The sequence below is a fragment of the Sporolactobacillus sp. CQH2019 genome (genome assembly GCF_028765345.1).
Taxonomy (GTDB): domain Bacteria; phylum Bacillota; class Bacilli; order Bacillales; family Sporolactobacillaceae; genus Sporolactobacillus.
In genome coordinates this window covers 115343-346028 of sequence record NZ_JARAJZ010000002.1, presented here as the reverse complement: position 1 = coordinate 346028, position 230686 = coordinate 115343, and the positions used below count along the sequence as shown (strand labels likewise).

At 48.6% G+C, this 230686-nt stretch carries 208 protein-coding genes, 1 tRNA gene, 1 other RNA gene, 2 pseudogenes, 1 riboswitch and 1 other annotated feature (2 of these 214 cut by a window edge); of the genes and pseudogenes, 153 read left to right on the top strand and 59 right to left on the bottom strand.

Going from position 1 to position 230686, the window contains the following annotated elements; all coding sequences use genetic code 11:
• From OYT88_RS04570 to OYT88_RS04525, 10 genes are all read left to right on the top strand, one after another.
• Nucleotides 1-136, top strand: the 3' end of a protein-coding gene (locus OYT88_RS04570; protein WP_274398216.1) for a distal tail protein Dit. The gene continues 1445 nt to the left of window position 1, outside the view; only the last 136 of its 1581 coding nucleotides appear in the window; its start codon lies off the left edge, out of view; its stop codon occupies nt 134-136.
• A 15-nt stretch (nt 137-151) separates the two neighbouring features.
• Nucleotides 152-1567 (top strand): phage tail spike protein, encoded by a 1416-nt coding sequence (locus tag OYT88_RS04565; protein ID WP_274398215.1) that lies wholly within the window; start codon nt 152-154, stop codon nt 1565-1567.
• A 13-nt stretch (nt 1568-1580) separates the two neighbouring features.
• On the top strand, nt 1581-4388 hold the full coding sequence (locus OYT88_RS04560; protein WP_274398214.1) for a tail fiber domain-containing protein: 2808 nt from the start codon (nt 1581-1583) through the stop codon (nt 4386-4388).
• Nucleotides 4388-4594 (top strand): hypothetical protein, encoded by a 207-nt coding sequence (locus tag OYT88_RS04555; RefSeq protein ID WP_274398213.1) that lies wholly within the window; start codon nt 4388-4390, stop codon nt 4592-4594. The genes OYT88_RS04560 and OYT88_RS04555 overlap by 1 nt, the downstream gene beginning before the upstream one ends.
• A 38-nt stretch (nt 4595-4632) precedes the next feature.
• Nucleotides 4633-4770 carry a hypothetical protein gene (locus OYT88_RS04550; protein WP_274398212.1) on the top strand — a complete coding sequence of 46 codons (138 nt, stop codon included), beginning with the start codon at nt 4633-4635 and terminating at the stop codon, nt 4768-4770.
• 271 nt (nt 4771-5041) lie between these two features.
• Nucleotides 5042-5257 carry a hypothetical protein gene (locus tag OYT88_RS04545; RefSeq protein ID WP_274398211.1) on the top strand — a complete coding sequence of 72 codons (216 nt, stop codon included), beginning with the start codon at nt 5042-5044 and terminating at the stop codon, nt 5255-5257.
• A gap of 13 nt (nt 5258-5270) precedes the next feature.
• The gene (locus OYT88_RS04540) at nt 5271-5579 is read left to right on the top strand and encodes a hypothetical protein (protein ID WP_274398210.1); all 309 of its coding nucleotides are present in this window, start codon (nt 5271-5273) and stop codon (nt 5577-5579) included.
• Nucleotides 5576-6823 (top strand): GH25 family lysozyme, encoded by a 1248-nt coding sequence (locus OYT88_RS04535; protein WP_274398209.1) that lies wholly within the window; start codon nt 5576-5578, stop codon nt 6821-6823. The genes OYT88_RS04540 and OYT88_RS04535 overlap by 4 nt, the downstream gene beginning before the upstream one ends.
• An 18-nt stretch (nt 6824-6841) precedes the next feature.
• Complete coding sequence (locus OYT88_RS04530) at nt 6842-7126, top strand: peptidoglycan-binding domain-containing protein (protein ID WP_274398208.1); 285 nt, start codon at nt 6842-6844, stop codon at nt 7124-7126.
• A 2-nt stretch (nt 7127-7128) separates the two neighbouring features.
• Nucleotides 7129-7518, top strand: a complete 390-nt coding sequence (locus OYT88_RS04525) for a hypothetical protein (protein ID WP_274398207.1) — start codon at nt 7129-7131, stop codon at nt 7516-7518.
• Nucleotides 7519-7587: 69 nt separating this feature from the next.
• Here the strand turns inward: OYT88_RS04525 and OYT88_RS04520 are convergent, their stop codons facing one another.
• From OYT88_RS04520 to OYT88_RS04485, 8 genes are all read right to left on the bottom strand, one after another.
• Nucleotides 7588-8043 (bottom strand): hypothetical protein, encoded by a 456-nt coding sequence (locus tag OYT88_RS04520; RefSeq protein ID WP_274398206.1) that lies wholly within the window; start codon nt 8041-8043, stop codon nt 7588-7590.
• Between the two features lie 14 nt (nt 8044-8057).
• Entirely contained in the window at nt 8058-8459 is a 402-nt protein-coding gene (locus OYT88_RS04515) for a hypothetical protein (RefSeq protein ID WP_274398205.1), read from the bottom strand.
• Between the two features lie 74 nt (nt 8460-8533).
• Entirely contained in the window at nt 8534-9031 is a 498-nt protein-coding gene (locus OYT88_RS04510) for an AP2 domain-containing protein (protein ID WP_274398204.1), read from the bottom strand.
• Nucleotides 9028-9447, bottom strand: a complete 420-nt coding sequence (locus OYT88_RS20810; RefSeq protein ID WP_338000539.1) for a hypothetical protein — start codon at nt 9445-9447, stop codon at nt 9028-9030. The genes OYT88_RS04510 and OYT88_RS20810 overlap by 4 nt, the downstream gene beginning before the upstream one ends.
• Nucleotides 9448-9460: 13 nt before the next feature.
• Nucleotides 9461-9865 (bottom strand): hypothetical protein, encoded by a 405-nt coding sequence (locus OYT88_RS04500; protein WP_274398203.1) that lies wholly within the window; start codon nt 9863-9865, stop codon nt 9461-9463.
• A 166-nt stretch (nt 9866-10031) separates the two neighbouring features.
• On the bottom strand, nt 10032-10319 hold the full coding sequence (locus tag OYT88_RS04495; protein ID WP_527194295.1) for a YhjD family protein: 288 nt from the start codon (nt 10317-10319) through the stop codon (nt 10032-10034).
• Between the two features lie 964 nt (nt 10320-11283).
• The gene (locus tag OYT88_RS04490; protein WP_443029756.1) at nt 11284-11415 is read right to left on the bottom strand and encodes a YjcZ family sporulation protein; all 132 of its coding nucleotides are present in this window, start codon (nt 11413-11415) and stop codon (nt 11284-11286) included.
• Nucleotides 11416-11861: 446 nt separating this feature from the next.
• Complete coding sequence (locus OYT88_RS04485; RefSeq protein WP_274398200.1) at nt 11862-12149, bottom strand: hypothetical protein; 288 nt, start codon at nt 12147-12149, stop codon at nt 11862-11864.
• 284 nt (nt 12150-12433) lie between these two features.
• Here OYT88_RS04485 and OYT88_RS04480 point away from each other — a divergent pair, with 284 nt between their 5' ends.
• The 6 genes from OYT88_RS04480 (at nt 12434) to OYT88_RS04455 (ending at nt 17492) form a co-directional block, all read left to right on the top strand.
• Entirely contained in the window at nt 12434-13363 is a 930-nt protein-coding gene (locus OYT88_RS04480) for a S66 peptidase family protein (protein WP_274398199.1), read from the top strand.
• 546 nt (nt 13364-13909) lie between these two features.
• Entirely contained in the window at nt 13910-14929 is a 1020-nt protein-coding gene (locus tag OYT88_RS04475; RefSeq protein ID WP_274398198.1) for a GerMN domain-containing protein, read from the top strand.
• A 98-nt stretch (nt 14930-15027) separates the two neighbouring features.
• Nucleotides 15028-15780: a ribonuclease PH gene (rph, locus tag OYT88_RS04470; RefSeq protein ID WP_274398306.1), complete on the top strand. Its 753-nt coding sequence runs from the start codon at nt 15028-15030 to the stop codon at nt 15778-15780.
• A 53-nt stretch (nt 15781-15833) separates the two neighbouring features.
• On the top strand, nt 15834-16379 hold the full coding sequence (locus OYT88_RS04465) for an XTP/dITP diphosphatase (RefSeq protein ID WP_443217491.1): 546 nt from the start codon (nt 15834-15836) through the stop codon (nt 16377-16379).
• On the top strand, nt 16379-16918 hold the full coding sequence (locus tag OYT88_RS04460) for a metallophosphoesterase family protein (RefSeq protein WP_274398196.1): 540 nt from the start codon (nt 16379-16381) through the stop codon (nt 16916-16918). Before OYT88_RS04465 ends, OYT88_RS04460 begins: the two co-directional genes overlap by 1 nt.
• 500 nt (nt 16919-17418) lie before the next feature.
• Nucleotides 17419-17492: transfer RNA gene (locus OYT88_RS04455), tRNA-Arg, on the top strand.
• Between the two features lie 525 nt (nt 17493-18017).
• On the opposite strand, the gene OYT88_RS04450 is transcribed toward OYT88_RS04455, so the two are convergent.
• Together OYT88_RS04450 and OYT88_RS04445 are read right to left on the bottom strand one after the other, a co-directional pair.
• Nucleotides 18018-18155: a putative holin-like toxin gene (locus tag OYT88_RS04450; protein WP_274398195.1), complete on the bottom strand. Its 138-nt coding sequence runs from the start codon at nt 18153-18155 to the stop codon at nt 18018-18020.
• A gap of 450 nt (nt 18156-18605) precedes the next feature.
• Complete coding sequence (locus tag OYT88_RS04445) at nt 18606-19220, bottom strand: TetR/AcrR family transcriptional regulator (protein ID WP_274398194.1); 615 nt, start codon at nt 19218-19220, stop codon at nt 18606-18608.
• 247 nt (nt 19221-19467) lie between these two features.
• On the opposite strand from OYT88_RS04445, the gene OYT88_RS04440 reads away from it, so the two are divergent.
• The 4 genes from OYT88_RS04440 (at nt 19468) to hemH (ending at nt 24642) form a co-directional block, all read left to right on the top strand.
• Nucleotides 19468-19938 carry an ABC transporter permease gene (locus OYT88_RS04440; protein WP_274398193.1) on the top strand — a complete coding sequence of 157 codons (471 nt, stop codon included), beginning with the start codon at nt 19468-19470 and terminating at the stop codon, nt 19936-19938.
• Nucleotides 19939-20268: 330 nt separating this feature from the next.
• The gene (locus OYT88_RS04435) at nt 20269-21714 is read left to right on the top strand and encodes an MDR family MFS transporter (protein ID WP_274398192.1); all 1446 of its coding nucleotides are present in this window, start codon (nt 20269-20271) and stop codon (nt 21712-21714) included.
• A 189-nt stretch (nt 21715-21903) separates the two neighbouring features.
• Nucleotides 21904-23208: a macrolide family glycosyltransferase gene (locus OYT88_RS04430; protein ID WP_274398191.1), complete on the top strand. Its 1305-nt coding sequence runs from the start codon at nt 21904-21906 to the stop codon at nt 23206-23208.
• A gap of 465 nt (nt 23209-23673) precedes the next feature.
• The gene (hemH, locus tag OYT88_RS04425; protein WP_274398190.1) at nt 23674-24642 is read left to right on the top strand and encodes a ferrochelatase; all 969 of its coding nucleotides are present in this window, start codon (nt 23674-23676) and stop codon (nt 24640-24642) included.
• Between the two features lie 434 nt (nt 24643-25076).
• Here the strand turns inward: hemH and OYT88_RS04420 are convergent, their stop codons facing one another.
• Entirely contained in the window at nt 25077-25382 is a 306-nt protein-coding gene (locus OYT88_RS04420) for a hypothetical protein (RefSeq protein ID WP_274398189.1), read from the bottom strand.
• 550 nt (nt 25383-25932) lie between these two features.
• Here OYT88_RS04420 and OYT88_RS04415 point away from each other — a divergent pair.
• Entirely contained in the window at nt 25933-26133 is a 201-nt protein-coding gene (locus OYT88_RS04415) for a hypothetical protein (RefSeq protein ID WP_274398188.1), read from the top strand.
• A gap of 16 nt (nt 26134-26149) precedes the next feature.
• On the opposite strand, the gene OYT88_RS04410 is transcribed toward OYT88_RS04415, so the two are convergent.
• From OYT88_RS04410 to OYT88_RS04400, 3 genes are all read right to left on the bottom strand, one after another.
• Complete coding sequence (locus tag OYT88_RS04410) at nt 26150-26488, bottom strand: hypothetical protein (RefSeq protein WP_274398305.1); 339 nt, start codon at nt 26486-26488, stop codon at nt 26150-26152.
• A gap of 546 nt (nt 26489-27034) precedes the next feature.
• On the bottom strand, nt 27035-27565 hold the full coding sequence (locus tag OYT88_RS04405) for a flavodoxin domain-containing protein (RefSeq protein WP_274398187.1): 531 nt from the start codon (nt 27563-27565) through the stop codon (nt 27035-27037).
• 552 nt (nt 27566-28117) lie between these two features.
• On the bottom strand, nt 28118-29014 hold the full coding sequence (locus OYT88_RS04400; protein WP_274398186.1) for a LysR family transcriptional regulator: 897 nt from the start codon (nt 29012-29014) through the stop codon (nt 28118-28120).
• Between the two features lie 153 nt (nt 29015-29167).
• Here OYT88_RS04400 and OYT88_RS04395 point away from each other — a divergent pair, with 153 nt between their 5' ends.
• Complete coding sequence (locus OYT88_RS04395; protein ID WP_274398185.1) at nt 29168-30358, top strand: MFS transporter; 1191 nt, start codon at nt 29168-29170, stop codon at nt 30356-30358.
• A 452-nt stretch (nt 30359-30810) separates the two neighbouring features.
• On the opposite strand, the gene OYT88_RS04390 is transcribed toward OYT88_RS04395, so the two are convergent.
• Nucleotides 30811-31836, bottom strand: a complete 1026-nt coding sequence (locus tag OYT88_RS04390; RefSeq protein WP_274398184.1) for a zinc-binding alcohol dehydrogenase family protein — start codon at nt 31834-31836, stop codon at nt 30811-30813.
• Between the two features lie 157 nt (nt 31837-31993).
• Between OYT88_RS04390 and OYT88_RS04385 the strand changes: the two genes are divergently transcribed.
• Nucleotides 31994-32341 (top strand): winged helix-turn-helix transcriptional regulator, encoded by a 348-nt coding sequence (locus OYT88_RS04385; RefSeq protein ID WP_274398304.1) that lies wholly within the window; start codon nt 31994-31996, stop codon nt 32339-32341.
• 353 nt (nt 32342-32694) lie between these two features.
• Here OYT88_RS04385 and OYT88_RS04380 read toward each other — a convergent pair whose 3' ends face one another.
• Entirely contained in the window at nt 32695-33039 is a 345-nt protein-coding gene (locus OYT88_RS04380) for a winged helix-turn-helix transcriptional regulator (protein ID WP_274398183.1), read from the bottom strand.
• Nucleotides 33040-33163: 124 nt separating this feature from the next.
• Here OYT88_RS04380 and OYT88_RS04375 point away from each other — a divergent pair, with 124 nt between their 5' ends.
• The 6 genes from OYT88_RS04375 to OYT88_RS04350 all read left to right on the top strand — a co-directional run bounded on the left by OYT88_RS04375 (nt 33164) and on the right by OYT88_RS04350 (nt 40772).
• Complete coding sequence (locus tag OYT88_RS04375) at nt 33164-34363, top strand: iron-containing alcohol dehydrogenase (protein WP_274398182.1); 1200 nt, start codon at nt 33164-33166, stop codon at nt 34361-34363.
• A gap of 138 nt (nt 34364-34501) precedes the next feature.
• Nucleotides 34502-35431: an aldo/keto reductase gene (locus tag OYT88_RS04370; RefSeq protein ID WP_274398181.1), complete on the top strand. Its 930-nt coding sequence runs from the start codon at nt 34502-34504 to the stop codon at nt 35429-35431.
• 360 nt (nt 35432-35791) lie between these two features.
• Nucleotides 35792-36652: a DNA/RNA non-specific endonuclease gene (locus OYT88_RS04365; RefSeq protein ID WP_274398180.1), complete on the top strand. Its 861-nt coding sequence runs from the start codon at nt 35792-35794 to the stop codon at nt 36650-36652.
• A gap of 1170 nt (nt 36653-37822) precedes the next feature.
• The gene (locus tag OYT88_RS04360; protein ID WP_274398179.1) at nt 37823-39088 is read left to right on the top strand and encodes a dicarboxylate/amino acid:cation symporter; all 1266 of its coding nucleotides are present in this window, start codon (nt 37823-37825) and stop codon (nt 39086-39088) included.
• Between the two features lie 23 nt (nt 39089-39111).
• Nucleotides 39112-40323 carry a threonine synthase gene (locus OYT88_RS04355; protein WP_274398178.1) on the top strand — a complete coding sequence of 404 codons (1212 nt, stop codon included), beginning with the start codon at nt 39112-39114 and terminating at the stop codon, nt 40321-40323.
• A gap of 119 nt (nt 40324-40442) precedes the next feature.
• Nucleotides 40443-40772 (top strand): hypothetical protein, encoded by a 330-nt coding sequence (locus OYT88_RS04350; RefSeq protein ID WP_274398177.1) that lies wholly within the window; start codon nt 40443-40445, stop codon nt 40770-40772.
• Between the two features lie 391 nt (nt 40773-41163).
• On the opposite strand, the gene OYT88_RS04345 is transcribed toward OYT88_RS04350, so the two are convergent.
• On the bottom strand, nt 41164-41868 hold the full coding sequence (locus OYT88_RS04345) for a coiled-coil domain-containing protein (RefSeq protein WP_274398176.1): 705 nt from the start codon (nt 41866-41868) through the stop codon (nt 41164-41166).
• A 1300-nt stretch (nt 41869-43168) separates the two neighbouring features.
• Here OYT88_RS04345 and OYT88_RS04340 point away from each other — a divergent pair.
• Complete coding sequence (locus OYT88_RS04340) at nt 43169-45331, top strand: glycosyltransferase-like membrane protein (protein WP_274398175.1); 2163 nt, start codon at nt 43169-43171, stop codon at nt 45329-45331.
• A gap of 135 nt (nt 45332-45466) precedes the next feature.
• Nucleotides 45467-45910 (top strand): outer membrane protein assembly factor BamD, encoded by a 444-nt coding sequence (locus OYT88_RS04335; protein WP_274398174.1) that lies wholly within the window; start codon nt 45467-45469, stop codon nt 45908-45910.
• Between the two features lie 302 nt (nt 45911-46212).
• Here the strand turns inward: OYT88_RS04335 and OYT88_RS04330 are convergent, their stop codons facing one another.
• The 4 genes from OYT88_RS04330 to OYT88_RS04315 form a co-directional block, all read right to left on the bottom strand.
• Nucleotides 46213-47337 carry a glycerate kinase gene (locus OYT88_RS04330; RefSeq protein ID WP_274398173.1) on the bottom strand — a complete coding sequence of 375 codons (1125 nt, stop codon included), beginning with the start codon at nt 47335-47337 and terminating at the stop codon, nt 46213-46215.
• Nucleotides 47338-47407: 70 nt separating this feature from the next.
• Nucleotides 47408-49999 (bottom strand): glycoside hydrolase family 38 N-terminal domain-containing protein, encoded by a 2592-nt coding sequence (locus OYT88_RS04325; protein ID WP_274398172.1) that lies wholly within the window; start codon nt 49997-49999, stop codon nt 47408-47410.
• Between the two features lie 34 nt (nt 50000-50033).
• The gene (gene mngA, locus OYT88_RS04320; RefSeq protein WP_274398171.1) at nt 50034-51956 is read right to left on the bottom strand and encodes a PTS 2-O-a-mannosyl-D-glycerate transporter subunit IIABC; all 1923 of its coding nucleotides are present in this window, start codon (nt 51954-51956) and stop codon (nt 50034-50036) included.
• Nucleotides 51957-52068: 112 nt separating this feature from the next.
• Entirely contained in the window at nt 52069-52815 is a 747-nt protein-coding gene (locus tag OYT88_RS04315) for a MurR/RpiR family transcriptional regulator (RefSeq protein ID WP_274398170.1), read from the bottom strand.
• 831 nt (nt 52816-53646) lie between these two features.
• On the opposite strand from OYT88_RS04315, the gene OYT88_RS04310 reads away from it, so the two are divergent.
• The 3 genes from OYT88_RS04310 to OYT88_RS04300 all read left to right on the top strand — a co-directional run bounded on the left by OYT88_RS04310 (nt 53647) and on the right by OYT88_RS04300 (nt 59212).
• On the top strand, nt 53647-54288 hold the full coding sequence (locus OYT88_RS04310; RefSeq protein WP_274398169.1) for a TetR/AcrR family transcriptional regulator: 642 nt from the start codon (nt 53647-53649) through the stop codon (nt 54286-54288).
• Nucleotides 54289-54304: 16 nt separating this feature from the next.
• Nucleotides 54305-58528, top strand: a complete 4224-nt coding sequence (locus OYT88_RS04305) for an acyl-CoA dehydratase activase-related protein (RefSeq protein ID WP_274398168.1) — start codon at nt 54305-54307, stop codon at nt 58526-58528.
• Between the two features lie 138 nt (nt 58529-58666).
• The gene (locus tag OYT88_RS04300) at nt 58667-59212 is read left to right on the top strand and encodes an HAD family hydrolase (RefSeq protein ID WP_274398167.1); all 546 of its coding nucleotides are present in this window, start codon (nt 58667-58669) and stop codon (nt 59210-59212) included.
• Nucleotides 59213-59979: 767 nt separating this feature from the next.
• Here OYT88_RS04300 and OYT88_RS04290 read toward each other — a convergent pair.
• The 8 genes from OYT88_RS04290 to aldA all read right to left on the bottom strand — a co-directional run bounded on the left by OYT88_RS04290 (nt 59980) and on the right by aldA (nt 67711).
• Nucleotides 59980-60300, bottom strand: coding sequence for a hypothetical protein (locus tag OYT88_RS04290; protein ID WP_274398166.1), 321 nt, complete (start codon nt 60298-60300; stop codon nt 59980-59982).
• Nucleotides 60301-60322: 22 nt separating this feature from the next.
• Nucleotides 60323-61816, bottom strand: coding sequence for a metallophosphoesterase family protein (locus OYT88_RS04285; protein ID WP_274398165.1), 1494 nt, complete (start codon nt 61814-61816; stop codon nt 60323-60325).
• Nucleotides 61813-62277 (bottom strand): MFS transporter, encoded by a 465-nt coding sequence (locus OYT88_RS04280; RefSeq protein WP_274398164.1) that lies wholly within the window; start codon nt 62275-62277, stop codon nt 61813-61815. Before OYT88_RS04280 ends, OYT88_RS04285 begins: the two co-directional genes overlap by 4 nt.
• Nucleotides 62255-63007 carry an MFS transporter gene (locus OYT88_RS04275; RefSeq protein ID WP_274398163.1) on the bottom strand — a complete coding sequence of 251 codons (753 nt, stop codon included), beginning with the start codon at nt 63005-63007 and terminating at the stop codon, nt 62255-62257. The genes OYT88_RS04280 and OYT88_RS04275 overlap by 23 nt, the downstream gene beginning before the upstream one ends.
• 11 nt (nt 63008-63018) lie before the next feature.
• Entirely contained in the window at nt 63019-63555 is a 537-nt protein-coding gene (locus OYT88_RS04270; RefSeq protein WP_274398162.1) for a Chromate resistance protein ChrB, read from the bottom strand.
• Between the two features lie 781 nt (nt 63556-64336).
• Nucleotides 64337-65035 carry an N-acetylmannosamine-6-phosphate 2-epimerase gene (locus OYT88_RS04265; protein WP_274398161.1) on the bottom strand — a complete coding sequence of 233 codons (699 nt, stop codon included), beginning with the start codon at nt 65033-65035 and terminating at the stop codon, nt 64337-64339.
• 526 nt (nt 65036-65561) lie between these two features.
• Nucleotides 65562-65948, bottom strand: a complete 387-nt coding sequence (locus OYT88_RS04260) for a hypothetical protein (protein WP_274398160.1) — start codon at nt 65946-65948, stop codon at nt 65562-65564.
• 323 nt (nt 65949-66271) lie between these two features.
• On the bottom strand, nt 66272-67711 hold the full coding sequence (gene aldA / locus OYT88_RS04255; protein ID WP_274398159.1) for an aldehyde dehydrogenase: 1440 nt from the start codon (nt 67709-67711) through the stop codon (nt 66272-66274).
• Between the two features lie 313 nt (nt 67712-68024).
• Here aldA and fucO point away from each other — a divergent pair, with 313 nt between their 5' ends.
• Nucleotides 68025-69191 (top strand): lactaldehyde reductase, encoded by a 1167-nt coding sequence (gene fucO, locus OYT88_RS04250; protein ID WP_274398158.1) that lies wholly within the window; start codon nt 68025-68027, stop codon nt 69189-69191.
• Nucleotides 69192-69280: 89 nt separating this feature from the next.
• On the opposite strand, the gene OYT88_RS04245 is transcribed toward fucO, so the two are convergent.
• Nucleotides 69281-70291 (bottom strand): AraC family transcriptional regulator, encoded by a 1011-nt coding sequence (locus OYT88_RS04245; RefSeq protein WP_274398157.1) that lies wholly within the window; start codon nt 70289-70291, stop codon nt 69281-69283.
• 131 nt (nt 70292-70422) lie between these two features.
• Here OYT88_RS04245 and OYT88_RS04240 point away from each other — a divergent pair, with 131 nt between their 5' ends.
• From OYT88_RS04240 to OYT88_RS04200, 9 genes are all read left to right on the top strand, one after another.
• A complete protein-coding gene (locus OYT88_RS04240; RefSeq protein ID WP_274398156.1) occupies nt 70423-71712 on the top strand; it encodes an MFS transporter in 1290 nt (429 codons plus the stop codon).
• Between the two features lie 57 nt (nt 71713-71769).
• A complete protein-coding gene (gene rhaB / locus OYT88_RS04235) occupies nt 71770-73224 on the top strand; it encodes a rhamnulokinase (RefSeq protein WP_274398155.1) in 1455 nt (484 codons plus the stop codon).
• A gap of 5 nt (nt 73225-73229) precedes the next feature.
• Entirely contained in the window at nt 73230-73544 is a 315-nt protein-coding gene (gene rhaM, locus OYT88_RS04230) for an L-rhamnose mutarotase (RefSeq protein ID WP_274398154.1), read from the top strand.
• A 36-nt stretch (nt 73545-73580) separates the two neighbouring features.
• Nucleotides 73581-74837, top strand: coding sequence for an L-rhamnose isomerase (locus tag OYT88_RS04225; protein ID WP_274398153.1), 1257 nt, complete (start codon nt 73581-73583; stop codon nt 74835-74837).
• A gap of 23 nt (nt 74838-74860) precedes the next feature.
• The gene (gene rhaD / locus OYT88_RS04220; RefSeq protein ID WP_274398152.1) at nt 74861-75682 is read left to right on the top strand and encodes a rhamnulose-1-phosphate aldolase; all 822 of its coding nucleotides are present in this window, start codon (nt 74861-74863) and stop codon (nt 75680-75682) included.
• Nucleotides 75683-75899: 217 nt separating this feature from the next.
• Nucleotides 75900-76658 carry a DeoR/GlpR family DNA-binding transcription regulator gene (locus OYT88_RS04215; RefSeq protein ID WP_274398151.1) on the top strand — a complete coding sequence of 253 codons (759 nt, stop codon included), beginning with the start codon at nt 75900-75902 and terminating at the stop codon, nt 76656-76658.
• Between the two features lie 523 nt (nt 76659-77181).
• Entirely contained in the window at nt 77182-77943 is a 762-nt protein-coding gene (locus OYT88_RS04210; protein WP_274398150.1) for an IclR family transcriptional regulator, read from the top strand.
• A 263-nt stretch (nt 77944-78206) separates the two neighbouring features.
• Nucleotides 78207-78860 carry a bifunctional 4-hydroxy-2-oxoglutarate aldolase/2-dehydro-3-deoxy-phosphogluconate aldolase gene (locus tag OYT88_RS04205; RefSeq protein WP_274398149.1) on the top strand — a complete coding sequence of 218 codons (654 nt, stop codon included), beginning with the start codon at nt 78207-78209 and terminating at the stop codon, nt 78858-78860.
• Nucleotides 78853-79857 carry a sugar kinase gene (locus OYT88_RS04200; protein ID WP_274398148.1) on the top strand — a complete coding sequence of 335 codons (1005 nt, stop codon included), beginning with the start codon at nt 78853-78855 and terminating at the stop codon, nt 79855-79857. Before OYT88_RS04205 ends, OYT88_RS04200 begins: the two co-directional genes overlap by 8 nt.
• A gap of 556 nt (nt 79858-80413) precedes the next feature.
• Here the strand turns inward: OYT88_RS04200 and pflA are convergent.
• Both pflA and pflB read right to left on the bottom strand, forming a co-directional pair.
• Nucleotides 80414-81181, bottom strand: a complete 768-nt coding sequence (gene pflA, locus OYT88_RS04195) for a pyruvate formate-lyase-activating protein (protein WP_274398147.1) — start codon at nt 81179-81181, stop codon at nt 80414-80416.
• A 65-nt stretch (nt 81182-81246) separates the two neighbouring features.
• A complete protein-coding gene (gene pflB / locus OYT88_RS04190; protein ID WP_443029682.1) occupies nt 81247-83511 on the bottom strand; it encodes a formate C-acetyltransferase in 2265 nt (754 codons plus the stop codon).
• A gap of 1114 nt (nt 83512-84625) precedes the next feature.
• Between pflB and OYT88_RS04185 the strand changes: the two genes are divergently transcribed.
• The 12 genes and pseudogenes from OYT88_RS04185 to OYT88_RS04130 all read left to right on the top strand — a co-directional run bounded on the left by OYT88_RS04185 (nt 84626) and on the right by OYT88_RS04130 (nt 98067).
• Nucleotides 84626-86116, top strand: coding sequence for a UxaA family hydrolase (locus OYT88_RS04185; RefSeq protein ID WP_274398145.1), 1491 nt, complete (start codon nt 84626-84628; stop codon nt 86114-86116).
• A 23-nt stretch (nt 86117-86139) separates the two neighbouring features.
• Nucleotides 86140-87438, top strand: coding sequence for an MFS transporter (locus OYT88_RS04180; protein ID WP_274398144.1), 1299 nt, complete (start codon nt 86140-86142; stop codon nt 87436-87438).
• A 110-nt stretch (nt 87439-87548) separates the two neighbouring features.
• Nucleotides 87549-88622 (top strand): mannonate dehydratase, encoded by a 1074-nt coding sequence (gene uxuA / locus OYT88_RS04175; RefSeq protein WP_274398143.1) that lies wholly within the window; start codon nt 87549-87551, stop codon nt 88620-88622.
• A 381-nt stretch (nt 88623-89003) separates the two neighbouring features.
• A pseudogene (tnpA, locus tag OYT88_RS04170) lies at nt 89004-89435 on the top strand (IS200/IS605 family transposase).
• 480 nt (nt 89436-89915) lie between these two features.
• A complete protein-coding gene (locus tag OYT88_RS04165; RefSeq protein ID WP_274398142.1) occupies nt 89916-90851 on the top strand; it encodes an AEC family transporter in 936 nt (311 codons plus the stop codon).
• A 315-nt stretch (nt 90852-91166) separates the two neighbouring features.
• The gene (locus tag OYT88_RS04160; protein WP_274398141.1) at nt 91167-92135 is read left to right on the top strand and encodes a sugar kinase; all 969 of its coding nucleotides are present in this window, start codon (nt 91167-91169) and stop codon (nt 92133-92135) included.
• A gap of 695 nt (nt 92136-92830) precedes the next feature.
• Nucleotides 92831-94855: a BglG family transcription antiterminator gene (locus tag OYT88_RS04155; protein WP_274398140.1), complete on the top strand. Its 2025-nt coding sequence runs from the start codon at nt 92831-92833 to the stop codon at nt 94853-94855.
• Nucleotides 94856-94955: 100 nt separating this feature from the next.
• Entirely contained in the window at nt 94956-95615 is a 660-nt protein-coding gene (locus OYT88_RS04150) for a class II aldolase/adducin family protein (RefSeq protein WP_274398139.1), read from the top strand.
• 19 nt (nt 95616-95634) lie between these two features.
• Nucleotides 95635-96135 (top strand): PTS sugar transporter subunit IIA, encoded by a 501-nt coding sequence (locus tag OYT88_RS04145; protein ID WP_274398138.1) that lies wholly within the window; start codon nt 95635-95637, stop codon nt 96133-96135.
• A 22-nt stretch (nt 96136-96157) separates the two neighbouring features.
• Nucleotides 96158-96457 carry a PTS sugar transporter subunit IIB gene (locus tag OYT88_RS04140; RefSeq protein WP_274398137.1) on the top strand — a complete coding sequence of 100 codons (300 nt, stop codon included), beginning with the start codon at nt 96158-96160 and terminating at the stop codon, nt 96455-96457.
• A gap of 33 nt (nt 96458-96490) precedes the next feature.
• Nucleotides 96491-97861, top strand: coding sequence for a PTS galactitol transporter subunit IIC (locus OYT88_RS04135; protein ID WP_274398136.1), 1371 nt, complete (start codon nt 96491-96493; stop codon nt 97859-97861).
• Nucleotides 97858-98067 (top strand): hypothetical protein, encoded by a 210-nt coding sequence (locus OYT88_RS04130; RefSeq protein ID WP_274398135.1) that lies wholly within the window; start codon nt 97858-97860, stop codon nt 98065-98067. Before OYT88_RS04135 ends, OYT88_RS04130 begins: the two co-directional genes overlap by 4 nt.
• Before the next feature lie 167 nt (nt 98068-98234).
• Here the strand turns inward: OYT88_RS04130 and OYT88_RS04125 are convergent, their stop codons facing one another.
• Nucleotides 98235-99503, bottom strand: coding sequence for a beta-ketoacyl-[acyl-carrier-protein] synthase family protein (locus OYT88_RS04125; RefSeq protein WP_274398134.1), 1269 nt, complete (start codon nt 99501-99503; stop codon nt 98235-98237).
• 228 nt (nt 99504-99731) lie between these two features.
• On the opposite strand from OYT88_RS04125, the gene fabL reads away from it, so the two are divergent.
• The 8 genes from fabL (at nt 99732) to OYT88_RS04085 (ending at nt 108484) form a co-directional block, all read left to right on the top strand.
• Nucleotides 99732-100487 (top strand): enoyl-[acyl-carrier-protein] reductase FabL, encoded by a 756-nt coding sequence (gene fabL / locus OYT88_RS04120; RefSeq protein WP_274398133.1) that lies wholly within the window; start codon nt 99732-99734, stop codon nt 100485-100487.
• A gap of 75 nt (nt 100488-100562) precedes the next feature.
• Entirely contained in the window at nt 100563-100829 is a 267-nt protein-coding gene (acpP, locus tag OYT88_RS04115) for an acyl carrier protein (protein WP_274398132.1), read from the top strand.
• Nucleotides 100829-102499, top strand: a complete 1671-nt coding sequence (locus OYT88_RS04110) for a class I adenylate-forming enzyme family protein (RefSeq protein WP_274398131.1) — start codon at nt 100829-100831, stop codon at nt 102497-102499. The genes acpP and OYT88_RS04110 overlap by 1 nt, the downstream gene beginning before the upstream one ends.
• Nucleotides 102500-102511: 12 nt before the next feature.
• Nucleotides 102512-103732 carry an acyl-CoA dehydrogenase family protein gene (locus tag OYT88_RS04105; protein WP_274398130.1) on the top strand — a complete coding sequence of 407 codons (1221 nt, stop codon included), beginning with the start codon at nt 102512-102514 and terminating at the stop codon, nt 103730-103732.
• A gap of 225 nt (nt 103733-103957) precedes the next feature.
• Nucleotides 103958-105094 carry a GerAB/ArcD/ProY family transporter gene (locus tag OYT88_RS04100; protein WP_274398129.1) on the top strand — a complete coding sequence of 379 codons (1137 nt, stop codon included), beginning with the start codon at nt 103958-103960 and terminating at the stop codon, nt 105092-105094.
• Nucleotides 105054-106592 carry a spore germination protein gene (locus OYT88_RS04095; RefSeq protein ID WP_274398128.1) on the top strand — a complete coding sequence of 513 codons (1539 nt, stop codon included), beginning with the start codon at nt 105054-105056 and terminating at the stop codon, nt 106590-106592. The genes OYT88_RS04100 and OYT88_RS04095 overlap by 41 nt, the downstream gene beginning before the upstream one ends.
• Nucleotide 106593: 1 nt before the next feature.
• On the top strand, nt 106594-107766 hold the full coding sequence (locus tag OYT88_RS04090; protein WP_274398127.1) for a Ger(x)C family spore germination protein: 1173 nt from the start codon (nt 106594-106596) through the stop codon (nt 107764-107766).
• A gap of 550 nt (nt 107767-108316) precedes the next feature.
• Nucleotides 108317-108484 (top strand): hypothetical protein, encoded by a 168-nt coding sequence (locus OYT88_RS04085; RefSeq protein ID WP_274398126.1) that lies wholly within the window; start codon nt 108317-108319, stop codon nt 108482-108484.
• A 177-nt stretch (nt 108485-108661) separates the two neighbouring features.
• Here the strand turns inward: OYT88_RS04085 and OYT88_RS04080 are convergent, their stop codons facing one another.
• A complete protein-coding gene (locus OYT88_RS04080) occupies nt 108662-109840 on the bottom strand; it encodes a glycosyltransferase family protein (RefSeq protein ID WP_274398125.1) in 1179 nt (392 codons plus the stop codon).
• A 1507-nt stretch (nt 109841-111347) separates the two neighbouring features.
• Here OYT88_RS04080 and OYT88_RS04075 point away from each other — a divergent pair.
• On the top strand, nt 111348-112382 hold the full coding sequence (locus OYT88_RS04075; protein WP_338000538.1) for a nuclease-related domain-containing protein: 1035 nt from the start codon (nt 111348-111350) through the stop codon (nt 112380-112382).
• 1358 nt (nt 112383-113740) lie between these two features.
• On the opposite strand, the gene OYT88_RS04070 is transcribed toward OYT88_RS04075, so the two are convergent.
• The 6 genes from OYT88_RS04070 to OYT88_RS04045 form a co-directional block, all read right to left on the bottom strand.
• Nucleotides 113741-114382, bottom strand: coding sequence for a cupin domain-containing protein (locus tag OYT88_RS04070; RefSeq protein WP_332238590.1), 642 nt, complete (start codon nt 114380-114382; stop codon nt 113741-113743).
• A 420-nt stretch (nt 114383-114802) separates the two neighbouring features.
• Nucleotides 114803-115162, bottom strand: a complete 360-nt coding sequence (locus tag OYT88_RS04065) for a response regulator (protein WP_274398124.1) — start codon at nt 115160-115162, stop codon at nt 114803-114805.
• 71 nt (nt 115163-115233) lie between these two features.
• A riboswitch (cyclic di-GMP riboswitch) is annotated at nt 115234-115320 on the bottom strand.
• A 564-nt stretch (nt 115321-115884) separates the two neighbouring features.
• Nucleotides 115885-116001 carry a YjcZ family sporulation protein gene (locus OYT88_RS04060; protein ID WP_274398123.1) on the bottom strand — a complete coding sequence of 39 codons (117 nt, stop codon included), beginning with the start codon at nt 115999-116001 and terminating at the stop codon, nt 115885-115887.
• 550 nt (nt 116002-116551) lie between these two features.
• The gene (locus OYT88_RS04055; protein ID WP_274398122.1) at nt 116552-116944 is read right to left on the bottom strand and encodes a hypothetical protein; all 393 of its coding nucleotides are present in this window, start codon (nt 116942-116944) and stop codon (nt 116552-116554) included.
• Between the two features lie 418 nt (nt 116945-117362).
• Nucleotides 117363-118115 carry a TIGR01906 family membrane protein gene (locus OYT88_RS04050; RefSeq protein WP_274398121.1) on the bottom strand — a complete coding sequence of 251 codons (753 nt, stop codon included), beginning with the start codon at nt 118113-118115 and terminating at the stop codon, nt 117363-117365.
• Between the two features lie 62 nt (nt 118116-118177).
• On the bottom strand, nt 118178-118606 hold the full coding sequence (locus OYT88_RS04045) for a CBS domain-containing protein (protein WP_274398120.1): 429 nt from the start codon (nt 118604-118606) through the stop codon (nt 118178-118180).
• 376 nt (nt 118607-118982) lie between these two features.
• Here OYT88_RS04045 and OYT88_RS04040 point away from each other — a divergent pair, with 376 nt between their 5' ends.
• Nucleotides 118983-120146 (top strand): iron-containing alcohol dehydrogenase, encoded by a 1164-nt coding sequence (locus OYT88_RS04040; RefSeq protein WP_274398119.1) that lies wholly within the window; start codon nt 118983-118985, stop codon nt 120144-120146.
• 166 nt (nt 120147-120312) lie between these two features.
• Here the strand turns inward: OYT88_RS04040 and OYT88_RS04035 are convergent, their stop codons facing one another.
• Nucleotides 120313-121539, bottom strand: coding sequence for a DNA polymerase IV (locus OYT88_RS04035; RefSeq protein ID WP_274398118.1), 1227 nt, complete (start codon nt 121537-121539; stop codon nt 120313-120315).
• 373 nt (nt 121540-121912) lie between these two features.
• Here OYT88_RS04035 and OYT88_RS04030 point away from each other — a divergent pair, with 373 nt between their 5' ends.
• From OYT88_RS04030 to OYT88_RS03960, 15 genes are all read left to right on the top strand, one after another.
• Nucleotides 121913-123163 carry an aminopeptidase gene (locus OYT88_RS04030; protein ID WP_274398117.1) on the top strand — a complete coding sequence of 417 codons (1251 nt, stop codon included), beginning with the start codon at nt 121913-121915 and terminating at the stop codon, nt 123161-123163.
• A 271-nt stretch (nt 123164-123434) separates the two neighbouring features.
• Nucleotides 123435-124505 carry a tetratricopeptide repeat protein gene (locus OYT88_RS04025; RefSeq protein WP_274398116.1) on the top strand — a complete coding sequence of 357 codons (1071 nt, stop codon included), beginning with the start codon at nt 123435-123437 and terminating at the stop codon, nt 124503-124505.
• Nucleotides 124506-124696: 191 nt separating this feature from the next.
• Nucleotides 124697-126028: a trigger factor gene (tig, locus tag OYT88_RS04020; protein WP_274398115.1), complete on the top strand. Its 1332-nt coding sequence runs from the start codon at nt 124697-124699 to the stop codon at nt 126026-126028.
• Nucleotides 126029-126593: 565 nt separating this feature from the next.
• Nucleotides 126594-127868, top strand: coding sequence for an ATP-dependent protease ATP-binding subunit ClpX (gene clpX / locus OYT88_RS04015; protein WP_274398114.1), 1275 nt, complete (start codon nt 126594-126596; stop codon nt 127866-127868).
• A gap of 185 nt (nt 127869-128053) precedes the next feature.
• Complete coding sequence (lonB, locus tag OYT88_RS04010; RefSeq protein ID WP_274398113.1) at nt 128054-129772, top strand: ATP-dependent protease LonB; 1719 nt, start codon at nt 128054-128056, stop codon at nt 129770-129772.
• A 416-nt stretch (nt 129773-130188) separates the two neighbouring features.
• Entirely contained in the window at nt 130189-130773 is a 585-nt protein-coding gene (yihA, locus tag OYT88_RS04005) for a ribosome biogenesis GTP-binding protein YihA/YsxC (RefSeq protein WP_274398112.1), read from the top strand.
• A gap of 207 nt (nt 130774-130980) precedes the next feature.
• Nucleotides 130981-132327: a glutamyl-tRNA reductase gene (gene hemA, locus OYT88_RS04000; RefSeq protein WP_274398111.1), complete on the top strand. Its 1347-nt coding sequence runs from the start codon at nt 130981-130983 to the stop codon at nt 132325-132327.
• Between the two features lie 156 nt (nt 132328-132483).
• Complete coding sequence (gene hemC / locus OYT88_RS03995; protein ID WP_274398302.1) at nt 132484-133404, top strand: hydroxymethylbilane synthase; 921 nt, start codon at nt 132484-132486, stop codon at nt 133402-133404.
• 28 nt (nt 133405-133432) lie between these two features.
• Complete coding sequence (locus OYT88_RS03990) at nt 133433-134221, top strand: uroporphyrinogen-III synthase (RefSeq protein ID WP_274398110.1); 789 nt, start codon at nt 133433-133435, stop codon at nt 134219-134221.
• Entirely contained in the window at nt 134218-135204 is a 987-nt protein-coding gene (hemB, locus tag OYT88_RS03985) for a porphobilinogen synthase (protein WP_274398109.1), read from the top strand. The genes OYT88_RS03990 and hemB overlap by 4 nt, the downstream gene beginning before the upstream one ends.
• A 3-nt stretch (nt 135205-135207) precedes the next feature.
• Complete coding sequence (gene hemL / locus OYT88_RS03980) at nt 135208-136500, top strand: glutamate-1-semialdehyde 2,1-aminomutase (RefSeq protein WP_274398108.1); 1293 nt, start codon at nt 135208-135210, stop codon at nt 136498-136500.
• A 227-nt stretch (nt 136501-136727) separates the two neighbouring features.
• Complete coding sequence (locus OYT88_RS03975) at nt 136728-137420, top strand: DUF421 domain-containing protein (protein ID WP_274398107.1); 693 nt, start codon at nt 136728-136730, stop codon at nt 137418-137420.
• Nucleotides 137421-138162: 742 nt separating this feature from the next.
• Nucleotides 138163-139533 carry a LysM peptidoglycan-binding domain-containing protein gene (locus OYT88_RS03970; protein ID WP_274398106.1) on the top strand — a complete coding sequence of 457 codons (1371 nt, stop codon included), beginning with the start codon at nt 138163-138165 and terminating at the stop codon, nt 139531-139533.
• Nucleotides 139523-140449, top strand: a complete 927-nt coding sequence (locus tag OYT88_RS03965) for a hypothetical protein (RefSeq protein ID WP_274398105.1) — start codon at nt 139523-139525, stop codon at nt 140447-140449. The genes OYT88_RS03970 and OYT88_RS03965 overlap by 11 nt, the downstream gene beginning before the upstream one ends.
• A 22-nt stretch (nt 140450-140471) precedes the next feature.
• On the top strand, nt 140472-141506 hold the full coding sequence (locus tag OYT88_RS03960; protein ID WP_274398104.1) for a spore coat protein YsxE: 1035 nt from the start codon (nt 140472-140474) through the stop codon (nt 141504-141506).
• 3 nt (nt 141507-141509) lie between these two features.
• Here the strand turns inward: OYT88_RS03960 and OYT88_RS03955 are convergent, their stop codons facing one another.
• On the bottom strand, nt 141510-141692 hold the full coding sequence (locus OYT88_RS03955) for a YszA family small membrane protein (protein WP_443029738.1): 183 nt from the start codon (nt 141690-141692) through the stop codon (nt 141510-141512).
• Nucleotides 141693-142136: 444 nt separating this feature from the next.
• On the opposite strand from OYT88_RS03955, the gene OYT88_RS03950 reads away from it, so the two are divergent.
• The 19 genes from OYT88_RS03950 to obgE all read left to right on the top strand — a co-directional run bounded on the left by OYT88_RS03950 (nt 142137) and on the right by obgE (nt 162146).
• Nucleotides 142137-144773 (top strand): valine--tRNA ligase, encoded by a 2637-nt coding sequence (locus OYT88_RS03950; RefSeq protein WP_274398103.1) that lies wholly within the window; start codon nt 142137-142139, stop codon nt 144771-144773.
• 89 nt (nt 144774-144862) lie between these two features.
• Nucleotides 144863-146182, top strand: a complete 1320-nt coding sequence (locus tag OYT88_RS03945; RefSeq protein ID WP_274398102.1) for a bifunctional folylpolyglutamate synthase/dihydrofolate synthase — start codon at nt 144863-144865, stop codon at nt 146180-146182.
• A gap of 353 nt (nt 146183-146535) precedes the next feature.
• Entirely contained in the window at nt 146536-146793 is a 258-nt protein-coding gene (locus tag OYT88_RS03940; protein WP_274398101.1) for a hypothetical protein, read from the top strand.
• Between the two features lie 376 nt (nt 146794-147169).
• Nucleotides 147170-148864 (top strand): sensor domain-containing diguanylate cyclase, encoded by a 1695-nt coding sequence (locus OYT88_RS03935; protein ID WP_274398100.1) that lies wholly within the window; start codon nt 147170-147172, stop codon nt 148862-148864.
• A 669-nt stretch (nt 148865-149533) separates the two neighbouring features.
• Entirely contained in the window at nt 149534-150586 is a 1053-nt protein-coding gene (locus tag OYT88_RS03930; RefSeq protein WP_274398099.1) for a hypothetical protein, read from the top strand.
• Between the two features lie 217 nt (nt 150587-150803).
• The gene (radC, locus tag OYT88_RS03925; protein WP_274398098.1) at nt 150804-151490 is read left to right on the top strand and encodes a RadC family protein; all 687 of its coding nucleotides are present in this window, start codon (nt 150804-150806) and stop codon (nt 151488-151490) included.
• 72 nt (nt 151491-151562) lie between these two features.
• Nucleotides 151563-152606 carry a rod shape-determining protein gene (locus tag OYT88_RS03920; protein ID WP_274398097.1) on the top strand — a complete coding sequence of 348 codons (1044 nt, stop codon included), beginning with the start codon at nt 151563-151565 and terminating at the stop codon, nt 152604-152606.
• Nucleotides 152607-152643: 37 nt separating this feature from the next.
• The gene (gene mreC, locus OYT88_RS03915; protein WP_274398096.1) at nt 152644-153510 is read left to right on the top strand and encodes a rod shape-determining protein MreC; all 867 of its coding nucleotides are present in this window, start codon (nt 152644-152646) and stop codon (nt 153508-153510) included.
• The gene (mreD, locus tag OYT88_RS03910; protein WP_274398095.1) at nt 153507-154022 is read left to right on the top strand and encodes a rod shape-determining protein MreD; all 516 of its coding nucleotides are present in this window, start codon (nt 153507-153509) and stop codon (nt 154020-154022) included. Before mreC ends, mreD begins: the two co-directional genes overlap by 4 nt.
• 97 nt (nt 154023-154119) lie before the next feature.
• Nucleotides 154120-154812, top strand: coding sequence for a septum site-determining protein MinC (gene minC, locus OYT88_RS03905; RefSeq protein WP_274398094.1), 693 nt, complete (start codon nt 154120-154122; stop codon nt 154810-154812).
• Between the two features lie 28 nt (nt 154813-154840).
• Nucleotides 154841-155638, top strand: a complete 798-nt coding sequence (gene minD, locus OYT88_RS03900; RefSeq protein ID WP_274398093.1) for a septum site-determining protein MinD — start codon at nt 154841-154843, stop codon at nt 155636-155638.
• Between the two features lie 174 nt (nt 155639-155812).
• Entirely contained in the window at nt 155813-156625 is an 813-nt protein-coding gene (locus tag OYT88_RS03895) for a M23 family metallopeptidase (protein WP_274398092.1), read from the top strand.
• Nucleotides 156618-157469, top strand: coding sequence for a M50 family metallopeptidase (locus OYT88_RS03890; protein ID WP_274398091.1), 852 nt, complete (start codon nt 156618-156620; stop codon nt 157467-157469). Before OYT88_RS03895 ends, OYT88_RS03890 begins: the two co-directional genes overlap by 8 nt.
• A gap of 80 nt (nt 157470-157549) precedes the next feature.
• Entirely contained in the window at nt 157550-158707 is a 1158-nt protein-coding gene (locus tag OYT88_RS03885) for a ribonuclease E/G (protein ID WP_274398090.1), read from the top strand.
• Between the two features lie 61 nt (nt 158708-158768).
• Nucleotides 158769-158922: a sequence feature (ribosomal protein L21 leader region), on the top strand.
• A gap of 15 nt (nt 158923-158937) precedes the next feature.
• Nucleotides 158938-159246, top strand: a complete 309-nt coding sequence (gene rplU / locus OYT88_RS03880; RefSeq protein ID WP_274398089.1) for a 50S ribosomal protein L21 — start codon at nt 158938-158940, stop codon at nt 159244-159246.
• 11 nt (nt 159247-159257) lie between these two features.
• Entirely contained in the window at nt 159258-159614 is a 357-nt protein-coding gene (locus OYT88_RS03875) for a ribosomal-processing cysteine protease Prp (RefSeq protein WP_274398088.1), read from the top strand.
• Entirely contained in the window at nt 159601-159897 is a 297-nt protein-coding gene (gene rpmA, locus OYT88_RS03870; protein ID WP_274398087.1) for a 50S ribosomal protein L27, read from the top strand. Before OYT88_RS03875 ends, rpmA begins: the two co-directional genes overlap by 14 nt.
• 429 nt (nt 159898-160326) lie before the next feature.
• Nucleotides 160327-160881, top strand: coding sequence for a Spo0B C-terminal domain-containing protein (locus OYT88_RS03865; protein ID WP_274398086.1), 555 nt, complete (start codon nt 160327-160329; stop codon nt 160879-160881).
• Entirely contained in the window at nt 160863-162146 is a 1284-nt protein-coding gene (gene obgE, locus OYT88_RS03860) for a GTPase ObgE (protein WP_274398300.1), read from the top strand. Before OYT88_RS03865 ends, obgE begins: the two co-directional genes overlap by 19 nt.
• 58 nt (nt 162147-162204) lie before the next feature.
• Here the strand turns inward: obgE and OYT88_RS03855 are convergent, their stop codons facing one another.
• Nucleotides 162205-162741 carry a transcription repressor NadR gene (locus tag OYT88_RS03855; protein WP_274398085.1) on the bottom strand — a complete coding sequence of 179 codons (537 nt, stop codon included), beginning with the start codon at nt 162739-162741 and terminating at the stop codon, nt 162205-162207.
• Nucleotides 162742-162939: 198 nt separating this feature from the next.
• Here OYT88_RS03855 and OYT88_RS03850 point away from each other — a divergent pair, with 198 nt between their 5' ends.
• From OYT88_RS03850 to yajC, 9 genes are all read left to right on the top strand, one after another.
• Nucleotides 162940-164274 (top strand): LysM peptidoglycan-binding domain-containing protein, encoded by a 1335-nt coding sequence (locus OYT88_RS03850; protein WP_274398084.1) that lies wholly within the window; start codon nt 162940-162942, stop codon nt 164272-164274.
• A 103-nt stretch (nt 164275-164377) separates the two neighbouring features.
• Complete coding sequence (locus OYT88_RS03845) at nt 164378-164959, top strand: YhcN/YlaJ family sporulation lipoprotein (RefSeq protein WP_274398083.1); 582 nt, start codon at nt 164378-164380, stop codon at nt 164957-164959.
• A gap of 145 nt (nt 164960-165104) precedes the next feature.
• Nucleotides 165105-165830, top strand: coding sequence for a YebC/PmpR family DNA-binding transcriptional regulator (locus tag OYT88_RS03840; RefSeq protein ID WP_274398082.1), 726 nt, complete (start codon nt 165105-165107; stop codon nt 165828-165830).
• Nucleotides 165831-166019: 189 nt separating this feature from the next.
• Nucleotides 166020-166622 carry a Holliday junction branch migration protein RuvA gene (gene ruvA, locus OYT88_RS03835; protein ID WP_274398081.1) on the top strand — a complete coding sequence of 201 codons (603 nt, stop codon included), beginning with the start codon at nt 166020-166022 and terminating at the stop codon, nt 166620-166622.
• Between the two features lie 18 nt (nt 166623-166640).
• A complete protein-coding gene (gene ruvB, locus OYT88_RS03830) occupies nt 166641-167642 on the top strand; it encodes a Holliday junction branch migration DNA helicase RuvB (RefSeq protein ID WP_274398299.1) in 1002 nt (333 codons plus the stop codon).
• Between the two features lie 29 nt (nt 167643-167671).
• On the top strand, nt 167672-167848 hold the full coding sequence (locus OYT88_RS03825; RefSeq protein WP_443217490.1) for a DUF2905 domain-containing protein: 177 nt from the start codon (nt 167672-167674) through the stop codon (nt 167846-167848).
• Nucleotides 167849-167871: 23 nt separating this feature from the next.
• The gene (queA, locus tag OYT88_RS03820; RefSeq protein WP_274398079.1) at nt 167872-168918 is read left to right on the top strand and encodes a tRNA preQ1(34) S-adenosylmethionine ribosyltransferase-isomerase QueA; all 1047 of its coding nucleotides are present in this window, start codon (nt 167872-167874) and stop codon (nt 168916-168918) included.
• Entirely contained in the window at nt 168915-170057 is a 1143-nt protein-coding gene (gene tgt, locus OYT88_RS03815; RefSeq protein ID WP_274398078.1) for a tRNA guanosine(34) transglycosylase Tgt, read from the top strand. The genes queA and tgt overlap by 4 nt, the downstream gene beginning before the upstream one ends.
• Before the next feature lie 21 nt (nt 170058-170078).
• Nucleotides 170079-170414 (top strand): preprotein translocase subunit YajC, encoded by a 336-nt coding sequence (gene yajC, locus OYT88_RS03810; RefSeq protein ID WP_274398077.1) that lies wholly within the window; start codon nt 170079-170081, stop codon nt 170412-170414.
• Nucleotides 170415-170517: 103 nt separating this feature from the next.
• Here the strand turns inward: yajC and OYT88_RS03805 are convergent, their stop codons facing one another.
• Nucleotides 170518-170898, bottom strand: a complete 381-nt coding sequence (locus OYT88_RS03805; protein ID WP_274398076.1) for a TIGR04086 family membrane protein — start codon at nt 170896-170898, stop codon at nt 170518-170520.
• Nucleotides 170899-171085: 187 nt separating this feature from the next.
• Here OYT88_RS03805 and OYT88_RS03800 point away from each other — a divergent pair, with 187 nt between their 5' ends.
• Entirely contained in the window at nt 171086-171643 is a 558-nt protein-coding gene (locus OYT88_RS03800) for a YetF domain-containing protein (RefSeq protein ID WP_274398075.1), read from the top strand.
• On the opposite strand, the gene spoVB is transcribed toward OYT88_RS03800, so the two are convergent.
• Nucleotides 171640-173196: a stage V sporulation protein B gene (gene spoVB / locus OYT88_RS03795; protein WP_274398074.1), complete on the bottom strand. Its 1557-nt coding sequence runs from the start codon at nt 173194-173196 to the stop codon at nt 171640-171642. The two genes, OYT88_RS03800 and spoVB, sit on opposite strands and share 4 nt — an antisense overlap.
• 233 nt (nt 173197-173429) lie before the next feature.
• Between spoVB and OYT88_RS03790 the strand changes: the two genes are divergently transcribed.
• The 10 genes and pseudogenes from OYT88_RS03790 (at nt 173430) to ssrS (ending at nt 186314) form a co-directional block, all read left to right on the top strand.
• On the top strand, nt 173430-173720 hold the full coding sequence (locus OYT88_RS03790; protein WP_274398073.1) for a post-transcriptional regulator: 291 nt from the start codon (nt 173430-173432) through the stop codon (nt 173718-173720).
• A gap of 82 nt (nt 173721-173802) precedes the next feature.
• Nucleotides 173803-176044: pseudogene (secD, locus tag OYT88_RS20885) on the top strand (protein translocase subunit SecD).
• Between the two features lie 81 nt (nt 176045-176125).
• Nucleotides 176126-176476: a LapA family protein gene (locus tag OYT88_RS03775; RefSeq protein WP_274398070.1), complete on the top strand. Its 351-nt coding sequence runs from the start codon at nt 176126-176128 to the stop codon at nt 176474-176476.
• Nucleotides 176477-176528: 52 nt separating this feature from the next.
• Nucleotides 176529-178880, top strand: coding sequence for a single-stranded-DNA-specific exonuclease RecJ (recJ, locus tag OYT88_RS03770; RefSeq protein WP_274398069.1), 2352 nt, complete (start codon nt 176529-176531; stop codon nt 178878-178880).
• Nucleotides 178870-179382 carry an adenine phosphoribosyltransferase gene (locus OYT88_RS03765; RefSeq protein WP_274398068.1) on the top strand — a complete coding sequence of 171 codons (513 nt, stop codon included), beginning with the start codon at nt 178870-178872 and terminating at the stop codon, nt 179380-179382. The genes recJ and OYT88_RS03765 overlap by 11 nt, the downstream gene beginning before the upstream one ends.
• A gap of 205 nt (nt 179383-179587) precedes the next feature.
• A complete protein-coding gene (locus tag OYT88_RS03760; protein ID WP_274398067.1) occupies nt 179588-181765 on the top strand; it encodes a RelA/SpoT family protein in 2178 nt (725 codons plus the stop codon).
• Nucleotides 181766-181830: 65 nt separating this feature from the next.
• Complete coding sequence (gene dtd / locus OYT88_RS03755) at nt 181831-182277, top strand: D-aminoacyl-tRNA deacylase (protein ID WP_274398066.1); 447 nt, start codon at nt 181831-181833, stop codon at nt 182275-182277.
• A gap of 559 nt (nt 182278-182836) precedes the next feature.
• A complete protein-coding gene (gene hisS / locus OYT88_RS03750) occupies nt 182837-184102 on the top strand; it encodes a histidine--tRNA ligase (protein ID WP_274398065.1) in 1266 nt (421 codons plus the stop codon).
• Between the two features lie 12 nt (nt 184103-184114).
• A complete protein-coding gene (aspS, locus tag OYT88_RS03745; protein ID WP_274398064.1) occupies nt 184115-185887 on the top strand; it encodes an aspartate--tRNA ligase in 1773 nt (590 codons plus the stop codon).
• A 245-nt stretch (nt 185888-186132) separates the two neighbouring features.
• A non-coding RNA gene (gene ssrS, locus OYT88_RS03740) (6S RNA) lies at nt 186133-186314 on the top strand.
• A gap of 1264 nt (nt 186315-187578) precedes the next feature.
• Here ssrS and OYT88_RS03735 read toward each other — a convergent pair.
• The 8 genes from OYT88_RS03735 to OYT88_RS03700 are packed head-to-tail and all read right to left on the bottom strand — an operon-like array spanning nt 187579 to nt 195170.
• A complete protein-coding gene (locus tag OYT88_RS03735; RefSeq protein WP_274398063.1) occupies nt 187579-188448 on the bottom strand; it encodes a hypothetical protein in 870 nt (289 codons plus the stop codon).
• 13 nt (nt 188449-188461) lie between these two features.
• A complete protein-coding gene (locus OYT88_RS03730; protein ID WP_274398062.1) occupies nt 188462-189004 on the bottom strand; it encodes a PilN domain-containing protein in 543 nt (180 codons plus the stop codon).
• Entirely contained in the window at nt 189001-189954 is a 954-nt protein-coding gene (pilM, locus tag OYT88_RS03725; RefSeq protein ID WP_274398061.1) for a type IV pilus biogenesis protein PilM, read from the bottom strand. Before pilM ends, OYT88_RS03730 begins: the two co-directional genes overlap by 4 nt.
• Nucleotides 189955-189969: 15 nt before the next feature.
• A complete protein-coding gene (locus OYT88_RS03720) occupies nt 189970-190725 on the bottom strand; it encodes a prepilin peptidase (protein ID WP_274398060.1) in 756 nt (251 codons plus the stop codon).
• A 24-nt stretch (nt 190726-190749) separates the two neighbouring features.
• Nucleotides 190750-191193: a prepilin-type N-terminal cleavage/methylation domain-containing protein gene (locus OYT88_RS03715; RefSeq protein ID WP_274398059.1), complete on the bottom strand. Its 444-nt coding sequence runs from the start codon at nt 191191-191193 to the stop codon at nt 190750-190752.
• 22 nt (nt 191194-191215) lie between these two features.
• Nucleotides 191216-192424 carry a type II secretion system F family protein gene (locus OYT88_RS03710; protein ID WP_274398058.1) on the bottom strand — a complete coding sequence of 403 codons (1209 nt, stop codon included), beginning with the start codon at nt 192422-192424 and terminating at the stop codon, nt 191216-191218.
• A gap of 6 nt (nt 192425-192430) precedes the next feature.
• Nucleotides 192431-193474, bottom strand: a complete 1044-nt coding sequence (locus tag OYT88_RS03705) for a type IV pilus twitching motility protein PilT (protein WP_443029731.1) — start codon at nt 193472-193474, stop codon at nt 192431-192433.
• A 34-nt stretch (nt 193475-193508) separates the two neighbouring features.
• The gene (locus OYT88_RS03700; protein ID WP_274398056.1) at nt 193509-195170 is read right to left on the bottom strand and encodes a GspE/PulE family protein; all 1662 of its coding nucleotides are present in this window, start codon (nt 195168-195170) and stop codon (nt 193509-193511) included.
• Nucleotides 195171-195283: 113 nt separating this feature from the next.
• Between OYT88_RS03700 and OYT88_RS03695 the strand changes: the two genes are divergently transcribed.
• Genes OYT88_RS03695 through OYT88_RS03685 form a run of 3 tightly spaced genes read left to right on the top strand, consistent with a single transcriptional unit; the run spans nt 195284 to nt 197605 of the window.
• Complete coding sequence (locus OYT88_RS03695; RefSeq protein WP_274398055.1) at nt 195284-195697, top strand: type IV pilus modification PilV family protein; 414 nt, start codon at nt 195284-195286, stop codon at nt 195695-195697.
• A gap of 13 nt (nt 195698-195710) precedes the next feature.
• Nucleotides 195711-196172 carry a type II secretion system protein gene (locus tag OYT88_RS03690; protein WP_274398054.1) on the top strand — a complete coding sequence of 154 codons (462 nt, stop codon included), beginning with the start codon at nt 195711-195713 and terminating at the stop codon, nt 196170-196172.
• The gene (locus OYT88_RS03685) at nt 196169-197605 is read left to right on the top strand and encodes a hypothetical protein (RefSeq protein ID WP_274398053.1); all 1437 of its coding nucleotides are present in this window, start codon (nt 196169-196171) and stop codon (nt 197603-197605) included. Before OYT88_RS03690 ends, OYT88_RS03685 begins: the two co-directional genes overlap by 4 nt.
• Nucleotides 197606-198257: 652 nt before the next feature.
• Here the strand turns inward: OYT88_RS03685 and OYT88_RS03680 are convergent.
• On the bottom strand, nt 198258-198962 hold the full coding sequence (locus OYT88_RS03680; RefSeq protein WP_274398052.1) for an RsfA family transcriptional regulator: 705 nt from the start codon (nt 198960-198962) through the stop codon (nt 198258-198260).
• A gap of 112 nt (nt 198963-199074) precedes the next feature.
• On the bottom strand, nt 199075-200415 hold the full coding sequence (locus OYT88_RS03675; RefSeq protein ID WP_274398051.1) for an AAA family ATPase: 1341 nt from the start codon (nt 200413-200415) through the stop codon (nt 199075-199077).
• A 384-nt stretch (nt 200416-200799) separates the two neighbouring features.
• Here OYT88_RS03675 and cymR point away from each other — a divergent pair, with 384 nt between their 5' ends.
• From cymR to OYT88_RS03560, 23 genes are all read left to right on the top strand, one after another.
• Nucleotides 200800-201222, top strand: coding sequence for a cysteine metabolism transcriptional regulator CymR (gene cymR / locus OYT88_RS03670; RefSeq protein WP_274398050.1), 423 nt, complete (start codon nt 200800-200802; stop codon nt 201220-201222).
• A gap of 24 nt (nt 201223-201246) precedes the next feature.
• The gene (locus tag OYT88_RS03665; RefSeq protein WP_274398049.1) at nt 201247-202401 is read left to right on the top strand and encodes a cysteine desulfurase family protein; all 1155 of its coding nucleotides are present in this window, start codon (nt 201247-201249) and stop codon (nt 202399-202401) included.
• Between the two features lie 25 nt (nt 202402-202426).
• Nucleotides 202427-203560: a tRNA 2-thiouridine(34) synthase MnmA gene (gene mnmA, locus OYT88_RS03660; RefSeq protein WP_274398048.1), complete on the top strand. Its 1134-nt coding sequence runs from the start codon at nt 202427-202429 to the stop codon at nt 203558-203560.
• Nucleotides 203561-203676: 116 nt separating this feature from the next.
• Nucleotides 203677-204366, top strand: coding sequence for a tetratricopeptide repeat protein (locus OYT88_RS03655; protein ID WP_274398047.1), 690 nt, complete (start codon nt 203677-203679; stop codon nt 204364-204366).
• A gap of 59 nt (nt 204367-204425) precedes the next feature.
• Nucleotides 204426-206768 (top strand): SF1B family DNA helicase RecD2, encoded by a 2343-nt coding sequence (gene recD2, locus OYT88_RS03650; protein ID WP_274398046.1) that lies wholly within the window; start codon nt 204426-204428, stop codon nt 206766-206768.
• A 927-nt stretch (nt 206769-207695) separates the two neighbouring features.
• Nucleotides 207696-207893, top strand: coding sequence for a YrzR-like zinc ribbon domain (locus OYT88_RS03645; protein WP_274398045.1), 198 nt, complete (start codon nt 207696-207698; stop codon nt 207891-207893).
• 92 nt (nt 207894-207985) lie between these two features.
• Nucleotides 207986-209047, top strand: coding sequence for an AI-2E family transporter (locus OYT88_RS03640; protein WP_274398044.1), 1062 nt, complete (start codon nt 207986-207988; stop codon nt 209045-209047).
• Between the two features lie 330 nt (nt 209048-209377).
• A complete protein-coding gene (gene alaS, locus OYT88_RS03635) occupies nt 209378-212020 on the top strand; it encodes an alanine--tRNA ligase (RefSeq protein WP_274398043.1) in 2643 nt (880 codons plus the stop codon).
• A 69-nt stretch (nt 212021-212089) separates the two neighbouring features.
• Nucleotides 212090-212356, top strand: a complete 267-nt coding sequence (locus OYT88_RS03630; protein WP_274398042.1) for an IreB family regulatory phosphoprotein — start codon at nt 212090-212092, stop codon at nt 212354-212356.
• On the top strand, nt 212353-212790 hold the full coding sequence (gene ruvX, locus OYT88_RS03625) for a Holliday junction resolvase RuvX (protein WP_274398041.1): 438 nt from the start codon (nt 212353-212355) through the stop codon (nt 212788-212790). Before OYT88_RS03630 ends, ruvX begins: the two co-directional genes overlap by 4 nt.
• On the top strand, nt 212783-213094 hold the full coding sequence (locus OYT88_RS03620; protein WP_274398040.1) for a DUF1292 domain-containing protein: 312 nt from the start codon (nt 212783-212785) through the stop codon (nt 213092-213094). The genes ruvX and OYT88_RS03620 overlap by 8 nt, the downstream gene beginning before the upstream one ends.
• Before the next feature lie 359 nt (nt 213095-213453).
• On the top strand, nt 213454-214545 hold the full coding sequence (gene mltG / locus OYT88_RS03615; RefSeq protein WP_274398039.1) for an endolytic transglycosylase MltG: 1092 nt from the start codon (nt 213454-213456) through the stop codon (nt 214543-214545).
• A 71-nt stretch (nt 214546-214616) separates the two neighbouring features.
• Entirely contained in the window at nt 214617-215264 is a 648-nt protein-coding gene (locus tag OYT88_RS03610) for an O-methyltransferase (RefSeq protein ID WP_274398038.1), read from the top strand.
• Between the two features lie 41 nt (nt 215265-215305).
• Nucleotides 215306-215953, top strand: coding sequence for a uridine kinase (udk, locus tag OYT88_RS03605; protein ID WP_274398037.1), 648 nt, complete (start codon nt 215306-215308; stop codon nt 215951-215953).
• Nucleotides 215954-216049: 96 nt separating this feature from the next.
• Nucleotides 216050-216520 carry a transcription elongation factor GreA gene (greA, locus tag OYT88_RS03600; protein WP_443029710.1) on the top strand — a complete coding sequence of 157 codons (471 nt, stop codon included), beginning with the start codon at nt 216050-216052 and terminating at the stop codon, nt 216518-216520.
• 339 nt (nt 216521-216859) lie between these two features.
• Nucleotides 216860-217450: a YrrS family protein gene (locus OYT88_RS03595; protein ID WP_274398035.1), complete on the top strand. Its 591-nt coding sequence runs from the start codon at nt 216860-216862 to the stop codon at nt 217448-217450.
• Nucleotides 217451-217675: 225 nt separating this feature from the next.
• Nucleotides 217676-218323 carry a class I SAM-dependent methyltransferase gene (locus tag OYT88_RS03590; protein WP_274398034.1) on the top strand — a complete coding sequence of 216 codons (648 nt, stop codon included), beginning with the start codon at nt 217676-217678 and terminating at the stop codon, nt 218321-218323.
• 13 nt (nt 218324-218336) lie between these two features.
• Nucleotides 218337-219065, top strand: a complete 729-nt coding sequence (gene mtnN / locus OYT88_RS03585) for a 5'-methylthioadenosine/S-adenosylhomocysteine nucleosidase (protein WP_274398033.1) — start codon at nt 218337-218339, stop codon at nt 219063-219065.
• The gene (locus OYT88_RS03580) at nt 219037-219522 is read left to right on the top strand and encodes an S-ribosylhomocysteine lyase (protein ID WP_274398032.1); all 486 of its coding nucleotides are present in this window, start codon (nt 219037-219039) and stop codon (nt 219520-219522) included. Before mtnN ends, OYT88_RS03580 begins: the two co-directional genes overlap by 29 nt.
• 5 nt (nt 219523-219527) lie before the next feature.
• Nucleotides 219528-220442, top strand: coding sequence for a PLP-dependent cysteine synthase family protein (locus OYT88_RS03575; protein WP_274398031.1), 915 nt, complete (start codon nt 219528-219530; stop codon nt 220440-220442).
• A 36-nt stretch (nt 220443-220478) separates the two neighbouring features.
• A complete protein-coding gene (locus tag OYT88_RS03570) occupies nt 220479-221618 on the top strand; it encodes a bifunctional cystathionine gamma-lyase/homocysteine desulfhydrase (RefSeq protein ID WP_274398030.1) in 1140 nt (379 codons plus the stop codon).
• A 235-nt stretch (nt 221619-221853) separates the two neighbouring features.
• The gene (locus tag OYT88_RS03565) at nt 221854-222081 is read left to right on the top strand and encodes a YrhC family protein (protein WP_274398029.1); all 228 of its coding nucleotides are present in this window, start codon (nt 221854-221856) and stop codon (nt 222079-222081) included.
• Between the two features lie 95 nt (nt 222082-222176).
• Nucleotides 222177-222968, top strand: coding sequence for an SDR family oxidoreductase (locus tag OYT88_RS03560; RefSeq protein ID WP_274398028.1), 792 nt, complete (start codon nt 222177-222179; stop codon nt 222966-222968).
• A gap of 473 nt (nt 222969-223441) precedes the next feature.
• Here the strand turns inward: OYT88_RS03560 and OYT88_RS03555 are convergent, their stop codons facing one another.
• From OYT88_RS03555 to OYT88_RS03540, 4 genes are all read right to left on the bottom strand, one after another.
• The gene (locus OYT88_RS03555) at nt 223442-224011 is read right to left on the bottom strand and encodes an NAD(P)/FAD-dependent oxidoreductase (protein WP_274398298.1); all 570 of its coding nucleotides are present in this window, start codon (nt 224009-224011) and stop codon (nt 223442-223444) included.
• Between the two features lie 109 nt (nt 224012-224120).
• Entirely contained in the window at nt 224121-224417 is a 297-nt protein-coding gene (locus OYT88_RS03550) for an acylphosphatase (RefSeq protein WP_274398027.1), read from the bottom strand.
• Between the two features lie 137 nt (nt 224418-224554).
• Nucleotides 224555-225256, bottom strand: a complete 702-nt coding sequence (sigK, locus tag OYT88_RS03545) for an RNA polymerase sporulation sigma factor SigK (protein WP_274398026.1) — start codon at nt 225254-225256, stop codon at nt 224555-224557.
• Nucleotides 225257-225630: 374 nt separating this feature from the next.
• Nucleotides 225631-225792 carry a sporulation histidine kinase inhibitor Sda gene (locus OYT88_RS03540; protein WP_274398297.1) on the bottom strand — a complete coding sequence of 54 codons (162 nt, stop codon included), beginning with the start codon at nt 225790-225792 and terminating at the stop codon, nt 225631-225633.
• Nucleotides 225793-226451: 659 nt separating this feature from the next.
• Here OYT88_RS03540 and OYT88_RS03535 point away from each other — a divergent pair.
• The 7 genes from OYT88_RS03535 to rsfS all read left to right on the top strand — a co-directional run.
• The gene (locus tag OYT88_RS03535; protein ID WP_274398025.1) at nt 226452-226967 is read left to right on the top strand and encodes a YqeG family HAD IIIA-type phosphatase; all 516 of its coding nucleotides are present in this window, start codon (nt 226452-226454) and stop codon (nt 226965-226967) included.
• Between the two features lie 5 nt (nt 226968-226972).
• The gene (gene yqeH, locus OYT88_RS03530; RefSeq protein WP_274398024.1) at nt 226973-228073 is read left to right on the top strand and encodes a ribosome biogenesis GTPase YqeH; all 1101 of its coding nucleotides are present in this window, start codon (nt 226973-226975) and stop codon (nt 228071-228073) included.
• Nucleotides 228074-228078: 5 nt separating this feature from the next.
• Nucleotides 228079-228915 (top strand): shikimate dehydrogenase, encoded by an 837-nt coding sequence (gene aroE, locus OYT88_RS03525; protein WP_274398023.1) that lies wholly within the window; start codon nt 228079-228081, stop codon nt 228913-228915.
• A 77-nt stretch (nt 228916-228992) separates the two neighbouring features.
• Nucleotides 228993-229289, top strand: a complete 297-nt coding sequence (gene yhbY, locus OYT88_RS03520; RefSeq protein ID WP_274398021.1) for a ribosome assembly RNA-binding protein YhbY — start codon at nt 228993-228995, stop codon at nt 229287-229289.
• A 14-nt stretch (nt 229290-229303) separates the two neighbouring features.
• Entirely contained in the window at nt 229304-229882 is a 579-nt protein-coding gene (locus OYT88_RS03515) for a nicotinate-nucleotide adenylyltransferase (protein ID WP_274398019.1), read from the top strand.
• Complete coding sequence (gene yqeK / locus OYT88_RS03510) at nt 229872-230426, top strand: bis(5'-nucleosyl)-tetraphosphatase (symmetrical) YqeK (RefSeq protein ID WP_274398018.1); 555 nt, start codon at nt 229872-229874, stop codon at nt 230424-230426. The genes OYT88_RS03515 and yqeK overlap by 11 nt, the downstream gene beginning before the upstream one ends.
• Nucleotides 230427-230459: 33 nt before the next feature.
• On the top strand, nt 230460-230686 hold the 5' portion of the coding sequence (gene rsfS / locus OYT88_RS03505) for a ribosome silencing factor (RefSeq protein ID WP_274398016.1). The gene runs 127 nt beyond the window's last position; 227 of the gene's 354 nt are visible here — the first part of the coding sequence; it begins with the start codon at nt 230460-230462; its stop codon lies off the right edge, out of view.

Below are 230686 nucleotides of genomic sequence, written 5' to 3'. Positions count from 1 at the left end.
AAATGGCGAGTTGTTTATGACCCCGCTATTGATCGGAAGTACCTTTTTTGACATTCAGGCTGGCACCGAAGTCATCGGCTACGCGCCGGCGGATAAAGTCGACATTGCTCTATCCTATCGGCCGAAGTACATGTAAAGGAGGGCGTGATGAATGATTTATATTTTAACACCGGATAAAAAAGTCGTCGCTGTCTTGGACAATGACGGCGGTTTGTCATGCCCTTTCTGGGCTGATCTGCATGTAGAAAAAATGGTCGATTTTGATAGTACGTATACCTTTACAGCGCCTGCGGACCGCGACGAATCGCAGTACCTGGTCGTCGGCAACTATGCGGCATTGGTTGATATGGACAATGATATTCAGCTTTTTCGCATGATTAATGTTGCCGATGGCTTCGACAGCAATGGAAAAACAATTGTCGTGAATGCCCGGAATGAAGCCATCTTCGACCTCAACGGAACGATCATCCGACCGCATACTTTCACAGGCATGATGGCCGCGGATGCATTCTCGTTTATCCTGCAGGATAGCGGCTGGGAAATGGGAACTTGCGATATCATCAGTTCGATTGATTTTTCAATTGACAGCTATTCGACGGCTCAGGCTGCCCTGCATACCGTTGCAGATACGTATAGCGGTGATGTCAAGTTTCGCGTCGAGATCCAAGGAAATCACATCATCCATCAATACGTCGATTTTCTGCAAAAGCGGGGGACAAATCATGGTAAACGTTTTGAGTATGCTAAAGATATCCAAGGCCTCACCCGGACCATAGACATTGACAATAACTTTGCGACGGCATTGATTCCGCAAGGTGCGGCAGATAGCGTGACAAATAATCCGATCGACATTACATCGGTAAATAACGGGTTGGATTATATCGCGAATGACGACGCCAATCGACAGTTTAATCCAGGTTCGGACAAGTACATTTATAAGATTTACACAAATGACAAAAAGACGACACCGGCGGCCTTGTTGGCCGATGCAAAGGTTCAGCTGGCGATCGTCTCTAAGCCCACGATAACGTATGATGCTCAGGTTATTCTTCTCCAGATGATGGCCGGATACGAACATGAGAAGGTCAGCCTTGGCGATACCGTTGGAGTGGTTAATAAAGATATGAACCCGACACTGACCGTACAGGCCCGCATCATAGAGCTGGATATATCTTACTCTGATCACAGTCAGGATAAGGCGACGCTGGGTGACTATGTGCCCTTGCAAGACGTCACTCCTACGATGGTTCAAAAGATCCAGCAGCAGGTCAAAAACACATTATCAGGTATGGACCTGTCCAATATCAAAGTTGAGCTAGCGGCCAGCAATGGCAACACCTTTAAAAACGGTCAGGGGACAACAGATCTGATCGCGCGTGTCTATAACGGCAAAACGCCGATCACGTCCGACCTGCGGCCGGAAAACTTTGTATGGTACAAAATGGACGTGAACGGCACGCATGATGCGGCTTGGGAACAAGCGCATGTCGCCGCAGGAAATACGGTCACGGTGACGGCGGCCGATGTCACAACTCAGGCGACGTTTGAGTGTGATATCAGTATATAGGAGGTGAAACGATATGGCAGTCGTAGGGAGCGGACAGATCACAATTTCGAACGTTGACGACGGAGCACAAGGGCCACAGGGCCCGACTGGTGCTACTGGCCCACAGGGTAACGCGGGGCAAATGTTAAACTACACGCTTACTCAGGTATCTAAAGATAATCAGGGCAGGCTCTGGAAGTCATCCGGTCCAGGCGATTGGACGGGTCAGGCATATACAGCGGAGGGATATACCGGAGGATGTTTTCTTTCCTTTAAACCGTCTGCCAAAACCAATTATATTATGGTGGGCATCAGCACTCGACCGACAATGAGTGTTAACTATGCCGCTATTGACTATGCGTGGTATATGAATACCACAGGCCAAGCGACGATTTACGAAAGCGGGTCTAATAAAGGAAGTTTTGGAACCTATAACGCTGGTGACGTATTTTCAATCACTTATGACAATGCATATGTAAGATACTATATAAACGGCGTCTTAAAAAGAACGGTACCGGTCACTGCGGGATTGACTTTTTATGTTGATTCATCTTTTTATACCGTAGCAAGCACTTATCAGGTATATGATATTTTTTTCGCCCCGCAGGGTTCTCAGGGGCCGCAAGGGGCACAAGGAATCCAGGGGCCTGTGGGAGCGGATGGAACGCCGTCCTACTTGCACATTGCTTATGCGACCGATGCAAGCGGCGGGGGGTTTTCTCAATCTCCAGCAGGGATGACTTATATCGGTGTCTACTCAGACAGTTCGACGACCGACAGCACCGACCCGACAAAGTATACTTGGTCGCTTATAAAAGGTGCCGATGGACTCGACGGTGCTCAGGGTGTACCAGGTCCGGCCGGTACAAACGGTCAGACCAGCTATGTACATTTTGCGTATGCCACGAGCGCTGACGGCTCGGCCGGATTTAGCACAACTGACCCAACCGGCAAAACTTATATCGGCACCTATACAGACTTCGCCAGTGCCGACAGTACCGACTACACAAAGTACAAGTGGGCGAAGTTTCAAGGACCAACAGGCGCGACCGGGGCTACGGGTGCAACAGGAGCAAAGGGTGATACGGGGGCGACTGGACCACAAGGCGCGCAAGGGCCACAGGGACCAAACGGGATTAACCTGATCTTGGGAACGGGATTTACTGACCTGTCTCAATGGGCCAAAACCGCTTCGGGTGTATTTTCTATTGATTCAGCTAATCTATGTAATGGCAACAATTCTCTAAAAATATCAACAACGGGGACAGGATTTGATGGCGTTCATAGCGCTGCTCCACTCGCAATAAGTGCCGCTACACAATATATAATGACATTATTCGCATATATTAACGCGGATACTGATATTCCATTGGACAAGCCGCTGAGAGTTTATTTCCCCGAATACAACAGTAGCAATTCCATCATTCGTTATTTAGAAACGGATATTAGTAATGGTCAATTAACGCCCGGACAGTGGTATAAAAGGACTTTTTCTTTTAGCACGGATTCAAACGCTGATCACTTTGGACCGTTAGGTATGGATTTTAAAAATGTCGCAGGGACAGCTCAGGTTTGGATCTCACAGATTAAGTTAGAGACAGGTGGCACCGCCACCCCCTGGACGCCCAGCCCGCAGGACGCGCAGACTATTGCGGCAAAAAAGGTTCGCAACTTTACCTATCAGCCGACACCGCCATATGATGTCGGCGACCTTTGGACACAGAGCGGAGCGACGCTCTATTGCACAAATGCCAAAGACGCGAGCGGTAGTTATTCCCTATCTGACTGGACCTTGCAAAAAATTGTTCTGGCGTCTCTCGACGGTAGCGTGCAGGGCCTAATCAACAATGCCGTCCAATCAGGATCAAGCTATAAGGGTGTCACGATCGATAGCAACGGCCTGACCGCGACAGCCGGCGGCACGGTCGTAGCTGTCAACTCGGCGGATGGATTTAAGATTACAAAGTCTGGGGCCGTCGTCGTACAGGTGGATACAGGTGGCACCCTTAAGCTGGCCGGAAACATCGATGCATCGAGCGGGACGATCACCGGGGCCGTGATTGTCGGCGGGACGGTCACACAGAGTTACACAGACCCCGTCCTCGGCCTTCGAACGATCTCTATGCAAAACGGCGAGTTGATCACAAGCGGGCTTGTGGATGGGCCGAATACGCCTAACTCGACGATGACTCTTTATTCTGGTGCCCTTAACTTCACCGTTGGTGTGGATGGCGACAGCTACAAATATGTGAGCACCTTTGACGGATCCGTATTGGAGATGTCCTACCTGACCAACTCGGGTACAAGTAGCAATCCGAATTATGTGCAGGCGGCGAATATTGAGCTGCTGGCAAATAGTGGAGACGTCAGGGTATCCCGCAGCGTTTATGTCGGCCGCGCGATTGAGCCGTTGAATGGTACAACGGTAGGGTTTTTCTCAAACACGACAAATTTCCGCAATTCCGCAAATAGCGCTTGGGGCACGATCGTATGCGGACAGCTTTCTCAGACTTCAACGGAGGAACTCAAGCAGGATATCGCGCCGATGACAGAAAATGCTCTGGACGTTTTAAATGCGATGGACATATACAATTTTCGCTATAGGGGACAGGTTGAATTAGGCGTTCCGAAGTTGCACACCGGGGTTATTATCGGCGATGGGTACCGGACGCCGACGGAGATTTTAGACTGGCCGCAAACCGGCGTTGACATATATGATGCAATATTTTTCAACTACAAAGCAACTCAGGATTTTTTCAAGTTGTATCAGTCAGCAATGGCAACATTACAATCCGAGATCGTCGATTTACAAAGCAGGGTACAAAAATTGGAGGCAGCATGATGGAAAAAGTTGAATATGATCTAAACTTGCAGATTGGTATTCTATCGGTTAAAATTGCAAATCTCGAAGTTGAAAATTCAAAACTTCAGGCGATTAACCAGGCGTTAGGGGCAAAGCTCGACAAGCCGGAAGTGGAAAACAAAAAGTTGGCAGACGGGCAAGTAAAAAATGTGAAAGCAGACAAGCCGAAAGAAAGCGTTAAATGATCCGGTTTTTTATTTTGCTATTAAAGGGGGTGACAAGAATGGATAATAAAAAAGTGTCCTCATTTAGAGAGGACAAGGATAAATCGATTTCTTTTGTCGATCAAACAAAAATTGAAAATTCCTCTGATAAAGCAAGAATTTCTGCTAATAAATTTATAGCTGGCTATTTAGTTTAAAATAGTCGTTTTCATCTGCAGAAATCCACAATTAGCGCACCGATACGCTTCAACCGGTATTACCTTTCCTGTTGATTTGTACTGTCCGGGGGCTGTTTGGATAGCGGTAGTCAAGAATACATTTTCGTTTTCGCCGAATGTTACTTTTTGCATATTGCCTGATTTACAGATTGGGCATTCCATCATTGTTCACCTCCTCTCTAATTGGAAGTCACTTCCATTCTAGCAGAGTAGGTGATTTTTATATCAATTTTTTTAGGGAGGCATTGCAATGGTTTACACATGGAGTAATCTCACACCAATTAAGGATGGCAGCGGCAACATTACGGCATTCCGGCTGTATTACGCCGGGAACAACGCAACGACGGGGGATAACGTCAGCGGGTCGGTGCAGATCACGCTCGATCAATTTTCTTCGACGGCTGGTAAGGTGGATGCAATCACGGCGCTCATTGCCCCGGCTGTTCAGGCTGCGGTAACGGCATAAAGGAGACGATAGGATGAATCCCACATATTGGGCCGCCTTGTTTGGAGCGATCTTGAGTTTAATTATGATCTTTAAATATGTTGTCCTCACGCCGCTTATCAAGCTAATTAATGGCATTGTGGATCCGCTCAAGCAGACGATTAAAGATCTGACGGATAGCATCGACAGGCTTGAGCAGACCAGCCGTGACGAACATGCCAGTATCCATAAACGGCTGGATCTGGAAGACAAACGGCTTGACGTCGCGGAGGACAATATCATTCGGCATGAAGAACAGCTGAAAACACTTTTTCATGAAGAAAAAGAAGGCGAGCAAAATTGAAAAAGTTCATACGATTCTTGATCGCGCTGGTCCTTTCACTCGGACTGGCGCTTTCCTTTGCCGTTCCGACGCTGGCCGCCGCTCCTGACCATGATGTGGTCGATGTCAGTAATAACAACTCAAGCGTCGGCCTGCCATTGAGCTTTTATCAGACGATCCGAGCGTATGGGGTCAAAGGCGTCGTCATCAAGGTTAGTGAGGGGACAACCTATCGAGATGCTGCGGCATCCGTTAACATCGCTAACGCCAGAACAGCGGGCCTACGAGTCAATATCTATCATTACGGGCTTTTATCCAGTACAACAGAAGCGGCCAAGGAGGCCGACTGGTTCGCAAAATGTGCTCAATATGCCGGATTTTCAAAAACGGCCGACGGTTACGCAACGCTTGATCTTGAAGATCTAAACCTTTCGCATAATAGTACGATATTGACCGGTTATTCAAACGCTTTCTTCAACGAGCTTCACAAACTTGGTTACGGGAGGACGGATTTCTATTCCAGTTCATCCTATTACAATAGCCGAGTTATCCCGAAACAATTGCCTTACGCCCCGTGGATTGCGGCTTATCCGTACTATCCGGATGCCAGTCATATCACGGCTAATTTTTCTAACGGCCGTGGCATGTGGCAATGGACGAACAATTTTGTATTTCCGGGGCTGAGTCAGTTCGGGGCGTTTGATGTATCGGCAGACTACCTGGGAAAGTACATTGTCGGAGCGTCGGTCAATAACACAGTGGGTACGATTAAGTCTGTCAGCCTGATCGATTACATGAAGGCTCACGGACTTGGTGGCACATGGTCCGCTCAGGTCAAATTAGCGACGGAATATGGCATCACCGGATACATTGGGAGTGCTGCTCAAAACTTGGCTCTGTTGTCCAAGTTGCAGAACGGCGTGAAACCTGCACCCGCACCGAAGCCGACTACCACGCAGGCGGCTATCTACACGGTAAAGTCTGGCGATACGCTTTATGGCATCGGCATCGCTCACCATATGACCTATCAGGCGATCATGTCGCTAAACGGCCTGCATAGCTGGACCATCTATCCGGGCGAGCGTTTGAAGCTCACAAGAGCCGCACAGGCTGCCGTTAGCTCGTCGGCTCATATTTATACCGTTAAATCGGGCGATTGCCTGTGGACGATTTCCAGCCGTCTCAAGACGACTGTAGCACATCTTAAATCCGTTAATGGCTTACGTAGCGATACTATCTATCCACATGAGCAACTTAAATATTAATTATAAGGGGCGATAGAAATGAAACTTGGAGAAAATTCTCCGGAAGTCAAACAGCTTCAAACAAATTTGAATAAAGTTCTTGGCACCTCGACGCCGATTACGAGTATCTTTTCATCTGCCACCGAGGTGTCCATTCGGGCTTTCCAGCAGCTGAACGGCCTGCCGGTCACCGGTAATGCCGATGACGCGACCGTGAAGGCGTTGAATGCCAAAGCCGGAATAACAACCCCGGCCGTCGACAAGAAGGCGCAGGCAATCGTTCTATTGACTCAAGCACTTAATTTACTGAAAGAGGCGAACTAATCATGCAGAATATCGAAGTGCAAATTTTTACAGCGATACTGTCTCTATTTGTCACCGGCCTTGGCGCCCTGATCGCGGCTTACGAGCCGAAGCTGAAAGCCCTGATCGACAAGAACTTATCTGCCAAACAGGCGACGGTAGCCAATACGGTGATCGACGGCATATCGTCTATTGCCGGTACGGTCGTTGCCGATTTTAATCAGCGTATTGTCGCCGACGCAAAGAAAAACGGTATCTTTACACAGCAGCTTGCCGAAAGTGTCAAAGCCGATGCGGTGAAGGCTGTGACCGCTCAGGCGTCGTCACTGATCGCTCTCGGCGAAACGGTAATCGGTGATGTAAAATCATTGATCCCGCAGCTGGTTGAACAGGCCGTAGCCGCTCAGAAATGACATAATGAAAAACCCGCCGTGATGGCGGGATACATAATCCATGTCGGGCATTGACCGGCGATGGGATATTTATTTTTTCTTTCTATTCAGCAAGGGTTTATAATATTTTTCTTCAGCGACTTTACGAACTTTTATCGCGTCATCAATATTTTTAAATTGCCCAAGTTGTATCTGTTTGCCATTAACGCCAATATAGGCAGCATATTTATTTATCTTTTGCCGATAGCATACGCCTTTTATGCCGGTCTTATTATCTTTTCTTTTTTTGGCTGTAATCAGAGAGACATTAACATTATTAATACGCTGGTCGTCATATATTTTGCGTAAATTAGCCTGCTCCGTTTCTCGTCTTAGACATCCGCAAGATCTTGTATCCCCTTTGTGTAGCTCCTCGACTGTGGCTTCAGCAATATTTCCGCAATCACATTGACAATGCCAAATCACACTTTTATGTCTTCGCCTTTCGGTTGGATATAAGGCAACCAGACGCCCAAATCGATGATTAGTTAGATCTAAAGCTGGCACGGCAATTCCTCCGTTTAATCAAGGATTGCAACGACTTTAGCATCAATAATACGTATTTCCTGTTCATCCGGAGCTTCATATGTTTCATCATGTCCGGCAATGACGATTTGTTTTCCAAAATAATACTTCTTATTCCACTCAGCCGCTTTTTTGAGATTAGTGGCTAATTTTTTTATATCTTCATCATCATCTAAAAATAAGCCCTGTGTAATTACCCTGGTGGCGCAAGTTCCCCCGACCGTTTTGCCGTTTTCACCATCTCGGTCATAGAGAGATTGATTACATTCATCATCCCAGTCATAGGACTCTCTGGGGGTATCACCTACGGAGTAGTGCTCGTCATCTGCACAGCTTCTTACGCCTACGCAATCATAACCATTTTTAATTATTTTTTGAACCATTTTTTTAAGATCCATGTTGTGGCCCCCTGACTGTTTCCATACTCTTATTATAATACATGTATTAAAAAATACAAGAGTATTGTCCAGTCTTATTTTTTATTTTCTTTATTTTTTAATGCATCAATATAGGGCTGATAATATTTTTTCTCAGCCTCTTTTCTGGCCCGTATAGCCTGATTAATATCTTTAAAGGTTCCTACGTATTTTCTTTTCCCATTGACGGTTATGCTCGCCTCATAATAAGTGTGGCCCTTACGGATGCGTTGGTGTACGCCCTTAATACCGGTGCCACTGTCCGACCGCACTTTTTTAGTGAGCAGAGGGACGGGCACGCCATCAACCGATTTATCCGTCAAGAGCACCTGACGGGCATTTGTTATCCGATCAGGCGTTAGGCAACCGCACGATATTGTATCACCACGTCGTAATGACGTACCCATCGCAACCGTCGTATTCCCGCAGTCACATTGACAGAGCCAAAGTGCATTACCGTTTTTTGTCTGTCCGGCGCGCTTGAGGACCGTCAATTTTCCAAACTTCTGCCCGGTAAGGTCAATCATATTCGGGGGCATTTTATGATAGCTCATAATCTTGTCGCTCTTTCAGGGTGATCCCAATCGCACATTTCCGATTCATCTGTGATCTCTTTCCATCCGTCGTAAACGTCCCAAATAACCTCATATTTATTTCCATTAACGTCAAGGGCAATCGCTTTATAAATGGGGCGTTGGCTTTCCACACCGTCAATATAGGGGCTTCCGGTTGTCCGTAACTCCTTATCTTCCCAGTCAAAGATCGTCGAGTTATAAACGTTCAGCTTTTCGTAGTCGGTCATTTTGCCCCACCTATCATTAATCAATTTGCTTAGTTGCATGAGATCGCCTGAGTTGGCGTCTTTATTAATAAAAGATCGGGCCGCTGAGCGCTTGGATAAATAGCGCTTATGGTCCTTATTTTTATCAATCCATCGGGCATTATAGACTGTATGATCATATTTATCCATGAGTAAGGCTCCTTCAAAACAATTTTGCAATGACTTTTGCGTTCTTGACAACGACTTCGCCGACATCGCCAGTTTCATTGTTCCGGCCATAATCACCGGCGATAAAATAGCAATGCTCACCGATAAAGGGAAGAGAGGATATTTCTTCGCTCTCATGTCTCTTTAGGTCACTGATGGCCGGGCTTTCAACATCCCAAGCGCTGACGCCATCCAGTTCTTCCATTTCTTCGTATTCGGTTGTTCCATATTCGGGAAACTCTCTTTCATCGTCCCGATCTTCGTTATGCTTACTGTTTTCCGTAATTTCTTCACCGACCGTGCGATCCTTATCTTCAAAGCGTACGCCCATCGCATCATAATCATAGTAGCAATCCTCAGCAAGCTTATTTATGGTTTCAATCATTTCTTTAATGGTCATTTATTATCTCTCCCTTGTTTCTATACTCCTATTATAATACATGTATTAAAAAATACAATAGTTTTAGGTAATCTTTTCATCCTTTTTATAAAAAAATCCCCGTACCGAAGCACGGGGACTATATAAGGGGATAAAGAATGGACGGGGCAAGGAACAGTATGCGCATTTAGCGATTAAAATACTCTTTAATTCGTTCATTTATCCACTCGGCTGCGATTGTTTTGTGATATCGGACCGGGAATACACGGCCACGGACGTTCACTTCATAATTGAGCCAATCATGGCGGGTCAGCCGGATATCATGGTCAAATACGGAATCTTTATTTTTTCGCATGTCAATCGTGAGGTGGCGGTAAGCTTCGTCAATGGTCGCCAGATACTGATCCTTGAACTTGGTGTTTGTAATACCGATAACCTTACGATCACGCTGAAGGGCTAATTTCATCAGCGCCAGAAAGATGTGTTCTCATGCGAATGAATGTTCTACATTCAGCGGAAAAAATATCCTTAATTCATTTAAAAAAGTAGCAAGAAAGGTTCATTTTAATTTTCATCTTATATCATACGATTTATTTAAAATATTTAAAAACGTGTTTCTTCTATAATATATGATTCAACTTTTCATATATTTTCATATCATTTTATAGTATAAAATATGTCCTCAATGATGGACATGATGGGGAAAATGAATTAACCTCTTATCTATCAAGGGGGTTCAGAGGATTAGGCAAGACTATGTACCGACTGTGTGTCGAAATATATAAATCAACGCTTCTCATCTGTTCACCTGAACTTATGAGAGGCTTCTTTTTTTCTCGCTTTTTCACACGCAGATAGACCTTTTTGATCGATTCATCCTCGATGCGGACAGTCTTTCTGCTTCGTTCGATGTGTTTTTAACACATCCAACTGCCAACCAATGGCGCGAACGGATCTTCTTCTGAAGCAAGTACGATGTATTTTATTGCATCTCCGGTAAGATCATCATGTGCTTTAAAATAAAAATTTTTATTTTATTCTCTTTGAACCTCCCTGCTCAAAAGAAGGCATTTTCTCTATGCCTTGGGCAAAAAAGGCCAGATAATCGGTATGTGTTTATTTCAATAGATAGCATAAAATGTATTTAAACACGCAAAGCATCCCCCTCTATTAAAATGGCGGCACATACAATATGTATGGAAAGACAATGAATCTTTATAATAGACAAACAATTAACCGCGGCAAGATTAATCAGCTTACATTTTCATACAGACCGGCGAAGCAGTCCAAGCTAAAGCTTTGCAACATTCCTTGCGTGCCTGATTATATTCCGGCCTCTTACAAGCCGTTTTGAAAGTTCAAAAGGGCACCTCACGGGGGTGCCCTTTTGGAGGGGTGATGCATACATGGGTTATGGATCCGGATACGGCGTCACCTGATCAATAAACGAAAGCAGCGCCGACGATAATCAACAGAATAAACAGAACAACAATCAGAGCAAAGCTGCTGACGGGATTGTACCCGCCGCCGCAATATCCGCCGTCATATCCCAAAGCGAAGCACCTCCTTATCACGTGGTAATATACTATATGAGCGGACAAGCGATCATGAAGGGGACAAATGGATAGATAAAAAAACCTAATTAAGGGATCAAGTGATTGAGAATAAAAAAAGATGTGTCTGCAGATAGAAAAATCCCTAGTGACAATTACAAAAGTTAAATAATGTCACTTTATCGCCGTTCACGAAAATATACCGCGGTTCGTCTGAACAGAGATCATCGCGCAGCAGTAGGAAAACCAGTAAACCGCAAAAGACAGCGGCGTTCAAAAGGTCGGCAGCCAATACCCTTAAATCGGCCATAATCAGAGTACAAATCAGACTTCATTTATGTCCTTTCCCGCAATTCCGCCGATCGAAGCGGTCTTTTTCATTTAATGGCCACGAATCCGGATGGGCGGGAACGGCACTCAGAAAAAAAGGGGAACCTGAGCGGATTCCCTTTTCCGATAAACTATCAATACGGAGTCGGCAAATGTGTTCCTGGCGCGTGCCACCATGATTCAACTGTTTTCCAGGCAGTATGGTAGTCGTGCCCTCTTCCCATTAAATAACCAATTGCAACAGCTTCTCTTAATGCATGTTCATAGCCGAGATGCTGGGCTTCGCGCAAACCGTGGCTAACGGCGGGACCGATCAAATGAAGTACATGCTGCTCCTCGCTTACGGGCCGCTGGTACAAACCCGGATCTGTATTTCTGTAATCATGATAATACGAAGCATCAAATGGTTGAGCAAAGTTCATGCCTCTGCGCCTCCCGAAGTTTTAAATACTTTTTTAATTTATGCGCGTCTGGGGATGAGCGGAATAGGCAATAAGCATGTTTTGTTAAAGGAACTTCGGGATGCCGCTCTGCCTGTCGGTGCGAGGATAGGACGCAGCTGTGGAATGATCTTTTCTTTTTATGAACGATTCTGAGAATCGTGCGCGAAACACGGCATGACCATATAGAAAGTATCCGATCCGCTTACACCTATAGGCTCCGGCTGAATACAGTATGTTAGCAGCTGTAAAAGGGAGGGAGTGTAATGGCTACCAAACCGCCGATGCTCCGGCCGGGAGACACGGTCGGCATTGCAACACTGGGGAGTCCATTAGATCCGAACGTGATCAATCAGGGCATTCAGGGCCTTCAGAATATGGGATTTCAAGTGGTTGTCGGACGGCATGTTTATGCTCAGACCGGATTTCTGGCCGGGACGGATCAGGAACGCGCATCAGATCTGATGGACTTGTTTCATAACGACGATGTCAAAATGATTATTTCTTCAAGAGGCGGTGTCGGCGTTGCCGGCATTCTTCCTTATCTGGACTTTGATTTTATCCGCAGTCATCCGAAGATTGTCAGCGGGTATAGCGATGTCACCATCTTATTGAATTGCCTGTACCAGTTTGCCGATCTGATTGCTTTCAATAGTCTATTGCTTTTCGATTTTTCACCGAATACGCCCAGTTATAATTACAACCAGTTTTTTGCGGCAACCTCTACTACTGCGGCATCGCGGACGATCGAGAATCCGCCCGGCATACCATTAGTAAGCAGAATTCCGGGCAACGTAACCGGCCCCCTTGTCGGCGGGAATTTAACATCTTTTGTCGGAACCTTGGGGACACAATTTGAAATCGATACTACCAATAAAATTTTATTTCTGGAAGAGACGCATGCGCCGGCCAACACAGTTTATCGTTATTTTAACCATTTGAAACTGGCGGGGAAATTTGATGACTGCTCCGGCATTCTTATAGGCGAGTGCACCCGTTGTCCAAACGCCTACCAGACATCTTACGAAGATCTGATCACCAGCGTTCTCGTCCCGCTTAGGAAGCCGCTCATGACTAATATCACATCGGCGCACGGCTATTATAAGGCTGCAATGCCCATCGGCGCCACGGTTAATTTAAATACGGTTAATAACACACTGACCGTACTGGAGCCCACTGTCAGTGCAACTTCTTAAGAAAATTCGGGCATCGTTGTCCGATCCTGTTGACACTAAAAACTATATCTTCGTTTGTTAAGACTTTAAGGAAGCATAAAATTCCGGCGGACGGCTGTATCGCGGCCGGACAAAAGCGCGTCGTTCTGCAGGCGTGTCGCAACGAGGCCTCCGGTTTCTCCTAAATCCTGTCGATCGGCAGGCTTTACTATCTCCGCTTCCTTCTGTTCATGAACTTTCCGGACGGCGGCTTGTGCCGTTATCCTGATGATAGGAATTTGTTAAACTGAAAAATTTTCACTGACGTTGATATTTATTCTGTGCTCATTGTCCGGAAATTCGCGCCGAAATAGTGTGAAAGAGGATTCCGGAGTGCCTGTACAGCGATTCTGGGCGGTGAAGTCAGCAGGATGGAAACAGTCGGTACACAAGCTGTCTGAATTTCCGCTTTTAATCCGTGCCTGTTTTTCTCGGATTCATAATCTATTTTTGCCGATCATTGGTCTACTTGTCCGGGATGTTCGTATACATGGTAGTACAATCTATGGGGATCAGGGAGGGTATGCCATGTTCTATCGACGATCATCTGTTACGGCAGCGGCCGTGCTGCTGGCGCTGGCTTTGCTTGCGGGGTGCGGGGCGGCCGCCGATCGCCAGCCGTCCAGCGTACAGTATGTAAAAAACAAATCGGAACTGGCTAAAACGGCACATAATATAAAATCTGTCCAGAGAGAGCTTTATCTGTCCGATGAGAACGGGCTTCTCGCACCGCAGACCGTCGCGCTGCCGGCCTCACCCGCTCCGGCCCGGCAAGTGCTGGATTATCTCGTCCAGGACGGACCGGTGACGGATCTTCTGCCCAATGGTTTTCGGGCGGTTCTGCCGGCGGGAACCATGGTCAAAAGTGTTTCCCTGGATCGGCAGGGGCTGCTGACGGCCGATTTCTCGTCAGAACTTTTGGACGCCCCGGTCAGTGATCAGGGCCGGATTGTTCAGTCGATTGTCTGGACACTGACTCAGTTTGATAACGTTAAGAAGGTAACTATTCGTGTCAACGGTAAAGCGCTGAACGGATGGCCGAACAGCAAACAGCCGGTCGGCCAGGAGCTGACCCGCTCGGACGGAATCAATGAGACGTTCGGCGGCGTGGCGGATGTGGCGGACAGCGTGCCGGCAACCGTTTACTACTTGTCTTCAAACAAGGGAAAATCCTATGACGTTCCGGTGACGGTCCGGATCGCCCGGAGCGGATCGGACAGTCTGTACAGTCTGGTCAATACGCTAATACGTGAACCGGCGGGAACGGTGTTCATCTCGACATTCAGTCCGGATACGGAACTGGTTGAGAAGCCGGTGGTCAAAAACGGAGTGGTTTATCTTCACTTCAACGATGCGTTATTTACAGATAAGGCGGCAAAAACAATCAGCGACGATGCACTCCGCTGTCTCGTTCTGACGCTTACAGGCGAGAACGGAATCCGGCTTGTATCGATCAAAGTCGGCAGCTCGGACAAGGTGATGCTGGAATCCGGCAAAATGATTAGTGGCCCGGTGTCCCGTTCGATGGTGAGTCCGGCCGGGCTGTAATCCTTTAAGAAAAATATGGTATAGTAAACAAGGGGCGGCGTACGGAGCCCTTCCCAACATTTTGCTTAAATATGAGGTATGCGGAGGCAGTTGATATGATGAGACCAGACGGAAGGGCGAATGACGAACTTCGCCGGATTCAGATAGTGCCGGATTTTATCATCCATCCGGAAGGCTCCGTGCTGATAACGGTCGGCCGGACAAAAGTCATTTGCAACGTCACGATCGAAGATAAGGTCCCGCCGTTCATGCGCGGACAGAAAAAAGGATGGATAACGGCGGAGTACGCCATGCTCCCGAGAGCGACTCCGGAGCGAACCATCCGCGAATCGTCCAGAGGGAAACTGGGCGGCCGAACCATGGAAATACAGCGCCTGATCGGCAGAGCGCTCCGTTCGGTCGTGGCTCTTGATGAGATCGGGGAGCGGACGCTCTGGATTGACTGCGACGTCATCCAGGCGGACGGAGGAACGCGCACGGCCTCCATAACAGGCGCTTTTGTCGCGATGGTACTCGCTCTTAAGAGGGCCGTCGATAAAAAACAAATCAGCAGAATTCCGGTCAAATCCTACCTGGCGGCCACATCTGTGGGCATCCATCCGTCATACGGTCCGATTCTGGACCTCTGCTATAAAGAGGACTCGACAACGGATGTCGATATGAATATAGTTATGAACGGTAAGGACGAATTCATTGAGATACAGGGTACCGGCGAGGAAGCGACATTCAGCAGGCAGCAGCTTTCCGTGCTGATCGATCTGGCGAAAAAAGGGATCCATCAGCTCATCGGTGCCGAAAAGTCGCTCATCGGCGATATACTGACCGAACAAAAGGCAGGGACGGAGAAGTGACCCAAGTATTGGTAGCATCGAATAATCCGGGAAAGATCAAGGAAATCAAAGCGATGCTCTTGAATTTTCAGGTTGAGCTTTATTCACTGAAGGACCTCGGCATCAGTGCCGAAGTAGTGGAGACAGGTTCCACCTTTCGGGAAAATGCGGCTCTGAAAGCAGAGACCCTTTCTAAAAAGACAAAAATGGTCACGATTGCCGATGATTCAGGGCTTGCCGTCGATGCGCTGGACGGAGAGCCCGGGGTCTTTTCCGCACGCTATGCCGGGACGGACAAAAACAGCGAGCGCAATATTGATAAACTGCTGGATAAATTGAAAGACGTGCCGCCGGAGAAGCGGACTGCCCGTTTTATCTGTGTTCTGGCACTCAGTATTCCGGGAAAACCGACCCGTTTTGCCGAGGGGCGGTGCGCCGGGCTGATAACAAACGGCCGAAGAGGAATGGGCGGATTTGGCTACGACCCGGTTTTCCTGATTCCGGAAAGGCAGCTGACTTTTGCGGAAATGGGAGCAGCGGAGAAAAATAAAATCAGTCATCGTGCGCATGCATTGCAGAGGCTGCGCGAAAACTGGGGCAGCTGGTTGGGGGGAGATTAATGAAGTGGCTAATTGTCAGTGATACGCATGGATTGAGGCGGGAAGTGGCTGAACTGAAAGAACGTTATGCCGGACAGGTTGAAGCCTTCATTCACTGCGGCGATTCGGAACTTGAAGCGGACAGCCGTGAATTGGACGGCTACATAACGGTGGAAGGAAACTGCGACCGTACGAGTACTTTTCCCGAAGAAATTGTCCGGACAATCGGACCGCTTAAATTTCTGATTGTTCACGGCCATTTGCTTGGCATCAAAATTTCCAAGAGGAAACTATATAACAAAGGGTTGGAGAATAAAGCGGATATAGTCTGTTTCGGACATAGCCATCTTGCAGGAACGTTCCAGAAGGGCGGCATGGTTTTCATCAATCCCGGCAGCCTTCGTCTTCCCAGAAACTATCAGGAAGGTACATATGTGATTCTCGAGCTCAGCCCGGATCAAAAGACAATGGGGGTTACCTATTACACCATTGCGGGTGCGCCGGTTGATATGTTTTCTAAAGTTTATCGCCGGCAAAACGAAAACAGCCGTTTAAAATGAAAGGGGACACCTTGATCGGACAAGGTGTCCCCAGGAGTGATGCGGAGGAGGGCACTCACGCGGCGTTATCAGGCAACCCGATTGGTTAACCTGATAATTCATTATATGTGAACATGGCTTGAAAGAAAGGTATGAATGAATGAGAGAAACAGCCTGTTTATTCCGGACTATGAAAAATATTCTGTTCAGGACCGGCCGGCTTGAATATTGGCGGAAGTCCGGTGCCAAACTGAAAATCCGAAAAATATTCGAACGGTTTTATTTGAACAAGTACCTTTCGCTTCGTGCCTTTTTGAACATACAGCCGGCAGATAAATATCGTCCATCTTTTCCGGTGATTGCCTGTATATTGTCATTGTCAACTCCCGACCTGGATTATTCTGCACTTCCGGTTGAAACAATTTGACAGGCATTGACAGATACGATTTTACCATCTAAAATAGTAAAGGTCGTCGAATGATCATGTTTCCGTTGGAAAATGGTTGACCGACCGATTTTCTGTCCCAGTAGCTCAGCTGGATAGAGCAACGGCCTTCTAAGCCGTGGGTCATGGGTTCGAATCCCTTCTGGGACATAGCGAAAAGCCTTGATATGAAAGGCTTTTTTATTTTGCCCTTTCCCCTTAAAGACGTTTGAGGAGCAAATCGGGAGCAAAAATGAAAAAATATCTGTTTTCTATCCCACCAGAAAACCGAGTATGCCGGCTGTCTTGATGATCAGCACTTCGTTCAAGCTGACGGCCTCATGAAGAGTTGACTCATCTATTATTGGTTAACAATTAATTTTACAAACAGGAAAAAATACACAAGAAAGCCCTGCTGCACGTTCCCAAAAGTTAGGAACCAAGGCGGGGGGATTCATCTGACGGGTATACCCTTCAGCGGGTGATTCAACTTCAACCGCTCAACTGGAACTAAGGCTTCAGGATGAATGCCTCATCGCTCAGAATTGAGCTGACCAATCCTGCCCATTGTATTTCTTGCAGGCTATCGGGTATAATAAGGACACAGGAAACGTAAAATAAAACCGCCAGTGCACGAACACTGACGGAATGGCAATATCCGCACAGAGCGGAACAGCGCAATAAGAATTAAACACATTAACATGAATGGTCCGCTTCAATTATCGCCACTGCGAATGGGCATATGAAGCGGATCATTTCTTTTTTCTGTCTGACAGCATGAATAACCAGTACACCGAAAGAGACCATCAGTGTTAAGACTTGAAATACTGTCATTGGCGCCACCCCCATTCTATAAGGGCGTCGCTGTCCGCTCATATGCATCTATTGCCTGTTCTGATTAATAGCATGTCATGCCTCAGATTTGACCCATAAACCAGGTCGATCAAACCGGCCTGGCTAACTCTTTTCATTACAGGAAATATAAAAAAAGCAGAAACGAATGTGCTGAACTCTATTCAGCCTTTGGTAACATTGTTTGAACAGACCGTCCTGCTCTATTTTGCTGCTGCTGTATTGCAGCTTAGGAAGGATACAGGGATTAATACGCTGCGATGGCCGGGAAACACGCTAACATTGAATAGCCGGAGGCTATTGGCTAAAAGAATGAGAGTGATGCAGGCTTTTGGACTGAAATTAACGTTTGCCTGCCTATTTTATTTTCAAATACGAGAAATCGATCGTTCACACCGGAATATAGGGGTGGGGGCTATTGATTTTTTTGTTCTATGATTCGACGTTAGAAGATGCCGATCCTGACCACGCATTTGCAAAAGATTCTGCTAGGGCTCCGTCGGATACGGGTTCCAGCCTTGTAATCAGCTCGTACTGCAGCTGATCCAACGGCAATGAGATGATCCGGGGCATCAGCTTTTCAAGGATGATTTCTCCGCGAAGTTCCGCGTTTTTCAAAATCGCTGCCATAGCTGCTATTTGTTTGCTCTCTGATTTCCGCTCGTTTATTTTCGGCATGGATGCGATGATCCTGCGCCGCACCGCTGGTTTCATAATTAGCGCCCTGATCGTCTCCGAGCCGATTGTTTTCAGCGGTGCAACACGCGCACGCAGATAGGCATACACATCATCGAGCAGGTTCCCGGTAATGGGAATCTCATTTGTAATCTTTAGAAAATAATATTTACACCGGACGGCCATTACAGGCTCAGACTTATCGGGCCAGCGGCGATAAAGGACGGATTTATTTGTCCCCGCCCGCGTCGCGACGCTCTCTATCGTCATTTGCGTATAGCCGGTTTTAGAGAGTTCTTCCCATGCGGCCTGCAGGATCGCCTCTTCCAGAACTTGTCCGCGGCGGTGCTTCCCTTTCTTTTGCTCGTCCATCTTTTATTCCCCCTCAACAATTAAATTAAAGGGATCTCTATCGTAAAAATTATAAAAACTGAAAGTTTCTTATTGACAAAAATCTGTATTTATCATATCATGGCCCTATAAGAAACTAAAAGTTTTCTATTGCAAAAGGGATTTTTCATGAGTACAGAAAGTGTAAAATCGGCGGAAGAAAACTTAATCCGGCCGTACTCAGGACCGCCGTTATTCTGTCCGCAGTGCGCTGCCGACGAGGGCCAATGTGGCCATCCATACCATTGTGTCCGATATGAAAGCGGGATTTCTGTCCAAATATAAAAACACAAAGGGAGTGTTATTTAATGGAGAAGCTGAGCAGCGGCAGAGATGCCGTGATCCAACTGGATCACCTCACGAAAACATTTGGCAAACACATGCTGTCAGCAATGTTTCATTAGAGAATGCGAGAACGGCGACCCTCGTCGCGTCGTTTATAACTCTTCCTCAGATGTTTCTCTCCGGCGTGATTATCCCGATCAGCCATTCCAGCGGCGTGCTGCTCGCTTTAAGCCGCATCATGCCGATGACCTGCTGCCTCGACCTCACGCGCGCCGTCGTCTATGCCGGGACGCCGGAATACCATAGCGTCGTATTGTTTCATCCATTGGCAGATCTGGTTGTTATCATCACCTTGACAGCAATCTTCCTGGGCCTGGGGACTTATCTTTTCGCCTGCTCGGAAAGCCATAGGTAGCCTTTGCTTTCCCAGATCATGCATTTGTGAAAGATCCCGCTATGGCTGTGTTGCCATGTATTAGCCCAGAAATGCGGCGACAGTACTCTGACCCCAATCAAGCCTTGATCGTCTGCGCGCCGATTGCTTTCATCGGTTCAACATGCACACGAAGTTAGGCCTGTACATCTTTGCGCCAATCGCCGGTTTCAGCGATAAATGTACCTCTGTCGTAGAAATGAAAATAGAAAACATTGCGTTTCCTATTGACAAAAATTTATATTTATTATATCATCGTTTAATAAGAAACATAAGTTTCTTATGAAAATAAACTATAAAAGGAGTTTTCCCATGAATGCAGAAAATGTAAAACCGGCGAAAGAAAAACTCGATCCGGTCGTGCTCAGGGTTGCCATCATTCTGGTCGTAGGTGCACTTGCGCCACTGTTCGATACAACGATGGTCAATGTAGCGATTCATACCATTGCAACCGATATGAAGGCAGCCATTTCTACCGTGCAGTGGATCACAACCGGATTCGTTCTGGCCATGGGACTGACCGTCCCAATTTCAGGCTGGGCCGCCAAACGATTCGGATGCAAACGATCCTATATCTTTTCCCTGGTGATCCTCTTGGCCGGATCCGTGCTCGCCCTGCTTTCCTGGAATATCCAGAGCTTAATCTGTTTTGCCGTTATCCAGGGAATCGGTGCGGGACTCCTGATGCCGGTACTGCAAACGGAGCTTGTACAGCTTTCCGGCGGCCGCAAACTCGGGCAGATCATGTCGATCGTCAGCATTCCTGCTCTTCTGGGGCCGATTCTTGGCCCGGTGTTAGGAGGAATTATCGTCAATGGCTTAAGCTGGCGCGCGATTTTCTTTGTCAATATTCCGATCTGCGTCGCAGCGATCCCATTAGCCTTGTGGGGAATACCGGCCGACAAGCACGTGGAAAAGAAAGCGTCTCTCGATGTGATCGGCATGCTTCTGCTTTCTCCCGCGTTCGCCCTTCTGATCTATGGCATTGCGCAGGTCGCCACGCACGGGGGCATAAGCAGCAGCGCGGTTTATATTCCGCTTATCCTCGGCATCGTTTTGATGGCGTCATATGTCGTCTATGCGCTGAAGACGAGACGGGAACCGGCTCTGAATGTGCGGCTGTTCCAATCTGCCAATTTTTCCGCTTCCAATATCCTGCTGATCCTGTGCGGGATCATCACGAACGGGGCCATGCTGATGCTGCCGCTCTATTATCAGGAGGTGCGCGGGGCCAGCGCCCTGTATGCCGGATTGTGGCTGCTTCCGCAAGGAATCGGGATGCTGCTCACCAGAAGCTGGGCCGGAAAAGCGGCCGACCGCAGCGGTTCGCGTACCATCGTGCTGCTCAGCCTCGCGGGTATTGCAGTGGGTACGCTGCCGTTTGCTTTTGCGGGAACGGCTACGAATTATATCCTTTTAGCTGTCGCCCTGCTGATCAGAGGGGCGGGGCTCGGCGGCTTGCTGATTGCCATCATGGTGTCCGCTTATATCGGACTCCCGAGAGAGCAGATCCCCCACGCGAGCATCGCCACGAGGATTTTTCAGACCATCGGCGGAGCTTTCGGGTCTGCTATTCTCGCGACCGTCGCCGAACATCAGATGGCAGGCCATGCGGATACCGATCTCCATGCGGTTTCCAATGCGTTCGACGTCTCGTTCTGGTGGGCGATCGGCTTCGCTGCAGTAGCGGCGATCCCCACGCTGTTTTTAGCCATGCACAAAAAATCAGGGACGAAAACGGCGCCGCAGAAAGGATGACGTGGAAATTCTTCATCTGAACCGAAAATGCCGCAGCGGTGAAAGGAAGTGAGGCATATATTTTAAGCGATAAAATCTGTGCTTTAATGAAAAAAATAGTATGACGAAGTCAAATCTTAAAAAGCCCTGAGTCTTTCGCGCGTGTTTTCATACAAAATGTGTATTTCTTAAAAGAGGAGCTGTATCCATATGTCTAACGTTCTTTTTGTCATACAGCCTTATAATGGGCATGTTAATCCGACAATAGGCTTAGTTGATGAATTGGTAGGGCAAGGGGAACAGGTGGCTTATTTTTGCTCTGAAGAATATAGAACAAGGATAGAAGGAGCAGGCGCCACGTTTAGAAGCTATGGTGAAACCGAATTCTATCCAAGAAATTTTCGTAATGCCTCTAAGGGATTGGGTGCGGCACTATTAAATGATTCTCCGCGGAGTCATAACGTACGTTCAATGCAGCCCGCCTTGAATGTGTTTCCGAGTGATCTGTCAGAAAATAAAATCATGAGAAAATCCCTGGTAAATTATATTGATCAAATGCTTAAATTAAATGAAGAAACAATACCAATTATCATGAAACAAATCGAAGATGAAAAGTTTGATTATATGATAGTAAGTCCTCAATTTCCGCTGGGGAAATGGATCTCTTTAATACTGGGAATCCCCACGATCTCTTCTTTTGCAGCAATTGTTTCAATAAGTCAGCGGCTGAAAAAAATCGCACTTGGAGATCAATTGAGGGAATTATTCAGTGATGTATACAGCGGGTTTGCAGATAGACTGTACAGGAATTATCATGTAAAAGCGCCCGCCAATATATTTGATTTGTTTGGCATCAAAAGTGATTTAAACATCGCATATACGTCAAAAGATTTTATTCCTCATCCTGAAAATTACGATAATAGTTTTATATTTATTGGCCCGTCAATTTACGACAGGAAAGAGAAGGTCGATTTTCCGTTTGAAAAATTAGCGGATGAAAAAGTGGTATATATCTCATTAGGTACGGTATATAATGGCACGGACCGTAAACTTTACGATATATTTTTCAAGACATTTGCTGATACCGATGTTGTCGTAGTTATGACCGCATATAATATGGACATTTCAAAGTTTAATATCCCGAAGAATTTCATAGTTAGAAATTATGTTCCTCAATCAAAAATTTTAAAATATACGGCTGTTGCTATAACCCATGCTGGAATGAACAGTATGAGCGACCTGATATATAACGGCATACCGTTTGTTGCAATACCAATCGGAGCAGATCAGCCATATCAGGCAGCAAGGGTGTCAGAACTTGGAGCCGCGATCTCTCTTGATAAGGATAAGGTCACACCGGAAACATTGAGAGATGCTGTTGAGAAAGTTCAGGCAGATCCAAGCTATCTGGAGAATATCAAAAAAATAAGTCATTCGTTTAAGAAGGCTGGCGGATACAAATATGCAGTAAAAGAAATATTCGCATTTAAGGAAAGAAGGGGGATAGATTGTTAGCATTATTCTTCTGGAAGCAGCAGCATGTAGAGTAGAAACAGCCAAACGTGGTGAGCGGCACCGAAAAGTAATAAGACGGCCCCGATTTGACAGCTGGACTTGAGCCCCAACTAAACAGTGAGATACAGCCCCGGGCGCGTGCCGGCCGATCCGCTTGGGCCATCTCCTTTTTGATTGCCTGATTTGATAACTGATCATCGCTTCTCAGTCCCGGACTGTTGACACACTCACACGATCCGCGATGGCACACACGGATCGTGTAGGGCAATACTCGTTCATATAGAGAAAGGGTCTGGAAATAGGAGAATTCTTCTGCTGTTTTCAGGCCCTCTTCGCATTGCCCTGACCCTGTCTCCGGATTTTCTCCATTGCTTTTTCCAGGGATACAATTTAAAGTCACTATTGACGATTCCTGTAATTTTGCTAAGCTTAGACTGTATCCTGAATCTAATGGAGAAGAGACTCATGTTGAAAACCGCTGTACTGCTTGTTAATCTGGGAACCCCCGGCGCGCCGACGCCTGCTGCCGTTCGCAGATATTTGTCTGAATTCTTGAGCGACCGCCGCGTCATTGATCTGCCCCGCTGGAAATGGCTGCCGATTCTGCACGGGATTATTCTGCGCGTCCGGCCCCGAAAAACGGCGGCTCTTTATCGTCAGATTTGGACAAGCGAAGGTTCGCCGCTTCTGATGAACTGCCTGATACAGCGAAGCGGTTTGCAAAAAAGACTGGCAGCGGACAAAATAAAAGTCGCTCTGGGAATGAGTTACGGATCGCCCGCTCTCCGGGGCGAACTCGAACAACTGCACCGATGGGGCGTCCGCCATCTTATTATTCTGCCGCTTTATCCGCAATATTCTTCGACAACTGTTGCATCCGTATGGGATGGCTGCGCAAACGTCCTTGCCGGATGGCCGGATCTGCCGGAATTAAGTTTTATTACCAATTACGCGACGCATCCGCTGTATATCGAAGCATTGACAGAACGCATTCAGACGGAAATCAGGCAAAACGGCAAGCCGGACTGCCTGCTTCTCTCCTATCACGGGATCCCGCAGCAATATGCCGATTCAGGCGATCCCTATGCACAGCACTGCCTGGCGACGACCGGCGCGCTTCAGAAAAGATTATCTGACCTGAAAATCATACAAAGCTACCAGTCGCGATTCGGTCATGAAAAATGGCTGGAACCGGATACACTGGAGACCGTCACTTCGCTTGCTCATCAGGGCATCCGGCATCTTGCGGTTATGGCTCCCGGGTTCACTTCGGATTGCGTGGAAACGCTGTATGAACTGGCGATTGAGAATGCGGCTGCATTCAAAAAAGCCGGCGGTGAATCTTTCCACTATATCCCGGCGCTCAACGACAGCAGCACGTTTACCGCCTGCCTGGAGAAATTAGTTCGAAGCAGAATTCATTCGGACGTCTGACAAACCACTGCATGTGGGACGGGATTTATTTTTTCTGCATTTATAGCGTAAAAATTCATTGAAATGTTCGACCGTTCACGGGAAAATTTATCTATTATATGCATCATTCTCAAGAACAATAAATAAGTCAGAACGCATTAACGGCTAAAAAGAAAATTCCTGATCCATGAGTATTATTTTTGAGCTTAGCTGTTCCGGTTGAATAAAACAAGGAGCATCCATCATTGTATAAATTATAAGGAAATACAACATCTGATGCCCCGGTTACAGGCAACAATCCATACGTTATTGTCATATCAGTAGCGGAAACCGACCAGCTTAACACCCATTAAGCTGACCATAAATTCCGGTGTATGATTTTTACTCGCTGCAATAGTTTTCTCCAGAGAGCGTATCTTTGTCATACGGATGGCCGATGACAAAGATACAAGTTTTCATTTTGCTTTTTTTAGACTGATAATGTCAGCTTCCTGTTCAAGCGATCGTGTTGCCAACATCTGTAATATTTTGTCCTGCTTGGCCTGACCAACAACAAGCGCATGCTGATCGGTTTTTATCTGTGCAATGTCTACCGAGTTTTTGGCGACCTGTTCGTAAACCGCATTGAGCTTTTGCTCGTGCCGATCCAGTTTTTTGTCATACTGATCTAAGTGTTCTTTTGTCTCTGAGCGAAAGTCGGATAATTCTTTTCTCAGGCCATGCAATTCTTCCACAATCTGTTTTAATAATTCATCAGCCATAGATTTCATCCCCATAAATGAATTTTACTTCTTTTTCCTCCTTCGTTCGTCTTGTTCTGTCGGCTTAAGAAATCTAAGCATCCTTCTTGCCTCTTCAAGGTTTCCGCGATATTACTTATAGGCGATCATGAAGTCCGGATCTTTCGCCGGTTCCTCAATATCCTTGCTATTACTAGCCTTGCTTGGAATACCTGTCCTGCCGAAAATATAATCGAAAGAAGCATTGAAAAATCAGCCATATTTCTCAAGACTTGATAGTCAGATTCTGTTTAACTTAATTTGTATCATGCATTAGCTGAACGATTGATTTTTAGTCTGTCAGCCCGATCCTGCTGCGACAAATTTCTTGATTCTCTTAAACTTCCCGGCTGTTTGCCATAATCTAAATTTATTATAAGTGAAGAGTTTGCACATATAAGTAATTGTGTAAAAAATAAACGAAACCTATTAGCTGTGCAGAAGATGCACCGTATAATAATCAGCGTAGAAATTGTGCCGGGAGGAGATTCAATGAGCGATATTCTGAAAGAGAGACGGAGTTGCGGTAATCATGATAACTTATGAATTTAGAGATACTGTTGCTTTGTATTTTGGGGATGTTCTTCCCCAACAAATGTATTTTGCAGTGACCGGTTCTAAAATGGTCACAGATTTGGAATACAATCTTACGATGGAAAAGGCCGCAGAAGCACGATCTGGACACACGAAACAGAAAGCGATAAAAAGAGTGCTCAGAAAAAGGGCACTCTAAGGACGAGAAATACTTTTTAATAGGTTTCGCGCGAAGGCATTTTAGCTGAGCTCCACGATTCGACAGTCCTTTTGGCGTGATTATAGGTGTATCCCATACCCATGAGGTAAGCGATGGCCATCGTTTTATGCATAGAAGGCATCAGCGGTCTGAGTGCGGACATCACTTTTTCCTTCAGGTTTTTTGTACTCATTGATGGATTGGTGTTAATACCCGGATTAGGATTTACAGGATTTACAGGATTTACATTGAGATTAGGGTACATATTCATGGGCATGGGCATGGGCGCACCCGTCGGATTTGTAAAATTGGGATTTTGATTCGGCCGGTAAGGATCGTAAAAATTATCGTTCATCAAGATTACCACTCCTCATTTATTTTGCCAACACAGACACTGTATGTAGTCATTTGCCTTTGATTAACGGCTAACGCCTAAAGGACGAGATATTCACACAAGAAGCCGTGACGGTTGGGAAAAAAAGAGATTTTGAGTGATGAAAAAGACATTCTGAACGGGGTGCCTTTGGCATGAAGGCAATGAATTAGGGCCTACGGCGGAATGGGAGATAAATGCTGGAGTGGGGCAATAATAATCAGCGGAATGAACCGGACGACGAGTTATGCAAAACCATTTCCGCATCTATAACTGCCAACCGGAATGCTCAGGGCGACATTCCTTCTGTCATCCAAGACGGTAAAAGCCGTATCCGCTGATCGGGTAAATGTTGTAATAATGATTGAACAGGCAGCCGGACGAAGGAGAAAAATGATGGATCCTTTTGAGACCTTTGATACGGGCGGACTGAAACGAAGGCTACTGATGATTGATTGAAGCGGAAGTCAGATCACCTGAAGTTGTGAACAGTTTTGTCCGATGATTCGTGGTACGGCAAAACATCGCTTAAATAAGGCTCTCAGCCTGACGAACAAGCAGATTTATCGATTCTTTATCAGTGAAATCAATCTTTTTCCCGTAGGTCTCCAAAAACAGAGAGGTTTCAGGAGATGTATGGGCAGATTTTTTTACTTTGTTTTTTAAGGCAAACATCATGATTCGGTGGAGAAAATTCAGCTTCTTATAATCGATAGCACCGCGCAGGTGGAAAAAGGATATTGATTTTTGAAGCGCGCCGTTAAAATTTTTATTAATGATGCTTTGATAATTAGTTGTTTTCGGATTGGATAAACCTACTGTAAACACAATTAACTTTGTATCCGGTAAGTCAGAGAAATAGGTCGAAATTTGTTTTGAACCCATGATTCCGCTCGCATATATGGCACCTCCGAAGATTATCGTCGAGTATTTTCTTAAAACCTGAGCATTTACATCTGACAGCTTATAAAGGTCGGAATGAAGCGCTTCAGAGATCCATTGTGCATATCTCTGGGTTGCACCGTATTGCGTTTGATAAACAACGGCGACATGGCTCATGATGTTCATTCTCCTTTCATTTGTTAAAAAAGCTCAGATTCCTCCCGAGCTATAGTTATGATAATATTTTACCATACGGAGAGATCGCGATGCGATAAAAAATATAACGGTTAATCCGTTCGCCGTGAGTAAACAGCAATATGAAAGTGATTGGTAATGGGAAAGTGAAAAGTGGGAGGAGAAGCGTTTGGATAATCAGGATCTTGATCCCTTTCGGAATATTTGCGATTGTCAGGTATTATTGGCTTTAAATCCCCTATCAAATATTATATACATACGATCCTTTTGCGTTGAAAAGTAAAATGTATGTTTTGATAGGAATGAAGAGAATGAGATGTAATAAGGTGCCCCGACTGACGGGCAACTTATTGCATAATGCCCCATGGCCTGCGATCCATGACCGCATAAATTCTTCAGTTTTGGCTCATGTCCGATTAGTCATTGGGGCGGAATTTAAGAAACAGTGTCAAAAACGAATCCGGGTTAATAAATTGCGGGCATAAGACGCTCCGGGAAAAATTTTGCCGATGATTAACTTTTCGTACCTGTACATTATTTCCTGTTTCGGATAGGTTTCAGTTCTGAAATCAGGTACGTTTTAAAGTCCCGGGTTGCTGCTGAAAGATAACGATCTTTAACCCAGGAAAGCCAGATTGTCCGTCGGCAGACAGGATTGCTGATGTGAAGTCTCTCCAGAGACTCTGTGTTGGGCCCGTTCCACCAATATTCGGGAATAAACGCATTTCCAAGCCCCGCTTTCACAAGGCTGCATATGACTTCGGCAGTATTGCTTTCAAAGGCAATATTGGGGCTGAATCCGGCCTGCCGACAAAATTCGTTTGTTATTTCGCGAAGTCCGCATTCCGAAGTTAAGTGAATAAACGGTTCATTTGCAACCTCCGCCAGTTGAATTCCGCTTCTTCCGCTTAGACGATGTCCCGGAGGCAGGGCTAAAAAAATCTCTTCGTCTATCAGGGGTTCACAGTGTATTTTAGTCTGTTGAATCGGTAAAGAAGACAGGCACAGGTCAATAGTGCCATCCAAAAGCTGCTCCTGAATTTCCGATTGCTGAGTCATCTGATAAAGCCGAAATTTGACACGTGGATGCTGAGCTAAATAGTGTTCAAATAATTTTGGAAGCATCCGGGAGGTCGTGGCACCGATAATCACACGGCCTTCTTCGATACCTGCAATATCCTTCGCTTCGCGCAATCCCTGTTCTAATTCCGTGAAACTTTGCCGGATGCGTTCTGAAAAACGTCTTCCGGATCGATTAAGACGGAATCTTTTTCTCCCGTACCGTTCGAACAGAGGAACGCCGACCTCTTCTTCGAGGCGGGACATCATCTTGCTCAGAGAGGACTGGGCAACATGCAGTTCCTCTGCAGCCCGTGTCATATTTTCCAAATGTGCAACCACTTGAAAATATTCCAATTGCCGTAATTGCATGGCTATTCACCTTTCTTAACATGGCATTGAAGCCATAATAACATGAAAAATTATATATTATTAATCATAATCAATCAATAATATAATATAAAAATGACTTATATTAAATTGTAAGCAGGTTACTCAGTTGAATCGAAAAAGGAGAAAAGCATAATGGAGAGACCGGGTCTGTTAAACAAAGATTTTCTGATTGATACGATCGCAAATTTCTTTATTTATATTGTCTTTTATCTGCTGCTGGTTATCATTGCGCCTTATGCAATGGATACTCTGCACGCGACGCCGAGCGAGGCCGGGCTTGCATCCAGCATATTTATCGTTGGATCGCTGATCGCACGAATCTTTACGGGGCGATTGATCGAGCGGGTCGGGCGCGGAAAGATCCTTTTTATCGGGCTGATTTTTTTCCTTCTGACGACTCTTTTATATTTCGGAGTCACCAGCCTCGCGTTTCTGTATTTTGTGCGAATATTGCATGGGATTGGATTCGGTATTTCTGCCACCTCCGCGCAGACTTTTATTGCCGATATTGTGCCAAAGGAACGCCGCGGGGAGGGCATCGGGTACTTTATTGCATTTAGTTCTACAATCGCCTCGGCGATCGGACCTCTTGCAGGAATGTATCTTAATCAGCGGGGCCATTTCAACATGATTATTGTTATCTGCTTCTTAGTGATTGCCATCAGCGGGATTGCCATGCTTTTTCTGAAAATACCTGAAGTCAATGTAAGCCGGGAACAACTGGCAGACATGAGAAAATTCAAGTTAGGCAACTTTTTTGAGATCAAAGCCTTTCCTATCTCAGGTATTAGTCTGTTTGTCGGCATCTGCTATGCAAGTATCGTCAGCTTTATCGATCCATTTGCACGGCAATCCGGCCTGGCTGCCGCAGGCAATTTCTTTTTTGCGGTCTATGCCATTTTTCTCCTGCTTTCCAGACCGGCCGCCGGGAAACTCTTTGACCAAAGAGGAGAAAATTCAGTGATGTATCCGTGCTTTATTCTGTTTGCCATCGGACTTTCGATTATCAGTCTGGCTCACCAGAGTGCAGTTCTTCTGCTTGCAGCTGCCTTTGTCGGGTGCGGTTTCGGAACTTTTCTCTCAAGTGCCCAGACGATCGCAGTAAAAGTTGCGCTGCCGCACCGAACTGGCGTTGCAACGTCGACTTTTTACAGCATTCTTGAAGGAGGCATGGGAATCGGTCCCTATTTTCTTGGCCTGTTAGTGCCGTCGATCGGATATAGAGGTTTATATATATGTATGGCTCTGGTCGTCCTTGCCTGCATCGTTCCCTATTTTTTCTTATACGGAAAATCTCCTGAAAAGGCGGATCTGCATAGTTAGGATCGGTAACGCCTGCTGGAGCAGAATCATCTCTGCGGTGGGCATCTTCTGATTGGCCGTTTTCCGGTATTATTGCCGGCAGCCGGTACGCCGCAAAGAGATCGGAACACATTCTGTAAAGAAACCGGCCGGACGACGCTTGGTCATGAACTTATTGATCCGCTGCACGAAACGGTCACCGGGACAAAGCTGAAAGACCACGGGTACGAGGTGTGGACAGCCGCTGCGGATGCTTCTTGTTTTCAGATCCCACCCTATATGGGTGGATAGCCGGCGTCTGCTTCTTCCCTGTTGGAACTCCGGCAAGGAAAAACCGTTTTCCGCCAGTGGGCTGCATTTATGGGTTAAGGTTCAAATGGCATCCATCCGGCTGTCATCCATGCCAGGTGCACAGCAAAACCGGCACTTCCTTATGGAGTGCCGGTTTTTGCTGGTTGATTACTTAGATGCGTTCAAACATCAATCACAAGTTTTCCAATCATGCGGTTCGTTTCAACAATTTGATGCGCCAAACGAACCGTCGCTGCATTGATACCCTTCAGTTGTTTATTAAGCGTGGGGCGGAGCACTCCCTGTCCGACCAGCTGTGCCGCCGCCTCCAGTAATTTATGCTGTCTGATGCGATCCGGAGTTTGACAGACAGGTCGAGTAAACATAAATTCCCATGAGAACGAAACGCTCTTGCTTTTTAATAATCCTAAATCGAGAGGGTGCTCATTTTCAACAATGGACACGATATGGCCCTGCGGTTTAATTGTTTGGGCCATATTCACCCAATGAAGATCTGTCGAATGCAGACACAGAATATAGTCAACGCCATCCGCAAATCCTGCTGTTTGAAGCTGGGGAAGAAATTCATGATGATGATTGATGGTGAATTCAGCGCCGTGTGCTTTAGCCCACGTTGCCGTCTCAGGCCGAGATGCAGTGCCGATCACCGTCAGTCCGAAGTACTTCGCAAGCTGAGTCGCAACCGAGCCGACCCCTCCGGCCGCATTAATAATCAAGATGGACTTGCCCTGATTGGCATCTTTTTCCGGCGTGATTCCGGCCCGGTCAGCCATCGCTTCCCATGCAGTGATTGTTGTCAAAGGCAGGGCGGCCGCCTCAGAAAAGCCAAGCTGTTCAGGCATATGTCCGGCAATTTTTTCTTCCACCAGCTGATAGTCTGCACAGCTGCCCGGGCGATCGAGTGTGCCGGCGTAATAAACTTTATCTCCGGGCTTGAATAATGTCACAGCATCACCCACTGCTTCAACGATACCGGCCGCATCATATCCGGGAATCTTTGGCATCGTCTCTACCTGACGCTTTGTCATTCTTACTTTCGTATCGACAGGATTAATAGAAATGGCCTTAATCTGTACGAGCAAATCGTGTCCTTTTGCCACCGGTTTAGACACAGTCACATCCACTAAGCTCTCCGGATCGCTGGCCGGCAGATTTTTGTAGAAACCAACCGCATTCATTCTTGTCATCGTACCCGCTCCTTTTCTCATCCTCTCTATCCACACCCACTTTAATATAAGGGGCATATAATTGTAAGTACGCACATTATTGTGCTATAGTATTAAAAAATATACTGTTAATGGAGAACACACTTTGAAAAAATATGAAAAGGATTTTGACAGCTATATGGATTTTTTGGACCGCGCCTGTCCCGTTGAAGTGACCCTATCGGTCATCGGAGGAAAATGGAAGGGCGTCATCCTTTATCATTTGCAGAGTAGGCCGCTCCGTTTCAATGAACTCAGACGTTTGATTCCCGATGTAACACAGCGAATGCTTACGCTTCAATTAAGAGAATTGGAAGAAGACGGCGTCATTCATCGTGAAGTATATCCTGTTGTTCCACCGAAAGTCGAATACTCTCTGACCGATTTCGGCAGTACACTATCTCCGGTCATTTTATCCATACGCCAATGGGGCAAGCGTCATCAGGATGAAATTCGCACTATAAAAAGTAAACAGTTCAGTAAATAAGCAAAGCAGCCGTTCAAGCCGGTCAAAAATGGACAAGGTGATTTGAAAGCGCGGCCGCCGGATGATGATTCTGACCGTTATCAATAAGTATAGTAAAAGCGGGAAAATTTTTTGACCGAAAATACGGGCTGGCAGCCTTATATAGTCAGGCAGATCTTCGATTCGCTGCTGGATGATGACAGATCTACCTGATCGCGCTTTTGGTCTGTCCGTGCTTCATAAAGAAGCTCCGAAAAACTGCCAACTATTTGTTCATAGGTCTTTCCTGAATAAAACATCCCTGCGCCGAAACGCAGGGATGTATTGAAAATAAGGCTGGCTGCGTCAGCCTGTCATAACAGAGTTTCTGCAAATTATCTCCATTCTGCTCCCCATAATTTCATCGCACGTATAATGGGCTTTAAGCTCTTTCCTTTTTCGGTCAGCGCATATTCAACCGTGGGGGGAATGGTTGCATAGGCCGTCCTTGTAATCACTTGCTGATTTTCCAGTTGTTTTAAACGCAAGGACAGCGTTTTTGGACTGACTCCTTCAAGAGACTTTCTTAGCTCCCCGAATCGTTTAACCCCATCGAAGAGATTCTTGATGATCAGAAAAGTCCACTTCCCGTCAAGAACCTCAAGTGTTTTCTCAATCGAGCATTCCACGTCAGGCGGACATTCCGCTTCAACGTCATTCACTATTTTTTCAGATTCCACAATCACTGAACCTCCCAGTATGATTTAAGAGTTTCTTTAGTGTAACTATATGACATATATGTAACTACTTCAAGTAGTATATCAATAATGTTACAATAATACTGCTTTGCAAGGACGGCTAATATTGAAAGGTGATGAAGAAATGACGCGTTTCGATTATTTTATCCCGTCTAAAATCCTGTTTGGGGCGGGAAAGCTGGCAGAACTGTCGCGGATAGAATTGCCCGGTCACAAGGCATTGATTGTTATTTCAAAGGGAAAATCGATGCGCAAGTACGGCTATCTTGAAAAGGTTATTTCACTGTTAAAAGCCAATCATGTTGAAAGTGCCGTTTTTGATAAGATTCTTCCTAATCCGATTAAATCACATGTTATGGAAGGGGCGGCTCTGGCAAAAGAAGAGCACTGCGATTTCGTTATTGGCCTTGGCGGAGGGAGCAGCATTGATTCAGCAAAGAGTATAGCAGTCATGGCTAAAAATCCCGGCGACTATTGGGATTATGTGACCGGCGGATCGGGCAGGGGGAAACCGGTTAAACGGGGAGTGCTGCCGATTGTTGCGATTACAACGACAGCGGGAACCGGAACCGAAGCCGATCCCTGGACAGTGATAACAAACGAAGAGACGAATGAAAAAATAGGATTCGGCATTCCGGACACTTTTCCAACATTGTCTATCGTCGATCCTGAATTGATGGTTTCTGTTCCCCCAAAGCTGACAGCTTATCAGGGATTTGATGCACTCTTTCATGCGGCGGAAGGCTATATTGCCACGATTGCTAATCCAGTCAGCGACTTATTTGCTTTAAAAAGCATTGAGTTAATTTTCGGCAACCTTGCTCAGGCGGTTAATCAAGGAGATAATATTGAGGCCAGGACTCAAATTGCGCTGGCGAATACACTTTCCGGATATGTAGAGTCTTTATCCAGCTGCACGTCCGAACATTCTATGGAACACGCCCTCAGTGCTTTTCACCCTGAGCTGCCCCACGGAGCCGGGCTGATCATGTTATCTGAGTCATTTCACACTTTCTTTGCTGAAAAAGTGCCCGATCGTTATACGACGATGGCAAAAGCTGCCGGAGCCGACCTGAATGCGTATTCAGAGAACGAGCGGCCGATGGCTTTTGTGCAGGCCTTAAAAAATCTTCAGAAGAGCTGCGGTGTGGATCAGCTTAAAATGTCGGACTATGGCATTCTTAAAGACGAAATACCTGAATTGGTTAAAAATTCCAAGGCAACAATGGGAGGCCTGTTTGAAATGGACCGTTATCAATTATCGGACGAACAGACAGCTGCCATCATCAGTGGGGCTTACAGGTGATCTTTTTAAGATTTATGCGGAAATACTGGACAGCGGCCCTTAAAATGCTGCCGGGTTGACGGCTTCCGCATTTTGCCGGAATACATTAAGTTAGTTATTTGTGAGCTAAGACAATGATTGTGAGGAGGAAAAATGATTATGAAACAAAGAACGATTGGATCGGATAAGAGACAGGTTTCGGCGGTTGTTCAAGGCTGCATGCGCATCAAGGATCTGTCTGAAGAAGCAGTGGAACGCTTGATTGACACGGATATCGAAAATGGAATCAATTTTTTCGATCATGCGGATTGTTACAGTCAGGGTGTTTGTGAAGAATTATTCGGACAAGTGCTGGGAAAACGTAAAGATTTGCGCGATAAGATTGTCTTGCAGACCAAGTGCGGCATTATCCACGGACCGGAATATACGTATTATGATTTTTCAAAGGATCATCTGCTGGAAACCGTTAATGCCAGTCTAAAACGGCTGCAGACCGATCATCTCGATTATTTGCTGCTGCATCGTCCGGATGCGTTAATGGAACCGGAGGAAGTCGCTGAAGCATTTGATCGGCTGCATCAGGAAGGCAAGGTGCTGCATTTCGGTGTCAGCAACCAGAATCCGTCACAGATCGAGCTGCTGAAAAAGGCCGTTAAGCAGCCTCTGGAAATCAATCAATTACAATTCAGCATCATGTTCACCGGAATGGTCGATCAGGGAATTAACGTCAATATGACGGCTGCTGCGTCTTCCGATCGCGATGGCGGCATTCTTAACTACAGCCGGCTGCACGATATGAAGATTCAAGCCTGGTCGCCCTTCCAATTCGGTTTCTTTGAAGGCGTCTTTCTCGATAATGACAAATTCCCGGAATTGAATAAAAAAATCAACCAACTGGCAGCAAAATACGATGTGACAAACAATGCGATTGCCGTCGCATGGATTCTGCGCCATCCGGCAGAAATGCAGGTCATCCTGGGAACGACCAATCTCAAACGTGTGGCTCAGTCTGCAGCAGGAGCAGATATCACGCTCACCCGTCAAGAATGGTACGAAATATATCTGGCCGCAGGGAACAAACTTCCTTGATAAAGGATCCGATCTGCCCGCTGTATCACTAACAAGAAAGATATCTTTTAAGAACAATATTTTTGGAGTTGCCGATATCTAATATCATCTTGCCCGTTTTAACATCAGTTAATATACGAGCTGAAATTCTCTGAATGATCCGCTTCTTGCCACTGTAATGGCATATGAAGCGGATTATTTTTTTCTATTTGAATGAATACACTGGACAGCGGCTGGCCGGCAAAGTTATTCTAATGACTGACAAGGGTATTGATTGATCGGAAGTCTGATATTTTGAAACGTTGAGCCTGCTGATGACTATAAAAGATTAGGTGCAAACGATACTATTTATTTATAAAAAAGAGAAAAAGGAGAAAGAGATTGAAAAAATTCATTGCCGTCGTTGCCATTGTTTTTGTCCTTGCAGGGTTCGGTCTCGGAAAATTTAATTTTGAGGGAGCATCCACTGCAAGCAATGCCTCCGATAGCGTAAAAAACATGATCGGCAACGTTACAAACGGAATTCAACAGGCGGTTTCAGGCATTAACTCAGCCCTGCCGGATCGTGGTCCGTCCACTTCGTCAAACCTTGCATCTCTGTCGTATCGCTCCGGAAGCAGCGTTGTGATTACAGTAAACAACAATCAATCCACGCTCAATCCGGCAGATTGGAAAGGAAATAAAGTTATCTACAGCAACCTTGACTCACTCAACCGAACATCACAGCCGAATACAGGCTATCTTGAAGAGCGCAACCTGGCCGGCGACACGCTGAGGGTACGCCAGATTGTCAAGCCGAGCGGCTGGCATCAGAAGTTTTCCAACGGTGAAGCGATCCTCAACCGCGGTCATTTAATCGCCTACTCATTGTCGAAGGGGATTGCCTACACGGGACAATATAACCCTGATTTGCAGTCAGGGGATCAGAATAACCCGAAGAACCTGTTCACGCAGACTGCATTCTCCAATCAGGAGATTCAAACCATTTACGAAAGTAAAGTGCGGGAAGCATTGAAGCAAGGGAAAAAAGTCATCTATCAGGCACAGGCCATCTTCAATGGAAATGATTTAATGGCCAAAGGTGTGCAATTGCAAGCCGTTTCAACTGATCGATCGTTAAACTTCAATGTATTCATCTTCAACGTTCAACCCGGCTTTCAGTTTAATTATGCAAACGGTACATCGCGGGTGGATCGAAGCATGACGGTTCCGAAGGCCGATGCACCGCATGCTAATAACTAGAATATATGCCTGAAGACTTTGGCAATGAATCAGCTGCTTATCGTTATATCCGGAGATGCCTTTCGCTCTGCGAAAAACTCAGGACAATTCTCAGGAAGTGAGAATTTATTGTGAAGATTGACTGATCGTTGTCATTTTTGAATGCGGTTGTGTATAGATATAAAGCGTGAAAAAAAACACCCGGTATGGGCAGTACCAGGTGAATAAAAAGCCTGCTATTTGATCAGCGCAATGATCAGAGCAAGGAAGGAAACGAGAAAAAACAAAAAGCCTGAAAAGGCAATAAATACCTTGTTCATGTTCATCCACCCCCTTGTTACCGGTATATTTTGATGCGAGGAGATTTATGACTATTTATTTTGGAAAAACATGAATATTTTTTTGCACCCGTGCGGTGCTTTTTCTTTTGCCTGAATGGAGGTCAGAGTGATGCAGATATGAGCGAGAAAAAATTAAAAGGCCGGCCGGCAAAGTGAAGGCTTCCGAACGAAACCGGGCCAGTGAGCGCATGGCTGATAATGAACTCAAAAATTAAACACGGAATAAGTATCTGTTCAAGCAGATCCATGAAATGAGGGTTTGCCAGAGTCGTGCTCAAAATTCTGAAGGGGAACAGCCGACGGTTGTTCTCCAAATGCGGTGCTTTCTGTAATCAATCCTGGCGATCCCTTTTATTTTTGTAGAAAAAAAGTTAAAGTTCTATGTTGTTCTAAACATAATTATTGACATGTTTTTAGTATGAATTATAATTTTAGCTAATGATTGGTACAATTCCGGACGCATCCGGGATACGGGAGCGGACATGTTTTTGCAAAGCCGATTACTTCCAATTTCAGTACAAGATTAAGAGACTCCTGATAAGAAACGGCGGAGGGACTGGTTCAATGGAATCCGACAGTCGGTATAACGGGGAAAGTTCGTTCCGGCAGAGAGGCAGGAAACAGGATGATGCCGATGTGATCTTTCAAGAAGGCATTTTTATCATCTCTTTTTTCTGGTCCTTTATAAAAGATGAGAATCTGATACAAATTGATAGGTTCCACTTGTTACTGATCCTATTAAAACAAATGAAAAGTAAAAAAACTATTACGAACGACAAAGAATCTTTCATTTGTTTTTAAGAAAAAATTTACTGTAACAGAATATTATGGATTTGAGGAGTGGTAGCCAGTGGGAAAAACTTTGCGGGAAAAGCCGAGAAAACATGTGAGTCTGACGATACAAGTTGTCATTGGATTGGTTTTGGGTATTCTGGTCGGTTATTTGAATAAAACCTGGGGCATTCAATTACAAATATTGGGGACGGCATTTCTCAATTTAATACAAATGGTCATCGTTCCCCTCGTCTTTCCATTGATTGTACTTGGAATTATCAGGATTAACAATGCAAAAAAATTTGGAATCATTGCAACGAAGGCAATCATATATTTTGAGGTGGTGACGACCTTTTTAATTGTTTTAGGGATCATACTTGGAAAAGCATTGTCTATCGGCAGCAATTTCAGTGCCGGCCATGTCAGCACCGCGTCTTTGAGCGGAATCGCACGCAGCATCGACTTTAAAACATTTCTTCTGGATATCATACCTACGAATATCGTCAGCAGTCTTGCTTCGGGGAATCTATTATCCATTATTTTCTTCGCGGCCTTCCTGGGCTTCTCATTGGTTGCAATAGGAGAAAAAGCCCGTCCGGTCATTGATTTCTTTGAATCTTGGTCTCAGGCCATGTTTAAACTTGTTCAATATGCTATTTCCTTTGCTCCGATCGGTGTTTTTGGCTTTCTGTCTTATGACGTTGCCAAGTATGGGTTAGGAAACCTGATTGCTTTAGGACAATTTGTTTTCATCGCATATCTTGCATTTCTTGTGACCGCGCTGATTATATTCCCGATCATTAGCCTGATTTTTCGTGTCCCCTATATTGAATTATTAAAAAGGATTGCCGACCTTCTCTTGTTGACATTTACTACGGGCAGCTCCGGAGTGGTGATGCCCTCAGTCATAGAACGCCTGCAGAAATTCGGCCTTTCACGTTCGATCACTTCTTTTGTCATCCCGCTTGGCTATTCCTTTAATCTGGACGGTGCCTCTATCTATATCAGTCTGGCTGTTGTTTTCATCGCAAATGTTTACCATCTTGCCCTGGGACTGGGCCAAATCATCACAATCATATTGTTTTTAGCCATTCTGACCAAGGGTATTGCCGCAGTTCCTTCAGCAGTTGTCGTCGTTCTTTTAGCGGCATCGCATCAATTGGGGCTGCCTGCTCAGGGGGTGGCTCTGTTAATGGCCGTTGACTTCTTTGTCAATATGGGAAGATCTTCATTAAATGTCATTGGCAATGCATTAGCAGCTGTCATTGTTGCTAAATCCGAGAAAGAGTTTAATTATCTTCCGGATACTGGACAATCACAAATGAGTATTGAAGGAAAATAAAGAGAAGGAGAATGATGATTAAAATGCCGTTTAGTTATGCAGACCGTCTGATCAGTTCGAAGAATGCAGATGAAAAATATTTGCTGAATGAAGTTCATCATTTGTCTGTCGATGGCTTTCCGCTGCTTGTTCATTATGATCTTCGCTTATTAAAAAAGAATTGGAATAAAGCCGATTTGTTGACGAGGCCAAACACTTTGTGGCGATATCATGAAGTGCTTCCAATTAAGGAAGAAAGAAATATCGTTTCTTTAGGAGAAGGAAGTACACCGCTTGTTCCGTTAAGCCGTCTCGGAGAGCGATTCTCTATTAACCTTCTGATGAAAGATGAAGGAATCATACCAACCGGATCTTTTAAAGCAAGAGGAGCCTCCGTAGGCGTATCCAAAGCAAAAGAACTTGGGGTCAGGAATATTGTTCTGCCGACTAATGGCAATGCGGGTGCAGCATGGGCATTGTATTCGGCGCGGGCGGGGATTCATTCTTATATTATCATGCCGGTGGATGCACCGAAAATAACCCGGGAGGAGGTTGAAATATCGGGCGGAAATCTATACCTGGTCCGCGGAGTGATCAGCGATGCCGGGAAAATAGCCGCTCAGCTGATTTCCGACTACGGTTTCTACGATGCTTCTACTTTAAAGGAGCCTTACCGAATTGAAGGGAAAAAAACAATGATTTATGAAATACTCGAGCAACTGCGCTGGGAAGTACCGGATGTCATCCTCTATCCTACGGGCGGCGGTGTTGGTATAATCGGTATTTTTAAAGGGTTGCTTGAGCTGCGTGAACTTGGCTGGATAAAAAAAATTCCCCGTTTGGTTTCGGTACAAGCAGAAGGATGCGCCCCAATAGTCGGGGCGTGGGAAAAAGGTCAGACAGAAAGCCGTTTTTGGGATCACTCTAAAACGATTGCCTTCGGGATCAATGTCCCTAAAGCGCTTGGCGATTTCTTAGTTCTTGATGCGTTATACAAAACAGACGGTTACGCACTATCGGTTTCTGACCGGGAAATTACGGCTGCGCAGCGTGAAGTCGCTGAGTTCGAAGGAAGTTTTATTTGTCCGGAAGGGGCGGCGGCTTTTGCAGCAATGAAGCACTTAACAAAAAAGAAATGGATCAAGGAAGGAGAAACGGTTGTCTTTCTGAACACCGGACTCGGGATAAAATATCCCGAATCATTTGTTCCTCAGGCACCTATAATTGACCTAAATGAACATCTTCAAATAAAATAAGACACAATTCATGACTGTGGTATAAGAATACGGCTTAAAAGGATAATTGACAGTATGTTTGAAATGTTTTATTTTTAATTAGACAAGTGTTATTTCAATATAAATGGAGATGTTTGTACATGAGCGTATCCGCGGTAAATGGACAAGTCAGTCAAGCGGTCAGCTTAGCGAGTTCTCAAAATTCATCGACTATCTCAACGACTATTACATCGAGCGATCCTACGGTTCTGGCTAATCAAGAGAAACAATTGACAAATCAGATGTTGCAGTTACAGGACAGCAATGGCAATTCACAACAGATTCAAAAGATTCAACAGGCGATACAAACGATCAAGAACAGATTACAGCAACAGCAGCAACTAGCTGAGAATCAGCATTCTCAGGTTTTAAGCAGTCAAAACAGTTCGTCCGGCAATAATTTTACCGGAGGAATTGACATTAAGGCTTAACGAGGGGAAAAATGAGTGATCCTCTGTCTGCTGACAGGTGATTGCTTTTTTTCATTGAAAATGGGTCGCTCTTGGCCATGAAAAAGGGTTCATCTATTTTGCTTTATCGATATCGATCTGCCTTAGACAAGCTTCATAATAAAGGATGCCGGAAGTGTCCTTAGTGGAATAACGATACTTATTCGTTGAGCTCTTACCTATGAGAATTGAAACTTCACATAAGTTCCGGCCTGTAAGAGTCATATGAATGGCTCTTCGGTCGGTGTGATCTGCACGAGCAGTCTATAAACCCGGATAGAATGAAAAAATGTGATATGTGATAGATAAATAATCCTATACTAATTAAGGGCGTTAATTAATTTTTAAGCTGCAATTTGTCAGGCGTTGCCGCTCATTTAATCCGTTTTAAATCTCGGATATCGGATTCCTGTTCAAGTGAACGCATGGCCAACGTCTGCAATAGCTTATCCTGTTTTTGCTGTCCGGCAATCAGCACATTCCGAGCTTTGGAAAGTGGAGTCAATTTCTCACCGTGTTCAGTTAATTGAACAGAGTTTTTAGCGACTTGTTCAGTAATATGATTAATTTTCTGATCGATCCGTTCCATTTGCTGATCAACATCATCAAACCGTTGATCGATCGCAGTGAATCGCTGATCAACATCATCAAACCGTTGATCGATCGCAGTGAATCGCTGATCAACATCATCAAACCGCTGATCGATCGCAGTGAATCGCTGATCAACATCATCAAACCGTTGACCGATCGCAGTGAATCGCTGATCAGCATCATCAAACCGTTGATCGATCGCAGTGAATCGCTGATCAACATCATCAAACCGCTGATCGATCGCAGTGAATCGCTGATCAACATCATCAAACCGCTGATCGATCGCAGTGAATCGCTGATCAACATCATCAAACCGTTGACCGATCGCAGTGAATCGCTGATCAGCATCATCAAACCGCTTATCGATTGTGCTGAATTGCTGATCTACATTATCAAACCGCCTTTTGTTCTCATTCCTAAGTTCAGCGAATTCTTTTCCCAGCCCGTCCAGCTTTTCTGTGATTTTTATTAATAGTTCTTCGTTCATTTACCTCATCTCCTTATTTTAAATGATTGATCATTGCGATTTCCTTTTTCTTGTTTTAATCGAAAGGGATTCTTTGAATCGTATAACTCGTAAAGCATGATCCCAATTGTAGAAGAAGCCCTTCATAGTATGACTGATGAACCCAGTCGTTAATAGATAATCTGGAGCGGCGCCATTACTCAATTTGACAATTAAATCATGATTTTCTTTTATCTTCCAATCTCATAATCAGGAAAGCGCTGAAAATCTGTAATAGCGGATCAGAAAGCCGCTTCTTGTTGTCCCGGATTTCTTGACTCGTATCATTTTTTCAATAATGATCAAGGAATTGTTTCATTAGAAATACTCCCATAAAAATCATCTCCTTAATTTTAACATTTTTACGTTGTCTGCTAAATTAAAAAAATACTATATATGTTTACACAGCGGAATAACGCTGAGGGAGTAGCAAGTGGAAGTTCTGAATCTTGAGAAAATCAGGCACTGAGTCAGATAAAGGAAAAAGTTGTCTCACGAAAAATCTGCTGAGTCGTTAATAATTTAAAAATGTTCATTTACGTACAGAAAGAAACTTATGTGGCATCGGCGAAAGAGTTACATGTGCCGGATCATTTCTGCGATGTTTCATCGGTCTGTTCTTTTATCAAAAGGTACTTTATAAATAGATCAAGAGGCACTACCAACGCAGAATATTTGAACGATTTGGCCATTTTTTAAGATGAAGGCTGCCCTTTCGTTTACTGTCGGAGCAAAGGTGAATGTGCTTTTAACAAAATAGCAGAAAAATTATGGGACAAAAAAGAAGGGGGTTTCAATTGAAAGTTTTTCAATGAATCGCCGGACGGCATTTGCGCAGATACAGCTAAGAAGATCAGTGAACGAGCAAAAACGAATCGGCACTGGGTCCATGAACGCTTTATTCGCCGATGTAAAATATCTTTTCTCATCATTCAGTGAACAAATTATTCAAACCGGAATTTGATCATTCGACAGCTTATTCTTAATCTGTTCATTGATTATCTCATCTCATCCGCCTCTTGTCCATCAATATTTAATTTGGTTTTATTGCTTTTGGCAGGCCCACTTTCGGTTGATTTTCTCGGCTGCTTCATGAGTCCGGCTTTTATCTATCCGTATAGGTATATTTGATTTCTTTCAGCAAAGGCGGACGGAGAAATAAAAGACGCAGCCACGATCATTTATTTATTCACGTTTTCGAAATTCTGTGCGAAAGATTATATCGATGCGCAGTGAGCATTCGTACCAGCCATATGTTGTATGGCGAAGTGAGGACGTGGACATGATTTTACGATTCAAACAGGGGATTCTTTCACTTTTCAGTATTATTTTTGCCATTTGTTTTTCTATCATTCTGTTGATCAGCCTCTTATATCGGCTGTTAATTAAAAGTTACCAGCATATTTTCAGTATGTCGCTCTCACTAGTGCTTTTCTCGACGATTGTCCTTTTGTTTTTTGTAGCCGTCTACCGTATTTTTTCAAAATTAACTCGTTCCGGATTGAGAATCGTGACGATCTGTCTCAGCGCGGCGATCGGGTTAATGGAACTGGCGATGATTATCTTTTTTCATTCAATCCTTCCGCCGAACATTGACGGAGGCCATACATATGGAGAAGCCCTCTATCTGCTGGCGCACGGCCACGCATCGGGAGATGTTTATTTTAAAATCTATCCGAACAACATACCGATCACTGTGCTCAGGTACTGGCTTTATCGTCTGCTTTCGATCGTTCATATTTCCGACTATACGATTATTGATCAGACAGCCTGTGCTGTTGTATTAAATATCAGTATCTATTTTTCCTGGAAGCTTGTTCTGCGCCTGTTCGATGAGAAGATGGCTAATCTTTACCTGCTGATGGCAATGACCTGTTTCCCGCTTTTTCTTTATATCACTTACTTTTATACGGATACGATGGCACTGATGTTCCCCGCCGTGCTCCTCTATCTCTGGTATTTATATCATCGCTCCGGAAAGATCAGGTTCCTTGTTTTATTGGGATTGTTTCTCGGCATCGGTTATGAGATCCGGCCGAATGTTATTCTGTTTCTGCCCGCTCTCGTGATTTATATGCTGTTTGTCCTTAAACCGAAGAAAGTGTTGATCAATCTGATCGTGGTTGCCGTTATGATGGCCGGAGCATGTTATTCTGTCCAGGCTTATAATCGGCATCTCGGCTACATTCCGGACCCTTCTTTGGCCATGCCTTCAGCACACTGGATCATGATCGGATTATCCCGCTATGGAGAATATACGAGTGCGGATTTCAACCTGACGTTTCAGCAGCCGACACGGCAGGCCAAAATAAAGGCAGATCTAAATCAGATCAAAGCAAGAATGGCTCGGAAAAATGTATCGGGCCTCCTTTATCTCTGGGTAATGAAGATCGGCGGGACATGGGGGATGGGGGCGAAAGAATACGATTTCTATACCCGGATCTCTGCCAATCCGACGACGGCCTATCAATATCTTTTCGGCCATCAGAATCGGCTGATACTCTATGTCATTCAAATTTTTTATGTGGTTACCATTTTCTTGTTGATCTTTTCAGTTATGAATTACCTGAGGACGAAGCGGATCCGCCTGAATCTCCTGATCCAGATCTGTCTGTTCGGGAACTTTCTCTTTTATACTTTTCTCTGGGAGGCGGAGCCGCGGTACAGTTTGCTCTTCACTCCGTTCATGCTCCTTGGCGCCGTCTTCGGTTTTGACGAATTGCTGCTTAGAATTCATAAAATGGCGAATTCCCGGGCCGGAAAGATATCAAAAGGGAGATTGATCGAGCTGTCGCTTTCCGGGGTTCTGCTGGCGGGAGTCATCGTCTGCGCCTGGATCAATCTGCCGGGTTATACGCAAAATCGAACGGTGCAAAAGCAATACATTGTCGATCAGGAAGCAACGGCGGGGCTGCAGAGTGCTTTTGTCGACACACATCACACAATCCGTCAGACTTTTCGGGCAACCGGGCCGTTTACCCATGTGTCTATGAATATCCGCGACAGACAGGGGAAGGGTATCTACAATTTTTCCGTCACGGATCTGAGCAATCATCGGCGTTTATTTTCTGAGAATTTTACAAGTGCGCAGGCGAAACCGCAGCACAATTTAATCTTCTCGACAGTAAAGACAAGGCAATCAAAGACGGAGGATCAGATCACTGTCCGGCAAGTCAGCGGCACTGGCAACGCCAGGCTTGATTTATCGTTGTATGGGAACGGTTATGACCGGGGAAGCATCTATTCCGGCGGCTATTTCATGGAAAACGGTTCAGTCATTAAGAATGCGGTACTGAAATTCCAGGTATACAGCATTCAGAAAAAACCTTATCTGAGTACCGAAAGCTATTACCTGTTATTTTTGCTGCCCGTTCTGATGCTGATTTTCTATGTTTATACGACGCCGAGAGACAAAAAAAGAAAGGTTAAAAGCATTTGTTCGTAAAAAATGGTGAATCCAGCTGACCAATTTTCAGGAGGAAAGTTCTTTAATCCGACATTTACGGTTATTCACCGAACGCCACAATTTTAAACAAGGCTGCGAAAGTTTAATGAAAGAAAAAGAGGGGGGATCCTTTTTATGAAAAAAATCTTGGCCGTCCTGTGCGGCATCGTACTCTTGCTTTCTTTAGCAGCCTGCGGCAGCCAGTCCGTCCGGGAAGTCAAAAGCATTCCGGCCAATAAACTGACGGCGCAAGAAAAAACAGCGGTCGATTTTACAGAAGGCCTGTACAGCGGCAATAAATCCAAACAATACAAGGCGATTGATCAATTTGCAGCCCGAACATCAATAAAAGGATTAAAGGAAAAAATCTCCGTGGGCGGATTTCGGCAGCAATTCCATGCGGTCAGCGTCATTAAGGGAAAGAATATCAAAGGTCAAAAGGGCGACGAGTTTGTTGCTTTATTGGAGATGAAGGATCAAAACAATACGGTCAACAAGCGCATCGTTGTGATGGGCAGCAAAGTTCTGCATATCCTTTCGGGAAATACTCAGCCATATGCGAATGAGCTGGGAAGCTGACAGCAGCAGGAAAGTCGGATCATCGTTCATTTTAAATGCATCATTCCGATTCTTTAGATAAAATCATCTCCTGTTCAGAAATGGACAGGAGATTTTAGATTGAAAAGATTGCTGATTCACTTCAGGAAGAAGACATGTCTAAAGAATATCGAAGAAACTGAAATGAAACATACTCTATGGAATATGTGAATACTGGTATGGCTAGTCATTTATGAGGCCGTTTGACTTCCCCCACAGAATGCCGGTACATCCCATGTTATCTCCCGTGCATCTGGGCGCCGAAGGAATGGAGCCATTATGGTTTAACTAAAAGCTGCATCTATCTTTAAGCGTGCTCCAACTCGTGATGCACATCGGAATAAATTGATTTTTCCCTCACGCATGGCTTGATCAATATTTGTAATAGAGTCGGTAATAGGGAAGACACTGGTCAAACCGGCTTTTTGAAATGCAGCTGACTCTCCTTGCTGCTGACCAACGAAAGCGATGCATTTTTTGTCTGCTTTTTTTGCCAATTGAGCGACTGCAATCGGTACCTTTCCGTGTAAACTTTGTTCGTCCAGCCGGCCTTCTCCGGTCACAACAAGATCGGTATCTTGAATAAGCTTATCCAGTTCACTTTCAATTGCTAAAACCGCAAATCCATTTTCCACTTGACCCCCAATCATACGAAGGGCAAATCCGATTCCTCCCGCAGCACCGTCTCCAGGGTACATTCCCGAATGAAGAGGATCCAAATGCTTTGAATAAATTAAAAGAAGCTGTTCCATCACGGCCGTATTGGCATCACTCAGCCCTTTTTGCGGACCGAACATATGGACAGCACCGGTTTTACCGGTCAGCGGATTGTCTACATCCGTTGCACTAATTAGAGTGATGTTTTTCGTAATTAAATGTGTCAGATCGATTTTAGAAACTCTGGATAAATTTCTTACGACTGGATCTAATTGATTTCCGTTTGGATCAAAGAATCGAGCATCCAGAGCACCAAGCAGACCCATTCCTCCGTCAATCGTGCCGCTTCCGCCGAGTCCGACAATTATTCTCTTTGCTCCCATACCAACTGCCTGGGCGATCAATTCACCGGTTCCATAGGAGGATGTTTCCAGGGGCGTTAGATCAGGTCTTTTTGAAATAAAACAAATCCCCGATGCTGCCGCCACCTCGATGATCGCTGTTTTTTCCTTGGCATACCATGCAAATTCAGCAGTAATCTCTATACCAAAAGGGTTGTGAACGCTTGCTTTAATCAATTCACCGCCGGGTTTGTTATGTAAAAAAGCCGCAACGGTTCCCTCCCCTCCGTCGGCAATGGCTATTTTTCGGGATTTAATACCATATTGAGAAAATGCTTTTTCAACCAGTTCGGCTGCTTCCATACTTGTAAACGATTCTTTGAATGAATCAATCGCAATTAAAGCCCTCATTAAAATTAACCTCCAAAAAAGAAGGCTAAAACGATTTAATGTTTTAGCCATTTAAATTATCTATGAGCGGTCACCTCAGCTTGACTGTAATGACCTGATTTGGCTTCACTTCAACCAATGGACCCGTTACTTGTTCGTTCAAATTTAAAAAGGTTAGCTTCTGGAAATCTGCAGAAAGTTTTTCTGCCCGGTTTGTTGGATTGAATAGCCGCAATAAAATTGAGTCATCCTTTTCAGATACTTTGATTGTTGAAATGACTAAACGGCCAATTCTCGGCAAGTTTAATGCTTCAACCCTTGAAGCCCGTACGGCCGGCGGATTCAAGTGCATGGCTTGAAATGGTATTTGATTATAAGCGATAACAGGTGTCAGATACCGTTTTGCATACTCAGCGACCTCGCAATCTTCAAAGGGTTCTGGATCCATCCTCAGAGCTAAATCTAATTTAAGATGACCTAATAGTTGGGAATCCGGAGTTGGCGCGTTGATGCCCGAGGGACGTCCCGGACGTCGAACTAGATCGGATTTACCGAGCACACCTACACTACGGAGCAAAGTTATGGCCATCGTACCGTGGTTTTCCCCAATCATTTCATACTCTCTCGTGCTGTTTGTGAAGACAGTGGTCGTTGTCCGAGTGTCACTCAGACTGACATAGGAGAGGAATGGATAAATTGCATCAGGACGTTCTGCCCATTTCTCTTTTTGCCAAACGTTCATTGCATCATCGACAACGGGTCGATGAATTTGGCCAAATTGATTATCTGCAATAGAAAATTCTGCTACAGTGTTTGTTGGAATTAAAAGTCTAGTCCGTTGATCTTTAACTTGATTATTCAGATTGACCTCGATAGATATCGTTCGATCATGCTTATGAATTTGCAAATGAAGCCTGACGTTGATATCTGCTGTTTTCGGGTTCATTCGAAGCCTCTCCGATAAATTTGCCGGCACACTTAGAGTATAGTAAATATCGACCTCGTAGGTAAATAGATGTTCCATAATGTGATATTTAGCATTTACACGATTTATGGAGTATATTGGCTTATCATCAGGTAATGGTGAAAAATCATATTCATCACCATCATCAGCCTGATTTTCTAAAACAAGAACCTTTCGGTATCGTTCTCCAGAATCCAAATCGAGTAAATCTATTGTTCCGTCATGATTGACATGTATTTTGTAATAATCTGTTTTAATCTCAGAGGTTAATTTCGTGTCAATTTCTACCTCGGCATCCGGAATGACTTCTAATGTTTCGCAGCCAATATCCGGTAAAGCTCTTTCAAACTGAATCGTATACCCGATAAAGGGTTCATAATTACCGTGTGCAACGATTTGGCGGTCAATGACTCCCGGATCAATAACGTTTTTTGCAATTAAATCATATGAAACAAATTCACCATTAGGTGCCTGTAGTTTAAAACCCGGAGCCTTTGTAATGACTGTAGTTGTTACCAAGCTGGGATCCGTCTTATGGCTCATATTAAAAAGTGTTAATTTATCATTATTGAGTGACACTGGAGTTGCTTCGGCCATTCTTCGTTTATAAAAATCAATCAGACGATCGACTCGTTCTTCAGTGTTACGAAAACGGGCTAGAATTTCACGATGAACTTTATCCGAACAGCAAGTACCGATACTATCGTGGGCATGATTTTTCATCAATTCTTTCCAAATTAATTCCATTAGGCCATGCTGATATGGGATACCCACTGACTTTGCTAAGGAGGCCAACGGTTCCAAAATATTTGTGATTTTATTCTCGATTCGTGTGTTTGCTGCTTTTAAATCCATCCGTGTGCTGTAAATACTGCGATGTATGCGTGCATATTTTCCATCTATCAGCTCACCTTGAATGGTTGCTAGTGATTTTTCTTGATCCAGCACTTCAAAAATTGCTTCATACGTACTTAAGAAAAAATTTCGATTCGGATAAATTTCATTTAGTTCATCTATAATTTCAAAGATATTTTGCTGGATCGGCATTTGATCATGGCCATTCGGAATTAATTCGTGATTCGTTGTCGCTCTCTTATCAAGGGTTAAGAATAACTTATCGATACGATCTTTAAGTTTTTCCTTTTCTGTCGGCAGAAACTTACCAACAGCATAACCTAGCGGAAATTGCTGGACGGTTACTTCCGAGCCCTCTGCAGACCGCCATTTGAATTCGGTTTTATCTGTGCCATGTCTTTCAGACATTCCCCGCCAGAAAATTGAATGTTTAATGCCAAATTGGTTCAAAATTTGCGGCGCCTGAGCACTTTGCCCGAAAGAATCTGGTACGTAACCAATCATCATCGGTTTTCCCAGCTTTTCACTATCCTTTATTCCGTACAATAAGTTGCGGGTCATTGATTCGGCGCCGACAACCATTTCATCGGTTTGCGTGTACCATGGACCTATTTTCAACCGTCCCTCACGGACCAATTGCTTAACCCGTTCATAGTTTTCAGCCTTCGCGTTGAAGTAATCCTCCAAAACAGCGGTTTGCCCATCAAGAACGTAAGTCGGGTAGTCAGGATGTTGTTCAAGCGTATCCATAATTTCATCCATGTTATTAACCAACAGTATTTGTGATTCTTCAGTTGAAAAGTACCATTCGCGATCCCAGTGCATGTGCGGGACAATGTGTATCTGCTTTTCTTTCATTATCATGTCTGTTTATTCCTCTTCTCATCGTTAAACAGATTCAAACAGTTCGTTTTGCAAGTTTATTTAATTTTTGTTTCCTTGTCACAATTAACAATAGAGTAGAAATGATGGCACCAATTAACGCTGCTCCTAACCAGATAATGGCATTCGTCAATCCACTTATTCCGCCTTTTAATAAGAACATCGAGAATATCCCGGCTCCGGGAACACTCAGTCCGACAGCAAAATAAGCGACTATTGCACCTGTAACGATTGAGCCGGCAATAAAGGATCCGATGACCCGAATGGGGTCTGCCATGGCAAATGGAATAGCCCCTTCAGTAATCCCAGCTAAGCCGAGAATCCACGTTTGATTGCCAATCTCACGTTCTTCTTTAGTAAATATATCTTTTTTCAAGTAGCAGGCTGCTGAAACTGAAAATGCCGATACCATCTTAACGGATGCAAAGATACAATACGGAGCGAAATTACCGTTTGCCATAGCACCGAGACTAAATGCATAGGCCGCTTTATTTACCGGCCCTCCCAAATCAAAAGAAACCATCACGCCTATAATTCCGCCCAATAACAAAGCGTTTGCACCGGCCAGTCCGTTCAGCCAATGAACGAGCCCGGTATTTAAAGCAGCAACCGGATTTCCGACAACGAACAGCATCAATACACCGACAATTAAGGAACCGATAACTGGATATATCCAAAAAGTTATGAAGCCGGAAAAAACTCCTTTACTTTTAATATGCTCTTTCATCCATTTCAACAAGTATCCTGCTATTAGGCCAGCCAGCATACCTCCTAAGAATCCGCTATTGATCATTAAAGCGGCCAGTCCGCCGGCAAACCCGGGGCCAAGGGCAGGCTTGTCAGCAATAGAATAGGCCATATACGCTGATAAAACGGGTACCATTAAGGTTCCAAGCATATTGCCGCCTAATGTCTTTAGTATGAATAACCAACTATGCTGGTCCGACAATACAGTCTGCAGTCCAAATGTTTGTGTAATCAATACCACAATTGCCGAGATCATACCGCCTGCAATAATAATAGGGATGATGTAAGAAATACCGGTCAGTACTGAATCTTTGAGTTCAGTCATAAATGGTCTTTTTGTCGGTTTTTCTTCTTCGGTAATCTCAATATTGCGTTGAGCCGGATCGAAATGAGCCGCTTTTTCAAGTGCTAAATCCAGCACTTTATTAGCATTCTTAATGGGATCGGCCACAGGTACATCTACTTTTGGCAGTCCTTTGAATCGTTCGGTTTCTTTTAAAGCAACATCGTGCGCGTAGATTACTGCATAGGCCTTAGCTGCCTGTGATTTTGTAATTTTATCCTCAAGTCCTTTGGCGCCCTGTTTTTCGACATGAATGTCAATGCCGCGCTCAGCTGCTGCTTTAGCAAGGGCTTCCGCAGCCATGTATGTGTGTGCGATACCGGCAGCACAAGCAGTGATGGCTACAATCGACGGCTTATTTTTATCAATATTATTTTGTTGTTTTTTTTCTAACCGTTCGCCAAGCAAATGAAACATGTCATCGGCAGTTGCCACATTCATTAAAGATTTTCTATAGTTTTCATCAGCCATTCTGGCAGCTAATTCGGCTAATAACTCTAAATGTGTCGTACCTGCTTCTGCATTGGGAATGGCCAATAAAAATATTAATCTCACCTGATTATCCGGATTCAGACTCGCATAATCTGTAACGACATTCTTTGTCCTGACCACGGCAAAAGCTGCTTCAATGACGGTATCTGATTTTCCATGCGGAATAGCCAGCCCGTTTTCTAAACCTGTGACTGATTCCTCTTCACGATTATAGACTGCTTTGAGAAAATCTTTTTTGGATTTAATTTTTCCAGCCGAGTAAAGTTTATCAACTAAGAAATCGAATACCTCGGCCTTTGTGTTTAAATCGACATCCAAGTAAATTAGACCCGGTGATGTTGCTTTCGTTAGGTCCATTTCAATCCCCCCATTCATTTTCAACTAGACTATATCACCGGCAAAGAAAGCGAATTCATTTTTGGGCAAAAATAAACGACATATCACGCTGAATATGTCGTAGTGTGTAATTTTACACAATGGTATTAAAATAACGATAAAAAAGGGAATTGAGTATGATAAACAGAGGCATCTTATCTGTAAGATTGTATCCATGCCAATTCTTATGGGGGGAGTAACAATAAAGTGCAGTATCAGCCATTTTAGCTAAAGAATTCTTAGTTAAATGTGTAAGAGTTACCAGATAATGATTTTTTTGCTTCGCTTGTTTTCCTACTTTAAGAACCTGAGCAGTTTCACCTGACAGACTCACTAGAAATATGAGGATGTTTTCTTCATTATCTATTTCATAGATAATTTGGTTTTCATAGGTCACGAATGATGTTTTCTGGTTGATTGCATTAAACATATGTGCGAAGTTGCTGGCGACGTAAGCGGTTTCTCCGACAGCAAAAAAAATGATTTTATGTGCCCTGTGCAGTTGACTGACAATATCCAATTCACGTTGAGAATCAATTAGCAAAAACGTCCGCTGAAGCCACTCTTGCTGATGATTGCTTTTTGTACTCATATTGACAGATTGATCATCAATTCCATTTCTTAATTCAATTTTCAACTCGACATACCCACAGTAGCCTAATTTTTTACAAAACCGCATGATGGTATTGGGTACGGTATATATGTGACGAGCAAGTTCGCTGATCGACATCCCAGCCACATCCCGGACATGCTTTTTGATGTAATCGACAAGAGCGTCTTCTGTTTCATTTAATTTATACTGAGCGTTGATAACGCGTTGTTCAAAAGAATTTTTTTGCATCGGATTGCCTACCTGACACATTAGGATTACTTTCAATCTGTCACGAGTGTATAAATGAAGGTGTCTAGACCGACAGAACAGTTTTCGTTTCGTTTTGTGTTATATCCATTGGCATTGGTTAATAATAAAACGATGCTTTCGTTTTGAAATTGTGCTGCATTCCTGTTCATTATAAACCACTTATCATCGATATTTTTAAAAGCTATTCAATTATATAAAAATGTCTCTTTTTGCTTGTTATGATGGGAATGGTAAATCGATTTGCAGAGCATTAAAAGGATGCTTTCAGTCTCAATTTTAAACGCATCATAACAATGATAAAGCTGTCTATCCATTATTTTTGATCTGTCAGCTGGTTATAAGCGTACGGAAGGATCATGGGACGGCACATTGGAACGGTTCGAGCATGCGTCTCTCTGTTATAGGATAATGAACTTGACGAATTGATTCACTGCCATGCCGACCGACGGTGAATAACCAACATGATGACTCACTTCCTGCCGTTTCTGCCCGCTGATCGATCGTTCAGCAGGCAGAACACCGCTAAGCATTTATTCATAGATAGGCGCCGCTTTTTCGTGAATAGAATTATGTTTTCTTATAATAGAGACGCATGATGATGCGCAGTTTTGCCTTAACCCTCTTTGTGACGCAGGTATACTACTAAGCCAGTACATATCCTCGTGATCAGGAACAAATTATATGAGTTCACCCTCTAAATGCCAAAATTCGACAATTTTATGAATACGTCGACTTTCTTCACATCTTCGATTTGAAAGCGTTTATAATCAAACTGAACGGTACAGTTTGACTATATGGGAGTGATCTCCAATGAGCGAACCTGCCAACGAACGTGCAAGGAAGAAAAAAGATCAGATTCTTCGCTCGGCAAAAGAATTATTTATTCAGCAGGGATTTGACGGAACGAGTATGGACGACATCTGCGAACATGCCGGTGTTTCGAAACAGACAATCTACAGTTATTATTCAGGTAAAGATAAATTGCTGTTCGGCGTCATTCGCCATCAACTTTTTCTATTATCGGACGACGGGTTTACCGTTGTCCTCGATCAGCTTGATTTTTCTACTCCCGATCGAATCGAGGCGTCGCTCAGCTATTTTGCCGGACAGTTGATCGATTACTTTATGAAGGCGGATTATTTGCAATTGGCACGAATCGTCGTCGCCGAGGTGGTCCGTTATCCGCAGCTGGCGCGTCTTTTCCGCGAGGCGGTTCCGCTTCGGGGCCTGAGCAATGTCGAACGAATGCTGGAAATGGCTAAGCAGTCGGATTATGTCGAGATCGACAATGTGGAGATTGCTGCCCGGGGTTTTGTCGGCATGTTGCTGACCTACATGTTTATCGACGGCGTCCTTGCCGGCGACGACCGGGCGGATAAGCCGACGCAGGAGCAAATTCATGAAATCGTTCGTTTTTATCTGCCGTCGATTCTGACGGGCAGCCGGGCGTAAAAGGAGGAGAGGGGAAATGAGACTTCACGTTGGCTTGGATATTGGCTCGACCACGGCAAAAATGGTAGCGATCGATGAAACGCATCGACTTGTATTCAAATCATACCGGCGTCATTTTTCCGAAATCAAAAAGGCGTCGATCCGTCTGCTGAGCGATTTGGCGGAAAAATTTCCCGGAGCCGAATTCAGGATCCACGCCAGTGGGTCATCTGGAATCGGTGTGGCGGAGCAGCTTGAGGTCCCCTTCGTGCAGGAAGTCGTCGCCTGTACGAAGGCGGTGCAGGCCAGTGATCCGACAGTCGATGTCGTGATCGAACTGGGCGGGGAAGATGCGAAAATTATCTATTTGAGCGGCGGCATGGAGCAGCGGATGAACGACGCCTGTGCGGGCGGGACGGGTGCGTTTATCGATCAGATTGCTTCGCTGCTTGAAACCGATGCTGCCGGACTCAATCGGCTTGCGGCCGGATCGGATCGGATCTACCCGATTGCGTCGCGTTGCGGAGTTTTTGCTAAAACGGATATTCAGTCGCTGATCAACGACGGGGTCAGTCGCGAGAATATTGCCGCTTCCGTCTTTCAGGCCGTTGTCAATCAGACGTTATCCGGCCTGGCCTGCGGCCGGCCGGTCCGCGGCAACGTGGCTTTTCTCGGCGGGCCGCTGACGTTTATGCCCGAGCTGCGCCGCCGGTTTATGGAGACGCTGCACCTGAGCGACGAGCAGGTGATGCGTACAGATAACGGCCAGTATTTTGTCGCGATCGGTGCGGCGATGGATAAGAGTGAAGGGAAAAAAGTCGATGTCGGCCGTTTAATCAGCCGCCTGCAGACCATGAGCGCGACGGGGAAAGAGCTGGCGTCGCATCGAATGGCGCCGCTGTTTGCCAGCGAGGCGGAACGGACGGCGTTTGAGCAGCGTCATGCCCGCGCCAAAGTCCGCCGCGGCGATCTGGGCAATTACAGCGGTCCCGCTTACCTTGGCGTCGATGCCGGATCGACAACGACTAAGATCGTGCTGACTGGAACGGACGACCAGATCCTGTATGATTTTTATCAGGGTAATAAAGGCAATCCGGTGGCCGCCGTACGCAAAGGCCTGCGCCGTCTTTACGACGTGCTGCCCGCGCAAGTCCACATCGCTTATTCGCTGGCCACCGGTTATGGCGAAAAATTGGTCCAGGCCGCTTTTCGGCTCGACGGCGGCGAAGTCGAGACAATTGCCCATTATAAGGCAGCACGCCGCTTTCAGCCGAATGTCGATTTTATCATCGACATCGGCGGTCAGGATATGAAATGCATGAAGATTAAGAACGGTGCCATCGACCGAATTATGCTCAACGAAGCTTGCTCATCCGGCTGCGGCTCGTTTCTGGAAAATTTCTCCGGTACGCTCGGTTACTCGGTGAAGGATTTTTCGCAAATGGCGCTTTCCTCCCAGGGACCAGTCGAACTCGGATCGCGCTGCACGGTGTTTATGAATTCGAAAGTCCGCCAGGTGCAGAAAGAGGGGGCGGAAGTGGCCGACATTTCTGCCGGTCTCGCTTACTCGGTCATTGCCAATGCCTTGTTTAAGGTAATCAAGATGCGGCATGTCGATGAGATGGGCGATCACATTGTCGTGCAGGGAGGCACTTTTTTAAATGAAGCCGTGCTGCGGGCATTCGAGAAAATGACCGGTAAGGAGGTCGTGCGTCCTGATCTGGCCGGGTTGATGGGTGCTTACGGCTGTGCGTTATTGGCACGCGAGCGCAGTCGCTCGGATGGCCGCTCAACCGTACTGCCGCCGGAGAAACTGGCAGCATTGACGGTGAAAATTACTTACGGCCGCTGCAAGCAATGTGCCAATCGCTGCCGACTGACGATCAACCGTTTCCTCGACCGCCGCGTGTTCATCACCGGCAACCGCTGTGAGCGCGGTGCCGGTCTGCCGAAGAAAAAGCGGACCGAGGCCAATTTGGCAGAGGAGAAGCTGCACAAGCTGTTCGACCGGCCGAGCTTGAGCGAAGAGGACGCGGTACGCGGAACAATCGGCATTCCGCGGGCACTGAATATGTATGAAAATTATCCGTTCTGGCATCGCTTTTTTAGCGAACTGAAATTTCGCGTCGTCCTTTCCGAACGCTCCGGGCTGCTCAACTATCAAAAGGGAATGGAGACGATCCCGTCGGAGGCCGTCTGCTATCCGGCCAAACTGATGCACGGCCAGATCGTCAATCTGGTCGAAAAAGGCGTGCCGGCGATTTTTTATCCGGCGGTCGTTTTTGAACGGAGGGAAAATGATGAGCAGGACAATCATTACAATTGCCCGATCGTCTCGTCCTATCCGGAAGTGATTCGCGTCAATATGACGATTTTAAAAGAACGCCATGTTCGTTTCATTCAGCCGTTTCTCTCTATGGATCGACTTGATTCGGTTGCAGGAGAATTGCAGAAATGTTTTCCCGATATCCCGGCGGCCGAGCTGAATCAGGCGCTGGCAAAGGCGAAGGAAGAAGACGCGGCTTTTCACGCATGGATCCGCCGGCGCGGTCGCGAAGTCGTTGCCGGACTTGAGGCATCAGGGAAGACGGGAATTGTCCTTGCCGGGCATCCTTATCACCTTGATCCGTTTGTCAACCACGGCATTCCCGACGAAATCGCCCGGATGGACATGGCCGTATTGACCGAGGATTCCGTTGCTTCGCTGGCAAAGCATAAAATTTCACAGCCGGTCGTCAACCAGTGGACCTACCACAGCCGGCTGTACCGCGCCGCCGAAGCAGTCAAGGAGCATCCGAATCTCGAACTCGTACAGATGACGTCGTTCGGTTGCGGACTGGACGCGATCACGACCGATGCGGTGCAGGAAATCCTTGAACGCGGCCACAAGCTTTATACGTGGATCAAAATGGACGAAAATAACAATCTTGGCGCCGCACGCATCCGTCTGCGCTCAATGAAGGCAGCGATCCGCGAGCGGAAAAAATTACAACAGCCGGCCGGGGAGGAACTGCTTCCGCCGTCACCGCCGGTATTCACAAAAGCGGAGCGGAAAACCTATACGATTCTCTCGCCGCAGATGATCCCGACACACTTTATCCTGTTTGAGAAGGCGTTTCGCCGTCACGGTTATCGATTGAAAGTACTGGAGAAGCAGACGCGCGCCCAGATTGACGAAGGCCTGAAATATGTCAATAACGATGCCTGCTTCCCGGCAATCATCACCATCGGCCAGCTTGTCTCGGCACTTAAATCGCAGGACTGCGATCCCGAGCGGACGGCGGTGATCATGACGCAGACCGGCGGCGGCTGCCGGGCAACTAATTATCTGGCACTGCTGAAAAAAGCGCTGGTCAGTGCCGGCTTTGGACAAGTCCCGGTTCTGTCGCTGAACCACTCCGGCATGGAGCGGCAGCCCGGCTTCCGGATAACACTGCCGATCGTCAAAGAACTGGTCGTCTCGGCCTGCCTCGGCGATCTGCTGTTAAAATTGCGTTTCGCCGTCCGTCCCTACGAAGTCGAGCGGGGGCGGACAGACCGAACGTACCGCCTCTGGCTCAGGCGCTGCGCAGACCTGCTTGATCACTTTAGTATGAAAAACTATCAATCTCTGATCGAGAAAATGATCGTCGACTTTGACCGGATCGTCGTGCACCCGGCACATAAGCCGAAAGTCGGCATTGTCGGCGAAATCTACGTTAAATTCAGTCCGTTTGCCAATAACGGGCTGGTCGAGACGATTGAACGAGAAGGCGGCGAAGCGGTTATTCCTGATTTTGTAAACTTTTTCCTGTATGGCCTGTATAACCATCGCTTCCGTGAAGAACACCTCGGCAAAGGGAAGCTGCCTGTCCTGAGGGGAACGGTCGGCCTGCACTTTGTGGAACACTATCGCCGTCCGATCCGCCGCGCTCTGGAGTTGAACGGCCGTTTTGCAGCGCCGCAACCGATCGGGCGGATTGCCGAAACCGCGTCGTCGCTGCTGAGTATCGGCAATCAGATGGGCGAAGGCTGGCTGCTCCCCGGCGAGATGGCCGAATTGCTCAATGCCGACGTAAAAAATGTTATCTGTGTTCAGCCGTTTGCCTGCCTGCCGAATCACGTGCTCGGACGCGGCATGTTCCGCGCCCTGAAAAGAAATCATCCGGACGCCAACCTGATCTCAATCGATTACGATGCCGGGTCCAGCAAGGTCAACCAGGATAATCGAATTAAACTGCTGCTGAGCTTAGCGAAGGAAGGTGCCGAAGAGACTGTCTGAGAAAGAGAAGATTCCCGGAGACGGATTTTCTTAAGACTTAACTTAACGACGATCGATAGACCCGGCACAACGGCTGATAAACAGGTTCACAATGCAGCCGTCTTTGAAAAGGGAAAAGTTTTAAGAGAGGGTGAGCGTATGATTACGCACGTGATCTGGGATCTCGGCGACACAATAAATACTTCTCCACATGAAGGCCTGGACAGAAAACCGCTGTATGAATATCCTGAAGTTCAGTTGCGATTGCATGTTAAAGAAACATTGTTCCGTCTGGAGCAAATGGGGTTAAAACAAGCGGTTTTAAGCAATACAGCATACAGCGACAGCGAGATGGCCGGAAAAATGCTGGAAAAGTTAGGAGTCGGTCACTACTTTACATTTGTTTATGCCACGCAATCGGAACTGGAGGAAGGGAAACCGCAAAAGCCGGACCCGGAAGTTTTTGATTTTATGATACGCAAGCTGCAAATCCATCGGTCGGAAGCGGTCATGATCGGCAACTCCTGGGATAACGACATTCTGGGGGCGAATGAAAGCGGCATCCATGCGATCTGGCTGACTAATCAGGAAATTGCCGTCCGCCGGAACGTGACGAAAAAAGTGCAAACGCCTCCGTGGATCATTCCCGTTCACGATGTCGGGAATATTCCCGATGCCCTCGGACTGCTCATGCAGCTGCCATAAAATAAATCTTCATAAGATAACGGACTTTTTTAGACTGAATAGTTGTGACCGCCGGACAGGCACGGTTTTGGACGTTCAAAAATTTCGTTCGCCGTGCCGTTTCGCTTAGTAAGGATATACGAAAAACCCGGCCTGGGCCGGGTGCCATACATACTTAAAAATGTATCAAACTTACTTTTGAAGTGTGCCGGGACCTGTTCCGGAGCCTGTACCCGGCCCTGTACCCGGTGCTGTTCCCGGACCGGTAAATGGTCCCGTTCCGAGACCTGATTGATTAGCCATCGTCCTAACCTCCCTTTGCGGTTTACTATTAGCTATGTATTTATTTAGACAAGGGGAACGGCCGATTCATCAGAGAAAGTGTATTTCCCCGTATGATTCACCGTATCGCAAGCGGCTTATTATAAACAAAATGCCTGTCTCTCAGGCCTTTATTTCAATTGCTCATACAGTACTGTTCATTGTATTATCCTGCTAAAGTATGTTTTCAAATAATCAAACAGGTATAGAGTCCGCTATTGCAGGTGTACGATCCGCTTCGATTATGCGGGCTGTTTGGAATGCGGAACCTGCCGGGTACTGTGCGGCAAAACAGTTCTCAGTAACTGGCAATTTCCGGAAGGGACTTTCGGCGTTGAGTACCGTTACGGCTGATCGGCAGTCATGTGAGAAGGGAAGATTAGCAGAATGCCTTGGTCATTATCGGATGATTTACGTTAGTCATTTAAAAGTTTTACCGAAATATTCCTGCAGGGCATTCGTGCAGCTCAGCTTTTAAAAAATCTGCGAGCGTTTCGCAGATTTTCTATACACTGTAATAATTTATAAGGACATAAATGTTCATAGCACCGCATCTGCAACTTATTCGGCAGGCTCTTGTCACCCTTGCGCGGCGAAGGCTTCGCCTGCGCCAGCGGCTGGACGAAACTGCTCATACGGAGCGGTGTCTCAATGCCGATACTCATGGATAGCCTGTACAAAATTGCCGGTGATAAATTCGGGTCGCGTGAAACCCGGCTTTTATCCCCTTCCCTAATAGCTGTTTGTTCATTTGCAAAGCTTATATGAACCATTTTTTTGTTTGTCATTAAATCCTTCCTGCAGTGTGCATCAGCTTTTAGTCTTACTTTTATATAATTCTTTATATCTTTTCGATATAAATCTGCCTGTGTCTTTCATCAACACCCAGAGCAGCGCAAGCCGGCGGTGCAGCCTTATATATAAAAGAAGAAGTAAGAGCAGTACAAGCAATATAAGTCCGGTGATAAAGAAAACAACCGCCGCCGGATTCTCTTTATACATAGCATTTGCAAAAAGAGAAACTGTTGCCGCGTACCTTTGCAGCATCAGATTTGGCGGAGATGGCAGTTGAACCATCGTCAGCGTATCTGTTGCTCCGGCTTTGGTGATCAAGTAATGGTAATAGCTGTTTTGTGTCATCAACTCCGCACCGGCGCCTCCGCTTATGATATAACGAACGCCGTTTTTGGTATAATCAAAATAACTGTGGATATGGGAAAGATAAACCGTGTCCACCTTGTATTCCGTCATAAGGTTTTCAAAGCGTACGGCTTCCTGCTTGGTCTGAAAGCCGTGGTCTATATTTTCATCCTCACTGTAAGCTTCCAACTTCTGCTCGACAAGGCCGCCTTCCTTTTCAACCTTATCTGTATAAGACTGTACTTCATTTGGCCTGACATTGCTTCTTGGATCGGTCGGAGGCACATGGGATATTACAAAAATCCGCTTGCCCTTCGCTTTTTGAAGATCCCGTTTGAGCCAAGCGTATTGTACGTCCGGTATTGCCTGTTTTTCGGCATATCCACGCGAGCTGTCAAGAAAGATGAAGTGATTGTCGCCAAAATCAAACGAGTAGTATTCCGGCCCATAAAGCTTTTTGTAGGTTTCACGTCCATCCCCGCGTATGTCGTGGTTGCCTAATGTGGTGCACAGAGTTGTGGAAATCCCGGATACCATTTGATTAAATATACGATACTGGTTGGTTTTCCCGCTGTAAACAAGGTCGCCGTTGTCAATCACAAATACGGGTTTCAACGCGTTTATCTGCTCAATAATCTTTCCAAAGGTTTCATAACCATCCCTGCTGTCGCCGAGAATGACATAGTTGTCATCTGCTGTATTGCTTGGCTGAACGGGATCAATCCGCTTGGTTTCTCCTGCGTTTAAATTCATTGAAAACTCCAATGTGTTGACCGTGATTCTGGCAGGTTTGAAACTTTTATCTATACTTGCTGAGTAAAAGCCTGGATTAACATTTTCAATAGAAATCAATACGTTTCGAACAGGTGCCTTTGTTGCTTTTACTGTAACGGAAGGGAGAGGTGACAGAGCCCTTATGACCAGTCGATTTCCATCCTTGCCTTTTTGTATCCCTTTTATAAAGCCGCCGGACACGGTTACATCGGCGGCGTTCCATTTATATGTGGATGAAGAATCGTCTGGGTTGTAGTTGAGCGGGACTGAGGTGAAGCCGGTGTTGATATTGTAAACGTGATAAGCATTATACAGAAAAAGGCCGACTCCTGCGGTAAGGCATAGAACCAGCGCCAGTATAATAATTTTAAGAGTCCTTTTAAGCTTCATCTTATCATCCCGGTATTTTTTTGCTCTGTAATGCTATTATTTCTGTTAAGTATGATTTTTATTATGATGGCCGAACCCACTCCAAGAATAGCGCCAAACAGAAACGGTGCGTCCGAGTTTATTTTATCCCATAGGAGTCCGGCTATGATTGACGACAGTAGCAGTCCGACATCTTGCACCATTCCGTAAATCCCCAGAACAGTTCCCTTTAATCCTGCCGGCGCGTTCTCGGCGATAAAAGCCCTTTCAGCACCACTGATAAACGCAGTGTACACGCCGTATGCGATGAATAGAATCAGAATGGCGGGTTTTGCCGACAAAAACGCAAAGCCAAGGTATACAAGGCCGTAGATCAGGTATCCTGGTACAAGGATCTTGCTCCTTCCGAATCTATCAGACAATTTACCCGACGGTATGGCAAAAATGGATGTGGCAACATTAAATAGAAGATACAGCAACATGACCTGTGACGCTGAAAAGCCTTGGTTCTGAGCCTTCAAAAAGCAAAAATGTATTCGACGAATTTCCAAGGCAAAAAATAAATATTACGGCAAGATACATTTTCAGTTTCCCACCAAGTTTTAACCCTTTAAGCTTGAGCTTTTCAGGTGTTTTATCGCTGCCTTGGTCTTCCCTGACGAAAAATATGATCAAAATCCCGATGATCGCAGGAATGATAGAAAACAGGAACGCCTTGTGAAATCCAATACTGGTTGCGACGAAAATATAGGCAAACAGTGCTCCAAGGGAGGAACCGGCCATATCCAGCATCTTATGCAGACCGAATGACCCGCCAAGTTTTTTTTCATCGCTTGACTGTGCGACAAGAGCGTCGCGCGGTGCGGTACGTATCCCTTTTCCCGTTCGGTCGATTACTCTTGCCAATAAAACCAAGGGCCACGATGTTGCCAGAAGGAGAAATATTTTATACAGGACCGATGCCGAATAGCCGATAAAAGTAAGAGGCTTTTTATTGTGGCGCACATCCCCGATGTAGCCGCTGAATACTTTGAGAAGCGACGCGATGCTCTCAGCAATTCCTTCAATGAGTCCCACAATCGCGGGTGACGCCCCCAGCGCAGCGGTCAGAAAGAGCGGAACCAGAGGATAAACCATTTCGGTACTCATATCTACAAACAGGCTGACAAGTCCGAGCCATACAATATTGGAAATGATAACTTTCTTTTTCACTATTATCCACCCTATGACCTGTCGGTAAACTTGTATACTTTATCGCAGAATTTTTCAAGCGCTTCGGCACATTTTAATAGTGTTGTCTTCGATGTTTCTTTCAGAGGCGCTTCGAAGGTATCCCTTGCCACTATTTTCGCATACCACTGCTTTAATTTATCTAACTCTTCTTCATTCTCTTCGATTTCGGCAAATGTAAAATTCTTGCGGCCTATTTCCTTGTTGATTTCTTTAAAAAAATCTTCACACTGCTCAAGAAGTTCTCCGTATTCCTCGTTTCTTGCCGAGTTGAATCGTTCGATAATATTTTTCTGCCCGTCTTCATCTACGGATGATTTCATGACGAACGCCTTGCCGTTATTTTGGAGAACCTCGCTTTTTATCTCATTGAGCAAGTTTAAATTTTCATCCGTCAGGGGCAGTATCCACATCGACTGCTGAATATTGACTGCACCTATTTTTTTCAGTCTGCGCCATAAGGAGACACGGGCTCTCGATGGTTCTCTCGGCAGTGTATAGTTGATAACGGCCCAATCGTTTTGATCCATAACACCACTCCGTATATGTAATACTGGTTACAAAAGTTAATATATCATAAAGTAATACTGGTTACAATGTCTATCACTCATTTTCACAGTCTACAAATCCAGCTGAACGCTGAGCAGCACAAACCCAGCGTCTGTGACCTGGGGAGCTCAACTCAATAGGAAAAATATTTCACTTTTTGGTATAGTGAATCTGTCATAATCGGCTAGCAAATAGAAAAGGTGTCCTCTGTATGAGAGTGAATCACGACATAAAAGAATCAACTCCCTGAAGAATAAAAGCCAAATTTTGAAATAGCTTTGTCAGGCAGGCATTGTTAAATTTTTTGACTTTTCCTGCGGCGATCTTTTCCAGCTCGTTTTTCGTCTGATTTTTATCCGGAAAGTTGGCTTTGCTTGCTGAAAAGTCACAAGGCCGTTGATCCGCCAGGTAAGGAAAAGACACGGCCCATCGTTTTTTAAATGGTTCGGAGTTTGCTTGGCATTGGTTTCTTCTGGTACTCAGTGTAAAGTCAGCCGCTTAATCGCTTAATGTGTGCCCATCGCCGATAATTTGTCTTTTTATCGCAATCAAAAGGTTGAGTACCGGTACATTGCTTGAATCATGTGCAAAAAAAAATCTGCGAACGTTTCGCAGATTTTCTATACACTGTAATAATTTATAAGGACATAAATGTTCATAGCACCGCATCTGCAACTTATTCGGCAGGCTCTTGTCACCCTTGCGCAGCGGAGGCTTCGCCTGCCCCCATTCCGGGGGAAACGACTCACACGGAGCGGTGTTTCAATGCCGATACTCATGGATAGCCTGTACAAAATTGCCGGTGATGAATTCGGGACGCGTGATCGCTGACCCAATAACGATTGAAAATGCTCCGCTTTTATAGGCATTCACTGCGTCACGGATATCCACAATATGCCCTTCGGCAATGATCGGCACGTTCAGCGTGTCATGCATATCGCGAATCAGTTGAAAATTGATCTTATCTGCGCCTTTTGTATTTTCGGTATATCCGGAGAGAGTGGTTGAAACGATATCCGCGCCGCAGTTCTCCGCATACCGTCCGCTTTCCAGATTGTCGCAGTCCGCCATAACCGGCACATCCGGAAATTTTGTGTGAATGTTCAAGATAATTTCTTGAAGATCCTGATGATCGGGACGGGGCCTTTTTGTCCCGTCTAATGCGACGATATCGGCACCCGACTCTATAATGGCTTTTGCGCTCTCAAAGGTGGGTGTGATATAGACTTCATATCCTTGATGCCATTGTTTATAGATCCCGATTATCGGTAAATGGACGGCCTGCTTGATTGCCCTTATGTTCTGCGGCTCCGTTGCCCGAATGCCGACTGCTCCTCCCTGTTTCGCAGCTGCCGCAAAGGCAACCATTATATCGGTTCCATACATCGGCGACCCCTTTTGCGCCTGGCACGAAACAATCAGACCGCCTTTAATTGATTCTAATAGTTGACCCTTATCCATCATACGTTCCCTCCTAAACAGTGATTAATACCTGTCCTAATTTCACTCATTTTCCGCACCGGGCCGATTGCGTAACAGGCAATCATTCATTAGCCGGATGACCGCTTTTGCTTCTGAACCGGGTCCATCGGCGGCCGGCTCGGGAAGAGTTGATCCATCAGATCCCGGATTACATTTTCCCATCCTCGTTCCTCTACTAGTAGACCTTTTGTAATAACATTATAAGGCTTTCAACTTAATCTCCATTCAACTGTATAACGGCAATGATACATACTGAGATCATCTCTTTTATACACATTATTTCCGGATTATTCTACTGGCCGATTGAATTAACTGATAGTGCCTCTGTGACCATCATATCAACAATTGTAAAACTCGGGGGAAAATTTAGTGATTAATTTTTCATTTTGCAATCATGCCGATATAGAATTTGGATTTTCGGGAATCCAGAGTTTTAAACAATATGAAATGCCAGAAATCCGCAAGATCCCCTTTTCGGATTATCTAATATGAGTATCTCTTTAGCTCATTTTCCTGCAGTACCGTCAATTGATGATCGACTGCTTTCTGAGACCGTCATCTCTCGAAAGAAGAAGAGCGTTTCCGCAATCAATAAACTTCCGCAACGGTCATTGGGTGCCATGGTTGATAAAACGAAGGTAACGATCGATAAAATTGCCTGTGCCGACCGGAACCGAGCCCAAGTTGACCGAAAAAGCGGCTGTGCCGACCGAAACCCTCGTCCCAGACCGATAAGCGGCCGCAGCCGACCGAAAAGGGATAGCTCACGACCGAAAAACTGCCTGTGCCGACCGAAACCGAGCCCAAGTTGACCGAAAAAGCGGCTGTGCCGACCGAAACCCTCGTCCCAGACCGATAAGCGGTCGCAGCCGACCGAAAAAGGATGGCTCACGACCGAAAAACTGCCTGTGCCGACCGAAACCGAGCCCAAGTTGACCGAAAAAACGGCTGGTAAGACCGAAACCATTGTCCCAGACCGATAAGCGGCTGCGGCCGACCGAAAAAGGATGGCTCACGACCGAAAAACTGCCTGTGCCGACCGAAACCGAGTCCGAGTTGAGCGAAAAACCGGCTGAGAAGACCGAAACCATTGCTTCGGACCGATAACCCGGACGACCGAAAAATCTCTGAGAGAGAGGCGCAAAAAAAGCGCTGCTTCGTGAATAATGGAAGCAGCGTTTCTCATGATGCCATGTTGCCTGCATAGTAAGTTGCTTATTTCGACGTTTCAAGGTAAACAACGTGTGTCTGCAAGTATTCTTCAAGTCCGTGTTTTCCGTCGGCTCCGCCGATACCGGATTTTTTCCACCCGGCGTGGAAGCCCTGCATGGCTTCGAAGTTTTCACGGTTAATATAGGTTTCGCCGAAATGGAGGCGGCGGACGGCGATGAAGGCGTTCTCCAGATCTTTTGTATAGATAGAAGAGGTCAGTCCGAAATCGGAGTCGTTTGCGAGTTCGATCGCTTCGTCAAGTGTTGAGAATTCGGCAACCGGAATGACCGGTCCGAATGTCTCTTCGCGCATAATATCCATCTGATTGGTGACGTCGGTCAGGACGGTCGGTTCGAAGAAGTAGCCCCTGTCGAAGGCTCGTTTGCCGCCGGCAGCTAGCGTTGCGCCCTGTTTCACGGCACGGTCTACTTTATCGGTAACGCTTTCCAGAGCGTTCTTCTCAATCAGCGGTCCCATGTCCAGGTCGGCGTTCTCAGACGGATTGCCGTATTTGACCGCCTGCATGGCGGCGACGAGCTTTTCAGTAAAGACTTCCTTGATGTCGCTGTGGACATAAACACGTTCCGCGCAGTTGCACACCTGTCCGGTATTGATGACACGCGAAGCAACAATTGCTTTGACGGCGAGATCGAGGTCGGCGTCGTTCATCACGATGGCCGGCGCTTTTCCTCCCAGTTCCAGCGATACTTTTGTAACGTTCCTGGCTGCGGCCTCCATGATCTTCTGGCCGGCGGGGACGCTTCCGGTCAGGCTGACAATGCCGACCTTGCTGTTTTCTGCCAGTGCCCGGCCGACAACAGAGCCTCTGCCGGGAACCATATTGAATACGCCCTTCGGAAGGCCGGTCTCTTCAACAATCTGCGAAAAAACATAGGCATTCTCCGGTGTCTGCTGACTCGGTTTAATGACAATTGTATTGCCGGTGACCAGTGCCGGACCAGCCTTGCGCGCTATCAGAAAGAACGGGAAATTCCATGGGAGGATACCGGCTGCCACGCCGATCGGCTTTTTGAATAAAAAAATATTTTCGTTAGGCCGGTCGCTCTGGATAATTTCACCTTCATAGCGGCGCGCCCATTCCGCTGTATAGTCCAGATAGTCGGCGGTAAAAAGGACTTCTGTCTTTGCCAGGCCGCGCGTTTTTCCGCCTTCCCTGATCACGATATCGGTCAGCTCCGCCTCCCTTTTTCGAATACCGCCGGCGATCTTGTGCAGATAGTCGCCGCGTGCGACCGCCGGTGTCCTTTCCCATGATTTCTGCGCTTCATAAGCGGCGTCGACAGCCAGGTCTGCATCGGCGGCGCTGCTGTCGGGAATCCTTGAAATGACTTCTTCGGTTGAGGGATTGACAACATCGATCCATCTTTCAGCCTGAGATGCAACGAACGCTCCATTAATAAACGGCAGTATTTTTGTAACCATTTTTCTCCTCCTCAATATCCGGGATTTTTTCGACGGCGGTACAGTTGTTCCCGCTTGGATCAAACAATGGACAAAGAGAGATTTACATTTTGTAACGTAACATAATTTACAAATCAAAACAAACAAAACAACTTTAAAAATGAATTTTTATTGCATAATCATGAAATATATTGATTTTTTCTAAAAAACAGGGCAATATAATTGTTGAATGATAATTAATTCGGTTTCTTTATGTTGCATTCCCGGAAATCTCTGTTTATCATCAGATGATTTTATTGTTTTGTGAAAAAAATAACAAGGTGGAGGGATCAGTATGGCTGTCAGCCGAATCATTCTCAATGAGACGTCCTATTTTGGAAGCGGCGCTGTCACAAGAATCATTGATGAGGTGAAAAAGCGCGAGTTCAAAAAGGCTCTTGTCGTAACGGACAGAGATTTGATCAAATATAATGTTGCAACAAAAGTGACCGATCTGCTGGATAGAAACGGATTTGTCTACGACATTTTCGATCAGACGATTCCTAATCCAACACTGGAAGTTGTCCGAGACGGCCTGGCTGCGTTTAAAAAAGGAGGAGCCGATTATATCCTGGCTATCGGCGGCGGATCATCGATTGATACGGCGAAAGCGATTGGGATTATTGCCGCCAATCCTGAGCATGAAGATATTGTCAGCCTTGAAGGCGAACCGGGGACGCGCCATCCGAGCGTGCCGATTTTCGCCGTGCCGACGACGTCCGGCACGGCCGCAGAAGTGACCATCAATTACGTTATCACCGACAAAGCGCATCACCGTAAATTTGTCTGCGTCGATCCCCATGATATTCCGGTGGCCGCTTTTGTCGACAGCGATCTGATGATGGGTATGCCGAAATCGTTATGCGCGGCAACGGGCATGGATGCGCTGACGCATGCGATCGAGGGTTATATTACGAAAGGCGCCTGGGAAATGACGGATATGATGCATCTGAAGGCGATCGAAATTGTCGGACGCTCACTAAGGGACTCTGTGGCAGGAGATTCCAAGGCGAGGGAAGCCATGGCCCTTGGGCAGTATATTGCCGGTATGGGCTTCTCAAACGTCGGATTGGGGCTCGTACACGGGATGGCCCACCCGCTCAGCGCCTGGTATAATGTTCCGCACGGCGTCGCCTGTGCTGCGCTGCTCCCGACGATCATGGACTATAACAAGGATTATACCGGAGAAAAGTATCGGTCGATTGCGGCGGCCATGGGTGTGGCAGGTGCCGGCGATATGCCGCTGGAAGAGGCACGGGATCAGGCGGTCGCTGTCGTCCGCCGGCTTGGCAAAGATGTCGGCATTCCGCAGAACATCCGGGAGCTCGGAGTTAAGGAAGAAGACATTCCGGCAATTGCCAAGGATGCACTCATGGACGTCTGCACAGGCGGCAATCCGAGAGATACGACCATAGAGGACATCATCAATCTGTACCGGTCGTTGACCGCCGTTCACGATTGACGGGCATACCGGATGTAAAAAAGATCAGGCGGGAGTTTCCCGGCCTGATCCTTTTTTATGTGGATCTCTCCGCGGCAAAGGGAGAGGGTTTATGTGGGCAGCTGCTGATTCTTTTTTTCTTCGCCGGGCAGGCAGCCGAATTCTGCTTTGAACACTTTGTAAAAGTAAGTTTTATTTGAAAAGCCGGATTCCTGGGCAACGTCGCTGATCGGCAGGTCGGTCGTGTTCAGGAGCAGACGCGCCTGATAGAGACGCCTCTTAACAACTAACTGTGTAAAGGGCACACCGGTCAGCTTTTTGATCAGGTTGCCGAGGTATGTCTTGTTATAACCGAGCCGTACCGCTGCTTTGGATAAATTAATGTCTTTATAATTTTCCTCGATCAGCTTCAGCACGGGGATCATTTTTTTGTTGCGGCTCAGCGATTCGGCCGCTTCGGAAGAATTTCTTTGCGATTGACCGTACTCGCGGGCAAGTGATGTGAACAGAATCGGCAAATATAATTCGGCCATCGTGTTTGAATAGGTATCATTTGAAAAATATTCGGCAATCATATTTTTTAGAACAGCCGGAATTTCTTCGGATTGACCGCCGTTGAAGACAATGTATCGATCCGTGCCGCCGCTGTCTGTTTCCAGACTCAGCAAATAGCGGATCAGCGGGCTGCGGTTTTCCTTCATTTGGTTCAGCCACTCAATGGTCATCGCACTTTTTTTGAACAGAATATTGATCAGCAGATCTTCTTCGCCCAGAGCCTTAATTTCATGGCTGATTCCGGGGCCGATCAGGATCAGCCCGCCCTGCCGCAGTGTGACCGGCCGCTCTCCGATGATCTGGCAGCATGAACCGGAGAGCATATAGTTGAGTTCCGTGAACTGATGCGAATGCAGCGGGTAATCGGCAAACCGGTTGTGTTTACTGATATAAATATTCTGTTTTCTAAAAAAGTAATTATTTAACAATTCCAGCCTGTTATTTTTGATCCGGGTGGATGAATCCGGGATATCCGGAACAAACGTACCGTTTTTCATCTGTTCGATTTCAATTTTAGTGAATTTGAACAATTTATCTGCGATTGCTTTTGAATGGTTATTATTCATGTTTTATTTCTCCCGTTTATGTTTATTTGATACTATTTACCTTTGATATTGTCATTGTACCACAACGGTGCTTATTGTTTAATAATAGACGTAAGCGCTTACTACTATGGGCATTTCAGGAGGCGGAATTGATGAGCGACTCAAGTGTCGTAGCGGAAAAGAAAAGCTGGAAGGCGACGGCCTCGGTATCGTTAACAAACTATCTGGATTCGGGGTCCATCGTTGCCGGCGCCAGCGGCCTGACTTTATGGGCGAAAGATCTGAATCTGAGCAGCCTTCAGGTCGGTTTGCTCGGCGCAATCAGTGCCAACGCTTTTGGATCGGCCGTCGGCGCGCTGATCGGCGGACGACTGGCGGATAAATACGGCCGCAAGTTGATTTACACATACAACATGTTGGTTTATATGCTTGGTGTGGTTATTATTATGTTTTCGATGAACTTTCCGATGCTGCTGGCCGGATTCTTTATTACCGGGGTTGCTGTCGGCATCGGCGTCCCGGCATCCTGGACGTATATTTCCGAAATCTCGGATGAAACCAACCGGGCAAAGCATATCGGCGTTTCACAGTTTGCCTGGTCGTGCGGCCCGGCGATTATCTTCATCCTCGGTATTATTTTCTCGCCGCTCGGCCTGCTCGGCAACCGAATTATCTTCGGCTCACTCTTTATTGTTGCCTTCATAGCCTGGCTGCTGCAGCGGCAGCTCAATGAATCGAAGATCTGGGAAGAAGAGAAGAAAAAGCAAGCTGCAGGCAATGCTGTTAAAAAGGCTCATCCTTATAAACGGCTTTTTGCGAACGCTGTCAGCTTCAAATCGCTGCTGTTCCTGGTCGGTGTCTATATGTTCTGGAATTTGGTTGCCGGTGCGATGGGCTTCTTCATGCCTTACGTCTATTCAACGGTCGGCGGGCTGTCCAATCTTCAGGCTAACCTGCTCCAGGCCGTTCTGTGGGTATTCACGGCCGTGGCAACCTACGCTCTGTTCGTTCCGCTTGGCGATAAAGTCAGCCAGCGCGCCCTGTTCTTTGCCGGTGCGGCGCTCGCTCTGATCTCCTGGGTGGTTCTGACTTATTTCCACATGAGCTGGCCGGCACTTTGGGTGTTTGTTGTTACATGGGGCGTGTCCGCAGGCATCGGTGCCCAGGCATTCTACGCTCTATGGGCGACGGAGCTCTTCCCGACGGATGTGCGCGGCGCTTCCCAAGGGATTATGTTCTTCCTTGTCCGCGGCAGCGCCGGTATCTGGTCGATAATTTTCCCGACCATTCTGACCTCGCTCGGATTTACGGTCGCCGGGACTTTTATGATCGTCCTGCTGCTGATTTCACTCCTGATCGGCGTCATCTGGACACCGAATACACGAGGCAAATCCTTGCAGCAAATTACGGAAGAACGCTACGGGAAAAATGGAGAAAGCTGAATCAATGGCCGGTCGGTTTTAGCCAATGCATGGATTCAGTTCAGAGGTGATCGTTTTATGAATGATTATATTGCAATAGACATCGGCGCTTCCAGCGGACGGCTGATTCTGGGGCAGAAGAATGAGCAGAATAAGCTGGAATTGAAAGAAATTCATCGCTTTGTCAATGGATTTACAAAGGAAAACGGACATGATCACTGGGCGATTGACCAGTTGATCCATGAGATATTTGTCGGCCTCGAAAAAGCGAAGAAACAAGGGGTCGTGAAGGCGAAAGTCGGGATTGACACGTGGGCCGTCGATTATGTTCTGGTCGGCATGGACGGACACAAGATCCAGAACCCGATCAGTTATCGGGATCAGCGAACCCGCCACGCCATTGAAGAACTGACGCTGGATCTGCCCAAAGAATATATTTATAAAAAAACCGGCATTCAGTTTCTCGAACTCAACACGCTGTATCAATTGTATAAAGAAAACAAGGAAGATCTGAAGAAAACGGACAGGATCCTGATGATTCCGGATTATATCGGTTACGTCCTGACCGGCAATGCCGTGGCAGAGGTGACCAATGCCTCGACCACACAGATGCTCAATCTGCGTGAGGGACTGTTCGACAAAGATTTGCTGGCTAAAGTCAATGTTTATCCGGAACAATTTCCGAAACTGGTTGAATCGGGAAGCATTCTCGGGCCGATTCGTCACAAATGGCATCTTCAATACGACCTTCCCGACTGTGAAGTGATCACGGTTGCCACGCATGATACGGCATCGGCCGTTGTCGGCACGCCGGGGCAGGGGGATGACTGGGCGTTTCTCAGTTCGGGCACCTGGTCGCTGCTTGGAAAAGAATTGAATGTTCCTGAAAACGGTCCGGAAGCGTTCAGGGAAAATTATACCAATGAATGGGGCGCTTACGGCACGTACCGCTTTCTGAAAAATATAATGGGGCTTTGGATCGTTCAGAGCATCCGCCGCGAACAGAACAACCAGTATTCGTTTGCCGAAATGGCCGCCCAGGCGGAACAGGTCGAGCCCTTCCAGCAGTTTATCAATATTAACGACGAGCGTTTCACCAACCCGGACAGTATGATCGAAGAAATTCGGGCCTATTGCCGGGAAACGGGTCAGAAGGTTCCGCAGACAACGGGTGAACTGGTTTCGGCTGCCTACGGCAATCTCGCACTGTTTTATGCAAACGAATTGGAAAAACTGGCTATAATTGTGCGGCATCCGATTCATGTGCTTCATATTGTCGGCGGCGGAAGCAATATCGATTTTCTCAATCAGATGACGAGCACACTGGCGGGGATGACGGTCAAAGCCGGCCCTTCAGAGGCGACGGCGATCGGCAATCTGCTTGTGCAGATGATCAGCTCCGGCGAAATCGGGGATCTTGCTGAAGCAAGAGAACTGGTCGCCCGTTCGTTTGCGATCAAGACTTATAAACCGCAGAAAGGCCGATACGTCAACGTATTGGAAAATTATAAAACGTTTATTCAGGGAAGGTGATGTTCATGACCAGAATCGGTCAGATCATGTATCTGTATAAGGAGTTCTATGACGAATACCAGAAACGCCATGCCAATCTGTGGCCGGAAATGAAAAAAGAACTGAAGGATCACGGTGCGACGAATTATTCGATTTTCCTGAACAAAGAAAACGGTGAGTTGTTTGCTTATCTTGAAGTACCCGATGCGGCCCGGTACAACGAAATTGCCGATACTGAGATCTGCAAAAAATGGTGGGCGTATATGAAACCGCTGATGAAAACAAATCCGGATAACAGTCCGGTGGCTCTGGATCTGGACGAAGTTTTTCACCTTGACTGATCATCTGAATGCAACAAAAAGAAGGGGAGTATCTTTATGAACGAGACAGTCACTCAGGCCTATAAACTGGCTAAGGAACGTTATACAGCAATCGGTGTTGATACAGAAAAAGCGATCGAAGCGTTGAAAAAAGTGAAATTGTCCCTTCACTGCTGGCAGGGCGACGACGTTCTCGGCTATCTGTTTCCGGATCAGACTCTGACCGGCGGCATTTCCGTCAGCGGCAATTATCCGGGCCGTGCACGTTCAGTCGACGAGCTGCAGAAAGATCTGAGCAAGGCGCTGTCCGTTATTCCGGGCAAGCATAAGGTTCAGCTGCACAGCATCTATGCCGACACGGATGAAAAGGTGGATCTGAATGAACTGGAACCGCGCCACTTCCAATCCTGGGTCGACTGGGCCAAGGAACAGGGCGTCGGGCTCGATATGAACGGCACCTTCTTCTCGCATCCGAAATCGGCGAGCGGCTTTACACTAGCGAGCGCCGATAAGGAGATCCGCGATTTCTGGATCGAAGTCGGCAAAAGCAGCCGCAAAATCGCCGAATACTTCGGCAAAGAATTAGGCCAGCAGTCGGTCAACAACTTCTGGATTCCGGACGGCTATAAGGACAATCCGATTGATAAGCTGTCGCCGCGTCTGCGCCTGATTGATTCGCTTGACGAAATCATGAAAGAGAAAATTCCGGAAGCCTACACGATCGAGGCGGTTGAAGGCAAGCTGTTCGGTACAGGTGTGGAGTCCTATACGGTCGGATCGCATGAATTTTATGAGGCCTATGCGCTGACACGCGGCAAACTGTGGACCATCGATGCCGGGCATTTCCATCCGACCGAAGACGTCTCCGACAAATTTTCGGCCTTCCTGCCGTTCGGCAAAGGGCTGATGCTGCACGTTTCCCGTCCGGTGCGCTGGGACAGCGACCATGTGGTCATTCTTGACGATGCGCTGATTCGGATTACCCGTTCCCTTGTCCGCGACAATGAACTGGATAAAACGAATATCGGACTGGACTTCTTTGATGCCACGATCAACCGCCTGGCTGCCTGGATCGTCGGAGCGCGCGACACACTGAAAGCCCTGCTGATGGCTTTCCTGTCGCCTATTGACGATCTGAAAAAAGCGGAACTGGAGGGCGATTATACCAAACGGCTGGCTCTGACTGAAGAACTGAAATCATATCCGTTCGGTGCCGTCTGGGATTATTACTGCCAAGAGAGCGATGTTCCTGTCGGCGCCGAATGGCTTGAGGAAATTCGCCGCTATGAAAAAGATGTTCTGATTAACAGATAACCGTACCGGGAGGAATGAAAGCAATGACCAAATTTATGGAATCACCCTATGTTAAAGAATTCGCTAAGATTACCTTCCGCCTCTACGAACACGGGTGGGACGAGCGCAACGGCGGCAATGTCAGCTACCGTCTGACGGGAGAAGAAGTAGCGCCGTACGAAGATACGAAAACCGCTCTGCGTCATATTCCGATTGATTTTGACGGAAAAGATCTGGCGGGTATGTACTTCCTTGTCACAGGCACCGGACGGTATTTAAAAAATATTATTGATTTCCCGGAACGGGACACCGGACTCGTCCGCATCGCCGAGGACGGAAAGAGTGTCGACCTGCTTTGGGGGCTGAATGACGGCGGACAGCCGACAAGCGAATTCCCGACCCATCTGATGGGACACAAGGTGCGGCTGAAACACGATAAAAATCAACGTGTGATCATGCACTGTCATCCGACCCATCTGATCGCGATCACATTTACACAAAAGCTGGATGAACGTGCGATCTCAAGAATTCTGTGGAAGATGCAGTCGGAATCGCTGGTTGTTTTTCCGGAAGGTGTCGGGATCATTCCATGGATGGTGCCCGGAACGACGACGATCGGCGAAGCAACCGCCGCTAAGATGGAAAGCTTCCGCTCGGTCATCTGGCCGCAGCACGGTGTGTTTGCTTCGGGAAACTCGATCGATGAGGCGTTCGGATTGATTGAGACGCTTGAAAAGGCCGCTCAGATCTGGTCCGTCATTCAGCAGCAGGGCGGCGAAATCAAACAGGCCATTACCGATCAGGAGCTAAGCGATTTAGCCCGGGCGTTTCATGTCATTCCGCGTGAAGGTTATCTGGATGTCTGAGCGCTTTATAAATAATTAAGCCTGAAAAAGTGCAGCCTCGTTTCGCGATGAACGAGGCTGCACTTTTATTTTTTCAAAATTAATCTTTATTTTATATTGTTTTTGATTATTTATTGAGAAATATCCCTATTTATTATAAAATAAATGAATTAAACAAAGAAAAACAGAAAAGCAAAAGGCGGACACGAGTCGGCAAAAATAGTTAAGGAGGATTTTTATGCTTGCTTTTGAACGGCAGGAGGGAATTAAAAATGAACTCTTGAAAAAGAAAAAAGTGTTCGTTTCCGAACTCGCTGTGTCTTTTAGCGTCACAGAAGAGACGATTCGCCGTGATTTGGAAAAAATGGAACAGAAGGGCCTATGTACGCGTATCTACGGCGGTGCATTTCTGAATTCCCATACAAACGAAGAAATTCCATATAAAGAGCGCCACACGATAAACCAGAAGGAGAAGCAGTACATCGCGCAAAGAGTCTCCCATTTGATTAAAGACGGCGATTCCCTGGTTGTCGATTCATCCTCGACAGGACTGGCAGTCATTCATGAATTGTATAAGCAGAAAAAAAATCTGACTATCTTAACGAGTTCAATCGAAGCGCTTCGCCTTGGATCGACTCATGATCAGCAAATGATTTCGACGGGCGGCAGTCTGCGCCCCTTTTCCTTTTCACTGGTCGGCTCGGAAGCCATGGATACAGTTAAGAGGTACAACGTCGACGCGGCGATCCTCGGCTGCAAGGGAGTAGCGCTTGAAAGGGGAATTACGGAATCGAACAGTTTTGATGCGGACGTGAAAAAGGTCATGATCGCCCAGGCCAATAAAATTATCATTGTGGCCGATCATGACAAATTTGATCAGGTTGCTTTATTGAATCTGCTTTCGCTTGAGAAAGTCGATTATCTTGTCACGGATAGAAAGCCTTCCGATGAATGGCTTGATTTTACGCGAGAACACCAGATCGAGTTAATCTATTGACAGCTGCGAAAATCCTGATTCGGCTGTCAGATGATACTTTAGGCGTTCCGTCTGCTTTTTTGTCGGGAGGTTCCGCACAAGGGATACTGTCGTAATGACTACATAGCGAGTTTACACGGAATATGGGTTAATCTATTATTAAATGGATACTTGAGCGAGAATTTCATGAAGTCGTTCATCCTTGATGAGTTGGGTGATTCGGAGAGACTTTGACCTGATTCGGAGCGCGCTGAGTGCAATTCGGTGCGAGTTTGGCGTGATTTGGATCGATTGTTCAATTCGGTACAGTTTTTAAATGTTTCAGTGTGACATTTTGGCGTTTGGGTGCGTCTGTCGCACGGTTCGGAGCAACTACTCCTTTTTAGAGCGGCTTTACGACGAGCTGATTAATAAAATTTAGTTGGTGAAGAACCTTAATTGATTTATAATAAACTTAAATACGATATTAGGAGTTGAAACCTTTTAACGGTGTCTGTGATTCTGAAGAAAACAGTAGCTCAGAGCGAACGTTAATTGGGAGCCCATGCCTGAACAGAAGCCTTATGGAACAGTTATTCTCCGTGCCAAACAGATTTTGGATTTTTTAGAGCAGCAGAGTCGTCCCATGAATCTGCAGGAAATCTATACATCTTTGCAAACCAGCAAATCCACCGTTTTGAAAATATTAAATACGCTTTGTTTGGTCGGTTACGTCAAACGGGATGAAGGGACAAAAAGATACACGCTGGGGATCAAAATGATCAGCTACGGAGAAGCCGCCCGTAAATCATTCAGTATCGTCGAATTTGCCGAACCCTACCTTGTGGCTTTGAATGAGGAATTGGGGGAAACGATTCATTTAGGCGTATTTGATCACGATCAGATTGTTTATGTTAAAAAGATAAACAGCAAAGGAAAAATCATTTTGCGTTCTCAGGTCGGCCATTCCATTGATCTTTACTGCTCGGCAATGGGAAAAGCCTATCTTGCGGAACAGGATAAGCAAACGGTTCTAGATTATTTTCACCGTGTTAAGCTGATAAAAAGGTCGAGAAATACTATAACCGATCCGGATCGGCTGCTTGAGAATCTGGAAGAAATCAGACAATGCGGCTATGCGACGGATAACGAAGAAAATGAAGACGAGATTTACTGTATCGGTACGGTCATTAAACATCAGGGCAGGATAGAGGGCCTGATGAGTGTCAGTACGCCTGTCTTTCGAATCAACGAGGAAAAGAAAAAGAAGATTATCGCTTTATTAAAAAAAGCACGACTGGAAATTGAAAGCAAGATGAATGCGTAGAAATTTTGGCTGGTAACGGATCCGCCGTTTTCGGCTTTCGTGAACCATAAAAAATATCTGATCTCTAAAAGCAGCTTTCTGCCCGTTCGGGGGTAGAAAGCTGCTTTGTTTTCCCATTGAGAGGATTCCGATTTTAAACGAACATTCCGGTGAGAAATAAAATGAAAAGGTTTACGAAGTATAGTGCATGCACTATAATAAAGATGAAAATCTATTATATATAAATGCAATTTATTAAATAGAAACGGCAGGAGGTTTTCATAATGCAGAAGATCGCTGTTTTAACGGCACTGGAAAAGAACGGAATTGTTGCGGTTTTACGTGCCGAATCGGCTGAAAAAGCATTGAAAATTGCGGATGCGCTTGTTGCCGGGGGCGTCAAAAGTATTGAACTGACGTTCACAGTGCCGGGTGCCGTTCAGGCGATTGAAAATTTAGCGAAAGAATATGCGGACGACGGGGGAGTCGTGATCGGCGCCGGTACCGTCCTTGATGCTCATGCGGCGCATGATGCAATCACAGCCGGTGCAAAATTTGTTGTCGCTCCGACGTTTGATCGGGAAACGGCCGAACTTTGCAATTTATATCAGATCCCTTATATTCCGGGATGCATGACAGTCAATGAAATGAAAACGGCGATGAAAGCCGGATCGGACTTAGTTAAGTTTTTTCCAAGCGATGTGCTGGGTCCGGCCTTTATTAAGGATGTCAAGGCGCCTCTTCCGCAATTGGAGATCATGCCATCCGGCGGAGTCAATCTCGATAATCTGGCCGACTGGTATCAGGCGGGCTGTAAAGTCATCGGTGTCGGCGGAAGCCTGCTGAAACCGGCGAAAACGAATCAATTTGATAAAGTAACGGAAACGGCCAAGGCATTCGCGCAACGGTACAGACAGTTGAGTGGTCGGCATGCCTAAGATTCTGGCGCTTGGCGAAATCTTGCTCCGGCTTTCGACGGATGTCGGTGAGCTGTTAAACAGCAGCCGACAGCTAAATGCCAATTATGGGGGTTCGGAGGCCAATGTAGCCTCCATCCTGTCCAATTTCGGCCATTCGGTTGTTTTCGCCAGTAAATTGCCGGATTCCCCGCTGGGTATGGCCGCTTTAAGAGTTTTACACGCCAATCAGGTAGATACGTCGGCAGTATTGTTCGGCGGCGAACGGATCGGCATTTATTTCTTGGAGCAGGGAAATAGTCTGCGTTTTTCCAGGGTAATTTATGACCGCAAGGCTTCTTCTATCTGCGAGATGAACATGAGTGAGTGGGATCTGGACAAACTTTTTGCCGATGTCTCGCTGTTCCACATATCGGGAATCACTTTTGCCTTATCTGAAGCGTGGCATCTTAATGGGCAGAAATTAGTGCAGGCTGCCTATGAGCGTGGCATTCCGGTCAGTTTCGATATCAATTTCCGGCAGGCGATGTGGTCGCTGGAAACAGCCAGAAAGTCGATTTGCCCGATTTTGCCGATGATTACGTATTGCTGTGCCAATTATCTGGACGCGCATAATTTCTTTGGGATAGATTCGGCCCAGGCGCGTCCGGAACAGATGGAGGCTTGTTATCGCCGGATTGCCGATAAATATCCGAATATCCGGGCGCTTTATGCGACTAATCGTCATGTTTTCTCCACATCGAATAATGAATTGCAGGGAATTCTTTGGAAAGACGGTCATTTTGTCCAATCGAAAAATTATCGGCTGTTTCCGATAGTGGATCGGATCGGCGGCGGAGATGCTTTTGTAGCCGGGATTCTGCACGGAATATTGACAGAGAGGCCGGCGGAAGTTATTCTTCCGTTTGCGATGGCTGCTTCACTGCTTAAACATACGATCAGTGGGGACTGGATTTCGCTTTCCGCCCGGGATATCCAGACATGGCTGGATTCACCGAATAGTGAGGTGAAGCGATAAACGCTTTACACGTGAAAAAGTTCCTTCCTTATTAATAGTCTATTGCTGCATGACCAAGATTCCGGATAGAAGCTGACTATCCGGAGTTTTTATTTCAGAGAGTCAATACAGTCGATATGTGTTTAAACTGTTTTTGGCAAGTAGAAAATGCATGTTTCGGCAATTCAATTAATTTTATAATTCTCATTTGTTAAATATCATAAATGGCTTGACATGGAGCCTCTGCGGATACAGTTCTACTGCAAAAGCTGCAGGCACATTGGTTTTGCACGGCCTATCAGCCTACTGCATCCGCCTCTCCATGTAAAGCCGTGCATTGAACTTATTATAATCTGCTAATTGCCAAATGCTACATTCCTTAATTGCCATTAACATTTAAACGTATTGATCTTAATATGGAACTTTTCAATGTCCTCTCATAACGTCAGCGATGGCGATATGCTTCAGCTATCCATGTACACCCTATTTTTGAAATCATGTTATTTAGAAATAAAAAGCATCTTCCGACCATTATTGTTTTGCCGGAAGGTGCTTTTGTTCTATATGCATGCCAGAATCAGTCGGTATACGCCGTACAGTGGAGTAATTGTTCTGCGTTTTGTACTCTTTCCCGGGTCGGCGGTTCGATGTCTTCCAGCCGATAGCGGATGCCCATCTGATGATATTTTGCTACCCCCATGGTGTGATAGGGAAGAACTTCGACCCTCCGGACGTTGCCAAGTGTCCGGATGAAACGGTCCAGGCAGATGAGATCTTCATCAAAATCCGTTCGTCCGGGAACAAGGACGTGGCGGATCCAGACCGGTTTATTAATATCCGAGAGATAGCGGCACATGTCGAGAATGTTATCATTCGGGAAACCGGTCAGCTGGCGATGCTTCTCCGGATCGATCTCCTTGATGTCCACCAGCAAGAGATCGGTGACGGCCATCAACTGCCTGAATTTGCCGAAAAAAGGCTCTGTACGTGTGAAAGGCTGCCCCGCAGTATCCAGGCAGGTATGGATACCAAGGGCCTTAGCCTTTCTGAACAGATCAAGGGCAAAGTCCGTCTGAAGAAGCACTTCGCCGCCGCTGATCGTTATGCCGCCTTCCGTTCCCCAGAAATTCCTGTAGGGAAGAGCTTTCTCAAGCACCTCGTCAGCGCTCATCTTTGTGCCGACCTGTGTTTTCCATGTATCCGGATTATGGCAGTACTGGCAGCGCATGCGGCATCCCTGGACAAAAACGACAAAACGGATGCCCGGCCCGTCGACTGCGCCGAAGCTCTCTGTCGAATGAATATAGCCGTAAACTGTGCGTTTTTCTGTTTTGTTGTTTTGCATAGTTTGTATAGCCATCCTCTCGGATCTTCATCAAATCAATCAATCACAGCACGAGTCAGCCAGGGTCAAATTCTTTCATGGAATGTACGGGAAATGACATCATCCTGCTGTTCCTTGGTCAGATCGGCAAAATAGACACAATATCCTGAAACACGAATAGTCAGTGTCGGATATTTTTCCGGATGCTTCTGCGCGTCAATCAAGGTCTCACGTTTAAACACATTGATATTCAAATGATGGCCTTTATTTTCCATATAGCCGTCGATCATATGAACGAGTGTGTTTGTACGTGTTTCCGGTTCTGCACCAAGCGTTGCCGGTGTGACGGCAAAAGTATTGGAAATACCGTCAGTCGCGTACTGATAGGGCAGTTTGGCGACGGAAAGCAGTGAAGCAAGGGCACCGTTTGTCTCAGCACCATAATAGGGATTGGCACCGGGTGCAAAAGGCTGCCCCTGCTCGCGGCCGTTCGGAGTCGAGCCGGTATTCTTGCCGTAAACTACATTTGAGGTGATGGTCAGGACGGATGTCGAAAGCGTTGCGCCTCGATAGAGATGGTGCTTCGCCATCTTAGTATAAAGCTTTTTAACGAGCGATACGGCAATTTCGTCGGTCCGGTCATCATTATTTCCGTATTTCGGATAATCTTTTTCCGCTTTATAATCAATGGCGATCCCCTGTTCATCGCGGAACGCGCGGACCCGTCCGTATTTTATGGCCGAAATCGAATCTGCGGCAACGGACAATCCGGAAATGCCGGTCGCAAAGGTGCGGTTCAGTTTCGTATTCTTCAGAGCCATCTGGGCGGATTCATAATAGTATTTGTCATGCATGTAATGAATGACATTCAGCGAATTGACATAAACATCCGCCAGCCAATCGAGAATCGGATCCAGCTTTTTCTCAAATTCATCGAAGTCAATGTATTCGGATTGGATCGGTTCATAAGCCGGACCTACCTGCTGCTTCGTTATTTCATCAACCCCGCCGTTAATCGTGTAAAGCACTGCTTTGGCGAGATTGGCACGGGCACCGAAAAACTGCATGCCGTCAGCTACCGGCTGTGCGGAAACGCAGCAGGCGATTGCGTAGTAATCGGTTCCCCATTGTGTCCGCATCAGGTCGTCATTTTCATACTGAATCGTTGAGCTGTCGATCGAAACCCTGGCAGCATAGCGCTTGAAGTTCTCCGGAAGCTGTTTCGACCAGAGCAGTGTAATATTCGGTTCAGGTGCAGGCCCCATATTGGCCAGTGTATGGAGAAAACGGTATGATGTTTTGGTGGCCATGTGCCGTCCGTCCATAGCCATGCCGGCAAGAGACAGGGTGGCCCAAACCGGATTGCCGGAGTACAGCGAATTATATTCCGGTGTGCGGATAAAGGAAACCATCCTCAGTTTCATTGTAAACTGATCGATAAGTTCCTGAGCTCCCTGTTCGTTTAAAACGCCGTCCTTCAAGTCACGTTCAATATAAATATCCAGAAATGCGTCAATCCGTCCGATCGACATGGCGGCACCGTTCTGCTGCTTAATAGAGGCCAGATAGCCGAAATAGATCCACTGAATCGCTTCCTGTGCATTTCGCGCGGGCTTCGAGATATCGAATCCGTAGCTCTCGGCCAGTTCCTTCATTTGCTGCAGCGCACGGTACTGTTCGCAGATTTCTTCACGCAGCTGGATGACGTCGTTTGTCATTTCTCCGTCGCCGGTATTATTAAAATCTTTCTGTTTCTGTTTCAGCAGACGATCGATGCCGTACAGCGCGATCCGCGGAAAGTCGCCGATCAGCCGCCCGCGCCCATAGGCATCCGGAAGGCCGGTAATAATTTTATTGTGCCGGCACTTGCGCATCTGGGCGTCATACACATCAAATACTCCTTGATTGTGCGTCTTACGATAATCATTAAAAATGTGGTCGATTTCCGGATCAATGTCCAGCCCATAGGATTCCAGCGCTTCTTTGGCCATGCGAATCCCTCCGAAGGGCATCAGAGCTTTCTTCAGCGGTTTGTCTGTCTGCAGGCCGACAATTTTCTCCAGCTCCTTATCAAGATAACCCGGTTTGTGAGACGTGATAGTAGAAACCACTTTCGTATCCGCTTCGAGCAAACCGCCGGCCTCGCGCTCCTTAAGTTTCAGTGCGAGAAGTTTGTTATTCAGCGTTGTTGTCGCATCGGTCGGACGGGTTAAAAAGGATTCATCTCCGTCATAAGCTTTATAGTTATTGAAGATAAAATCACGAACGTCGATTTCTTTTTGCCAGCTCTTGCCCTGAAAGCCTTTCCAAAACGGAACAGCCACATCTGACTCGGTTATTGCCATTTTCATCCCTCCCGGATAAAATTTCTTTTACAGAACCATTATATCTTATTTGGAAATATAATGCCATGGATTTTTTCAAAATGATCCACATTAGACGGTGTTTCTCAAACCGAAAATCTGCTCACGATTTTTCAAGTGCTGCGTCGTTGCACGGCTGGCAGGCAGACGACGGAAAAAGTACCTCCTTTCGCTTAAACTTGTCTCAAGATGCATGGGAATTCCCCCCGAACTCGGAGAAAATTGTTCTAGGCATTCCAGAGATGCCTCATTTTTTGATTCATCCCCGGATGAGTACAAAAAAACTATGAGTATCTCTTTAGCTCATTTTCCGGCTGTGCCGTTAAATGATGATCGACTTTTCCTGAGACCGTCAATCTCTCGAGAGACGGAAAACGCGTCCGCAATCAATAAACTTCCATAACGATTTGATAGATCAAGTGCCACGAAATCGGGAGTAACGATCGATAAACCTTCTATCATGGTTTATCCAACAACCAGGGACGAGCCTGCCGTCTAATTATTCGGGCTGTTTACTGCTGATATTTGGCGTTTTTCCGGTGATTTTGGCCACGATTCACAGGAATACGCTGCAGGCAGGAGGAAAAGATCCGGGTGTTTCTGCCATGTAACGCTTGTCCGCGCATGATATCCATTTTTTTCAGAGGAATAAATTGCCATTCGCATGAACATCGATAATGTTTTCACACCACGGCCCGCTGGATACATGAGTTGAGGGGATGCCCAGTAAAAAAATTATAAAAGATTCACATGCCGGAAGTCATTCTTTTTATGAAAATAATGTGAAAAGGTATTGAAAATATCTGTAAGCGTTTTTATAATATAAATGTATTGATAAATAATAAATTTAATTTCTAAATAAGAAATTAAAAGGGGGCGCCCAGGATGAAAAAATTGATGAAAACTTAGACAGAACATTTTTCTTTAGTAGTGTCATGCTTGCTCTTTTAACAAGTGCGAGAAAAAAGAACAGAGTGGATCCATGAATCAAGAAGAATCTTCTGTTTTCGATGGATTACTGAAGCAGGTTGAACAAGGAATAAAATTGAAGAAGAAGACATGCGTCAAGTGGTTCAACGAATAAACAAAGGAGAGCTTGCGATTGGAAAATAAAGTGATTCAGTTGAATCCGCGGGATAATGTCGTTGTTGCTCTGCAGGATATTGCCGCAAGGGAAAAGATTACTGTAGGCGATGAGGAAATTGTTGTTCTTGAAGCGGTAAAACGCGGACATAAAATAGCGATTAATGATATTGCAGAAAATAACGGCATCATTAAGTACGGAGCTCCCATCGGCCATGCAACACAAGCGATTCAAAAAGGAAATTGGGTCCACACACATAATGTGGCGACCAATTTGTCCGGGAAAATTGATTATACGTATCGGCCGGAGCTTCATACCCGGATCTATCCGAAAGACGCACGGACATTCAAGGGATATGTCCGTCAAGACGGAAAAGTAGGAATACGAAACGATTTATATCTGATTCCTACCGTAGGCTGCATCAATATGATCAGTGATCTAATCGTTGAGCGGTTCAAGCAAAATCACCCGGGCAACGGCGCTTTTGATGAAATCATTTCATTGAAGCATCCTTACGGATGTTCTCAGCTGGGCGGGGATTTACAGAATACACAGAAAATCCTGATCGACGCTGCGAAACATCCGAATGCAGGAGGTGTTCTCATTTTCGGACTCGGTTGTGAAAATAATCAGCTGGAAGCGATGAAGAAGCAGATGGGCGCTTATGATGAGTCGCGTATCCGCTTCATGATTTGCCAGCAGGTGGATGATGAAGTGGAGACAGGCGTTCGTCTGCTTGAAGAACTTAATGAGTATGCCTCAAACGATCGGCGGACGGATCTGCCGCTCTCTGAATTAAAAATCGGTTTGAAATGCGGCGGCTCCGATGGCTTTTCCGGCATTACAGGCAATCCCTTGCTCGGCAGATTATCAGATTTTGTTGTTTCACAGGGCGGGTCGACTGTTCTTACGGAAGTTCCGGAAATGTTCGGTGCAGAGACAGTTCTTATGGGCCGTGCCGTCAATGAAGAGGTTTTTCACAAAATTGTCAACCTGATCAATCATTTCAAAGATTATTTTGCTTCGTACAACCAGCCTATTTATGAAAATCCGTCGCCAGGCAATAAGGCGGGCGGCATTACGACGCTGGAGGACAAGTCACTCGGCTGTACACAAAAATCAGGCACTTCCGCTGTGGCCGATGTTCTGGAATACGGGGATAAAATTAGAAAAAAGGGTTTGTCATTGCTGCAGGCGCCGGGCAATGATCAAGTTTCGACTTCGGCACTGGCTTCGGCGGATTGCCAGATGATTTTATTTACAACCGGACGCGGAACACCTTTTTCCACATATGTTCCAACTCTGAAAATTTCGACCAACACGCAGCTTTATGAGAAAAAGAGAACATGGATCGATTTTAACGCTGGTCAGCTGCTCGACAGGAATATAGATGAAGTCACAAATCAGTTCATTCAGCTGATCATCGATACGGCGAGCGGAAAAATAACGAAGAGTGAATTACGCCATATCCATGAACTGGCCATTTTTAAAAATGGAGTCACCGAGTAATTAAAAAAGAGGTGTAATTTTATATGCTTAAAGAAAGTGATCTTCATAGAAGAACAAATGTTAGATGGAAAATAGGCGTTTTAATGTGGTTAGCGATTGCAATTAATTATTTAGACAGAGCCAATTTATCAGCGTCTTCGGCAGACATAATGAAAGATCTTCATATTAATAATGCTGAAATGGGTATCGTCATGTCTGCGTTTTTTTGGTCGTATATGATATTTCAAATCCCTTCAGGATGGTTTGCAGATAAAGTCGGACACAGAATAAGCATGGCTTTGGCAGTTGGTTGGTGGTCCCTGGCCACTGCTATAACGGGATTGGCACGTGGTTTAACTTCTTTACTTGGATTACGTGTTTTACTTGGAATAGGTGAAGCTGGAGCTATGCCCTCAAACAGTGGAATAGCCACTAGATGGTTTCCTGATCACGAAAGAGGAAAAATTTCGGCTTTCTATGATACAGGTTCAAAAGTGGGTACGGCAGTTGCGATGCCGCTGATTGTATGGATTGTCAGTAACTGGGGTTGGCAATTTTCATTTGTAATATCTGGGGTGATCGGGCTTTTCTGGGTGGCTATCTGGATTTGGTATTATAACGATCCGGAAAAACAAAGATATGTTAATAAGGAAGAATTATCCTATATCAGAAATGGCCAGAAGAAAAAAGAAGGCATAACCCAAGATCAGCCGATGAAATGGTATGAATTATTCAAATATAGAAACGTATGGGCTATGTGCTTTGGCTTCTTTACCTTGAACTATGCCATCTTCTTTTTCATTACTTGGTTCCCAAATTATCTTGAGGAAGCCAGAGGAATGGCTGCAATGAGTATGGGATTTACTGCGATGATTCCTCCATTGGTCGGTATTGTCGGAGAACTGATTGGCGGATGGGTAACTGATTATTTATATTTTAAAAAACATTGTTCTTTGACTTTTTCTCGTAAATTTAATCTTGTCATTGGGATGCTGTTAGCAACCTCAATCCTTTTCGCTGGTTTAACAGAATCTACAGTTATGAGTATTGCTCTCTTATCACTTTCATATGCGGGTCTTGCATTTGCTGCCGCTGCACTATGGTGCCTGCCTGGTGATGTCGCTCCAAAGAACATGACATCTACCTTAGGAGGAGTTCAAAACTGTGCTTCGAATATTGGTGGCATTGTAGGGCCAATCATAACTGGATTTATAGTCACTGCGACGGGATCATTTGTACCTGCCCTGGTTGTTTCGGGCATAGCTACTTTCTTAGGTGCGCTGACCTATTTATTCTGGCTTGGAAAAGTTGAACCAATAAAAGTTAAAGGGGAAAATGAGTGAGAAAAGATAGGGCATAGAGGGGTGTAGATTAAATAAATCTTGGGCTTTAGACTGTAATGAAAAATTTTAATTGATAAACAGCCTAAAACTAATGAAAGGAAAATATACTTATGCAAATGACTTTTAGATGGTATGGTAAAAAAGACGATAAAATTAAATTATCTGAAATCCGACAAATCCCCGGCGTTCGGGGAATCGTGGGCGCTTTATTCGATATTCCGGTCGGTGAGGTATGGCCGAAAGAACGGATTGCCGCTCTAAAAAAGGAAGTCGAAGACGCTGGTTTAACCCTTGAAGTGATCGAAAGTGTAAACATTCACGATGATATTAAAATCGGTCTGCCATCCCGGGATAAATATATTGAAAACTATAAAGAAACAATACGTAATCTAGCAGCCTATGGCATTAAAGTGATTTGTTATAATTTTATGCCGATCTTCGACTGGGTTCGAACGGACTTAGCTTATGTACTCCCTGACGGATCGACCGATATGGCTTTTGATCATAAAAAAGTCGAAGGCAGTCCGGAGGACATTATTCGTTCTGTCGAAGATAATTCCAATGGTTTTATCCTTCCCGGCTGGGAACCTGAAAGGCTGGCACAGGTTAAACAGTTGTTTGAAGCTTATAAAGATGTCGATGAAGAGAAACTGGCAGAAAATCTGGAATATTTTCTGAAGGCTATTATTCCCACCTGTGAGGAAGTGGGAATCAAAATGGCGATCCATCCCGACGATCCGCCGCGTCCTCTCTTTGGCCTGCCACGAATCTTTAAAAACCGTGACGATATGCTGAGAATTATGAACATGGTAGACAGTCCGTATAATGGTTTTACATTATGCACTGGAAGTTTAGGTGAAAATCCAAATAACGATGTTCCTGCCCTTATTCGCGAGTTTGGGGAAAAGAATCGCATTCCGTTTGCTCATGTTCGTAATATAAAACACACAGGGAATGGAGATTTCCATGAGTCGGCTCATTTATCTTCGGAAGGGTCGCTGGATATATATGAAATTATGAAAGCCTTTCATGAAACGGGATTCGACGGTTATATGCGTTCCGATCATGGTCGGATGATCTGGGGGGAAACCGGGCGTCCTGGATATGGATTATATGATCGCGCACTCGGACTCACTTATTTGAATGGAATGTGGGAGGTTCTGGATAAAAGTTCCAGAAAATAACAAATAAATCGAGATCAATACCTGATCTCTCCTTTGATTTTAAAAGTGCTACACGGTTTAGACCGGCTGTAGCACTTTTAAAATTTCTGCAAGAGTTAATAATTACAGGATTGCCTATACTAGGCGGTGCATATTCGTCTGGAAACGAGCTGCTCAGATAATGTCGATCTATCTTCCGAATGGAATTGTGAACTTCTGGTGCAGTTGTCAAGAAGTAATTGAAGAAAGTTTATCCTTCCACGCGGTGTCAGGAGAGAACGTGCTGAATTCTTTTGACAATGTTTAGCTTACAAAAGCGGGGGTCTAAACCCACCGTCTTTAGACGGTATCCGCTTTTAGCCTTATGTTTTCGTGTTCATACTTTTGACAGAGGTGAAAAGTATGGACGGCTATCAGAAAAGCGGTCATGCGGTCTACGATATCAAGTATCACGTGATCTGGGTGACGAAATATTGATATCAGGTGCTGCGAGGGCAGATTGCTATTCGGTTGCGTGAACTGATCCGACAGGGATGTGAAGCCCGTGGAGTAACGATTCTTCAGGGGAGCGTTGGAAAGGAGCCTATCCATCTGCTGATTTCCTGTCCACCGAGCCTTGCCCTGAGTAAAATCATGCAGTATCTGAAAGGACGCTCATTCAGACTGCTGCAGGTTGAGTTTTTCGAGCTGAAGAAACGATACTGGGGCCAATACTTATGGTCCAGAGGATACTTTTGTGCAACCGTCGGCAATGTCACGGAAGAAATCATTCGAAGTTATATTGCAAACCAGTCCAATAAGATCAAGGACGACATTTTCAAGGTTGACGACTGAGTTCAGTCAGCATTCAGTGTGCTAGGGCGCAAGGCCTTTCTATAAATGACAGAGATTATATTTCTACATAAAAATATTAAGAAGCGACAGCAAAAATCACGTATTCAGTTAAAGAGCGTTTTAAAAAGCTGGTTCAAAAAATTGATTTTTTCCGAGAACAGGATCAGGATGTTTTTGTAGTATCTACATCTAATGATTGATGGGCAGCAGGTGCTCGTTAATAAATTTCCCGACTATTTTATAAATGTCGATCAAAGGCTGATCAAAAATTCTAAAGAAACAAACGACTGAACGGAACCATTGCATCAACTGCTCTATTTTCTTATATAGAGCTTATCAGATTTTTACCTCCTTGGTTCATTTCTCCCATTTTTGGTTTCTAATTAGTAGTTGAAAGAAAATGACGACAGTCTCAGGCGGTTGTGATCGTTAATTAAACGATTAATCTAAAATTATGTAAAAATTTGGGGATGATCTAAATTGGGAACCTTTAGTTTATCCATCAACATTATTGTTCCGCTATGTCTTTTTTGTTGCATTGGCTACTTTACTCGGCAGCGACATCTGATCTCTGAAGAAGGCTACAGTCAATTAAATAAGCTTGTTTTTCGGATTTTACTGCCCAGTGGATTATTATATAGTACTTTTCATTCTAATTTTCGGCAGGGTTTTCCTATAAAATATGGATTGTTCGGAGCACTCGGCGTGCTGGCAGTTTTTTTGATAACATTTATTGTTATTGCTTGCACGCATTATCCGAATGAAAAAAAGGGGGTCATTATTCAGGGGATTTCCCGGAGTAATTTTGTACTTCTCGGTTTTCCGATTATTCAGTCCGTATATGGACCGCATATCGGTGCGACGGCGATCTTAATATCATTCGTTGTTCCGTTATTTAATCTATTGAGTGTTATTGCTTTGGAATTCTATTCAGGCGAAAAAGTAGATTATTTACATATGATTTGGAATATTTGCAGGAATCCGCTTATCCTAGGCAGTCTGGCTGGAATGGTCTTAAATCTTGTAAACTTTCCAATGCCTTATATTTTTGATAAGACATTGTCTCTTTTAAATGATGCAACGACACCGCTTGCACTTATAGCTTTAGGTGGAACGTTTCAATTTAAGGCTGTTAAAATCAATCTTATGACACTGATTTCAGTTAACTTCTGCAGGCTTGTGCTTATTCCATTCGTTTTTGTCGGATTGGCTATTATCATGGGTTTCCGCTATATTGAGCTGATGTCCCTTTTTATTGCGTTTGGTTCACCGACAGCTGTTTCTTCGGACAGCATGGCTCAGGAAATGAACGGGGATGTTGAACTTGCCGGGCAAATTGTGTTCTCGACTACGTTTTTATCGGTATTCAGCCTTTTTATTTGGATTTCATTGATGAAGGCCTATCATCTTATATAAAATCCATACGCTGAATCTTCATTTGCCGAAGGACTCGGCTATTTCGTTAGCAAGGTTCGCACAATGACAAGTGAGTTAGCAGGACACAGGATCTTTCTGAAAGCTACCCTCTTATTGTTCCGTTTTACAAATAGAAGCATTTCGGACGCTATAAGTTTAATTTTTTACTTGACAACTACTTACGGTAGCCTATAATTTTAATTGTTGGTTATATATAATAAACATTGTTTCTTAATAATAGACTATGTAAAAAGCAATCACTCTATAAAAAAATTTCTGAATATGTAAACGCTTTATGAATCGGGAGGCATGAAAATGAGTGAATTAATTACTGCAGGTGAACCGATGGTGCTTTTTATCGCAGATGAGCAGGGAGCGTTAAGCGAAGTCAGGCATTATACGCGGCATATGGCCGGAGCAGATGTGAATGTATCTGTCGGTGTAGCGCGATTGGGACATTCTGTGACCTTTTTGACCCAGGTAGGCAAGGATCCGTTTGGAAAGATTATTATTGATTTTCTGAAGCAGGAAAGTATTGATACGGCTCATGTGCTGACGACTTCCGAGTGGCCGTCCGGTTTTATGCTTAAGGGTTTGTCCGACAATGGCCGCCCGGAAACCACTTATTTCCGCAAGAGCAGTGCGACCTCGAAACTGACGAAAGACAGCGTGGCGGCGATTGATTTTTCGGGGGCCAGGATCCTTCACTTAGGCGGTATTCTGGCAGGATTAAGCGAGAGCGCTTATCAGACAACATTGGCACTTATTGAAAAAGCACGGGAAAACGGTCTGACGATTACTTTTGATCCGAATCTGCGCCCGGTGATCTGGAAGTCGGAAGAAGAGATGATCCGGCGTACGAATGAAATCGCCTGCCTGTGCGATGTCGTGGCTCCGAACGTTAAAGAAGGCCAAATTCTGACTGGGGAAAAAGAGAAGGAACGTATGGCCAATTATTATCTGGAAAAAGGGGTCAAACAAGTTATCATTAACCTGGTCGACATAGGTTCCTATACAAAGAAGAAGCTGCCGGACGGCCGTTATTCGGAGACCCTTGTCCCTAATTTCCAGACGAGCAAGGTCGTCGACCGAGTCGGGGCGGGAGATGGATTTGTTGCGGGGGCGGTTTCGGCGATGCTTGAAAATTTAAGCGATCGGGAAGTGCTGCTGCGCGGCAATGCGATCGGTGCCATTCAAATGCAGAATCTCGGGGATAATGAGGGGCTGCCTGACCGCGGTCGGCTGGATCGTTTTATGCACCAGACACAACTGGCCGCGATCTGACGTAGATTGAGAACGAATAACGGTACGCTTTAAGTTTGCGGATCCGGCAGCATTCAGTCAGGATCGAAACAGACGGATCCTGAAAATGTAACGATTGAAGCGGTACTTGCGGAATCCGTCGATTTATTTAAGAAACGCTGCACATGCGAAAAATTCATAAGGAAAGCTGTCCAAAGTCATCTTGAAGACTGCGGCAGCTTTTTTTGTTCCGTAAATTTCTGGTCGATCGCCATTACTTTATTCTTGACAGCCCGTTTCACTTATGAAAACATGAGCCGCTCTATTTCCGGCCGGCGTATCATCTTTACAGGGAGAGGACATGATAAGCGCATGTGAATACCCACGGAGGGCGTTTTTCCGAGTGTTCGGATATCCCGGATCACGGCGGGGGAAATCAAGGCGGTGCATGATTCTAATGATGAGCAAACACAGATATGTCAGGTTCAGCTTCAGGTGCTCCGGTCAGGTGTCAAAACGGCGTCATCTCCCAGATGCTTTCCTATTGCCGATGACGATAGAAAAGTTAGGAAAAACCCGGACCAGTCAGGTCTCCGGCTGCGGACAGGACGGCATTTGCCTGTTGCACCGGAGGGGGGTGATGATCGTCACAGCGTCTGGTGAAAACGCTTTTATATATTGTGATGAAGTGTCGGAAAGCATTCTTTATAATTTAACGTGTAAGGGAGGTGAGATTGATGGAGCTTGAGAAAAAAGAACTGATCGAATCGATTCTCGTCCAGAACGAACCGAGCTTATATGAGATCGAAAAGAATATGTTGCTGAGCACGGAGCAAATTCTGAAAATCATTCATTCAATTAACGAGCAGCTCGTTTCCGGTTCGATTGACGTCGCAGACGGACAACTGAAGATCTCAGCTAAATGCAGAGACGAACTGTACGCTTTGCTGATCGGCACGGATGATTTTGCCGCCCGTGACGATGTCGGCTTTCGGAAATGTTTGATTGAGCTGGAATTAATGACCCATGACGCGCATCACACGCTGCAGACGCTCTCCGATAAATTTTACGTCAGCAGGAACACAATGTATACGGATATGAAACAGATTAAGGAAGATTTAAAAGTGCAGCAGCTGGAGATCAGTTTTTCCCGAAAAACGGGCTATCAGATCACCGGCTCCGAATATCTGCTGCGCAATGATCTGGTTCAGATAACACGCCATCTGCTGAAATCTTTTTACGGCCGATCCTGCCTGAGCATTTTCGGCTTTGTGAATGAAGACGAACATGCAAAGCTGAAAGAACGATTGACGCTCATCGAAGAAAAGACTCAGATCCGGCTGACGGATGAACAGAGAGAAGAGCTTCCTTTTATTCTGGCAGTATTAATGAACCGTATCCGTTCTTATCCGGCTCCGTGGACTTTCAAGATTGAGAAATACGATATTCGTAATACGGTGGAGTTTCCGATTATCAAACATTGCCTGAACGACTTCTCTTTCTTAAAGGATGTGGATATTCTCTATCTTTCGCTTCACATTCTGTCTTCCAACCGGATTGAATCGGCTTTCGATTTTTTGAATAGTGAGGAGATCCTCTCGGCGGTTGATCAATTTGTCGAGATGCTGAAAAACAGGCTCGCCGTTCAATTTGTCAAAGAAACGGAATTTAAGGAAAAACTGCTGCTGCACGTGCAGCCGGCTATATTCAGAAATTTGTTCGGTTTTCGGATTAACAATCCGCTGACCGTCCGATTTATGAACGAGCACAAAGAGATTTACCTCTGTGTCGCCGATGCAGTCGAGCCCTTTGAACGGATTGTCGGGCATCCTCTGTCGAATGAAGAAATTGTTTATTTGGCTATGCTCGTCCTCGGCTGGCTCTACCAATCGAAAGAGAATCGGACTTTTTATTTTAAAGCGGCGGTGCTCTGCCCGAACGGGACATCGGTATCCAAACTTTTATTGGAGAATCTGAGGGGCATGTTTCCGCAAATTGAATTTATCGGAGCCTTTTCATTTCGCCAATTTGAACAAATGAACGTGGCCCTTGATTTTATTTTTACAACCAAACCGATCAGGAGCCAGGCCAGGACGATTGTCGTGCCGCCCTTTCTCGAACCGGAAAGCAGGAAGCGGCTCCGGGCATCCGTCTCCAGGATGATGAAAAGCGATGCCTCCATTCAGGCGAAGAGTGCCTTGAGCGCCATCAAAGGTCTGCTGCCGGAGGATAAACTTTATACGGCGGAAACGTTGCTGAAAGTTTATTTTGAAGGGAATAAAGAGTTTTCGCCTTTTCTGGCTTCCCGGTCGGAGGAAGCGGATTTCAGCGAAAAAAATATTCTGTTCATCAATGATCCGGTACCGTGGACGGACTGCCTCGATATTGTTTTTGCGCCGATACTCGGCAGGAAGACGGCAGACCGGGACTATCTCCGGCGCTGCAAGGCAGTTTTCTATAAGAATTACCGGCAGATGCTCATCGGTCCGAATATCTATCTTCCGCATACGGCGCCGACCGGCGAATCGCTCCGTCCGGATATCGAGCTTGCGTTTTTCAGACGGCCGGTCGCCGATCCGGATGGAAATTCAGTTCAGATCATGGTAGGGCTGGTTCCGTCGAAAACCAACAGACATGTTCCGCTTTTATTGATGCTGAATGATGTATTCGTCGATCGGCAGGCGCGTGAACAGCTGATTCATTCGAAAGATGCGTCTGAAGCAATCGGTATCCTCAAGGGAGGTGAGGCCGTGGGATATTAACGTTTTGGGAGCGGAAGAGGCCGCTCCCCCCATTTCGGATAATGAGGCCGTTTCTTCTTTAAATAGAAATTGAAAATAATCATACGAGGAGCGTTAAATCATGTTAGATTATCTGAAAAAAGAAGTTTGTGAACTGTCAAAAAGGGCGCAGCGCAACGGACTTTGCAAACATAAATCCGGTAATTTCAGTGCGCGTGATCCCGAAAGCGGCTTATTTGTTTTTACACCGACCGGCGTCGACAGAGAACTGCTGACCCCGCGGGATATGGTGGTCGTCGATAAAAATGTCCATGTCATTGAAAACCTGTCCGGATTGAGACCGACAAGCGAATTGCTTATGCATCTGAAAGCTTACGAAGCACGTCCGGATATAAAGGCCGTTGCCCATACACACTCGATGTATGCCACTTCTTTTGCCGTTCTCGGTAAAACGATTCCGGCCATTGTCTATGAATTACAGGCGCTCGGGGCTAAACGCGGCTATGTACCGGTTGCTCCGTACGGCCGACCGGGGACCTACGAACTGGCTGATCATGTCGCCGATACACTCAAAGATTCGGATGTGGCGCTGATGGAGAAACACGGAACGATCGGTGTTGGCAGCGATATATACGATGCTTTTCTGAAGGTTTCTTATTTGGAGGAACTGGCGCAGATGTATTATAACGTACTGACTGTGAACGGCGGTAAAGAACCGGAAGCGCTGCCTCCGTCGGAAATCGTGCAATGGGCATATCCGAAAGAGGTTATTTTTTCATAAGTATCTGGAGGCGATTCCGATGACGGAAGATAATTTGACGTTCGATTTATTTTTCAAAAAGGATCTGGTTTTTCTTGACGCGGAATGGGCGGATGCAGCGGATTTTTTTAAAAAAATCGCCGGGTTCCTTGAACGCGGAGGGTATGTTAAGCAAACTTTTTATAAAGCGATCACGGAGCGCGAACGAAACTATCCGACCGGACTGCAGACAGCGTCGGTCGGCGCGGCGATTCCTCATGCCGATCCCGTCCATATCCAAAAACCTTTTATTGCGGTCATCCGTCCGAAGCAGCCGATTGCGTTCGCGCCGATGGGCGGACGTCCTGATGATCAGAAAATCCAGGCGGAGATTATCTTTCTGCTCGGTGTGATGCGCAACGGTCTTCAGGTCAAAGTACTGCAGAAGTTAATGGGCATGCTATCCAATGAATCGGTCATTGATGAGCTGCTTCATACGTCGAGCGATGAGCAGGTTCTTCAAATCATTAAAAAATCATTTGCGGCGGAACAGGCCGTATAAAACATGAAGGAGTGCAGAGATCATGGCAAAAGTTATTGTGGCTTGCGGTTCGGGAGTTGCGACTTCACAGACGGTGGCATCCAAAATCAACAGAATGCTGAAGGAGCAGAACATTCATTCAACGGTTGAAGCGGTGGACATTAAATCGCTGGATAATTTTATCAAAGGCGCGGATGTATATGTGTCGATCGTCCGGACGAATAAAAAATTCACCATTCCTGTGATTAACGGCGTTGCTTTTCTAACGGGGATGGGCCAGGACAAAGAATTTGAAAAACTGGTTGATGCAATCAAGAAGGCGGATGCAAAGAAAGTGAAGTAAACATAAATTCAAGGAAAAACGGAGGGGAAAATCATGCAAGTGCTTAGGGAAGTTGTCAATTATATCCTTAATCTGGGTGCCCCGGTGTTTGTGCCGATTATCATGTTGATCGTCGGCCTGATCGCAAGAATGAAATTCAAAGATGCGTTTTCGGCAGCATTAACGCTGGGCATTGCTTTTACCGGTATGACCCTGGTCATTAATTTCATGACCGGTTCGATCAGTCCGGCCGCGCAGGCGCTTTCGCAACGGACCGGAATCACTCTGACCGCGGTGGACGGCGGATGGCCGGGCATGGCGGCGATATCATGGGCCTGGCCGTATGCCTTCCTGATGTTCCCGCTGCAGATCGGTATCAATATCGTGATGCTGATTTTTAACTGGACGAAGACATTGAACGTGGATATGTGGAACGTCTGGTCGAAAATATTCACTGCCGTGATGGTTTCCTATATCTCCGGAAGTTATGTTATGGGTTTTCTGGCGGCGGCTCTTCAGGTCGTTCTGGAACTCAAGGTCGGGGATATCTGGGGGCCGCGGGTCGAGAAACTGACGGGGATTCCCGGCGTGACGGTGCCTCATCATATTACGTTGTTGGCGAACATTCTCCATCCTGTAGAAATTCTGCTGAATAAAACGCCTGGCCTCAACAAAAAAGTGGATTCGGATTTTCTGAAAGAGAAGATCGGTATTTTCGGTGAAAACGAAGTCATGGGTGCCATCATCGGCCTGCTTCTCGGTTTCGCTGCCGGCTACAGCATCTCGGGTTCCCTGACGCTGGCTGTCCAGGCGGCCTCGGCACTTGTTCTGTTCCCGATGATCTCAAAATTATTCTCCCAGGCTCTATCGCCGATTTCTGAGGGAGTATCCGAATACATGCGCAATAAGTTTTCCGATAAGGAAGTGCTCATTGGGCTCGACTGGCCGATTCTTGCCGGCCGCAGCGAACTGTGGGTCGCCGTCATTATCACGATACCGATCCTGCTGATCTGTGCGATTGTGCTTCCGGGCAATGCGGTTCTGCCTTTTGCCGGCATTATTAATCTGTCGTTCGTTGTTGCGGCGCTGCTCCTGACCAATGCCAACATTATCCATATGTTGATTATGGGACTGATTACTTCACCGCTGTTTCTTTATGCGGCAACGTTCTTTGCACCGTATATTACGCGGCTCGGAAAAGCAGTCGGAACGGTTAAGATCCCACACGGCATGATGCTGAGCTGGAGCACCTTTGAATCACCTGATTTCCGCTTTCTGGCAGCTTTTGCAGCTAAATTTAACATTTGGGCTATTCTCGGCCTTGTCGCCTGGATGGTTCTGTTCTATTGGCTGTATAAAGACATCGACCGGCAAAACAAACAAGAAGTTGCCGCTGACGGCGAAAGCGAAGCGGATGTTTCATGATTAAGAAAACATTTTGGTATCTCATGCTGGGCCTGTCCTTTGCCCTCTTTGTCCTGACACTGGTTCAAAGCAATGTCTTTCTGCTGATCGCCAGTCTCGCCCTGGCTTTTCTCGTCCGCGTCAAGGGAAACAAAGTGCTGTTCGGTGCCTATGACCGGATCAGAAAAGAAAAGATTGAACGGCTCAAAAAAATGCGTGAATCTTAAGCCGCCGTGCCTGCTTCGCATGCAGCAGGCACGGCAGTCGCTTCAGATCCCGGATAAATCGAATAACCCAGGCCCTGACCGGGCGTGGGTTATTCGATGCTTGCGCTTCAATAATGATCCTGCTGCCGGGCAATGAAAGCAGCATTTGCTATCTTGCGGATTTGTTCTCAGAGCGACGCAGCATTTTTCCAGATGAGCACGCCGTTCTGCCCGCCGAAGCCGAATGAGTTGCTCAGAGCAAACCCGATCTTTCTATGATGCCGGCTGAGATCCGGAACAATATCCGCGGGTGCGGAAGCATCTTTTTGCCGGCAGTTGATGGTCGGAGGCAGCGTTTCCGTCTCCAGTGCTTTGATACAGGCGATGCTTTCAACGGCTGCCGCTGCACCCAGCAAATGTCCGACGGCTCCCTTGATTGAACTGACAGGGATCCGGTTTAAACTATTTCCGAAGACTTCATGCAGTGCGATGCTTTCTGCGGCATCGCCTGCCTGAGTAGCGGTCGCGTGCGCATTCACGTAGTCGATTTGCAATGGATCGATGTCCGCCTGATGCAGGGCGCGTGTCATCGCCAGCGCGGCACTGAACCCGGTCGGATCGGGGGCGGTTTCATGGTACGCGTCGTTGGTTGCTCCGTAACCGGAAAATTCCGCATAAATCTTCGCTCCGCGACGGACGGCATGATCGTAGGTCTCAAGAATCAGAATACCCGCCCCCTCACCCATGACCATTCCGGCCCGGCCGGCGTCAAACGGCCGCGACCAGGCGCCGGGATCATCCTCCGGTCCGGAAACGGCAAGTGCACCGGCCGATCGAAGCCCTGCCAGTATCACCGGGCTGAACAGGCATTCTGTACCGCCGGCAATGACCATATCCGCTTCACCGAGGCGAAGCCAATAACTGGCCTCGCCGATTGCATTCGCGGATGAGGCACAGGCGGTAGAATAGGTAATAACGGGCCCGTGAATGCCCCACTGCCTGGCAATCGTTGCTGCGGCGGCATTCGGAATCGATTTCGGAACAAGCCGCGGTCCTGCATGAGCCGCGCCGCCGGCCAGCCTTTTCATACCTTCGTCAAGTGTCTGCACACCGCCGAAAGCGCATCCCATAGCAATGCCGACACGATTTCCGTCATAGTCGCCGTTTAATTCCTCACGGCTTTTCCATCCCGCATTACTGAGAGCTTCCGCTGTCGCGGCCAGCGCCATTTGGCTGAAACGGTCGGTCTTTCTGATCAGCTTCCGCTCCATAAAATCCTCGGCCGAGAATGTCGCCGCTTCTGCGGTGACCGGGGCCCATTTCCTGAGCTGCTCATCGGAAGTCATCCGGACGGCGGTTTTACCTGCAATCAAATTTTCCCAGAAGGATGTAATTCCCTGCCCAAATGGGGTGATTGCACCCATTCCCGTCACGACAATTCGTGTTTTTTTCTGCACAAGTGACCCCCCCATTAAAAGGCAAAATTGTTAACATTTATTCATTTGCCTTCAAAATAATTGAAGATTATCAGTATATTTGAAACAATATAGAAGAAACAGAGGAAATAAATTTCAAGATTATGGTATCACATTTTTAAGTTTTCTGCTGTGCGGGAATCTCGTTTTTCGGGAATTCTGTTTTTAGAGGGAAACGAAAAATCGGATGAAACGGAAGGAGGTGAGATCTTGCGTTTTGCAGGAAAGGTCGCCTGCGTCACAGGGAGTTCCCGCGGCATTGGGCACAGGCTTGCCGTCCGTTTTGCCGAGGAAGGAGCCGATGTCGTCGTCAATTACGTGCGGAACGGCGAAGCAGCCAGAAAAACGGCTGCTGAAATAGAGGCCGCCGGACGACGGGCGCTAGTTGTCCGGGCAAATATGGCTGACGAGACGAAAATCAAGGAAATGTTTAATCAAATCAAAACCGTTTTCGGAAGAGTCGATATTTTTATCCACGGCGCCGCGTCCGGGAGAAACCGATCGACGATGGAGCTGGACACTAAGGGCTGGGATTGGACACTGTCCGTCAATACCCGTGCCTTTCTTATTGCGGTGCAGCAGGCGGTGCGGCTCATGCCGGAAGAGGGGGGATCCGTGATTGCGCTCTCTTCGTTCGGAGCGGATTATGTTTTTCCTTATTACGCATCGGTGGGCGCAAGCAAAGCTGCCCTTGAATCGCTGGTGCGTTATTTTGCCGTTGAACTGGCAGAACGAAAAATCAATGTCAATGCCATCGCCGCAGGAGCGGTTTACACGGATGCTTTGAAGCATTTTCCGGAAATGGAACAGACGATCAAACATTTGAAAGCAAAGATGCCGTCCGGCCGAATGGTTAATGCGGATGATGTTGCCAATCTGGCACTTTTTCTCTGCTCGAAAGAGGCTGAGATGATCCGCGGACAGACCATCCGGGTTGACGGCGGGGTCACTCTTCCGCTTGTCTGAAAGCGGCGCTGTCTTCGAGCCATTCGCTTTACAGACGACCGGAAGAAAACATACGGCAGGGAGATGCACTTGAAGATGGAAAAGCTGACGGAACAGGAAATTGAAAACAGGGTCAAAAAAGTCGTTGCCGCGCAATTGCAGGTGGATCAGGACAAAATTAAGAAAAACAGTCTGTTTGTCGATGATCTCGGTGCCGATTCCCTCGATCTGACGGAGCTGGCGATTGCGTTTGAAGATGAGTTTAATCTGGAGATACCTGAAGCGGATTTCGATGAAATAGCGACTGTATCGGGCGTCGTTGCCTATCTTTATAAGAAGTTGGAAGAGAAAGGGGACCGTTAATGTTTAATTTCCGCGGCAAGGTTTTATCGGAACGAAGGATCAATGAGTATCTGGACAAGGGAATATGGGAAAACGAGTCATTCGTTGATGTACTGAAAGCCGATGTTGAAAAAAATCCGGATCTCATTCATAAAGATGAACGGCAAAGCCTGAGCTACAAAGAATTATGGGAAAAGGTCGAAGCACTGGCAGCGGAATTCTACCGGATGGGCATCAGAAAGGGCGATCGCATTGCCATGCAGCTGCCTAATACACTGGATTATGTGCTGGCCATTTTTGGAGCTTCCCGGATCGGCGCCGTCAGCGTACTTCTTCAGGTTGATCTCGGAGAAAATGCGATCATCAAGAGCCTGAAACAATCACAGTCGAAATTGTGGATCACCGTCGACAGTTATCGTGGACACCATTTGTGGCAAAGAGCCTTGGAAATTAAAAAAGAGGTTCCCAGTCTGGTCAGCGTAATTGTTCAGGGTGATGTTGCCGGCGTTCCGGACAGCGTTCCACATTTCGAGGCGTTAAAAAACAGCGGCAGAAAGCTTTCAGAAGACGTTTTACAGGAGAATGCACCGGGACCTGCGGATGGGTTTGTTATGGTTTTTACTTCGGGAACGACGGGATCGCCCAAGGGCGTTGTGCAGCTGCACGGCAATTATTTGTGGGCCGCGCGGGCCTATGCAAAGAATTTTGGCTACATGCCGGGGGACTGTGTGCTTGATGTTGCACCGATTGCCCATCAGACCGGCATGCTTGCCGGCATTATGATGACGATCGCGACGGGCGGCCGGATCGTGCTGCTTGACCGTTTTTCAGCCAAACGCGTCCTCGATTGGACGGAGCAGGAAAAGGCGGCGTTTATCATCGGTGCGCCGCCTCATGTAACACACATGGCGAACTATTCCGGTCTGGAAGAGGCCGATACCTCGAGTGTTAAAGTTTTCATTTATGCGGGTGCATCCGTACCGAGCGCTATACTGCGGCGCCTTCAGGAAACAAGCGGCATTCAGGTCGGCTGCCTGTTCGGCTGGACGGAAGGTTTTGTCGCTACGCTGACCCGGCCGGACGATCCGATTGAAGCGGTCAGCAAAACGGTTGGATTTGTTGTGCCCGGCGAAGAAGTAAAACTGGTGGATGAAGAGGGAAAGGTTGTTGAAAGAGGCGAAGCGGGAGAGATGTGGTCCCGCGGTCCGAACTTCTGTGCCGGTTATTTTGAGCTTCCCGAATTCGCTGCGAAACAGTGGGACCGGGAAGGATGGTTTCATTCCGGCGATCTCCTTCGCCAGGATGAAAACGGCCGTTATACTTTTCTCGGCCGCTCAGACGATATCATCAATCGCGGGGGCACTAAGATTGACCCGAAGAGCGTAGAGGACGTTCTCGGCGGCTTTCCCGGAGTAGGGGCAGTCAACGTCGTCGGTGCCCCGCACCCGACTCTTGGCGCGCAGACTGTTGCCTGCGTTGTCCTGCAGGAAGGGCGGCAGGCATTCCGATTGGACGAACTGAGAGATTATCTGGGCGTGCATGGATTAGCGAAATTTCAGTTTCCCGATCGTCTGGAATTTTTTGACGAACTGCCGCGAACCGAATCCGGCAAGCCGAAAAAGAATGTACTGAGAGAATGGGTGCTTGAAAGAATCAAAGCCGATCATCTGTCGGCAAGCGAGAGAAAGTGAGATGTCGGTTCGATGAGTCTATTTGAGAACAGCTGGTTTAGAGCGGCCGAATTTCATAGTTCTTACAGCGAAGAGTCAATCAATCGGGCCAAAGCCGTTTATGAACGGGTTCTGACATTCTGCCGGGAGGAAGCGCCGGAATGGGGGGCGCGGATCGAACGGGAAGAAAGAATTCCCGATGAGTTTTGGAAGCGGATAGTTGCCCTCGGTTTCCATAAATTGACCATTCCCCGATGGGCAGGAGGAGAAGGCCTGCCGCTGGTGCTGTATCTTCCGTGCCTTGAAGAGATCGCCCATTGTCATGGAGCGATTCGCATGGCTTTCCATGCTTACAACAGCATTTGGAGAACGCTTAACAGAGCATCTTCCAGACAGCAGCAATACTGGCTGCCGAAACTTGTAAATGAAGGAAAATCGGCGGCTTTTGCTTTAACGGAACCCGATTACGGGACAGGCATCGATCTGCACACGATCGCCGGCGAAGAAGACGGACACTATGTTCTGAACGGCCGCAAACATCTGATCACATTTGCTGAAGAAGCCGCGTTTATTACAGTGATTGCTAAAATGGAAGGGGCGGCAGGCCGCAGCAGCCTGACTGCCTTCCTTGTCGCCAAGGATCATCCCGGAGTGATTTTCGAAGATATGGGATCGATGATGGGAGATATCGGCTGCACGCATGCCGTCGTCACTTTCGATCACTGCGAGGTGGGAGAGGAGGACATTATCGGCGGCATCGGCGGCGGATTTGACGTTGCGCTCCGGGCGTTTCTCGATCAGAGCCGGGTCGGCATTGCTACGTCAATGGTCGGGCTTTCTCAGCAGGCTCTGGATGCGGCGCTCGATTTTGTTCAGACAAGAAAGACATTCGGCAAAGCGCTTGTCAGCCGCCAGGCTGTGCAGATGAAACTGGCTGAGATGCAGATCGCGATTCAGAGTACCCGGATGCTGTGCGTGGATGCTGCGGAAAAATATGATTTAGGGGAAGATATATCGTCTGAAGCGGCCGTGGCAAAGGCGCAGGCGATTCAGACATCGCGTCTTGTAACGGACGGTGCCCTGAAACTGTTCGGCGGCATCGGTTACAGCAAGGCCAGTCCGGTAGAACGGCTTTACCGTGATGCCCGGTCGCTTTGGTTTGAAGAAGGGACAGACGATATGCAGAAAATGACCGTTGCTGAGGCACTGATCACGCATGCCCGCCGCCGGAGGCGGGAAAAGCGTCAGATGTAGGCGGTGCCGGGAGAGTCGGCGAAAGTGCTGAGAGACTCCGTTCACGTGCGGCAGCGCCTGCACAAAAATGATATCGGCGGATTTCACGAATAGAAATGCCCCCACAGTTGTCAAAATAACAACGTGCGGGCATTTTTTTTTTGCGGAATAATGCCCAGTGCCGGTCTGAGTCGAAGTGGATCTATCATAGGGAAACTTTGAAAAAAATTGAACAGGAGACAATAAATGAAGCGGAAAACTTTAGGAAAGATATCGGTCGTTCAAATTTCTCTGCTGTTAATCACAGGCATCGGCCTCAAGAACCACGTGATGATCATCCCGGCGCTTATTCAATCTGCAGGAAGAGACGGGTGGCTGTCGATCATCTTAGCTTTTATTCTTATTTCACTGTGGGGCTTTTTACTTATTTATATTTATAACGGCACAGGCAGGGGTCATTTATTCAGCTGGCTGGATCGGCATATCGGGACCTGGCCGACGACATTATTGAAAGTAATGATTAGTTTATATCTCGTCTTTCTTGCTTTTACCACTTCCAAAGAAATGACGGCGTGGACGAAAGTTGCCTATCTCGTTAATACGCCGTCTGTTTTTCTTATTATATTGTTTACAATTCTTTGTGCTCTTATGGCATCGACAAGCTTGCAATCCTTAGCAATTACCAACGTCTTTTTATTGACAATCATTGTCATTCTGGGATGGTTTGTCGGCATTTCAAATATGCACTTCAAAGACTTCTCGCTCCTCCGTCCTGTTTTAGAGCAGGGTATGGGTCCTGTTTTTTCCGGCACGATCTATACATTATCGGGGGCCATCGAATTAATGATGGTTCTGTTTCTCAGTCATAAAGTTCACGGGTCGATAAATTATAAGGCCCTGGCAATCAATGCTTTCTTACTCTCTTTCCTGACCGCCGGACCGTTTATCGGGGCGATCACTGAATTCGGTCCCGTGGAGGCATCGAAGCAGACCTTTCCCGCTTACGAAGAGTGGAGTATTTTAACGCTGGGCCGATTCATAGAGCATGTTGATTTTTTTTCAATTTATCAATGGCTGAGCGGGGCCTTTATACGCGTTTCCTTGCTTCTGTATATTTCTGCGGAAGTGTATCAAATTAAAAAGAAGAGAACGCAATTACTTTTATTATCGCTTTACGGCTTTCTGATTATCGTATGCGTTCTCTGGCCGGTCAGTGATATGACCTTTTATACTTTGTCCGAAAAGATTTTTATGCCGCTGACTTTGTGGTTTTTTCTGGCCCTATCAATCATTTTTGGGCTTATTGTTTGGATTGTAAACGGTATCGAGGGAGGAAGCGGCAATGCGCAGAAAAAAAGCGAACCGGAAACCGGGAGGAGTTAAAAAGCTTCAGACGATCACAGATCGCGGGATCGGCAGTGAAGGCGGAAAAGAGACCGTTAAAACATCGATCAGTGAAAACGAATTGCAAAAAGTGTTTGCCGGATGTTCCGATATCCATTTTCAACAGATGCGGTTCGGCGATCATCAGGCAATCATTGTCAACTGCGAAGGCATGGTTGATAAAGAAATGCTCAACCAATCGATGTTTCCGAAAATGGAGAACTTCTTCCAGAGTAATCAGAACGCGGTAATGACGAAGGACAGAATCCTGCAGTCCCTGCATTTGCCGGATCTGGCCGAAGTGACCGATGAAAAGCAGATGACGGACGATGTTTTTTCCGGAAAGGTATTGTTCTATCTAAAAAACGGTTCGTATATTTTTTCAGCGGACATTTCCAAACGGCCGCAAAGAACTCCGGAAGAAACGAGAACGGAAGTCAGCATAAAAGGCCCGCGGGACAACTTTATTGAGGACTTATCGATAAATATTGCGTTAATCCGCAAGCGGCTGAAAACGACTTCGCTAAAAGTCGAGAACTATCAGATCGGACGGCGTTCACGGACCCCAGTCGGCCTTCTTTTTATTAAAGACATTGCCAACAAACATATTCTTGATGAATTAAGAAAATGTATCAAAGCAATCGACGTAGATGCTGTCTATGGCGGGAATCAGTTTATGGAATTGATCGAAAAAGTTCCGTTTCTCATTCCGAAGCACTCTTATTCCGGACGTCCTGATTTTGTTGTTGAAAGCTTATTGAGCGGCCGATGCGCTATTTTAATCGACGGAGTCGCTTATGCAAATATCGTGCCGACCAATCTGTTCTTCCTGCTGAAATCGTCGGGCGACAGCGAATTTTCGTCTTTTTACAGTTCCTTTGAGCGGGCGCTGAGAATATTCGGCGTGTTTTTTGCGGCTTATCTGCCTGGCTTCTGGGTTGCCATCACAACTTTTCATCAAAACCAGCTGCCGCTTACGCTGCTGGCCCCGGTTGTTGAATCGCGCCAGGGATTGCCGCTGCCGACGGGTCTTGAAGCAATCGTGGTGATCATCCTGTTCGAATTGTTAAAAGAATCCGGGATGCGCATGCCGCAGTCGATCGGTTTCACGGTCAGTGTCGTCGGAGGCCTGATTATTGGCCAAGCGGTTATTGATGCGCGGCTGACCAGCCCGGCCATGATGGTTGTTATTGCCGTGTCGACCATTTCCACGTTCACATTTACGAATCAGGGAATTATAGGAGCGATTAGTCTGCTTCGGATCGCAACGATTGTGCTTGCTTCTTTTTTGGGATTGTTCGGGTTTATATTATCATTTTTCTTTATCATCGTTTATGTTTCAAATTTACGGATATTCGGCCTCCCTTATATGGAAATGCTGGCCAATCTTGATTTTTTCAACATAGTGAAAGCTATGTTCAGATTGCCGGCACGATACAATAAAAAGAGGCCGGTCATGTTGTTTTCCCGGGATAATACGCCAAAAGGAAAAAATTAACATGAGAAAACACGCCGGCATTTTTGCCATCCTGCTAACGATATCGGGGCTGTGCGGCTGCGGCGGGGATTCCAATGAGCCGGAGAGAATGGTTTATGCACATGGGATCGGCTTTGATTATCAAGGCGGGCAATACGTGGTGTACGTGCAGTTTATCGATTTCTCATCCATGGTCGGAACGTCCGGCGGGGGGCTGGGAGGCGGTTCGAGCAGCAGCTCCTCATCTATAGTGAAGGCTTCGGGGAGAACGATCAATCAAGCGGTAAGCAATCTGTATCTTCTTATGGATCGTCATGTTTATTGGGGCCACCTCTCTTTTGTCCTTTTGTCGGAAAGAGTGATCCATCATCGGGGGCTTAAGGAAAGCATTGATTTAATCAACAGAAATTACAGCACACGTTATAATATTTTGTATTATGTCGCTGCGGGCAGTGATCTGGAAAAGTATCTGACTTCCGTTCCGATTAATAAAATTCCTATATCAATGAGCAAGTTAAGCGATCCGGACAACAATTATTTGCAGAATTCCTATGTCAGGCCCAAGTCCCTGCGTGAATTGATTCTGAGCCTCGATGAACCCAATCATCAGACGGAACTGCCGCTTATTTCCCTTAAGGAAAGAAGCGGATTGCATAAAGGCCAGACGGATACCGATTACTTGGGCGTCGTCATCCTATCCGAAAATGATATACAGGGGAAATTAATTTGCACTGATGTATACGGGCTTAGATGGCTTTACAGCGGCGGCGTGGGACGTGTGCGCGTCATTCTGAAGGATCAGGAGCGGTATCTGGCTTCCGTAGATGTTACCGGCACGAAGTCCAGAATTGTGCCGGCTATGGACCGCACCGGCAAGGTCCGCTTTACGATTGACATTAACGTAACGGCACACGTCATGACAATTATTAAACCGACACACGAAAGAACATTGGAAAGACTCCTCGAAACACAAGTAAGGAGAGAAATAGAAAGAACGTATCGTGTATCCGTCAACCAGCATATAGATGCTTTTCATTTTTCCGAAGCGCTTTACAGAAGCAAATATTCCGCAAAATGGCATCGGCTTCAACATAACGGGAAAATAGATCTTGACAAACTGACTTTAAAAAAGGTAGAGGTCCATGCTTACATAAAAGATTCAGGGAAAAATAATATGATGCCGACTTTAGATTGATGTTTCAGGACTCCGCTGTTCAGCATTTTCTCTGGAATGGCTGTTTGATCATGAATGACGGATTTGAGTTTCAAGACTTCACTGTTCAGCATTTCTCCGATGGCTGCCGATTCCCACGGCAGCAACCATGGTGCCGGAATGAACCCCCCGGCGGATAATTATAACAAGGTGGTTAAAAGTCAGTAAGGGATCTCCAGCTTAACACTTCTACCTCATTGGTATAATTATACAAGTCACTAATAGGCCGAAAATACCTTAACATCAGGATTTCTCATGGCCTCGGTATAGAAAACGCGGGAATGCAGGGCCCGGTACGGAGCGGGAAGGCAAAAAGCCGGGTACACGACGATCCGTGCACAAAATATCGAGGCTCCCCCGCAGACGCAGCGGATGCAGACAAAAAAATAAGCGCCGTAGCGTTGAAAGGTTTGCGTTGATTTAAAAAAACATCCGGCGCTTTAAAGCTGATCGGACCGGGAGATGGGCTTTTAAAGCCAATAAGCAGATGAACGTGCTTCGAACATGCGGCTAAAACGGGCGGGCCGGTTACATGAAAAACAGCGCTCAGCTCACCGCCGCCTTTTTGAAACGTGTTTTGATCCGAGAACCTCGTCTGCTGCTCAGCGGCTCAGATTGCTTAATGAAGAAGGAAGCTGAGCACTGGCGGATTCATCCGGGGAAATTCTCCGGCTCTCGCAGCCAGCAGTCGGAGAATTAAAAAATGGTGAATTCAGCCGCTCCGATTGATAAGTTTCGGCTGTAAGCCCTCCGCAGGGAAAAAACCGGCAGCGATGCGGGGGAGCGCCGGCATTGAGAAAACAAAACAGGGATTGGCGAAGCACAGCTAAACGCTTTCAGCGATCCGGACCGGTGCAGCAGAAAGGCATGAACTTGTTCAGACCAGCGATCCGAATCGGACAGAATCGTTTTTCGACTGTCCGTCGATTTTTCCGACAATCTGCGCAAACGCAGCGGCTGTGCGCTGCCAGTTTGTCCGCTTCAGTTGCTTTTTAGCGAACGCGGTCATTTTTTCCAATTCCTTCGGCCGTTTCAGATAAAAATGGAAGCGGCGCGAAAAGTCATGAAAATCCATGCTTGTCAGCAGAGCCGAACCCTTTTCAAAAAAGTAGGGGAGCGTGCCGTCTGCAAACTCCATCACCGGCAATCCGGTGTGCATCATTTCAAACGGAACGAGTGAAATATTGCTCATCGAGGCCACCATGCCGAAATCGCATTTTGCATAGAGTTTAAAAAGCTCCGACTTGTTCAGTTTGCCGAGATTGGTTCCGTTGGCAAAAAAGGTGCCGAGCGGCGATCCGTAATAATAAACATGAAGTGTGATTCCCTCGTTCTGCAGCTGTTCCTCCAGCCGTTTCATCAGCAGTTGCGTAATGATCGGCGCCCGCCTGGCCGTCGGCCGATTGTAAACGGCAATGGACAGCTCCTTTTTCTGCGGGTATTTCCTGAAATCACGCGGAACTTCCGGATAGTCCGCCGGTTCAAAAGCAAAAGGAATGCTGTCAACCGGGCTCAGCGGCGAGCAGTTTTTTTCAATCATTGCTTTATTCCACGGACCGAGGCTGACCATATGCAGGTTCAAATCATACGTTTTTTTGGCCAGCAGATATTGATCCCCGTAATCATAAAAATAAGGCTCATAATCCTGAACGAAGTACATTTTGTACCCGTGCAGATTTTTGATCACATAGGCGGATTCCCAGAAAGTAGCGATCCACACATCTGATTGATAGCTTTCAAGCGCCGACGCCGGAAGAATCTTTCCCAGATAGCCGGGAAGATTCAATTCGGCGTTCCGTTCCATTTCCTCCACGGACTGCGGTTTATAGCTGAGGTAGGCGACCTGATAGCCTTTTTGGCTCAGATAGGTACCCAGCTTTAAGACAGAAGTTCTGCCGCCGCTGTACGGAAGCATGCCTCCGAGGACGAAGGTGAGCGTGCGCACCCGATCGGGCAGGCTTTGCTCAACCGGATCGAAATCGATGGAATGATAAAAATCAAGATAATCGCGGACTTCACCCTTTCCCTCATCTTTAAAATGATATCCTTCTTGCAAAATAACACCAGCTCCTGTCCATTCTCCCCGGAGCCGGGGAATCTGCAAATGTGCGCCGAACCAGAGCGACGCCGCTGTTCCGAGAGTAGGAAAGCCCCGACCGGCCGTTTCCGAATCCGTTCGCGCAGAAAATGCCACGGAATATCGGAAGCAGCCACTCTTTTTCTGATGAAGTTAAAAAAAAACAGAAAAACGAAATTCCACCTGTTTAGAATTATTATAGGGAATAGCTGAGCGTAACAAATAGTGCTCATGGAATTCGGAGTGACTGCAAAAAAACGCGGGGAGAATAATTATTAAAAAATCATTAAATTTATTATAACATATTTTAAATTATTTGACAATTTAACCTGCATGTTACGTATAAAATGATCGTTAATAAAGGGGAAATCTCAAACCGAACAAACGTCTGAATAAGGGTTCGACAATCAGAATATTATTCCGGGAAAACAGCCAGTTTTGAACCACTGCTGTTTTCCATGGCTAAAAAACATGGACATGCGCATCAGTCGCAAATAGGGGGCCGTCCTGTAAAATCGTCATCCTATCCAGATAATGAAAATTATAGTTTTTCAGCTCACAGATATCGGCAATCTGATCAGAATGATTGCTGAAGCAATACATCTGACAAAAAACAGGGATCAAAAAAATTGCAGAAGGCAGAACACGCACAGAACAGTGGGAAACAAACCGGATTTAAGAAATTCCGAACCAGAATAGGGGAGGAGAAAACAAAAGAAGAGAAATTTTCATTGCTAGGCCAAACCCACACGGATTGAGCCTGACTTGCGCCGAAATTTTGAGCTCGCACCGAATCTGAGCAGTCGCACCGAATGGGGGGAAAGTCGCACCAAATCAGGCGGAACTCGCACCGAACAGGAGCGGTCGCACCGAACCAGGCAGAAGTCGCACCAAATGGGGGGAAAGTCGTACCAAACCAGACAGAGGTCGCACCGAATGGGGGGAAAGTCGCACCGAACCAGACAGAAGTCGCACCGAATGGGGGGAAAGTCGTACCAAACCAGACAGAGGTCGCACCAAAAATGGTCAAGTCCTTTTTGTGTGTAAATTATCTCAGCTGGATGAGCCTCATCATGAACGGATACTGGCTACCTTGGCGGTTGCTGCGTGCCGTCACTTTTTTTCTTCAAGTCCCAGTAAAAGCCCATATTCAGGTAGCGGCGCTCTTTTGGCTAGGTTTCATTTCGCTCCATGAGCAGGAGTCAGCGTCTTGGGAATTACGCCAAAATCGTGCTGAACGGGGAATCGTCAATGGATACTGGGCAAAATTTTATGCTTGTGACTAATAAAGCAGATTTTCTTAAAAATTATTTCGAATACCTTTATTAGTGTAAAAATCAATGCTAAATAACATTTTAACAACAAATGTCTCCGAAATTCGTGCTTTTTTGAGATATTTCAATATTCTCTTTGGAACTGCAAGAACAGGATTTTTAAAATGATTGTTGAATTTTATTTTATTAAAGTAAATTGTACTTGAAAAGGAGTGATTTGTTTGATTGTGAAGCCGCTTTTTGCGCCGTGGCGTTTGCTTGCAGAACAGTCCCTGCTGTGGCATTTGCCCCGCGACATTCCGGGAGTAGCCGCGATCGAGAAGGATCTGGCTCGGCTTGAGGCAGGATGGCACGGCGAACAGGAACTGGATTTTTATCTGCGCAGTTTTCCCGATGAAAGAGTACGAATCTTCTATGATTTACGCTTATCCATTGAAGAACAAAAATTCCAAATCGATACATTATTACTGACCCCGAATTTTCTAGCAATATTGGAAGCAAAAAACTATTCGGGAACGTTAAGCTTTTTGCCTGACGGTCAGCTGGTTCGCATAATTTCCGGACGGCGTGAAGGTTTTCCCAATCCGCTGACTCAGCTCAGCCGCCAAAAATATTTACTGAAAAAATGGCTTGTCAATCATCAAATTTCTGTGCCTGCGATTGAATCACAGGTTGTCATCGCTAATCCCGCCGCAATTATCGATAATCTCTCCGGTATGCCTTCCGTTAATGATTTTGTCACTCATGCTGAACAAATTCCCGCGCGAATTCAATGTTGGTTTAAAAAATACCCAGACAAAATAAATGAAGCGGCACTTAATGTTTTGGAAAAGCAACTGCTTGCTGAACAAATCGAGGACGTCCCTGATGTTTTAGAAAAATTTAAAATCAAGACGGCCAATTTACAACGCGGCGTTTGCTGTGATCACTGTCGGAATTATTCAATGCAGCGTATCTATGGGCAATGGGCCTGCCCATTCTGTGGGATCCGCAGTCAAACCGCACATGAACCAATGTTACTCGACTATTTTCTGCTATTCGGCCGGAACATGACAAATAGACAATGCCGTGAATTACTCATGGTCGAAAATCGTTACCTGATTCCACGCCTTATGAAAAAAATGAACATTCCAATAGCCGGAAGTGGAGCCGGTGCAGGACTTTACTATAAAAGACCCGCACATGAAATATACGAAACCTATTATTATCAGAGAAGAAAAAATAACATAACAACAAAATCCAGATAATAATTCAGTTAGTCAAAAGTCAGTCAAAAATTTAGAAGTTCGCTGCATCAACTCGCACCGAATGGGAGGAAAGTCGCACCAAATCAGGCCGAAGTCGCACCCAAAAATCGAGGCCGCACCGAATCGATCGGAACTCGCACCGAACCGGGAGAAAGTCGCACCAAATCAGGCCGAAGCCGCACCGAAAAATCGAAGCCGCACCGAATCGGTCAGAACTCGCACCGAACCGGGAGAAAGTCGCACCGAATCAGGCCAAAGTCGCACCAAATCAGGCCGAAGTCGCACCCAAAAATCGAGGCCGCACCGAATCGATCGGAACTCGCACCGAACCGGGAGAAAGTCACACCGAACCAGGCCGAAGCCGCACCCAAAAATCGAGGCCGCACCGAATCGATCGGAACTCGCACCGAACCGGGAGAAAGTCACACCGAACCAGGCCGAAGCCGCACCCAAAAATCGAGGCCGCACCGAATCGATCGGAACTCGCGCCGAACCGGGAGAAAGTCGCACCGAATCAGGCCAAAGTCGCACCAAATCAGGCCGAAGTCGCACCAAATCAGGCCGAAGTCGCACCCAAAAATCGAGGCCGCACCGAATCGGTCAGAACTCGCACCGAACCGGGAGAAAGTCGCACCAAATCAGGCCGAGGCCGCACCGAAAAATCGAGGCCGCACCGAATCGGTCAGAACTCGCACCGAACCGGGAGAAAGTCGCACCAAATCAGGCCGAGGTCGCACCCAAAAATCGAGGCCGCACCGAATCGATCGGAACTCGCACCAAATGGGGGGAAAGTTGCACCAAATCAGGCCGAGGACGCGCCAAAAAATCGAGGCCGCACCGAATCGGTCGGAACTCGCACCGAACCGGGAGAAAGTCGCACTGAATCAGGCCGAAGTCGCACCCAAAAATCGAGGCCGCACCGAATCGATCGGAACTCGCAACGCATCGCGCAAAAATTCAGCACGTGAATAAGCTCCGGCTTTTCAGCACGGAGCTTATTCATATGGCGGTGTTCTGAATGATCAAACCTGAGGATTGAAAGCCCCGGCAAATCGCTGCGCTGTTTTGTTCATCTGCCGCATCGGCTGCCGGACCCACTGCGGCACATTGTTCTGACCATTTCTCAACCAAATAAAAGCTGCTGTAGCTGCTCCGCAAATTGCTAAAAACGGCCAAAAGTTATTGCCATTTCTCATGTTGATTCTCACCCCCGGAATTATTTTGGTTTATTGAACGAAAAAAATGCTATGCAAAAAAAGGAAACGGTGCATCATAAAATGTACGAAAAAAAACCGCTTGCGGAGATAGCCGGCAAAGTGGGGGGAGAAAGTGGACCGTTCACAGAAGAAGGAAAATGCTCAGTAGCTGTATCTTGAATCTTGAGCGTATGGATTCTGCGGCATATTGTGATCTTTCGGCAGCGGGTGTGAGTTTGATTTTTTGGGGCCGTAAATGTTTGACTGCAGACATTCATCAGTCGGTCCGATAACAATGGATGGTCCCTGCAAAGGGGCCAGGGCCTGCTTAAGCAGATGAGGATCCAGGCAGTACGTATGGGCGAGCACTTCAATCGGGGTCTTTGTTAAAAGGTCTGATCCGAATATATATTCCGGGTAAGGAGCATCAAAAATAGCGAGTAAATGGGTTTTATTTTGCGAGGCAATTTCCCAGTGCCACCAGCCCTGCGGGATATTTGCAACTTGACCGGGAGCGATGGGTATATTTGCGACTTGATTGGTAAAGGGATTAATCAACGACACGATGGCCGATCCGGAGATGCAATAGACAAGCTCCGACGCATTTTGATGATAGTGGGGTTCAATCACATGTCCCCGGCTTAGATAAATGTCAAGAAGCGATGTATTGCCTAGCGTGTTAAGATTGTCCCGGCCCAAACGATTAATAAAATTCTCTGCGTTACGTGTATTAAGTCTGTTCCTATTAATGTCGAAAAAGTATTCGACATCAGGGGACGTATAGTCCATATAAGACGTTACCATAAGCATGACTCCATTTCCGGAATTTTTAACACAGAGTTATTGTATGATCGGCGGCCGCCATAGGTGTCTGACCTGCTTTGTTTAAACACTATTGATGACTATTATGCCTATTCAGGGCGGCATATCCTCCCTGCTCATCTGCTCTTAAAATTAGCTATGCTATCGGCGGCTGCGATTCCGCCATGCTGAAAAGCAGGATCCGGCATCGGAACGCGCCGGGTCTGAAATCTGTTTCGATGATACGCATATACGCAGCTATTGGCTTTGCACTGTTTCCTGCCGATTTTTTAAGTGCTGCTGAAGGGTATTTTTACCGCACTGCGGCTTCCATCTTCTCACCGCACTGAAAGCGGACGCTGGCAGCCCGCCGCAGGACGGAAGAATCACGTGGGGATGGGGCTATCGCAGAATGAAAATTATTCATTTGAACGTATTTGCCAAAATGTTATTTAGATTGTGAAGATAGGGTTTAACGATAAAATCTCTGGCGCCGATGTTAATGGCTTGTATGATCGCTAAGCGGCTTCCTATGGATGAACACATGACAACGTTTGCTTTTGCGTCGAATGCGATTATTTTCTTCAGGGCTTCAATTCCGGTTAGGATCGGCATTGTCACATCCATTAAGACAACATCAGGACGGACTTTCATATATTGGCGAACGGCTTCACAGCCATTGGCGGCTTCACCGATCACACGGAAAGTGTCGCTGTTTAATATGTTTTTTAAATAATTTCTCATAAAATGGGAGTCATCGACAATGAGAACGGTTTTTTTCAATCTTGAATTTCCTCTCTCTAAATGTAAGGCAAATTAGAAAAGAGCATTCAGTTGATTGTGCAGGAAAAATTCCCGGCAGCCCGGCTGCCCTGGCAAAATACTACTTTAGGTCCGTGGCTTTGCGTCTTTTACTTTCGTAAAATTTGCCCTATAGGTATATTAGCACCTTAAAGACCTAGATAAATGTGCCTAATTGCCTACAAATTTGTTAAGAAACAATACCGATAATATGCTTGGAATAAAGTAAGTGAAGCGTGTGATGACTTGTTTATAATAAAATGAAGGTTCACTTTTTACAATGGGCATTGATAAAAGTGCTTAAAAGAACATATCAAGGAACTTTGTTTTCCCTGCAATGTCCGGAGCGTCGTCAGGCTTTCCGACGGTCGGATTTTTGATTTTCATCAGAAATTATCAGAAATTATAGGAATGAGAAAAGATTGATATAAAATGGCCGTTTTCGCTAAGCAGCGCATAAAACGGGCCGGACAGCGATATATTTTCTGGCCGATAAAGATCCGTGGATGCGGGTGAATGGCACTGAAAAACGGTATCCGGCGATGAAGGAAGGGAGCGGCTGATTGCGCGGATTTTTGATTGATCCATGTTGATGAAATAGAACAGGGCGTCCCATCAATCGATTTTTCGATGCTGAGATGCCCTGTTTGCCCAAAAGAAGGTGAATGGCTGAAAATGGGTTTGAATTTGTCGGCGTTCGTGGATTAATACCAGAACGAAGCGCCGATAATAATTAACAAAATGAACAGAACGATAAGCAGCGCGAATCCATTGCCGTAACCTCCGCCGTATCCGTATCCATCAGCAACAGGAGCCCCCATTAGCGACACCTCCTTCTCTTACATGTTGATGCAGTATATGAGCGGATGGACGGAAGCGGAACGGATTAAATGCCCATTTACAGGCGGATGATCGATTCAGCCTCCATTTGTCTAAGAAAATACGGCTCATGATAACAGGAGAGGCCGGACCATCGCCGAATGCCGAAACTTCCTGCCGGCACAGTCAAAAATGCCCGCCTGAATGGCTCTTTATGCATTGCAGGGACGGACAAACCGCCCCGGCCCCATCCTTCGGAGAAAGGATACAATGATCCCGCCGCATGGTTGCGGGGCAATGCCGGGGAGCCTGCAGGGACGGACAAACCGCCCCGGTCTCATTCTTCGGAGAAAGGATACAAACGGATCTTCCGCACGGTTGCGGGGCAATGCCGGGGAGCCTGCAGGGACGGACAAACCGCCCCGGTCTCATTCTTCGGAGAAAGGATACAAACGGATCTTCCGCACGGTTGCTGGACATCCCCGGAAAGCTTGTACAGAAAGTGTAATATAACAAAAAAAGCCCGGGTTTTCCGGGCAAATATAAATTCTTTCAGACCCAAAACGGGAACCAAAAAGGTGTAATGAATGGAAACCCGAAAAGGGGAAAGGGAACGCGAAAGGGAGAAAAACGGGCGAATCCGGGAAAGCGCCCGAATTGTCTGGTATCCTCCTCTTCCCTTTTGTGATTGTCTTTTTCGGCAACCAGGATGGTTACTGCTTCATGATCGACGCTGAGGATGATTCCTTCGATCACTCTTCCGTCTTTTAAATGGCCCATAACATAATAATTAATGTGTTTTTCGCACAAATCTTTTATCTGTTTGTGGTCATGAGGATGATGATGGCCCGTGTTTTCTCCCATCGGATAGTTTGTCGGATAATTGCCGGTCAAATTGCTGTTTACATCCCGATAATCATAAAACTGTCCGGCTTCTTCATTCATCTTCACATTCCTCCTTTGTCATGAACAGGGTATTCACCCAGGAAGAAATGTGTTCTTTAAAAAAAGCTTGCTTAAGGTTCGGAGCGTCAAGATGTTTTTCCATTCGCCGTCCGAACATCGGGAGGTCCGGCCGCCCCTCTTATTTCTGAGAAATTTGAACGCTCTTTCTCTTTTTTTGCTGCTTTTTTTAAGTATTTTTTAAGAAAAGCGGATTATGCTAAAAGAGCCTGATAAGGCAAATCATGTCTCTTTTTATTTTAAGCCTCTTTTTTTAGCCCTCGCCTGGGGCTCTTTTTTTTTGAAACGATGATTCTGCCGCGGATCGGCGGGTACTGTACGCTGCAGCATCGATCACCCGCGTGTTTTCCGGGTCAGTGTTTTATTATCCAAGAATATCTAATAGACCATTTATGATCGATCACCCGCGTGTTTTCCGGGTCAGTGTTTTATAGGCGATCATGAGCAGAAGGACGGCAGCGAGAATCAACCCGAGAACCATCATAGCTGCGTGGAAGAAAAAGGATTCAGGCAGAATGGTGATTACCGGATCCGTCGCCGCGTTAAAAATCCAGTAGTTATTTCTGAAAAACAGTTTGTGAAAGAAGATAAATGAATCGTTGAAATCAAGGAAAAAAGCGGTCAGCGGAACGATCGTAAAAAGGATCAGGGCAACCGCTGTCGTTTTTAAAAAGTGAAAGTCTTTATTTCTAATGTTGGAATAAAAGCCGGCGGCTCCGGCAATGCCTGTAACGAGCAGAAGAATATCGATCCCTGTAAAAATTCTTTTTACATCCTCAAAATGAATACGCCCGTGCTGCGAGTAGGAGAGTGACGGCAGATGGAAAGTCTGAGGCATCGGGTTCAGCAGATAATCGATCATATAATTATAGTTTTCAACGATTCTTACCCGGCTGAGATGCGACTGTACGGGGATATTTAAGTATTGAATGTCGAAATAGTAAAGCGGTTTGAACAGAAGGGTCAGCTGAACGGAAAGACAAATCAGAAACAAAGCGAGGAGCAGTGAAAGTCCGTTCTGAATGAATCGATAACTTGAAAAGGGCAATGGGCACACATCCAATGCTGATTTTTTGATCACGCATTCATTATAATAAATGCACGCAAAAAATGATAAAAATAGCCTGTAAAAGCGGCGAAAAAAACTGATCATCTCCTCAAACTCCGGGAGATGATCAGCCGCCGGCTGTTTTTAAAGTCATTCAGCTGCTGTTTTTAGACTGTTGCGCCTGAATCGTTCCTGTTTTTTATTATCCGCGACAAATAGGCGATAATATCTCTTCTCTTGATAATCCCGATGAATATTCCGAAATCGTCCACAACGGGAACGAAATTCTGGGAAAGGGACGTATCGATCATATTCTCCATTTCGCCGTCCACAGATATAGTTTTTACATCGGTATATAATGGGACGTCTTTCAGCATAACGGATTCGGTATGCCTGAAATCAAGGTCACCGCTGTTTTTCAGCTTCCACAGGAGATCGCCTTCGGTCAGCGTACCGACGTAATGTCCTTTTTTGTTCAAAATCGGGACGGATGTGTAGCGGTAATGCTCCATTTTTTCCATAGCCTGTCTCATGGTCCAATAATCATATACATACTTGCATTCACTTTTTGGCGTGATGAAAAAAGCGACATTCATATTCCGAGCTCCTTTCAAGACTGCAATGTGATCGTTCATCCACGATAAAGTATACGAAATGTCCGGCGATAAAAAGGCCGCAGGAAAGCATTCCAGAGTCGTCTTTTTCTCCCTTTCCCGCAGAATTCAGTGAATCATTTATTTTCACGAAGCTATCGTACTCCTGAAATGCATCGCTGTAAAGGAGAAACAGCACCGGAAATCCGCAATGATTTTCCGGACTGAGCAGCCGTCATGACGGTTAATTTCGGCGGCGGGTTCCTGAAAGATGCACCGAAAAAATTCAAGTATATTATAATAAATGGGACAGGACCGTTTTGTTCCGGACCCTTTTCCTGAAAAAATTTTCTAAACTTTATGAGCGAGGCGATGGACTATGGATCATTTTGTTTATTACAATCCGACGAAGCTGATTTTCGGCAGGGGACAGCTCGAACAGCTGAAAACGGAGATTCCGAAATACGGCAAAAGAGTGCTGCTTGTTTATGGCGGCGGCAGCATCAAACGGACGGGCCTTTATGATCAGGTGAAACAGATTCTTGACGAGCTTCATGCCGAAGTGTCCGAACTGGCGGGCGTTGAACCGAATCCGCGGCTGACAACTGTAAAAAGAGGAATCGATATCTGTCTGACAAAGGATATCCAGTTTTTGCTGGCAGTCGGCGGCGGGAGCGTCATCGACTGTACGAAGGCGATTGCTGCGGGCACGAAGTTCGACGGCGATCCGTGGGAATTTGTAACGCGTAAAAAAACGGTGCATGATGCCCTTCCGTTTGGAACAGTGCTGACGTTGGCGGCAACCGGTTCCGAGATGAATCCCAATTCGGTGATCACCAACTGGGACACTCATGAAAAATATGGGTGGAGCTCTGCTTATTCTTATCCGTCTTTCTCCATTCTCGACCCGACCTTCACGTTTTCCGTGCCGAAAAATCAGACAATTTACGGCATGGTCGATATGATGGCACATGTTTTTGAACACTATTTTCATCAGACGACGCATACGCCGCTGCAGGACCGCCTGTGCGAATCCATTCTGCAGACGGTGATTGAGACGGCACCGAAGCTCGTAAACGATCTTGAAAATTATCAGCTTCGCGAGACGATTCTTTACTGCGGGACGATGGCGCTGAACGGCATGGTATCGATGGGATTTGCCGGCGACTGGGCGTCGCACAATATCGAACATGCCGTTTCCGCTGTCTATGACATTCCCCATGGCGGCGGGCTGGCCATTATCTTCCCGAACTGGATGAAGCACAATCTGGATGTTAATGTCGGCCGCTTCAAGCAGCTTGCCGAGCGCGTCTTCCATGTCGACCCGCAGGGGAAAACGGACCGTGAAATAGCTCTTGCCGGGATTGAAGCGCTGCGAGCATTCTGGACAGGCATCGGCGCGCCGAGCCGTCTCGCCGACTATTCAATCGACGGCAGCAAAGTGGATCTGATCGCCGAACGTGCGATGGCAAGAGGTGAATTCGGCCAGTTCAAAAAACTGAATAAAGAAGATACGCTGGATATTCTCCGCGCTTCGCTGTAAACATGAAGAGAAAAGCTCCGTCTGTCCGTGCCCGCAGAAGACAGACGGAGCTTTTTTTAGAAACGGTCCGGAGAAGTGCGTGCTGTCTGAATGGAGTTCCGCGTGTGTTGTATTCCATTTGAAAAAGGAACGGTTTGCATTTCCGATACGGTTCGGCCGGCTTTCATCATTTGTAGTGGCCGCCTATTTTGTCTGCGCGTGCCCGGAGCTGACTGGCCGGCATCAATGAGGGTCCCCGGAAAATGGCCGTTTTTCCGTATTTTCGATAAATGGCATCGACGGCGGCACTGAGTCTCTCTTTTTTCTCAAGACACGCGAACAGGTCAAGCTGATAGCTGCCTGCGGGCTGCAGATCGGAAAGAGTTACGGCGGCGCCGCGCACCGGCTGCCTGTCCCAGCTTTCGGTGAACAGGCGGTCGGCCGCCCGGTAAATGTCCATGCCGAAATGAGTCGCAAAGGGCAGCCTGATTTGCCGATGGAAACCGCTGTGCCGTTCAAAAACGCCGGATACAGCGACGGAAACGACGCGGCCTCTGTACTTTCTTGCCCGCGCCCGGTAGGCGACTTCCTCGCTGAGTTCCAGCAGAATGACACGGATGTCTTTAATATTTGCATAATCATACGGCAAAGTCATATGGTGGCCGATCGCTTTTTGTTTGCCGAATGTTCCTGGAGAGACCGGGGAGGTGTCGATGCCGCGGGCGGTCATCCAAAGCAGCTCGCCGTTCACGCCCCATTTTTTTCGCAGAAGGCCGATCGGAAAGTTGGCCAGATGGCTGATCCTGCGGATGCCCATACCGAGCAAGTGCTGTTCCATGCGATGACCGACACCGAACAATTCACCGATCGGCAGCGGCCAGAGACAGTGCTCGATGTTGCTGCGATTGAGTTCAAAGATACCGGCCTTGTTATGCTTTCCGAAATGATCGCAGGCCATTTTCGCCAGGACTTTATTAGGGCCGATACCGATTCTGGCACGCACACCTGTTTCTTTTGCTATCGACCGCTGAATCTGTTCGGCCATCGCAAGCGGGGATTTGTAGAAATGCAGGCTGCCTGTCATATCGACAAACTGTTCGTCGATAGAATAAGGTTCGACGAGATCCGTGAATTGCTTCAGAAGGCGGGTCACTCGAACGGAGACGTCTATATAATGCTGCATTCGCGGCCGCCGGATAACGGCGTGCGGGCACTTTTTCAGCGCCTGGCCAAGCGGCTCCGCCGTCGTGACGCCGAATTCCCTGGCCAGCGGACAGGCCGCGAGCACGATGCCGCTTCTTCGCTTCGGATCGCCGGCTACGATCAGCGGTTTGTCTCTGAACTCCGGGTGGTCGGCCTTTTCGCATGAAGCATAAAAGGTCTGCATGTCGATGAGAAAAATGATCCGCTCCATTGATGTCCCCCATTTCTAAGTCCAATTTTATTATACACGAACATACGTTTCTTTATTACTGGAAAATAAAACATATGTTCCCTTTTGCTTTTTGAAACGGCTGACGGAGTTTTTCAGCAATCGGTGAGACGAGTATAATGAAACGATCAGATGGGTCCGTGATGAAAAGGACAAAGAGAAAATCATGAGATCAGGACGCTGCATCGATGGGCACCGGGCTTTTTCACGAGGCAGTCATTTCACATGATCCGTGAGGCATGCTGCACGGGCACAGCGGCTTAAGGCGTTGCATCGGCCGCGCAGCTGCGGCGAAAGATCTTTTGTTTTGGTTCCAAACTGATCGAACGTCATTTTTATATCGGAGGGAAATATAATGAAAAAATTTGAGGAAGGGCTCAAAAGATTTGCTGAACTGGCGATCAAAACAGGCGTGAATCTGCAGAAAGGGCAGGGGCTTTTGCTAACCGCACCGGTCGAGGCTTCCCGATTCGCCGATCTTGTAGCGGAAGCGGCTTATAAAGCGGGTGCCAGGGACGTTTTTGTCGACTGGACGGACGATGCGACCTCGCTTCTTCGCTTCCGGTACGCGCCGCTTGACGCACTGGAGCATATCCCGTCGTGGAAATTTGCTGTGCGCAACGAATCAGTACAGGACAACTATGCCGTTCTGAATATTTACGGACCGAATCCGGATCTGCTGAAAGATGTGGACGGAACCCGGTCGGCCGCGTATATGAAGGCGGCGGGACAAGGGCTTTCTCGGTATCGGGAATTTCTGATGAAAGACAAAATACAATGGTCGCTCATTGCTTACCCGACGGTTGCCTGGTCGAAAAAAGTGTTTCCGGGAAAACCTGCCGCGGAGGCGCAGGAACGATTAATGGAGGAAATTCTGCGCATCAGCCGCGTCACAGGCCGTGACGATCCGGAAGCCGCATGGAAAGAGCATAATAAAGCGCTGCACGCTGTCCGGGATTTTTTAAACCGGCAGCAGTTTAAACAGCTTATTTACAGAGCGGAGGGCACGGATCTGAGCATTGATCTGCCTGAAGGGCATATTTGGAACGGCGGTTCGAGCCCGGCCGAAACGGGCGTGGAGTTCAACGCAAACATTCCGACGGAGGAAGTGTTCACAATGCCGCATAAAAGAGGCGTGAACGGCACGGTTGCCGCGACAATGCCCTTAAATTATGACGGCCAGATCATTGATCATTTTTCGCTGACGTTCAAAGATGGAAAAGCCGTTGCTTTTAAAGCTGAAAAAGGGGAAGAAGCGCTGAGGCATCTTCTGGAATCCGATGCCGGGGCGCGGCGGCTCGGCGAAGTAGCCCTCGTGCCCCATCGGTCGCCGGTATCCGCATCCGGCCTTGTTTTTTACAATACCCTGTTCGACGAAAATGCTTCCTGCCATCTGGCACTTGGAAAGGCATACGCTTCCTGCATTGAAGGCGGAAGTAAGATGGACGGCGCGCAGCTGGATCACGCCGGCGTCAACGACAGCATCGTACATGAAGATTTTATGGTCGGATCGGCCGGACTGGACATCGACGGTGTAAAAAAAGACGGCACGAAAACAGCGGTTTTCCGCCGCGGAGAGTGGGCGTTTTCTTTTGATGAAGCCTAAAGGCCTATCGGTAAGGAAGCCGGTTCGGCGCAGGCCGTTATTCGGTGAATGCTGGATTGGTGCTGGATCGATGGCTCTGTTCGCTCCGTTGCGCCTATTAACAAACAGATCCGACAAAAAAGAGAGGCCGGGCTGTTCCGCAAAAAGCTTATAGACAGCCCGGCGCGTGCGGACTGCGGGGCCGGCCTGTGCCTATGTTCGCTTATCGTTGCTAAGCCGGGAGGAAACTGATATTCTAAGAGCAAAGACCAACGGAACGGGACGGGGAGAAATGAAGAGAAACGAAAAACCGGTTCGCCGAAGAGGGAAGGTAGTCATGCTTCCGGATCTGGAGAGCAGACTTCTGAATAAGGCGATGTCATTGGTCGATGAAAAACATTATGGCGAGGCCCGTCCCCTGTTTGGCAAACTGCTGGAACTGGATGCCGGCAATCTGAAAGGCCTGTACGGCTGGGCGATCTGTTCGGTTGAACTGGGCGATTATCGTCAGGCCGAAGAAGCTGTGACTCAGCTGCTGGAGGCAGGCGCCCCTCACTATGACGATGTGTTCCGTCTGTATTTGACCATATTGATCGAAAAAAAAGACTACCGGGGCGCACTCGACAAAATCAGCCAAATGGACAGGCGGAAAGATCTCGCTGCGGATACGAGAGAATTTCTCAGCCAGATGAGGCACTTTTGCGAAGTTCGCATCACCGAGCCGAAACAGGCCGCCGAAACGGATGCGGGCGAAGGGGAACGCCGGCCGGGCAGGGGCGGGATCCCGGAGAAACATCATCCGGCGGAACCGATCGACTGGCCGGCAATCGAACAGGCCGATCCGAAAACCCAGATGCTTCTGATCAGAAAACTGGCCGGCCGGCTGGACAATCGTTATTTACCGCAGATGAAGCGGTTTCTGCTTGATGAAAAGCAAAATCCGGAAGTTAAAACGATGCTGATGTGCGTCATTAAAGAAAACCGCCTGGCAGACCGTGTTCAGGTCAGCAAATTCGGAGAAGTCTACCAGGTGACATTCGACGGCCAGTTTCTTTATAAGACATTCGCCGATCAGATTGAAAGTCGGATCGAGGACGTACTCAGTTCCGAAAACCCGACCCTGGCGGATCTGGCCAAGGATGTCGGACGTTTCTTCACAATGAACGCTTATCCGAAGCCGCTTAATCCTCCATCCGCCAAGGTATGGGCCGCCGTTTTTTCCGCCCGTGCCGCCATGGCCGGCGACGGAGAATGGGAAAAGGGCCGGATTCTTGATCTGTTTGATGTTTCAGAAGAAGAATTTCAGGCTGCCAGCAGGACCGTCAGAGAAATCGAAAATGGGGAAACATGGGAAAACCCATAATAATTTGATTCAATACGTTTTTCATGAATGACTCTTATGTTATAATATGAGGGTTGTCATTGTTTTACAAGAAAAAGGCTGACGGGCATTCCCTGCCCGCGGGCAGGGACGGGTGCGCGAAAGCTGCACAGCAGACCGGATAAAAGCCGTGTTGCAAAAAGTATGAAGATAGATGTTGGAGGTAAGAATAAATGACTGTAGAAGCAAAATGGGAAAAAAAAGAGGGCAATACGGGTACACTGACCTTTGAAGTGGATGCCGACAGCTTTAACCAGGCGCTTGACAAGGCTTTTAAAAAAGTCGTTAAAAAAGTGAATGTGCCCGGGTTCCGCAAGGGCCGTGTGCCGCGGATGCTGTTTGAACAGCGCTTCGGTGCTGAGGCGCTGTATGAAGAGGCGATTAATTTTATTTTGCCGGATGCTTATTCCGCGGCAATTGATCAGACGGGCATTGAACCGGTGGATAAACCGCAGGTCGATGTGGAAGAGGTCGGCAAAGGAAAGAAACTCGTCCTTAAGGCAGATGTGACGGTAAAGCCGGAAGTCAAGCTCGGCAATTATAAAGGGCTTGAAGTCGAAGAAAAAGATACGGAAGTTACAGATGAAGACGTGGATCACGAGATCAAACATCTGCAGGAACGTTATGCCGAACTTGTTGTCAAGGAAGACGGCGAAGTCGAGCAGGGGGATACGGTTGTCATTGACTTTGACGGATATGTAGACGGCCAGCCTTTTGAAGGCGGAAAAGCCGAGAACTACTCTTTGGAGATCGGTTCAGGTTCGTTTATCCCAGGCTTTGAAGATCAGCTGGTCGGCCTGAAAGCAGGCGCTGAAAAGGATGTCGTTGTGACCTTTCCCGAGGAATATCATGCTGAAGAATTGAAGGGCAAGGAAGCCACTTTTAAAATTAAGGTTCACGAAATCAAATCAAAGCAGCTGCCTGAGCTGGATGATGAATTTGCCAAGGATGTCGACGATGATGTTGAGACCTTTGATGCATTGAAGGAAAAGATCAAGAAGCATCTGAAAGAACACAAAGAAGCGGACGCGGCAAGCAGCAAGCGCGACAGTGTCGTAACCCAGGCGGCCGACAATGCGGAAATTAATGTTCCCGAAGTGATGATTTCCAGCGAACAGGACCACATGCTCAGTGAATTTGAGCAGCGCCTGAAAGCACAGGGTATGACGATGGATATGTATACCGGCTTCTCAGGGCAGGACAAAGACGCGCTCCGCGATCAGATGAAAGACGACGCGGAAAAACGTGTGCGCGCCAACCTGACGCTTGAGGCGATTGCCGATGCTGAAAAAATCGAGCCGACGGATGAAGAAGTAGAAGAAGAACTGAAAAAAACAGCCGAAACGTACAAATTAAGCGTCGATCAGCTGAAATCGGTTTTCGGCAATGGAAACGTGATCAAGGACGATGTCCGGCTCCGGAAAACCGTTGATTTTCTTGTTGAAAACAGCCGTTCGAAAGCGGCAGAAGAAAGCGACAAAACGGAAGCAGAGAAAAAAGAATAAATCAGGCATACTGAAGATAAATAATCATAAGATGAGTGGACAGGCAAAATCACGGGTCTGTCCACTCATCATTAATACCCACGCTCCGTCCGTCATCCGGGATCATTTCCGCAGATGGCGCGTAATTGTTGGAAAGGGCATATAGTTTATCGGGAGAGCTTTTTTATGTTACAATGCCTACATAAGAAATTGCAATGGAAGGCCCGCCGATCGGCGGGCTGAAGACCGGAAACGCGGAGTGTCTGCCGGACTTTGAAGAAAGGTTCGGCCGCCTCCTGTTTCATATCAGGGCACGCAATTGCTGACCGGCAGGCAGAAGCATTCTCGGAAACCGAATGCGGCGGCCGGGACGGCAGAATGACGATAAACAAAATGGAGCGGACGGCATTATCCGACTGCCTATCCGTTCATCGGAAGGGCCCGGAGATGTCTGCCGGTTCATGGCGCGAAGAGGGAGTCATTCATGAGACGGTTAGTCTCTTTCGGGTGAATAATTTACACTCGACCGGGTGCTTCGCTCTTGCCTGGGGTTTCGATGAAAGATAGAATGAATAGGGGTGAAAACATGTTCAAATTTAACGAGGAAAAAGGACAGCTGAAATGTTCTTTTTGCGGGAAAACTCAGGATCAGGTCCGCAAGCTTGTTGCCGGACCGGGCGTCTACATTTGCGACGAATGTATTGAGCTGTGTACGGAAATTGTAGAAGAAGAACTGGGGACAGATGAGGAAGTTGAATTTAAGGATATTCCAAAGCCGCAGGAAATTTACGCCATTCTGGAAGATTATGTCATTGGGCAGAATGATGCCAAAAAGAATTTGTCTGTAGCTGTTTATAATCACTATAAAAGAATTAATTCAAAGCAAAAACCGGACGATGTCGAGCTCTCTAAAAGCAACATCATGATGATCGGCCCGACAGGAAGCGGGAAAACGCTGCTGGCCCAGACGCTTGCGCGCATTCTCAATGTGCCGTTTGCGATTGCCGATGCCACCTCGCTGACGGAGGCAGGCTATGTAGGCGAAGACGTCGAGAATATTCTGCTGAAACTGATCCAGGCGGCAGATTATGATGTTGAAAAAGCGGAAAAGGGCATCATCTACATCGATGAAATAGATAAGATCGCCAGAAAATCGGAAAATCCATCAATTACCAGAGATGTATCCGGCGAGGGCGTTCAGCAGGCCCTGCTTAAAATTCTTGAAGGAACGGTGGCCAGTGTTCCGCCGCAGGGCGGGCGGAAACACCCGCATCAGGAATTTATTCAGATCGATACCACCAATATTCTGTTCATTTGCGGCGGTGCCTTTGACGGTATCGAGCAGATCATCAAACGCCGTCTGGGCAAGAAAGTGATCGGTTTCGGGACCGGCGCGAAGAATCAGGAAATGGAGCACGACGATGCCCTGAAACATGTGCTGCCGGAAGATCTGCTGAAGTTCGGCTTAATTCCTGAGTTTATCGGCCGTCTGCCGGTTATTTCGACGCTGAATCAGCTCGATGAAGATGCGCTGGTCGATATTTTAACCAAGCCGAAAAACGCGCTGGTTAAACAATATAAAAAACTGCTTGAGCTCGACGATGTTGAACTCGAATTTACAGACGATGCACTGCGGGCCATTGCCAAACTGGCTATTGAGCGCAAGACGGGGGCCCGCGGCCTGCGGTCGATTATTGAAAGCATGATGCTGGACGTCATGTACGAGCTGCCTTCCCGTGATGACATTGAAAAATGTGTCATCACGAAAGCGACTGTCGACGGCAAAGAACGGCCGACTCTGCTTTTAAGTGACGGTTCGACCGTTGCCAGAAACATCGAATCGCCGAAAGAAAGTGCCTGAACGTCTGACAAAAGCGAAAGTTTAACGGGACGTTTTCCGAAAGCCGGGAAAACGTCCCGTTTTTATTGTTTACTTTTGTTTATCACCCGCCGGGCTTGGAAATACTGGGCTATAAAAGAAGCGGGAACGGCTGTCGACCGGCGAGCGGCCGGACAGCGCTCTCCTGCCGGGAGGCTGGTAAACAAATGAATTGGATGGTTTTGCTGATCTTTACTCAAATTTTTTTCGGAGCCATTATTGGCATTTATTTTTGGAATTTACTGCACAATCAGCGTGTACAAAGAATTTCCATTGATAGAGAATCCAAAAAAGAGTTGGAACAACTTAGAAAAATGAACAGTCTGTCATTGTCCGAACCGCTGTCTGAACGTATACGGCCGAGAACGATGGAGGACGTGATCGGGCAGAGGGACGGAATTCAGGGGCTGAGGGCAGCCCTTTGCGGTGCGAATCCCCAGCATGTGATCATTTACGGGCCGCCCGGGATCGGCAAGACAGCTGCCGCGCGCCTTGTTCTCGAAGAAGCGAAACGGAATCCGGATTCCCCTTTTAAGAGCTCGGCGCCTTTTGTCGAACTGGACGGCGCAACGGCCAGATTCGATGAACGGGGCATTGCCGATCCGCTGATCGGTTCCGTGCATGACCCGATTTATCAAGGCGCAGGGGCGATGGGGCAGGCGGGTATTCCGCAGCCGAAGGAAGGAGCGGTCACCCATGCCCACGGCGGCATCCTTTTTATCGACGAGATCGGAGAACTTCATCCGATTCAGCTCAACAAACTGCTGAAAGTACTGGAAGATCGCAAAGTATTTCTTGAGAGCGCTTATTATAGCGAAGAAAACCGTCAGATTCCGGCCTACATCCATGAAATTTTTCAAAAGGGGCTTCCCGCCGATTTTCGGCTCGTCGGAGCGACCACTCGCCGTCCGGAAGAGATTCCGCCGGCCATTCGTTCGCGCTGCCTCGAGATTTTCTTTAATGAACTGAGCCATTCGGATATTCAGCTGATTGCCAAACGTGCGGCGGACAAACTCAATCTGGAGGTGCCGCAGGTTTGCCTTGAAAAAATAGCGGAGTACGCGAAAAACGGACGTGAAGCCGTCAATATGATGCAGATCGCAGCCGGAATGGCGACCGCTCATAATAAAAAGGCGCAAAGAATCGGTCTGGCCGAAATCGAATGGGTGATCAATGCCAGCCGGATGGTGCCGAAACCGAATCACAAGGTTCAGACGAAACCTCAGATCGGCTTGGTCAACGGTCTTGCGGTGTACGGTCCCGGGCGCGGCGTGCTTCTTGAAGTTGAGGCGGCTGCCGTGAAGAGCCGCCACGGCGGCAATCTGACTATTACAGGAATTGCCGAGGAGGAGACAATGGGTTCATCGGGACGGTCCGTTACACGAAAAAGCATGGCGCGCGGGTCTGTTGAAAATGTGCTGACGGTTTTAAACAGAATGGGGTTCTCGGCCTATAAATATCACATTCATGTCAATTTTCCCGGCGGAGCGCTGGTCGACGGTCCGTCCGCAGGCATTTCGATGGCGGTAGCCGTCTGCTCGGCTATTCTTCGGCGCAAGGTGGATTCCCGAACAGCGATGACGGGCGAACTGGGACTTCACGGACAGGTGAAACCTGTCGGCGGGGTGACGGCCAAAGTCGAGGCGGCTGCCGAAGCGGGCGCAAGACGCGTCATCATTCCGAGAGAAAATATGCAGGAGTCGCTGAAACATGATGATAAAGTCGAAGTAATCCCTGTCGATACATTGCGGGAAGTGCTTGAACTGGCCCTGCTTCCTCGGGAGAGTTCGGGGGACGGACAGGAGGATGCTTCCTTTTCGACACAGCTGCTTGACCGTTCGCTTTCGGCACGATCCGTCTCTTCAAGAGTCCGGAAAGACAGTTGACGGCTTTGCGGATAATCAAAATTAATACCGGACATTTCTCCCGCTTCATAGACAGCTGAAATCACTTGCGATAAAATGATTGCATGAGCAAAAGGATATCGGACGCGAGCAATCTGTTTCCGATAAAAGGGCGATGACTGCTGCTCATCGCCCTTTTTGGTACGGTGAAGAAAGCATCAACCGGATTATTGGGATAAGCGGCCGAACGGAAGCACCGCATCCCGCGGTCCGTTCGCCATGGGGCCGTCCGGACCCCGCAGCAAAGGCTCTGTCGGAACTAAAGGTTTGGCAAAGCCGGGTTTGCTAATATAAAAAAGAGATCGGCGCAAATAAGTGATTCGGCCGACTGAGACCGGGCTTCGCCCAAATTTTAATATTTTTTAAAAAGGGGAGACCGGCGGAAGGAGAAATGATCTTTGAAAATCGGACAGGCAGAATACGTGATCAGTGCGGTCGGACCGGCACAGTATCCGAAGGACGGACTGCCGGAAATTGCACTGGCAGGCCGTTCAAATGTCGGCAAATCTTCTTTTATCAACAAAATGCTCGGCCGGCGCAACTTGGTCAGAATTTCTGAGAAGCCGGGGAAAACACAGAAACTGAATTATTTTAAAATAAACGGCTCTTTTTATTTTGTCGATGTGCCGGGATACGGTTATGCAAAAGTGTCAAAAAAGGAAAAAGAAGCCTGGGGGAAGATGCTTGAGGCGTATTTTTCACAGCGAAACGAACTGAGTGCGGTCGTTCACCTTGTCGACCTGCGCCATCCGCCCTCCAAAGAAGACAGACAGATGCATGATTATCTCAGTTATTTCGGCCGCCCGATCGTCACGGTCGCGACAAAAGCGGATAAAGTATCGAAAAACCGGCATCGGCAGCAAAAGCAGCTGATCATTGATGATCTGGGCCTTGGAACTGACGAGCCTCTGCTTCTTTTTTCATCTGTGACCGGTGCGGGAAAAGACGATGCATGGCGTGCACTGGAGCCGTTTCTCAAATGAATGATTCTGTTTATCGGGTGTTGTTGCCGAACATATCGTCTCTATTTGAACTTTTTGTGAAAAATGCGGTAAAATGGAAGGATGTAAGCGCTGATCTTTGATTTTACAGTAATGAACTGCTATCTTAAGGTAAGATAAGTCGTATAACAATCTCAACCGGATGTTTCACCGCATCATCAGGAAGTAAAGGACAGCGGGGGGAGCTTGATGCATATTCTGGCAGTTGGGGTGAATCATCACCGTGCTCCGGTCAACGTCAGGGAAAAGCTGGCACTGACGGCTTCGGATCTTGAAAAAACTCTGACAAAACTGAGGCATACAAAAAGCATTTTTGAAGATGTGATCGTTTCAACTTGCAACCGGACGGAATTTTATGTAGTCAGCGATCAGCTGCATACCGGCCGTCATTATACGCAGCAATTCTTTGCGGACTGTTTTCATATTTCCCGTGAAGATATTTTGCCGTTTCTGTTTGTTAAGGAAGATCGAGAGGCCGTAAACCATTTGTTCCGGGTCGCGTGCGGACTGGACTCTATGGTGCTCGGCGAAACGCAGATTCTGGGACAGGTGAGGGACAGTTTTCTTACGGCGCAGAAGGCCGGAACGACGGGGACCTTTTTTAATGAATTATTTAAAGAAGCCGTAACGGTTGCAAAACATGCCCAGGCTGAGTCGCAGATCAACGATCATCCTGTCTCTGTGAGCTATGCGGCCGTAGAACTGATCAAGGATACGTTCGGACCGCTGGATGATAAGCGGATACTGTTGGTCGGGGCCGGTGAAATGAGCCAACTGGCATTGAAATATCTGACCGGCGGCGGCACTTCGCAGATCATGATTGCGAACCGGACGGCGGAGAAGGCAGTCCGGCTGGCGGATCAATTCGGCGGTCGGGCGGTCCCCTTCGAATCGCTCAGCCGCTGTCTGGATCAGGCGGACATTCTGATTGCCACGACATCTGCACCCGACTTTCTTTTGTCGCAGCGTGATGCCGCGGATGCCGTTGCCAGACGCGGAGAAAAACCGATTGTCATAGTTGATATTGCAGTTCCGCGCAATATCGATCCGGATGTCGCCCGGCTCGACGGTGTCTATCTCTATGACATTGACGATCTCGAGAATATCGTGGCGTCAAATCTAAAAGAGCGGGAAAAAGCCGCCTTGCTGATTGACCCGATGATTGACGAACAGCTGGACAAGTTCGCCGGCTGGCTGCGGACGCTGGGAGTTGTTCCCGTGATTACAGCTCTTCGGAACAAGGCGCTTTCCATCCACTCGGAAACGATGAAAAGCATAGAGAACAAGCTGCCCGAGATGACGCAGCATGAACGCAAAGTAATCAGCAAACACGCGAAAAGCATTATCAATCAGCTGCTTCGCGATCCGATTAATAAAGTCAAGGAAATTGCCGGAGATAAAAACAGCAAGGAAGCGATGGACCTTTTCATTGACATTTTTAATATTGCCGATGAAGTGAGCGGTCAGCAGGAAAGGACACCCTTCACTGTATCTGTGCCCAAAAAAGAGCAGCAGATGGTTGAAACACACACATGAAAAACCGGAAGCAGCACCGGCGCTGCTTCCGGTTTCATTGCGCTGCCCGCTCTTCGGCGGGTGGCGCTATATTGCCGGATCTGCAGTTTCCGGTTTGCAGCAGAGAAAAATGGTATCTGTCTGTTTATTTTCTGGAGAGAGAAATGGGGAATGGCAATGAGAACAATTCTGGTCGGATCAAGAAAAAGCAGACTGGCCCTCATTCAGAGCCGCTATGTGATCGAGAAGCTGTCGGACCGTTTTGCCGATTTGACTTTTCAGATCAGACATCTGGAGACGAAGGGCGATCAAGTATTGCATGTCACCCTGTCGAAGGTCGGCGGCAAGGGGCTGTTTGTCAAGGAAATCGAGCAGGCACTGCTTGACGGCACGATTGATTTTGCCGTCCACAGCATGAAGGATATGCCGGCGCAACTGCCGGACGGCCTTGAAATTGCTTCGGTTCCGGTACGCGAGGATGCTCATGACGTGCTTTTTTCGGCAAACGGTGCGTCTCTTGAAGGACTGGCCCAGGGCGCCGTTGTCGGGACGAGCAGTCTCCGCCGGGCGGCTCAGCTCCTTCATTATCGTCCCGACCTGCAGGTGCGGCCGGTGCGCGGCAACGTCGATACAAGGCTGGCCAAACTGAAAAAAGGAGAATTTGATGCGATTGTTCTTGCTGCGGCAGGAATGAAACGGATGGAATCTCCTGAATTGCAAACGGCCGAGTATCTTCCTTTTGAGATTTCATTGCCGGCGGTCGGCCAGGGCGCGCTCGCAGTCGAATGCCGATCGGAAGATGCGGAACTAAAGGCTCTTCTGAAAGAAATTAACGACGAGACGACAGCCGTCACCGTCCGGGCTGAACGTGCTTTTCTAAAAAAACTGAACGGCGACTGCCAGGTGCCGATCGCCGCCTTCTGCGAGCGCAAGGGGAATAAAGGGCTTACACTGACCGGACTGGTTGCTTCTCCGGATGGGTCAAGAGTTCTGAAAACGCGGTCGGAAGGCGCCAACCCGGATGTTATCGGCATTCAGGCCGCGAGCGAACTGCTTTCGCGCGGAGCGGGAGAAATTCTGGCTGAATTCCGCGGCTGAGCCCGCGGAAGATTGGGGGAAAAGAGCGATGGAATCGCAGCTTCAGGGCAGACGTGTGCTGGTCACGAGAGCGGTGCATCAGTCAGCTTCGATGTGCGCGCGGATCCGCCGTTTCGGAGGCGAACCGGTTGTCGTTCCGGTCATCAGCTATCGGAAAGCCGAGCTCACTGAAGAGGATAGGCGCGTCTGGCTCGACTCGGTCCGGATGGCCGACTGGATCGTTCTGACGAGTAAAAATGCGCTTGATTTTTTCATGGACACGCTGGATGATCCGGGCCGATTAAAGGGAGTCAGGCTGGCTGCTGTCGGAAAGAAAACCGGCCGGGCATTAGAAACCCGGGGATTAAAGGCGGACTTCGTTCCCGAGCGCTTTACCGTGCGCGGCGTGGCCGACGCTTTTAGAAACGGCCGGCTCAAGGCGGCGCGAATCGCCGTTCCGCTCGGTTCAATGGCGGATACATCGTGGTTTGCCGAACTGAGGAATTCCGGCATCGCGGTAACGGGCCAGGTCCTGTACGAGACCGTGCCGGATGTCTCTTCCGGGAGGCGCCTCGCGGATACGGTAGCAGCGCCCGGCGTTGATGCGGTCACCTTTGCAAGCCCCTCGGCCGTCCGTTTTTTCACTGAATTGCTGGATGAGCCTTTGTGGCGCAAAGTGCTGGAATCCTGTACGGTTGCGGCAATCGGGACCGCAACGGCACGGGCACTGGAATCGCTGGGCTATCCGCCCGATGTTGTTCCCGAAAAATTTACCGCGCCTGATATGATCGATGCATTAGCCGACTATTATAAGAAAAAGGAAGGCATGAAAAGATGAATTCATTAAATTTTGATCGCCACCGCCGGCTTCGCCGGACAGATACTTTAAGGAAAATGGTTCGTGAAACATTTCTCAGGCCATCTGATTTTATTTATCCGATTTTCGTAACGGCCGAAGGAACAGGCATAAAAAAAGAAATTCCCTCCATGCCCAATGTTTATCAATATTCTTTGGACCGGCTCGATGACGAACTGGCGGAAGTAGCCGGGCTCGGCATCCCTTCGGTGATTTTTTTCGGTATTCCGAAAGAAAAAGATGCCGTCGGCTCCGGGGCCTATGATGAACACGGGATTGTCCAGGAAGCGATCCGCCAGACTAAGAAAAGTTACCCGGAACTCGTTGTCATAGCCGATACATGCATGTGCGAATATACGGATCACGGGCATTGCGGCATTATTCGTGACGGAGATGTCGACAATGATCAAAGTCTGGAATATCTTGCCAAGACGGCAGTTTCCCAGGCCGAAGCCGGTGCCGATATTATCGCTCCCTCAAATATGATGGACGGATTCGTGACGGCGATCCGCCATGCACTTGATGAGGCGGGATTTGTCAATATTCCGATTATGTCTTATGCCGTTAAATATGCGTCGGCATTTTTCGGACCTTTCCGCGATGCTGCCGAGAGCGCACCGAAGTTCGGCAATCGGAAAACGTATCAGATGGATCCGGCGAACCGCAGGGAGGCGCTGAGAGAGGCCGCTTCGGATGTCGATGAAGGTGCCGATTTTATTATTGTGAAACCCGGACTGCCTTATCTGGATGTGCTCCGCGACGTACGCAATCATGTCAACCTGCCTTTAGTCGCCTACAATGTCAGCGGTGAATACGCGATGGTCAAAGCGGCGGCGCAGAACGGCTGGATCGACGAGAAAGCGGTGGTGCTGGAGTCGCTGACGGCGATGAAACGGGCCGGCGCCGACCTGATCATTACATATCACGCGAAAGACGCCGTTCGCTGGCTCGGGGAGGAAGTGTGAACGATGGAATTCAAAAAATCAATCGCGGCGTTCGAAGAGGCTAAACCTCTGATGCCGGGCGGAGTGAACAGTCCGGTCCGCTCCTTTCCGGCCGTGGATCTGGACCCGATCTACATGGACCATGGCAAGGGTTCGAAGGTCTATGATCTTGACGGCAATGAGTACATTGACTATGTCCTGAGCTGGGGGCCGCTGATTCTCGGACATGCCGATGAGAAAGTGATTGATTTTGTCAAGAAGACGGCCGAAAAAGGGACAAGTTTCGGAGCTCCTCATGTGCTTGAAACGAAGCTGGCCGAACTGGTGATCGATCGTGTTCCGTCTGTGGAGATGGTACGGATGGTAAACTCCGGGACTGAAGCGACAATGAGCGCGATCCGCCTTGCCAGAGGCTATACCGGACGTGAGAAGATTCTGAAATTCGAGGGAAGCTATCACGGGAGCTCCGATTCATTGCTGATAAAGGCCGGATCCGGTGTAGCCACGCTGGGCCTTCCGGACAGCCCGGGCGTTCCGGCCGAGCTGGCAAAAGAGACCCTGACCGTCCCTTACAATGATGTGGAGAGCGTTGCGGACGTGTTCAAACAGTATGGCCATGATATTGCCTGCGTCATCGTTGAACCGGTCGCGGGCAACATGGGCGTCGTTCCGCCGGTGCCCGGTTTTCTGCAGGCACTGCGCAAAATCACAAAAGAATACGGTTCACTTCTGATATTTGATGAAGTCATGACAGGCTTCCGCGTGGCTTATGACTGTGCTCAAGGTTATTACGGCGTCATGCCCGACCTGACGACACTCGGAAAAGTGATCGGCGGCGGCCTGCCGGTCGGCGCATACGGCGGACGGCGCGACATTATGAAACAGGTCGCGCCGGAAGGCCCTGTCTATCAGGCGGGCACATTGTCCGGAAATCCGCTTGCCATGGCGGCGGGCTACATGACGCTTTCGCAGCTGAAACCGGAGGATTATGCGGAATTCCGGAACAAGGCGGATCGTCTGTCAAAAGGATACAGGGCCGCTGCGGAGAAATACGGCATACCGCTTTCGGTCAATCAGGCCGGTGCAATGATGGGTTTCTTTTTCACTAATCAGGATGTGATTGATTACAAACGTTCGAAATCATCCGATCTTAATCACTTCAAAAAATATTTTGCGGCGATGATCGAGCAGGGGATCTCTCTGCCGCCGTCTCAGTTCGAAGGTGTATTCCTGTCAACGAAGCATACGGATGACGATATTGAAAAAACAATTGCCGCCGCAGAGAATGCTTTCAGACAGATTGCGGAATCGGAATAACGGCTGTTTTGAGAAAATAACAGTTGTTTTCTCGGATGAGAATCGGCTGTTCACCAAAAAATCGAAAGTAAAAATTCTCGCTTTTGCGCGGGAATTTTTTTTATTCCCGAAATCAGCTTTTATTTTCCGGGATGCATACGACAATTCCCGGCATCCGGTAAATATTTTTCGGAATTTGAATCACACTAATAAGGTGTCATTCAAAAAGTTTATTGAGGGTGAACGGTATGCATTTTTTATCGATCGCGTTTGAACTGGTGGTCGGCTTTGCGGCATTATTTATCATGACAAAAATACTGGGGAAGGCAACGCTCTCCCAAATCACGCCCTTTGATTTTATTTCCGCGATTGTGCTTGGGGAATTTGTCGGCAATGCACTTTACGATAAAGATATCAAAATCACCTCAATACTGTTTTCTATCGCTCTGTGGGGGATTCTGATCTATGTCGTGGAGTGGTGTACGCAAAAATTCAGGGGGACGAGAAGTTTCCTGGAGGGGAAGCCGTCGATTGTGATCCGGAACGGGCATCTCGACCGGACGACGCTGAAAAAAGAAAAACTGGATATAAACATGCTTCAGAATCTGCTCAGGCAGAAAAACGTATTTTCCATCAGAGAAGTGGCTTATGCTATTCTTGAAACCGACGGCACAGTCAGTGTTTTGAAAAAATCGAAATATGCGGCGCCGACCAATGCCGATATTGAGCAGCAGCTTCAGACCGAGCAGCAGCAGAAACCGGTCTATCTGCCCGTGACCTTAATCAGCGACGGGAAAGTTGACTGGGAAAATCTGAAAAAAGCGGGGCTGAATGAAGAGTGGCTGTTAAAAACCTTGCAAAGCCGTCATGTCGACCACTATAAAGACATCTTTTATTGTGAATGGAAGAAAGACGAAGGCGTTTATCTCGAAAAAATGTAAACAGGTGTCCGTCATCCGAATGCGGGACAGCGGCATGCGAGAAGCGTTCATGACATCGGAAAAAGTCCGGAAATGAAAACCGGATTGTCTTCTGATTATTCACACTTATTCAGACTGTTCCTGTTGGATATTTTGAACTTTAATGATGATTCTTTTGATATGACTGTCGATAATCTGCTGTTTGCTGATGGTTTCCTGAAAAGGCTGACGACTTTTTAATGAATTAACCGGTGCTTTCCGGCGGCCGATGTTCCGAAAGGATCCCGGTCGCTGCTATTTTCCGCAGAACAGCCGAAAATGCTCGGCAACCTATGCAGAAACATCCATCAGCGGTTCGATCCCTAGATCGTCATTTCCGGCACGCGGGTCCTGCCGCCGTTCGGCAGGGTCAGCTGCTTAATTCGTAATTGAAAGAACGTCTTCGGAATTTCCGGCTTTGTCGGCATCGCCGGTACTTAGACGAGCCGAAAATCTTGAATGACAACCGGGCGGCGGATGGTGCACGATTCGAAAATATAAAATTCCCGCGGGTCCCGGCAGTTATCAGTATAAGCGGCCGAACAAAAGCGCCGCGTCCTAAGGGCGGTTCGGCACTTGGCGCCCCTCCATGGCTGCCGCAGCCAAACTTTGCCCATTAGCTTGCCAATCGGCAAGTTTTCTTTATTTGACATCTTTTGCGCTGAGCATAAATCCTGTCTCGATGCATAGATCTGTAATAAGAACGGATGAGAGGGTGTAAAGGATGTCTCAATCTTCGAGCGAAAGTCTGCAGTTTTCAATAAATGAATCGGTATGGCTGAGGAACGACGCACCTGCCGAAGAAATACTGTCCATGGCTCTGGAGCCGGACATCACGGTTGAAGAAAATTGGAACGATGTGACCATTAAGGGGTTTCTCAGGCTGACCGGAGAATACAAGCCGGCGAACAGTCCGGCGGATGCTGTTGAGGACAAGACCGCCCCTTTCCGAACAATTGATGAAATCATCGAAACGACGTCCGGGACGGCGGTTCTGGAACATCATTTTCCGATTGATATCACGATTCCGGCAGATCGGGTGCCGAACCTGGAAGAACTTTTCGTCGTGATTGAGTCCTTTGATTATGAACTGTCCGAGCACCGTCATATTCAGCTTCAGGCCGATATCGCCATCACCGGACTGACCGGATCGAACCGCAGCGAAAAAAAAGCACAGCCCCCGCAAAAACCTGCTGCCGTGATTCCGCCTGCTCCTGTGCCGGAAAAGCCTGCCGCCAAAAAGAAACCCGCCGCCGAATCCAATAAAATAAAGAAAAGCGAAAAAATCCCGAATAAGCCGGAAAAAGCAGAGAATCCACCGGAAAATATTCCGGAAAAAGCGGAGAAGACTGCAAAGAGCGCACCGGAAAAGGCCGGGGAGGCAAAGAAAAAGGAAAAAGGCACAGCGGAAAATGCTGTAGAAGCAAAGCAAAAGGCAAAAAGCAAACCGGAAAATGTTTCGGAAGTAAAGAAAAAAGCCAAGAAGGAAGCTCCCAAGGCTTCGGCACCCGCAGAGAAAGCCGGGAAAAAGACGAAAAAAGCGCCGAAGCGGTTCGGCGATCAGGAGACAGACGACGCCTTGCTGCAGCTTCCCGAAGAAATTGACGAAGTGGCGGACGATTTTGATCCGATGCCGACAGACCGCGAATTTGATTATGACGAGGATCAGGAAGCGGAAGAATTTCAATACGAAGCTTTCCGCAAACCCGAGCCCGCCGGGGAAGAGAACACGCCTCAGGTCGCTTTCGGGCGCCCGGGCAGCGGGGCGCCCGTCGGCGATGGTTCGGGCCGCTATGCCCCGGAAACGGGCCGGGACAGGGAGAACGGCTTGCAGGATGAAAAGCAATCGTCAAGGCCGGAAGAAGCAAATAGCCTCTATCTGACTAAAGTGCTTGCCGGGAACGATGCCGAACAGCAGACTCAAGTGAAGATCTGCATTGTCCAGGCGGGAGAATCGCTTGAGAACATTTCCGAGCGCTATCAGGTTCCCGTAACCAGCCTGCTGAGGAGAAATGCGCTGTCTTCGGTAGATATTGAGGCCGGGCAGATTCTTTATATTCCCGTAATCGTCAAAGGAAACAGGAATGAACGATAATCTGCAGATTCTGCTTTCTGCCCTGCAGACAAACTATCGTTTCCGCCGGCTGAAGCTGATTAAAGATCGGCCGCTGATCGTCGAAACGGAAAGAGGACCGAAGAAAATACGTATCTGGAATGATGAACGGCTGCTGAGGAAACATGTCGGCTGGCGCATGAAGCTGATTAGTGATCGCTTTTTTATTGACCGTATGTATGTGACGCAATCCGGAAATCCGTTTATCAGAATCGGACGCTTTGCGGTTACCTGTCATGACGCTCCGCCGGACAGAGCCGCTCTGTCCGGAAATGAACCGATCTGGGCGGAAACGGTCTCTGCACTGATAGCCAAAAGCAGGGATTCGATTGATGGTCACGGGAAACCCGTCCGTGTTCGGCAGCGTGCGGAAACTATTTTTGAACAGTGCAGGCAGTCGGGATTATTTTCCGGGAGTGACGGAGAACTTGCATCGGCATGCTACCCGTCGGTCCGGGAAAGGGCAGAGCAGGCCGATCTTCTGAGAAGCCATTACAGCCGCCGCAGCCGGTCGGTCATTCTGCCGGATACATTTTCACTCGGGGACAGCCGATCGCTGCTTGATACACTTTTTATCGAACTGGGCCAGTCGGTGCCCGGCAACGGCTACCGGGGACTTGCCCGCTTTTTTTTGGATGGGATCAGGGAAGGCGGAGAAGAAAGCCTCCGCAGCCTTTTTTTGTATTTGCAGGAAAAAGGGGTGCCCGATCAGGAAACAGCCGACCTGATCCGCGCCGAATGGTTCGACCCGTCCGAGTGGTTTCAACTCGTCGATTCCCTGCCCCTTGTTTCGGAAAGCGGTCAGAGAGATCGGGATCTGAAGGCTTTCAAATCGACCTGGGATTACAAAACCCGGCTGATCGGACTGTTTGATTCTGTTTTTTCACGGCCCGTTTGACGGGGAAAGCGAGTGAACAGCCATGGCGGCGGGAGAGAACCTGCGTTTCAATCGAATACTTTTCCAGTATGATCTCATTCCACTGAAAATGGATCCGTTCGGAAACGTGATTAAAGTGGAAACGGCGAACGGTACATTCGCACTGAAGCAGAAAAAACTGACGGACCGGCAGATCAGGCATCTGCACAGGGCCTATTCTCTGGCCGGACGGATGATTATCGACGCTGTCGGTCCGCTTCCTTCCAAATACGGAGATCTTGTTATCCGCGGCGAAGAGAACAGTTTTTATTTAATGCCCTGGTTTGAGGAAACCGTATCCGATTCGGATCTGCCCGAACGCTATCGCCATTTGTTTGTACGGGCCGCCCAGCTGCACCGGCAGACGCTTCAGGAGGAAAAGGAAGCAGCCGATCTGTTTGCCGCGGCGGCTCAAACGGTCGGTGCCGGGCAGGTTCAATGGGAACGCTTCCTGAACAAGGCGGAGCATCATGTCTATCCTTCCCCGTTCGAACAGTGCGTTCTTAATTTTGCCGCCGCCGGTCTCAATAATATGCAGCGGGCATTTGATTATTTTTCCAAAGGGCAGGAAAAAAATGAAGACGGATCGGGGAAAAAACTGCGGCGTGCGCTCTGCCACGGCCGCCTGAGCCCGCTTCATCTGCTGATTGAAGGGGAAAAGAGCTTTTTATGCAATTTTGAAGAGTGCGAAGAAGATTTTTTTATCGTGGAAACAGCCGCTTTATTTGAGCAGACGAGCGTGATGCTTTCTCCCGCCGGCGAGTCCTGGGACCGGCTGCTGCGTTCTTATTTTTCAGAATGCCCGCTGAACGGAGAAGAGCCGGACTTTCTGTTTCATTCGCTGCTCTGTCCGAGAGCTCCGCTTGCCCTGATCGGAGAATATCAGGAAAACAGGGATCACAGCGAACAATGGTATACAAAGAGATGGATGAGGCTGAGCCGCGCTTATATGGAAATGATCGGCCGGCTGCAAAAGTTCCTCGATCAGAAAAAAGAAGAGGAGACGGCAAAAGAAGAAGAACAGGGGGAAAAAGAATAGCCGCTACAGCCATTTTTTCAGAAAAGCGATGTAAATGAAAAAAAGAATGGCGGCAATCAGCACATCGAAAGTTGTCGGGATGAAAATGGCCCGTATCAACTGAAAGATGGCCAATGGAAGAACAATGACGCCCAGGCCTTCACGGATTTTTTTGAAAACGGGAGGAAAATGATTTTTTTTGAACAAGAGATGTCCTCCTTTCTTTGATCGGGTCTTTGCTTCAGTCTATGAAAAACAACGGGCCCCGGTGCAGCACCGCCCTGTACAGTAAAATGTATGAATGATTGACGAAACGAGAATAAAATATATATAATAATAATTACAAAACTTAAATGCTGAGACAGGGAGTAGTACATGTCTTTATGCTGGAAGCGAACGGATGAACGGTCCGCTCGCTGTGAGAGAGGGAAACCGGTGCGCTGAGAGGTTTCTCCTGCTGCCGGAGTGGAAGTTGCCCTTGAGCAGTCCTGCTGAAACGCACCATTCAGGCGGAGTAGGGAGGTCCGGGAACCCGTTATCAATTATGAAGTGTGCACGGCTGTGCAAATAAAGGTGGTACCACGGAGCTTTCTTCGTCCTTGCGATGAAGAGGGCTTTTTTAGTTTAACGGAATATAAGGGAGCTGTAAAAATGGCGGAAAACGAAATGGCAACGAAATACGATCCAAGTCTGACCGAAGAAAAGTGGTATAAGACATGGCGGGAAAGAGGGTACTTTAAGGCGGACGGGGATCCGGCAAAGAAACCGTATTCGATCGTCATCCCGCCTCCCAATGTGACGGGCAAACTGCACCTCGGGCATGCGTGGGACACGACAATGCAGGATCTGTTAATACGGTTCAAAAGAATGCAGGGCTATGATGCGCTTTATCTTCCGGGCATGGACCATGCGGGCATTGCCACACAGGCAAAGGTTGATGCCAAGCTGAGAAAAGAAGGCAAATCGCGTTACGACCTCGGGCGCGAGAAGTTTCTCAAGGTGGCCTGGGACTGGAAGGAAGAATATGCTTCTTTTATCCGCAAACAATGGGCAAAGCTCGGCCTTTCTCTCGATTACTCAAGGGAAAGGTTTACGCTCGACGAGGGATTGTCGCGTGCCGTCCGCAAAGTATTTGTCTCGCTTTATGAAAAAGGCCTGATTTACAGGGGCGCGTATATCATCAACTGGGATCCGGCTGCGCGGACGGCGCTGTCCGATATCGAAGTCATATACAAGGAGATACCCGGTTTTCTCTGGCATATCAACTATCCTCTGTCCGACGGTTCGGGCTCTATTCAGATTGCGACGACGCGGCCGGAAACGATGCTCGGCGATACGGCGATCGCTGTTCATCCGGATGACGAACGCTATCGGGACGTCGTCGGAAAAACCGCCATTCTGCCTATTGTCGGCAGGGAAATTCCGATCATTGCCGACAGTTACGTCGACCGTTCTTTCGGGACCGGAGCCGTAAAAATAACGCCGGCCCATGATCCGAATGACTTTGAAGTCGGCAACCGCCATGATCTCCCCAGAATTCTCGTTATTGACGAGTCCGGCAAAATGAATGAAAATGCCGGCAAATATCAGGGACTGGACCGCGATGAATGCCGGAAACGGATCGTCAGCGATCTGGAGAAAAGCGGTGCGCTGGCTTATACGGAAGAACATGTCCACGCTGTCGGGCACTCGGAACGCACTGGTGTTGTTGTCGAACCGATTCTATCGACGCAATGGTTCGTCAAAATGAAACCGCTGGCCGAGGCATCGCTGGATATCCAGAAAACGGACGGCAAGGTCCATTTTGTTCCGGAACGGTTTGAAGGAACGTACAGGCACTGGATGGAAAATATCCGCGACTGGTGCATTTCCCGGCAGCTGTGGTGGGGGCACCGGATACCGGCATGGTACCATAAACGGACCGGCGAAGTGTATGTCGGGATGGAAGCGCCGAAAGATATCGAAAACTGGAAACAGGATGAGGACGTGCTTGACACATGGTTCAGTTCCGCCCTTTGGCCGTTCTCAACGATGGGCTGGCCGGACGAAGAAAACCCTGATTTCAAGCGGTATTTTCCAACCGATGCGTTGGTAACCGGCTACGACATCATCTTCTTCTGGGTGGCGCGCATGATGTTCCAGTCGACTGAGTTTACGGGAAAAAGCCCGTTCCGCGACGTCCTGATCCATGGCCTTGTACGCGATGAACAAGGACGGAAGATGAGCAAATCGCTCGGGAACGGCATTGACCCGATGGATGTTATTAAACGTTACGGAGCAGACGCACTGCGCTATACACTGGCGACGGGAACGACTCCGGGTCAGGACCTGACTTTTCAGTGGAGCAAGGTCGAGGCGAACTGGAATTTTGCCAATAAGATCTGGAATGCGTCGCGCTTTGCAATCATGAACCTGGACGGCTTTTCGTTTGACGACATCGATCTGACCGGCGGCAAATCCGTCGCCGACCGCTGGATTTTAGCGCGGCTGAACCTGACGATTGAAAAAGTGACCGCGCTCTATGAGAGTTATGATTTCGGCGACGCCGGGCATTATCTCTATCAGTTCATCTGGGACGATTTCTGCGACTGGTATATCGAGATGGCCAAGCTGCCGCTCTATGGAGCAGACGGGCCGGCCAAGAATACCGCCAGATCGGTTCTGACCTATGTACTTGACAAAGTACTGAAGCTGCTTCATCCGATCATGCCTTTTATTACCGAGGAAATCTGGCAGCACCTGCCGCACAGCGGCGAAACGATCATGCGCAGCGAATGGCCGGACAGCGCAGCGGAATGGACCGACCCGGCTGCGGAAGAGGAAATGGCGCTTTTGCAGAATATTATCCGCTCCGTACGCAACATCCGCTCGGATAATCATGTCGCGCCTAAAAAACCGGTCGCAATACTGATCCGGAGCGCTTCCGAAAAAGAGACAGGTATTCTGAATCGGAACAGGATCTACATTGAACGCTTCTGCAATCCCTCCTCTCTTGAGATCGGGACAGACGTCCGCTCTCCGGAGAAAGCAGTGTCCGCCGTTGTAACCGGGGCAGATGTCTATCTTCCGCTTGAAGGACTGATTAATCTTGATGACGAAATACAAAGGCTGGGCAAGGAACTGGATAAAATGAATGCGGAAGTGGACCGGGTCCGGAAGAAACTGGGCAATCCGCGTTTCGTCGATCAGGCTCCGGAGCAAGTGGTCGGCAGGGAACGTGAGAAAGAAAAAGATTATTTGCAGAAACGGGATAAAATTCAGGCGAGAATGGCTGAGTTAAAAGCCTGACAGTGGACATTTGACGTCCGGTGCCGGAAAATGAACGGTGATGGGAAGCGGTTTCCACTGCCGTTTATTGATCATATGGGGGTTATGCCATGTTTACAACAATTGAAGAGACACTTCAGTGGATTCACGGGCTGATTCCGCATGGAATTAAACCCGGCACAAAGAGGATGGAATGGATGCTGGCCAGAATCGGCCGCCCTGAGCGGAAGATCCGGGCCGTGCATGTCGGAGGAACGAACGGCAAAGGATCGACGGTCTGTTACCTGTGGCATATTTACCAGGAGGCCGGCCTCAAGGTCGGCACATTTATCTCGCCTTATATTACGTCTTTTAATGAACGGATCATGGTAAACGGCCGGCCGATCAGCGATCAGGACCTGATCGAAGCTGCCAATATTGTCTATCCGCTGACTCAGGCGGTCAATGCCGAGACGGATCTGGGCGAGCCGACTGAATTTGAAGTCGTGACGATGCTTAGTTTTGTCTATTTCGGGAAACTGAATAAATGCGATCTGGTGATTTATGAGGTCGGCCTCGGCGGCCGTCTTGACTCCACGAATGTGATTCATCCGCTTGTTTCTGTGATTACGAACGTTGCCATGGATCATATGAAACAGCTGGGCAATACGATCACCGGCATTGCCCGGGAGAAGGCGGGAATCATCAAGAACGGCGTCGGTATTGTCACGACCGCGGAAGATCCCGATGCGCTGGCGGTCATCCGTCAGACGGCCGAAGCCAAAAAGGCGAATCTGTATGTTCTTGGCGAAGCGTTTCGGGTCAAATCGCTCGGCCATGATGAAACAGGGGAACATTTCAGCTTTGACGCTTTCTATCTGCATGAACCGGATCTGGCCATTCGCATGAAAGGCGAGCATCAGCTGAAAAATGCCGCAGCTGCATTAATGGTTGTCGAGTATCTGCAGACCTTTTATAACATTTTAGTACAAAAAGACGAAATCAGATCGGGACTGCAGAAAACGATCTGGCCGGGGCGCTTTGAGCGCGTGTCGGAAAAACCTCTGATCATTATCGACGGCGCCCACAATGTCCAGGGCACCGAAGCGCTTGTCAAAACCGTGATGCGCTATTATCCGGACCGTCAAGTTCATGTGCTCTATGCGGCGCTTAAGGACAAGCAATACAGGCAGATGGTTCAGATCATCGGGAGGGCGGCCGCAGATCTCACATTGACGACATTCGCCTATCCCCGTGCGGCGGGGAGCGAACTGCTCTACGCGGCATCCGGGCACGACAGAAAAAGGGAGATTGCGGACTGGAAGGAAGCACTGAATCGACTGATCCGCGAAACGGGAGAAAACGATATGCTGCTGATCTGCGGATCGCTCTATTTCGTTTCTGAGGTACGGCACTATCTGCTGGATCCAGTATACAGCCGGATGCGTTAATCATAAAAAAGGTCTTTTTTACCTGTTCGTTCGATTGAAACATTCACGTCCTGCCCGCCTGCCGCTGCCGGAATCCGTGATTATCAATCGTTGCGTGCGGTTTTATCGACCGCCGCAGGTTATCGGCCGTTATGCAAAGCTTATCGACTGATAGACCCGCTGATCCGGCCGGAAGGAGAGCCCATTTGGCCGATAGACTTGCTGATCCGGCCGGAAGGAGGGCCCATTTGGCCGGAAGACCCACTGATCTGGCCGGAAGGAGGGCCTATTTGGCCGGAAGACCCGCTGATCCGGCTGGAAGGAGAGCCCATTTGGCCGGAAGACCCGCTGATCCGGCCGGAAGGAGCCTCTATTTGGCCGATTTAACGGTTGCAAGGAGCAGTTTAATGGTCGTGTCCATTTTAACGGTCGGAGCGCCCGGATTTTCGGTCGTTATACAGAGTTTATCGACCATGAGAGGCAGTTTATCGATCATTTTGGCCGATTTAACGGTTGCAAGGAGCAGTTTAACGGTCGTGTCTATTTTAACGGTCGGAACGCCCGAATTTTCGGTCGTTATACAGAGTTTATCGACCATGAGAGGCAGTTATCGATCATTTTGGCCGATTTAACGGTCATTGGGAGCAGTTTAACGGTCGTGTCTCTATTTTAACGGTCGGAGCGCCTGGATTTTCGGTCGTTATGCAGAGTTTAACGGCCGTTACGTGCCGTTGAGCCGAATCAGATGCTGCCGGCAGAGCGCACGCCGCCTCAATTATCTTTTTAAAATGTATATTCGCTGAATAAAGAGAATACAAACGTTTTTTAGTAAGAAAAGCCTTGCAACCTGTTAGTCCGGGTTGTAAGGCTTCTTTTTTAGTAAGAAAAATCAGATGTTTCGAAAAACCTTCCATTATTTATATTATTTTGTTACAATACACTTAGTCAAAAAGTATGAGTTTGATCGGAATGAATCGCACATCTTGACAAAAAAAGGGGGAAGTGCGATTGAATAAAATAAGAGAACGAGCGATAGGACTGATCTGGTTCGTCACGGTTTCTGTTTCTTTTCCGCTTATATACGTGGCTAATCCGCCGAAAAACGATTCCGTTTCCTCGATTCTCACTGTGGGTCTTGTTTTCATGATCACCGCTCTTTTCAGTTTCAAGGTGAAAGGAACGGATATTATTGTTCTTCAGGGAATCGGTCTTGCTGCGTTCCTCATTTTCGGACTGTTTGTCGAGGCCTTAATGACACAATTCGGCATCCTTGTTTATTTGCTGTCCCAACGGATCGGCAGAAACGAAATATATCGCATTCCTCTGAATTCTCTGATGTTCCTTGCGGTCTCCGTCTCTGCTGCCCTCACTTATTACGGGCTTGGAGGAAGAACAGAAGAAATAGGAAGCAGTCTGCTCACCGTAAATCTTATCCCGGTTTTTGGTTATTATCTGGCTTCCTATGTGGTGAATGAGATTTTTTTATATTCTTATCGCAGTTGGTTTCTCCCCGGAACGAGAAAAGTAAAAGTCATCGAAAGAGACAGCGTCTGGGAAATCGCCGCGACTTTTTTGATGATGCCACTCGGAATTGCTTTTTACTACATGTATTCAATCAGAGGCCTGCCCGGGATGTTTATTATTGCAATCCCGATGGTCGCTTTGTCGATGGTCATCCGGAGTATCAGCAGCAGTCAGGAACTGGTCCGCTTTTTACAAAAGGTGAACCATCTTGGGCAGAAGCTGACGGGAGAGCTTTCAGCTGAAAACGTCCTTGATTTGTTTTTTGATCGGGTCCCTGAAATGATCCCGGCCGATTATTTGTACATTGTCAGTTACGCGCAGCCTGATAAACCGAAAATCGTCCGTCTTTACCGGCGGGATGACGGCGGAAATTTTATACCGTTTCAGAAGGAGGCCGATGTCAGCCTTCATGTATATCGTGAAGGCAAACCGGTCATGGGTCTGAAGAATAAAAGCAGCTATCCTTTTCTGCAGGCTCTTTCGGCAGGGAACGCCCGGTCTTTTCTTTCTGTGCCGATGATATATCACGACCAGGTCATCGGTGTCCTGACCCTTGCTTCCGACATGAACAAAGCCTACACTAAGACCAATCGCATCGGTATAGAGATTATCGGTGACTTTCTCGCCATTGCACTTGAAAACGCCCGTAACTTTGAAATACGGAAAAAAGAAAGCGAAAGGTGCCCCCTGACCGATCTTTACAACTACAGATATCTGATGAAGGCGCTGACGCGTATTTTCAGTGATCCTGCATCGGCGGTTTTTTCCATTATCATGATGGACATTGATAATTTTAAGGCGGTGAACGATACATTCGGTCATCAAAACGGCAACGCCGTGCTGATCGGCGTTGCCGACAGGCTTCGCAGGACGGTTGGGAACAAAGGGATCATTGCCCGTTATGGAGGGGAGGAATTTACGGTTATTTTGCCGGAAATGGATCAGAATCTCTGCTTTGCGATGGCGGAATCGATCCGGCAGGCGGTCGCCTCCGAACCCTTCATGATCTATATTGAGAATGAACGCCGTTACAAGCAGATCAGAATTACGATCAGTCTGGGGACGTCGACCGCACCCCTGGATGCCGAAGATCCGACGGAACTGATTAACAATGCCGATCATGCGATGTATGCCGGCGCTAAGCGCAAGGGGAAAAACCGCGTCGCCCGCTTTGTTTAACGGGCCGTTTCATAAGTAATATTAAGGTCTTTGATTTAGTTATAACGCGATGATACATTCGAATCATTTCTCTGCTACCCATCATTTACCCATACCCATCATTCATTTTTGAATCCTTCCACCGGACGTACCGAGCGGATCCGTTATCTGTATAGCGTTTGTATTGGCTGATGCCGGATCTTAACTGGATCGAAGAAAGCAGTGAAAATTGTGGCGCTTTTTTGTTCGACGGCCATCGACTTTGTTTTACAATCTTCTCTGCACCCGGAAGCTATTTCCCGCGAAATAGCGAACGAAAAAGCCGGCCTCCCTCTGTTTACGGGCCGTACAGCCGGGCAATCATCGGTAAAAGGCTCCATCCGTCAGCAACGTGCCGGCATCAATTAACATTTTTAGGACAATACGTGTAATCATCGGAACTTAATCCGTTTTTTAAAACTGGCAGCGGCCGTTCATTTGCGAATAATCGCGACGATCATCTAAGGAATTGTCAAAATTCAGGAGCATTTGATCAGACTGGATGTACAGGATGAATGAGCGTATTCTGTAAAATAACAGCGAAAAAAAAAGGAAGCGAGACGACATAGGTCTCGTCCTTTTTTGTCTGCTCTATGCTATCCTTTATCGGAAGAAATCCTGTTTTCCGTCTCGACGAAAGGAGAAATGGATTTGGACGATCAGAAAAAAAAGTCGCCGCAGGTAATCATTCGGTTCAATGGAGAAAAGCATACGCTTGAAGAATGGGCAAAGCGGGAAACGGCTGCGGATAAAGAAAAAGATTTGGACTGGAGCCGTGCCTTTCCAAAGAATCCGGATACTGCCGATAGAGACGACAGCATATATAAGCATCATAAGGCAAATCGGACTGAACCTTACTTTCATATCGGGCGCATGTTCGGCCGGAGGAAAACAAATTGGCTTCCGGGCCGAAGAGCGATCCGCGGAACGCTTTATACGGTCAGATACTTCTGGCTTCCGGCGGCGGCGGCCGTTATTGTCGGCCTGTCAATCGGCCTGTCAATGCTGCTTGTTTTTACCGGGCAGAACCGGCCGGAACAGGCAGCCTGGACGTCCGGGACCGTTCGTTCATCGACTGCGGGGTCATCGCTTTCTTCTCCCCTTACACAGCGGAGCCTCGCCCTTTCCGTCTACGTAGTTCAGACAGGCGTCTATACAACGCAGACGGCCGCCGGACAGGCTGCGTCGCGGCTCAGAAATGAAGGCGTAGCAGCCGTCACTTTTAACCAGGGCAATGCGGATATTTTCATAAGTGCCGCTTCGACGGCTTCCGGGGCCGCAAAATTAGCCGGATATTTTAAAAATCAGGGGATACCGGTATACCAGAAAAACGTTCAGTTCAGTGCATCAGCGAATCCGGCAGTCTTAAAGGACAGCCGCACGGCTTCTTTTGCCGCTCGCGGCAGGGCTCTGGTACAGGAGCTGCTTCAGATCTCGGAAGAAGCCGCCGGCAATCGGTTTTTCCCTTCCAGTCAAGCAGTTGCCCAAATGGACAGGCTTCTTAAAGATTGGAAACTGCCGGCCGCCGGTGCCTTAAGCGGCAGCAACAGGCAAACGGCCGTTAATTTTCAGAAGAGCGTTAATACGGCTGCGAGCAGGGCGCGTGCGATGCGGGCAAAGGGAACGGGCGCGACTTTTAACAGCTACCAGCAGTCTCTTCTCGAGGCAATTATGTCATATCGCGATCTGATCGGAAAAGAATGATCCGAACTGGAAATAAGTAATAAGACATGTTTTTGAATTATATTGTCATAAATGAGAAAATCCCGTCGAAAATAGATAAAGACAGCGATAGAAATGATCTTTTTCCATATTTTTCTCTCTGCAGGAATCTGCCGGAAGAGGTATGTTAGAACCAAACAGCAGCGGCACGGATTGCCGGGGAAGGAGGCAATCTGCCTGGCGGAGGGAGAATCGATCGATGAGTGAACACGTGATGATGAAAGATGTACCGAATGAGGAGCGGCCGAGAGAACGGCTGATCCGTGAGGGAGCAAATTCGCTGTCGAACCGGGAACTGCTGGCCATTATCCTCCGATCGGGGACCAAAAACGAGTCGGTGCTCCGGCTTTCGGAACGGCTCATCAGCCATTTCGAAGGGCTGGATCTTCTGAGGGACGCCAGCGTTGAAGAACTGAGAAAGGTCCGGGGCATCGGGACGGCCAAAGCGGTTCAGCTGCTCGCCAGTTTCGAAGTGGGCAGGCGTATGGCCCGGCTGCGCACCGAAGCGCACTATACCGTTCGCTCCCCTGAAGACGGGGCCAATTTTGTTATGGAAGAAATGCGGGTGCTGAAACAGGAGCATTTCATCGCCCTTTTTCTGAACACCAAAAACCAGGTCCTTCATAAAACAACGATCTTCATCGGCAGCCTTAACTCGTCGATTGTCCATCCCCGCGAGGTGTTCAAAGAAGCGGTCAGGCGTTCGGCGGCAGCGATCATTTGCTTTCACAATCATCCGAGCGGCGATCCGTCGCCGAGCCGGGAAGATATTGAGGTTACAAAGAGGCTGGTTTCATGCGGGAGAATATTAGGCGTTGACGTGCTTGATCACATCGTGATCGGAGATCGAAAATTTGTCAGCCTTAAGCAAAAAGGTATGATGTAGCTCTATGTTTTTAAGAATAACTAATATATAATTAATGTTATGAGTTTCGCAAGTTGAAGGGAGATTACATAGATGTTTGGCGGATTTTCAAAGGATATGGGGATAGACCTCGGAACAGCGAACACGCTGGTTTACGTTAAAGGAAAGGGTGTCGTTGTCAGAGAGCCGTCCGTTGTAGCATTGCATACAGATACGGGAGTTATCGAGGCTGTCGGCAGCCCCGCTAAAAATATGATCGGCAGAACACCCGGCAATATAGTCGCCGTCCGTCCGATGAAAGACGGCGTCATCGCCGATTTCGATACGACGGCAACCATGATGAAATACTTTATCAATGAGGCGCAGAAACAGCGCTCGATGTTTTCGCGCAGGCCGAATGTGATGGTCTGTGTACCGTCGGGAATTACGGCTGTGGAGAAGCGGGCGGTGGAAGATGCCACCAAACAGGCAGGCGCAAGAGAAGCGTATACGATTGAAGAACCCTTTGCCGCCGCAGTAGGTGCGGATCTCCCGGTCTGGGAACCGACCGGCAGTATGGTGGTCGATATCGGCGGCGGAACGACGGAAGTCGCAATCATTTCACTGGGCGGCATCGTCACCAGCCAGTCGATCCGGGTTGCCGGAGACGATATGGACGAAGCGATTATTCAATACATTAAGAAGACGTACAATCTGATGATCGGTGAACGGACGTCGGAAAATTTAAAAATTCAGATCGGCTCGGCCGGCCATTCCGATGAGATCGAAAGCACTTCGATGGAAATACGCGGGCGCGATCTTTTAACAGGACTGCCGAAAACCATTGAAGTCACGGGGAAAGAGGTTGCCTCGGCGCTGAAGGATACAGTAAATCAGATTATTGAGGCTGTGAAAGTGACACTTGAAAAAACGCCTCCGGAACTTGCGGCGGATATCATGGACAGAGGCATTGTACTGACGGGCGGCGGTGCGCTCCTGAACAATCTCGATCATGTGCTGAGCGACGAGACCAAGATGCCGGTGGTGGTTGCGGAGAACCCTCTGGACTGCGTAGCTATCGGTACCGGCCGTTCCTTGGAAAATCTGCATCTTTTTCGTTCAAAATCGAGGATAACCGCATCCTCAAGCAGAAAATAACTCTGAAAATCAATGTAACGACTGAGCAGGTGTATTCATGCCTTCATTTTTTTCAAACAAAAAACTGATTGTTCTTCTTGCAAGCCTTGTCGTTTTGATTGTGCTGATCAGTTACTCGTTCAGGCAGGGAACCAAATCGTCATGGCCGGAACAATTTGTGCAGGACACGGTAGGATGGTTTCAATATGTGATGAATGTGCCCGCTCAATATGCAGCGGGTTTCTTTCAGAATGTCGGTGATATCAGCAATGCGTATAAAGAGAATCAGAAACTGAAGGCAGACCTGGCCGACTATGCGCGGGTCGAACAGGAGAACAGGGATATTACCCAGAGATACAATGACTTGAAGAAACTGATGAAAATAGAAAACAGTGCCGATCTTTTCGATTATACAAAGCATACAGCTCTTGTGATCGGACGTTCCTACGATCAATGGAATCAGATTGTGACGGTAGATAAAGGCCGGATTGACGGAATCCGTACCGGAATGCCGGTGGTCGCTCCCGGCGGACTGATCGGCACGGTCTCCCGGACAGGGAATTTTACCAGCGAAATTTCCCTTATTTCCGATAATCAGAATGTCAATCAAATTTCCGCAATCATTCAGAATACAAAAATTTACGGAATGATTGAAGGATTCGACGCGACGAAGGGGCGGCTTTTGTTTCAGAAAATCCCACTCAGTTCCAATATAAAAAAAGGCCAGATTGTCACCACATCCGGACTTAGTGACATGTATCCCGCCGGTTTATTGATCGGCACCGTGACTTCTGTTTCGACGGATCAATACGGCCTGACAAAAGCTGCCGAGGTGAAACCTTCTGCAAATCTCAATGACCTGACTTCTGTCGTCATTATTGAGCGAAAGGCGAAAACGCCTGGTTCTGGAGGGACACTTAATTGAAACAGCTGAAACTTTTTATTATTTTATTTCTGCTTTTTCTTATTCAGGGAACGATTCTGACCCGCCTTCCAATCGGGACAATCTGGAAGTCTGTTCAGATTGTTCCTGATTTTTTGTTTGTTGCTCTGCTTATGATTTCTTTTTTTGCCGGAAGCAGTCTGGCGATGCGATATGCCGTTTTCTTCGGCTTACTGACCGATCTCGTCTATACATCGGTGATCGGGGTCTATGCATTCAGCATGACACTGGCCGTCTATTTGGTTTCTTCCGCCGCCCGCTGGCTGAATCTGAATACGATGACTGTTGTGCTGCTGGCGGGACTCGGCGTCTGCCTGCTTCAGGCCGAGGTGTATCTGATCTATTTGGCGATCGGGCTGACTGCTCAGCCGCCGCTCGATTTTCTTCGGTGGCGCCTTCCGGCGACGTTCCTGCTCAATGCTGCTTTCGCGTTAGTAATCTATTATCCGTTCCATCATTTTCTGCAAGGCATGACCAAGCTGGAAAATAAATAGAATGCCGGCTCTCCGCTTTCATCTGAAGCGGAATGGTTAAAAGAAGGATTTCCTGTACTTCTTATTGAATTCAATCATATCGAGGTGAAAAATCCCGATGTCAGTCAGACAGTCTCTTGTCACGATGAAAGGAAGAAAAGACGGGCTTGTACTGGTCATGGACGATGCCTGCGCCTATGAAGCGCTGCTTCAGGAATTAAAAGAAAAATTGTCGGTTAATCAGCATCTTTACAGGGAAGGCCCCGTGACTTCGGTCAAGGTCCAGGTTGGAAACCGCTACATCAGCGAATCCCAGCGTTCGGAACTGACGGCGATCATCCGCTCGTTTGATCACCTGAAAGTTGATGATATTCAGTCCAATGTGCTGACACGTGAAGAATTTGAAACGGAAAAGTCGAAGGAAAAAATTGTTTCTGTGGCGAGAATGATCCGGTCAGGTCAGGTTCTCTCGGTAGAGGGCGATTTGCTGCTGATCGGCGATGTGAACCCGGGAGGCGTTGTTTCGGCGACCGGCAATATTTTTGTGCTCGGGGCGCTTCGAGGAATCGCCGCTGCAGGAACGCAGGGAAATGAGCGGAATGCGGTGATCGCGGCTTCGATCATGCAGCCGACACAGTTGAAAATCGGGCGGGTCATCAGCAGAACTGAGGAAGAGCCCGCTAATGAAATGAAAAACGACCACGTGCTGGAGTGCGCTTATCTTGATTCGTCTGTCGACAAGATCGTGATCGACCGTCTCCACACTGTTTTGAAAAAAAGGCATTTGTCTTTATTGCTTACGAAACCTTAAATCTTTATAAAGTAGAGAGGTGTTAACTATGGGGGAAGCAATCGTTATAACTTCGGGCAAGGGCGGTGTCGGCAAGACAACAACATCTGCAAATATCGGGACGGTTCTGGCGCTGCAGGGCAAAAAGGTGTGCCTTGTGGATACGGATATCGGTCTGCGTAATTTAGATGTCGTTATGGGACTTGAGAACCGTATCATCTACGATCTTGTCGATGTGGCTTACGGGCGGTGCAAATTAAATCAGGCGCTCGTAAAAGACAAGCGTTTTGACTGCCTTGATCTGCTTCCGGCTGCGCAGACAACAGATAAAAATTCTGTAAAGCCTTCGGAAATGAAAAAGATGGTCGATGAATTGAAAGCGGACTTTGACTACGTGATCATCGACTGCCCGGCCGGCATCGAACGCGGCTTTCAGAATGCAGTGGCCGGTGCGGATCATGCGATTGTAGTTACGACTCCCGAAATATCGTCGGTCCGTGATGCGGATCGAATCATCGGCCTGCTGGAACAGGAAAAAGGAATCACCCCCCCGCGCTTAATTATAAATCGCATCCGTCAGCACATGATTAGAAGCGGAGGAATGCTTGATATTGACGAAATCATGAATATTCTGGCTATTGATCTGCTCGGCATTGTTGTGGATGATGAGAATGTGATTTCTTCGGCAAACAAAGGGGAACCGATTGCCCTCGACCCTTCTTCAAAGGCGGCGCAGGCCTACCGCAACATCGGGCGGCGCATTCTCGGCGAAACCGTTCCTTTAATGGTCATTGAAGAAAAAAGCGGGTTTCTTCATAAGTTCAAAAGTTTGCTCGGTATGAGATAAACGGGGATAATCAGCGAATGTAGCGAAACCGCTGCCATGGGAAGATCTTTTCCGAAAACGGCAGCGGTTTTTTCATGCATCCGTCATTAGAAAACTGAGAATCGGATGGGTTCGAAGAACGGATTCTGCCGCGGTTATTTCTGAACGATCATAATTCTTCCGGAGCCGCATAAAATGTTTAAAAAAGGACAAGCGGGAAGGAAGAAGGAAATGAATGGTTACGATGAATATCGAAGAAGGCATCGGGAACGAAGCAGGAGAACCCTTCAGACGATACGTCCGTCCGGACTGCCGCCGGTACGCGATCTCGGCAGCCCTTATGACCGGTACGGCCCGTCGCCGGGCACCGGAAAAGATCGGCGGTCCGTGTCACTTGCCCGTCGTCTGCTGATCCAGTGCCTGATCTCCGCTCTCCTTTTCTCATCGGTCTATTGGATTGAACAGAATAAGAACGCACGTCTGCTTCCCGCCAAACAATCCATTGTAACGGCGCTGACTCAGGAATTTCAGTTCACTGCCGTCTCCGATTGGTATGAAAAAAATCTGGGGCAGCCCATCAGTTTTCTTCCCGATTTATTAAACGGAAATAAAGGGAATCAGACAGCTTCCGGATCTTCTTCCAATAGTAAGAACGGCGCTTTTGCCGAACCGGTGACCGGCCAGCTGCAGGATCATTTTAATAAACAGACAAACGGGATTACGGTTTCGACGTCGCCGAATTCGACCGTCGAAGCCGCTAAGGACGGATTGGTCGTGTTCGTCGGCCAGAAAAGCAAAATAGGCAAGACGGTTATTATACAGCATCAGAACAGTGATGAATCATGGTACGGGGAGCTGAATCAGGTTAATGTCAAGGTTTATGATTTTGTCAAACAGGGTCAGAAAATAGGAACGACAGGCGGCAGCGGCAAGCGGGGAACGTTTTATTTTGCTCTGAAGAAAGGACAGAAGTTTATCGATCCTATCCAGGTGATGTCTTTTGATTAATTTTCTGATTTCAAAGAAAATCAGAATTCACCCGTTGTTTTGGCTGGTCATTGCGGCAGGAATTGTGACGGGCCGCTTTTGGGAAACGGCGATCGCTTTTACCCTTGTTCTGATTCATGAGTGCGGACATGCTGCTGCAGCTCTTTACTTCGGCTGGCATCTCACCTCGATCGAACTGCTGCCCTTTGGCGGCGTAGCTAAGATTGATGAAGAGGAGGAGCATTCTTTTAAACAGGAGTGCCTGGTTGTCCTGGCCGGGCCGCTTCAGCATGTTTGGCTGCCTCTCCTTTCTCCGGTCCTGTCCGCGCTGCCGTTCTGGAACGGAACCATGCATCAATTGTTTATCGATCAGAACAACGCTCTGCTGTTTTTCAACATGCTGCCGATCTGGCCCCTGGACGGCGGCAGGCTGCTTCATCTATTTCTGCAGAAAAATGTCCCGTTCAAACCGGCGTATGAAAAGGTGCTTCTGTTCTCGCTGGTGTCACTGATTTTGTTCAGCCTGATTATTTTGTATTTTTTCCCGTTTTCAGCAAACTTGTGGGTTGTTATTCTGTTTATTTTAGTGTCTCTTTATAATGAACGCCGTATCCTTTCCTTTCGTTTTCTTCGTTTTCTGCTGGCTGTTTCGCGCAGAAAAAGGCCGTGTTCAAAAGTCAGGACGCTGATGGTTCAACCGGACATGCCGATTCCCGCCGTTCTTTTGAAGTTTTACAAGAATTCCGAACACCGGATAAAAGTTGAAGGAAACATCCGAAAAACGATCGACGGAAAGGCTCTGGCCACCGCTTATTTCAGCGGGCTTTCCGCGGGGACGACCATCGATGAATACGTGCCTGAATGATTGCCCGAATGCCGGATGCATTGCGCCTGCTCCCGATTTTTGCGATAATTATCTGAAAGGGCGGGAGAAAAGGTGATTCTGTGCGTGAAGAAAGCTATACAATTGTTGTTGATAAAGAAGAAAAGGGCGTTCGTGCCGCTTTTCTGAAAAATAACGATGTGCTCTCTTTTTATTTCCGGCCGTTTTCGCGACAGGTCGGCGCGGGCGATATTTGTCTGGGGAAAGTAACCGGCGACCGGCTTCGCCAGGTGGGCTGGTTCATGGACCTGGGACACGGGCGGAGCGGATTCCTGCCCGCCAATAAGATCGTATCCCGCCGTCAGCCGGAGCCCGGAGAATTCCGCATCGTCCAGATTGAAAAAGAGGAGAGTGCCGGGAAAACGGCCGGGCTCACGGAACAGATTCAGATCATCGGCAAAGGAATTATTTATCTGCCCTTCGGCCGCTATATCGCTGTTTCACATAAAATCAGCGAACATCGCGATCTTTTTCGGGAACGGGCCTCGGAATGGTGCGTTTCTCCCGAAGGTGCGATTGTACGGACAATGGGTGCACGGATGGATGTCGGCCGGCTTCATAATGAGTTCCAGAAACTTAAAGCACGATGGAGAAAAATCAGTGAAGACGGCGGCCGGATGAACCGCCCCGGGTTAATCAGACGGCAGCTGTCCTTTATCGCCTGGATTTTAAACGAAAATCATTTTCCGGCGTCCTGTACTGTCTACACCAATCTGCTTCTTGATGATACCGGCCTCCCGGATCATGTATCGGTCAACTATCAGCCGGACGGGAACAATCTCTTTGCCCGGCATAATCTAAACGGCGTTTTTGAGGCGTCGCTGCGTCCGCTTGTCCCGCTTCACGGCGGCGCGTCGCTGATCATTGATTACACCGAAGCACTGACGGCGATCGATGTGAACTCCGGATCGGCGCCGTTCCGGCAAGGATGGAAGGCCACGGCTCTGGATATTAACCGGTCGGCCGCGCGTGAGATTGCCAGACAGCTTCGGCTCAGAGAAATAGGCGGCATGATTGTCGTTGATTTTCTGCATCTGAACGACAGCAGCAGCCGGGAGAAAGTCCTGGAATATCTGAAAGCCGCGGTTCGTGACGATCCGGCCACTGTAAAGATTTTCGGCTATACAAAACTTGGATTGGTTGAACTGACGAGAAAGAGGCGGCGGTACGGATTAATGGACCGCGTGATCGAACGGCAGAGACAGGAAGAATATCGTTGACAAAACACGGAAAACTGTGATAAAATGCCTCTGTCATGTTTAAAAATGACAGAAAGGGAGCCTCTCGCTCCAACCGCACAAAAAAGGTAAAAGCATTCCTGTCCAAAGGACGGAAGGAAGAAAAAAACGTGCGGCAACCTGCTGCACGGCCGGTGTCTTTTGGCATTTACTAAAAGCCTCGGGGCTGCCTTGTTTTGGCGAGTCTGAGATCATAAAGGAGGTGCATTCGAATGTACGCAATCATTGAAACGGGCGGAAAACAGCTGAAGGTTGAAGAAGGCAAGTCGATTGTTGTTGAAAAGCTTGCGGCTGAAGCCGGCGATACGGTGACTTTTGACAAGGTGCTTTTCATCGGCGGCGAGGAGATTAAAGTCGGGGCTCCGACGGTGGAAGGTGCCAGTGTCACTGCTAAAGTCGTTGAACAGGGCCGTGACAAAAAAATCATTATCTTCAAATTCAAGAAGAGAAAACATTACCGCCGCAAACAGGGGCATCGTCAGCCGTTTACGAAAGTCACGATTGAAAAGATCAACGCGTAAGGGTGAGAAATATGATCATCCTGACGGTCGATCGCAATCGTAAGCGGGAAATTACTGCTTTTAAATTAACCGGACATGCCGGCAGCGGGCCTTATGGTTATGACCTTGTCTGCGCGGCAGTTTCCGCCGTTTCGTTCGGTGCTTTAAATGCCGTCGAGTCGCTGACGGGGACCAGAATGAAAGTATGTCAGGCGGAACAGGGCGGTTTTCTGGAATGCACTTGTCCTGAAGATGCCGCAGAGGATGTCCGGAATAAAACGCAGCTGATTCTGGAAGCGATGCTCGTGTCCATGAAGACAATTGAAACGTCTTACGGAGATTATATAAAAATTCATGATGAGGGAGGTGCCGGACATGCTGAAACTTGATCTGCAGTACTTTTCATCTAAAAAAGGTGTCGGCAGCACAAAGAACGGGCGCGATTCGATCTCAAAGCGTCTCGGCGCCAAGCGGGCGGACGGCCAGCTTGTAACGAGCGGTTCCATCCTGTTCCGTCAGCGCGGTACGAAGATTTATCCGGGTACAAATGTCGGCCGCGGCGGAGACGATACGTTGTTTGCCAAAGCAGACGGAATTGTGAAATTTGAGAAATTCGGCCATGACCGCAAGAGGGTCAGTGTTTATCCGGTAGAAGCCGTTAAGGAAGCGTGATTGCGCTGCTCTATGGTTGACGGCCTGACAGGGCCCCAAAGAGAATCAATATAATGAAACGGCGGGTGTTTTTTGCGTGTGCAAAGATCGCCCGCTGTTTTTTGTACAGAAGAATTGAAGCTGACCGGCATGATCCTTCTTTATCTGTCTCTGTGAGCATGTCTGCGGCTCATCCGGGGATCAGTCCGGGCGAGGTCTTCCGAATGGAGACTATGAGGCTTCCGACCCTATCCGGGATGCCCCCTCGATCCTGAGGCGATTCTTTCCGAGTTTAAGACGAACCGGGAGTGCCTTCCTATCGGGCCTGTGGGTACAGCGTTCATGCGCCGACGGATTATACGGAGAGCGATCATGGGCTCGGGTTATCCGGTGACCCGTTTTTTCTGTTATACTAAAGGGCAAGGTATGGCCGGGGAGGGCGAGAAGCCAATGTTTGATGAAAAGACGGGAGTCAAATTGATCGGTTCTGCCAGACATGTGCTGCTCAACGATCTGCAGCTGATCAAAGGCTATCTTTATATGCGGCAGCCGGAGAAAGCGAATTCGGTCATGGACCGGATGACGGATTATCTACGGAATCAGGCCCGTCTCTCTCATCTGCAGATTCCCAAATGCACCTTTTTTCTTATAACCTACGGCTGGGCTTCTCATCCGTTTCAGCTTTCTCTTGAAGTTGACGGTCCCGAGAAAAATCTTGGGCGGCACGATCAGGCGCTGACGGAGTTTTTTCAGGAACTGCTTTTTCTTTTTGAAGAGCAGGACCTGGAAACGACGGATAATTTTGTCAAAATTCGCTTTGAGACCGGGGACCCGGAGGTAGACATTCAAATCGTACATACGGGAAAACTGGCCGATGCAAGGGAAGCGGAGGAAAAGCTTATGGCAATAAAACTGAATCAATCGCTGGAATGGGTCAAACACTATATAACAAATAGCCGTGTCGGTGGAAGGACGAGGTGGGTCATTTGTTTGTCGATCAAGTAACCGTGTACGTCAAAGGCGGAGACGGCGGTAATGGAATGGTTGCCTTCAGGCGCGAAAAATATGTGCCCGACGGCGGTCCGGCCGGCGGGGACGGCGGAAAAGGAGCGGATGTCGTTTTTGAAGTAAACGAAGGCTTGCGGACGCTGATGGATTTCCGTTACAAGCGTCATTTCAAAGGGGAAAGAGGGGAGAACGGCAAGCCGAAAAATCAGTACGGCAGGAACGCGAAAAATCTGACTGTGCTTGTTCCCCCGGGAACGATCATTCACGACAGCCGGACGGGCGAAATGCTTGCGGACCTGACTGAAAACGGGCAGCAGGCGGTCGTTGCGAAAGGGGGAAGAGGCGGCAGAGGCAATTCCCGTTTTGCGACGGCGGCCAATCCGGCTCCCTACATCTCGGAGAATGGCGAGCCCGGCGAGGAACGGGAGATCCGGCTTGAACTGAAGCTGCTTGCAGACGCCGGCATAGTCGGCTTTCCGAGCGTCGGGAAATCGACATTGCTCGCTGCAGTTACCTCTGCGAAACCGAAAATTGCCGCTTATCATTTTACAACGCTCGTTCCCAATCTGGGCGTCGTTGCTCTTGGGGAAGGGCAGAGCTTTGTCATTGCCGATCTGCCGGGACTGATCGAAGGCGCGAGCCAGGGTGCGGGACTCGGCTATCAGTTCCTGCGTCATATTGAACGGACGCGGGTGATTATTCATGTTGTCGATATGTCGGGCAGCGAGGGACGGGATCCGTATGAAGATTTTAAAAAAATAAATGAGGAATTGAAAAGTTATCAGTGGCGTTTGCTCGAACGCCCGCAGATCGTCGCCGCAAGTAAAATGGATATGCCGGAGGCACAAAAAAATCTGGACCGTTTTGTCGGGAAAATCGGAAAAAATATTCCTGTCTGCCCGGTTTCCTCCGTGACCCGTTCCGGCCTGGGTACACTGATGAATAAAGTTTACGAGCTGATTGAAAAAACACCGCCGTTTCCGCTTGAGGACGCGCATAAGGAGGAACATCCGTCTGTTTACCGGCCGGAACAGCCCGAGAAACCTTTTATGATCACGAAAGATAAAGACGGGATCTTTAATGTGTCCGGTCCGAAAGTGGAGCTGCTGTTCAAAATGACGAATTTTCATCATGATGAAGCGATTCGTCGTTTCGCAAGGCAGCTGCGCAGCATGGGGGTGGATGACGCCCTGCGGAAAAAAGGAGTCGAGGAAGGCGACACGGTTCGCATCCTGGACTATGAATTTGAATATACAGATTGATTTCCTGCCGGAAACGAGCGGGTCCGCAAGATCCGCCCCCTTCCGGCAAAAAAGCGGGTTATAGTAAATAACCCGCTTTTTTTAATAAACGGACGGCAGCATCCAGGCGGTCATTCGAAAGGGCTTCCAGCCTGTGCAGGTGGACGCCGCCCGTCAGCGATGAAAGTAGCGCCGCACCTGTCTGTTTCATCTTGCCGATAAAACGGTCGACATCCATCCGATTGCGGATCATCAGAGAGCCGGTGATTTCCCCGTAAAACGGATGCTCGACAGTGACGTCGACAACCGTCACGCCGCAGTCGACGATCAGATTCAGCTCATTTTCCGTCTGCTGCATGGTATGCCTGCAGGCAATCGTCCGTGTCTTCATTTCCGATTGCGGTTTTGCCAGGAAAAGATATCCTTGCGACGTCGCTATAATCGGATATTCTTTCGCCTTGAGCAGGGAGATATCCTGAACGATGACCTGGCGGCTGACATTCATCTGTTCGGCCAGTTCGCTTCCCGTGACCGGCTCCGATGATTGCCGTAAACGTTCAAGAATCATTTTTCGCCGTTCGTTCCCGGATCGGCGTTTCACTTTTGTCTGGGCCATGGTTAACACTCCGCAATCATTGTTTGTTTTTCATTATAATCATTTTTCGGGAATTCTGCACGCCGCGCGCCGTCCACGGCCGGACGAAGAATAAAGGCATCGCGCCTTTTCCGGGCGAACGCTCTTTTCGGTAAAGAGTGGCAAAACGCCCAGCCGTGCCATATATATAGAATGACTTTCACAGGAGGGATGGAAACCGTGAAATTGTATGTTGTTCAAAAAGACGACACGATGGCGGAAATTGCGCGCAAACACGGTATGACCGTTGATGAGTTCAGAAAGATGAATACAGGATTGACAGACGAAAGAATGGTTCAGGGAATGAAAGTAAAAGTGGCTGTCGGCAAGCAGCCTTTAAAACTTTCGGAGCAGGAAATCCGTTCGGAAAAGACGAAGCAGCCGCTGAAAGCACAGCCCCCGCAGAAACAGGCAGCCGCTCAGAATCAGCCGAAGCCGGCTGCCGCGCCGATTGCCAAGCCGAAAGCGCCTGCCGCTTCTCAGAAAATGAATGTAACCCCGTCGAATGTTCAAAGTGTGAAAAAACCGGCCGCTCCCGCCGCCGTAAAAAGCGAAGGAATCGCGGTTAAGGCGGCGCAAGAAACGGATTTTTCAAAAGTATTTTATCCAAAGGAAAGCCAGTATCCGATGACCGGAGAGATGTCGGGCTACTGGAATCAGCCGGCCGCGGCCGCACCGTCGGCAGCTGCCGGAAAACAGCCTTATGCTTCTGCTGCCCCGGAGGGCTATCCGGGTATTCCTGCCGGCCCGGCGCCGCAAATGGCTCCGTACTATCCTCCGGGTCCGGCTTATCAGGAAAGTCCCTCGAGTCCGTATTATCCGGCATCCGCCGCCCCGGGCTATCCGGAAAATCCTGCCGGCCCGCTGGCACAGACGGCTCCGTATTATCCGCTGAACCCGGCTTCACAGGTTTCTCCGAATCCGTATTATTCGCCCAAACCGGTTGAGAATCCGGCAATTAATCCGGCTTCACAGGTGAACCCGTACGCTCCGGCAGTAAATGGAAATGCCGCAAAGCCGTATCATCCTGCGGTGCAGGGCCAATCGGCGAAACCGGTGAAGGGTCCGGCGCCGCAAGTGAGTCCTTCTTTATTTTCGCAACAGCCCATAAAGGTGGATCAGCCGTACACGCCGGCAACAGGTTCCGGTGCTCCGAATCCGGCAGCTTCACCGTGGACGAATCCTCAGATGCCGGGTCCGGTGACCGCGCCTGCGTTTCAGGAACAAGGCCCGCCGCTTCAGGCTTTCCCGAAAGCGGGTAAAGCAATCCCGTATGATCCGTCAGCAATCGCCGGCTATCCGTTTCCTTATATGCCGGGTTTTAAAAAACCGGGACCGCCCTGTGGATGCGGCGGACCTGCCGATCCGTCGCTTTATCCGCCCTATTCGCCGTTCGGCCCGCCGCCCGTCAGCTATTACGGAGGGAATCAGCCTCCGCAGCCGGTGACCCATAATGCCGCGGCAGCGCCGGCTTACCAGCAAGGGCCGCCGAACGTGCCGCAAAAAAAGAAATAAAGCAGAGCTATTTTACAAAATATGTAAATTTAACGGTAAAAATTCATAAGCGTAAAACCCGCTCCCATCACACATGATAATTTTGTGAAGGGAGGTTTTTATATTGAAAAAAGCAATGAGCGCACTGGGCATTATGCTCATGGCAACCGGTATTTTTTCCGGGTGCCGGGCGGATAATGCCGCGAACTACAATCCGAATGCACCGCGCGACATCAATTATCGGGTGGATCGCTACAGTTCGAATGCCGCAGTTACTCCGAATCCAATCACTTCGGCTCCGACCAATTACAACGCGACGACCCGGACAAATCCGGCTAATCATTTGAATGTTCAGTCGGATCGGAAACTGGCCAAAAAGATTGCCAATAAGGCGAAGACCGTCAAAGGAATCGCTCAGGCCCACGTTATCGTGACAAACGACAGCGTTGTCATCGGAGCGGTCCCCGACCGGGGCCGGACGGATACGGCAAAGTTAAGAAAAGAAATTGTGTCTGCTGTCCGATCGCTTGCCGGAAAGAGATCGGTTTATGTGTCGACCGACAATCGTTACGTGCAGAGGATTACGGCGGTTGAAGCGAATTTCAATGCTGGAAAGGGAATGCGTGAAGCACGTGCCGATGTTGTCGGAATCATTGACGATCTTTCCAGAGCCGTCAAGCGTCCGTTTCAAAATAACACTAAATAAAATCGCAGCGAAGCAAAGGAGCGGGGAGAAATCCCTGCCCTTTTTTTAAAGGTAAAAAATATGTATAATGGTAACGGAAATAGGTTTCATTATAGCACGCCGGTTTCTACGGTATCATAGAGGATTGATGAAAGGGGATTAGAGTATGTCCGGACATTCTAAATGGAATAACATACAGCACAAAAAAAATGCAATGGATGCCATTCGGGGCAAGGCATTCATGAAATTGTCCAAGGATATTTTCACGGAGGCAAAGCGGGGCGGCGGCGACCCGGATATGAACGCGGGTCTGAGGCACGCTATTGAAAAGGCAAAGGAAGCCAATATGCCCAATGATAATATTGCCCGGGCAATTAAGAAGGCCAGCGGCAATCTTGACGGGGTGACCTATGCTGAGATCACCTATGAAGGATACGGCCCGGGCGGCGTTGCGGTGATGATTGATGTACTGACCGACAACCGCAACCGGTCGGCCTCGGAAATCCGCCATGCCTTTACGAAAAGCGGCGGCAATCTCGGCGAATCGGGAAGTGTTGCCTTCATGTTCGATCGGCAGGGCATGATCGAAATTGAGGGAAAGGAAGATCTGGATGAGGATCAGGTCATGATGGACGCCATCGAGGCCGGAGCGGACGATATGAAGACTGAGGACGGAACGTTTATCATTACGACAGCTCCCGAGAGCCATGAAGAGGTTAAACGGGTGTTGGAAGAGAAAGGTTATGAAATTGACCGAGCTGAAATCGCGATGGTTCCGAAGACGAAAACAGCCTTATCCGGCAAGGATCTTGAAAAAATGGAAGCTTTAATGGACGCGCTGGAAAATAATGACGATGTTCAGGACATTTACAGCAACCTGGAAGAGGCCTGATTTCTTTTATTGTGCCAGGCATGATTCAGAAAGCATATTTTTCAAAGCAGCGGGACTACGGAGGACATTCGGTCGGGAATGTCCTTATCTTTTTTCAATCTTTGTGATCCGGCTGCAGCTTGTGCTATCATATTAGAAGAATGACTTCTGTATGGATGTTTAAAAATGGACGGATGAGGAGCTAAGCTTGTGTTCGATTATATACGGGGGTTGCTGACGTATCTTTCCGGAAACGGTATTGTTCTTGAGCAGGGGGGCATCGGCTACCGGATTGTCTGTGCCAATCCGTTCAGCTATCAGCCGCTGCTGAATCATGAGGCCACCCTTTATCTGTTTCAGTACCTTCGTGAAGATGCCAACGTATTGTACGGTTTTAAGACACGTGAGGAACGCGAGCTTTTTGTCAGGCTGCTGACCGTTTCCGGCATCGGACCGAAAAGTGCGCTGGCCATTCTGGCTTCGGATCATCCGGAACGGATCATACAGGCTATCGAAGCGGAAGATGAGCATTATCTGACCCGGTTTCCGGGAGTCGGCAGGAAGACGGCCGGACAGATTGTTTTGGATTTGAAAGGAAAACTGAATGATTTTGCCGTACAGGATGGAAGCGCCGATGAAGAAGAAAGTTCTTCGGAAAACGGGAATCATCCGTTGACGGAAGCTCTGGACGCTTTAAAAACGCTCGGATATTCGGACAAAGAAATCGGCCGTCTGATTCCCATACTAAAAAAGCAGGATCTGTCGGCAGAAAATTATCTTAAAGAGGCCCTTCGCTTGATGATGAAGGCATAAGAGGGGAGAGTGAAGACCGTGGAAGAAAACCGGCTGCTTGCGAGTGAATTAACCGCTGAAGATAAAGGAATCGAAAAATCGATCCGTCCGTCGGATCTGGAGCATTACATCGGCCAAGAGGCCATAAAAAAAAATCTGGAAATCTTCATAAAGGCCGCCAAAGAGCGCAACGAGCCGCTCGATCATGTGCTGTTGTACGGCCCTCCCGGTCTTGGCAAAACGACTCTGGCGATGATTATTGCCGCTGAAATGGGTGCCGGCATCCGGACGACATCGGGCCCCGCTCTCGAAAGGCCGGGAGATCTGGCCGCGGTGCTGTCGTCGCTTCAGCCGGGCGATGTTCTGTTTATCGATGAGATCCACCGCCTGAGCCGTCACGTCGAGGAAGTACTCTATCCGGCAATGGAAGATTTCTGTATGGATATCGTCGTCGGCAGGGACGATACGGCGCATTCGGTCCGCCTGAATCTGCCGCCCTTTACGCTTATCGGCGCCACGACGCGGGCGGGCTATCTTTCGCCCCCTCTCCGCGACCGTTTCGGCGTGATCAGCAGGCTGCAATATTACAGCCCCTCCGAGCTGGCGCTCATTGTCAGGCGGACGGCGTCTGTTCTCGGCACCGAAATTGACGAAGAGGCCTGTGATGAGATCTCCCGCCGCTCAAGAGGAACGCCGCGTATTGCCAATCGTCTTCTGAGGAGAATCCGGGATTTTGCCCAGGTTGAGCTGGACGGGGTCATTGACCGAAACGCGGCCCGGATCGGGCTGGAGCGTCTCCAGGTGGACGAGATGGGACTGGACCGGGTCGATCATCAGCTGCTTATGAGCATCATCGGCAAATTCGGCGGCGGGCCGGTCGGACTGGACACAATTGCGGCGTCTGTCGGAGAGGAGCGGCACACAATCGAAGACGTTTATGAGCCTTATCTGCTCCAGATCGGTTTTATTCAGAGAACGCCGAGGGGCCGGGTCGCTACCGATCATGCTTATCAATATTTTAATATAGAAAAGGAAAGCTGACCGCCATGGGAGACTTAGGCAGATTTTTGATGATTACAGGCGCCGTGCTGTTTGTGATCGGGCTTTGCTGGCCGTTGATCGGCCGTCTTCCCGGCGATATTTTTATTAAAAAGGGAAATGTCACGTTTATGTTCCCCATTGTTACCTGTATCGTCATCAGTCTGGTTTTATCACTGATTTTTTACGTCATGAATCATTTTCGCTAATGGAAAGAGAGTGCATAAAAAACATGGATGTTTCAGATTTTGATTATGAACTGCCCCAGGAGCTGATCGCTCAGACGCCGCTTAAGGACCGGGCGGCATCGCGGCTGATGGTGATTAATCCGAATAAGGACCGGATCATACACCGCCATTTCAGCGAGATCATTGATTATCTGAATCCCGGCGACTGCCTGGTTCTGAACGATACGAAAGTGCTTCCCGCCCGGCTGATCGGATATAAAGAGGATACAGGCGCCAAAATCGAATTGCTCCTGCTGAAGCAGACGGAGGGGGATTCGTGGGAATGCCTGGCAAAACCGGCAAAGAGGGTACATGAGGGCATACATATTCAATTCGGCGGCGGCAGACTTGAAGCTGTCTGCACGAAGGAACTCGATGAAGGACGGCGGATCGTGACTTTTCATTATGAAGGCATTTTCTATGAAGTGCTGGAGGAACTTGGGAAAATGCCGCTGCCGCCCTATATTAAAAAACAACTGGACGATCCTGATCTTTATCAGACGGTATATGCGAAACACCGCGGATCGGCTGCCGCACCGACGGCCGGTCTCCATTTTACAAAGCAGCTGCTTGCAGAAATCGAAAAAAAAGGCATCCACATCGTTTTTATTACACTGCATGTCGGACTCGGCACATTCAGACCGGTCAAAGTGGACAAAATAGAAGAACACACGATGCATTCGGAATTTTACCAGATGACGAAAGAGGCGGCGGACACGCTGACCCGGGCGAGGCAGGAAGGAAAACGCGTCATCGCCTGCGGAACGACAGTCATCCGCACATTGGAGACGATCACGGCTAAATTCGGCGGCGAATTCCGTGAGGCTTCCGGATGGACCGATATTTTCATTTATCCCGGCTATCGATACAGAGCAATCGATGCCATGATCACGAACTTTCACCTGCCGAAATCAACCTTGATTATGCTTGTCAGCGCTTTTGCCGGCAGAAATTTTATTCTGAAGGCCTATCACGAGGCGGTTCAGGAGAAATACCGTTTCTTCAGTTTCGGTGACGCCATGTTTATTGAGGAAAGAATTAAAACAAGATGAGCGCAGCGGTAACGTATGAACTGATTAAGACGGAAAAACATACCGGCGCGCGGCTCGGCAGGCTGCACACGCCTCACGGCACCTTTGAAACGCCGATGTTCATGCCGGTCGGAACACAGGCCACGGTCAAGACGATGAGCCCCCGTGAGCTGAAAGAAATAGGCGCCGGGGTGATCCTGAGCAACACATACCACCTCTGGCTCAGACCCGGTGAGGAGATCGTGGAAGAAGCCGGCGGACTGCACCGGTTCATGAACTGGGATCGGGGTATTCTGACCGATTCCGGCGGCTTCCAGGTTTTCAGTTTAAGCAAACTGAGAGATATAACGGAAGAAGGCGTGCATTTCCGCAGCCATCTGAACGGAGAAAAGCTCTTTCTCACACCTGAAAAATCTGTGGCCATTCAGAATGCGCTCGGCTCGGATATCATGATGGCGTTTGATGAATGTCCGCCGTATCCATGTGCTTATGACTATATGAAGGAATCGGCTGCCCGGACGAGCCGCTGGGCGGAGCGCTGCCTGGCGGCGAACGGGCATCCGGAGCGGCAGGCGCTCTTCGGCATTGTCCAGGGCGGCAACTATAAAGACCTGCGGAAACAGTCGGCGGCCGATTTAACCTCTCTTGATTTTCCCGGATATGCGATCGGCGGTTTGTCCGTCGGCGAACCGAAGGAAACGATGAACGACATGATTGCCTACATAACCCCGTTTCTCCCGGTGGATAAGCCAAGATATCTGATGGGTGTCGGCTCTCCGGACTCACTGATCGACGGAGTCATCCGCGGAATCGATCTGTTCGACTGCGTGCTTCCGACGCGCATTGCCCGCAATGGAACCTGTATGACGGAACACGGCCGCCTGGTGATCCGCAATGCGAAGTATGCCCATGATTTCCGGCCGATCGACGAACATTGCGACTGTTCTGTGTGCCGTTCGTATTCAAGAGCTTATATTCGTCATTTGGTCAAAGCCAATGAAACATTCGGATTTCGTTTAACGACTTACCATAATCTTTATTTTTTGATAAAATTAATGAAGCGTGTCCGATCGGCGATTCTGGAGGATCAGCTTCTTGAATTCAGAGAAGCCTTCTTCGAATCGTACGGGTTTAATAAACCAGATGCGAAAAATTTTTAAAAGTTGAAAGGGAGGCTGACCATGGCCAGTTTAGGAACATTAATACCGCTGATTATTTTTATTGCTATTTTTTACTTTCTGCTGATCCGTCCGCAGCAGAAGAGAACGAAAGAAACGAAACAGATGCAGGCCGCGCTGTCGCGCGGAGACAAGATTGTCACCGTCGGCGGCCTGCAGGGGACGATTGATTCGATCGACGATCAGACGGTGGTTCTCAGATGCGGGAGCAGCAAACTGACTTTCGAACGCAATGCCGTTCGTACGGTACTGAAAAAGACCGGTTCGAACGCTCATTCCGAAAACGACAAGGATAAGAAAGAAACAAAAGAATCATCTGCTGAAAAGGCGGAAAATTAAATAAAAAAAGCGGTCCTGAAAAAGGCCGCTTTTTTTATTTCCGAACCGGTAAAGACCGATTGACCGCTGTCCACAGATGACTTTTCCGGCCGGAAGGAAGAGACTAAGGACGTTTTCCCTGGAAGAAATTGACACCGATCGCTCCGCCGATCGCGCAGGAGGCAATGTTGGTCAAATAGAAAATGTATTGATTCAGCCCCGGCGCCTGATCAAGCCCGAGAAACTGAAAAAACAGGCTGAACAGGCAATAAAAAAGGCCGGTGACGGATCCGATCAGAAGTCCTCTCTCTTTCATTTTCGAACCGGATATAATCCCGCCGATGAACAAAGCGCCGATTGATATGATAATCGGCAGGACGGATCCGCCGGTTTCTGAATAAGATGTGAAGCGTAAAAGAGAAGCAAGCAGAAAAGCAGAGGCAAGGACGATGACAAATGAAGCAGCGATTCCATACGTTACGGCAGCCAGCCAGTTTCGTGCCATTTTTCCACCTCCATAGATGTGATTGAGTGTTCTTTTCTGAAAAGTCGACGCTTGTCAATGCCCGTTTACCTTCAATAGTATTCAGACGGCGGACGGTTGATGCCAAAAAGAGCAGATCCGGCGATTCATGAAATGCTTCGTTCTGTCCATACTAAGCATAAGAAAAAGAATGCGGAGGAGGAGAAAAATGGGAACGGCGGCTGCCAGAACATTGCTGTTGATCATAATTATGCTGTTTGGATTCAGAGACCTGATGGCCGCGAAACTGGGCGACCGGACTTTTTCCGAATTTATGATGCTCCTGGCAGCCGTCGAACTGTCTTTTTTCGCGGTTATCCGGCCGGATGAGCCGCTCATTCCCTTTCTGATACCGCTTCTGCTGCTGATCGCCGCTTACCGGCTGTACGTATTTTTGTTTGAAGCTTTCACAAAGCGGGCGATCCGGGAAAGCATCGCTTCGCTTTCACTTAAAGAAGAGAGCCGTCCGCCCCGGCGCGTACGTCCGCCGTCCGCCGCCGGCAAACCGGCTTTTCCCGGGAGCGCGGGCCCGCCGATGGGCCTTCCGCTTATCGAATGCGGCAAGGTGCGCGGGGATAATCTGAAACGTATCGGGAAAACGTACCTGTGGCTGAGGCAGGAGCTGCGAAAATTCGGCTATCGCGACATCCGTCGGGTAAATTATCTGACGATCGACCAGGCGGGGAATTTTTATATGGATATGAAAGACGGCAAGTCCGGGAATTAGTTTTTCACCCATTTTCCAATGATGGGAAGCTGGCCGAGTTCTTCTTTGTGAATCATCCCAAGAAAAAAAGTAAGGATCGCGTAAAAAGCTGCGATCATCGAGATCAGCACGACAGTTCTTGGCAGCAGGGCCCAGCCGGTGAAGACCCTTTCAATGAGAAAGTGAGCGAGGAAAGCGGAAAAGGCAATAATGATCGCAGTCCGTACATAGTCTTTAAGAATCAGCGAGAAGCCGATCGTCCTGATAATCAGAGCCATATGCAGGGCAGTCACGAGAACGACGTTGATACAGATGGCGAGGGCCGCCCCTTTAATGCCGAATTCGGGACGGCTTGTCAGAAAATAAAGGGTGATAATTTTGACCACGGATCCGATCAGAGTATTGAGCATCGCTTCTTTCGCGAGATCCAGTGCCTGAAGAACGGCGTGCATCGGTCCCTGGAAATAGAAAATCATGAAAAAGGGAGCCATGATACGGAGCAGATCGGCGGAGGACGGGGAGTCGTAGATCAATGTCATCAGCGGCCCTGCGAAAGAAAAGGTGACGACGAGGGACAGCCCGCCGGTCAGCATGGCGATGCGCAGTGCCTGATTGAGCCGGAAATGGATCAGGCCGTACGATTTTCTGGCGTAGGCCTCGCTGATCGTCGGGACAAGCGAAACATGAAGGGCGTGCGTGATAAAGCTGGGCAGAAGCAGCAGAGTCAGGGCATAACCGGTCAGCTGTCCGTACAGTTCCGCCGAAGCTTTAATCGAAAATCCGGCGAGGACAAGGCTGTTTGAGACAACGATCGGTTCGAAGAAATTGCTGAGTGAACCGATCAGCCGGCTTCCCATAGTCGGCAGGCCGATTCCGAGAAGCTGCCGGAGGATGGAGCGGGTGCGTTGGACGTAATGCCGCTGCTCGTTGCCGCTGCTGCCCGTCCCTTCTTTTCTGAAGGCGTGGAGCATGTACAGCAGGGAGGCGCACTCTCCCGCGGATCCGGCGATCATTGCTCCGGCCGCTGCGTACTCGACGCCGTACGGCATCAGGAGGCTGGCCAGCATGGCGACCAGGGAAATACGGACAATCTGCTCGACGATCCCCGAAAAGGCGTAGGGCTTCATATTGCGGATGCCCTGAAAATAGCCGCGCAGAACCGAGCTGACGGCAACGATCGGAATCACGGGGGTAATGGCAATCAACGGATAAATCACACGTGTGTCGGCGAACAGGAATTTGGCTGAAAGAGGAATCAGCAGCAGCATCGACACGGTCAGCAGGACACCGGAAACGCCGACGATGGCCAGCGACATCGAGAGTATTTTCTTTATTTTCCTTTGATCCCCGAACGTCTCCGCTTCGGCAACCAGTTTGGAAATGGCCACGGGGAGGCCGAGTTCCGTCAGCGTGACAACCAGCAGCATCGCCGGGAAAGCCATCATGTAAAGCCCGACGCCTTCGGATCCGATAACCCTTGCAAGGACCATGCCGTTTATCATGCCTAATATGCGCGTGAACAATCCTGCCGCCATTAATATAAGGGATCCGGTTAAGAAAGATTGCCGTGCCATTGATTGTCCACCTTTTTCTGCCGTTATTGCGGTGAATAAAAAAGACTGCCGCCTGCATATTGGGATTATATGCAGCGGACCCGCCCGGGCATGACAAGCCCTGCCCAGTGAGCATCTGAATGATTGAAGCGGGTATTGCGGCAGCAGCTGAGATAAAAAGGTTTTTGCCCGGTGAATTGTCTTTCGTATTGGCAGCCAGTTATGCTATGATAAATATCATGGGAGGAATCTGAATGCCGGAAACTAATGAAGGTATGGAAAAGTGGCGGAACGAAATTATGCCGTTTTTGCAAAGCAAACTTGAAGAATTTCATTTGCTGGGCCTGAATCATCTGACAATGGATGAATTCTGGAAATTTACGAAAGAAAGGCTGGAGAGGAAAAAAGGGAACAAGCCTGAACGAATACATGAAGTGGTAGCCGAGGTCATGTCGCTGACTGTGAATGATTATATGAACAAGCTGCGGATGGATATGTTAAAAGACAGTCCGGTCGGCTTGGGCGACGGCCCGCTGTTCAAATAGACAATTCATGCGGACGGCCGGAAGGTGCGGCACGGGGGAGGCCCCTTCCGGCGTAGAAAGAGAAGGGAGCAAGTTAACGATTATGGTAAAAAAAGGACCGCTGTTTTCCTTTTTTGCAATCCTGATTGTTTTGGCAGTCATACTTAGTTTTGCTACGGCGCCCATCATACATAATGTGAAGCTGGGCCTTGATCTGAAGGGCGGTTTTGAGGTTCTTTATCAGATCAAGCCGCTGAAAGCGGGACAGAAAATCGACAGCAACACAATGAGCAACGCTGTGGCTGCGATCGACAAGCGTATCAATGTCCTCGGTGTAAGCGAGCCGAGTATTTCAATCGAAAACGGCAACCGGATCCGCGTTCAGCTTCCGGGCGTAAAGGATGAGAAACGGGCCCGCCAGCTGCTCTCGACAACGGCCGTTCTGAGTTTCCGGGACTATAAGGACCATCTGATGATGGACGGGAGCGAACTGCAGCCGGGAAAGGCCAGTGTGGCTTTCGATCAGCTCAATCAGCCGATGGTTACCCTGCAGCTGAAAGATTCGAACAAATTTGCCAGTGTCACGAAAAAAATTCTTGCCGAAGCACCGAACAATGTGCTTGTTATCTGGCTGGACTATCAGAAGGGCGATTCTTTCCTGAAAGAGGCTTCGCAGAAAAATCATAAGTTTATTTCAGCGCCCCAGGTCAGTGAGGTTCTGAACACGACCAATGTGCAGATCACCGGGATGTCCTCGGTGAAGGAGGCGACCAACCTGAAGGATCTGCTGAATTCCGGTTCGCTGCCGGTTAAGATGACCGAAATCTATTCGGATTCGGTCGGCGCGCAGTTCGGCCAGGATTCAATGACGCAGACGCTGTTTGCCGGCGCACTCGGCGTGGCGGCGATTCTGCTTTTCATGCTTGCTTTTTACAGGCTCGGCGGCCTGATCGCGGATATCACGCTCATATTTTATGTTTATATTGTTATGGGAGTCTTTGTCGGACTTCAGGCGGTCCTGACGCTGCCGGGGATTGCGGCGCTGATTCTCGGAATCGGGATGGCAGTCGATGCCAATATTATCACTCTGGAGCGGATCAAGGATGAGATACGCAGCGGCAAATCGATTCTGTCGGCTTTCAAATCGGGAAGCCAGCGGGCGCTGCCGACCGTCGTCGATGCCAATATGACGACCATTATTGCCTCGGGAGTGCTCTTTGCATTCGGAAACAGCGCCGTCAAAGGTTTTGCCGTCATGCTGCTGATCAGCAACGTCATCACGCTGATTACATCGGTCTACGGCGCACGCCTGTTCCTCGGCCTGCTGATCCGCAGCAGGGCGCTGAATGACAAACCGGGCCTGTTCGGCGTCAGGAGGAGTGATATTCGTGAGTAATAAGCGGAATATGAACTATAAGCACTATAATAAGTTTTATAATCACCTGGATTTTATCAAATACAGAAATATCTTCTTCACTTTTTCAGCTTCTCTGATCCTGATCGGCATCATTTCCCTGTTTGTCTTTCACCTGAATCTGGGTATCGATTTCAGCAGCGGAACACGAATCGACGTGCAGGGCAGCCGGACGATGCCTGTCACTGAAATCAGCAAAACCTTTACCGATCTCGGCTATCAGCCGGGACAGCCGACCGTATCGGGCAATCATAATAATACGGTCACGGTCACTCTCAATAAAGAATTAAATCAGCAGCAGGTGGCGGCGATCAAGAGTGCCATTCAGAGCAAGTTCGGCGTGAATCCCAATGTCAGCACGGTTTCGCCGCAGGTAGGCCGCGATCTGGCTAAAAATGCCTTTTATGCTCTGATTCTTGCTTCAGTCTTTATCATCATTTATGTGTGGATCCGTTTTGAATTTCTTCAGGGGCTGACGGCGGTCCTTGCCCTGATTCACGACGCTTTCATTATCATCACGGTATTCAGCCTGTTTCACATTCAGGTCAGCATCCTGTTTATTTCGGCCGTGCTGACGATTGTCGGCTATTCGATCAACGATACGATTGTGACATTCGACCGCGTCAGGGAAAATATCAAGCTCAGCAGAAAGCGGCTGACGACGTTTGAAGAACTGGGTGCCGTCGTCAATCTCAGTATCCGGGAAACGCTGACGCGGTCGATCAATACGGTCCTGACCGTTCTCTTTCCGGTTATCTTTCTGCTGATTTTCGGCAGCGAGTCGATCCGCACGTTCACGATCGCCTTGCTTGTCGGCCTGATCTGCGGCGTCTATTCATCGATCTGTATTGCCTGTCCGCTCTGGGCGGTGCTGAAGGCGCGTTATCTGGCAAGCCGCAAGCGGAAAAGAACGGTGCAGCCGCAGGCCTGATTGATTTTCGAAAAAGAAAGGCAGACTCTCGTTTCGTCTTTCTGCTCTTTTTTCTGATTACCTTAATAGGAGGCAGACACAGTGAAAAAACAATGGAGCCTGCTTTTTGCGCTGATCTTTATTTTGATCGTCGTGCTGTTCTCCATCGGGAATGTGGGGTATGTGACTTTTAATTTCCTGTTCGGAAGCGTACGGCTGCCGCTGATTCTGATCATTCTCGGCTTTTTTCTGCTCGGCGCTTTCCTGGTCGGCTTATTCACTTATTATAAAATATATGTGCAGCAGCGCCGCATCAGGAAGCTTAAACGGGAATTGCAGCGTCTGACGGAGCTGCATCCAGGGGAAGGAGATCAGGCCGCCGCGGACGGGACACCGGACGGCGAAGAGAAAGAAACCCGCGCTTCCAGGCGCCGTTCTTTACTGAAAAAATAAGGCCTCGTCTGAAAGTCTATTGATTGTGAAGTGAAGGAGGAGGGGAGGCCGTTTGTTAAAACCAAACTATCACTGGATTTTAAAGCAGGCGGATGAAACAAAGACGCACGCATTGGCCGATGCGCTGCACATTTCTTCACTGACCGCACGCCTTCTCGTGCTGCGCGGGATCGATCGGCCGGAAAAAGCGAAAATTTTTTTGCATCCGGAGAAGGTGCAATTCTGCGATCCGATGGAAATGCTCGGCATGAGGGAAGCAGCGGCAAGAATCGTCCGGGCGGTCCGCGACGGTGAAGCGATCCGTGTGTTCGGCGACTACGATGCGGACGGCGTCACTTCAACCGCCTTGATGATCCGAGCACTCGGGAAAATGGGAGCAAAAGTCAGCAGTTATATTCCCAACCGGTTCACGGATGGTTACGGGCCGAATGTCCGGGCGGTTGAAAGAGCGGGGAACGACCAGGTGAAGCTGATCGTGACCGTGGACTCGGGGATTGCCGCTTTAGAAGCTGCTTCGAAAGCGAAGGAACTGGGGATTGATTATATTGTCACCGATCACCATGAACCGCCGGCTATCCTGCCGGATGCATTCGCCATTCTGAATCCGAAACAGCCCGGATGCGATTATCCGTTTAAGGGCCTCTCCGGTGCGGGCGTAGCGCTGAAACTCGTTCAGGCGGTCTGTTCCGGTCCTGCGGATGACAACTGGATCGCACTGGCCGCGATCGGAACCATTGCCGATCTTGTCCCGATGCGCGCTGAAAATCGTCTGATTGTTTCCAGAGGACTGCAGATCATAGGCGGGGGATCGCTTGCAGGAATCGATGCTCTGAAGATAAAAGCCGGAATCAGCGGGGCCGTGGACAGCGATATGATCGGTTTTCAGCTGGCGCCCAGGCTCAATGCGGCCGGCCGGCTGGCCGATGCGGACACGGCTTTACGCCTGCTGCTCTCCGACGACGGCGAAGAAGCGGCGCTTCTTGCCAGCCGGCTGGAGGAATTGAATCGGCAGAGAAAAGCGCTGGCCGATCAAATCATGCTTGAAGCCGATAAGGAAGCGTCCGACTATTGCCGACGCGGTGACAAAGCCCTGGTGATTGCGGGCAAAGACTGGCATCAGGGTGTTATCGGCATTGTGGCTTCACGAGTGGTTGAAAAATATTACCGGCCGACTGTTATTCTCAGTATCGATCAGCAAAGCGGAACGGCCAAGGGATCCGGTCGGAGCATTGACGGATTCAACCTTTATCTGGGACTGAAGAAAAGTGCGGGAAACCTGACGCAGTTCGGAGGACATCAAATGGCGGCCGGACTGTCGCTTCCGGCGGACAGGATCGACGCCTTCAGAGAGGATTTCAACCGTGCCGCCGAAGAGTCTTTGGATGATCAGGCATTCATTCCCAGACTGGCTGTTGACGGCGAATGCACGCCGGACCAGATTACGGTGAAACAGATTGAGGAGATGGAGCGGCTGGCCCCCTTCGGTACAGACAACCCCCGTCCGGCTTTCCGAATGAATGCGGTCAGACTCTCGAAAATCGGCGCCGTGGGCAGAGAAAAGGCTCATCTGAAAGTGATGTTTCAGGGCCGCGACCAGGAACTTGACGGAATCGGGTTCGGGCTCGGCGGCCGGCTGGAACAGATCTCGCCGATTGATTGTCCAAGCGTGATCGGCAATTGCTCGATTAATGAATGGAACGGATTCCGAAAGCCGCAGTTTCTGATTGAGGACCTGCGTATCGACGGTCCGCAGATTTTTGACTGGCGGTCGGACCGCAAAATCCGGGAAAAAATATCCGGGCTGCCTCCGGAATCAGCCACGCTGCTCGCTTTTCATCCGGAAAGTGCGGAAGAGCTGGGCATTGCCGGCGGAATCACGCTGTTTGAACCGGGCATGTCCGTCAGGCAGCCGGATCTTGTGCTGCTTGATCTTCCCGACCAGGAAGATCAGCTGTCCGAACTGGCCGGGAACAGCCCGCTGGTTCATCGGATCTACGCGGTATTTTACCATCGGCATGAACACTACTTTACTTCATTTCCGTCACGGAAGCACTTTGTCTGGTATTATGCCCTGATACGTCAGGAACATTCATTCATGCTGGATGCCATGGCACGGAAGATTGCCAGGCATAAAGGCTGGTCCGAGCAAACGATTCATTTTATGACAAGGGTGTTTTTTGAACTCGGTTTTGTTAAAATAGATAAGGGTTTACTGACAGAAAATTCTGCGCCGGTGAAGGCGCCCTTGACTGCCTCCTTAACCTATCGTAAAGAAAAGAAACAGCTGGAGATGGAGGATCTTTTTTGCTACTCCCCGCTTTCTTCACTGAAAACGTGGTTTGAAAAGCGGATAAACGATCGTGATAAAGCTACTGAGCCGGAGGGGACCATGAATGGATTATAAGCAGTATATTGAATCGGTACAGGATTTTCCGAACAAGGGCATCAATTTCAGAGACATCACTTCGCTCCTTCAGGAAGGGACTGTCTATAAGTCGGCGATTGACGACCTGTCAAAGTTCGCGAAGGAAAGAGATGCGGAAGTGGTCGTCGGTCCGGAAGCGCGCGGATTCGTCATCGGCGGGCCGCTTGCCTATTCTCTGGGTGTGGGGTTTGTTCCTGTCAGAAAGCCGGGAAAACTGCCGCGGGAAGTGGTTACCGTTTCCTATGAGAAGGAATACGGCCTTGATGAACTCTGTATTCACAAGGATTCAATCAAAGCGGGGCAGCGCGTGCTTGTCACCGATGATCTGCTCGCGACCGGAGGCACCATCGAAGCAACGATTAAGCTGGTGAAACGTCTCGGAGGCGTCGTTGCCGGCGTCGCTTTTCTGATTGAGCTGACTGAACTGAATGGCAGAAAACTTTTGACGGATTATGATGTGCTTTCATTGATCAAATTTTAACCGGGATACGAGACGGAGTGCCCTGAACAGGGGCACTCTTTTTCTCACTTTCAGCTTCCCCTTTGTTTTCAAAAGGGACGCCATTTTTGTTTGTCGCGGAAGCGAATGGCGAATAATCAGGCAAAAACTTTACATTAACTCTGTTTTCTCAGATAATAGTGATAATACAATCCGGAAATGAGGCATCGCATAAGGTGATGGAAATATGACGATGGATGAATTAATCCAGAAGGCCTCTGCTTATCTCGATGAAAAGGATATTGCGTCGATTAAGGAGGCCTATGAGTTTGCGAGTAGGGCGCACAGCGGACAAGTCCGCAAATCGGGCGAGCCGTATATCACGCACCCGGTAGAAGTCGCCGGCATACTGGTCGACCTGAAAATGGACGCGACGACCATTATCAGCGGCTTTCTCCATGACGTGGTTGAGGATACTCCGGTTACACTCGACAACATTCGTGAGACATTCGGAAACAATGTCGCCACGCTTGTCGACGGGGTAACCAAGCTGAGACATTTTGAATACACGTCGAAAGAGGATCAGCAGGCGGAAAATCACCGGAAAATGTTCGTCGCCATGGCCCGCGATCTCAGGTGCGTCATCGTGAAGCTTGCCGATCGGCTCCATAATATGCGCACATTGAAATTCATGAGCAAGGAAAAACAAATTCAGAAAGCGAATGAGACGCTGGAAATATTCGCACCGCTTGCCAATCGTCTCGGCATTTCGGCGATAAAATGGGAACTTGAGGATATATCGCTGCGCTATCTGAAACCGCAGCAGTACTACAAAATCGTCAATCTGATGAAGCAAAAAAGAGAAGAGCGCGAGGCCTATATTGCCCAGGTGGTCGAAGACCTGAAGAAGTATGTCAAAACGGTCGATATCGAAGCGGAGATTTCCGGACGGCCGAAGCATATCTACAGTATTTATCGGAAAATGGTGAATCAGCACAAACAGTTTAATGAAATCTATGATTTATTTGCGGTCCGGATTATTGTAAAAAGCATTAAAGACTGTTATGCGATTCTCGGTATCATTCATACACATTGGAAGCCGATGCCGGGCCGTTTCAAAGATTATATCGCCATGCCGAAAGCCAACATGTATCAGTCTCTGCATACGACGGTGATCGGGCCGAAGGGAGATCCGCTTGAAGTACAGATCCGGACCGAGGAAATGCACGACGTTGCCGAATACGGCATCGCGGCGCACTGGGCCTATAAAGAAGGAAAAACAAGAAATATCAATAATAAATTTGAGGACAAGCTGACCTGGTTCCGTGAGATTCTTGAGTATCAGAATGAGACAGAAGACGCTAAAGAATTTATGGAATCACTCAAAATGGATCTGTTTTCCGACACAGTGTTTGTTTTTACGCCTAAGGGAGATGTTATCGAACTTCCGGTCGGTTCCGTGCCGATTGATTTTGCCTATCGGATTCATACGGAAATCGGCAATAAAACGGTCGGCGCAAAAGTCAACGGGAAAATGGTGCCCCTCGATTATAAGCTGAAGACCGGGGATATTGTCGAAGTGATGACATCGAACCATTCGTACGGACCGAGCCGCGACTGGCTGAAGATCGCCCAAGGTTCGGCGGTAAAAAACAAAATCAGGCAGTGGTTCAAGAGGCAGCAGCGCCAGGAGAACGTAGCGAACGGCAGAGAAATGATTGAAAAAGAATTGCGGAGCCAGGGAATCAGCCTGAAAGATACACTGACTGAGGCGAATATCGCCAATGTTGTGAAAAAATATAATTTTTCCCATGAGAATGAACTGTACGCTGCAGTCGGATTGAACGGAATTCCGGCGAAACAGGTCGTCGCCAGACTGACTGAAGACGAGAAAACGGCGAAAGAGACAGAAGCGGATGAAGCGGCCAAGCAGTTTCCCGAGTCGAAAAATACCGTCGTTCACCGCCGCCGGACGTCGCTCGGCGTGCGTGTCAAGGGGGTCGACAATTTACTGATCCGGCTTGCCCGCTGCTGCAATCCCGTCCCCGGCGATGCGATCATCGGCTATGTAACGAGAGGAAGGGGCGTCACGATCCATCGTGTCGACTGTCCGAACATCAAAAATGAAGAGTCGGATGAACGGCTGATGGAAGTGGAGTGGGAGAATAATGAAGAGAAATCGAAAGAGTACAATGTCGATATTGAGATAACAGGCTATGACCGCAACGGGCTGCTTAATGAAGTGCTGCAGTGTGTTTCGGATGCTCATACGGCAATCAATGCAGTGTCGGGAAGAGCCGACAAAAACAAGGTGGCTTCAATTCATATGACCATTGCGATTACGAATATCAGCCATCTGCGCCGTGTGGTCGACAAGATTAAGCGTCTTCCGGATATTTATTCCGTGCGCCGCGTGATGCAATGATCGGAACGGCCGTGTCGTACAGAATCATCATCAGGCGATTTAATATCAAAAAAGGGTGAGCGGATGTGAGAGTGGTTGTTCAGAGAGTCATGGAAGCCCGTGTTCGAATTGGCGGGGAAACAGTCGGGCAGATCAGGCAGGGACTGATGCTGCTCGTCGGTATTAAAAAGGGCGACACGGCTGAAGATATGGATTATGTGGCTGATAAAATCGTCGGCCTGCGTATTTTTGAAGACGGGGAAGGGAAGATGAACCGATCGATTCAGGAAACCGGGGGAGAAATTTTGTCCGTTTCGCAGTTTACACTCTACGGGGATACGTCGCATGGAAGGCGGCCGAGTTTTATCGAGGCCGCACGTCCCGATCAGGCTGAACCGCTTTACGAGGCTTTCAATGCACGACTGAGGAGCCGGGGAGTAACGGTCTCAACCGGGCGATTCGGCGCGATGATGGCGGTGTCGCTGATCAATGACGGACCGGTTACCCTGATTATAGAAAGCAAGAGGCATTGATCCCGGCAATCCGGCAGGATCGCGGCAGTGATGTGTCGGCGTTGCGATAAAAATCAGATTTTTAAAAATTAAAAGGTATCGAGCAGTTGTTTTTCGCGAAAACTTGACATATTGACGAATCATTCGTACTATGAAGGAACAAAGCCAGTGACGAAGAGGTTCTGCAGGTCTGCTGTCAAAGAGAGGGTGCGCCTTTGGCTGAGAACGCGCCCGGTGAATTGCGCCTGCAGACGGACACTTCCGAGGCATTTTTCTGAAGTACAGGCGTTGCGGTATGTAGCGGCCCGTTGTAAGTAGGAAAAATCGTCTCCCGGGCGTTAACCGGATTGAGAGGAAACATCGGCCGATGTTTCAATTCAAGGGTGGCACCGCGAATGTTTATTCGTCCCTTGTTCGTCGTTAGTCCGGCGGACAGGGGGCTTTTTATTATCCCGCAATGTTTAATCCAATCCGTTTGATCACGGCGATAAACGGCGGGCCCGCCGGCAATTTTTTCCCGGACCGGCCGCCATCCTTTCAGAGGAAGAAAGCGGAAATCAGGTGAAGGAGGACTATCATTTTGCTTATCCAAATACCCCGCGGGACCTACGATGTTCTGCCGGAAGAATCGGAAGTCTGGCAGAAGATTGAGGAGAGTGCCAGGAAGGTGTGCGCTCTGTTCAATTACAAGGAAATCCGCACGCCCGTTTTTGAATCCACCGACTTATTTCAAAGAGGGGTTGGGGATACGACGGACATTGTTCAGAAGGAAATGTACAATTTTAAAGATAGGGGCGGCCGCAGCCTGACGCTCAGACCGGAGGGAACCGCGTCCGTTGTTCGCGCTTTTGTCGAGCATAAGCTGTTCGGGCTTCCGAACCAGCCGGCAAAACTGTACTACATCGGGCCGATGTTCCGCTATGAGCGGCCGCAGTCGGGAAGAACACGCCAGTTTACACAATTCGGAGTTGAAGTACTCGGTTCGAAGGATCCGTCGGTTGATGCGGAAGTGATTGCACTGGCGATGTCTTTTTACGAAATGCTCGGCCTGAAGAAGCTGAAACTTGTGCTGAACAGCCTGGGCGATCCGGAAAGCCGGGCGGCGCACCGTCAGGCGCTGATTGCGCATTTCAAGCCGTCGATCGGCGAGTTTTGCGAAGACTGTCAGAACAGGCTTGAAAAAAATCCGCTGCGCATTCTGGACTGCAAGAAGGACCATGATCATCCGCTGATGAAATCGGCACCGTCGATTCTCGATTTTCTGACAGAACCCGCCCACGATTATTTCGAAAAAGTGAAAGGCATTCTGGATGAAATGGGAATCGCCTATGAACTCGATTCGACACTTGTCAGAGGCCTGGACTATTACAACCATACGACTTTTGAGATTATGGGATCAAGCAAAGGTGCGATTACGACACTGACCGGGGGAGGCAGGTACAACGGCCTGGTCAGTGAACTCGGCGGGCCGGAAACACCCGGTGTCGGCTTCGCTCTCAGTATCGAACGGCTTCTGCTCGCTCTTGAAGTCGAAAACATTTCACTGAAAAGCGAAACATCGCTCGACTGCTTTATTGCGGCGATCGGTGAGACGGCCGGCAGAAAAGCGGCTGTCATCCTGAACGAACTGCGCCGGACGGGACTCAGAGCTGATAAGGATTACATGGACAGGAAAGTGAAAGCTCAGTTCAAACAGGCCGACAGAGACCGTGCCCGATTCGTCATTGTGATCGGCGATGAAGAGCTGCAGGCGCAGGCGGCGCAAGTCAGGAATATGACCGATGGCACTCAGGAACAAGTCGCGTTTGCCGGACTGGCCGATTATTTAAAAGCGAAAATCAATTAATGGGGTGAAAAAATGTATCGAAATGCTCATTGCGGCGAATTGACTGCCGAACAGGCCGGACAAACGGTGACACTGGCCGGCTGGGTGCAGAAAAGGAGAGATCTGGGCGGCGTCATCTTCATCGATCTGCGCGACCGGTCGGGTATCATTCAGATTGTTTTCAATCCGAAAGTTTCTCAGGAAGCCTGGAATCAGGCGGACAAAGTGCGGAGCGAATACTGCCTTTCTGTTACCGGGGCCGTGACATTGCGTGATCCGGAAGCAATCAATGAAAAAATAAAAACCGGCAACATTGAAGTCATGATCAGCGAGATACGGGTGCTGAATCAATCGAAAACGCCGCCGTTTCCGATCGAAGACGGTATCGAGGCGTCGGAGGACGTCCGCCTGAAGTATCGTTATCTCGATTTAAGGCGTCCCGAGATGCTTGAGACGTTTAAAATGCGCAATAAAATCACGAAAACGCTGCGCCGCTTTCTCGATGACAAGGGGTTTCTGGATATCGAGACGCCGATCCTGACAAAGAGCACTCCGGAAGGAGCCCGCGATTATCTGGTCCCGAGCCGCGTTCATCCGGGCGAGTTTTATGCACTGCCCCAGTCTCCTCAGCTTTTTAAACAGCTGTTGATGGCTTCGGGCATGGAAAAATATTATCAGATTGCCCGCTGTTTCCGCGATGAGGATCTTCGCGCCGACCGCCAGCCCGAATTCACCCAGGTTGACATTGAAATGTCATTTTTCGAAGTGAAAGCTTTTCAGGATATGATTGAAGAAATGATTGTTCATTTAATGAAAGAAGTAAAAGGGATCGACATTCCGCGTCCTTTCCGGAGACTGACCTATGCACAGGCTATGGACCTCTACGGGAGCGACAAGCCGGACACGCGCTTCGGCATGACCTTGATCGACCTGACGGATATCGCAGCCGACAGCACGCTCAGAGTCTTTAAGGAAGTTCAGGAGAAGGGCGGCCAGGTCAAAGCGATCAACGTGAAGGGACAGGCGGCCGGCTTCTCCCGCAAGCAGGTTGACGAAGACCTGCGCGCCGTTGTCTCGCCGTATGGAGCGAAAGGGCTCGCCTGGCTGAAGGTTGAAGAAGGCGGCATGAAGGGGCCGATTGCCAAGTTCTTCGATGAGGGGCTGACTGCACGGATCGCTGCACGGACGCATGCCGAACCCGGAGACCTGCTGCTGTTCGTTGCCGACAAAAAGAAGATCGTTGCCGACAGCCTGGGGGCGCTTCGTCTGAAGCTTGGCAAAATGCTCAATCTGATCGATCAGTCTGCTTTTAACTTTCTCTGGGTAACGGAATTCCCGCTTCTTTCCTACAGTGAGGAAGAACATCGCTTTGTCGCTGAACACCATCCGTTTACGATGCCTGTTCTGGAAGATATGGTCAGGATAGAGAGTGATCCGGGCAGCGTACGGGCCCAATCCTATGACATGGTGCTCAACGGTTTTGAGCTGGGCAGCGGTTCGGAGCGAATCTGCAACCACGATATGCAGGAAAAAATGTTTAAGGTGCTCGGATTCAGCAAAGAACGCGCAGAGAAACAGTTCGGCTTTCTCATGGAAGCCTTTGAGTACGGCACACCGCCGCATGGAGGCATCGCGCTCGGAATCGACCGCATTGTCATGCTGCTGTCGGGACGCCCGAGCCTGAGGGATACGATCGCTTTTCCGAAGACGGCGAGTGCTTCGGATCTGCTGACGCATGCCCCGAGCGAAGTCGACCAGGCCCAGCTGAGCGAACTGCACCTTGATGTGGCCACTTTGCTAAAGTAAAAGAAAGCATTCTGAAGATACCTTTTTGAAAAGCGGTACGACTGAGAGGAAACAAGGTCCGGGCCGATCTTCTGGAGCTTAAGACGGAAGCAGGCAACTTTCCCTGCCGCCGGTTTATCGGCGCTGCAGATTGCAGCTGCCCGCGCACGGAGGATCATCGGCAAGTAGAACAGACAAAGCCCGCCGGGACCATAAAAAGTTGATAAGCGCTTTCAGTTGTGCTAAGATAAATGCAGAAGTTAAAGAGAGTCCTGAAGTGTTAGTCGATAGTCGATATGTTTTGCCGAACATTTTTTGAATGGGAGTCCGTTGTTTTCACTCGGAACGCAGGCCCGCGCAGGGATCCGTAAACTGTGAAACAGGGCACCCACCTGCTCACGAGCGGGTTTCAAAGCTGCGGCTTCACAACGGCACATTCGGGGCTTTCTTGCTCTGTTTTCAAAAAAAAGAACCGGAACTAAGCTGAAAAACTTGGTTCCGGTTTTTTTAGTTGCGCGATGACTGTTCAATGATTGCTAATGGGTATCTCCTCAACTCATGTATCCAGCCGGGCCGCGGCGCGAAGGCGCCGGCGATTCTTCCGAAAAGCGGTCGCTTTGCACGAGCGGCAGGTTCATGCGAACGCGGTTTATTCCGCTGAAAAGGAGGACTGTCCTGTGCGGACAGCGTTACTTGGCGAAAACGTCCGATCTTTGATCTTTTTCTTCGGACCGGCGCGGATCCTGTGAATCGTGGTGCGCTGGAAAACGAGAGCGTACAGTTAATCGCCGTAAAGCAGTAAAATGCAAAATATTAACAGTAATTGGCAGTAAACGGCAGTAAACGGACCGGAATCAATAGGTGCGAATGATCGGAACAGCAATTTATACCCGATTGATTAAATAAATCAACCTTCGGCCGGGAGTTTTGGCCGTTTATCGGTCGACGCACCGAAACGCCGAAAGGCCGCACCGAATGCGGCTACAGACGCACCGAAATGCCGAAAAAGCGCACTAAATCGTGCCAAACTTGCCCCGAAACGTCGGGAAGTCGCACCGAATCAGAGAGGTTGCCCCGAATCCGGTTACAGACGCACCGAAATGCGGAAAAAGCGCACCGAATCGTGCCAAACTCGCCCCGAATCAGAGAGGTCGCCCCGAATCCAGATACAGGCGCACCGAAATGCGGAAAAAGCGCACCAAATCGTGCCAAACTTGCCCCGAAACGTCGGGAAGTCGCACCGAATCAGAGAGGTTGCCCCGAATCCGGTTACAGACGCACCGAAATGCGGAAAAAGCGCCCCGAATCGTGCCAAACTTGCCCCGAAACGTCGGGAAGTCGCACCAAACAAAAGAGGTCGCCCCAAATCCGGTTACAGACGCACCGAAATGCGGAAAAAGCGCACCGAATCGTGCCAAACTCGCCCCGAATCCGGTTACAGACGCACCGAAATGTCGGAAAAGCGCACCGAATCGTGTTAACGTCGCCCCAAATCCGGTTACAGTTAGATGCTGTTTTTCGGTCGACGCCGGTGCTTAATCGGTCTTCGAGGGTACATCCGGTTTATCAACTGCGACAGGAAGTTTATCAGCTGCTGCAGAAGTTTGTTCATCGCGGAAACGCTCTTTGTTTTTTGAGAGATTGACGGTCTCAGGAAAAGTCGATCATCATCTGATGGCCAGGCAGGAAAATGAGCTAAAGAGATACTCATATTATTTTTTTGCCGAATAAAGCGTCAGCGTCAGTGTCGCGGTGAACTTGGGCTGCGCCGCCTGAGCGGCGGCCGCGGTCTGATCCGCTGAGCCCTGAGCCTTTGACGCACTATTCCCGGTGTTGCCTGTGGCCGTTTTGCCGGCTGTCGCGGCACTACCGCTGGATTGCGCGGATTGCGAGCCGGCCGGCTTGGCTCCATTCCCTGCCGGGCTGGACGTCCCGCTGCCCGTTTCGCCTGCGGGCTGGGCAGCCTGGGAGCTGCCGGGAAAGACCGGGTTGTTCTCTTTAAAACTTAATTGATTGATCAGCATCAGCCGTTTTTGCGACTCGAGATATCCGATAAAGGCTAGGATGGAGGCCCGGTTTTGCGCGTTCATTGTCACGGTGTAAGTATCGGAAGCTAGCAAAGAAAGCGCCGGATTTTGCCGGGCGGCACTTTTTGTACTGCCGGTATTGTTTTTTTGAGCAGAAGAGTTCCCGTCGGCTGCCGAAGCGGCCTGCTGGCTGTTTCCGTTATCGCCGGTACTGCTTTTGACAACGGATGAGAAGGTGACACCCTCTGTTTCCGCTTTCTGTTCAACCGACACAAAAAACGGTTCGATATCGGCGCCGGACGGGAGAACGGCCCTGTCGACCTTTTGTCCAAGCTGCTCTTCCTTCCTGGCCTCTTTCATCTGCTCCGCCAGGGCTTTTTTCTGCTGCGATAATTTTTTTTGGTTAGCTGCCGTGATCGACTGATAGATCTTGATATTCTGCCGGGAGAAATCAATAGTCTGCTGGGTCGGCAGGATCTTTAATAGATAAAAAAGGCCGAAGCCGGCGCAGACAATCAGAATAGACAGACAGCTGACAATAATTGTTCTGTTCATAATCCTTAATCCTTTACTGATTGATAGGAAGGCGGATTCCGGTACTCAAGGTCAGAGTGACGAGGTATCCGCTGAGTCCGTCTACAACTGAATCCGGTTGTTTAACTTCAGTCGTGACCACTTGAGAGAATGAATTTTTTCGAAGCCGATCGGCGAACGGCCGGATATCGGCAAAGTGTTCCAGATGACACTGAACGGTGACGCTTCCGGTATCGCTGTAGGAAATGGTCACAACGGTTCCGCCCTCCGGAAGCTGTCTGTTTATCGAAGTCCAGGTCAGGAATACCGACAGACGGTTTGCTGTTAAAAAATCAACGGCCGCTGCCGGCGTTGGTTTCACACTGACATCGGGCTGCTTCACCGCGCTCTTTTTTAATGAACGCGCCTTCCAGACGGCTTCTTCCTGCTGAACGCTTTTAAGCTCTGTATCAAGCTTCCAGGAATAAACAGCCAGGCCGGTAAATGCCAGAACACAGACGAAGGCAAGCACGGCGATCAGCCAGATCAGTTTCTTCGGGAATTTCCGCTCATAAGGAAGCAGATTGATATCGATCATTTCACGGCCTCTTTCATGGCGAGGCCGATTGCCGGAATAAGGTCGGCGCCGACGTCGTCCGGACACTGTGTCGTCTCATGATCGATGGCGAGCAGCTGGACATGGAGAGAGACTGCCTCCGAAAGCGCAGTGCGGAATGCGGCCATCCGTCCGCCGTCACCCAGAAGATAGATCTCGGAAACTTTGTCCGTCCCATCCTGGAGGCTGTACTGGTAGAAATTCAGCATCCGTTCGATTTCGGTGGCCGCATTTAAAAACAGGATATCGTCAGACCTGTTTTCCGGATCTTTAAGGCTTACCTGACGGACGAACAACGGAATATCTTCATGGATAATCGATACATACAATGCGTCTTTTTCGAGCTGGACGTACATCCGCTGTTTTTGGGCGATCTGCGGCTGGCTATACTGTGCCCATCGATCAATTCCGAGTGCGCTGAATTCCGCGCTGACCGGATTCAGACCCGAAGCGGCAAGCACTTTACGGTACTGTCTCACAATGGACTCCGGGGCCGCAAAGAGCAGGACCCTTGTACCTGTCGCGCTGCGGTCGATGACGTGGAAGGCGAAGACCGCCTGCTCAAACGGAAGCTGGATCTTATTTCCGATCTCGATGAAAAAGTAATTCTGCAGATCCGAGTCCGACAGGCGGCCCTGGAGATCAAACCGGCGCAGAACAAGCTGAGCATCGGGAATTGCAAAATATGTTTTTTTGCCTCTGGCCTTAAGCGCCCGGACCATATCCTTCAGCCGATTTGAAAACGCCTGCTCGTCTTTAACACGTCCGTTCTCAACAATTCCCGGCTCCAGCCATTCCTCCCAGTGCTGCAGATGAGACAGATTATCCGCGTTTCCTCTGAGCAGGACCATCCGGATGGAATAATCCGAGAAAGTCAGGCCGACACAGGCATGATTCTGCAAAATAGACAACCATTTTTCAAACACTGACATCACATCATCCCGCTGTTAAAATAAGAAACTATAGTAAATTGCGATAAGCCGATCTCCGAAGAAATAAGCGGCCAGCATGCCGAGCACGATGAACGGAACAAAAGGAATCGGCTGTCTGCGTTTAATCATGCCGGTCAGCATGCCGGCGACTCCAATCGCGGCACCGATAAAGGTGGAGAGAAAGAAGCCGAGCAGCACGGTCTTCAAACCGACAAGCAGGCCGATAACCGCGAACAGCTTCACATCCCCGCCGCCCATACCGCCGCGGCTGATCAGCGCAATCAGAAGCAGCACGATGAATCCCGAAGCAGCCCCGGCCAGTGCATCCCACCAAGGGACGAGAGGAAAGAAGATCCGGAATACGGCAAACAGGATCAAGAAAAAGAACAGGATCCTATCCGGAATCATCATTTCTGTCAGATCGGTGACGAGCACGATCATCAGCAGGGAGGCGAGCAGCCATCCGCACAGCATATCCGCGACTGAAGCCGCCCGCAAAAAGCTGAATAAAAACAGCAGCCCCGTTGAAGCCTCGACAATCGGGTAGATCGGCGAGATCTTCTGATGGCAGGTCCGGCATCTGCCCCTTAAAAAGAGATAAGAAAAAACCGGCACCAGATCGCGTATAGCAAGACGCCGCCCGCACGACGGACAGTGCGAAGGCGGCGAAATGATGGACCGGCCGCCGGCAACCCGCAGACCAACCACATTATAGAAAGAACCGAGAACAAGACCAAGCGTTAAAATATAGATATCGGTTAGAATGAGCATCAATTAAACAATCCCTAATCGTGTTTATGAATTACCTGAGGAACTTCCTGATGAATTTCCGGCCCCATTATACTGCAGTAATTCCTGTTCAGTAGCCGTATTGTCCGATCCCCATGAGCCGTTAGAAGGCAATTTATTGTACGTTAAAGTATAGATGCCATTTGAAACAGAAACTGAGTAAGTTGCACCGCTCGGTAAATTAGCTGTCTCAAGATAGCTTTGTAAATCACCTGACGAAATTTCGGATGTATTCGCATTATTATGATCGGCTACATATAATTTAGCAGCATGAATAATTGTCAATCCATCCTGAACGGCCGCCTTATCATTTTGCTTGTTGATGATTGATATAACACTTGGAATGGCAATGGCCGCAATAATGGCAAGGATGACGATGACTGCCAGCAGTTCGATGAGTGTAAAGCCCTTCTGATTTTTCCCGGATTTTGCCCGAAGCCGCTTTAGCATAAAATTCCCTCCCGAATTAGTCCTAAAAATTTTGATATATTTGAAACATTGGGATAACAATGGCCAGCACGATGACGCCGACAATGACTGCAAGAAAAAGGATGACAACCGGCTCAATCAAAGCCTTCATCCGTTCCGTCATCTGCTCCACGTCGTTTTCGTAGTAGTGCGCGACATGATTCAGCATCTGATCCAGCATACCGGTTTTCTCGCCGATTGCCGTCATGTGGAAAATAATCGGCGGAAAGAGTTTTTCCCGCTGAAAAGCTTCGGAAAGAGGGCGGCCGAAATCGAGAGACTGTGAAACATTATGTATCGCCTGACGGATGGCGAGATTCGATGTAATGTTCTCGACAGAGCGGAGCGCTTCAATCACCGGTACGGAACTGGAGAGCAGAAGGGCGAGCATCCATAGCAAACGCGACAGTTCGCTCTTATGGACTAAAGTCCCAATTAGAGGCAAGTTGATTATAGCATAATCCAGTCTTAATTTACTAGATCTATTTCTGAAAGCGATCGAAACAAGAAGAATCAGGGCGAAAATTGAGATAATAAGGACGGGCCAAAAGGCCTTTACCCAATCGCTCATCGATAAAATAATCCGGGTAATCAGCGGCAGCTGCACGCGGAGACCGGCAAACATCGACCTGAACATCGGAATGATCGTTGTCAGAAGAAAAATGACGACGCCGACCGACATCAGCAGGACAAAGACCGGATAAACCATCGTTGTCGCCAGTTTTTGCCGTGACCGGTGCAGCCGTTCGTAGTAGGTAGCCAGGTGATCAAGGCTTTCTTCCAGACGGCCGCTTCCTTCGCCTGCACGGACCATATGGATAATCATCGGGCTGAACACCTTGGCCTGATTCTCAAATGCCTGGGAAAGAGACCGGCCTTCACGCAGATCGGCCGCCATCTGCTGAATCGTCGATTTAAAAGATTTGTTTTTTTCCTCCTGATCGCCCAATATTTCGAGCGCCTCCGAGACCGTCACACCCGCCCTGACGATGGTCGCGAACTGCCTTAAGAAAACAACTTTTTCCTGCAGTTTCACTGCCCGGCCGACCGACAGTTCTTTATACCAGATTGAGTCGCTGTGTTCGTGAACCGAACGGATCGTCAGGCCCTGTTTTGCGATCTGAAGCAGCGCTTCCCGGCGGTCAGCGGCATTCAGCCGGCCTTTTTTGCTTTTTCCCTGATCGGTGGTGCCGACATAATCATATAATGGCATGGATGCTCATCCCCTTAGCAGAAAAGTTTCGACCGATTCGCCGGCGATTTCCCGCCGCGCAAGCATGTCCTGAATACACGACGCCATCGTTTGCATATGCTGAGCACGATTGACCTGTATCACACTTGGAATCTGATAAATTTTCTTTTCACGGATCAGATGGCTGATCGCTTTATTATTGATCATCACTTCGGCGGCGACCCGCCTCCCCGAATAATCAGGCGTCGGAAAAAGGCGCTGCGAGACGACGGCAACGAGTTCCGACGCAAGCTGGATCCTGATCTGGCCCTGCTGCTCGGCCGGGAAGACATCAATGATCCGGTCAACGGTCGAAACCGCATCATTGGTGTGCAGCGTGGCCAGGACGAGATGGCCCGTTTCGGCGGCGGTCAGAGCCGTGCGAATCGTTTCAAGATCGCGCATTTCGCCGACGAGAATAACATCGGGATCTTCGCGAAGGGCGGAGCGCAGGCCGAGCGAAAAGGATTTTGTGTCGTTTCCGATTTCCCGCTGCTGAATAATGCAGCGGTTATGCTTGTGAAGATATTCGATAGGATCCTCAAGTGTAATGATGTGACGCCTCATGTTCTTGTTCATATCGTCCACAAGGGCGGCCAGGGTCGTCGATTTCCCGCTTCCGGTCGGACCTGTCACAAGAAAAAGCCCGTGCGGCTTGCGGCAGAGCGAATTGAGAACATTCGGCAGCTGCAGCGATGCCAGGTCGGGAACTTTCTGGGGAATGACGCGAAAAGCGAGGCTGTAGCAGGAACGCTGTCTGAAGGCATTCACTCGGAAGCGCGAGAGTTTCGGAATGCTGTATGAGAAATCAAGTTCCCCGTCTGTCTCCAGTTTTTTTAATTGTACATCGGACAAAATGCTGTTGATCATCGCATCCGTATCATCAGGCGTTATCGGCGGACGATCGAGCGCAATCAGTTCCCCGTTCAGGCGGATGGTCGGGGGAATGCCGACCGAAATATGCAGATCTGAGGCGCCCCGCATGCAGGCAATGTTTAAGCCTTCTTCTAGAATCTGAACCATAGCAGTCATCTCTTCCTGTTTATGAATAGATTTCCACAATTTGTCAGCTGATAATCTTTAAAAGCTCATCGACCGTGGTGATGCCCTTCGTTACCTTGATCAGGCCGTTTTCCAGCATCGTCTGTCCGCCGGAATTCTGTACGAGATTCTGAATGTCTTTGTAAGAATGGTGATTGATCAGTTTTTCGGAAATGTCATCGGTCACTTCCAGCATTTCATGTACGGCTGTCCGGCCGAGATATCCGGTCTGGTGGCAGGACTTGCAGCCAACCCCTTTCATCAGCACAGGCGGGCAGTCCATTCCTGTTTTCTTGAATAATGCCTGCTCGATTGGTGTCGCTTCCACAGGCCTGGCGCAGTCATGGCAGACTCTGCGCACAAGCCTTTGGGCGACGACGCCGCTCAGCGCGGCGGCGACGAGGAAGGGATCGATGCCCATGTCAATCAGGCGGTAAACGGTAGTCGGAACATCGGTCGTATGGAGAGTAGAAAGTACGAGATGTCCGGTCAGGCTCGCCCGGATGGCGATCTCTGCCGTTTCCGAATCACGGATCTCGCCGACCATGATGATGTTCGGGTCCTGGCGCAGGATCGCCCGCAGACCGGCGGCAAACGTCAGGCCGACCGGCGCGTTGGTCTGAATCTGATTGATTCCTTCAATCTGATATTCCACGGGATCTTCAATCGTAATGATATTCTGGGATTCGCTGTTCAGATGATTGAGCGCCGCGTAGAGCGTCGAAGTTTTGCCGGATCCGGTCGGGCCCGTGATCAGAAGCAGCCCGGTAGGACGGGCAATCATTTTTGTAAAAGCGGCTTCCTGCTCTTCGGTGAAGCCGACATTCGGTATTTTCAGCAGCAGGTCCTGGGTATTCAGCAGACGGAGAACGACGCACTCTCCGAAGAGGGTCGGAAGTGTCGATACACGGAGGTCGATGCGCTGTTTCCCGACCGTCACTTTTACCCGTCCATCCTGGGGCAGACGTTTTTCCGTGATATCCAGCCTGCTGATCACTTTGATTCTGGTCACGAGGACACTGAGCATTTCTTTTGGAAATGTCCGGTAAGTGTGCAATACGCCGTCGATCCGGAAACGGACCACGACGCTGAATTCGCGCGGGTCGATATGAATATCGCTCGCACGTTCTTCGACGGCGCTGATCAGGCATTTGTTGATAATTTTAATAATCGGTGTATCATCTTCCGCCGATAACGTTTCCGCGTCCTCCGCCGGACGTATATTCATTGTGGTCAGCAATTCGCTGACCGTATCTTCTTCGCTATACAGCCGGTTAATGGCGCTTGTAATTTCACTGGGCAGCGCAAGCGCCACTTTGACCTGAAAGCCGGTCATCATCTGCAGGTCGTCGATGGCGAAAAAATCAAGCGGATTAGTCATGGCGACAAAAAGCACATTGTCTTTTTTCTTGTAACAGATTAATTCATTGCGGCGGGCAAAATCCTGGCTGACAAGGTTAACGGCCTGCTGATCGATGACCTGGCTGCTTAAATGGATTTGCGTGATATCCAGCTGAATGGAAAGGACGTCGATCAACTGCTGTTCAGAGATATAGCCGCGCTCGATCAGCGCGTGCCCCAGTTTCTGTGACGCGCTTTTCTGTTCAAGCGTCGAATCCAACTGTTCTTGAGTAATCAGGCCTGCTTCAACTAGTAAATCCCCTAACCGGCGATGTGTGCGCTTCATTTGGCTTCCTCCCGGATGATTGACGGTCAGATCCGTAAAGCGGGACTTTCAATCCATGGATCAACCGTTTAAAATAGAAAACAAAGACGCGAATGAGGAAAGGACCAGGACTTATGAACCTGAAACAGAGCGGGATGACGCTAATCGAGGTGATTGCCGCAATCGCTCTCCTGAGTGTCGTGCTCCTAGCCTTTGCCTATGTTTTTATCCAGAACCAGCAGATCACGACGGACAACGGGACGAAGCTGACGGCTTCGCAGCTCACGCAGAAAAAGCTTTCGGAAGTTCTGGGGGCCGGCACACTGCCTGGCAAATCGTCATCAGCGGCCGCTTCGCCGACCGCTGTTCCGGAGAACACAGATTATTTCATCGAGTCCAGTGACCCGGGCCTTCCGAATGGATACGATACCTATGTATACATCCTTAAAACCATTGACGGGAGCGGTCTGATTCCCATTGTTGTCAGAACATACTACGGCACTAAATATGTAGAACTTTACAACTATTATACGACAAACAGCAACTGAGAGGTACAGGCAGATGATCCATAATTCAAGAGGCATGACGCTGGTTGAGATGCTTGCCGTTCTGACTATCGCATCGGTCTGTTTTGCACTGATTTTCGCGATTTGGCTTTCCGGCGAAAAATCGGCCGGCCGGACATTGACGGAAAATGACCTCCAGGCTGATGCCAATCTTGTTCAGTCCCGCCTGACTCAAGCGTTTTTTAATAAAAATAACAGGCCCTTTTCCGTCTCGGTCAGCGACGGAAAGGTTGAAATAAAATATGACAGCGCCGATCAGGCCGAGATTATATCAAGTGAGAATCTGTCTTATTCCGGAAGCCCTTCATCAATGGAAGTGAATCAGGGCACCAATCAACTTGAAATAAATTATACGATTTCACCGAGAAATATATCGGGAAACAGCGCATTGAATTTTCAAATCAATACGGCGCTGAATTATCCATGGAATGACAGCGGGGGAGGGCAGAGCCATTGAAAAAGCCGAATACACCCGGGCGGCAGAAGGGATCGGTGCTGCTCGTGGTTCTGCTGGTCATTGCCGTTTTTTCGATCATGGGGCTTTTTCTGATCAGCGTATCGTTCAGCCATATGCGGCAGATCGGCCTGGAAATCAGCCGCACCCAGGCGACAAATGCGGCAGAGATGGGACTCAAGGCCTATAATCAAAAAATAAACGAGGAACTGAAAACCATCAATCGAAACGTTCCCGGCACCTTTGAAGCTTTTAAAACCGCACTGGATAGCGCACTGCCGGACTCTCTGAACTCATCCGGGGATCAGGACATCCGCTCAATGCAGGGCAATCCGGAATATGAAGTAGCGATCGGAAACGAGCATGCCGGAGACAATCAGATTCAGCTGACCGTGACCAGTACGGGGACCGTTCAAGGCGAGAAACGGATCATTGCTCAGGAAAAAATTTTTAAATATGGGAGCGATTCAAGCGGAGGCAGCAGCGGAGGGGATTCCGACCGCACACCGGAATACATGGGGCTGTCACTGCCCTATATGGAAGGAAGCCTGATTCATCAAGGAAACTATTATTGCCACACCAATGATAATGTTTTTATTAATGGATCATCGGCCAACTGCGTGGGAGACACAAAACAGACCGTTGACTTTTCGGCCATTCAAAGCCTTTTCCAGGACATGCCGCTTGTAGCGCCTCCAAGTTCTCCAATAGCAGGGGCTCCGACTATTTCCGGAAATGATGTGACACAGCCCCTTTTTGAGGGGGCGGTTAATTTTTCAAATCAGTTAAATATACAATCAATCAATACCCCTTCGGTATTTGATGGGGATGTTCATGTTGATGGACAGTTGAATATTGAGAACCCGTCAACCTTTAACGGAGATGTTTATACAAGCGGTCAGATGAACATTAAAGAAGACACGGTGTTTAACGGGAATGTATTGATTAATGGCCAGTTGAATGTCGAACAAGGTGTCACCGTGACTTTTAACGGCTACGTCCGAATCAATCAGCAGGTCAATCTGAAAAAGGACAGTGATGCCACCTTTATGAAAAACACCTATATTAACGGACAGGGAAATGACACAGGCAAGGCTACGTATGTGGGGAACGTTTATTTTGGAGGCGATCTGAATTCCGAAGGGGGCGACACCTATCAGGGTTATGTTTTCATCAATGGATCGAACAACAGAAGCGATGACAGTGCAGGATGGAATGAATCTGTCAATTTTGAGCGTACAGTTTATGTCATGAATAACTTTTATCCGAAGAGTAATAAATCCGCAATCCATTTCGATCAGGGCGTAGTCATTGGCGGAAATTCATCCCCGCAAACCAGTGCAAACGGATTGATTACGATTGGGCCTCAGCAGCGGGGCGGCGGCACGGTCCCCGCGCCGGCCACTGTCGCGACGAGCAATACAAGTTATCAATGAAGTGAATCATATTTATTTATGGCAGTCCATTTACTGCTGATTTTTTGATCTTTTTTGCTGATATGCTGACGGTTACTGATGATATTCCGCTGTTTTACTGATGATTCCGGCCAGATCTTGGGTTCTACCGGCCAAATTCCGGGTTCTACCGGCCGGATATGGATTTCTACCAGCCAGATCGAGGGTTCTATCGGCCGAATTATGGGTTCTACCGGCCGAATATGGATTTTTACCGGCCAAATCTTGGGTTCTATCGGCCAGAACCGGATTTCTACCGGGTTCGTCAGCTTTGACGGTGACGAGTCGTGATTGACAAAGAGCAGCCCGGAGTTGTCCCCCTGATTTTATGAAAGGGGAACGCCCCATTCCTTGATTCCTGGATTTCCGTGTTTTTATACCAAGGTCATGAGAAATCCTGATGTTAAGGTATTTTTGACTATGAGTGATTTATATAATTATGCCAATGAGGAAGAGGAGGCTAAACTAAAAATCCTTTACTAATACAAATTTTTGACTACCGTGTTATAATTCACCGGAAATACGGGTTGATTGATCAATTTTTTATGTGAAATGAAAGAAGGCGTCCCATTGCCGTAAATCGACTTATGAGACGCCTTCTGGTAGTTTTCGTATCTATAAACAAGCGTTCTGATTATTTTGCGATCTTCTCCAGATTCCCGTTCTGATCCATTTTGAAAGTGGCTCCCTGAACGGACTCCTGGTCCTGGAAGGCAACCATCCGCCGTGCGCGGTCCATGATGCCGATCAGCGCCTGATAGTCGTCCTCTACGGTTTGCTGGCGGTTCTGCAGCCCGCCGATTTCTTTCTCCAACTCGGAAACTTTTTGAAGGAGTTTATCGTTTTCCAGCTTCAGATGGCTGTTTTCCTGTTCCAGCCGGCCTGTTGTCGCTTTGCCGCGCTGCAGCGTCTTCAGAAAAGCGATCACGTCGCTTAAATTGATTCCTTCTTTTTCTGCCTGCCGGTCGGAAGCAGCGGTTATATCCGGGTCTGTCCCGACCGCCTCAATCTCATTATTCGTATCCGTATCTGAAGGATTGGCGAGATAGGCGCTTTCCGCGGCAGAAAAAACGGGGGCGGGGCGGACGATCTTGCTCCGCTGTTCAGCACGTTTCTTCTGCTTGCGCTGCTTTTTGGCAATTTCAATGGCCTGTTCGTATTTTTTGCGTACGATCGCGTTCCAGCGGAAGCCGCATGCGGCTCCTGTGCGATTCAGCCGGTCGCCGACTTCTTCGAATGCATCAAGCTGTGTGCTACCTTCTCTTATGTGGCGCAGGACGGTTTCTGCAAGCAGCAGATCGTCTTCATGCGACCAGGCATCTTGTCTCACTTTTGTCATGACATACTCTCCTTCTTGCATTCTTGCTTATTTTTAAGAAGGATAGACAACTTAGAAGTTTTTTATACACGGGGCTGTCTGCTATCATATCCATGCTAAGAGGGATAATCCGTCATTTATTTTCGCGATTGCGTTCGGCAAAATAATCCAGCCTTTTTTGAATGCTTTTTTCATAACCGCGCGGCGAAGGATGATAGAATTTCTTTGTGCGAAGGTTTTCCGGAAGGTAGTTTTGCGGGACGTAGCCTCCCGGGAAATCGTGAGGGTAAAGGTAGCCCTTCCCGTGGCCCAGTTTCGATGCTCCCTTGTAATGGGCGTCGCGCAGATGAAGCGGCACCTCGCCGGTTTTACCGTTTTTAACGGCATCAAGCGCCTGATCGATGCCGATAACGGCCGCATTGCTTTTTGGAGCGGTGGCGACGTAAAGCGCTGCTTCCGCGAGCGGTATACGCGCTTCGGGCAGGCCGATAAATGTCACCGCGGTGACGGCCGCGTTGGCGACGAGAATCGCATTGGGATCGGCCAGGCCGACGTCTTCGGCGGCATGAATGAAAATCCGGCGGGCGATGAATTTCGGATCTTCTCCGGCGGCAATCATTTTGGCGAGCCAGAAGAGCGTTGCATCCGGATCGGATCCGCGCATACTTTTGATAAAAGCCGAGACCGTATCGTAGTGATTGTCTCCCTTTTTATCATATTGAAGCACTTTTTCCTGAATCGACTCTTCGGCAACGCCGCGGTCAATGTGAATCACGCCGTCCTTGTCCGGATCGGTCGTCAAAACGGCGAGTTCGAGTGCGTGCAGAGCGGTGCGGCTGTCGCCGTTCGCAACGCGGACGAGGTGGTCGATGGCGTCGCTGTCCGCCTGAATTTTGTAACGGCCATAGCCGCGCTCTTTATCGGCAAGCGTGTTTTCCAGAATCTTGCGGATGTCATCCTGAGAAAGCGGGACGAAGCGGAAAAGGCGGGAGCGGGAAAGCAGCGCCGAATTGATTTCGAACATCGGGCTTTCAGTCGTTGCCCCGATCAGGATAATGGTCCCTTTTTCCACCGACGGCAGCAGGGCATCCTGCTGCCCTTTATTGAAACGATGAATTTCATCAATGAAAAGGATCGTTCGCTGCCGGTCGAACTTCAGCCGTTCTTCCGCGCCGGCTATGATTTTTCTCAAATCGCCGACTCCGGCCGTCACCGCGTTCAGCTGTTCGAAATAGGCCGATGTCGACCGGGCAATAATATGAGCGAGCGTTGTTTTGCCCGTCCCGGGAGGCCCGAAAAAGATCATCGGCGTCAGCCTGTCTGCCTGAATCGCCCGGCGCAGCAGGCGGCCCTTGCCGACAATCTGTTCCTGGCCGACAAATTCGTCGAGCGTCCGCGGGCGCATTCGGTCGGCAAGGGGGCGCGCACTTTCTGCTGTTTTATTGTCATCGGATGGAAAATCAAATAGGTCCACCCCGATCATCCTCTCAAATTTGATCTGGCATATCCTGCCTGTCTCTATAGGGTTCTTGACGGCTGAATCAAGCGGGGCGGCACTGGACCGGAGCGATCGGCCGTCCCGTCCGGGCATGGGGATCCACCGGCAATGCCTTTCCCCGGCTTGAAAACGTGCAAGAAAAGCAGTTTTCGTCTATAATAGTTTAGAGTCTGATCATATTTTACCATACTTCGCGGATCGGATAGCAAAAACGGCTTTCGGATCCTTCGTCTGTTTTGTGCCGGATGCTCAGACGGTCCGGAAACCGCTCGTTCTTTTTTTATTACGTGCAGCAGAAAATTTCATTTAATCATAAATGGATAATACAGCTGATTTTGACAGAGGAAGAGGTGGTTCATAATGAAAATATCGACCAAAGGGCGCTACGGGCTGACGATCATGATGGCTCTTGCGAAAAATAAAGGCAGGGGCCCGCTCTCGCTTAAGGCGATTGCCAATGAACACAATTTGTCGGAGCATTACCTGGAACAATTGATCGCTCCGCTCCGCAACGCCGGGTTAGTGAACAGCATTCGCGGAGCATACGGAGGGTATGTGCTGTCCAAGCTCCCGAGCGAAATTACGGCGGCCGATGTGATTCGCGTTCTGGAAGGCCCGATTCAGCCGGTCGAAGTGATGGAAGACGACGATCCGGCTAAGCGCGAGCTCTGGGTGAAGATCCGGGATGCCGTTAAGGACGTGCTTCAGGGCACAACTCTGGACGACCTGATTCATTTTGATTCCGATCCGCAGGTTCAGGATCCAGACATGTTTTATATTTAACAGATATTAAAGGAGTGATTGGGCATGGATCCGATTTATCTCGATCATGCCGCAACGACGCCGATTGATCCTGAAGTACTGGAGGTCATGACGGAGACCTATAAGCGCGTGATCGGCAATCCGTCAAGCATCCATTCTTTCGGCAGGCAGGCACGGAAAGTCATTGACGATGCGCGGGATACGATCGCCGATTATATCGGTGCGAAAAGCCGGGAGATTGTCTTTACGGGCGGCGGAACCGAAGGCGATAATATGGCTATCATCGGCGCCGCACTGGCGAACAGGCAGTTCGGGAAGCATATCATTACAACCAAAGTGGAGCATCACGGCGTGTTCAGAACGTGCGAATATCTGGAGTCTCTCGGTTTTGTCGTCGATTATCTGGATGTCGACAGGAGCGGCCGGATTTCCGTTGCTGAATTAAAAGAGAAATTGCGTGACGATACCATCCTTGTTTCGATCATGTACGGCAACAACGAGGTCGGCACCGTTCAGCCGATCCGCGAAATTGCGCATCTTCTGGCACCGCATCGGGCGCTTTTCCACACGGATACGGTTCAGGCGTTCGGGACGGAAAATATGAATGTAAAAGAAATGCCGATCGATCTTCTGTCAATGACGGGGCATAAAATCGGCGGACCGAAAGGAATCGGTTTTCTCTATATACGCGACGGAGTGTCGCTCGCCTCGATCACTCACGGAGGCGATCAGGAACGAAAGCACCGCGCAGGTACGCAGAACGTCCCCGCCATTGCCGGACTGGGGCGGGCGGTTGAACTTGTACGCGCCCGCCGGTCGGAACGGATCGAAAGATATTTGAAAGAGCGCCGCGCTTTGCTTGAAGCTCTTGACGCTGAACATGTTGCTTATCGGATCAACGGGAATCCGGAACACTTTCTGCCGCAAATTTTAAATTTATATTTTCCGGGAACAAATATTGAAACACTGCTTACCCGACTGGATCTGTCGGGTGTTGCCGTGTCGAGCGGGTCGGCATGTACTGCGGGATCGGTGGAGCCTTCGCATGTGCTGACTGCGATGTTCGGCCCGGACGCTCCGGAAACGCGGAGTTCTGTCCGGATCAGCTTCGGAAGCGGGCTGAATCCGGAACAAATTAAAGAAGCGGGACATGTCATTGCCCGGTCCGTCCGGGAACTTATCGGAGTCGGGCAGGACTGAACTCTGAAAAGGCGGGTGAATCATTTTGGCGAAATCCCCAGGCGATACGAGGGTCGTCGTTGGCATGTCGGGCGGCGTGGATTCTTCTGTTGCCGCCCTTTTATTGAAACAAAAGGGATATGACGTGATCGGCATTTTCATGAAAAATTGGGATGATACCGATGAGAACGGGGTCTGCACGGCAACCGAGGATTATGAGGACGTTGTCCGTGTCGCCGGTCAGATCGGCATTCCCTATTATGCCGTAAACTTTGAAAAACAATATTGGGACCGTGTTTTTTCTTATTTTCTTGCGGAATATAAAGCGGGGCGCACCCCGAATCCCGATGTCATGTGCAATAAAGAAATCAAGTTCAAGGCGTTTCTCGATCATGCGCTGGCACTCGGTGCGGATTATGTCGCAACGGGCCACTATGCGCAGACCGGGCAGCAGGACAGTAAAACACTCATGATTCGGGCGGCCGATCAGAATAAGGATCAGACCTATTTCCTGAATCAGCTGTCACAAGAGCAGCTCTCAAAAGTGATGTTTCCGCTTGGAGATCTGGAAAAACCGCAGGTGCGGGCCATCGCGCGCGACCATCATCTGGCGACCGCCGATAAAAAGGACAGCACCGGGATCTGCTTCATCGGCGAGCGCAATTTCAAGCAGTTTCTCAGCCATTATCTGCCGGCCTGCCGCGGCGAAATCCGCACGATCGACGGCGAACTGAAGGGCTATCACGACGGTCTGATGTATTATACAAACGGACAGCGGCAGGGACTGGGGATCGGCGGCCCGGGCGGCCCGTGGTTTGTCTGCGGCAAAGACGTGAAACGAAACATTCTCTATATCGCACCGGGCGCAGATCATCCGGCTCTCTATTCTCAGGGACTCATCGCGGAAGGGGCCAACTGGATCAGCGGCGCTCCTGAAAAGAAAAGTTTTCACTGCACGGCGAAATTCCGTTATCGCCAGAAGGATCGTCCCGTTACCGTTCATGTTCGGCCGGATAGCCGTCTGGAAGTTGTCTTCGATCATCCGGAATGGGCGATCACTCCGGGCCAGGCCGTTGTTTTCTATCAGAATGAGATCTGTCTCGGAGGAGCGACTATTGCCACCGTTCTGAACCAGGGAACGGATGCGGCCATAGATTTTGTAGACTCGGTACCTTTATGAGGGCTGGGTCTTTTTCCATGCAAAAGGGCCGGGCTGCCGGTAAAATGCCGTCTGAAACCTGCGGCCGGATCCGGCTGCCGCTTCGTTTCTGAAATTGATTATCCGGAGAAGGGAAGTTGACTGCTTTGGAAAGTAAAACAGAAAAAGCTCTGCGGCTGATCAGGGAAAAAGATTATGCCCATGCGGCGCAGGCTCTTGATCAGGCGATTTCCGAAGAGCCGGACAATCCTGTGGGCTATACGAATTTCGGGAACCTGCTGATTGCAGCCGGACAGCCCGAACGTGCCCCGGCTTTTTTTAAAAAAGCGCTCTCTCTCAATCCGGCCTTCGCGTCCGCTTCTTTCGGCTACGGAAATGCTCTTTTTGAAGTGAAAAAATACAAAGACGCACTGGCCCGGTTTGAACAGGCCCGGGAAAACGGATTGAATGAAGGCGATGTATTCTATATGATCGGCCGGTGCGCGCTTCAGCTTGGCCATCCCGGTCAGGGTCTGGCGGCCTTTCAGCGTGCGGTCGAACTGAACGGTTCGGATACGGAAGCAAGATTTCAGTATGGGCTTCTGCTGGCACAGTTCGGCCGGCTGGATGCGGCGGAAAAACAGTTTCTAAGGGTCATTTCGGAGAATCAGCAACATGCGGACGCTTTCTATAATCTCGGTGTCATTGCCATGTACCGGGATAAGAACGGCGACGCAGAAAACTGTTTTTCGAAGGCGCTGACTCTGAATCCCCGTCACATGCTTGCGGCACATGGCCTTGAGAGACTGAAAAAAATCGGAGAGCCGGACCCGCACGGGAAAGAGTAAAAAGCAGGATTTTCTCCTGGCGGGCGCTGCTGCCCTGCTAATTTTTGACAGACGCTTCTATGCCTCAGAAAATTTTTATAAAAGAAAGGACGGCGGGAATTATGGAACAGGCGGCGTTGGATTTATTTTCGGATCGGCATCCGTCAATCAAGGGCGAACCGGTCCGCATCGTTTTTCAGAATAAAGAAAATGGCTACACGGTAATGATTGTGAAAATTAACGAAACCGATGAACCCGTGCAGGGTAAAGAAATGACGATTGTCGGCTACTTTCCCGCCGTCCACCTTCATGAGACGTATCAGTTCATCGGCAGACTGAAGACTCATCCCAAATATGGGCAGCAATACGAGGCCGAGCGCTACCGCAAGCTGCTTCCGCAGTCCCGGACCGGCATGGTGCAGTACCTGTCCGGCGATCTCTTCCCGGGAATTGGAAAGAAGACGGCCGAATCGATTATCGATGCAATCGGAGACAACGCGATCACAAAAATTCTGAACGATCCCTCCTGCCTGCAAGAAGTACCCAAGCTGGAGAAGAAAAAATCCGATTTTATTGCGGAAACTCTTTTGAAAAATGAGGGACTGGAAAAAATTCTGATCGGCCTCTCGGATTATGGGTTCGGCTCCCAGCTGGCCATGAAAATCTATCAGACTTACGGTGACGCGGCGCTGGAAATGATCAAAGAGAATCCTTATCAGCTGATCCGGGACGTCGAGGGCATCGGCTTTCAGCGGGCGGACGAACTGGCGGCGCTGCTGGGCATTACCGGGAATCATCCGGAACGCATTCAGGCAGCCGTTCTCTACTGGCTGAACGAACGGGCAATGAACGACGGCCACGTGTTCATGCCTTATGATGAGACCGTTCAGGCCGCTGAAAAGCTGCTTTCGAATCCGGAGCCGGATGTCGATCAGGATGCCGTTGTGCGCGAGATCGATGCTCTTGAAGAAGACGGCAGGCTGGTCCGTGAAGACGACGATATCTATCTTCCTGAACTTTACTATGCGGAAAAAGGCGTTGTCACCGGTATACAGAAACTGATGGAACGGAGCGGCGATCCGGATGAATTTTCCGAAAGCGAGTTTCTCGAGGCACTCGGAAAGGTGGAAGAAAAGCTCTCTATGCAGTATGCGGAGAGCCAGCAGGCTGCCATCAGAAAAGCAATCCAGTCTCCGTTAATGATTCTGACCGGCGGGCCGGGTACGGGAAAGACGACGGTTATTCGTGGAATTGTCGATGTTTATGCGGAATTAAACGGGCTTTCTCTTAACCCGAAAGACTATGACAGCGAGCATCCGTATCCTGTACTGCTGGCCGCGCCGACAGGCCGGGCGGCAAAAAGGATGAAGGAATCGACCGGTCTCCCGGCGGTGACGATCCACCGCCTGCTCGGCTGGAACGGCGGCTCGGTCTACACACATGGCGAGGACGATCCGATTGAAGGAAAACTGCTGATCGTCGATGAAATGTCAATGGTGGACATATGGCTCGCCAACCAGCTGCTCAGATCGCTTCCCGACGATATTAAAGTCGTCATCGTCGGAGACGAGGATCAACTGCCCTCTGTGGGGCCCGGCCAGGTACTCAGCGATCTGGTACAGTCCGGAGCGATTCCCATCATCCGGCTGACCGATATTTTCCGTCAGGCACGGGGTTCATCGATCATTGAGCTGGCTCACGAAATCAGGCAGGGGTTAATCCCGGATATCACGGTTCCCAAGGCGGACCGCCGTTTTATCCATTGCCATCAGGCTCAGGTTGTGGATGCGGTTTGCCAGATCGCAAAGGGAGCCGAGAAAAAGGGCTATCAGCCGAAGGATATTCAGGTGCTGGCCCCGATTTACCGCGGCAACGCCGGTATAGAAAAGATGAACGAAGCCTTGCAGGAACTGTTTAACCCCGCTTCGGACCAGAAACGCTCCCTGACGTACGGAGACCATGTGTTCCGGGTCCATGACAAAGTGCTGCAGCTGGTCAATAACCCGGATGAGCAGGTCTTCAACGGAGATATCGGCGAAGTCGTCGCCATTCTGAGGGCCAAGGAGACGACCGATCATGAAGACACCGTCGTCGTTTCTTTTGATAATGTTGAGGTAAAATATCTGAAACATGACCTTAATCAGCTGACTCTCGCGTACTGCTGCTCGATTCATAAGGCGCAGGGCAGTGAATTCCCGATTGTGATTCTGCCGATTGTAAAAGGCTATCACCGGATGCTGAAGCGCAATCTGATCTATACGGCCGTCGCACGCAGCAAAGAATATCTCATGCTGTGCGGCGACGAAGAAGCCTTCAAACAGGCGATCGTCCGCAACGATATCGACAGCCGCCATTCGAATCTGGCTGAAAAATTACGGGAGCGGCTGCACACAATGCCGGGAGGAACCCCTCACTTAACATAAGTTTCGTTTGAAAAACTTTGATATATCCCTCAACCCATGCGGATTTCTAGACTCTCAGAATGAAAGTGTCTTTATTTACAAAAGCGGCAGGCCGATTGTTTCTGAGTCCGGAGCGATGCTTCTCCATCGGGGAGCGGCCGTTTTCGAGTAGCCGCACGGTCTGCAGCAATCGGCAAATTGCTGTTCCGGGCTCCGGCCCTCTAACGGCCGAAAAAATCAGGCATGACCGATAAATCGTGAGCGCCGACCGAAACCCGGCCTGGGAAGACCGAAACCCTGCAAGTCGCGACCGAAACCTGGCCTGAGCTGACCGAAACCTAGCCTGAGACGACCGAAATCCTGCACGCCGCGACCGAAACCCGGCCAGTGCCGACCGAAAACCCACACACTCCGACCGATAGACTGCCACGAACGAGAAAAACTGCGAACGTCTGCCGACAGTCAGCCCGGTAACGACGAAAAATCGCGTATGACCGATAAATCGTGAGTGTCAACCGAAACCCGGCCAGTGCCGACCGAAAAACTCCCAACCGCGACCGAAACCCGGCCTGGGAAGACCGAAACCCTGCAAGTCGCGACCGAAACCTGGCCTGAGCTGACCGAAATCCGGCCTGAGCTGACCGAAACCCGGCCTGAGATGACCGAAAACCCATGCATCCCGACCGATAGACTGCCATGAGCGAGAAAAACTGCGAGCGATTAGTCGATGAGCTGCGTATATGGCCGGTCACTCACGCACGTCGATCAATAAACCGCCGGGGCCGATTGATAAAATGCCTCTGCCGACAGCAGAAGCGGATATTCCGGCGGGTGAAACGGCAGGAGGCCTCGGTACAGAAACTTTTTTCAAAAAAAGTATATTTTCATTTGTTTTTGGGCATGGATGCGAGTAACCCAAAAGACTGAATGAATTTGAGGTGAAAACAAATGAAATGTCCGAATTGCCAGGGAAAGAGTATCGGGAAACTCAGTGCCAATCAGTATTATTGCTGGGATTGTTTTATCGAGCTGACATTGGAGGACGGCATATTGTCCTTGAGCCAGGTTGAGGAGGACGGCAGCCTGACCACGCTTGACGATCTATTTGAAAAAGAGCAACGTGAAGCAAAAGCGAACGGTTTTTAAGACGGATCTCGCCTGTATACTGCGGCAACTTTTTCCTTCCGCCGGTCATGATTTTTCATGCAGTGGGCATAACTATGCGTGGAGGGATGATCATGTGGAAGTGGCCCGCACTGCAGTGGATAAAAGTGTTATCAATCCTGTTGCTTCTTTTTTTGAACGGCTATTTGTTCTACCGGCTGCTTCCGCTGCTTAACGTCCTGATGCATTTTTTTCTGAAAGTAGCATTTCCCTTTGCGGCAGCGGGAATTATCGCCTATCTGCTGCTTCCGCTTGTCAAGCGCTGCCATCAGGCGGGGATTCCGAAAACGATCGCCATACTCGCTATCTATGCCGTTTTTTTCGGGGGCATCGGGTTTCTGCTTTATAAAGGCGGACCCGTTTTCATGCACGAATTGAAAGGGCTGGATAAGGAGTTTTCAAAATATGAGGCGCTTTATCAGTCGAATATTGATCATGTTTACGGATCGACGCCGGAAGCCGTCCATGATCACGTCAATAAAGCTCTGGAAAGAATCCGCAGGGGGACCGCATCATGGGCGGACAGAATCATCGACTGGTGTTCCGGACTGGTGCAATCGATGTTTACACTGTTCATCATTCCGTTTCTCGCCTTCTATTTCCTGAAGGATGCGGATCGTATGAAAAGGGGGGCGATGCGTCTCATTCCGAGAAAATGGCGGAAGCAAACGGCGGACATTTTCTCGGAAATGGATCGTTCGATCGGCAATTATATCCGCGGTCAGCTGACCGTCTGTGCGGTTCTGGCGGCAATGGCCTCGATCGGTTTATGGCTGCTCAGAGTACCCTATCCCTTTGTCTTCGGCATCTTTATCGGAGCAACCGACCTCATCCCCTATTTTGGTCCGCTGATCGGCGCAGCCCCTGCCATTCTGATTGCGGCGACGCAATCGGTCTATACGGTCTTCGGCGTGATTCTGCTGATTCTGCTGATCCAGTTTCTTGAGGGAAACGTCATTGAACCTCTGATTGTCGGGCGGAGCGTCGATATTCATCCGCTGTATATCATGCTCTCGCTCGGCATCGGCGGTGAACTGGCGGGCATTGTCGGGATGCTGCTGGCGATCCCGTGCTTCATTGTGATTCGCACCTGTTTCCGCCATTTGAGGGACCGATATCGTACAATTGACAAATAAGGGGAAACTCAACTATAATAACGGCAGAATAATGAAACCGAGACGAAAAGAATAGCAGCAGTGCATGCAGACGTTTTGCCGCCGGTTCTTTTTGGTGCGGAAACCCGGCTTTTCTGTTTTGCACGAAAGAGCGGCGGTTTTGAGGGAATCCCGGCAGCCGGATGCAAAGTTGCAGAGGCCTTTCTTTTTATTTTGCTGCGCGAAAGTCATGTTTAAGAAAGAAGCTTTCGTCCTTTCACGGTGATAGGATGGAAGCTTTTTTTGTCCGCTGCCGCCCGGAAGGTCTGTTGGGTTCGGTTTTTAATAATGAGTAACTTGGGGGTTCTTGCGATGAAACAACTCAGTTCATCTGAGGTCAGACAAATGTTTTTAGATTTTTTCAAAGGAAAGGGCCATACCGTTGAGCCGAGCGCTTCGCTTATTCCGATCGACGATCCGTCGCTGCTCTGGATTAACAGCGGCGTCGCTACTCTTAAAAAATATTTCGACGGGCGGGTTGTGCCCCGGAATCCGCGCATCTGCAGCGCCCAGAAAGCGATCCGGACAAACGACATCGAAAACGTCGGCTATACGGCGCGCCATCATACTTTTTTCGAGATGCTCGGCAACTTCTCGATCGGCGATTATTTTAAGGAGGAAGCGATTACCTGGGCATGGGAATTTTTAACAAGCCCGGAGTGGATTGCTTTCGATCCGGATAAATTGTCGGTCACCATTTATCCGGATGATGACGAAGCGTACCGGTTGTGGCATGAAAAAATCGGAATCCCTGAGGAACGGATTATTAAACTTGAACATAATTTCTGGGATATCGGCGAGGGACCGAGCGGACCGAATACGGAGATTTTTTATGACCGCGGCGAGGCGTTCGGCAACGATCCGGACGATCCGGAACTTTATCCCGGCGGTGAGAATGATCGGTATCTGGAAGTCTGGAATCTCGTGTTCTCGCAGTACAATCACAATCCCGACGGCAGCCACACGCCGCTTCCGAAGAAGAACATTGATACCGGCATGGGCCTCGAGCGGATGGTCAGTGTGATTCAGAATGGGGAAACGAACTTCGATACCGACCTGTTTCTGCCGATTATCCATAAAACCGAAGAAATTTCCGGAATCGTCTACAAAATAGGGCAGAAAAACACACCGTTTAAGGTGATTGCCGACCACATCCGCGCCGTTTCGTTTGCGATTGCGGACGGGGCTTTGCCGTCCAATGAGGGGCGCGGTTATGTGCTGCGCCGCCTGATCCGCCGTGCGGTTCGCTACGCGATGGATCTCGGCATCAATAAGCCGTTCCTATACGAGCTGGTGCCGATTGTCGCCGACATCATGAAGGACTATTATAAAGAGGTCCTAGGAAAAACGGCATTTGTCCAGAAGGTGGTCCGAAGTGAGGAAGAACGCTTTCATGAAACGATTCATGAGGGCGTGTCGATTCTGAAGGAAAAGATTGCCGAAGCAAAAGCGCAAAATACGCCGCAGATTGCCGGCAGTGATGTATTCAAGCTGTACGATACGTTCGGCTTTCCTGCGGAACTGACGGAGGAGTATGCCAGGGCAGAGGGACTTGGCATTGACCGTGAAGGTTTTGAACAAGAGCTCGGCAGGCAGCGGGAGCGGGCAAGATCCGCCCGGCACAATCAGAAATCCATGCAGGTTCAGGACGATACGTTGCGCAATGTTACCGATCGCAGCGAGTTTGTCGGATACGAGCAGCTGACGGTTGAAGATGCGAAAGTGCTTGTGATCATCAGGGAAAATGAGAGAGCGGACGATGCCTCCGAAGGAGAAACGGTTAAAATCATTCTCGACCGCACGCCTTTTTATGCGGAAAGCGGCGGCGAAGTTTCCGATACGGGGCGGATCACGGGCGAAACAGCCGTTCTTTTTGTCAAGGATGTTCAGAAAGCGCCGAACGGACAGAATCTCCATACATGTGTCATTGAGAAGGGCCGGATTCATGCGGGGGAGACGGTAAAAGCAGCCGTCGATACCGGGATGCGGCTGTCGGCGCAAAAAAACCACACGGCGACGCACTTGCTGCATCAGGCTTTGAAAGATACGCTGGGCAGGCATGTCAATCAGGCCGGATCCTATGTTTCGCCGGACAGGCTGCGCTTCGATTTTTCCCATTTCGGACAGGTTACGGAGGACGAACTGGAACAGGTTGAACGGATCGTCAATGAAAAAATCTGGGAACAGCTGCCGGTGACGACGTCCCAGATGCCGCTTGATGAAGCAAAGGCTCTCGGAGCGATGGCTCTTTTCGGCGAGAAATACGGGAAGATTGTGCGGGTTGTCAAGAGCGGCGATTACAGCCTCGAACTTTGCGGCGGCTGTCATGTGAAAAACACGGCTGAGCTGGGCCTGTTCACAATCGTTTCGGAAAGCGGAATCGGCGCGGGTACCCGGCGAATTGAAGCGCTGACAGGCAAAAGTGCCTATGAAAAAATGAAGCAGGATAAACTGGAACTGAAAAACATCGGCCGTCTGCTGAAAGTCTCGCCGGATCAGATTCCGGAGCGTCTCGATGTTCTGCAGCAGCAGATGCGGGATCTGGAGAAGGAAAATGCGGCGATCATGTCAAAGCTGGGCAATGCAAAAGCAAATGAACTGGAACAGTCGGTCAAGCAAATGGGTGCTGTTTCCTTTATTGCCGCGCAAGTGGATTCGATGGATATGAATCAGCTCAGAACGATGGCCGATCATCTGAAGAGTCATTTTCATTCACTGATCGTTGTCCTCGCTTCTGTTGAAGGCGGCAAGGTATATCTGGTGTCCGGGGTCACCAAAGATCTCGTTGCGAAAGGATATCATGCCGGGAAGATAATCAAGCATGTAGCCGCTCTTTGCGGCGGGGGCGGAGGCGGACGTCCGGATATGGCACAGGCGGGCGGACGCCGTCCTGAGAAAGTGGCGGAAGCTCTGCAGACTGTGGCCGGCCTCATTGAAAAAACGGCTGTAGGATAAACGGGAAAAAGACGGATCGCCTGATTTTAGAGCAAGGGGCCAGGCTTCTCCAAGTTTTCTTAATAGGGGATGAAGAATTTGGATAAGACGATGAAATTCAACTTTGGTGAACAGGACAGGCACAATACACGCGAAGTTCTGTTTAAAGTTTATGATGCCCTGGAAGAAAAAGGCTACAATCCGATCAATCAAATTGTCGGGTACTTACTCTCCGGTGATCCGGCCTACATTCCCCGGCATAAAGATGCCCGAAAACTAATACGGAGGATTGAACGGGACGAACTGATTGAAGAGCTTGTCACTTATTATCTTAAAAAGAAATGGGATAAAGAATGAGAATCATGGGCCTCGACTTCGGAACGGCGACAGTAGGCGTGTCGGTCAGCGATCCGCTCGGACTGACGGCACAAGGTATTGAAACGATCCGTTATGTCGAACATAAGAAGAACGTGATCTTTGAACGCCTGGGCGAGCTGATCGAACAGTATCAGATACAGTCGATCGTTGTCGGACTGCCGAAAGATCTGATCGGAACGGAAAGCAAACGCGCGGCGGCATCAAGGTCTTTTGCGAAGAGCCTGCGCCGCAGATTTCATCTCTCTGTCGATCTTTGGGATGAACGTCTGACGACGATGGCCGCCGAACGGATTCTGCTCGCTGCGGATGTCAGCCGCGGCAAAAGGAAAAAAGTTATCGACAAGGAAGCGGCTGTACTGATTTTGCAAAGCTATCTTGACAAAAAAAGAATGGAGCAAAAAAGAGATGAGTGAACATAATCATTACCCGATTTTTGTACCGAATCATGATGAAGAACAGGACAGAATCGTGATTCCCGATGAAAACGGCGATGAAAATTTGTTTGACGTCCTTTTTTATTTTGATGTGCCGGAAACAGACAAGTCCTACGTCATTGTCGTTCCTGTTGAGGAAGAGGCAGGCGATGATGAGGAAGAAGAGGTTTTTGCTTTCAGGTATGAGGATGAAAATGACGATTTCAAATTGTTCCCGATCGAAACGGATGAAGAGTGGGACATGGTTGAAGAAATGATTAACACGTTCAGCGAAGAAGGGTAAAAAAACGGGTCCCCGGGGAAAGAAAGCGTTCTAAAGGCTGAGGGGATTTTCATCAATACAGGAAACCGGGTGAAGCGAATCGCCTGTATGAGAACGGCGGGTTGCTTCATTCCTTTTTATCTTCAATTTTTTCAATGTTCCTGAGGAAGCGGCGGTTTTGGGTGCTTTGATTGAAGTATAAGGAAGGAAAAATGTGTCTGCTCTTCCGGAAGACTCTAGGCTCCGGGTCCGGCATCCGGGGCGCTTCTTTATTTTTCACTTGACACGCAAAATGACCGTAATTCTGTCGAATACTTGAAAGATTTTCAATAAACCAGGTATAGAATGTATAGGGTGCTCTTGGAAGGGAGAGGCTCATTTTGAAGCTGCGAACCAGCAGGCGGCGTCTGTTTGCCATGATCGTCGGCGGCGCCGTTATTTTACTGATTATCTTTGCGTGGGGGCTGTCCGATTATTATGCCGGTCTGCTGAAACCTGTCAACCCCAAGAATAATCAGGCTGTGACAGTCACCATACCGGCCGGATCATCGCTGAAAGAGGTCGGGCAGACTCTTGAGAAGAACGGCCTGATCCGCAAGGCATGGGCTTTTGAATTTTATGCGAGATGGAAACATTTAAACCAGTATCGGTCCGGGACTTATACTTTTAATCGGACAATGTCCGTCGACAGGCTGATAAACGATCTGGGCAAGGGAAATTATAATCGTCTCGTTTTTATCGTTGATGTCCGTCAGGGAATGTGGCTGAGTGAAACCGCCGGCCAGATGTCCAAGGCTTCAGGTCTCAGCACGCAGGACATTCTCAACAAACTTAAAGATCCGTCCTATATAAAGGCCCACTATATGAAGCGGTATCCGTTTCTGACGGACCGGATCTTTACAAAGGGTGTATACTATCCGCTGGAAGGTTATCTGGCTCCTGGCGTCTACCAGTTTGTCAGAGGGAAAAATCCTCCGACGCTTGATCAGATGGTCGATCGGATGCTGGATAAGACGGGGCAGACGGTCACGCGCTTTTCAAAGGAGATAAAAACGAACTCGCTCGGTTCGCTTCACAGTATTTTGACGATGGCGTCGCTCGTTGAACAGGAGGCGCCCGATGCCAAGGACCGGCAGAAGATTGCCGGCGTTTTCTACAACCGGCTGGCAAAAAAGATGAAACTTCAGACCGATCCGTCGGTCGCTTACGGACAGCAGAAAAGGATCGGGCAATACACAATGAACGAACTGACGACGGATACGCCTTACAATACATATACAAGGGCAGGCCTGATCGTCGGTCCGATCGGCAGTCCGGCGCCTGACGCGGTTCAGGCCGTGCTTGAGCCGATCCGTTCGAATGATTATTATTTTTATGCGCGTCCCAACGGACAGATCTTCTATTCGAAAACTTATGCGGAACATCAGGCCATTGTTGCTAAATATAGTCATGAGTGGGCAAAAAAGTCCTAAAAGGACCGGGTGCGGACGGCCGTCGGCAGGCTGGGCGGCATCTTTTTTAATGAGGAAAGGGAGAAGAACGATTGACAGACTTTGACAAATTGTCGGAGTATGCGGCCGCGTTTGTCAAACCGGAAAACAGCATGCTCCGTCAGATGGAGAAAAAAGCAAAACAAATTTATATTCCGATCATGCATCCGTCGGCGATCGCTTTTCTGCAGCAGTTGATCAAATGGAAGAAAGCAAGACGTATTCTGGAACTCGGAACGGCAATCGGATATTCGGCGATCAGGATGTGCCTCGCGGCAGGGCAGGATGCTGAAATCATAACGATTGAACGCGAAGAAGAGATGATCCGTGAAGCGGAGCGGAACATAAAAGAGCAGGGCCTGACGGCATGGATTCACATCGTTGAAGGAGACGCGACGGAGGATTTGCCTGCCGTCCGAGATGCAGCTCCTTTCGATCTGATTTTAATCGATGCTGCGAAAGCACAGTATGAAAAGCTTTTTTTGAAGTATGCCCGATATCTGGCACCCGCCGGCATCATCGTAACGGATAACGTCTTTTTTCACGGACTGGTCTGCGATATTGACGGGGTGAAGAAAAAACCGCTTCACAGACTGGTCGGCAAGGTCGACAGCTACAATCGCTTTCTAGCGGAAAGAAGCGAATTTGATACAATTTTTCTGACGGTAGGCGACGGCCTTGCCGTCAGCACGAAAAAATAGCCGGCACGATACCCATCATCATGGAAGGGAGAGAGTACGGGATGGGCAGGAAAAAACCGATTGTCATCGGTGTTGCCGGAGGATCCGGTTCGGGCAAAACGACTGTAACCCGTGAAATCTACCGAAGATTCCCGGACCAATCGATTGCGGTCATCCAGCAGGATGCTTATTATAAGGCACAGGACGATAAACCGTTTGAAGAACGCCTGCTGACCAATTATGATCATCCGCTGGCCTTCGACACGGATCTTCTGATCGCGCATATCCGGGAACTTCTGCGATTCCACCCGATAAAAAAACCGGTGTATGACTATACAGTGCATACAAGATCTGATAAAATTGTACCCGTCGAACCAAAAGATGTCATTATCATGGAAGGCATTCTGATTCTTGAAGACAAGCGGCTCCGCGATCTGATGGACATCAAGGTTTTCGTCGATACCGATTCCGATCTGCGAATCATCCGCCGTCTGCTTCGCGACACAGAGGAACGGGGCAGAAGTGTGGAATCGGTGATTAACCAATATCTGACTGTGGTCCGCCCGATGCATCTGCAGTTTGTAGAACCGACAAAACGCTATGCGGATATCATTATCCCCGAGGGCGGCAGAAATACGGTCGCGATCGACTTGATGGCGACAAAAATACGCGCTGTGCTCAATGGAGCGGACGCATCGCCGGTTGATTGAAATCATACAATTGAAGGATTCGGAATGACGGCTTTCCGAAGGCAAGCGCATAAACAGATAGACATAAGGATAATTTTAGTTAGGAGTGTGATTTTGATGGCGGAAAAGCTTCACTATATGACGGCTGAAGGCAAAAATAAACTTGAACGAGAGCTGGAATACCTGAAAACTGAAAAGCGCAAGGAAGTTGTTGAGCGAATAAAAATTGCCCGGGGATTCGGCGACCTCTCCGAAAACTCTGAATATGACGCGGCAAAGGATGAGCAGGCGTTTGTCGAAGCACGCATTCAGCAGCTTGAACAAATGATCCGGAATTCGGTCATCATTGAGGACGACGAAACGACCGATGTGGTCAAAATCGGAAAATCCGTGACTTTTAAAGAACTGCCGGACGGCGAGGAAGAAACGTATCAAATCGTCGGAAGCGCCGAATCCAACCCGTTTGAAGGAAAAATTTCAAACGATTCACCGATGGCCAAGGGGCTGATCGGACTGTCCGTGGGTGAAGAAGTCAATGTTAACACACCCGGCGGCGACATACGCGTAAAAATATTGAAGGTTGAATAAGCATAATAGTAAGAAGGCTGACATCGGTTTTTGGATCTAATGCAGAGACAGATGCAGTCCGTCCCGTACCCGGATGTTTGTTCTTTATCCGGCGCCCGGGCTGCATTTTTTAACTTCGAATGGCAGAGGCGTGTATTGTTACAGTTGGATGATCATTTTATCGGAACCGACAGGACAAGTAGTTTTATACGAACAAATTTAAGGATAATTATGTAAACGCAGTCAACGATCCATTTGCCGATTGGATTTTAAGAGCCTGTTGACACAGAAAGCTGCAAACATGCTAAGATAATGTTGTCTGTTTATTATAGCTGCTGTTTAACAAAGGAGGATGCCTGTATGAGAAACACAAGAGGGAATGGGTTCTCGTCGCGGGTCGAAATGCGCAAAAACAAGACGAACCGCTGGCTGAACTGGACCGTCGGCATCGTTTCCATTTTAATTTTGGCGGTCGGCTGTATCATTCTCATTTCAGTGTTCAGTACCTCATCGGCTGATAAGACTGCTTCACAAAGCAATCATTCAAGTGTTCAATCCGGAACAAATAGCGGAACATCAAATAACAGCACGTCCGCCAGTTCGGGCGGAACGGGATCGGATCAGGTTTCCAACAGTGAATCGGCGTCTTCGTCGGCAAGCGGGACGGCCGCTTCATCGAGTGCTTCGAGTGCCGCCTCTCAGAGTGCGGATGAAAGCCATCAGGCATCCTATGATATGGGTTCTGCCGACTGGAACGCACAGGTCAAGGCGATTGCCGGTGCCACCGGAATCGACCAGGGCAATATGGTCATTCTCTGGCTGGGGAACGGCGGTTCTTCCAACAGTTCGCTCGCCCGTGTGGCATCGAAGAGCGCTCAGAGTTCCGTTTATGTTGTTCATCTTATCTATCAGAACGGAAAATGGCAGGCCGATCAAGTACAAAAACCGTAATGATTCGATCCATGACTTTTTCTTATATGTATGAAAACAGTACCCCGTTCGGACAGGCTCCGGACGGGGTACTGCGGCATTTGGATGATTGTTATTACAACGGCCGCGGAAAAGTCCGGCAAAAGATAATCATTGAATTTCGGGTAGAAATGTGTTACGTTTAGGCTAATTAATCATACAAATATTATGTGAATACTTTAAACTATAAATTTTGGAGTGTATACAATGGGTCGAGAATTTATTGAGACATTTGAACGCTGGGCGGACCATTACGATCGTTCAGTTCACGGGGGAAGTCCCGAATATCGTGAGGTGTTCAGAGACTACGATTCCATTCTGGAGGAAGTAGCGAAGCAGGCCGAAGGGACGGTTCTTGAGTTCGGCACGGGTACAGGCAATTTGAGTACGAAGCTGCTGGATGCCGGGCTGACCGTATTCGGCGTGGAACCATCTGAGAAGATGCGGTCGAAGGCTCACGATAAATTGCCGGATCTGAAACTGTTCGACGGAGATTTTCTTGATTTTCGCGTACCGGATCGGCCGGTCGATACCATCGTCAGCTCATACGCTTTCCACCATCTTACCGATGAAGAGAAGGGGGATGCTATTACGAAATATAACCGCCTCCTTCCCGTACATGGTAAAATAGTGTTTGCCGATACGTTGTTTGAGAATGAGGTAGCCAAACGCCAGATCTGGCACTGGGCCGGCACTCAGGGATTTGCCGACCTGCTTAAAGACCTGCAGACGGAATATTATTCGCTTTTGCCCGTTCTTGATCAGGTGCTTCGGGAACGGCATTTTGCCGCTAATTTCAGACAGCTTAACAAATTTGTCTGGCTGATGATCGCTGAGAAAACGGACGAACTGTGAGAGGAAGTCGGAAATGAGAATCGGATTGATCGGTGCAATGGAAGAGGAAGATCGGATACTTAGAGCGGCGATGAAAGACGTCACGGAAACGGAGAAGGCCCGCTGCCGTTTCTACAGCGGCAGGCTGGCCGGTTTCGATGCCGTGCTGCTGCAGTCCGGGATAGGAAAAGTCAATGCCGCAATGGGGACGACGCTGCTGATCGATCGTTTTCAGCCGGATATCATCATTAACACAGGATCTGCAGGGGGAACCGATCCGGACCTTGAGATCGGAGATGTCGTGATTTCATCTGCAGTGATTCATCACGATGTTGACGCGACAGCCTTTGGTTATCAGCCGGGTCAGGTTCCGCAGATGCCCGCTTCTTTTTTGCCCGACCGGAAACTTGTTGCCCTGGCGGAAAAGGCGGCGTCCGGAATGTTCGGGGGGCATCGGACGGTAAGAGGCCTGATTGCGACGGGCGATTCTTTTATGTCCGATCCCGGGCGTATTGGAAAACTTAAATCTCTCTTCCCGGAAATGAAGGCAGTCGAAATGGAGGCCGCGGCAATTGCTCAGGTCTGTTATCAATTCGGCGTGCCCTTTTTGATTGTCCGGTCGCTTTCCGATATTGCCGGTAAAGAGTCGAACGTGTCGTTTGATCAATTTTTAGAAACCGCGGCAAAACATTCTGCAGAATTTATACTATCCTTGCTGAGGGAGATTGATTCAAATGCCGGAACAGAAAGAAACAGACGCTGAAAGCTTTTATCCGGATCATACGGAAGCCAGGGCGCCATACATACGGTTTGCCGGCGTTACGGAAGAGATACAGGGCGATACAATTGTCCGCTTCTGCCGGCGGAACAACGAACAAATGCTGACGCTTCATTTGCGTGAACACTTGCCGGCGGAAAAGATTTGCCGTCACATCGGCCATATATTTGTCGCGGGCCCGATGGGATGCCGGACCGGCATTTTAACATCGATTGCCGATACCGGCAGTTATAATGAAATGCCCGCTGCTCCCGCTAACACTCTCCATAGTGTGCCGGACGCAGCAGAAGTGCCGGCTGCGGACTGTTGTCAGTGCGGCCGGGCGGCAAGGCACAATCCTGAAGGTGCGGAAAAAATTGCCGCAAAAATGCCGGATCGCAGGGCTGAGTGGAAAGCGATCTATGCGCAGCACCGGCACGAAGACCGGCAAAAAATGGGGTGACTGTTGTGACAGTATTCAGAAGTGTACACGATTTGGTAGGCGGAACTCCGCTTGTCGAGCTGCATGCCTTTCCTATTCCGGAAGGTGTGCATCTGTACGCGAAGTGTGAGTATTTTAATCCCGGGGGAAGCGTCAAGGATCGATTAGGCGAACATTTTATTCAAGAAGCGCTGGCTTCCGGAAAACTGAAACCGGGCGGGACGGTCATTGAGCCGACGGCAGGAAACACAGGAATTGGCATCGCTGTGGCAGCGGTCGGCAAGGACATTCACGTCATCTTTTGCGTGCCGGAGAAATTCAGCATTGAAAAACAGACGCTGATGAAGGCGCTTGGCGCGAAAATCGTTAACACGCCGACGGAGGAAGGGATGTCGGGCGCGCTGGCCAAAGCCAAGCAGCTTGTCGAAGAGATTCCCGGCAGTTACTGCCCGAACCAGTTTGCCAATCCGGAAAATCCAAGGGCGTATATCGAGACGCTCGGCCCGGAAATATGGGATGATTTGAACGGAAAGGTGGATGTCTTTGTTGCCGGAGCCGGGACCGGCGGAACATTTACGGGCACGGCAGCGTTTCTGAAAAGCAAGAACCCGGGAATCAAGACGGCGGTCGTCGAGCCGGTCGGATCCATTCTAAATGGCGGGAAGCCGGCCCCTCATCGTACAGAAGGCATCGGCATGGAGTTTATCCCCGCCTTCGTTGAAACCAAATATTTTGATGCCATTTATACAGTAAGCGATGACGATGCATTCCGGCGATTGAAGGAGGCTGCCTCCAAAGAGGGACTGCTGATCGGCAGTTCATCGGGTGCCGCGCTGCATGCCGCGCTGCTCGAAGCGGAAAATGCCGGGCCGGGAAGCAATATCGTTGTCATTTTCCCGGATTCCAGCGAGCGCTATTTAAGCGAAAAGATCTACGATTGAATAAGATGAGTCGGTTAAAAAGGGAGAGAAATTGTTTTGAAACCAAAGACAAAAGTGATCCATGCCGGAATTTTCGGCGATGAGCATACAGGCAGCGTCAGCGTACCGATCTACCAGACGAGCACTTATAAGCAGGAGGCAGTCGGAAAGACCAAGGGTTACGATTATTCGCGGACAGCCAATCCAACGCGCCATGCACTTGAAGTACTGATTAAAGATCTGGAAAACGGCAAGGCGGGTTTTGCTTTCGGATCGGGCATGGCCGCCATTTCCTCTGTCCTGATGCTGCTGAACAGCGGCGATCATCTGATTATTACCGATGATGTGTACGGAGGAACATTCAGAGTCGTCGACAAGGTATTCAAGCGTCTCGGCATTGCAGCCACTTTCGTGGATACGAGCGATCCCGGGAGGATCAGGGCAGCTATTACTGAAAAAACGCGGGCTATTTACCTTGAGACGCCGACAAACCCTCTGCTGAAAATTACCGATATTCGGGAAACAGCGCTTCTTGCCCATGAACAACATCTGCTGCTTATCGTGGATAACACGTTTGCAACGCCGTACTGGCAGCATCCTCTCGATCTCGGTGCGGATGTTGTCCTTCACAGTGCGACAAAATACATCGGCGGGCACAGCGATGTGGTGGCCGGGCTCGTTGCCGTCAATTCAGAAGAACTGGCTGAGCGGATCGGATTTATTCAAAATTCTGTCGGCGCGGTGCCGGGCCCCCAGGATGCCTGGCTGCTGATCAGAGGCGCCAAAACGCTTGCCCTGCGCATGGAGCAGATTGAGAAGAATGCACGCAGAATTGCGGAATTTCTTGATGCTCATCCGAAAGTGGCCAAGGTTTACTATCCGGGACTTGTGAGTCACCCGGGACATGAACTGGCAAAGAGGCAGTCCGGCGGGTTCGGCGGCATGCTTTCTTTTGACGTGGGCAGCGGAGAAAACGCCGATCGGCTGCTCGCACGCGTTCGCTACTTTACGCTTGCCGAGAGCCTGGGTGCGGTTGAGAGCCTGATCTCCGTTCCGGCGAGAATGACGCATGCTTCCATACCGAAACCGCGCCGCGAGGCACTGGGCATTACGGACGGGCTGATCCGTCTCTCCGTCGGAATCGAAGACGGAGACGATCTGATTGAAGACTTGCGGCAGGCTCTTGATCAAATTTAAAAAAATAACGTCCGAATAGTTGGCCACTGAAAGATGAAGCGTTCTGGGAACCTTCATCAGATCAGAGAAAACAGAGGTAAAGGAAGCCGTCTGTATCGAAAAAACGGCTTGCACCTTCCTCTTGTTCCGAATTTTTCAGTGCCCTTCGATGGTCGGGCGTTTTTTTCTGTCAGAAACTACCTTTCCAATTTTCTCTGGGAACATGTTAAAGTAGGGATTGACGGAGGGATCGCAGATGAAAGATTATCAGAAAATCATTCACGAAAAAATTATCGACTGCCGCAGGATCGGCATGCTTTGCCTGTTTCTGAGTGCATTTCTATATACGGGAACAATGATGCCTCAATATGCGGAGGCAGGCTGGAAATTAAGTATTCTTTCAGGATCAAGTCTCGCATTTCTGCTTCTGACTTTCTTTTTCTATTGGAGGATGTCTAAACTGAAAGATAAGCTGGATCAATAAAATAGATCACATCCGGACCCGGTTCGCTGCGTGCCGGCGCTGCATCCGCTGCCGTCGGAGTGCTGACCGGGCGGATTGACAGGGAGGAGCAAAAGATGGATTTAGGACTAAAAGGAAAACGCGCTCTGATTCTGGCGTCAAGCAAGGGCCTTGGGCGGGCGATCGCCGGACAGCTGGTGAGTGAGGGAGCGGAAGTCATCCTTTCAAGCAGGAGCGCGGATCATTTAAAAAAAACGGCAGAAGAATTGAACCGGCTCTCCGAAGGGGCGTCGGTCACTTATTTTCCTGCGGATGTCTCGAAGAAGGATGACCTGGATGCGCTTAGTGAGTTTGCCGGACTGCATTTCGGCAGGCTGGACATCCTGGTCAACAACGCAGGCGGTCCGCCGAGCGGGGCTTTCCTGTCTTTGACTGATGAAGACTGGCAGAAGGCATTTGAGCTGAATCTGCTCAGTTATATTCGAACGATCCGCTTTGCCGTTCCGCTTATGGAGAAGTCGGGAGGCGGCCGCATCATTAATATTGCTTCTTCATCGATCAAAAAACCGATTGACGGCCTCGTCTTATCCAATACATTTCGTCTGGGAATTGTCGGCCTGACCAAAACGCTGGCGGGAGAACTTGCCGATAAAAACATATTGGTTAATACGCTTGCGCCGGGACGGATTGCAACGGACCGGGTCGCGGAGCTCGACCGGCGGACAAGCGAACGGACGGGCGTCGCCGTTCAGGATGTCCGGACGCAATCAGAAGCGGAAATTCCGCTCGGCCGGTACGGCCGGCCGGAAGAATTTGCCCGTGCTGCCGCTTTTCTGGCGTCGGATGCCTGTTCCTATGTAACCGGAGAGTCGCTGCTTGTTGACGGCGGACTCGTACGAAGCATTTGATTTCAGCGTATGCGGCGGGGCACTTAGATAAAGCCGGGCTGCCTCTGGCGAGCCGTGGTTGAAGACGGGCGGTGCTGAAAGATCGGAAGAGGCCTGTTTACGGATGCCGGTCATCCGGCATGATGGTCCGGCAGAGAAACTGTCGGCTGTGGCGTATAGTGAAGGACAGCGGGAGGCCGATAAGATTTTCGCAAACGGCACGCTGTTTTTTTAATCAACAAACTGCGCAGCACCGATTTCTGGATCGGTCCCGCTTTATTAATTCTGTCTCTGTGTTCAAAAAGAAAGGCTGTTTCTGCAAATAAATCGGGAGCTATTGGACGATCCTCCCGTTTTTTATAATCTTTATCAAAATTAAAAAATCGCCCCATATAATGAAAATTGACGGGTTTTCATTATACAAAGGCGATTTCTGTCCGTTTTTCTTAAAAAGTACAGCTCTGCGCCGCCGCTTTTAAAATCGGAACGGCTTATTATTTTGCGGGAACCGCGTCATGGCTGATAAAACGTTCGCCCCTCAGCTCACTGACCAGGTTGATCGCCGTCTTCGCACCGTCGCCGCTTGTGACGATCGTGTGGACGCTGACCCCGGCAGCGACACCTGCCGCCCAGATTCCGTCGATGCTCGTGTGTCCGGCCGGATCGGCCTCAATAACCGTCTTAACGTATTTTTCCCGGCCGTCTTTCGTTTTAAGACCGATCGTCTGGGCAAGTTTCTGATTAGAACCGGTTGCCAGGATGACTTGCTTCGCTTCGAAAGTTTCTCCGCTTTCCGTCTCGATCCTGAATCCGTCTGCTTCCTTGCTTACGAGGGTCACCTGCGCTTTAAGTATTTCCGCTCCGAAGCTTTCGACCTGTCTTCTTCCGGCCGCAACAAGATCCGATCCGGTAATCTCTTCGACACCGTAATGATTTTTGACCAGCGCTCTTTTCGTCAGCCCCTTCTCGTTATCGAGAAGCAGTGTCTTTAAACCCGCTCTGCCCGTGAACAGCGCAGCGCTCTGTCCGGCCGGGCCGCCGCCGATAATGGCTACATCGTACATCATTCATTGCCTCCATTCGGATTGATTTTTTAGTAAGTATCACAGAACCTATCAAAAAAAACGGGTTGATTGCCTGCTGAAACCCCCGCGTCCCCAGGTCCTATTCCTATCATAGCGAACTGACGACATCAAAGGTTGTAAAATGCTTGGAATGGTCATATACGTACACGTCCACGTTTTCCACGTGTGAAAAGGGACTGCCTTTCTTAATGGCTGCGGTAAATCGCTCAATAGCCGTTTCAGAGCCCTCTGCAACAATTTCCACGTTGCCGTCCATGCGATTCCGCACCCAGCCGGCGATGTGCAGTTCACTGGCTTTCTGCCATGTAAAATAACGGAAACCGACGCCCTGTACCGCTCCCTCAACCATCAGATGAACACATTTTTTATTTGCAGATTCAGCCATGTCTCATTCCTCCGCTTTGCACCTTGTTGTCTATAATTAGAGTGTACCATTGGATCGCGGAACGGAGAATGAGAATGCTCATAAAAATGTCTCTGAGAAGCGGTCGGATTAAAAAAAACAGACAGCACGTCCCCAGTTCAATGACTGGGTCTCCTGTAGATTTCGTTGAAAAGTTTCATCAATGCCCGTTTTTCAATACGGGAAACATAACTCCTGGAAATCGACAGTTTTTCCGCAATTTCTCTCTGAGTCAGCTCCTGATGGTTATCCAGCCCGAATCGGTCAATGATCACTTCTTTTTCGCGGGCATCAAGAACATGCAGCGATCCGTAAATTTTTCTGGATTCCAGGCTCAGTGAAATTTCATCAACGATGTCCTTGTTTTGAGATTTTAAAATATCGATCAGCGAAATGGTGTTGCCCTCTTTGTCCTGCCCGATCGGGTCATTCAGCGAGACGTCTTTTCTTGTCTTTTTTAATCCTCTGAGGTGCATCAGTATCTCGTTTTCAATGCATCTTGCCGCATAGGTGGCCAGTTTTGTCCCTTTGCCGACGGAATAGCTCTCAATCGCTTTAATCAAACCGATTGTGCCGATAGAAATCAGATCGTCCGTGTCCTCCTTGGTGTTCTCAAACTTTTTGACGATATGGGCAACGAGTCTCAGATTGTGTTCGATCAGTTTGTTGCGTGCCGTCTGATCGCCGTTTGCCATCTGTTCCAGACATTGTTTTTCCTGCTCCTCCGACAGCGGCTGGGGAAAGGCATTGTTTTTTACGTAGGACACAAGCAGCCATATTTGTTTAAATAAAAAGGCGAACCCGCCCAAAATCGACAGCATGGCTTCTCACTCCTCAAGCGAAGCATGGATTTTCTTTGCTGTCTTTTAGTCTATGGGCTTTCGCCCTGTCCTGTGCCTGTCCTCCCCGTCCGGACCCATGCGTGTATGCAAAAAAATATCTCTCTGATGCGGCAGAGAGCGGTATGCCCTGGACAGGTATGAGCATAGAATAAAAAGAGACGTCCGTTCGGCGCGAGCCGGCCTCTGCCTAAAGCGCCGTCCGGCTGATTGCCGAAGCGGTATTTTATTCGTCCGGAATGATCAGGAAGAGTGCCCGCTTCATGAAACCTTTTTTACGGAGCAGGCGTTCGGAATTTAACAAGACTGTCTGCCGATTCTGGACCGGTCCGGCTATTGATGAAAGCCCGGTTGAATCACTGACGGGATCCGGCGCCGCCATTCATTTGATGCAGGCGTTTCGTCAGTTTTCTTCGTTCCACCTCCTGCTCGATCAACTGTATAAATTCACTGCTTAAATGATATTTCATGGCCTTAACATAAGACTCGATCAGCAGATCATCCGACAGGTTTTCCATTTTTGCCCGTTTCCGGTGGCCACCTCCTGATTTTCTGAAGTGCATCTTTTTCATATTCACTCTATCATGAACATTCATGGGGGACAATCAGCCAACTTATCCACATAATAGGGTGGATAAACTGTGCACGGAGTGTTTATAATTCAAAAAATTGCTGAGGTTTATCAATAAGCGATGTGGACAAGGTTATCCACAAAAAAATGAGGTGTCATGTTTTGTCGAAATATTTCGCTTCTCTTTTGGCTGCAGTCATCTTAACGGCAGAAAAAACTAATATTGATTCTTGACTAGTCACGTTGTACTCTTAAAGTCAATAGATGTTTTATGATAAAGATAATTTAGCGAGCAGCAGGCCTTCAGGCGGAGCCGGGGGCTCAGCGGCCGCGGACGGTCGGGTGCCGAACAGGTTGCGGAACGCGGCGCTTATATTCGGCCGCTTGTACTATAGCCCGCTGAAATTCTATGCTTCTTCTTCTTATAGTATGAAAAAAATTTAAAAGCCCGGTATCCGTTTCCCGGCGGATGTCGTTTTTAAAAACGGAACATATACTTTCGCTTTTTTTCAGGCGCTGAAAAGATTAAAAGCAAAATTTGCTCCGGGACTTGGTAAAACCGGCGACATGTGGGAGAATAAAGTAAGAATATGAGGTGCTGATCTATTGTTAAAAAAATTCCTGCCGGATGAACATGTAGAAAGTATATTGGCTATTCGGCCCGAGGAACTGAAAAAGAGAGGAGTGCGCGGGCTGATTACCGATCTGGACAATACGCTTGTTGCCTGGAATGAATCGCATATGACGCCGGAACTGGTCAAGTGGTTCGCATCTTTTAAAAAAGCGGGCATTTCCGTCATGATTCTGTCGAATAACAATGAGAAACGCGTCAGGACTTTTTCCGAACCTGCGCAGGTCCCTTACATTTTTCGGGCACGAAAACCGTTTGCCAGTGCTTTCAGACGCGCCATGAAAGAGATGAATCTGAGAGAGGACGAACTGGTCGTGGCCGGCGACCAGATTATGACCGATGTCTGGGGCGGAAACCGGATCGGAGCCCACACCATTCTGGTTGTTCCGGTTACTTCAAGCGACGGCTGGGCGACAAAGTTCAGCCGGCAGATGGAGCGGCTCATCCTTTCACTGATGCGCCGGCGGGGCTGGCTGAAATGGGAGGACTAGAGGATATGAGTGACATCTATTGCGCAGGATGCGGCGTAAAAATCCAGACGGAAGATGAGACGGCTCTCGGCTATGCGCCGCCCGCCGCACTGAGGAACGATCCGGTTGTCTGCCGACGCTGTTTCCGGCTGAAGCACTATAACGAAGTGCAGTCTGTTCCGATCGCCGGCGACGATTTTCTGAAAATGCTCTCGCAGATTGCTGAAGTCGACGCTTTAGTTGTTTATCTGGTCGACATTTTTGATTTTTCCGGCAGCTGGGTCCCCGGGATTCAGCGCTTTGTCGGGAAAAATCCGGTTCTGCTTGTCGGAAATAAGCAGGATCTGCTGCCGAAATCGACAAACGCCAACAGGCTGAAGAGCTGGATGAGGCGTTCTGCCAAGGAACTCGGCTTGAAACCTGTCGATGTTCTGCTGATGAGTGCCGAAAAAAATCACGGCATTGATACAGTCCGGCAAAACATGGACTTTTATAGAGACGGAAGAGATGTTTACATTGTCGGATCGACAAATGTCGGTAAATCGACGTTTATCAATCATCTGATTGGAGAGCCGGGCGGCGGAGACAGTGCGATCACTACATCCCGCTTTCCCGGGACGACGCTGAACTTCATCGGAATTCCGCTGAGCGACGGCTGCACGCTGTATGACACGCCAGGTGTGGTGAATCTCAGGCAGATGATTCATTTTGTTGATGCCGGGGACTACCGGCAGGTCATGCCGAATAAAGAAATCAAGCCGAAAGTCTTCCAATTGAATGAAGGCCAGACTCTTTTTCTTGCCGGGCTTGCCCGTGTGGATTATCTGGGAGCCGGGAGGCGTTCATTAATTGTTTACGCCTCAAATGCGCTTGTTATTCATCGGACCAAGCTGGAGAATGCCGAGGATCTGTTCAAACGGCAATACGGGCATCTGCTGGCCCCCCCCAGCCGCCGTGATCAGCTCCCGGTTATGAAACGTTTTGACTTCCGGACCGGGGACCTGAACACGGACATTGTTTTTTCAGGGCTCGGCTGGGTGACAATCAAAGGAAGAGGGGCGCGGCTGTCGGCATTTGCTCCCGAAGGCATCGGCGTGTCCGTCCGTTCTTCAATTATCAAGGGGTAGAAACGATGAGAAAATGGTATGGTGTCATCGGAGACCCGATCGAACAGTCTTTATCGCCGCTCATGCAGGAGTTCTGGTTCGGCCGTGCGGGCCTTGATGTCCACTATGAAGCTTTTCATGTCACAAAAGATAATCTTGCCCGTGCGGTCGCCGGCCTGAAAGCGCTGGGTGCCGGCGGATTCAATGTGACCGTTCCGCATAAATCGGCGATCATTCCGTTTCTGGACGAAACGGACAAAGACGCACGGATCATCGGGGCCGTCAACACGGTCGTCCGGGCAGACGGCCGGCTGATCGGCTATAATACCGACGGAATCGGTTTTTTAAAAAGCGTGGAAACACGCTTCCCTCAGCTCTGTACCGGAAAGCCGTCCGCTTTGATTCTGGGTGCCGGCGGAGCGGCAAAGGCGGTAGCCGTGACGCTGGCGAAAGATATGGCCGGAAGAGTCGACGTCTGCAATCGTACGCTGGCAAAGGCGGCCGTTCTGAGCGAGACATGCGGGAAATTTTGCCTGTCCGAGGCTTTTGGACCCTCTGAAGCCGAGAAGCGGCTCAGACGATACGATATGGTGATCAATTGTACGTCTGTCGGCCTGAATCCGGATACGGACGCGCCGGTGATTGATATCGGCGCTGCGAAGCGGGATACGCTGTTTGCGGATCTGATCTACAAACCGTTCCGGACAGCATTGCTCAGGCGGGCGGAGAGAATGGGCAATCCGGTGCTGAACGGCCTGCCCATGCTTATTTGCCAGGGAGCCTATGCCTTTAAGAAGTGGACGGGCTTCATGCCGGACGTTCCGGGGGCAGAGAAACTGCTTCAGGGACTGTTTTTAAAATGATCAATCGGATCGAAGCGTGAGGCCGGACGGACCGCACGCCTTCGGATCCGGCAATTTAAGACGGAAGGATCGGACGAATGCTTAACAGCAGGCAAAGAAAATTTCTAGAAAAAAAGGCCCATTCGCTGAAGCCGGTTTTTCAAATCGGAAAAGCGGGTCTGCACGAAGCGGTTTTCAGTGAATTGGACGACGTTCTTGAGAAACGCGAACTTATTAAAGTTTCGCTGCTGCAGAATACGACCGAGAATGCCGGAGAAGCGGGCAGGCGGATTGCAGAAAAAACGCATGCCGAACTTGTGCAGATCATCGGTCATACACTGATTTTATACAGGGAATCGAAAGAACATAAACGGATTGAATGTCCGAAAGGATAAGGAAGACCCATTTCATGAGAAGAATCGGATTGTTAGGGGGCACTTTTGATCCGCCCCATCTTGCGCATCTGCTGATCGCGCAGGAAGCTTTGGAGAGATGCGAACTCGATCAGGTCTGGTTCATGCCGAGTTACATTCCGCCGCATAAACAGGGGAAGATCGCACACACGGATGCCGGGTTCCGGGTGGAAATGGTGAAGCGGGCGATTCAGGACAATAACCGTTTCAGATTGTCATTAGTAGAAGTGAACAGAGGCGGCCGTTCTTATACAGTCGACACTTTAAAAGAGCTGACAGGAACCTATCCGGATGACCGTTTTTTCTTTATCCTCGGCGCTGATATGGTCAATGATCTGCCGACGTGGAACGGCATTGACGAGCTTTGCAGGCTGACAACATTTATCGGGTTCCGGCGGCCGGGCTATCGGGCCGGGCACCCGGCAAATGCCGACATTATTTATATAGATATGCCTCAGGTGGACATTTCGTCCAGTTTTCTTCGTGAACGGCTGAAGGCCGGGCTGTCATGCCGGTATTTTTTGCCGGATGCGGTCAAAACATATATTGAGGAGAGAGGACTTTATGAAGATTGAGGAAGCGGAACAGGCAATCAGAAACATTCTGCCGGAAAAACGCTTTGCCCATTCACTGGGTGTTTCAAGAACGGCTGGGAAACTTGCGGAGGCATACGGAGCGGACACGGATAAGGCCAAACTGGCCGGCATGCTTCATGATATCGTTAAATATTTTCCGGATGATCAGTTAAAAAAGATCATTCTGGGCCGGAGCGACATCTCAGATGATTATCTCAACTATTCGGCCAAGCTGTGGCACGCTCCCGCCGGTGCGGCTTATGTCCAGGAACATTACGGAATTGATGACCGTGAAGTTCTGAACGCTATCATCTATCATACAACCGGCAGGAAGGGCATGACGGATCTCGAAAAAATCATTTTTCTCGCGGATTATATTGAGCCGGGCCGCGATTTTCCCGGAGTCGACGAGGTGCGTGCAGCTGCCCGGCACAGCCTGGATGAAGCGGTTTATCAGGAACTGCAGAGAACGATTATTCATCTTCTTGATAAGCGGCAGCGTGTCTATCCGAAAACATTCGAAGCATATAATGATCTTGCCTGACAGAAAGTATGAAAAATACAATGAGGTGACTTAATGAACAGTGAGGAATGGGTAAAATATTTTGCCGAAGTAGCGGATGACAAAAAAGCTCAGGATATTGTCATGCTGAAAATGAAAGGCATTTCAATTGTGGCCGATTATTTTATCATCTGTCACGGCAATTCGGAAAAACAAGTACAGGCTATCTCGATGGCACTGAAAAAGGCAGCAGAAGAAAAAGGGCTCGCCGTGCGCAGGCTTGAGGGTTACGATCAGGCGCG

Coding starts and splice junctions, on each gene's coding strand:
- hemA (WP_274398111.1), top strand. CDS start 130,981: ATGCATATTCTGGCAGTTGGGGTGAATCATCACCGTGCTCCGGTCAAC.
- OYT88_RS04315 (WP_274398170.1), bottom strand. CDS start 52,815: ATGCAAAAAAATTCTTTTGAACAACGCGTTATCAACGCTCAGTATAAA.
- OYT88_RS03595 (WP_274398035.1), top strand. CDS start 216,860: ATGAGAAACACAAGAGGGAATGGGTTCTCGTCGCGGGTCGAAATGCGC.
- OYT88_RS04565 (WP_274398215.1), top strand. CDS start 152: ATGATTTATATTTTAACACCGGATAAAAAAGTCGTCGCTGTCTTGGAC.
- OYT88_RS20810 (WP_338000539.1), bottom strand. CDS start 9,447: ATGGATAAATATGATCATACAGTCTATAATGCCCGATGGATTGATAAA.
- rph (WP_274398306.1), top strand. CDS start 15,028: ATGAGACCAGACGGAAGGGCGAATGACGAACTTCGCCGGATTCAGATA.
- OYT88_RS04390 (WP_274398184.1), bottom strand. CDS start 31,836: ATGACAAGAATGAATGCGGTTGGTTTCTACAAAAATCTGCCGGCCAGC.
- OYT88_RS04340 (WP_274398175.1), top strand. CDS start 43,169: ATGATTTTACGATTCAAACAGGGGATTCTTTCACTTTTCAGTATTATT.
- cymR (WP_274398050.1), top strand. CDS start 200,800: ATGAAAATATCGACCAAAGGGCGCTACGGGCTGACGATCATGATGGCT.
- OYT88_RS04395 (WP_274398185.1), top strand. CDS start 29,168: ATGGAGAGACCGGGTCTGTTAAACAAAGATTTTCTGATTGATACGATC.
- spoVB (WP_274398074.1), bottom strand. CDS start 173,196: ATGGCACGGCAATCTTTCTTAACCGGATCCCTTATATTAATGGCGGCA.
- OYT88_RS04130 (WP_274398135.1), top strand. CDS start 97,858: ATGATTAAGAAAACATTTTGGTATCTCATGCTGGGCCTGTCCTTTGCC.
- OYT88_RS04070 (WP_332238590.1), bottom strand. CDS start 114,382: ATGGTAACGTCTTATATGGACTATACGTCCCCTGATGTCGAATACTTT.
- OYT88_RS03895 (WP_274398092.1), top strand. CDS start 155,813: ATGTTTAAAAAAGGACAAGCGGGAAGGAAGAAGGAAATGAATGGTTAC.
- OYT88_RS04510 (WP_274398204.1), bottom strand. CDS start 9,031: ATGAGCTATCATAAAATGCCCCCGAATATGATTGACCTTACCGGGCAG.
- OYT88_RS04550 (WP_274398212.1), top strand. CDS start 4,633: ATGGATAATAAAAAAGTGTCCTCATTTAGAGAGGACAAGGATAAATCG.
- aldA (WP_274398159.1), bottom strand. CDS start 67,711: ATGGTTACAAAAATACTGCCGTTTATTAATGGAGCGTTCGTTGCATCT.
- OYT88_RS03710 (WP_274398058.1), bottom strand. CDS start 192,424: ATGCCATTATATGATTATGTCGGCACCACCGATCAGGGAAAAAGCAAA.
- OYT88_RS03960 (WP_274398104.1), top strand. CDS start 140,472: ATGGCGGCGGGAGAGAACCTGCGTTTCAATCGAATACTTTTCCAGTAT.
- sigK (WP_274398026.1), bottom strand. CDS start 225,256: ATGCTGTCGATTTTGGGCGGGTTCGCCTTTTTATTTAAACAAATATGG.
- OYT88_RS03630 (WP_274398042.1), top strand. CDS start 212,090: ATGAAGAATTTGGATAAGACGATGAAATTCAACTTTGGTGAACAGGAC.
- OYT88_RS03765 (WP_274398068.1), top strand. CDS start 178,870: ATGGATTATAAGCAGTATATTGAATCGGTACAGGATTTTCCGAACAAG.
- rhaM (WP_274398154.1), top strand. CDS start 73,230: ATGACCAGAATCGGTCAGATCATGTATCTGTATAAGGAGTTCTATGAC.
- OYT88_RS04480 (WP_274398199.1), top strand. CDS start 12,434: ATGGCTACCAAACCGCCGATGCTCCGGCCGGGAGACACGGTCGGCATT.
- OYT88_RS04045 (WP_274398120.1), bottom strand. CDS start 118,606: ATGAATGTCGCTTTTTTCATCACGCCAAAAAGTGAATGCAAGTATGTA.
- alaS (WP_274398043.1), top strand. CDS start 209,378: ATGAAACAACTCAGTTCATCTGAGGTCAGACAAATGTTTTTAGATTTT.
- OYT88_RS03920 (WP_274398097.1), top strand. CDS start 151,563: ATGTTTGGCGGATTTTCAAAGGATATGGGGATAGACCTCGGAACAGCG.
- OYT88_RS04290 (WP_274398166.1), bottom strand. CDS start 60,300: ATGACAAACAAAAAAATGGTTCATATAAGCTTTGCAAATGAACAAACA.
- OYT88_RS04460 (WP_274398196.1), top strand. CDS start 16,379: ATGAAGTGGCTAATTGTCAGTGATACGCATGGATTGAGGCGGGAAGTG.
- OYT88_RS03735 (WP_274398063.1), bottom strand. CDS start 188,448: ATGAACAGAACAATTATTGTCAGCTGTCTGTCTATTCTGATTGTCTGC.
- aroE (WP_274398023.1), top strand. CDS start 228,079: ATGAGAAAATGGTATGGTGTCATCGGAGACCCGATCGAACAGTCTTTA.
- OYT88_RS03720 (WP_274398060.1), bottom strand. CDS start 190,725: ATGCTCATTCTAACCGATATCTATATTTTAACGCTTGGTCTTGTTCTC.
- rhaD (WP_274398152.1), top strand. CDS start 74,861: ATGACCAAATTTATGGAATCACCCTATGTTAAAGAATTCGCTAAGATT.
- yqeH (WP_274398024.1), top strand. CDS start 226,973: ATGAGTGACATCTATTGCGCAGGATGCGGCGTAAAAATCCAGACGGAA.
- OYT88_RS04225 (WP_274398153.1), top strand. CDS start 73,581: ATGAACGAGACAGTCACTCAGGCCTATAAACTGGCTAAGGAACGTTAT.
- OYT88_RS03540 (WP_274398297.1), bottom strand. CDS start 225,792: ATGGAAAACCTGTCGGATGATCTGCTGATCGAGTCTTATGTTAAGGCC.
- OYT88_RS04245 (WP_274398157.1), bottom strand. CDS start 70,291: ATGAATAATAACCATTCAAAAGCAATCGCAGATAAATTGTTCAAATTC.
- greA (WP_443029710.1), top strand. CDS start 216,050: ATGGCGGAAAAGCTTCACTATATGACGGCTGAAGGCAAAAATAAACTT.
- OYT88_RS03865 (WP_274398086.1), top strand. CDS start 160,327: ATGTTTGATGAAAAGACGGGAGTCAAATTGATCGGTTCTGCCAGACAT.
- recD2 (WP_274398046.1), top strand. CDS start 204,426: ATGCCTCAGAAAATTTTTATAAAAGAAAGGACGGCGGGAATTATGGAA.
- OYT88_RS03990 (WP_274398110.1), top strand. CDS start 133,433: ATGGAATCGCAGCTTCAGGGCAGACGTGTGCTGGTCACGAGAGCGGTG.
- OYT88_RS04210 (WP_274398150.1), top strand. CDS start 77,182: ATGCCTGAACAGAAGCCTTATGGAACAGTTATTCTCCGTGCCAAACAG.
- hemL (WP_274398108.1), top strand. CDS start 135,208: ATGGAATTCAAAAAATCAATCGCGGCGTTCGAAGAGGCTAAACCTCTG.
- OYT88_RS04200 (WP_274398148.1), top strand. CDS start 78,853: ATGCCTAAGATTCTGGCGCTTGGCGAAATCTTGCTCCGGCTTTCGACG.
- OYT88_RS03970 (WP_274398106.1), top strand. CDS start 138,163: ATGTCTCAATCTTCGAGCGAAAGTCTGCAGTTTTCAATAAATGAATCG.
- OYT88_RS04055 (WP_274398122.1), bottom strand. CDS start 116,944: ATGAATGAAGAAGCCGGACAGTTTTATGATTATCGGGATGTAAACAGC.
- OYT88_RS03945 (WP_274398102.1), top strand. CDS start 144,863: ATGTTTACAACAATTGAAGAGACACTTCAGTGGATTCACGGGCTGATT.
- OYT88_RS04300 (WP_274398167.1), top strand. CDS start 58,667: ATGATTACGCACGTGATCTGGGATCTCGGCGACACAATAAATACTTCT.
- OYT88_RS04345 (WP_274398176.1), bottom strand. CDS start 41,868: ATGAACGAAGAACTATTAATAAAAATCACAGAAAAGCTGGACGGGCTG.
- OYT88_RS04420 (WP_274398189.1), bottom strand. CDS start 25,382: ATGGCTGATGAATTATTAAAACAGATTGTGGAAGAATTGCATGGCCTG.
- OYT88_RS04140 (WP_274398137.1), top strand. CDS start 96,158: ATGGCAAAAGTTATTGTGGCTTGCGGTTCGGGAGTTGCGACTTCACAG.
- rplU (WP_274398089.1), top strand. CDS start 158,938: ATGTACGCAATCATTGAAACGGGCGGAAAACAGCTGAAGGTTGAAGAA.
- OYT88_RS03665 (WP_274398049.1), top strand. CDS start 201,247: ATGGATCCGATTTATCTCGATCATGCCGCAACGACGCCGATTGATCCT.
- OYT88_RS04110 (WP_274398131.1), top strand. CDS start 100,829: ATGTTTAATTTCCGCGGCAAGGTTTTATCGGAACGAAGGATCAATGAG.
- OYT88_RS04150 (WP_274398139.1), top strand. CDS start 94,956: ATGTTAGATTATCTGAAAAAAGAAGTTTGTGAACTGTCAAAAAGGGCG.
- OYT88_RS04385 (WP_274398304.1), top strand. CDS start 31,994: ATGGATTTTTTGGACCGCGCCTGTCCCGTTGAAGTGACCCTATCGGTC.
- OYT88_RS03565 (WP_274398029.1), top strand. CDS start 221,854: ATGAAAGATTATCAGAAAATCATTCACGAAAAAATTATCGACTGCCGC.
- fucO (WP_274398158.1), top strand. CDS start 68,025: ATGGCTGTCAGCCGAATCATTCTCAATGAGACGTCCTATTTTGGAAGC.
- OYT88_RS04160 (WP_274398141.1), top strand. CDS start 91,167: ATGAGTGAATTAATTACTGCAGGTGAACCGATGGTGCTTTTTATCGCA.
- OYT88_RS04100 (WP_274398129.1), top strand. CDS start 103,958: ATGAAGCGGAAAACTTTAGGAAAGATATCGGTCGTTCAAATTTCTCTG.
- OYT88_RS04270 (WP_274398162.1), bottom strand. CDS start 63,555: ATGGATCAAAACGATTGGGCCGTTATCAACTATACACTGCCGAGAGAA.
- OYT88_RS03855 (WP_274398085.1), bottom strand. CDS start 162,741: ATGGCCCAGACAAAAGTGAAACGCCGATCCGGGAACGAACGGCGAAAA.
- rhaB (WP_274398155.1), top strand. CDS start 71,770: ATGAATGATTATATTGCAATAGACATCGGCGCTTCCAGCGGACGGCTG.
- pilM (WP_274398061.1), bottom strand. CDS start 189,954: ATGTCAGTGTTTGAAAAATGGTTGTCTATTTTGCAGAATCATGCCTGT.
- OYT88_RS04105 (WP_274398130.1), top strand. CDS start 102,512: ATGAGTCTATTTGAGAACAGCTGGTTTAGAGCGGCCGAATTTCATAGT.
- yhbY (WP_274398021.1), top strand. CDS start 228,993: ATGCTTAACAGCAGGCAAAGAAAATTTCTAGAAAAAAAGGCCCATTCG.
- OYT88_RS03620 (WP_274398040.1), top strand. CDS start 212,783: ATGAGTGAACATAATCATTACCCGATTTTTGTACCGAATCATGATGAA.
- OYT88_RS04155 (WP_274398140.1), top strand. CDS start 92,831: ATGGAGCTTGAGAAAAAAGAACTGATCGAATCGATTCTCGTCCAGAAC.
- mtnN (WP_274398033.1), top strand. CDS start 218,337: ATGAGAATCGGATTGATCGGTGCAATGGAAGAGGAAGATCGGATACTT.
- queA (WP_274398079.1), top strand. CDS start 167,872: ATGGATGTTTCAGATTTTGATTATGAACTGCCCCAGGAGCTGATCGCT.
- OYT88_RS03805 (WP_274398076.1), bottom strand. CDS start 170,898: ATGGCACGAAACTGGCTGGCTGCCGTAACGTATGGAATCGCTGCTTCA.
- OYT88_RS03590 (WP_274398034.1), top strand. CDS start 217,676: ATGGGTCGAGAATTTATTGAGACATTTGAACGCTGGGCGGACCATTAC.
- OYT88_RS04085 (WP_274398126.1), top strand. CDS start 108,317: ATGAAAAACAGCGCTCAGCTCACCGCCGCCTTTTTGAAACGTGTTTTG.
- OYT88_RS04030 (WP_274398117.1), top strand. CDS start 121,913: ATGAAAAAATTTGAGGAAGGGCTCAAAAGATTTGCTGAACTGGCGATC.
- OYT88_RS04060 (WP_274398123.1), bottom strand. CDS start 116,001: ATGGGGGCTCCTGTTGCTGATGGATACGGATACGGCGGAGGTTACGGC.
- OYT88_RS04180 (WP_274398144.1), top strand. CDS start 86,140: ATGCTTAAAGAAAGTGATCTTCATAGAAGAACAAATGTTAGATGGAAA.
- OYT88_RS03705 (WP_443029731.1), bottom strand. CDS start 193,474: ATGACTGCTATGGTTCAGATTCTAGAAGAAGGCTTAAACATTGCCTGC.
- OYT88_RS04145 (WP_274398138.1), top strand. CDS start 95,635: ATGACGGAAGATAATTTGACGTTCGATTTATTTTTCAAAAAGGATCTG.
- acpP (WP_274398132.1), top strand. CDS start 100,563: ATGGAAAAGCTGACGGAACAGGAAATTGAAAACAGGGTCAAAAAAGTC.
- mreC (WP_274398096.1), top strand. CDS start 152,644: ATGCCTTCATTTTTTTCAAACAAAAAACTGATTGTTCTTCTTGCAAGC.
- hemH (WP_274398190.1), top strand. CDS start 23,674: ATGTTGAAAACCGCTGTACTGCTTGTTAATCTGGGAACCCCCGGCGCG.
- OYT88_RS04525 (WP_274398207.1), top strand. CDS start 7,129: ATGCAGAATATCGAAGTGCAAATTTTTACAGCGATACTGTCTCTATTT.
- OYT88_RS04035 (WP_274398118.1), bottom strand. CDS start 121,539: ATGGAGCGGATCATTTTTCTCATCGACATGCAGACCTTTTATGCTTCA.
- OYT88_RS03950 (WP_274398103.1), top strand. CDS start 142,137: ATGGCGGAAAACGAAATGGCAACGAAATACGATCCAAGTCTGACCGAA.
- OYT88_RS04555 (WP_274398213.1), top strand. CDS start 4,388: ATGGAAAAAGTTGAATATGATCTAAACTTGCAGATTGGTATTCTATCG.
- OYT88_RS03965 (WP_274398105.1), top strand. CDS start 139,523: ATGAACGATAATCTGCAGATTCTGCTTTCTGCCCTGCAGACAAACTAT.
- OYT88_RS03580 (WP_274398032.1), top strand. CDS start 219,037: ATGCCGGAACAGAAAGAAACAGACGCTGAAAGCTTTTATCCGGATCAT.
- OYT88_RS04410 (WP_274398305.1), bottom strand. CDS start 26,488: ATGAACGATAATTTTTACGATCCTTACCGGCCGAATCAAAATCCCAAT.
- OYT88_RS03715 (WP_274398059.1), bottom strand. CDS start 191,193: ATGCTAAAGCGGCTTCGGGCAAAATCCGGGAAAAATCAGAAGGGCTTT.
- OYT88_RS04415 (WP_274398188.1), top strand. CDS start 25,933: ATGATAACTTATGAATTTAGAGATACTGTTGCTTTGTATTTTGGGGAT.
- OYT88_RS03840 (WP_274398082.1), top strand. CDS start 165,105: ATGTCCGGACATTCTAAATGGAATAACATACAGCACAAAAAAAATGCA.
- OYT88_RS04515 (WP_274398205.1), bottom strand. CDS start 8,459: ATGGATCTTAAAAAAATGGTTCAAAAAATAATTAAAAATGGTTATGAT.
- OYT88_RS03730 (WP_274398062.1), bottom strand. CDS start 189,004: ATGATCGATATCAATCTGCTTCCTTATGAGCGGAAATTCCCGAAGAAA.
- minD (WP_274398093.1), top strand. CDS start 154,841: ATGGGGGAAGCAATCGTTATAACTTCGGGCAAGGGCGGTGTCGGCAAG.
- OYT88_RS04430 (WP_274398191.1), top strand. CDS start 21,904: ATGTCTAACGTTCTTTTTGTCATACAGCCTTATAATGGGCATGTTAAT.
- OYT88_RS04090 (WP_274398127.1), top strand. CDS start 106,594: ATGAGAAAACACGCCGGCATTTTTGCCATCCTGCTAACGATATCGGGG.
- hemB (WP_274398109.1), top strand. CDS start 134,218: ATGAATTCATTAAATTTTGATCGCCACCGCCGGCTTCGCCGGACAGAT.
- OYT88_RS04450 (WP_274398195.1), bottom strand. CDS start 18,155: ATGACAGTATTTCAAGTCTTAACACTGATGGTCTCTTTCGGTGTACTG.
- OYT88_RS04475 (WP_274398198.1), top strand. CDS start 13,910: ATGTTCTATCGACGATCATCTGTTACGGCAGCGGCCGTGCTGCTGGCG.
- OYT88_RS04205 (WP_274398149.1), top strand. CDS start 78,207: ATGCAGAAGATCGCTGTTTTAACGGCACTGGAAAAGAACGGAATTGTT.
- clpX (WP_274398114.1), top strand. CDS start 126,594: ATGTTCAAATTTAACGAGGAAAAAGGACAGCTGAAATGTTCTTTTTGC.
- pflB (WP_443029682.1), bottom strand. CDS start 83,511: ATGAAAATGGCAATAACCGAGTCAGATGTGGCTGTTCCGTTTTGGAAA.
- OYT88_RS04350 (WP_274398177.1), top strand. CDS start 40,443: ATGAGCGTATCCGCGGTAAATGGACAAGTCAGTCAAGCGGTCAGCTTA.
- OYT88_RS04095 (WP_274398128.1), top strand. CDS start 105,054: ATGCGCAGAAAAAAAGCGAACCGGAAACCGGGAGGAGTTAAAAAGCTT.
- OYT88_RS03680 (WP_274398052.1), bottom strand. CDS start 198,962: ATGACAAAAGTGAGACAAGATGCCTGGTCGCATGAAGACGATCTGCTG.
- OYT88_RS04265 (WP_274398161.1), bottom strand. CDS start 65,035: ATGGATAAGGGTCAACTATTAGAATCAATTAAAGGCGGTCTGATTGTT.
- OYT88_RS04405 (WP_274398187.1), bottom strand. CDS start 27,565: ATGAGCCATGTCGCCGTTGTTTATCAAACGCAATACGGTGCAACCCAG.
- minC (WP_274398094.1), top strand. CDS start 154,120: ATGTCAGTCAGACAGTCTCTTGTCACGATGAAAGGAAGAAAAGACGGG.
- OYT88_RS04310 (WP_274398169.1), top strand. CDS start 53,647: ATGAGCGAACCTGCCAACGAACGTGCAAGGAAGAAAAAAGATCAGATT.
- OYT88_RS03700 (WP_274398056.1), bottom strand. CDS start 195,170: ATGAAGCGCACACATCGCCGGTTAGGGGATTTACTAGTTGAAGCAGGC.
- ruvX (WP_274398041.1), top strand. CDS start 212,353: ATGAGAATCATGGGCCTCGACTTCGGAACGGCGACAGTAGGCGTGTCG.
- OYT88_RS04445 (WP_274398194.1), bottom strand. CDS start 19,220: ATGGACGAGCAAAAGAAAGGGAAGCACCGCCGCGGACAAGTTCTGGAA.
- hemC (WP_274398302.1), top strand. CDS start 132,484: ATGAGAACAATTCTGGTCGGATCAAGAAAAAGCAGACTGGCCCTCATT.
- OYT88_RS04025 (WP_274398116.1), top strand. CDS start 123,435: ATGAAGAGAAACGAAAAACCGGTTCGCCGAAGAGGGAAGGTAGTCATG.
- mngA (WP_274398171.1), bottom strand. CDS start 51,956: ATGGACCTAACGAAAGCAACATCACCGGGTCTAATTTACTTGGATGTC.
- OYT88_RS03555 (WP_274398298.1), bottom strand. CDS start 224,011: ATGTACGATGTAGCCATTATCGGCGGCGGCCCGGCCGGACAGAGCGCT.
- OYT88_RS04330 (WP_274398173.1), bottom strand. CDS start 47,337: ATGAGGGCTTTAATTGCGATTGATTCATTCAAAGAATCGTTTACAAGT.
- uxuA (WP_274398143.1), top strand. CDS start 87,549: ATGCAAATGACTTTTAGATGGTATGGTAAAAAAGACGATAAAATTAAA.
- OYT88_RS04370 (WP_274398181.1), top strand. CDS start 34,502: ATGAAACAAAGAACGATTGGATCGGATAAGAGACAGGTTTCGGCGGTT.
- OYT88_RS03695 (WP_274398055.1), top strand. CDS start 195,284: ATGAACCTGAAACAGAGCGGGATGACGCTAATCGAGGTGATTGCCGCA.
- OYT88_RS03800 (WP_274398075.1), top strand. CDS start 171,086: ATGGGAACGGCGGCTGCCAGAACATTGCTGTTGATCATAATTATGCTG.
- aspS (WP_274398064.1), top strand. CDS start 184,115: ATGTATCGAAATGCTCATTGCGGCGAATTGACTGCCGAACAGGCCGGA.
- OYT88_RS04215 (WP_274398151.1), top strand. CDS start 75,900: ATGCTTGCTTTTGAACGGCAGGAGGGAATTAAAAATGAACTCTTGAAA.
- OYT88_RS04500 (WP_274398203.1), bottom strand. CDS start 9,865: ATGACCATTAAAGAAATGATTGAAACCATAAATAAGCTTGCTGAGGAT.
- OYT88_RS03645 (WP_274398045.1), top strand. CDS start 207,696: ATGAAATGTCCGAATTGCCAGGGAAAGAGTATCGGGAAACTCAGTGCC.
- tig (WP_274398115.1), top strand. CDS start 124,697: ATGACTGTAGAAGCAAAATGGGAAAAAAAAGAGGGCAATACGGGTACA.
- OYT88_RS04540 (WP_274398210.1), top strand. CDS start 5,271: ATGAATCCCACATATTGGGCCGCCTTGTTTGGAGCGATCTTGAGTTTA.
- OYT88_RS04280 (WP_274398164.1), bottom strand. CDS start 62,277: ATGTTGCTGTATCTTCTATTTAATGTTGCCACATCCATTTTTGCCATA.
- OYT88_RS04435 (WP_274398192.1), top strand. CDS start 20,269: ATGAATGCAGAAAATGTAAAACCGGCGAAAGAAAAACTCGATCCGGTC.
- OYT88_RS03760 (WP_274398067.1), top strand. CDS start 179,588: ATGACGATGGATGAATTAATCCAGAAGGCCTCTGCTTATCTCGATGAA.
- OYT88_RS04485 (WP_274398200.1), bottom strand. CDS start 12,149: ATGAACTTTGCTCAACCATTTGATGCTTCGTATTATCATGATTACAGA.
- tgt (WP_274398078.1), top strand. CDS start 168,915: ATGAGCGCAGCGGTAACGTATGAACTGATTAAGACGGAAAAACATACC.
- pflA (WP_274398147.1), bottom strand. CDS start 81,181: ATGCAAAACAACAAAACAGAAAAACGCACAGTTTACGGCTATATTCAT.
- OYT88_RS04325 (WP_274398172.1), bottom strand. CDS start 49,999: ATGATAATGAAAGAAAAGCAGATACACATTGTCCCGCACATGCACTGG.
- OYT88_RS03550 (WP_274398027.1), bottom strand. CDS start 224,417: ATGGCTGAATCTGCAAATAAAAAATGTGTTCATCTGATGGTTGAGGGA.
- OYT88_RS04335 (WP_274398174.1), top strand. CDS start 45,467: ATGAAAAAAATCTTGGCCGTCCTGTGCGGCATCGTACTCTTGCTTTCT.
- lonB (WP_274398113.1), top strand. CDS start 128,054: ATGAATTGGATGGTTTTGCTGATCTTTACTCAAATTTTTTTCGGAGCC.
- radC (WP_274398098.1), top strand. CDS start 150,804: ATGAGTGAACACGTGATGATGAAAGATGTACCGAATGAGGAGCGGCCG.
- rpmA (WP_274398087.1), top strand. CDS start 159,601: ATGCTGAAACTTGATCTGCAGTACTTTTCATCTAAAAAAGGTGTCGGC.
- OYT88_RS04050 (WP_274398121.1), bottom strand. CDS start 118,115: ATGATCAGTTTTTTTCGCCGCTTTTACAGGCTATTTTTATCATTTTTT.
- OYT88_RS04465 (WP_443217491.1), top strand. CDS start 15,834: ATGCTCTTGAATTTTCAGGTTGAGCTTTATTCACTGAAGGACCTCGGC.
- yajC (WP_274398077.1), top strand. CDS start 170,079: ATGGCCAGTTTAGGAACATTAATACCGCTGATTATTTTTATTGCTATT.
- OYT88_RS03790 (WP_274398073.1), top strand. CDS start 173,430: ATGCCGGAAACTAATGAAGGTATGGAAAAGTGGCGGAACGAAATTATG.
- OYT88_RS04285 (WP_274398165.1), bottom strand. CDS start 61,816: ATGAAGCTTAAAAGGACTCTTAAAATTATTATACTGGCGCTGGTTCTA.
- OYT88_RS03825 (WP_443217490.1), top strand. CDS start 167,672: ATGATTACAGGCGCCGTGCTGTTTGTGATCGGGCTTTGCTGGCCGTTG.
- OYT88_RS04240 (WP_274398156.1), top strand. CDS start 70,423: ATGAGCGACTCAAGTGTCGTAGCGGAAAAGAAAAGCTGGAAGGCGACG.
- udk (WP_274398037.1), top strand. CDS start 215,306: ATGGGCAGGAAAAAACCGATTGTCATCGGTGTTGCCGGAGGATCCGGT.
- OYT88_RS04040 (WP_274398119.1), top strand. CDS start 118,983: ATGGATCATTTTGTTTATTACAATCCGACGAAGCTGATTTTCGGCAGG.
- OYT88_RS04530 (WP_274398208.1), top strand. CDS start 6,842: ATGAAACTTGGAGAAAATTCTCCGGAAGTCAAACAGCTTCAAACAAAT.
- OYT88_RS04305 (WP_274398168.1), top strand. CDS start 54,305: ATGAGACTTCACGTTGGCTTGGATATTGGCTCGACCACGGCAAAAATG.
- OYT88_RS04545 (WP_274398211.1), top strand. CDS start 5,042: ATGGTTTACACATGGAGTAATCTCACACCAATTAAGGATGGCAGCGGC.
- OYT88_RS03640 (WP_274398044.1), top strand. CDS start 207,986: ATGTGGAAGTGGCCCGCACTGCAGTGGATAAAAGTGTTATCAATCCTG.
- OYT88_RS03560 (WP_274398028.1), top strand. CDS start 222,177: ATGGATTTAGGACTAAAAGGAAAACGCGCTCTGATTCTGGCGTCAAGC.
- OYT88_RS03690 (WP_274398054.1), top strand. CDS start 195,711: ATGATCCATAATTCAAGAGGCATGACGCTGGTTGAGATGCTTGCCGTT.
- OYT88_RS04355 (WP_274398178.1), top strand. CDS start 39,112: ATGCCGTTTAGTTATGCAGACCGTCTGATCAGTTCGAAGAATGCAGAT.
- OYT88_RS03975 (WP_274398107.1), top strand. CDS start 136,728: ATGCATTTTTTATCGATCGCGTTTGAACTGGTGGTCGGCTTTGCGGCA.
- OYT88_RS04400 (WP_274398186.1), bottom strand. CDS start 29,014: ATGCAATTACGGCAATTGGAATATTTTCAAGTGGTTGCACATTTGGAA.
- OYT88_RS04560 (WP_274398214.1), top strand. CDS start 1,581: ATGGCAGTCGTAGGGAGCGGACAGATCACAATTTCGAACGTTGACGAC.
- OYT88_RS03515 (WP_274398019.1), top strand. CDS start 229,304: ATGAGAAGAATCGGATTGTTAGGGGGCACTTTTGATCCGCCCCATCTT.
- OYT88_RS03875 (WP_274398088.1), top strand. CDS start 159,258: ATGATCATCCTGACGGTCGATCGCAATCGTAAGCGGGAAATTACTGCT.
- OYT88_RS04135 (WP_274398136.1), top strand. CDS start 96,491: ATGCAAGTGCTTAGGGAAGTTGTCAATTATATCCTTAATCTGGGTGCC.
- yqeK (WP_274398018.1), top strand. CDS start 229,872: ATGAAGATTGAGGAAGCGGAACAGGCAATCAGAAACATTCTGCCGGAA.